218 protein-coding genes, 4 tRNA genes, 1 other RNA gene, 1 pseudogene and 1 riboswitch (1 of these 225 only partly in view) are annotated in these 223,629 nt (G+C 72.7%); of the genes and pseudogenes, 105 read left to right on the top strand and 119 right to left on the bottom strand.

Annotation, left to right across the window (positions count from 1 at the left end):
- The 7 genes from KV205_RS04115 to KV205_RS04085 form a co-directional block, all read left to right on the top strand.
- Positions 1 to 291, top strand: the end of a protein-coding gene (locus KV205_RS04115; RefSeq protein WP_265862725.1) for a hypothetical protein. It extends 411 nt beyond the left edge of the window; 291 of the gene's 702 nt are visible here — the last part of the coding sequence; its start codon lies off the left edge, out of view; it ends in the stop codon at positions 289 to 291.
- Between the two features lie 148 nt (positions 292 to 439).
- Complete coding sequence (locus tag KV205_RS04110; RefSeq protein WP_265862723.1) at positions 440 to 1,219, top strand: sirohydrochlorin chelatase; 780 nt, start codon at positions 440 to 442, stop codon at positions 1,217 to 1,219.
- Between the two features lie 94 nt (positions 1,220 to 1,313).
- Positions 1,314 to 4,841 carry an NB-ARC domain-containing protein gene (locus tag KV205_RS04105; RefSeq protein ID WP_265862192.1) on the top strand — a complete coding sequence of 1,176 codons (3,528 nt, stop codon included), beginning with the start codon at positions 1,314 to 1,316 and terminating at the stop codon, positions 4,839 to 4,841.
- A 59-nt stretch (positions 4,842 to 4,900) separates the two neighbouring features.
- The gene (locus KV205_RS04100; protein ID WP_265862190.1) at positions 4,901 to 6,232 is read left to right on the top strand and encodes a deoxyguanosinetriphosphate triphosphohydrolase; all 1,332 of its coding nucleotides are present in this window, start codon (positions 4,901 to 4,903) and stop codon (positions 6,230 to 6,232) included.
- Between the two features lie 151 nt (positions 6,233 to 6,383).
- Complete coding sequence (locus tag KV205_RS04095; protein ID WP_265862189.1) at positions 6,384 to 7,646, top strand: FAD-dependent oxidoreductase; 1,263 nt, start codon at positions 6,384 to 6,386, stop codon at positions 7,644 to 7,646.
- A 36-nt stretch (positions 7,647 to 7,682) separates the two neighbouring features.
- On the top strand, positions 7,683 to 9,581 hold the full coding sequence (dnaG, locus tag KV205_RS04090; RefSeq protein WP_265862186.1) for a DNA primase: 1,899 nt from the start codon (positions 7,683 to 7,685) through the stop codon (positions 9,579 to 9,581).
- Between the two features lie 133 nt (positions 9,582 to 9,714).
- Complete coding sequence (locus KV205_RS04085; protein WP_308404050.1) at positions 9,715 to 10,776, top strand: RNA polymerase sigma factor; 1,062 nt, start codon at positions 9,715 to 9,717, stop codon at positions 10,774 to 10,776.
- Between the two features lie 16 nt (positions 10,777 to 10,792).
- Here KV205_RS04085 and KV205_RS04080 read toward each other — a convergent pair whose 3' ends face one another.
- The 4 genes from KV205_RS04080 to KV205_RS04065 form a co-directional block, all read right to left on the bottom strand.
- On the bottom strand, positions 10,793 to 12,724 hold the full coding sequence (locus KV205_RS04080; protein WP_265862185.1) for an ABC transporter ATP-binding protein: 1,932 nt from the start codon (positions 12,722 to 12,724) through the stop codon (positions 10,793 to 10,795).
- Positions 12,724 to 14,457, bottom strand: coding sequence for an ABC transporter ATP-binding protein (locus KV205_RS04075; protein WP_265862184.1), 1,734 nt, complete (start codon positions 14,455 to 14,457; stop codon positions 12,724 to 12,726). Before KV205_RS04075 ends, KV205_RS04080 begins: the two co-directional genes overlap by 1 nt.
- A gap of 121 nt (positions 14,458 to 14,578) precedes the next feature.
- Positions 14,579 to 16,018: an FGGY family carbohydrate kinase gene (locus tag KV205_RS04070; RefSeq protein WP_265862183.1), complete on the bottom strand. Its 1,440-nt coding sequence runs from the start codon at positions 16,016 to 16,018 to the stop codon at positions 14,579 to 14,581.
- An 85-nt stretch (positions 16,019 to 16,103) separates the two neighbouring features.
- Positions 16,104 to 16,412, bottom strand: coding sequence for a YtxH domain-containing protein (locus KV205_RS04065; RefSeq protein WP_265862182.1), 309 nt, complete (start codon positions 16,410 to 16,412; stop codon positions 16,104 to 16,106).
- 135 nt (positions 16,413 to 16,547) lie between these two features.
- Between KV205_RS04065 and KV205_RS04060 the strand changes: the two genes are divergently transcribed.
- The 3 genes from KV205_RS04060 (at position 16,548) to KV205_RS04050 (ending at position 16,937) form a co-directional block, all read left to right on the top strand.
- Positions 16,548 to 16,620, top strand: a tRNA-Asn gene (locus KV205_RS04060).
- A 5-nt stretch (positions 16,621 to 16,625) separates the two neighbouring features.
- A tRNA-Asn gene (locus KV205_RS04055) sits at positions 16,626 to 16,701 on the top strand.
- A gap of 162 nt (positions 16,702 to 16,863) precedes the next feature.
- A tRNA-Ile gene (locus KV205_RS04050) sits at positions 16,864 to 16,937 on the top strand.
- A gap of 251 nt (positions 16,938 to 17,188) precedes the next feature.
- Here KV205_RS04050 and KV205_RS04045 read toward each other — a convergent pair.
- From KV205_RS04045 to KV205_RS04025, 5 genes are all read right to left on the bottom strand, one after another.
- Complete coding sequence (locus KV205_RS04045; RefSeq protein WP_265862181.1) at positions 17,189 to 17,989, bottom strand: CPBP family intramembrane glutamic endopeptidase; 801 nt, start codon at positions 17,987 to 17,989, stop codon at positions 17,189 to 17,191.
- Positions 17,990 to 18,021: 32 nt separating this feature from the next.
- Entirely contained in the window at positions 18,022 to 18,567 is a 546-nt protein-coding gene (locus KV205_RS04040; protein WP_265862180.1) for a TerD family protein, read from the bottom strand.
- Positions 18,568 to 18,690: 123 nt separating this feature from the next.
- Positions 18,691 to 19,704, bottom strand: coding sequence for a right-handed parallel beta-helix repeat-containing protein (locus KV205_RS04035; RefSeq protein WP_265862178.1), 1,014 nt, complete (start codon positions 19,702 to 19,704; stop codon positions 18,691 to 18,693).
- 196 nt (positions 19,705 to 19,900) lie between these two features.
- A complete protein-coding gene (locus KV205_RS04030) occupies positions 19,901 to 22,468 on the bottom strand; it encodes a GH32 C-terminal domain-containing protein (protein ID WP_265862176.1) in 2,568 nt (855 codons plus the stop codon).
- A gap of 178 nt (positions 22,469 to 22,646) precedes the next feature.
- A complete protein-coding gene (locus KV205_RS04025; protein WP_265862174.1) occupies positions 22,647 to 23,618 on the bottom strand; it encodes a carbohydrate kinase in 972 nt (323 codons plus the stop codon).
- A 180-nt stretch (positions 23,619 to 23,798) separates the two neighbouring features.
- Between KV205_RS04025 and KV205_RS04020 the strand changes: the two genes are divergently transcribed.
- The 4 genes from KV205_RS04020 to KV205_RS04005 all read left to right on the top strand — a co-directional run bounded on the left by KV205_RS04020 (position 23,799) and on the right by KV205_RS04005 (position 27,913).
- Positions 23,799 to 24,809 carry a sugar ABC transporter substrate-binding protein gene (locus KV205_RS04020; RefSeq protein ID WP_265862172.1) on the top strand — a complete coding sequence of 337 codons (1,011 nt, stop codon included), beginning with the start codon at positions 23,799 to 23,801 and terminating at the stop codon, positions 24,807 to 24,809.
- A 120-nt stretch (positions 24,810 to 24,929) separates the two neighbouring features.
- Positions 24,930 to 25,925 (top strand): ABC transporter permease, encoded by a 996-nt coding sequence (locus tag KV205_RS04015; RefSeq protein WP_265862170.1) that lies wholly within the window; start codon positions 24,930 to 24,932, stop codon positions 25,923 to 25,925.
- Positions 25,922 to 26,761 carry an ATP-binding cassette domain-containing protein gene (locus tag KV205_RS04010; RefSeq protein ID WP_265862169.1) on the top strand — a complete coding sequence of 280 codons (840 nt, stop codon included), beginning with the start codon at positions 25,922 to 25,924 and terminating at the stop codon, positions 26,759 to 26,761. The genes KV205_RS04015 and KV205_RS04010 overlap by 4 nt, the downstream gene beginning before the upstream one ends.
- Positions 26,762 to 26,869: 108 nt before the next feature.
- Positions 26,870 to 27,913, top strand: a complete 1,044-nt coding sequence (locus KV205_RS04005) for a LacI family DNA-binding transcriptional regulator (RefSeq protein WP_265862166.1) — start codon at positions 26,870 to 26,872, stop codon at positions 27,911 to 27,913.
- 25 nt (positions 27,914 to 27,938) lie between these two features.
- On the opposite strand, the gene KV205_RS04000 is transcribed toward KV205_RS04005, so the two are convergent.
- The 4 genes from KV205_RS04000 to KV205_RS03985 all read right to left on the bottom strand — a co-directional run bounded on the left by KV205_RS04000 (position 27,939) and on the right by KV205_RS03985 (position 31,797).
- A complete protein-coding gene (locus KV205_RS04000; RefSeq protein WP_265862164.1) occupies positions 27,939 to 28,547 on the bottom strand; it encodes an HAD family phosphatase in 609 nt (202 codons plus the stop codon).
- Between the two features lie 59 nt (positions 28,548 to 28,606).
- Positions 28,607 to 28,969: a hypothetical protein gene (locus KV205_RS03995; protein WP_265862721.1), complete on the bottom strand. Its 363-nt coding sequence runs from the start codon at positions 28,967 to 28,969 to the stop codon at positions 28,607 to 28,609.
- A gap of 92 nt (positions 28,970 to 29,061) precedes the next feature.
- Complete coding sequence (locus tag KV205_RS03990; RefSeq protein ID WP_265862162.1) at positions 29,062 to 31,116, bottom strand: phosphocholine-specific phospholipase C; 2,055 nt, start codon at positions 31,114 to 31,116, stop codon at positions 29,062 to 29,064.
- A 264-nt stretch (positions 31,117 to 31,380) separates the two neighbouring features.
- Entirely contained in the window at positions 31,381 to 31,797 is a 417-nt protein-coding gene (locus tag KV205_RS03985) for an organic hydroperoxide resistance protein (protein WP_265862160.1), read from the bottom strand.
- Positions 31,798 to 31,929: 132 nt separating this feature from the next.
- On the opposite strand from KV205_RS03985, the gene KV205_RS03980 reads away from it, so the two are divergent.
- The 5 genes from KV205_RS03980 to KV205_RS03960 all read left to right on the top strand — a co-directional run bounded on the left by KV205_RS03980 (position 31,930) and on the right by KV205_RS03960 (position 38,408).
- Positions 31,930 to 32,403 carry a MarR family winged helix-turn-helix transcriptional regulator gene (locus KV205_RS03980; RefSeq protein ID WP_265862159.1) on the top strand — a complete coding sequence of 158 codons (474 nt, stop codon included), beginning with the start codon at positions 31,930 to 31,932 and terminating at the stop codon, positions 32,401 to 32,403.
- 66 nt (positions 32,404 to 32,469) lie between these two features.
- Positions 32,470 to 32,964, top strand: coding sequence for a GNAT family N-acetyltransferase (locus KV205_RS03975; protein WP_265862158.1), 495 nt, complete (start codon positions 32,470 to 32,472; stop codon positions 32,962 to 32,964).
- A complete protein-coding gene (locus tag KV205_RS03970; protein WP_265862156.1) occupies positions 32,961 to 34,226 on the top strand; it encodes an MFS transporter in 1,266 nt (421 codons plus the stop codon). The genes KV205_RS03975 and KV205_RS03970 overlap by 4 nt, the downstream gene beginning before the upstream one ends.
- A gap of 193 nt (positions 34,227 to 34,419) precedes the next feature.
- Positions 34,420 to 38,118, top strand: coding sequence for a S8 family serine peptidase (locus KV205_RS03965; protein WP_265862155.1), 3,699 nt, complete (start codon positions 34,420 to 34,422; stop codon positions 38,116 to 38,118).
- Positions 38,119 to 38,234: 116 nt separating this feature from the next.
- The gene (locus KV205_RS03960; RefSeq protein WP_265862153.1) at positions 38,235 to 38,408 is read left to right on the top strand and encodes a hypothetical protein; all 174 of its coding nucleotides are present in this window, start codon (positions 38,235 to 38,237) and stop codon (positions 38,406 to 38,408) included.
- Between the two features lie 74 nt (positions 38,409 to 38,482).
- Here the strand turns inward: KV205_RS03960 and KV205_RS03955 are convergent, their stop codons facing one another.
- From KV205_RS03955 to KV205_RS03930, 6 genes are all read right to left on the bottom strand, one after another.
- Positions 38,483 to 39,844 (bottom strand): carboxyl transferase domain-containing protein, encoded by a 1,362-nt coding sequence (locus KV205_RS03955; protein ID WP_265862151.1) that lies wholly within the window; start codon positions 39,842 to 39,844, stop codon positions 38,483 to 38,485.
- Positions 39,837 to 41,324 (bottom strand): acyl-CoA synthetase, encoded by a 1,488-nt coding sequence (locus KV205_RS03950; protein ID WP_265862149.1) that lies wholly within the window; start codon positions 41,322 to 41,324, stop codon positions 39,837 to 39,839. The genes KV205_RS03955 and KV205_RS03950 overlap by 8 nt, the downstream gene beginning before the upstream one ends.
- A gap of 21 nt (positions 41,325 to 41,345) precedes the next feature.
- Complete coding sequence (locus KV205_RS03945; protein ID WP_274710084.1) at positions 41,346 to 42,530, bottom strand: MFS transporter; 1,185 nt, start codon at positions 42,528 to 42,530, stop codon at positions 41,346 to 41,348.
- A 175-nt stretch (positions 42,531 to 42,705) separates the two neighbouring features.
- Entirely contained in the window at positions 42,706 to 44,175 is a 1,470-nt protein-coding gene (locus KV205_RS03940; protein ID WP_374214616.1) for a GAF domain-containing protein, read from the bottom strand.
- A gap of 27 nt (positions 44,176 to 44,202) precedes the next feature.
- Positions 44,203 to 45,252 (bottom strand): rod shape-determining protein, encoded by a 1,050-nt coding sequence (locus KV205_RS03935; protein ID WP_265862145.1) that lies wholly within the window; start codon positions 45,250 to 45,252, stop codon positions 44,203 to 44,205.
- Positions 45,253 to 45,450: 198 nt separating this feature from the next.
- Positions 45,451 to 45,942: a hypothetical protein gene (locus KV205_RS03930; protein ID WP_306806245.1), complete on the bottom strand. Its 492-nt coding sequence runs from the start codon at positions 45,940 to 45,942 to the stop codon at positions 45,451 to 45,453.
- Positions 45,943 to 46,380: 438 nt separating this feature from the next.
- Between KV205_RS03930 and KV205_RS03925 the strand changes: the two genes are divergently transcribed.
- Positions 46,381 to 47,292 (top strand): hypothetical protein, encoded by a 912-nt coding sequence (locus tag KV205_RS03925; RefSeq protein ID WP_265862143.1) that lies wholly within the window; start codon positions 46,381 to 46,383, stop codon positions 47,290 to 47,292.
- Positions 47,293 to 47,302: 10 nt separating this feature from the next.
- Here KV205_RS03925 and KV205_RS03920 read toward each other — a convergent pair whose 3' ends face one another.
- A complete protein-coding gene (locus KV205_RS03920) occupies positions 47,303 to 47,767 on the bottom strand; it encodes a MarR family winged helix-turn-helix transcriptional regulator (protein WP_265862142.1) in 465 nt (154 codons plus the stop codon).
- A 118-nt stretch (positions 47,768 to 47,885) separates the two neighbouring features.
- On the opposite strand from KV205_RS03920, the gene KV205_RS03915 reads away from it, so the two are divergent.
- The 3 genes from KV205_RS03915 (at position 47,886) to KV205_RS03905 (ending at position 50,308) form a co-directional block, all read left to right on the top strand.
- The gene (locus KV205_RS03915; RefSeq protein ID WP_265862141.1) at positions 47,886 to 48,905 is read left to right on the top strand and encodes an NADP-dependent oxidoreductase; all 1,020 of its coding nucleotides are present in this window, start codon (positions 47,886 to 47,888) and stop codon (positions 48,903 to 48,905) included.
- Between the two features lie 64 nt (positions 48,906 to 48,969).
- Positions 48,970 to 49,392 (top strand): organic hydroperoxide resistance protein, encoded by a 423-nt coding sequence (locus KV205_RS03910; RefSeq protein WP_265862139.1) that lies wholly within the window; start codon positions 48,970 to 48,972, stop codon positions 49,390 to 49,392.
- Positions 49,393 to 49,501: 109 nt separating this feature from the next.
- Positions 49,502 to 50,308, top strand: coding sequence for an EI24 domain-containing protein (locus tag KV205_RS03905; protein WP_265862137.1), 807 nt, complete (start codon positions 49,502 to 49,504; stop codon positions 50,306 to 50,308).
- Between the two features lie 37 nt (positions 50,309 to 50,345).
- On the opposite strand, the gene KV205_RS03900 is transcribed toward KV205_RS03905, so the two are convergent.
- Complete coding sequence (locus KV205_RS03900; RefSeq protein WP_265862136.1) at positions 50,346 to 51,305, bottom strand: LysR family transcriptional regulator; 960 nt, start codon at positions 51,303 to 51,305, stop codon at positions 50,346 to 50,348.
- Between the two features lie 157 nt (positions 51,306 to 51,462).
- On the opposite strand from KV205_RS03900, the gene KV205_RS03895 reads away from it, so the two are divergent.
- Positions 51,463 to 53,658: a M4 family metallopeptidase gene (locus KV205_RS03895; RefSeq protein ID WP_265862135.1), complete on the top strand. Its 2,196-nt coding sequence runs from the start codon at positions 51,463 to 51,465 to the stop codon at positions 53,656 to 53,658.
- 169 nt (positions 53,659 to 53,827) lie between these two features.
- Here the strand turns inward: KV205_RS03895 and KV205_RS03890 are convergent, their stop codons facing one another.
- Positions 53,828 to 54,556, bottom strand: coding sequence for a carbon-nitrogen hydrolase family protein (locus KV205_RS03890; protein ID WP_265862133.1), 729 nt, complete (start codon positions 54,554 to 54,556; stop codon positions 53,828 to 53,830).
- The gene (locus tag KV205_RS03885) at positions 54,553 to 55,458 is read right to left on the bottom strand and encodes a LysR family transcriptional regulator (protein ID WP_265862132.1); all 906 of its coding nucleotides are present in this window, start codon (positions 55,456 to 55,458) and stop codon (positions 54,553 to 54,555) included. The genes KV205_RS03890 and KV205_RS03885 overlap by 4 nt, the downstream gene beginning before the upstream one ends.
- 58 nt (positions 55,459 to 55,516) lie before the next feature.
- Here KV205_RS03885 and KV205_RS03880 point away from each other — a divergent pair, with 58 nt between their 5' ends.
- Together KV205_RS03880 and KV205_RS03875 are read left to right on the top strand one after the other, a co-directional pair.
- Complete coding sequence (locus tag KV205_RS03880; RefSeq protein ID WP_265862130.1) at positions 55,517 to 56,335, top strand: NAD(P)-dependent oxidoreductase; 819 nt, start codon at positions 55,517 to 55,519, stop codon at positions 56,333 to 56,335.
- A gap of 216 nt (positions 56,336 to 56,551) precedes the next feature.
- Positions 56,552 to 57,769, top strand: coding sequence for a serine hydrolase (locus KV205_RS03875; RefSeq protein WP_265862129.1), 1,218 nt, complete (start codon positions 56,552 to 56,554; stop codon positions 57,767 to 57,769).
- 246 nt (positions 57,770 to 58,015) lie between these two features.
- Here KV205_RS03875 and KV205_RS03870 read toward each other — a convergent pair whose 3' ends face one another.
- Positions 58,016 to 58,585 (bottom strand): TetR/AcrR family transcriptional regulator, encoded by a 570-nt coding sequence (locus tag KV205_RS03870; protein ID WP_265862128.1) that lies wholly within the window; start codon positions 58,583 to 58,585, stop codon positions 58,016 to 58,018.
- A 142-nt stretch (positions 58,586 to 58,727) separates the two neighbouring features.
- Between KV205_RS03870 and KV205_RS03865 the strand changes: the two genes are divergently transcribed.
- Positions 58,728 to 61,199 (top strand): glycoside hydrolase family 3 protein, encoded by a 2,472-nt coding sequence (locus tag KV205_RS03865; RefSeq protein WP_265862127.1) that lies wholly within the window; start codon positions 58,728 to 58,730, stop codon positions 61,197 to 61,199.
- Positions 61,200 to 61,416: 217 nt separating this feature from the next.
- On the opposite strand, the gene KV205_RS03860 is transcribed toward KV205_RS03865, so the two are convergent.
- Positions 61,417 to 62,310, bottom strand: coding sequence for an SGNH/GDSL hydrolase family protein (locus tag KV205_RS03860; protein WP_265862126.1), 894 nt, complete (start codon positions 62,308 to 62,310; stop codon positions 61,417 to 61,419).
- Between the two features lie 260 nt (positions 62,311 to 62,570).
- Between KV205_RS03860 and KV205_RS03855 the strand changes: the two genes are divergently transcribed.
- Positions 62,571 to 63,065: a DUF3145 domain-containing protein gene (locus KV205_RS03855; protein WP_265862124.1), complete on the top strand. Its 495-nt coding sequence runs from the start codon at positions 62,571 to 62,573 to the stop codon at positions 63,063 to 63,065.
- A 63-nt stretch (positions 63,066 to 63,128) separates the two neighbouring features.
- Positions 63,129 to 63,506, top strand: coding sequence for a hypothetical protein (locus KV205_RS03850; protein WP_265862123.1), 378 nt, complete (start codon positions 63,129 to 63,131; stop codon positions 63,504 to 63,506).
- Between the two features lie 218 nt (positions 63,507 to 63,724).
- Here KV205_RS03850 and fabF read toward each other — a convergent pair whose 3' ends face one another.
- From fabF to fasR, 5 genes are all read right to left on the bottom strand, one after another.
- A complete protein-coding gene (gene fabF, locus KV205_RS03845) occupies positions 63,725 to 64,987 on the bottom strand; it encodes a beta-ketoacyl-ACP synthase II (RefSeq protein WP_265862121.1) in 1,263 nt (420 codons plus the stop codon).
- A gap of 96 nt (positions 64,988 to 65,083) precedes the next feature.
- Positions 65,084 to 65,332, bottom strand: a complete 249-nt coding sequence (locus tag KV205_RS03840) for an acyl carrier protein (RefSeq protein ID WP_265862119.1) — start codon at positions 65,330 to 65,332, stop codon at positions 65,084 to 65,086.
- A 60-nt stretch (positions 65,333 to 65,392) separates the two neighbouring features.
- Positions 65,393 to 66,424, bottom strand: a complete 1,032-nt coding sequence (locus KV205_RS03835) for a ketoacyl-ACP synthase III (RefSeq protein ID WP_265862118.1) — start codon at positions 66,422 to 66,424, stop codon at positions 65,393 to 65,395.
- Positions 66,425 to 66,442: 18 nt separating this feature from the next.
- Positions 66,443 to 67,375, bottom strand: coding sequence for an ACP S-malonyltransferase (locus KV205_RS03830; protein ID WP_265862117.1), 933 nt, complete (start codon positions 67,373 to 67,375; stop codon positions 66,443 to 66,445).
- 89 nt (positions 67,376 to 67,464) lie between these two features.
- The gene (gene fasR, locus KV205_RS03825) at positions 67,465 to 68,646 is read right to left on the bottom strand and encodes a fatty acid biosynthesis transcriptional regulator FasR (protein ID WP_265862115.1); all 1,182 of its coding nucleotides are present in this window, start codon (positions 68,644 to 68,646) and stop codon (positions 67,465 to 67,467) included.
- A gap of 178 nt (positions 68,647 to 68,824) precedes the next feature.
- Between fasR and KV205_RS03820 the strand changes: the two genes are divergently transcribed.
- Positions 68,825 to 69,490, top strand: coding sequence for a pirin family protein (locus tag KV205_RS03820; RefSeq protein WP_374214632.1), 666 nt, complete (start codon positions 68,825 to 68,827; stop codon positions 69,488 to 69,490).
- Positions 69,491 to 69,493: 3 nt separating this feature from the next.
- Here the strand turns inward: KV205_RS03820 and KV205_RS03815 are convergent, their stop codons facing one another.
- Positions 69,494 to 70,672, bottom strand: coding sequence for an Ig-like domain-containing protein (locus KV205_RS03815; protein WP_265862111.1), 1,179 nt, complete (start codon positions 70,670 to 70,672; stop codon positions 69,494 to 69,496).
- 221 nt (positions 70,673 to 70,893) lie between these two features.
- Between KV205_RS03815 and KV205_RS03810 the strand changes: the two genes are divergently transcribed.
- The 5 genes from KV205_RS03810 (at position 70,894) to KV205_RS03790 (ending at position 76,638) form a co-directional block, all read left to right on the top strand.
- Positions 70,894 to 72,087: a lipid II:glycine glycyltransferase FemX gene (locus tag KV205_RS03810; protein WP_374214615.1), complete on the top strand. Its 1,194-nt coding sequence runs from the start codon at positions 70,894 to 70,896 to the stop codon at positions 72,085 to 72,087.
- Positions 72,084 to 73,736: a murein biosynthesis integral membrane protein MurJ gene (murJ, locus tag KV205_RS03805; protein WP_265862109.1), complete on the top strand. Its 1,653-nt coding sequence runs from the start codon at positions 72,084 to 72,086 to the stop codon at positions 73,734 to 73,736. Before KV205_RS03810 ends, murJ begins: the two co-directional genes overlap by 4 nt.
- Positions 73,737 to 73,764: 28 nt before the next feature.
- Positions 73,765 to 74,451: a response regulator transcription factor gene (locus KV205_RS03800; RefSeq protein WP_265862108.1), complete on the top strand. Its 687-nt coding sequence runs from the start codon at positions 73,765 to 73,767 to the stop codon at positions 74,449 to 74,451.
- A 100-nt stretch (positions 74,452 to 74,551) separates the two neighbouring features.
- A complete protein-coding gene (locus KV205_RS03795) occupies positions 74,552 to 76,045 on the top strand; it encodes a cell wall metabolism sensor histidine kinase WalK (protein ID WP_265862107.1) in 1,494 nt (497 codons plus the stop codon).
- Entirely contained in the window at positions 76,042 to 76,638 is a 597-nt protein-coding gene (locus KV205_RS03790; RefSeq protein WP_265862106.1) for a hypothetical protein, read from the top strand. Before KV205_RS03795 ends, KV205_RS03790 begins: the two co-directional genes overlap by 4 nt.
- 20 nt (positions 76,639 to 76,658) lie before the next feature.
- Here the strand turns inward: KV205_RS03790 and KV205_RS03785 are convergent, their stop codons facing one another.
- A complete protein-coding gene (locus tag KV205_RS03785; RefSeq protein WP_265862105.1) occupies positions 76,659 to 77,243 on the bottom strand; it encodes a TetR/AcrR family transcriptional regulator in 585 nt (194 codons plus the stop codon).
- A 143-nt stretch (positions 77,244 to 77,386) separates the two neighbouring features.
- On the opposite strand from KV205_RS03785, the gene KV205_RS03780 reads away from it, so the two are divergent.
- Complete coding sequence (locus tag KV205_RS03780; protein ID WP_265862104.1) at positions 77,387 to 78,238, top strand: class I SAM-dependent methyltransferase; 852 nt, start codon at positions 77,387 to 77,389, stop codon at positions 78,236 to 78,238.
- 16 nt (positions 78,239 to 78,254) lie between these two features.
- Here the strand turns inward: KV205_RS03780 and KV205_RS03775 are convergent, their stop codons facing one another.
- On the bottom strand, positions 78,255 to 79,091 hold the full coding sequence (locus KV205_RS03775) for a serine hydrolase (protein ID WP_265862103.1): 837 nt from the start codon (positions 79,089 to 79,091) through the stop codon (positions 78,255 to 78,257).
- 52 nt (positions 79,092 to 79,143) lie between these two features.
- On the opposite strand from KV205_RS03775, the gene KV205_RS03770 reads away from it, so the two are divergent.
- Together KV205_RS03770 and KV205_RS03765 are read left to right on the top strand one after the other, a co-directional pair.
- Positions 79,144 to 79,569, top strand: a complete 426-nt coding sequence (locus tag KV205_RS03770; protein WP_265862102.1) for a MerR family transcriptional regulator — start codon at positions 79,144 to 79,146, stop codon at positions 79,567 to 79,569.
- Positions 79,566 to 80,594, top strand: a complete 1,029-nt coding sequence (locus tag KV205_RS03765) for an aldo/keto reductase (RefSeq protein WP_265862101.1) — start codon at positions 79,566 to 79,568, stop codon at positions 80,592 to 80,594. Before KV205_RS03770 ends, KV205_RS03765 begins: the two co-directional genes overlap by 4 nt.
- Before the next feature lie 35 nt (positions 80,595 to 80,629).
- Here the strand turns inward: KV205_RS03765 and KV205_RS03760 are convergent, their stop codons facing one another.
- From KV205_RS03760 to KV205_RS03730, 7 genes are all read right to left on the bottom strand, one after another.
- Positions 80,630 to 81,865 (bottom strand): acyltransferase, encoded by a 1,236-nt coding sequence (locus tag KV205_RS03760; protein ID WP_374214614.1) that lies wholly within the window; start codon positions 81,863 to 81,865, stop codon positions 80,630 to 80,632.
- Positions 81,862 to 82,842, bottom strand: coding sequence for an alpha/beta hydrolase (locus KV205_RS03755; RefSeq protein WP_265862100.1), 981 nt, complete (start codon positions 82,840 to 82,842; stop codon positions 81,862 to 81,864). The genes KV205_RS03760 and KV205_RS03755 overlap by 4 nt, the downstream gene beginning before the upstream one ends.
- 171 nt (positions 82,843 to 83,013) lie before the next feature.
- Positions 83,014 to 83,694 carry a response regulator transcription factor gene (locus tag KV205_RS03750; RefSeq protein ID WP_265862099.1) on the bottom strand — a complete coding sequence of 227 codons (681 nt, stop codon included), beginning with the start codon at positions 83,692 to 83,694 and terminating at the stop codon, positions 83,014 to 83,016.
- On the bottom strand, positions 83,691 to 85,163 hold the full coding sequence (locus KV205_RS03745; protein WP_265862098.1) for a sensor histidine kinase: 1,473 nt from the start codon (positions 85,161 to 85,163) through the stop codon (positions 83,691 to 83,693). The genes KV205_RS03750 and KV205_RS03745 overlap by 4 nt, the downstream gene beginning before the upstream one ends.
- A gap of 93 nt (positions 85,164 to 85,256) precedes the next feature.
- Positions 85,257 to 86,114, bottom strand: coding sequence for a DUF4429 domain-containing protein (locus tag KV205_RS03740; RefSeq protein ID WP_265862096.1), 858 nt, complete (start codon positions 86,112 to 86,114; stop codon positions 85,257 to 85,259).
- 76 nt (positions 86,115 to 86,190) lie between these two features.
- Positions 86,191 to 87,402: an alpha/beta hydrolase gene (locus KV205_RS03735; protein ID WP_265862095.1), complete on the bottom strand. Its 1,212-nt coding sequence runs from the start codon at positions 87,400 to 87,402 to the stop codon at positions 86,191 to 86,193.
- 187 nt (positions 87,403 to 87,589) lie between these two features.
- Positions 87,590 to 88,222 (bottom strand): TetR family transcriptional regulator, encoded by a 633-nt coding sequence (locus tag KV205_RS03730; protein ID WP_265862094.1) that lies wholly within the window; start codon positions 88,220 to 88,222, stop codon positions 87,590 to 87,592.
- 133 nt (positions 88,223 to 88,355) lie between these two features.
- Between KV205_RS03730 and KV205_RS03725 the strand changes: the two genes are divergently transcribed.
- Positions 88,356 to 89,963 (top strand): MFS transporter, encoded by a 1,608-nt coding sequence (locus KV205_RS03725; protein WP_374214631.1) that lies wholly within the window; start codon positions 88,356 to 88,358, stop codon positions 89,961 to 89,963.
- Positions 89,964 to 90,081: 118 nt separating this feature from the next.
- Entirely contained in the window at positions 90,082 to 90,477 is a 396-nt protein-coding gene (locus KV205_RS03720) for a peptidase inhibitor family I36 protein (RefSeq protein WP_265862092.1), read from the top strand.
- On the opposite strand, the gene KV205_RS03715 is transcribed toward KV205_RS03720, so the two are convergent.
- Together KV205_RS03715 and aceE are read right to left on the bottom strand one after the other, a co-directional pair.
- Positions 90,458 to 91,246, bottom strand: coding sequence for a potassium channel family protein (locus KV205_RS03715; protein ID WP_265862091.1), 789 nt, complete (start codon positions 91,244 to 91,246; stop codon positions 90,458 to 90,460). The two genes, KV205_RS03720 and KV205_RS03715, sit on opposite strands and share 20 nt — an antisense overlap.
- A gap of 98 nt (positions 91,247 to 91,344) precedes the next feature.
- Positions 91,345 to 94,077: a pyruvate dehydrogenase (acetyl-transferring), homodimeric type gene (aceE, locus tag KV205_RS03710; RefSeq protein WP_265862090.1), complete on the bottom strand. Its 2,733-nt coding sequence runs from the start codon at positions 94,075 to 94,077 to the stop codon at positions 91,345 to 91,347.
- 426 nt (positions 94,078 to 94,503) lie between these two features.
- Here aceE and KV205_RS03705 point away from each other — a divergent pair, with 426 nt between their 5' ends.
- The 6 genes from KV205_RS03705 to KV205_RS03680 all read left to right on the top strand — a co-directional run bounded on the left by KV205_RS03705 (position 94,504) and on the right by KV205_RS03680 (position 98,998).
- On the top strand, positions 94,504 to 94,926 hold the full coding sequence (locus KV205_RS03705; protein WP_265862089.1) for a DUF3052 domain-containing protein: 423 nt from the start codon (positions 94,504 to 94,506) through the stop codon (positions 94,924 to 94,926).
- A gap of 139 nt (positions 94,927 to 95,065) precedes the next feature.
- Positions 95,066 to 95,524, top strand: a complete 459-nt coding sequence (locus KV205_RS03700; RefSeq protein WP_265862088.1) for a peroxiredoxin — start codon at positions 95,066 to 95,068, stop codon at positions 95,522 to 95,524.
- Between the two features lie 149 nt (positions 95,525 to 95,673).
- Entirely contained in the window at positions 95,674 to 96,249 is a 576-nt protein-coding gene (locus KV205_RS03695) for a TerD family protein (protein WP_265862087.1), read from the top strand.
- A gap of 91 nt (positions 96,250 to 96,340) precedes the next feature.
- Positions 96,341 to 96,916, top strand: coding sequence for a TerD family protein (locus KV205_RS03690; RefSeq protein WP_265862086.1), 576 nt, complete (start codon positions 96,341 to 96,343; stop codon positions 96,914 to 96,916).
- 39 nt (positions 96,917 to 96,955) lie between these two features.
- Entirely contained in the window at positions 96,956 to 98,104 is a 1,149-nt protein-coding gene (locus KV205_RS03685; RefSeq protein ID WP_265862084.1) for a DUF475 domain-containing protein, read from the top strand.
- Positions 98,105 to 98,260: 156 nt separating this feature from the next.
- Positions 98,261 to 98,998 (top strand): Tellurium resistance, encoded by a 738-nt coding sequence (locus KV205_RS03680; RefSeq protein WP_265862083.1) that lies wholly within the window; start codon positions 98,261 to 98,263, stop codon positions 98,996 to 98,998.
- A gap of 19 nt (positions 98,999 to 99,017) precedes the next feature.
- Here the strand turns inward: KV205_RS03680 and KV205_RS03675 are convergent, their stop codons facing one another.
- Positions 99,018 to 99,920 carry a TerD family protein gene (locus KV205_RS03675; protein ID WP_265862082.1) on the bottom strand — a complete coding sequence of 301 codons (903 nt, stop codon included), beginning with the start codon at positions 99,918 to 99,920 and terminating at the stop codon, positions 99,018 to 99,020.
- A 153-nt stretch (positions 99,921 to 100,073) separates the two neighbouring features.
- On the opposite strand from KV205_RS03675, the gene KV205_RS03670 reads away from it, so the two are divergent.
- From KV205_RS03670 to KV205_RS03660, 3 genes are read left to right on the top strand one after another with little or no spacing between them, the layout of a single operon-like run.
- Positions 100,074 to 101,258: an HpcH/HpaI aldolase/citrate lyase family protein gene (locus KV205_RS03670; RefSeq protein WP_265862081.1), complete on the top strand. Its 1,185-nt coding sequence runs from the start codon at positions 100,074 to 100,076 to the stop codon at positions 101,256 to 101,258.
- 41 nt (positions 101,259 to 101,299) lie between these two features.
- A complete protein-coding gene (locus KV205_RS03665; RefSeq protein WP_265862080.1) occupies positions 101,300 to 103,792 on the top strand; it encodes a phosphoribosyltransferase in 2,493 nt (830 codons plus the stop codon).
- Between the two features lie 11 nt (positions 103,793 to 103,803).
- Complete coding sequence (locus KV205_RS03660; protein ID WP_265862717.1) at positions 103,804 to 104,730, top strand: HAD family hydrolase; 927 nt, start codon at positions 103,804 to 103,806, stop codon at positions 104,728 to 104,730.
- Here the strand turns inward: KV205_RS03660 and KV205_RS03655 are convergent.
- A complete protein-coding gene (locus tag KV205_RS03655; protein WP_265862079.1) occupies positions 104,663 to 105,343 on the bottom strand; it encodes a DedA family protein in 681 nt (226 codons plus the stop codon). The two genes, KV205_RS03660 and KV205_RS03655, sit on opposite strands and share 68 nt — an antisense overlap.
- A gap of 109 nt (positions 105,344 to 105,452) precedes the next feature.
- Here KV205_RS03655 and KV205_RS03650 point away from each other — a divergent pair, with 109 nt between their 5' ends.
- Both KV205_RS03650 and KV205_RS03645 read left to right on the top strand, forming a co-directional pair.
- Positions 105,453 to 106,604: a sensor histidine kinase gene (locus KV205_RS03650; protein WP_265862078.1), complete on the top strand. Its 1,152-nt coding sequence runs from the start codon at positions 105,453 to 105,455 to the stop codon at positions 106,602 to 106,604.
- Positions 106,595 to 107,242, top strand: coding sequence for a response regulator transcription factor (locus KV205_RS03645; RefSeq protein WP_265862077.1), 648 nt, complete (start codon positions 106,595 to 106,597; stop codon positions 107,240 to 107,242). The genes KV205_RS03650 and KV205_RS03645 overlap by 10 nt, the downstream gene beginning before the upstream one ends.
- A gap of 13 nt (positions 107,243 to 107,255) precedes the next feature.
- Here KV205_RS03645 and KV205_RS03640 read toward each other — a convergent pair whose 3' ends face one another.
- Together KV205_RS03640 and KV205_RS03635 are read right to left on the bottom strand one after the other, a co-directional pair.
- Positions 107,256 to 107,462: a zinc ribbon domain-containing protein gene (locus KV205_RS03640; protein ID WP_265862076.1), complete on the bottom strand. Its 207-nt coding sequence runs from the start codon at positions 107,460 to 107,462 to the stop codon at positions 107,256 to 107,258.
- Positions 107,463 to 107,485: 23 nt separating this feature from the next.
- A complete protein-coding gene (locus tag KV205_RS03635) occupies positions 107,486 to 108,988 on the bottom strand; it encodes a hypothetical protein (protein WP_374214613.1) in 1,503 nt (500 codons plus the stop codon).
- A 22-nt stretch (positions 108,989 to 109,010) separates the two neighbouring features.
- Here KV205_RS03635 and KV205_RS03630 point away from each other — a divergent pair.
- Positions 109,011 to 109,085, top strand: a tRNA-Val gene (locus KV205_RS03630).
- A 72-nt stretch (positions 109,086 to 109,157) separates the two neighbouring features.
- Here the strand turns inward: KV205_RS03630 and KV205_RS03625 are convergent.
- The 12 genes from KV205_RS03625 to KV205_RS03570 form a co-directional block, all read right to left on the bottom strand.
- Complete coding sequence (locus tag KV205_RS03625; RefSeq protein ID WP_265862075.1) at positions 109,158 to 110,309, bottom strand: site-specific integrase; 1,152 nt, start codon at positions 110,307 to 110,309, stop codon at positions 109,158 to 109,160.
- Positions 110,309 to 110,497 (bottom strand): helix-turn-helix domain-containing protein, encoded by a 189-nt coding sequence (locus tag KV205_RS03620; protein ID WP_031069916.1) that lies wholly within the window; start codon positions 110,495 to 110,497, stop codon positions 110,309 to 110,311. Before KV205_RS03620 ends, KV205_RS03625 begins: the two co-directional genes overlap by 1 nt.
- Complete coding sequence (gene repSA, locus KV205_RS03615) at positions 110,494 to 111,888, bottom strand: replication initiator protein RepSA (RefSeq protein WP_274710044.1); 1,395 nt, start codon at positions 111,886 to 111,888, stop codon at positions 110,494 to 110,496. Before repSA ends, KV205_RS03620 begins: the two co-directional genes overlap by 4 nt.
- A 5-nt stretch (positions 111,889 to 111,893) precedes the next feature.
- Positions 111,894 to 112,073 (bottom strand): hypothetical protein, encoded by a 180-nt coding sequence (locus tag KV205_RS03610; protein ID WP_265862074.1) that lies wholly within the window; start codon positions 112,071 to 112,073, stop codon positions 111,894 to 111,896.
- Between the two features lie 90 nt (positions 112,074 to 112,163).
- Positions 112,164 to 112,712: a GGDEF domain-containing protein gene (locus tag KV205_RS03605; RefSeq protein WP_265862073.1), complete on the bottom strand. Its 549-nt coding sequence runs from the start codon at positions 112,710 to 112,712 to the stop codon at positions 112,164 to 112,166.
- 5 nt (positions 112,713 to 112,717) lie between these two features.
- The gene (locus tag KV205_RS03600) at positions 112,718 to 113,050 is read right to left on the bottom strand and encodes a SpdD-like protein (RefSeq protein ID WP_265862072.1); all 333 of its coding nucleotides are present in this window, start codon (positions 113,048 to 113,050) and stop codon (positions 112,718 to 112,720) included.
- Between the two features lie 11 nt (positions 113,051 to 113,061).
- Positions 113,062 to 113,217: a hypothetical protein gene (locus tag KV205_RS03595; protein ID WP_265862071.1), complete on the bottom strand. Its 156-nt coding sequence runs from the start codon at positions 113,215 to 113,217 to the stop codon at positions 113,062 to 113,064.
- 18 nt (positions 113,218 to 113,235) lie between these two features.
- Positions 113,236 to 113,427, bottom strand: coding sequence for a mobile element transfer protein (locus KV205_RS03590; RefSeq protein WP_265862070.1), 192 nt, complete (start codon positions 113,425 to 113,427; stop codon positions 113,236 to 113,238).
- A 12-nt stretch (positions 113,428 to 113,439) separates the two neighbouring features.
- Positions 113,440 to 114,168 carry a DUF2637 domain-containing protein gene (locus tag KV205_RS03585; protein WP_265862069.1) on the bottom strand — a complete coding sequence of 243 codons (729 nt, stop codon included), beginning with the start codon at positions 114,166 to 114,168 and terminating at the stop codon, positions 113,440 to 113,442.
- An 84-nt stretch (positions 114,169 to 114,252) separates the two neighbouring features.
- The gene (locus KV205_RS03580; protein ID WP_265862068.1) at positions 114,253 to 115,608 is read right to left on the bottom strand and encodes an FtsK/SpoIIIE domain-containing protein; all 1,356 of its coding nucleotides are present in this window, start codon (positions 115,606 to 115,608) and stop codon (positions 114,253 to 114,255) included.
- A 2-nt stretch (positions 115,609 to 115,610) separates the two neighbouring features.
- Positions 115,611 to 115,955: a hypothetical protein gene (locus KV205_RS03575; protein ID WP_265862067.1), complete on the bottom strand. Its 345-nt coding sequence runs from the start codon at positions 115,953 to 115,955 to the stop codon at positions 115,611 to 115,613.
- A gap of 139 nt (positions 115,956 to 116,094) precedes the next feature.
- Positions 116,095 to 116,874: a GntR family transcriptional regulator gene (locus tag KV205_RS03570; RefSeq protein WP_265862714.1), complete on the bottom strand. Its 780-nt coding sequence runs from the start codon at positions 116,872 to 116,874 to the stop codon at positions 116,095 to 116,097.
- An 18-nt stretch (positions 116,875 to 116,892) separates the two neighbouring features.
- Here KV205_RS03570 and KV205_RS03565 point away from each other — a divergent pair, with 18 nt between their 5' ends.
- The 5 genes from KV205_RS03565 (at position 116,893) to KV205_RS03545 (ending at position 121,731) form a co-directional block, all read left to right on the top strand.
- Positions 116,893 to 117,360 (top strand): NUDIX hydrolase, encoded by a 468-nt coding sequence (locus KV205_RS03565; RefSeq protein WP_265862066.1) that lies wholly within the window; start codon positions 116,893 to 116,895, stop codon positions 117,358 to 117,360.
- Between the two features lie 44 nt (positions 117,361 to 117,404).
- Positions 117,405 to 117,584, top strand: a complete 180-nt coding sequence (locus tag KV205_RS03560) for an e9imm peptide (protein ID WP_265862065.1) — start codon at positions 117,405 to 117,407, stop codon at positions 117,582 to 117,584.
- A gap of 663 nt (positions 117,585 to 118,247) precedes the next feature.
- On the top strand, positions 118,248 to 119,447 hold the full coding sequence (locus KV205_RS03555) for a DUF262 domain-containing protein (protein ID WP_265862064.1): 1,200 nt from the start codon (positions 118,248 to 118,250) through the stop codon (positions 119,445 to 119,447).
- 25 nt (positions 119,448 to 119,472) lie between these two features.
- A complete protein-coding gene (locus KV205_RS03550) occupies positions 119,473 to 120,255 on the top strand; it encodes a hypothetical protein (RefSeq protein WP_265862063.1) in 783 nt (260 codons plus the stop codon).
- A 999-nt stretch (positions 120,256 to 121,254) separates the two neighbouring features.
- The gene (locus KV205_RS03545; RefSeq protein ID WP_265862062.1) at positions 121,255 to 121,731 is read left to right on the top strand and encodes a hypothetical protein; all 477 of its coding nucleotides are present in this window, start codon (positions 121,255 to 121,257) and stop codon (positions 121,729 to 121,731) included.
- Here the strand turns inward: KV205_RS03545 and KV205_RS03540 are convergent.
- Positions 121,690 to 122,262, bottom strand: a complete 573-nt coding sequence (locus KV205_RS03540) for a transposase (RefSeq protein ID WP_265862061.1) — start codon at positions 122,260 to 122,262, stop codon at positions 121,690 to 121,692. The two genes, KV205_RS03545 and KV205_RS03540, sit on opposite strands and share 42 nt — an antisense overlap.
- Before the next feature lie 147 nt (positions 122,263 to 122,409).
- Here KV205_RS03540 and KV205_RS03535 point away from each other — a divergent pair, with 147 nt between their 5' ends.
- Together KV205_RS03535 and KV205_RS03530 are read left to right on the top strand one after the other, a co-directional pair.
- Positions 122,410 to 122,922, top strand: coding sequence for a hypothetical protein (locus KV205_RS03535; RefSeq protein WP_265862713.1), 513 nt, complete (start codon positions 122,410 to 122,412; stop codon positions 122,920 to 122,922).
- A 364-nt stretch (positions 122,923 to 123,286) separates the two neighbouring features.
- Positions 123,287 to 123,808, top strand: a complete 522-nt coding sequence (locus KV205_RS03530) for a DUF4231 domain-containing protein (RefSeq protein WP_265862060.1) — start codon at positions 123,287 to 123,289, stop codon at positions 123,806 to 123,808.
- Here KV205_RS03530 and KV205_RS03525 read toward each other — a convergent pair.
- Positions 123,805 to 124,569 (bottom strand): GntR family transcriptional regulator, encoded by a 765-nt coding sequence (locus tag KV205_RS03525; protein WP_265862059.1) that lies wholly within the window; start codon positions 124,567 to 124,569, stop codon positions 123,805 to 123,807. The two genes, KV205_RS03530 and KV205_RS03525, sit on opposite strands and share 4 nt — an antisense overlap.
- A gap of 228 nt (positions 124,570 to 124,797) precedes the next feature.
- On the opposite strand from KV205_RS03525, the gene KV205_RS03520 reads away from it, so the two are divergent.
- Both KV205_RS03520 and KV205_RS03515 read left to right on the top strand, forming a co-directional pair.
- Entirely contained in the window at positions 124,798 to 125,019 is a 222-nt protein-coding gene (locus KV205_RS03520; RefSeq protein ID WP_265862058.1) for a hypothetical protein, read from the top strand.
- Between the two features lie 48 nt (positions 125,020 to 125,067).
- The gene (locus tag KV205_RS03515; protein WP_265862057.1) at positions 125,068 to 125,343 is read left to right on the top strand and encodes a DUF2277 domain-containing protein; all 276 of its coding nucleotides are present in this window, start codon (positions 125,068 to 125,070) and stop codon (positions 125,341 to 125,343) included.
- Here the strand turns inward: KV205_RS03515 and KV205_RS03510 are convergent.
- From KV205_RS03510 to KV205_RS03465, 10 genes are all read right to left on the bottom strand, one after another.
- Positions 125,303 to 125,989, bottom strand: coding sequence for a DedA family protein (locus tag KV205_RS03510; protein ID WP_265862056.1), 687 nt, complete (start codon positions 125,987 to 125,989; stop codon positions 125,303 to 125,305). The two genes, KV205_RS03515 and KV205_RS03510, sit on opposite strands and share 41 nt — an antisense overlap.
- A gap of 131 nt (positions 125,990 to 126,120) precedes the next feature.
- Positions 126,121 to 126,585: a DoxX family protein gene (locus KV205_RS03505; protein ID WP_265862055.1), complete on the bottom strand. Its 465-nt coding sequence runs from the start codon at positions 126,583 to 126,585 to the stop codon at positions 126,121 to 126,123.
- 232 nt (positions 126,586 to 126,817) lie between these two features.
- Entirely contained in the window at positions 126,818 to 127,468 is a 651-nt protein-coding gene (locus KV205_RS03500; RefSeq protein WP_265862054.1) for an HNH endonuclease family protein, read from the bottom strand.
- A 300-nt stretch (positions 127,469 to 127,768) separates the two neighbouring features.
- Positions 127,769 to 128,440, bottom strand: a complete 672-nt coding sequence (locus KV205_RS03495) for an HAD-IA family hydrolase (RefSeq protein WP_265862053.1) — start codon at positions 128,438 to 128,440, stop codon at positions 127,769 to 127,771.
- Between the two features lie 198 nt (positions 128,441 to 128,638).
- Complete coding sequence (locus KV205_RS03490; RefSeq protein WP_265862052.1) at positions 128,639 to 129,676, bottom strand: peptidoglycan-binding protein; 1,038 nt, start codon at positions 129,674 to 129,676, stop codon at positions 128,639 to 128,641.
- Positions 129,677 to 129,944: 268 nt separating this feature from the next.
- Positions 129,945 to 130,430, bottom strand: coding sequence for a GNAT family N-acetyltransferase (locus KV205_RS03485; RefSeq protein WP_374214612.1), 486 nt, complete (start codon positions 130,428 to 130,430; stop codon positions 129,945 to 129,947).
- 33 nt (positions 130,431 to 130,463) lie between these two features.
- A complete protein-coding gene (locus KV205_RS03480; RefSeq protein WP_265862050.1) occupies positions 130,464 to 130,814 on the bottom strand; it encodes an antibiotic biosynthesis monooxygenase in 351 nt (116 codons plus the stop codon).
- Between the two features lie 71 nt (positions 130,815 to 130,885).
- Positions 130,886 to 131,569: an O-methyltransferase gene (locus KV205_RS03475; protein WP_265862049.1), complete on the bottom strand. Its 684-nt coding sequence runs from the start codon at positions 131,567 to 131,569 to the stop codon at positions 130,886 to 130,888.
- Positions 131,566 to 132,675 carry a DUF2330 domain-containing protein gene (locus KV205_RS03470; protein ID WP_265862048.1) on the bottom strand — a complete coding sequence of 370 codons (1,110 nt, stop codon included), beginning with the start codon at positions 132,673 to 132,675 and terminating at the stop codon, positions 131,566 to 131,568. The genes KV205_RS03475 and KV205_RS03470 overlap by 4 nt, the downstream gene beginning before the upstream one ends.
- A 103-nt stretch (positions 132,676 to 132,778) precedes the next feature.
- Positions 132,779 to 134,032 (bottom strand): cytochrome P450, encoded by a 1,254-nt coding sequence (locus tag KV205_RS03465; RefSeq protein WP_265862047.1) that lies wholly within the window; start codon positions 134,030 to 134,032, stop codon positions 132,779 to 132,781.
- A gap of 230 nt (positions 134,033 to 134,262) precedes the next feature.
- Between KV205_RS03465 and KV205_RS03460 the strand changes: the two genes are divergently transcribed.
- Positions 134,263 to 135,432, top strand: a complete 1,170-nt coding sequence (locus tag KV205_RS03460) for a steroid 3-ketoacyl-CoA thiolase (protein WP_265862046.1) — start codon at positions 134,263 to 134,265, stop codon at positions 135,430 to 135,432.
- A gap of 129 nt (positions 135,433 to 135,561) precedes the next feature.
- Here KV205_RS03460 and KV205_RS03455 read toward each other — a convergent pair whose 3' ends face one another.
- The 7 genes from KV205_RS03455 to KV205_RS03425 form a co-directional block, all read right to left on the bottom strand.
- Positions 135,562 to 135,963: a transglycosylase SLT domain-containing protein gene (locus tag KV205_RS03455; RefSeq protein ID WP_265862045.1), complete on the bottom strand. Its 402-nt coding sequence runs from the start codon at positions 135,961 to 135,963 to the stop codon at positions 135,562 to 135,564.
- A 335-nt stretch (positions 135,964 to 136,298) separates the two neighbouring features.
- Positions 136,299 to 137,177, bottom strand: a complete 879-nt coding sequence (locus KV205_RS03450; protein WP_265862044.1) for an ECF transporter S component — start codon at positions 137,175 to 137,177, stop codon at positions 136,299 to 136,301.
- Positions 137,174 to 138,907, bottom strand: a complete 1,734-nt coding sequence (locus KV205_RS03445) for an ABC transporter ATP-binding protein (RefSeq protein WP_265862043.1) — start codon at positions 138,905 to 138,907, stop codon at positions 137,174 to 137,176. The genes KV205_RS03450 and KV205_RS03445 overlap by 4 nt, the downstream gene beginning before the upstream one ends.
- Complete coding sequence (locus tag KV205_RS03440; protein ID WP_265862042.1) at positions 138,904 to 140,040, bottom strand: energy-coupling factor transporter transmembrane component T; 1,137 nt, start codon at positions 140,038 to 140,040, stop codon at positions 138,904 to 138,906. The genes KV205_RS03445 and KV205_RS03440 overlap by 4 nt, the downstream gene beginning before the upstream one ends.
- Positions 140,037 to 140,720, bottom strand: coding sequence for an SCO2322 family protein (locus KV205_RS03435; RefSeq protein WP_265862041.1), 684 nt, complete (start codon positions 140,718 to 140,720; stop codon positions 140,037 to 140,039). The genes KV205_RS03440 and KV205_RS03435 overlap by 4 nt, the downstream gene beginning before the upstream one ends.
- 11 nt (positions 140,721 to 140,731) lie before the next feature.
- Complete coding sequence (locus KV205_RS03430) at positions 140,732 to 141,991, bottom strand: prenyltransferase/squalene oxidase repeat-containing protein (protein WP_265862040.1); 1,260 nt, start codon at positions 141,989 to 141,991, stop codon at positions 140,732 to 140,734.
- A 94-nt stretch (positions 141,992 to 142,085) separates the two neighbouring features.
- Positions 142,086 to 142,160, bottom strand: a riboswitch (cobalamin riboswitch).
- Between the two features lie 64 nt (positions 142,161 to 142,224).
- Positions 142,225 to 143,283, bottom strand: a complete 1,059-nt coding sequence (locus KV205_RS03425) for an MBL fold metallo-hydrolase (protein WP_265862039.1) — start codon at positions 143,281 to 143,283, stop codon at positions 142,225 to 142,227.
- Positions 143,284 to 143,492: 209 nt separating this feature from the next.
- Here KV205_RS03425 and KV205_RS03420 point away from each other — a divergent pair, with 209 nt between their 5' ends.
- From KV205_RS03420 to KV205_RS03410, 3 genes are all read left to right on the top strand, one after another.
- Positions 143,493 to 144,953, top strand: a complete 1,461-nt coding sequence (locus KV205_RS03420) for an aldehyde dehydrogenase (protein WP_265862038.1) — start codon at positions 143,493 to 143,495, stop codon at positions 144,951 to 144,953.
- Positions 144,953 to 145,186 carry a ferredoxin gene (locus KV205_RS03415; protein ID WP_265862037.1) on the top strand — a complete coding sequence of 78 codons (234 nt, stop codon included), beginning with the start codon at positions 144,953 to 144,955 and terminating at the stop codon, positions 145,184 to 145,186. The genes KV205_RS03420 and KV205_RS03415 overlap by 1 nt, the downstream gene beginning before the upstream one ends.
- An 86-nt stretch (positions 145,187 to 145,272) precedes the next feature.
- A complete protein-coding gene (locus KV205_RS03410; RefSeq protein ID WP_265862035.1) occupies positions 145,273 to 145,839 on the top strand; it encodes a hypothetical protein in 567 nt (188 codons plus the stop codon).
- Positions 145,840 to 145,859: 20 nt separating this feature from the next.
- On the opposite strand, the gene KV205_RS03405 is transcribed toward KV205_RS03410, so the two are convergent.
- Positions 145,860 to 146,486 carry a TetR family transcriptional regulator gene (locus tag KV205_RS03405; protein WP_265862034.1) on the bottom strand — a complete coding sequence of 209 codons (627 nt, stop codon included), beginning with the start codon at positions 146,484 to 146,486 and terminating at the stop codon, positions 145,860 to 145,862.
- Between the two features lie 218 nt (positions 146,487 to 146,704).
- On the opposite strand from KV205_RS03405, the gene KV205_RS03400 reads away from it, so the two are divergent.
- The 4 genes from KV205_RS03400 to KV205_RS03385 all read left to right on the top strand — a co-directional run bounded on the left by KV205_RS03400 (position 146,705) and on the right by KV205_RS03385 (position 150,631).
- A complete protein-coding gene (locus tag KV205_RS03400; protein ID WP_265862033.1) occupies positions 146,705 to 148,036 on the top strand; it encodes a glycosyltransferase family 4 protein in 1,332 nt (443 codons plus the stop codon).
- A gap of 50 nt (positions 148,037 to 148,086) precedes the next feature.
- Complete coding sequence (locus KV205_RS03395) at positions 148,087 to 148,848, top strand: class I SAM-dependent methyltransferase (protein WP_265862032.1); 762 nt, start codon at positions 148,087 to 148,089, stop codon at positions 148,846 to 148,848.
- Complete coding sequence (locus KV205_RS03390) at positions 148,845 to 149,945, top strand: prenyltransferase (protein ID WP_265862031.1); 1,101 nt, start codon at positions 148,845 to 148,847, stop codon at positions 149,943 to 149,945. Before KV205_RS03395 ends, KV205_RS03390 begins: the two co-directional genes overlap by 4 nt.
- A 206-nt stretch (positions 149,946 to 150,151) precedes the next feature.
- Positions 150,152 to 150,631, top strand: a complete 480-nt coding sequence (locus tag KV205_RS03385; protein WP_374214630.1) for a hypothetical protein — start codon at positions 150,152 to 150,154, stop codon at positions 150,629 to 150,631.
- Positions 150,632 to 150,660: 29 nt separating this feature from the next.
- Here the strand turns inward: KV205_RS03385 and KV205_RS03380 are convergent, their stop codons facing one another.
- From KV205_RS03380 to KV205_RS03370, 3 genes are all read right to left on the bottom strand, one after another.
- Positions 150,661 to 151,671, bottom strand: coding sequence for an LLM class F420-dependent oxidoreductase (locus tag KV205_RS03380; RefSeq protein WP_265862028.1), 1,011 nt, complete (start codon positions 151,669 to 151,671; stop codon positions 150,661 to 150,663).
- 121 nt (positions 151,672 to 151,792) lie between these two features.
- Positions 151,793 to 152,647, bottom strand: a complete 855-nt coding sequence (locus KV205_RS03375; RefSeq protein WP_265862027.1) for a DUF5336 domain-containing protein — start codon at positions 152,645 to 152,647, stop codon at positions 151,793 to 151,795.
- A 103-nt stretch (positions 152,648 to 152,750) separates the two neighbouring features.
- Positions 152,751 to 153,590, bottom strand: a complete 840-nt coding sequence (locus tag KV205_RS03370; protein ID WP_265862025.1) for an N-acetylmuramoyl-L-alanine amidase — start codon at positions 153,588 to 153,590, stop codon at positions 152,751 to 152,753.
- 372 nt (positions 153,591 to 153,962) lie between these two features.
- Here KV205_RS03370 and KV205_RS03365 point away from each other — a divergent pair, with 372 nt between their 5' ends.
- Positions 153,963 to 155,621 carry a hypothetical protein gene (locus KV205_RS03365; protein ID WP_265862024.1) on the top strand — a complete coding sequence of 553 codons (1,659 nt, stop codon included), beginning with the start codon at positions 153,963 to 153,965 and terminating at the stop codon, positions 155,619 to 155,621.
- 65 nt (positions 155,622 to 155,686) lie between these two features.
- On the opposite strand, the gene KV205_RS03360 is transcribed toward KV205_RS03365, so the two are convergent.
- Positions 155,687 to 156,316 carry a class I SAM-dependent methyltransferase gene (locus KV205_RS03360; RefSeq protein WP_265862023.1) on the bottom strand — a complete coding sequence of 210 codons (630 nt, stop codon included), beginning with the start codon at positions 156,314 to 156,316 and terminating at the stop codon, positions 155,687 to 155,689.
- A gap of 104 nt (positions 156,317 to 156,420) precedes the next feature.
- Between KV205_RS03360 and KV205_RS03355 the strand changes: the two genes are divergently transcribed.
- Positions 156,421 to 157,422: an alpha/beta hydrolase gene (locus KV205_RS03355; RefSeq protein ID WP_265862022.1), complete on the top strand. Its 1,002-nt coding sequence runs from the start codon at positions 156,421 to 156,423 to the stop codon at positions 157,420 to 157,422.
- Here KV205_RS03355 and KV205_RS03350 read toward each other — a convergent pair.
- Positions 157,419 to 157,832 carry a DUF4259 domain-containing protein gene (locus tag KV205_RS03350; protein WP_265862021.1) on the bottom strand — a complete coding sequence of 138 codons (414 nt, stop codon included), beginning with the start codon at positions 157,830 to 157,832 and terminating at the stop codon, positions 157,419 to 157,421. The two genes, KV205_RS03355 and KV205_RS03350, sit on opposite strands and share 4 nt — an antisense overlap.
- Before the next feature lie 192 nt (positions 157,833 to 158,024).
- On the opposite strand from KV205_RS03350, the gene KV205_RS03345 reads away from it, so the two are divergent.
- The 3 genes from KV205_RS03345 to KV205_RS03335 are packed head-to-tail and all read left to right on the top strand — an operon-like array spanning position 158,025 to position 162,958.
- The gene (locus KV205_RS03345) at positions 158,025 to 160,229 is read left to right on the top strand and encodes an acyl-CoA dehydrogenase (RefSeq protein WP_265862019.1); all 2,205 of its coding nucleotides are present in this window, start codon (positions 158,025 to 158,027) and stop codon (positions 160,227 to 160,229) included.
- Between the two features lie 13 nt (positions 160,230 to 160,242).
- Positions 160,243 to 161,460 (top strand): lipid-transfer protein, encoded by a 1,218-nt coding sequence (locus KV205_RS03340; RefSeq protein WP_265862017.1) that lies wholly within the window; start codon positions 160,243 to 160,245, stop codon positions 161,458 to 161,460.
- 52 nt (positions 161,461 to 161,512) lie between these two features.
- A complete protein-coding gene (locus KV205_RS03335; RefSeq protein WP_374214611.1) occupies positions 161,513 to 162,958 on the top strand; it encodes an MFS transporter in 1,446 nt (481 codons plus the stop codon).
- A 12-nt stretch (positions 162,959 to 162,970) separates the two neighbouring features.
- On the opposite strand, the gene KV205_RS03330 is transcribed toward KV205_RS03335, so the two are convergent.
- Positions 162,971 to 163,603, bottom strand: coding sequence for a response regulator transcription factor (locus KV205_RS03330; RefSeq protein ID WP_265862712.1), 633 nt, complete (start codon positions 163,601 to 163,603; stop codon positions 162,971 to 162,973).
- A gap of 60 nt (positions 163,604 to 163,663) precedes the next feature.
- Here KV205_RS03330 and KV205_RS03325 point away from each other — a divergent pair, with 60 nt between their 5' ends.
- Positions 163,664 to 163,993, top strand: a complete 330-nt coding sequence (locus KV205_RS03325) for a hypothetical protein (protein ID WP_265862013.1) — start codon at positions 163,664 to 163,666, stop codon at positions 163,991 to 163,993.
- Positions 163,994 to 164,000: 7 nt separating this feature from the next.
- Here KV205_RS03325 and KV205_RS03320 read toward each other — a convergent pair whose 3' ends face one another.
- From KV205_RS03320 to KV205_RS03300, 5 genes are all read right to left on the bottom strand, one after another.
- Positions 164,001 to 164,837 carry a tyrosinase family protein gene (locus tag KV205_RS03320; protein ID WP_265862710.1) on the bottom strand — a complete coding sequence of 279 codons (837 nt, stop codon included), beginning with the start codon at positions 164,835 to 164,837 and terminating at the stop codon, positions 164,001 to 164,003.
- Positions 164,838 to 164,865: 28 nt separating this feature from the next.
- Positions 164,866 to 165,267 (bottom strand): tyrosinase family oxidase copper chaperone, encoded by a 402-nt coding sequence (locus KV205_RS03315; RefSeq protein ID WP_265862011.1) that lies wholly within the window; start codon positions 165,265 to 165,267, stop codon positions 164,866 to 164,868.
- A gap of 335 nt (positions 165,268 to 165,602) precedes the next feature.
- On the bottom strand, positions 165,603 to 166,844 hold the full coding sequence (locus tag KV205_RS03310) for a sensor histidine kinase (protein ID WP_274710061.1): 1,242 nt from the start codon (positions 166,842 to 166,844) through the stop codon (positions 165,603 to 165,605).
- A 52-nt stretch (positions 166,845 to 166,896) separates the two neighbouring features.
- A complete protein-coding gene (locus tag KV205_RS03305; protein WP_274710041.1) occupies positions 166,897 to 167,619 on the bottom strand; it encodes an ABC transporter permease in 723 nt (240 codons plus the stop codon).
- Entirely contained in the window at positions 167,616 to 168,590 is a 975-nt protein-coding gene (locus tag KV205_RS03300; RefSeq protein ID WP_265862009.1) for an ABC transporter ATP-binding protein, read from the bottom strand. The genes KV205_RS03305 and KV205_RS03300 overlap by 4 nt, the downstream gene beginning before the upstream one ends.
- A gap of 282 nt (positions 168,591 to 168,872) precedes the next feature.
- Here KV205_RS03300 and KV205_RS03295 point away from each other — a divergent pair, with 282 nt between their 5' ends.
- From KV205_RS03295 to KV205_RS03285, 3 genes are read left to right on the top strand one after another with little or no spacing between them, the layout of a single operon-like run.
- Positions 168,873 to 169,730: a MaoC/PaaZ C-terminal domain-containing protein gene (locus KV205_RS03295; protein WP_265862008.1), complete on the top strand. Its 858-nt coding sequence runs from the start codon at positions 168,873 to 168,875 to the stop codon at positions 169,728 to 169,730.
- Positions 169,731 to 169,751: 21 nt separating this feature from the next.
- The gene (locus KV205_RS03290) at positions 169,752 to 170,837 is read left to right on the top strand and encodes a Zn-dependent alcohol dehydrogenase (RefSeq protein WP_265862007.1); all 1,086 of its coding nucleotides are present in this window, start codon (positions 169,752 to 169,754) and stop codon (positions 170,835 to 170,837) included.
- Between the two features lie 30 nt (positions 170,838 to 170,867).
- On the top strand, positions 170,868 to 171,830 hold the full coding sequence (locus KV205_RS03285; RefSeq protein ID WP_265862006.1) for a 3-oxoacyl-ACP reductase: 963 nt from the start codon (positions 170,868 to 170,870) through the stop codon (positions 171,828 to 171,830).
- An 86-nt stretch (positions 171,831 to 171,916) separates the two neighbouring features.
- Here KV205_RS03285 and KV205_RS03280 read toward each other — a convergent pair whose 3' ends face one another.
- Together KV205_RS03280 and KV205_RS03275 are read right to left on the bottom strand one after the other, a co-directional pair.
- On the bottom strand, positions 171,917 to 172,039 hold the full coding sequence (locus tag KV205_RS03280) for a hypothetical protein (protein WP_265862004.1): 123 nt from the start codon (positions 172,037 to 172,039) through the stop codon (positions 171,917 to 171,919).
- A 63-nt stretch (positions 172,040 to 172,102) separates the two neighbouring features.
- Positions 172,103 to 173,233, bottom strand: coding sequence for a hypothetical protein (locus KV205_RS03275; RefSeq protein ID WP_265862002.1), 1,131 nt, complete (start codon positions 173,231 to 173,233; stop codon positions 172,103 to 172,105).
- Positions 173,234 to 173,483: 250 nt separating this feature from the next.
- Between KV205_RS03275 and KV205_RS03270 the strand changes: the two genes are divergently transcribed.
- The 6 genes from KV205_RS03270 to KV205_RS03245 all read left to right on the top strand — a co-directional run bounded on the left by KV205_RS03270 (position 173,484) and on the right by KV205_RS03245 (position 179,842).
- Positions 173,484 to 174,524: an ABC transporter substrate-binding protein gene (locus tag KV205_RS03270; RefSeq protein WP_265862000.1), complete on the top strand. Its 1,041-nt coding sequence runs from the start codon at positions 173,484 to 173,486 to the stop codon at positions 174,522 to 174,524.
- A gap of 115 nt (positions 174,525 to 174,639) precedes the next feature.
- Positions 174,640 to 175,458 carry a Nif3-like dinuclear metal center hexameric protein gene (locus KV205_RS03265; protein WP_265861998.1) on the top strand — a complete coding sequence of 273 codons (819 nt, stop codon included), beginning with the start codon at positions 174,640 to 174,642 and terminating at the stop codon, positions 175,456 to 175,458.
- A complete protein-coding gene (locus KV205_RS03260) occupies positions 175,455 to 176,198 on the top strand; it encodes a zinc ribbon domain-containing protein (RefSeq protein WP_265862708.1) in 744 nt (247 codons plus the stop codon). Before KV205_RS03265 ends, KV205_RS03260 begins: the two co-directional genes overlap by 4 nt.
- Positions 176,198 to 177,556: a bifunctional RNase H/acid phosphatase gene (locus KV205_RS03255; protein ID WP_265861997.1), complete on the top strand. Its 1,359-nt coding sequence runs from the start codon at positions 176,198 to 176,200 to the stop codon at positions 177,554 to 177,556. The genes KV205_RS03260 and KV205_RS03255 overlap by 1 nt, the downstream gene beginning before the upstream one ends.
- A gap of 67 nt (positions 177,557 to 177,623) precedes the next feature.
- Positions 177,624 to 178,478 (top strand): GNAT family N-acetyltransferase, encoded by an 855-nt coding sequence (locus KV205_RS03250; RefSeq protein ID WP_265861996.1) that lies wholly within the window; start codon positions 177,624 to 177,626, stop codon positions 178,476 to 178,478.
- Between the two features lie 98 nt (positions 178,479 to 178,576).
- Positions 178,577 to 179,842: a YhgE/Pip domain-containing protein gene (locus tag KV205_RS03245; protein ID WP_265861994.1), complete on the top strand. Its 1,266-nt coding sequence runs from the start codon at positions 178,577 to 178,579 to the stop codon at positions 179,840 to 179,842.
- A gap of 32 nt (positions 179,843 to 179,874) precedes the next feature.
- On the opposite strand, the gene eda is transcribed toward KV205_RS03245, so the two are convergent.
- Both eda and yaaA read right to left on the bottom strand, forming a co-directional pair.
- Positions 179,875 to 180,501 (bottom strand): bifunctional 4-hydroxy-2-oxoglutarate aldolase/2-dehydro-3-deoxy-phosphogluconate aldolase, encoded by a 627-nt coding sequence (eda, locus tag KV205_RS03240; protein WP_265861993.1) that lies wholly within the window; start codon positions 180,499 to 180,501, stop codon positions 179,875 to 179,877.
- Positions 180,502 to 180,601: 100 nt separating this feature from the next.
- On the bottom strand, positions 180,602 to 181,369 hold the full coding sequence (gene yaaA, locus KV205_RS03235; protein WP_265861992.1) for a peroxide stress protein YaaA: 768 nt from the start codon (positions 181,367 to 181,369) through the stop codon (positions 180,602 to 180,604).
- A 316-nt stretch (positions 181,370 to 181,685) separates the two neighbouring features.
- Between yaaA and KV205_RS03230 the strand changes: the two genes are divergently transcribed.
- Complete coding sequence (locus tag KV205_RS03230) at positions 181,686 to 182,687, top strand: polysaccharide deacetylase family protein (protein ID WP_265861990.1); 1,002 nt, start codon at positions 181,686 to 181,688, stop codon at positions 182,685 to 182,687.
- A 60-nt stretch (positions 182,688 to 182,747) separates the two neighbouring features.
- On the opposite strand, the gene KV205_RS03225 is transcribed toward KV205_RS03230, so the two are convergent.
- The 4 genes from KV205_RS03225 to KV205_RS03210 all read right to left on the bottom strand — a co-directional run bounded on the left by KV205_RS03225 (position 182,748) and on the right by KV205_RS03210 (position 188,168).
- On the bottom strand, positions 182,748 to 185,051 hold the full coding sequence (locus KV205_RS03225) for a beta-glucosidase (RefSeq protein WP_265862706.1): 2,304 nt from the start codon (positions 185,049 to 185,051) through the stop codon (positions 182,748 to 182,750).
- A 68-nt stretch (positions 185,052 to 185,119) separates the two neighbouring features.
- Positions 185,120 to 185,944 carry a carbohydrate ABC transporter permease gene (locus KV205_RS03220; protein WP_265861988.1) on the bottom strand — a complete coding sequence of 275 codons (825 nt, stop codon included), beginning with the start codon at positions 185,942 to 185,944 and terminating at the stop codon, positions 185,120 to 185,122.
- Complete coding sequence (locus KV205_RS03215; protein ID WP_265861986.1) at positions 185,944 to 186,822, bottom strand: carbohydrate ABC transporter permease; 879 nt, start codon at positions 186,820 to 186,822, stop codon at positions 185,944 to 185,946. The genes KV205_RS03220 and KV205_RS03215 overlap by 1 nt, the downstream gene beginning before the upstream one ends.
- A gap of 17 nt (positions 186,823 to 186,839) precedes the next feature.
- Positions 186,840 to 188,168, bottom strand: coding sequence for an extracellular solute-binding protein (locus KV205_RS03210; protein WP_265861984.1), 1,329 nt, complete (start codon positions 188,166 to 188,168; stop codon positions 186,840 to 186,842).
- A gap of 163 nt (positions 188,169 to 188,331) precedes the next feature.
- Here KV205_RS03210 and KV205_RS03205 point away from each other — a divergent pair, with 163 nt between their 5' ends.
- Positions 188,332 to 189,399, top strand: a complete 1,068-nt coding sequence (locus tag KV205_RS03205) for a LacI family DNA-binding transcriptional regulator (protein WP_265861982.1) — start codon at positions 188,332 to 188,334, stop codon at positions 189,397 to 189,399.
- Positions 189,400 to 189,512: 113 nt separating this feature from the next.
- On the top strand, positions 189,513 to 190,958 hold the full coding sequence (locus KV205_RS03200; RefSeq protein WP_265861980.1) for an RNB domain-containing ribonuclease: 1,446 nt from the start codon (positions 189,513 to 189,515) through the stop codon (positions 190,956 to 190,958).
- On the opposite strand, the gene KV205_RS03195 is transcribed toward KV205_RS03200, so the two are convergent.
- Both KV205_RS03195 and KV205_RS03190 read right to left on the bottom strand, forming a co-directional pair.
- A complete protein-coding gene (locus KV205_RS03195; protein WP_265861978.1) occupies positions 190,903 to 191,745 on the bottom strand; it encodes a hypothetical protein in 843 nt (280 codons plus the stop codon). The two genes, KV205_RS03200 and KV205_RS03195, sit on opposite strands and share 56 nt — an antisense overlap.
- Complete coding sequence (locus tag KV205_RS03190) at positions 191,742 to 192,479, bottom strand: MerR family transcriptional regulator (RefSeq protein ID WP_265861976.1); 738 nt, start codon at positions 192,477 to 192,479, stop codon at positions 191,742 to 191,744. The genes KV205_RS03195 and KV205_RS03190 overlap by 4 nt, the downstream gene beginning before the upstream one ends.
- Positions 192,480 to 192,601: 122 nt before the next feature.
- Here KV205_RS03190 and KV205_RS03185 point away from each other — a divergent pair, with 122 nt between their 5' ends.
- Positions 192,602 to 193,162 carry a Uma2 family endonuclease gene (locus KV205_RS03185; RefSeq protein ID WP_265861974.1) on the top strand — a complete coding sequence of 187 codons (561 nt, stop codon included), beginning with the start codon at positions 192,602 to 192,604 and terminating at the stop codon, positions 193,160 to 193,162.
- 30 nt (positions 193,163 to 193,192) lie between these two features.
- Positions 193,193 to 193,591: RNase P RNA component class A (gene rnpB / locus KV205_RS03180), an RNA gene on the top strand.
- A 115-nt stretch (positions 193,592 to 193,706) separates the two neighbouring features.
- Here the strand turns inward: rnpB and KV205_RS03175 are convergent.
- The 6 genes and pseudogenes from KV205_RS03175 to KV205_RS03150 form a co-directional block, all read right to left on the bottom strand.
- Positions 193,707 to 194,000, bottom strand: a complete 294-nt coding sequence (locus KV205_RS03175; protein ID WP_265861972.1) for a DUF6087 family protein — start codon at positions 193,998 to 194,000, stop codon at positions 193,707 to 193,709.
- Positions 194,001 to 194,017: 17 nt separating this feature from the next.
- Positions 194,018 to 195,182, bottom strand: a pseudogene (tgmC, locus tag KV205_RS03170) (ATP-grasp peptide maturase system methyltransferase).
- Complete coding sequence (tgmB, locus tag KV205_RS03165) at positions 195,179 to 196,138, bottom strand: ATP-grasp ribosomal peptide maturase (protein ID WP_265862704.1); 960 nt, start codon at positions 196,136 to 196,138, stop codon at positions 195,179 to 195,181. The pseudogene tgmC and the gene tgmB overlap by 4 nt, the downstream one beginning before the upstream one ends.
- A gap of 5 nt (positions 196,139 to 196,143) precedes the next feature.
- The gene (gene tgmA / locus KV205_RS03160) at positions 196,144 to 196,404 is read right to left on the bottom strand and encodes a putative ATP-grasp-modified RiPP (protein WP_265861970.1); all 261 of its coding nucleotides are present in this window, start codon (positions 196,402 to 196,404) and stop codon (positions 196,144 to 196,146) included.
- Between the two features lie 79 nt (positions 196,405 to 196,483).
- Complete coding sequence (locus tag KV205_RS03155) at positions 196,484 to 196,690, bottom strand: hypothetical protein (protein ID WP_265861968.1); 207 nt, start codon at positions 196,688 to 196,690, stop codon at positions 196,484 to 196,486.
- Positions 196,687 to 196,854 (bottom strand): hypothetical protein, encoded by a 168-nt coding sequence (locus KV205_RS03150; protein WP_175439062.1) that lies wholly within the window; start codon positions 196,852 to 196,854, stop codon positions 196,687 to 196,689. Before KV205_RS03150 ends, KV205_RS03155 begins: the two co-directional genes overlap by 4 nt.
- 182 nt (positions 196,855 to 197,036) lie before the next feature.
- On the opposite strand from KV205_RS03150, the gene KV205_RS03145 reads away from it, so the two are divergent.
- Positions 197,037 to 198,293: a helix-turn-helix domain-containing protein gene (locus tag KV205_RS03145; RefSeq protein ID WP_265861965.1), complete on the top strand. Its 1,257-nt coding sequence runs from the start codon at positions 197,037 to 197,039 to the stop codon at positions 198,291 to 198,293.
- Between the two features lie 16 nt (positions 198,294 to 198,309).
- Positions 198,310 to 198,663, top strand: coding sequence for a hypothetical protein (locus KV205_RS03140; RefSeq protein ID WP_265861963.1), 354 nt, complete (start codon positions 198,310 to 198,312; stop codon positions 198,661 to 198,663).
- A gap of 345 nt (positions 198,664 to 199,008) precedes the next feature.
- Here the strand turns inward: KV205_RS03140 and KV205_RS36490 are convergent, their stop codons facing one another.
- Positions 199,009 to 199,851: an excalibur calcium-binding domain-containing protein gene (locus tag KV205_RS36490; protein WP_374214610.1), complete on the bottom strand. Its 843-nt coding sequence runs from the start codon at positions 199,849 to 199,851 to the stop codon at positions 199,009 to 199,011.
- Positions 199,852 to 199,924: 73 nt separating this feature from the next.
- Positions 199,925 to 200,260: a MazG-like family protein gene (locus tag KV205_RS03130; RefSeq protein WP_265861961.1), complete on the bottom strand. Its 336-nt coding sequence runs from the start codon at positions 200,258 to 200,260 to the stop codon at positions 199,925 to 199,927.
- A gap of 40 nt (positions 200,261 to 200,300) precedes the next feature.
- On the opposite strand from KV205_RS03130, the gene KV205_RS03125 reads away from it, so the two are divergent.
- Positions 200,301 to 201,287: a hypothetical protein gene (locus KV205_RS03125; RefSeq protein WP_265861960.1), complete on the top strand. Its 987-nt coding sequence runs from the start codon at positions 200,301 to 200,303 to the stop codon at positions 201,285 to 201,287.
- Between the two features lie 63 nt (positions 201,288 to 201,350).
- Positions 201,351 to 201,680, top strand: a complete 330-nt coding sequence (locus KV205_RS03120) for a nuclear transport factor 2 family protein (protein ID WP_265861958.1) — start codon at positions 201,351 to 201,353, stop codon at positions 201,678 to 201,680.
- A gap of 46 nt (positions 201,681 to 201,726) precedes the next feature.
- On the opposite strand, the gene KV205_RS03115 is transcribed toward KV205_RS03120, so the two are convergent.
- Entirely contained in the window at positions 201,727 to 202,512 is a 786-nt protein-coding gene (locus KV205_RS03115; RefSeq protein ID WP_265861956.1) for an SDR family oxidoreductase, read from the bottom strand.
- A 133-nt stretch (positions 202,513 to 202,645) separates the two neighbouring features.
- Between KV205_RS03115 and KV205_RS03110 the strand changes: the two genes are divergently transcribed.
- The 3 genes from KV205_RS03110 to KV205_RS03100 all read left to right on the top strand — a co-directional run bounded on the left by KV205_RS03110 (position 202,646) and on the right by KV205_RS03100 (position 206,764).
- Positions 202,646 to 204,301 (top strand): alkaline phosphatase, encoded by a 1,656-nt coding sequence (locus tag KV205_RS03110; protein ID WP_265861955.1) that lies wholly within the window; start codon positions 202,646 to 202,648, stop codon positions 204,299 to 204,301.
- Positions 204,302 to 204,343: 42 nt separating this feature from the next.
- Complete coding sequence (locus KV205_RS03105; RefSeq protein WP_265861954.1) at positions 204,344 to 205,642, top strand: Bcr/CflA family multidrug efflux MFS transporter; 1,299 nt, start codon at positions 204,344 to 204,346, stop codon at positions 205,640 to 205,642.
- A 138-nt stretch (positions 205,643 to 205,780) separates the two neighbouring features.
- Entirely contained in the window at positions 205,781 to 206,764 is a 984-nt protein-coding gene (locus KV205_RS03100) for a small ribosomal subunit Rsm22 family protein (protein WP_265861952.1), read from the top strand.
- A gap of 42 nt (positions 206,765 to 206,806) precedes the next feature.
- On the opposite strand, the gene ddaH is transcribed toward KV205_RS03100, so the two are convergent.
- Positions 206,807 to 207,643, bottom strand: coding sequence for a dimethylargininase (gene ddaH, locus KV205_RS03095; RefSeq protein ID WP_374214609.1), 837 nt, complete (start codon positions 207,641 to 207,643; stop codon positions 206,807 to 206,809).
- A 157-nt stretch (positions 207,644 to 207,800) separates the two neighbouring features.
- On the opposite strand from ddaH, the gene KV205_RS03090 reads away from it, so the two are divergent.
- Together KV205_RS03090 and KV205_RS03085 are read left to right on the top strand one after the other, a co-directional pair.
- The gene (locus tag KV205_RS03090; RefSeq protein WP_265861951.1) at positions 207,801 to 208,463 is read left to right on the top strand and encodes a TetR/AcrR family transcriptional regulator; all 663 of its coding nucleotides are present in this window, start codon (positions 207,801 to 207,803) and stop codon (positions 208,461 to 208,463) included.
- 145 nt (positions 208,464 to 208,608) lie between these two features.
- On the top strand, positions 208,609 to 209,385 hold the full coding sequence (locus KV205_RS03085; protein WP_265861949.1) for a bifunctional DNA primase/polymerase: 777 nt from the start codon (positions 208,609 to 208,611) through the stop codon (positions 209,383 to 209,385).
- Between the two features lie 33 nt (positions 209,386 to 209,418).
- Here the strand turns inward: KV205_RS03085 and KV205_RS03080 are convergent, their stop codons facing one another.
- Genes KV205_RS03080 through efeO form a run of 4 tightly spaced genes read right to left on the bottom strand, consistent with a single transcriptional unit; the run spans position 209,419 to position 213,863 of the window.
- Positions 209,419 to 210,396, bottom strand: a complete 978-nt coding sequence (locus tag KV205_RS03080; protein WP_265861947.1) for a hypothetical protein — start codon at positions 210,394 to 210,396, stop codon at positions 209,419 to 209,421.
- A gap of 43 nt (positions 210,397 to 210,439) precedes the next feature.
- Complete coding sequence (gene efeU, locus KV205_RS03075; protein ID WP_265861945.1) at positions 210,440 to 211,333, bottom strand: iron uptake transporter permease EfeU; 894 nt, start codon at positions 211,331 to 211,333, stop codon at positions 210,440 to 210,442.
- A gap of 33 nt (positions 211,334 to 211,366) precedes the next feature.
- Positions 211,367 to 212,665: an iron uptake transporter deferrochelatase/peroxidase subunit gene (gene efeB / locus KV205_RS03070; RefSeq protein WP_265861943.1), complete on the bottom strand. Its 1,299-nt coding sequence runs from the start codon at positions 212,663 to 212,665 to the stop codon at positions 211,367 to 211,369.
- A gap of 31 nt (positions 212,666 to 212,696) precedes the next feature.
- Positions 212,697 to 213,863, bottom strand: coding sequence for an iron uptake system protein EfeO (gene efeO / locus KV205_RS03065; protein WP_265861941.1), 1,167 nt, complete (start codon positions 213,861 to 213,863; stop codon positions 212,697 to 212,699).
- Positions 213,864 to 214,218: 355 nt separating this feature from the next.
- Here efeO and KV205_RS03060 point away from each other — a divergent pair, with 355 nt between their 5' ends.
- Positions 214,219 to 214,887 (top strand): PhzF family phenazine biosynthesis protein, encoded by a 669-nt coding sequence (locus KV205_RS03060; RefSeq protein WP_265861940.1) that lies wholly within the window; start codon positions 214,219 to 214,221, stop codon positions 214,885 to 214,887.
- Positions 214,888 to 214,900: 13 nt separating this feature from the next.
- On the opposite strand, the gene KV205_RS03055 is transcribed toward KV205_RS03060, so the two are convergent.
- Positions 214,901 to 215,554 carry a heme oxygenase (biliverdin-producing) gene (locus tag KV205_RS03055; protein WP_265861939.1) on the bottom strand — a complete coding sequence of 218 codons (654 nt, stop codon included), beginning with the start codon at positions 215,552 to 215,554 and terminating at the stop codon, positions 214,901 to 214,903.
- Between the two features lie 150 nt (positions 215,555 to 215,704).
- Positions 215,705 to 216,562: a type I methionyl aminopeptidase gene (gene map, locus KV205_RS03050; RefSeq protein ID WP_265861938.1), complete on the bottom strand. Its 858-nt coding sequence runs from the start codon at positions 216,560 to 216,562 to the stop codon at positions 215,705 to 215,707.
- A gap of 57 nt (positions 216,563 to 216,619) precedes the next feature.
- On the opposite strand from map, the gene KV205_RS03045 reads away from it, so the two are divergent.
- Positions 216,620 to 216,910 (top strand): hypothetical protein, encoded by a 291-nt coding sequence (locus tag KV205_RS03045; protein WP_265861937.1) that lies wholly within the window; start codon positions 216,620 to 216,622, stop codon positions 216,908 to 216,910.
- Here the strand turns inward: KV205_RS03045 and KV205_RS03040 are convergent.
- Both KV205_RS03040 and KV205_RS03035 read right to left on the bottom strand, forming a co-directional pair.
- On the bottom strand, positions 216,907 to 217,695 hold the full coding sequence (locus KV205_RS03040; protein ID WP_265861935.1) for a hypothetical protein: 789 nt from the start codon (positions 217,693 to 217,695) through the stop codon (positions 216,907 to 216,909). The genes KV205_RS03045 and KV205_RS03040 overlap by 4 nt on opposite strands.
- On the bottom strand, positions 217,692 to 218,258 hold the full coding sequence (locus KV205_RS03035; protein ID WP_265861934.1) for an RNA polymerase sigma factor: 567 nt from the start codon (positions 218,256 to 218,258) through the stop codon (positions 217,692 to 217,694). Before KV205_RS03035 ends, KV205_RS03040 begins: the two co-directional genes overlap by 4 nt.
- Positions 218,259 to 218,464: 206 nt before the next feature.
- Between KV205_RS03035 and KV205_RS03030 the strand changes: the two genes are divergently transcribed.
- Positions 218,465 to 218,956 (top strand): plastocyanin/azurin family copper-binding protein, encoded by a 492-nt coding sequence (locus KV205_RS03030; protein ID WP_265861932.1) that lies wholly within the window; start codon positions 218,465 to 218,467, stop codon positions 218,954 to 218,956.
- 2 nt (positions 218,957 to 218,958) lie between these two features.
- Positions 218,959 to 219,372 (top strand): hypothetical protein, encoded by a 414-nt coding sequence (locus KV205_RS03025; RefSeq protein WP_265861931.1) that lies wholly within the window; start codon positions 218,959 to 218,961, stop codon positions 219,370 to 219,372.
- A 16-nt stretch (positions 219,373 to 219,388) separates the two neighbouring features.
- On the opposite strand, the gene KV205_RS03020 is transcribed toward KV205_RS03025, so the two are convergent.
- Positions 219,389 to 219,994 carry a hypothetical protein gene (locus tag KV205_RS03020; protein WP_265861929.1) on the bottom strand — a complete coding sequence of 202 codons (606 nt, stop codon included), beginning with the start codon at positions 219,992 to 219,994 and terminating at the stop codon, positions 219,389 to 219,391.
- Between the two features lie 100 nt (positions 219,995 to 220,094).
- On the opposite strand from KV205_RS03020, the gene npdG reads away from it, so the two are divergent.
- Positions 220,095 to 220,814 carry an NADPH-dependent F420 reductase gene (gene npdG, locus KV205_RS03015; RefSeq protein WP_265861928.1) on the top strand — a complete coding sequence of 240 codons (720 nt, stop codon included), beginning with the start codon at positions 220,095 to 220,097 and terminating at the stop codon, positions 220,812 to 220,814.
- 149 nt (positions 220,815 to 220,963) lie between these two features.
- Positions 220,964 to 221,149: a hypothetical protein gene (locus KV205_RS03010; protein ID WP_265861927.1), complete on the top strand. Its 186-nt coding sequence runs from the start codon at positions 220,964 to 220,966 to the stop codon at positions 221,147 to 221,149.
- 7 nt (positions 221,150 to 221,156) lie between these two features.
- Here the strand turns inward: KV205_RS03010 and KV205_RS03005 are convergent, their stop codons facing one another.
- Positions 221,157 to 221,954, bottom strand: a complete 798-nt coding sequence (locus KV205_RS03005; protein WP_265861926.1) for a site-2 protease family protein — start codon at positions 221,952 to 221,954, stop codon at positions 221,157 to 221,159.
- A 161-nt stretch (positions 221,955 to 222,115) separates the two neighbouring features.
- Here KV205_RS03005 and KV205_RS03000 point away from each other — a divergent pair.
- The coding region (locus KV205_RS03000; RefSeq protein ID WP_265861925.1) for a BTAD domain-containing putative transcriptional regulator at positions 222,116 to 223,629 on the top strand (1,514 nt) is incomplete at its 3' end.

Here is a 223,629-nt window from a genome sequence, read left to right as displayed (position 1 = left end):
CTCTTCCGGCCCGCACTCCTCGCCGACCCGACGACCACGATCGTCGCGGGTCACGCCGCCGACGGCCGGATCCTCGGCGGCGCCGTCCTCACCGAGTCCGCCGGCGTCACCGGGGTCTCCAACCTCTTCACGGCGGACGGCGTCCCCGCCTCGTACGCCTGGACAGGCGCCCTCGCCCACGCCGCCCCCGGCCTCCCGGTCGTCGGCTACGAATCGGGCGAGGACCTGGACGCGGCGCTCGCTGCGGGCTTCGGGACGCTCGGGCCGCTGCGGGTGTGGCTGGCGCGGTGAGCGGGGCGCCAACGAGCCGTGACCCCGGCGAAACGGCCAGGCAACGTGCCCCGTGAAACATCGGCCCATGACGACGTACGAGCCGGACGCCGACACCTTCGACAGCACGACGTCCGACAGCACCGGGTTCGACAGCACCGCCGCCGGGATGCTCGGCCGCATCCTCGCGCGGCGGGGCGCCGCCGACACCCCCACCCTGATTGCCGTCGGCCACGGCAGCCGCGACCCCCGGGCCGCGGCGACGCTCCGCGCGCTGCTCGACCGGGTGCGCGAGCTGCGGCCCGGCCTCGATGTACGCCTCGCGCACATCGAGCTGAACGCGCCGCTGCTCACCGAGGTCCTGGCCGGACTCGCGGGGTCGGGCGGCGACGCCGTCCTCGTCCCGCTGCTTTTCGCCCGCGGGTACCACGTCAAGCACGACCTGCCCGCCGCGCTCGCCGCCGCCCCCGCCCGCCGCGCCCGGATCGCCGCGCCCCTCGGCCCGCACCCCCTCCTCGTCGAGGCCCTCGCCGACCGCCTCGCCGAGGCCGGCTGGGCCCCCGAGGACGGATCCTCGCCCGCCACCGGGGTGGTCCTCGCCTCCGCGGGCTCGCGCGACCCCGACTCCGCCGCCGACATCCGCCGGATCGCCGCGCTGCTCGGCGAACGCCTCGGCGGCGTCCCCGTCCTCCCCGCCTACACCTCCGCCGCCGCCCCCACCGTCCCCGAGGCCGTCCGCGCCCTCGCCGCCCGCGGCCGCCACCGCGTCGCCGTGGCCTCCTGCTTCACCGCCCCCGGCCGCTTCGCCACCCGCGCCGCCGCCCAGGCCCCCTGGCTCGCCGCCGCCCCCCTCGGCCCCCACCCGGCCCTGGCCCGCCTGGTCCTGCACCGCTACGACGAGGCGCTGGCCCGCAGCCGGCGCCCGGAGCTCGCCGGCGCCCTCGGCTGACGCGACCCGGTCCGAGTCGCGCCGCCCGGCCGAATTCCTCTCTCGTCCCCCAACTCCCGGTTATCGTCGGGCAGTCGGGACAAGGGGGTGACCAGTGCGCGGTGTCGTCAAGGGTGTGTCGCTGGCCGGAATCGCCGCGGTCGTCGCCGTGCTGGCCTCGCTCGCGGCCAACGCCGCCACCTCCGACGCCCGTTGGCCCGGAGCCCTCGACCGGATCCGGCAGCAGCCCTGGTGGTGGGTGGCCGGACTCGCGGCCGTCGCCGTGCTCGTCGCCGTCGCCATGGCCTGGCGGCAGGAGCGGGGCCCCGGGGCGACGGGCGACCAGCCTCCGCCGTCCGTGCAGCCCGTCCCGGACTGGGTCGTCGACCGCGCCGAACGCGCCCGCACCGTCAAAGCGGTCTGCCGCGGGCGTACGGTCGCCATCACCACCTCACTCGAGGGCGCGGGCGGCTTCGGCAAGACGGTCCTCGCCCGGGCGGTGGCCGCGAGCCCCCGGGTACGGCGGCGTTTCCGGGGCCGCGTCTACACCGTCACCATCGGCCGCGACGTCCGGGGCCGCGCCGCGATCGCGGCGAAGGTGGCCGAGGCGACGCGCTTCATCACCGGTGACACCACCGCCTTCGACGACCCCGGCCTCGCCGGCGACCACCTTGGCCGGCTCCTCGACCAGCGGCCGCGCACCCTGCTCCTCATCGACGACGTCTGGGACGCCGAACAGCTCGAACCCTTCCTGCGCGGCGGCGCCCGCTGCGTCCGCCTCGTCACCACCCGCGTCCCCGGCGCCCTGCCGCGCGGCACGGAGCGGGTCCGGGTCGACCAGATGACACCCGACCAGGCCCGCGCCGTCCTCACCTGGGAGCTGCCCGCGCTCCCCGAGACCCTCGTCCGGGACCTGCTGGAGGCCACCGGCCGCTGGGCCCTCCTGCTGCGCCTCACCAACCGTCTGATCACCCGCCGGACCTCCACCGGCACCGACCCGGCCGAGGCGGCGGCGGAGGCCCTCCGCGACCTGGGCGCCCATGGTCCGGCCGCCGTGGACGGGGACACCGCCCCGTTCGACCTGGACGATCCGGCGCGCCGTGCCCAGGCGGTACGGGCGACCGTCGAGGCCGCCAGGACCCTGCTGCCCCCGGGCGGCGCCCGACGCCTCGCGGAACTCGCCGTCTTCGCGGAGGACGAGTCGATCCCCGTCCCGCTGGTCGCCCGTCTGTGGGCGGCCACCGGCGGCCTGACCGAGGCCGAGGCCAGGTCGCTGTGCGTCGAGTTCGACCGCCTGTCCCTCGTCTCGCTCACCCCGGGCCACGGAGGCCGCGTCACCCTCCACGACGTGCTCCGCGACTATCTGCACAAGGAGCTGGGCGATCCGGCGGCGACCGCCCTGCACGGCACCCTGGCCGACACCTGGGGCCGCACGCCCTGGAACCCCGGCGACGACGTCCGGGGCTACGTCCTGGACCACGCGATCGAGCACCTCCTCGCCGCCGGCCGTACGCAGGATGCGGAACGTGTCGCGACCGACCTGCGCTGGATCGAGACCCGGCTCCACCAGCGAGGCCCCATGGCGGCCTGGGCGGACCTGTTCGACGTCCCCACCGGCATGGCCGCGGGCATGGCGGACGACCTCACCCGCGCCGCCCACCTCCTGACGCCGACCGATCCGCCGGAGCTCCTGACCGACGTCCTGCACGGCCGCCTGGAGTGGCTGCCCCTCTGGAGCGGCCTGATCGCCGCCCGCCGGCTGGACCCCGCGTTCGCGTCCCGGCCCCTGCTGATCCACCGCAGTACCCCGCCTGACCTGCCCGAACCGGCCCTGCTCCGCACCTTCCTCGGCCATACCGGGCCCGTATGGTCCGTCGGGGTCACGCCGGACGGCACCTCGCTCGTCACCGTCGGAGCCGACGGCATGGCCCGCGGGCTCGACCCGGACAGCGGCGGCGAGTTCGCCCTCGACGTCCGGGGCGGCCGCTTCCGGGTCCTCGCGGTCGCCCCGAACGGCACCCGGCTGGCGACGGGCGGGACCGGCCGTACCTTCCACACCTGGAGCCCGGACCGGGCCACCCCGCCGGTCCGCACCCTCGGGCCGGTCGGAGGCCGCCGGGCGTCGGTGCGCGCCCTGGCGATCTCCGGGAGCTGCATCGCGACCGTCGCCACGGACGGCACCCTGGAGTTCTGGGACGCCCGGAGCGGGAACCACCTCGCCCAGGTCGTCCCGGAGCGGGGCGACGAGTACACCTGCGTGGCCTTCGCCCCCGGCGGCGGATGGCTGGCCGCCGGCGGCCGCCGGCACGTCACGTTGATGTCCTCGGACCTCGCCCGCGTGGAGCGCCGCGGCCTCACGGCCGGAGCGCCCGTGAACGCCATCGCCATCGCGCGGGACGGCAGCTGGATGGTCACGGCCGAGGCGAACGGGGTGCTCCAGATCTGGGACGAGACGCCGCCCCTTCGCACGTCGCAGATCTCCGCGCACAGCGGCCCCGCCACCGCCGTGGCGGTCTCGCCCGACGGGACCTGGCTGGTCAGCGGTGGCGAGGACGGCTCCGTCGCGGTCTGGGACCGGACGACGGGCGCCTGTCGCGCCCGCTACAGCGCTCACCAGGGCGCGGTCCACGCCGTCGCCGTCACACCGTACGGCGACCAACTCGTCAGCGCCGGGGAGGACGGCGCGGTGCGGGTCTGGGACAGCCGGGAACTCGCGCGACCGGCGTCCCGCGACGGCGGGGGAATGCGGACGGTCACGGTCGTGGGCGACGCAGGACGGTTGGCCGTCGGGCACACGGACGGACGGACGCGGCTCTGCGACGCGGAGGGCGAGGACTGGAGCAGCCCGCTGGCCTCGCTCGACGGAGAACACGACGGGCCGGTCGCCTTCGCCCCGCACGGCAGGTGGTGCGCGGCGGTCGTCCGGGACGGGTACGGGGTCCGGATCATGACCACCGCCGGACAACTCGGACCAACGGGGGTGTCCGTCGCCGATCTCGACATCGGCGTCGGCACCTCGGCGCACGCCCTGGCCGTGGCACCCGACGGCACCTGGCTCGCGGTCGCGGACTCCGAAGGCTCCCTCCAGCTGTGGGACTGCTTCCCGGAGCGCCGGACCGCCGCCCTTCCGGGCCCTCGGGCCACCGCCGGGCGAGCGGAGGCGGTCGTCGTCGCGCGCGACGGGTCCTGGGTCGCCGTGCTGCGCCGGGGGCCGTCCCGCGCGACGGGTGACGCCTCCCTGGTGCACGTGGTCCACCTCGCGGCGGACCGGACCGCCGCCACCCGCCAGGTCGAGATCCACTCCGGTGAGAGGCTCACCGCCCTCGCCCCCACCCCCGACGGCACGCGTCTCCTCACCGCCTCCTCCACCGGCACCGTCAGCCACTGGGACCCCCGCACCGGCGCCCTCCTCGCCTCCCTCACCGACCCTGGCGGCCCGGTCGACGGGCTCTCCGTCTCCCCCGACGGGAAGTGGATCGCGACCGCCGGCGCCATGCTCCGTGTCTGGGACGCCGCCTCCGGCCGCACCGTCACCGGTGTCCGCGCCGAAACGCCGTTCGCCTCCTGTGCCTGGCTCCCCGACGGCAGGGGACTCGTCGCCGTCGGCGAACGCGGCCTGTACGTCTACGAGTTCCGCGCCTGAGCGGCGTTCCGCGTCGCGCCATCGCCCCACTTGTCCGTCCCGCCCGTTACCTTCGGGACATGGAAGGCATCACCGAACCCACGAGCCCCGCCACTCCAGGCCTCACCCCCGACACCCCCGGCTACGACGCCGCCGCTCTCGAACGCTGGGCCCCCGAGCCCGACAAACGCCCCGGGCGCACCGCCTTCCAGCGTGACCGGGCCCGGGTGCTGCATTCCGCCGCGCTGCGGCGGCTCGCGGGCAAGACGCAGGTGGTCACCCCCGGGACGCGCAGCCACGCGTGGGACGCGAGCCCCCGCACCCGGCTCACCCACTCGCTCGAATGCGCCCAGGTGGGGCGCGAGCTCGGGGCGGCGCTCGGCTGCGACCCCGACCTCGTCGAGGCCGCGTGCCTCGCGCACGACATGGGGCACCCGCCGTTCGGGCACAACGGCGAGCAGGCGCTCAACGACGTGGCGAAGGACTGCGGCGGCTTCGAGGGGAACGCGCAGTCGCTCAGGCTGCTCACCCGGATCGAGCCCAAGCGCTTCGTCACCGACCCCGTCACCGGCGAGCCCGTCAGCGTCGGGCTCAACCTCACCCGGGCCGCGCTCGACGCCGCCACCAAGTACCCGTGGGCGCGCGGCGGGCACCCCACCGACCCCGGTTCGCCGAAGTTCGGGGTGTACGAGGACGACCTGCCGGTCTTCGCCTGGATCCGGGAGGGCGCGCCCGGGCACCGCAAGTGCTTCGAGGCGCAGGTCATGGACTGGTCCGACGACGTGGCGTACTCGGTGCACGATGTCGAGGACGGGCTGCACGCCGGGCACATCGACCCCAACCTGCTGCTGGCCGAGCCCGAGCGGGCCGACATCTGGGCGGTCGCCCGCGGGCGCTACGTACCGGAGGACACCGATCCGCAGGAGCTCGCCGACGCCCTCGACCGGCTGCTCGACCAGGAGTGGTGGCCGCACGGGTACGACGGCTCGGCGGTCGCCCAGGCCCGCCTCAAGGACGCCACCAGCCAGCTCATCGGGCGCTTCTGCCTCGCCGCCGAGGGCGCGACCCGGGAGGCGTTCGGATCGGGCCGGCTGACCCGGTACGCGGCCGAGCTGGTCGTCCCCCGCGAGACCCGCAACGAGTGCGCCGTCCTCAAGGCCGTCGCCGACCGGTACGTGATGCAGCGCGCCGAGCAGGAGGCGCTCCGGGCCGACCAGCGCATCGTGCTCGCCGAGCTCGCCGAGGACCTCGCCGCCCGCGCGCCCGAAGGGCTCGAACCCCAGTTCCGGGCGCTGTTCGTCGGCGCGCCCGACGACCGTGCCCGCAAGCGGGTGATCGTCGACCAGATCGCCTCCCTCACCGACGCCTCCGCCCGCACCCTGCACGCCCGCCTGCGCCCCCCGAGGGCCTGACGGGCCTGAGGGGCCGTGCGCGGGGGCCGTTCGCCCCCTTTCGTCTTCCCGGCCGTTGCGGGACCCTCGCATGCATGCCCCGAGGCGGTACGGCCCCGGCCCCGCCCAGGGGCGTAGCGTAGGGAACCGGTCGAAACGAGGAGGAATCAACGTGGTCGACGCAGATCAGACCTTTGTCATCGTCGGCGGGGGCCTGGCCGGGGCCAAGGCGGCGGAGACGCTGCGCGACGAGGGGTTCAACGGCCGGGTGATCCTCATCGGCGACGAACGCGAGCACCCCTACGAACGCCCCCCGCTCTCCAAGGGCTATCTGAACGGCAAGGAGGAACGGGACTCCGTCTTCGTCCACGAGCCCGCCTGGTACGCCCAGGCCGACGTCGAGCTGCACCTCGGCCAGACCGTCACCGCCGTCGACCGCGAGGCGCACACCGTCCGCCTCGGCGACGGCACCGTCATCCGCTACGACAAGCTGCTCCTCGCCACCGGCGCCGAGCCGCGCCGCCTCGACCTCCCCGGCACCGACCTGGCCGGCGTCCACCATCTGCGCCGGCTCGCCCACTCCGAGCGGCTCCGCGACGAGCTCCGGAAGCTCGGCCGGGAGAACGGCCAGCTGGTCATCGCCGGCGCCGGCTGGATCGGCCTGGAGGTCGCCTCTGCGGCCCGTGGGTACGGCGTCGAGGTCACGATCGTCGAGGCCGACCCCACCCCGCTGCACCGGGTCCTCGGCCCCGAGCTCGGCCAGCTCTTCGCCGACCTGCACACCGACCACGGCGTCCGCTTCCACTTCGGCGCCCGGCTCGCCGAGATCACCGGACAGGACGGCATGGTCCTCGCGGTCCGCACCGACGACGGCGACGAGCACCCCGCCCACGCCGTCCTCGTCGCCATCGGCGCCGCCCCGCGCACCGCCCTCGCCGAGAACGCCGGGCTCGCCCTCGTCGACCGCGCCGACGGCGGCGGCGTGGCCGTCGACGAGTCGCTGCGCACCTCCGACCCCGACATCTTCGCGGCCGGCGACGTGGCCGCCTTCCACCACCCCTCGCTGCACCACCGGATCCGCGTCGAGCACTGGGCCAACGCCCTCAACGGCGGCCCGGCCGCCGCCCGCGCGATGCTCGGGCAGCACGTGTCGTACGACCGCGTGCCGTACTTCTTCTCCGACCAGTACGACCTGGGCATGGAGTACTCCGGCTGGGCGCCGCCCGGCTCGTACGACCAGGTCGTGGTCCGCGGCGACACCGGCAAGCGCGAGTTCATCTCCTTCTGGCTGAAGGAGGGCCGGGTGATCGCGGGCATGAACGTGAATGTGTGGGACGTCACAGAGCCCGTCCAGAAGCTCATCCGGTCCCGGGCCCAGGTGGATCCGGAGCGCCTCGCGGACGCCTCGGTCGACCTGGAGAGCCTGGTTCCGTGACTCTGGAACGGTGGCCCGGCCCCGTAGAATTCATCCGTGGCAGGCAGGATCAACGATGACGACGTGAAGGCGGTACGGGACGCGGTCCCGATCGACGCCGTCGTGTCCGAGTACCTCCAGCTCCGCAACGCGGGCGGCGGCAACCTCAAGGGCCTCTGCCCCTTCCACGACGAGAAGTCGCCCTCCTTCCAGGTCAGCCCCAGCAAGGGCCTGTTCCACTGCTTCGGCTGCCAGGAGGGCGGCGACACGATCGCCTTCGTGATGAAGATCGACCACCTCTCCTTCTCGGAGACGGTCGAGCGCCTCGCCGCCAAGGCGGGCATCACCCTGCGCTACGAGGAGGGCGGCTACAACCCCGGCCACCAGCGCGGCGAACGCACCCGCCTTGTCGACGCCCACAAGATCGCCGCCCAGTACTACGCGGAGCAACTCGGCTCCGCCGAGGCCGAGATCGGCCGGAAGTTCCTCGCCGAGCGCGGCTTCGACCAGGCCGCCGCCGAGCACTTCGGTGTCGGCTACTCCCCGGCCGGCTGGGACCACCTCACCCGCTTCCTGCGCGGCAAGGGCTTCACCGACCGCGAGCTGATCCTCTCCGGCCTCTCCCAGGACGGCCGCCGCGGCCCCATCGACCGTTTCCGCGGCCGCCTGATGTGGCCGATCAAGGACGTCGGCGGCGATGTCGTCGGGTTCGGCGCCCGCCGGCTCCGCGAGGACGACAACGGGCCCAAGTACCTCAACACGCCCGAGACGCCGATCTACAAGAAGTCCCAGGTGCTCTACGGCATCGACCTGGCCAAGAAGGACATCGCCAAGGTCAGCCGGGCCGTCGTGGTCGAGGGCTACACCGACGTCATGGCCTGCCACCTGGCCGGCGTCCCCACCGCCATCGCCACCTGCGGCACCGCCTTCGGCGGCGACCACATCAAGATCCTGCGCCGCCTCCTCATGGACAACGGCTCGGCACGCGTCATCTTCACCTTCGACGGCGACGCCGCCGGCCAGAAGGCCGCCCTGCGCGCCTTCGAGGACGACCAGAAGTTCGCCGCCGAGACGTACATCGCCATCGCCCCCGACGGCATGGACCCCTGCGAACTGCGCCTCGCCAAGGGCGACGAGGCCGTCGCCGACCTCGTCGAGCCGCGCGTCCCGCTGTTCGAGTTCGCGCTCCGCCAGATCGTGCGGCGGTACGACCTGGAGATCCCGTCCGGCCGGGCCGCCGCGCTCGACGAGGCCGCCCCGATCGTCGCCCGGATCAAGAACGTGGCCTCGCAGCACGAGGTCGCCGTCCAGCTCGCCGGCATGCTCGGCATCCTCGACACCCAGTTCGTGGTCCGCCGGGTCGCCCAGATCGCCCGCTGGCAGCGCGGTGGCGGCGGCAAGGAGCCGGACCGCCGCGGCGACCGGCGCCGGCCGTACGACCCCGCCGGCATCCAGGCCCCCACCGCCCCGGCCGGCCCCGCGCTCAATCTGCGCAGCCCCGCCCACCGCACCGAGCGCGAGCTGCTCAAGCTCGCCCTCCAGCGCCCGGAGCTGGTCTCCCCGGCCTTCGACGCGTACGGGGTGGACGAGTTCACCGCCCCGCCCTACGCGGCCGTCCGCCAGTGCGTCATGGACGCGGGCGGCGCCACCGACGCGCCCGCCGACTATCTCGACGCGGTCCGCGAGGCCGCCCCGGACGACACCGTGCGCGCCCTCGTCACCGAGCTCGCCGTCGAGGTGATCTTCGCGAAGATCGTCGACGAGGCGTACGCGGGCGACCAGCTGGTGACCGTACGGCTCCGGGCCGTCGACCGGCGCATCCGCGACGTCCAGGGCACCCTGGCCCGGCTCGGTCCGCACGGCGACCCCGCCCAGCTGGCCGCCGTGCAGAACGAGCTGTGGGTGCTCACCCAGTACGGGCAGTCGCTGCGCAACCACGGCGCGGCCGCGCTCTGAGCCCGGCCGACGGCCCGTCCTGACGTTCGGTCACCCGGCGAACTCAAAAAGTCACCGCACGCCCCTCGTGGCGGTGTTGTGTCGTGCGACACACTGAGCGGACGGTGTCATCCCGTCCTGGAGGTCGCCCCCCGTGCAGACCCAGCCCCAGACCCTCGCCGTGACCGAACCGCCCCCGGGCGAACCGTCTCCGCTCGAACCCTCCCCGCTCGAACTCGTCGCCGTTGAGCAGGAACCCGAGGCCGTGCCCGCCCAGCGCCGCCGCGTCGACCTCGGCGGCAACGGACCCTCCTCCGATCTCTTCCGGCAGTACCTGCGCGAGATAGGCCGGGTGCCGCTGCTCACCGCAGAGGAGGAGGTCGAGCTCGCCCGCCGGGTCGAGGCCGGGCTCTTCGCCGAGGAGAAGCTCGCCAACACCCCCGACCTCGACTCCCAGTTGGCGCTCGACCTGGACCGGATCGTGGTCCTCGGCCGGATCGCCAAACGCCGGCTCATCGAGGCCAACCTGCGGCTCGTCGTCTCCGTCGCCAAACGGTACGTGGGACGCGGCCTCACCATGCTCGACCTGGTGCAGGAGGGCAACCTCGGCCTCATCAGGGCCGTGGAGAAGTTCGACTACGCACGCGGCTACAAGTTCTCCACGTACGCGACCTGGTGGATCCGCCAGGCGATGTCCCGGGCCCTCGCCGACCAGGCCCGGACCATCCGCGTCCCCGTGCACGTCGTCGAACTCATCAACCGGGTCGTCCGCGTCCAGCGCCGGATGCTCCAGGAACGCGGCTATGAACCCACCGCCGAAGAGGTCGCCGCCCAGCTCGACCTGGCCCCCGAACGGGTCGGCGAGGTGCTGCGGCTCGCCCAGGAGCCGGTCTCGCTGCACGCCCCCGTCGGCGAGGAGGAGGACGTCGCCCTCGGCGACCTCATCGAGGACGGCGACGCCGCGTCCCCCGTCGAGTCCGCCGCCTTCCTGCTGCTGCGCCAGCACCTGGAGGCCGTGCTCTCGACCCTCGGCGAACGCGAGCGCAAGGTCGTCCAGCTCCGCTACGGCCTGGACGACGGCAGGCCCCGCACCCTGGAGGAGATCGGCCGGATCTTCGGCGTGACGCGCGAACGCATCCGCCAGATCGAGTCGAAGACCCTCAACAAGCTGCGGGACCATGCCTACGCCGACCAGCTGCGCGGCTATCTGGACTAGCCGATCAGCCGTCCGGCTAGTCCACCTCGGCGACCGCCTGGGCGAACTGCGCCGCGTACAGCCGCGCGTACGCACCGCCCGACGCCAGCAGCTCCTCGTGCGTGCCCTGCTCGACGATCGAGCCGTTCTCCATCACCAGGATCACGTCCGCGTCCCGGATGGTGGAGAGCCGGTGCGCGATCACGAAGGAGGTGCGCCCGTGGGCGAGCCGCGCCATCGCCTTCTGGATCAGCACCTCGGTACGGGTGTCGACCGAGCTGGTCGCCTCGTCGAGGACCAGGATCACCGGGTCGGACAGGAACGCCCGCGCGATGGTGATCAGCTGCTTCTCGCCCGCGCTGACGCCCGCGCCGTCGTCGTCGATGACGGTGTCGTAGCCCTCGGGCAGGGTGCGGATGAAGCGGTCGGCGTGGGCCGCCTTCGCCGCCTCCTCGATCTCCGCCCGGGTCACCTCGCGCGTCGCGCCGTACGCGATGTTCTCCGCGATGGTGCCGCCGAACAGCCAGGTGTCCTGCAGCACCATGCCGATTCCGGTGCGCAGGTCCTCCCGCGACATCTTCCCGATGTCGGTGCCGTCCAGCGTGATCCGGCCGCCGGTCACCTCGTAGAACCGCATGAGCAGGTTCACCAGCGTCGTCTTGCCGGCGCCGGTCGGGCCGACGATCGCGACCGTCTGCCCCGGCTCCACCGAGAGCGACAGGTCCTCGATGAGCGGCTTGTCCTCCTCGTAACGGAAGGAGACACCCTCTAGGGCCACCTTGCCCTTGAGGTCCGCCGGCTGCTCGCTGTGCGGCGCGTCCGGCTCCTGCTCCTCCGCGTCGAGCAGCTCGAAGATCCGCTCGGCGGAGGCCACGCCCGACTGCACCAGGTTCGCCATCGACGCGACCTGCGTCAGCGGCATCGAGAACTGCCGGGAGTACTGGATGAAGGCCTGCACGTCACCGATGGACAGGCTGCCGCTGGCCACCCGCAGACCGCCGACGACGGCCACGAGCACATAGTTCAGGTTCGACACGAACAGCATCACCGGCTGCATGACGCCGCTGTTGAACTGCGCCTTGAACCCGGCCTCGTACAGCGCCTCGTTCTGCTCGCGGAAGTCCCGCGCGGACTCGTCCTGCCGCCCGAAGACCTTCACCAGGGTGTGCCCGGTGTACATCTCCTCGATGTGGGCGTTGAGCCTGCCCGTGGACTTCCACTGCTGCACGAAGTGCGGCTGCGAGCGCTTGCCGATCCTCGTCGCCACGACCACCGACAGCGGTACCGTGACCAGCGCCACCAGGGCGAGCAGCGGCGAGATCCAGAACATCATCGCGAGCACGCCGACGATGGTGAGCAGCGAGTTGATCAGCTGGCCCATCGACTGCTGGAGGGTCTGCGAGATGTTGTCGATGTCGTTGGTCGCCCGCGAGAGCACCTCGCCGCGCTTGGCCTTGTCGAAGTACGACAGCGGCAGCCGCGACAGCTTCGCCTGGACGTCCTCGCGCATCCGGTAGATCGTCCGGTTGATCACCTTGATCGACATCCGGGTCGACACCAGCATCAGCAGGCCGGCGAGCACGTACACGCCGAGCGCGATGCCGAGGACCTCGCCGACCGCCGTGAAGTCGATGCCCTGCCCCGGGGTGAAGTCCACCCCGGACAGCATGTCCGCCATGCCGCCGTCGCCCTTGGCGCGCAGCCCCGCGAGGGCCTGCTCCTTGGTGGCGCCCTCGGGCATCTGCCGCCCGACCACGCCCGCGAAGACCAGGTCGGTCGCCTTGCCGAGGATCTTCGGCCCGACCACCGAGGCCGCCACCGACAGCACACCGGCGACCAGCATCAGCCACAGCGTGCCGCGCTCCGGCGCCAGCTGCTTGAGCAGCCGCTTGCCCGAACCCTTGAAGTCCATCGACCTCGAGTCCGGGCCGCCGGCGCCGGCCATCATTCGTCCGCCAGGACCGGCCATCAGGCTGCCTCCGCCTCGGTCAGCTGGGAGAGCACGATCTCCCGGTACGTCTCGTTCTCCGCCATCAGCTCGTGGTGCCGGCCCGTGCCGACCACCCGGCCCTCGTCGAGGACCACGATCCGGTCGGCGTCCCGGATCGTCGACACCCGCTGGGCGACGATGACCACGGTCGACTCGGCCGTCTCCGCGGCGAGCGCGGAGCGCAGCAGCGCGTCCGTCTCGTAGTCGAGCGCGGAGAAGGAGTCGTCGAAGAGATAGATCTCCGGCTTCTGCACCAGGGTGCGGGCGATCGCGAGCCGCTGCCGCTGCCCGCCGGAGACATTGGTGCCGCCCTGCGCGATGGGCGCGTTCAGTCCGCCCTCCAGCTTGGTCACGAAGTCCTTGGCCTGGGCCACCTCCAGGGCGTGCCACAGCTCCTCGTCGGTCGCGTCGGGCTTGCCGTACCGCAGATTGGTCGCCACCGTCCCGGAGAACAGATACGGCTTCTGCGGCACCAGGCCGACCGTCCGCGCCATCAGGCCCGGTTCGAGCTCGCGCACGTCCACGCCGTCGACCAGGACCTCGCCGCCGGTCACGTCGAAGAGCCGCGGCACCAGGCCGAGCAGCGTCGACTTGCCGGAGCCGGTCGAGCCGATGATCGCGGTGGTCTCGCCGGGGCGGGCGACCAGCTCGACCTCCCGCAGCACCGACTCCTCGGCGCCCGGGTAGCGGAAGTCCGCGTTCCTGACCTCCAGATGCCCGTGCCGGGCCAGGGCGGTCACCGGCTCGGCCGGCGGCACCACGCTGGACTCGGTCGCCAGGACCTCCTCGATGCGCTCGGCGCACACCTCGGCCCGCGGCACCATCATGAACATGAAGGTGGCCATCATCACGGCCATCACGATCTGCATCAGATACGCGAGGAAGGCGGTCAGCGCGCCGATCTCCATCGCGCCGCTGTCGATGCGGTGCGCGCCGAACCAGACGACGGCGATCGACGACACGTTCACGACCGTCATCACGGTCGGGAACATCAGTGCCATCAGCCGTCCGGTGGACATCGACACGTCGGTCAGTTCGACGTTCGAGCCCTTGAACCGCTCGCGCTCGTAGCCGTCGCGGACGAAGGCGCGGATCACCCGGTTGCCGGTGATCTGCTCGCGCAGCACCCGGTTCACGGTGTCGAGCCGCTCCTGCATGGTGCGGAACAGCGGGCGCATCTTCCGCACGATCAGCGAGACCGCGATGCCGAGCACCGGCACGACGGCGATCAGGACGGCCGACAGCGGCACGTCCTGGCCGAGCGCCATGATGATGCCGCCGACACACATGATCGGCGCGGAGACCATCAGGGTGAACGCCATCAGGACCAGCATCTGGACCTGCTGCACGTCATTGGTGGTGCGGGTGATCAGCGACGGCGCGCCGAAGTGTCCGACCTCCCGGGCCGAGAAGGACTGCACACGGCCGAAGACCGCGGCCCGGACGTCCCGCCCGAGCGCGGCCGCGGTCCGCGCACCGAAGTACACGGCCCCGATGTTGCAGACGACCTGCACGAGGGACACGCCGATCATCAGCGCGCCGAACCGCAGGATGTAGCCGGTGTCCCCGTTCACGACACCGTTGTCGATGATGTCGGCGTTCAGGGTCGGCAGGTAGAGAGTGGCGCTGGTCTGCAGCAGCTGCAGCAGTACGAGCAGGGCGATGGGTTTTCTGTACGGCCCGAGGAAGGTTCGGAGGAGTCTTATGAGCACGGGTTCTACTATCGCCCGCGCTCCCGAGACGTTACGACTCGTTTTAGGGCGCCCCGCTGAGCCCTGGTGAAGTCTTTACGAACGGGCTACGGGCGGCGGTACGGACCGGGGCCCCGGGCGCTCACGCGCTGAAGGCGCCCGGGTGCAGCTGGTCGCGGGTGGCGATGTACTGCTGGCGCACGGCCTGTCCGACCGCGAGCTCCTCGCCCGCCTCGAAGACCTGCGCCGCGGCGCCCTGCCAGGCCGGCGGGACGGCGGGGGAGAGGGTGCCCTGGGACACCCCGAGCGCCCAGGCCGCCTGCCGGGCGGCGCCGAGCGCCGCGTACTCGGCCGGCTGGGGTACGACGACCTGCGCGCCGAACAGCGCGGGCGCCATGGCCTGCACCGCGGGCAGCCCGGCGGCGGCCCCGAGCAGGAACACCCGGCGCACCTCGACGCCGCGCCGGCGCAGCACGTCCATCGCGTCGGCGAGCGAGCACAGCATGCCCTCGAAGGAGGCCCGGGCCAGGTGTTCGGGCTTCATGGACTCGCGGCGCAGCCCGCTGAGCGTGCCTGCGGTGTGCGGCAGGTTCGGGGTGCGCTCGCCCTCCAGATAGGGCAGCAGCACGAGCCCGGAGGCGCCGGGGGTGGACTTCAGGGCGAGCGCGGACAGCTCGTCGAGCGACTCGGCGCCCAGCATCTCGGCGGTGCCGCGGAGCACCCGTACGGCGTTGGAGGTGTGCACTACGGGCAGGTGCATGCCGGCGGCGTCGGCGTACGCGGTGATCGTCCCGTCCGGGTCGGCCGGGGCCTCGTGGTGGACGGCCATCACGGAGCCGGAGGCGCCGAGGGAGACGACCGCGTCCCCGGTGCCGAGGCCGAGACCGAGAGCGGCCGCCATCGTCTCGCCCGTACCGGCCGAGATCAGCAGCCCCTCGGGGGTGGTGCCGGCGGCCTCGGCGGGCCCGAGCACCTCGGGCAGCGCGGCCTGGTGCCCGAGCGCCAGCTCGACGAGGTCGGGGCGGTAGGACCCGGTGCGGGCGGACCAGTAGCCGGTGGCGGAGGCGGCGCCGCGGTCGGTGGTGCGGCGCGCGGGCCGGCCGAGCAGCTGCCAGACCAGCCAGTCGTGCGGCTGGAGGACGGAGGCGATCCGCTGGGCGTGCTCGGGTTCGGTGCGGGCGAGCCAGCGCAGCTTGGCGACGGGCATCCCGGACTGCGGCACGGCGCCGACGGCCCCGGTCCACGCCTGCCGCCCGCCGAACGACTCGACGAGGTCGGCCGCGGCGACCTGGGCCCGCTTGTCGTTCCCGACGAGCGCCGGCCGCACCAGGGCGCCCTGCGCGTCGAGCGGCACGATCCCGTGCCCCTGCGCGGCGACCCCGATGGCCTGCACGCCTTCGAGCAGCCCGCCGGTCGCGGCGTCCCCGAGGGAGAGCAGCCAGGCCTGCGGGTCGACGTCGGTCGCCTTGGGTTCCAGGGGGTGCGGGGCATGGCCCTGCCGCAGCACGGCACCGGTGTCGGTGTCACAGACGACGATGCGCGTGGAGTCCGTAGAGCTGTCAAGGCCGGCGACTATCCCCATGGCACATGATTCTGCCGTACGCCGGGTCTTTCCGGCGTACGGCGGGTGATTCCGGGTTCGGCCGCCCGGGTTCAGGTGTCCGGGTTCAGGTGTTGCTGGTTCCCCAGTCGTCGTCCTCGAACTGGGCGGACTGCCGGCTGTAGTGCCCGTTGTGCTCGCGCCGCGACCGGATCTTCCCCGGGATCCGCTGCGCCTGGTCGCCGACCACGTGCAGCGCCCGCCCGGCGGCCTGCCGCCCGCCCTGGGCGGCGGACTCGGCCGCGTTGCGCACCGCGGGGTTCCCGGCGACCTGCTTGGCGGACGACTTCATCCGCTCGTACACCTCACGCCCGGCCCGCGTCCCGATCACGAAACCGAGGCCCAGTCCGGCGACGAAGACCAGCTTGTACCGCACGCTGCGATCCTTCCCTGGACGCCCTGGGGATACCGATTGGCGGAGCACCCCCCTGCTTGCGCTAATCTATGTCTCGCAGCGAGCGCCCGCTCCCCGGCAAGGCCGGAGGTGGGACCGTTCGTCGCAACGCAGCAATCCCCTGTAGCTCAATTGGCAGAGCAGCCGGCTGTTAACCGGCAGGTTACTGGTTCGAGTCCAGTCGGGGGAGCGCGATCCCCTGTAGCTCAATTGGCAGAGCATTCGGCTGTTAACCGGAGGGTTACTGGTTCGAGTCCAGTCGGGGGAGCCATCGGAAGAGGACCCTTCGGGGTCCTTTTTCGTTTCCCCTGGAACCGCCGACGGGACGGGTGAGTCCTGTTGGTTGAGCATGGCCGACCATCCGGAGCAGGAGATCGTATGAGCGGCTATGCTGCGGCAGACGGCGCGCACACTTGTACGCGCCGTGGTGTTCGGGGCGGTAGCTCAGCCGGTTAGAGCAGCGGACTCATAATCCGTCGGCCGTGGGTTCGAGTCCCACCCGCCCCACAACAGCAGAAACGTAGTGACCAGCGGAAACGCTGGTTTCACGTTAACGCCGACACGGTGTGCGCCACGCCGGCGCCGCACCGACGCGCCGCACGATCCCTCGTATGGCCTCGATCAGGACCAACCTCCGGAAGTCCGGAGGGACCTCCTGCGCCGCCGTGTGGCGAGCCGCCGGCACCCGAACGGGCCGCTGGTGCCGGATGTACACCGTGCGTGATCTGCTCACGGCTGCCGCCCGGAGGGCGTAGGTGTCAGTCGAGTACCCCGGCTCCCTCGGGCCGCTCGCCGGGGTCCGGGTCCGTACGGACGGCTTCGCGCGGTACGGGCGTGACGTCAGGGCCGTATCGGCGCAGCAGCCACAGGCCGTAGGCGGCATGGAAGACGTACACGCTCGCCTGCCACCCGTCCGGCGTCGTACCGGGTGAGTGGATCTGGAAGAAGTCGTCGAGGCCGTGCACGACGCACATCGGCCAGACCGAGCCGATGGCGTAGCGCAGAGCGGCACAGGTGAAGCCGAAGAGACCGGCGGACAGCATCTGCCACAGCGTGTCGTCGAGCGGGGCGCCGAAGAACAGGTAGTTCTGGACGTGCCCCGCGCCGAACAGGACGGCGACGCCGGCCGCCGCACGGACCGGACCGACCGGATGCAGGGCCTGCTGCACGAGCCCACGGCTGTAGATCTCCTCGTTGAGCCCCACCAACAGCAGTGAGACCAGCCCGCTGACCAGCACCCTCGTGCTGCCGCTGAGCCCGACGGCGGCGTACGAGCAGGCGATCAGCAGCATCGGTGTCGCCAGCCACCAGCGGCGCGGCCGGCCGAGCACGCTCACGCCGGAGACCCGCAGCCGGCCCCACCGCCACAGCACGAACCACACGCCGGCCGCGCAGACCGCGTTGACGAGGACGGCGCCGAGGTCCGGGAACCACGAGGGCGCCAGGGGAGGCAGCGCCACCTTGGCGAACAGCAGCAGCACGGTATGCCAGGCAAGGGTCAACTCCACCGCGCCCCAGAGGGGATGACGGATGACGTGGCCCTTCCAGCGTTCCATCATGGCGTGGGCGACCGGTCCATGAGCTGCCCCCCCTACTCATCGCCCAGCTGGTCGTGGGCCCTGCCCATCTCGGCGATGAAGGCCGCCGGGTCGCTGTCGTGGCCACGGATCAGCGCGTGCATCCGCCACCGCCCGGAGGCGTCCCGGACGAACTCTGCGATCGTCGCGGCATGCGCTCCGGCGACGCGCGTGAAGTCGTCCTTCAGCAGCTCCGTGTACTTCTCGACGACCAGCACGCCGGCATTGCGTATGTCGCCGAATGTGCGCGGACCGTCGTCCTGGTGGATGACCACACCGACGACGACCCGGCCGTAGGCGGAGGCCAGCCGGTCGAACTCCAGGACCATCACCTCGACGAATCCGAAGCCCTGCCCGGTCGTGCTGTGCCGGGGCATGGTGATGGTGCCGTCCGGCGAACGACTGTCGTAGTGGACGACGTAGACGGGCCGGCCGTACCAGTCGGAGTCGGCGTAGGTCGCGGCGATGATGTCGAGGTGGCGTGGCCGCTCTCCCCACGGGCTGGGATCCCACTTGAGTCTTACCTCGATCCGCCCGAGGCCCTCGCCGACACCGCTCACCGGACATCCCCTCCCCCACCCGCCGGCGCGGAGCCGCACTCCCCGCCACGGGCAAGTATGGCCGGTGAACAGCGATTTGACGCCCCTCGTCGGCCTTGTCGGCCCCCAGCCGGTCGGTGCCGGTCAGTCCGTGCAGCCGGGCACGGTGCTCGGAGCGCAGTTGGTGGGCAGGTTTTCCGTGACTGCGGTGGAGTTCAGCGTTACTTGGCCCCCGGAGTTGAGGATGCCGCCAGGGGCATTGAGGGCGGCGTTGTTCGTCACCCGAGTGTTGCTGAGCGTGACCGATCCTCCTCGGTTCGCGATGCCGCCGCCCTGTCTGCTGTCGAGGGCCCCCTGGGTGACCCGGTTGGCGAAGATCTCGCCCCCGGTCATCTGCAGCGTGCCGTAGTTGTTGATGCCGCCGCCGATGGCCGCCGACGAGTTGCCGCGGATGACGGTGTCGGTCAGCGTCACGTTCGCGTCGGGCGCGATCATGATGCCGCCACCGTCGGCTCCGGCGGAGTTGTCGAGCACTCTGCTGTCGCTCACCGTCAGCCTCCCGTCCACTTCGATCCCCCCGCCCTGGCCGCCGAGGGAGGTGTTGCCGCTGACCGTGCTGTTGCGGAAGGTCGTGACGCTCTGGGGGTAGTCGAGGTATCCGGCGCCGTCGCCCAGGCTGACGTTGTACATGAGGTCGCTGTTCGAGACGGTGACCGTGCTGCTCTCGGATGCGATGCCACCGCCGCCTTCGTCGGCGTAGTTATGGATGATCTTGCTCCGGTCGACCGAGAGCCTTCCGCCGCCGTGCACCCAGACGCCGCCCCCGAAGGCCGTCGGGGCGCGGCCGTTCCGTACGGTGAGACCGCCGAGCCGCAGGTCTCCGTTCGGCCCGCTGACCTCGAAGATCCGGAACTCCGGCGTGCCGGTCTGGGTGCTCCGCCTGATGGTGCTCCCGTTGCCGACGAGGGAGATCTGGCTGGTGATCACCGGCAGGCCGTTGGCGTCGTTGTGCGGTGTCGTCAGCGTGTACTGGCAGCCGAGGGCGAGGACGAGCAGGCTCGGGCCAGGGGTCGCGTTCGCCCGGGCGATGGCATTCTTCAGTGCGGTCTGCCCGCAGGGCACGAACTCCTGGGCCGTGGCACTCGTCGGTACGCTCACGACCGCCGCAACCGCCATGGCCGCCGTGACGATCCCCGTGAAGGCAGTGCGTCCGGCGTATGTGGTCTGTCTTGTCTGTCTCAGCACAACCGTCCCCATCCGATCAGTACGACTACTGAACGCAACGTAATCGTGACGCAGAGTGGGCGCACATTGATCATGATCGGCTGCACGGCGGCCGGCGGGGCGGTTGATGTCAGTCGCGGTACGACCGCAGCTGCCAGACCCTGGCGCTGTCCAGGCGGGCGGCGCCGCCCTCGGCGAAGAGGCGGATGCCGTCGCTGTCGGGGCCGGGGAAGATCTGGTCCGTGATCACGGCCTCGCCGTCGCCGCCGAACACCTCGACGGAGGACCAGTCGACGAGGACGCGGAGCTGGACCTTGCCGTTCCGGGCGGTCAGCGGTGCGCGCTGGACGCCGGGGAAGTCGTCGTGGAAGTCCACCGCTCCCGATCGGGTCCGGTCGACGTACAGCTCCTGGGTCGCGGTGTCGTAGCCGATGACGGTCTCCTGGCCCGCGCCCGTGCGCACGGTGAACCCGAAGCGTTCGGCGTCGCCGAGGGTGAAGGTGGCCCGGATGTCGAGCGCCTTGCCGTCGGCGCGGCCGCCTGCCAGTGGTACGGAGCCTTCCGCGATCTGCACGTCGCGCACGCCGACCGCGGTGCCGGAGCGCAGCGACTCGACCGTGGACACGGGCTGCTGGGTGAGCCGGAGCCGGCCGTTCACGGTGCGCAGCGCCATCTCGCGGGGGATGCTCTGCGCGCTGCGCCAGGGGGAGGTCGGGATGTCGTTGCCGTACTGCCAGTTGTTCATCCAGCCGATCATGCGGCGCCTGCCGTCCGGGGCGTCCTCCCAGGAGACGGCCGCGTAGTAGTCCTTGCCGTGGTCGAGCCAGGAGGCCCGGCGGACGCTCGGGACCGCCGGCCGGTCGGCGGCGACGAAGTGGTCGGCCAGGACGTGGCCCCAGCCGCCCCGGTTCATGTCGACGATCTGGACGACGGCCTGCTTGCCCTGGTGGGCGCGCAGGTCGAAGGAGGCCCAGTCCAGGCTGCCGCCGTTCCCGCCGGTCTCGCTCTGGACGACCTCGCCGTCGACGAGGAGATTGACCGCCGTCTCGGTCGAACGGGGGCGGGCCGGGGTGTCGGACAGCATGACCTGGTCGAGCAGGATGTGGCCCCAGCCTCCGGTGTTCCGGTCGACGACCTCGATGTGCGCGGTCCGGCCGGCGAGGTCGCCGACGTCCCAGGAGGCCCAGTTGAGCTCCTCGGAGTCGGCGCCGGTGGCGCTGCGCACGGTCTTGCCGTCGACGACGAGCCGGACGGCGGTGGGCGCTTCGGATCCGGAGGGGTGGTGGCCGCCGCCGACGAGGAAGTTGATGTGCTTGGTGGTGAGGGTGAACTCGGGCGAGGTGAGGGTGCCCGTGGTCCCGTCGCCGTCGAGGAAGCTGTTCACCAGCCCGCCGCCGTCCTGCCCGGTCACCGGGTTCTGCCCGGGGAGGGTGCCGTGCGCGGGGCCGTTGCCGAAGGCCGTGCCCGTGGTGGTCCAGGAGCCGTAGCCGTCCTGCTCGAAGTCGGCGAGGACCTGTCCCGCGGGTGCGGGGGAGTCGCCGATCACCGCGCCGGGGACGTGCGGGTGACGGCCGCCGGCCACCTTGAAGTTGAGGTACGGGCTGTCGACGGTGAAGGGCGGCGAGGTGAGGGTGCCGGTCTCGGCGTCCCCGCCGTGGAAGCTGTCGACGAACCCCTTGCCCTCGAAGCCGCTCGTGCCCGACGTCCCGGGTGCGGGCGCGGGGACCGGTCCGTCGCCGAAGGCCGTGCCGGTCGTCCGCCAGGTGCCGTAGTCGGCACCCTCGAAGTCCTGCACCGTCACTCCGGGTGGAGGCGTGTACGAGCCGTCGTCGTCGGGCGTGAAGCGCTTGCCGTCGAAGTCGCCGACGAAGTACTGGGCGGCCGAACCGCCGGCGATGCCCCCGGGGTTGATGTTGACGACGAGCACCCACTTGACGTGCCGGGGGTCGCCGTCGACGGGTAGCGGGAACAGGTCTGGGCACTCCCAGACGCCGCCCACCGCGTTCTGCGGGCCGAAGTCGCTCAGATGCGTCCAGCTCTTGAGGTCCTTGGAGGAGTAGAACCGGACCTTGTGCTCGGCGGACAGCGACACCGTCATCAGCCAGCTCCTGGTGGGCGCGTACCACTGGACCTTGGGGTCGCGGAACTCCGTCGACCCGATGTCGAGCACGGGGTTCCCGGCGTACTTGGTCCAGGTGCGGCCGCGGTCGGTGCTGTACGCCAGGGACTGGGCCTGCTTGCCACCGTCCTTGAAGTGGCTGGTGTAGACGGCCACCATCGCGGGGTTCTCCGCGGTCCCGAACCCCGTCGTGTTGTCGTGGTCGACGACGGCGCTGCCGGAGAAGACCATCTCCTTCTCGTCGTGCGGGAGGGCGAGGGGGAGCTCCTGCCAGTGCACGAGATCCTTGCTGACGGCGTGGCCCCAGGACATGTCGCCCCAGGTGTTCCCGTTCGGGTTGTACTGGTAGAAGAGGTGGTACTCGCCCTGGAACCAGACCAGTCCGTTGGGGTCGTTCATCCAGTTCTTCGCGGGGCTGAAGTGGAACTGGGGGCGGTACGTCTCCGTGTACGGACTGCTCGCCTCCGCCGCCGCCCGCGGGGCGACGGAGGTGGCGGAGGTGACGGTGAGCGCGCAGGTCGCGGCCGCGGCGACGACGAGACGCAGCGGGACACGGCGGTGGGCGGTGGCTCGGCTCATGGTTTCTCCTGCACTGGGTGCGACCCGGGAAAACCGGTGTCATCGATGACATGTGACAGCGATGACACCCGATGCGGAGTGATGATGTGGGGGTTCCGGGCGGCCCGTCAATGGCCCGGACCGAGTTCGTCCCGCCGCCGGTCCGGTCGCCGGTCCCGTCGCCGGTCCGGTCGCCGGTTCAGACGGCAGCGCGTCCCGCCGCGGGCGCCGGCAGCCGCAACTGCCCGGCCCACGGCGGGTTCGGCCCGATGACGCCGCAGGTCAGCGCCGCCACCCGGGAGGCGAAGACGCAGGCGTCGAAGACGTCGTCGACCCGCAGATCCGTCAGTCGACCGCCAAGGAGACCCTTGGCTCCGAGGTGGTGCAGGAGCCCCGCGGTGAAGGAGTCGCCCGCGCCGACGGTGTCGACGACGTCGGTCGGGGGCGCCGGTACGACGACCTGCTCGCCGTTCAGCGAGGCGACCGCGCCGCGCTCCCCGCGGGTGATCACGACCAGCGGGACGCCCGCCGCGTGCCAGGTGTCGCAGGCTCGCTCGATCGTGTGGTCGGGCAGGAGCAGTTCCAGGTCCTCCTCGCTGAGCCGGAGGATGTCCGCGAGCGCGCACCAGCGCGGCAGGCGTTCGCGGTAGACCTCCGACCCGACGAGCAGCGGCCGGACGTTGGGGTCGACGGAGATGGTGGCCGTGGCGGCGGCGCGGCCGAGGAACTCCTCCACGACGGGGCCGCCGGGCTCGCGCACCAGGGCCAGGGAGCCGGAGTGCAGGCAGGCCGTGGAGGCGAGGTCCGCCGCGGCGAGTTCGTCCGCCGTCCACTGCCAGTCCGCGGTGCCCTGGGCGTGGAAGGAGTACGCCGCCCGGCCCTGGGGGTCGAGCTCGGCGACGGCCAGCGTGCTGGGCTCCGGCGCGGGTACGGCGGCCGTGAGGTCGACGCCCGAGGCTTCCAGGTGGGCGCGGAACAGACGGCCGAAGACGTCGTCGGACAACCGCGCCAGGAAGCGGGCGGGCGTGCCCAGGCGGGCGAGCGCCACCGCCGTGTTGGCCGGGCCGCCGCCCGGCAGGACCCGCAGGGCGAGCTCGCCCGGCGCGGGCGCGGGAACGGTGAAGGCGTCCGCGACGCATTCTCCGAGGACGGTGACCAGAGGCAGGCGCATGACTCGTTCTCTCCAGACGGGCGGGTGAGGCGGCGCGGACGGCGTTGCGGATTTGTGACGGCGTCAAGGCATTGACGTTTCCGGGTGACGGAGTTCATCATCCTCCGCAAGCGGTGTCAACGATGACATCTGTCAACGCTGACATCACCTCCCTCCGCCTCGTCCAGCAGGAGATCAGCCATGCTTCGCAGAAACCGCACCCTCCGCGCCGCCACCGGTCTGACCGTTCTCGCCGCCGTCTCGGCGCTGACCCTGACGGCCTGCGGCGCCGGTGCGCAGGGAGGATCCGGCGGTGGAACCAAGGTCGGGCTGATCACCAAGACCGACACGAACCCGTTCTTCGTGAAGATGAAGGAGGGCGCCGAGCAGGCCGCGAAGGCCAACGGCGTCGAACTCGTCAGCGCGGCCGGGAAGTTCGACGGCGACAACGCGGGCCAGGTCACCGCGATCGAGAACATGGTCAACTCGGGTGTGAAGGGCATCCTCATCACGCCCAACGACTCCAAGGCGATCGTCCCCGCCCTGGAGAAGGCGCGCACCAAGGGCGTCCTGGTCATCGCGCTCGACAGCCCGACCGAGCCGCAGGACGCCACCGACGCCCTCTTCGCCACCGACAACGTCAAGGCGGGAGCGCTCATCGGCGGGTACGCCAAGGCGGCGATGGCCGGCAAGCAGGCGAAGATCGCCACGCTGGACCTCGCGCCCGGCGTCGCGGTGGGCGTGCAGCGCCACCAGGGCTTCCTCAAGGGCTTCGGCGTCGCGGAGGGCGACCCGTCGGTCGTGTGCATGCAGGACACCGGCGGCGACCAGGCCAAGGGCCAGACGGCGATGGAGAACTGCCTCCAGAAGTCCCCGGACATCAACGTCGTGTACACGATCAACGAGCCGGCCGCGCTGGGCGCCTACACCGCGCTCAAGGCGAAGGGCCTGGAGAAGAAGGTGCTCGTCGTCTCCGTCGACGGCGGCTGCACCGGTACGAAGGCCGTCAAGGAAGGCAAGATCGCGGCGACCTCGCAGCAGTACCCCCTCCAGATGGCCTCCCAGGGCGTCAAGGCGGTCGCCGAATTCGCCAAGAGCGGCAAGAAGGTCTCCGGCTACACCGACACCGGCGTCACGCTCATCACCGATGCGGCCAAGCCGGGTGTCGACGCCCAGGGCACCGCGTACGGCCTGGAGAAGTGCTGGGGCTGAGCCCCGGCGCGTACCCCTGACGGCTCGTACCCCTGAGGTCCCCCTGACGGCTCGTACCCCTGACACACCCCGATCCGCCGCCCCGCGCCGCCCATCGACCGACCACCGGCAAGGACCACCATGACTGCCACCACCCTGCCCTACGACCAGTTGAAAGGACCGACCACGGTCCGCCGGCTGCTCGCCACACCGACCACGGGCCCACTCGTCGCCCTGTTGCTCGCCTGCGTCTTCTTCTCCCTGACGACCGAGCAGTTCCTCTCCGGCGGCAACTTCTCGCTGATCGTCCAGCAGGTGATGGTGGTGGGCACGCTGGCCATCGGTCAGACCCTGATCATCCTCACCGCCGGCATCGACCTCTCCTGCGGCGCGGTCATGGCGTTCGGCAGCATCGTCATCGCCAAGGCGGCCGCCCAGGGCGGCCTGCCGCCACTCGCCGCGATCGCGCTCGGCCTGGCCGTCAGCGCGGCCTTCGGGCTGGTCAACGGCCTGCTGGTGCGGCTGATCCCGCTCCCGCCGTTCATCGTCACCCTCGGCATGCTGAACGTGGCGTTCGCCCTGACCCACATCTACTCGGCCGAACAGACGGTCACCGACCTCCCGGCACCGCTGACCGCCCTCGGCGAGACCTTCCCGCTCGGCAACACCGACATCACCTACGGCTCGCTCGTGACGATCGCCCTGTTCCTGCTCTTCGCGTACGCGCTGAGCGGCACGGCCTGGGGCCGGCACGTGTACGCGCTCGGCAACAGCCCCGAGGCCGCCCGCCTCAACGGCATCCGCACCTCCCGGCTGACGATCGGCCTCTACACCCTGGCCGGAGCCGTCTACGGAATCGCCGCGCTGCTCCTGATCTCCCGCACCGGCGTCGGCGATCCCCAGGCCGGCCAGACCGACAACCTGGACAGCATCACCGCCGTCGTCCTCGGCGGCACCAGCCTCTTCGGCGGACGCGGCTCCGTCCTCGGCACCTTCATCGGCGTCCTCATCGTCGGCGTGTTCCGCAACGGCCTCCAGCTGATGGGCGTCGCCTCCATCTACCAGACCCTGATCACCGGCGTCCTGGTGATCCTCGCCGTGACCGTCGACCAGATCTCCCGGAGGAAGGCACGATGAGCACTCCCGATGCCACGATCACGCCCGTGCTCCAGGCCCGCGGCCTGGTCAAGCGGTACGGCCATGTCACCGCCATCGACGGCGCCGACTTCGACCTGTTGCCCGGCGAGGTCCTCGCGGTCATCGGCGACAACGGCGCCGGCAAGACCAGCCTGATCAAGGCCCTCACCGGCGCGCTCACCCCCGACGAGGGCGAGATCCGGCTGAACGGCGAGCCCATCAGGTTCAGCGGGCCGCAGAGCGCCCGGCAGCACGGCATCGAGACCGTCTACCAGGACCTCGCCGTCGCCGCCTCCATGGACATCGCCTCCAACATGTTCCTCGGGCGCGAGCTGCGCCGGCCGGGCTTCCTCGGCAGCGCGCTGCGCATGCTCGACAAGAAGCGGATGCGCCAGGAGGCGGCGGCCCACATGGCCGACCTCAAGATCGGGCTGCGGTCGCTGACCCAGCCTGTGGAGACGCTCTCCGGCGGGCAGCGCCAGGCCGTGGCGGTCGCGCGGTCCGTCGCCTGGGCGTCGAGCGTCGTCGTGATGGACGAGCCCACCGCCGCGCTCGGCGTCAAGGAGTCCGGGCAGGTCCTCGACCTGATCCGCCGGGTCCGCGACAAGGGCATGCCCGTGGTCCTGATCAGCCACAACATGCCGCATGTCTTCGAGATCGCGGACCGCATCCACATCCACCGGCTCGGCCGCCGCGAGGCGCTGATCAAGCCGTCCGACCATTCCATGGCGGAGGTCGTCGCCATCATGACGGGGGCGCTCAGGGTGAGCGACGATGGAGGTACCGTCGTCGCGGACGCGGATGCCGCCCAGGCGGCGGGCGTGTCCGCCCACTGAGTCGCCGCCGGCGGACACCACGCCGACGACAGGGTCGCCGCACAGTCAGGACAGCGGGCCCGGCCCGGGCAGGGGCCGGGCCCGACGAACGCACAGGAACGGTGGTACATGGCCGCGAACCGCCGCCCCACGCTGGCCGATGTCGCCAGGGAAGTGGGCGTCAGCGCGAAGACGGTGTCCCGGGTGCTCAACGAGGACGGGCCGAGCTCCCCGGAGACCCGGGAGCGCGTGCTCGCCGCCGTCGCGAAGCTCGGCTTCCAGCCGAACCTCATGGCCCGCAACATCCGCGTCGGCGGCCCCGACACCACCGTCGGCCTGGTCGTGCCCGACCTCGGCAACCCCTTCTTCGGCACCGTCGCCGGCGCCATCGAGGACGCCGTACGCGGCCGGGGGCTCACCCTGCTCATGGGCTCCTCGGCCGAAGACCCGGACCGGGAGCGGGCGTTGATCCAGACCTTCCTCGCCCGCCGGGTCAGCATGCTGATGGTCGTCCCCGCGTTCGGAGCCGATCACAGCCACCTCAAGGCGCCGCGCACGGCCGGACTGCCCGTGGTGTTCCTCGACCGGCCGGGGGTCGGACTGGCCGCGGACTGCGTGGTCAGCTCCAACCAGGCCGGCGTCCACGAGGGCGTCGCCCACCTCGTCGCCCGCGGCCACCGCCGCATCGGCTTCATCGGAGACCTGCCCACCAGGCTCTACACCCGGCGCGAGCGCCTCGCCGGCTACCGCTCGGCGCTCGCCGAGGCCGGCCTGCCCTACGACCGGACGCTGGTGACCGGCGCCCACAGCCAGGACGGGGCCGCCGCCGAGACCACGGCACTGCTGAACCTGCCGAACCCGCCCACCGCCCTGTTCGCGGCGAACAACATGATGGCCCTCGGGGTCATCGCCCGACTCACCCGCGCGGGACGCAAGGACATCGCCCTGGTCAGCTTCGACGACCTCCCGCTCGCCGACGTCCTCGAACCGGCCCTGACCGTCGTGGCCCAGGACCCGGCGGCCATCGGCGCGGCGGCGGCCAGGACCGCCCTCGCCCGCCTGGACGGCGACCGCACCCGCGCCCGTACCGTCATGGTCCCCACCCGTCTGGTGGTCCGCGGCTCCAGCGAACCGCTGGCGCACCCCGTCGATCAGGCACCGGCCGGGAACTGAGCTCCCGCCCGGATCACGGCCCGGATCACGGCCCGGCCGCCAGGAGCTCCGCCACGGCGGTGGACAGTTCCGCGGCGCCGGTGAAGTGCAGCGCGGTGATGCCGACGGCTCGGGCGCCCGCCACGTTCGAGGGCTTGTCGTCGATGAAGACGGCCGCTTCCGGCGCGACGCCCACGAGGTCGAGAGCCCGGGTGTAGGCCGCCGGGTCGGGCTTGGTGGCGCCCAGCATGCAGGAGAAGAGCAGCGGCTCGAACCGGGCGGCGACCTGGGGGAGCACCTCGGGAAGCGCTTCGAGCAACAGCGCGTCGTTGTTGGTGAGCAGCGCCGTGCGCAGCGGCCGCAGGCCGTCCACCAGGGCGAGGACCCGGTCGTCCGGCTCGAAGGCGGTGCACCACAGCTCGTGGAGCGCCGCGGGGCCACCCGTGTAGCCGAGCTCCCGCTCCAGCGTGGCGTGGATCTCGGCGGCCGAGGCGAGGCCGCGATCCCAGCGCCCGACCAGCCCGGACTCGTACAGTGCGTGCCGCACCTCGCCGGCGCCGAGGCCGCACGCGTCGGCCAGCGCGCCCAGCCGTCGCTCCGGATGGAAGCGGCAGACCACGTCCCCCAGGTCGAAGAAGATCACCTCTGGTCGCATGGGCCGACCCTAGCCGGACGAGAGCCCGAGAGCCCGCTGCCTCGACCGGAACGTGGTCCTCAGCTGGTGGGCGTGTCGAGCAGCGCCGTGAAGGCGACCATCGTGACCACGACCGCCAGCGGCGCCGCCACCGCGAAGCCGACGCGACGGGCGGCGTGCCGGGCGCGGCGGGGGAGGGACCAGGCGGTGATCAGCAGGACCAGAGCGACGAGCAGGCCCGTCATGGCGACGGGGAACGCCACTTCGAAGCTCGCGTCGAAGCGGTCGGCCTCCGCCCCGTTGCAGGAGTCGCAGGCCATCGGGGAGAGGCCCGCGTAGAGGAGGGCGAAGAAGCCCAGGGGGAGCGTGACCACCGTCGAGACGAGCGGGGCGATCCAGCCCCCGGTCACCCGTGCGTCGGGATCGTACGCGGCATCGTTCATCTGCATGGGGCAAGCCAAGCCGACCGGCCGCCGGGGCGGATGAGCACCCGTACTCATCCGCCCCGCCGTCAGGTGCCTAGTACGTCAGCTGCCTAGTACGTCAGGATCCCCGGGTCCGTCACGCCCGCCGCGCCCGTCTCCACGTGGCCCGCGAGGCGGCGCACGTAGTCCGCGGTCGAGGCGGACGTGATCGTCACGTCGTACCAGCGGGCGGAGGAGGTGAGGGGGACGGAGTGGGTGACCGTCGCGGACTGCGGGACGGACAGAGTGACCGGGGTGCCGGCGTAGGCGTTGGTCACCGTGACCGTCGTCGACGGGCCCGCGTTGGTGAAGGTCAGGTCCAGGGCGCCGGTCGTCGCGTTGTGGCGGGCCGTCACCTCCGGGACGGCGGTCTTGCCGGGGGAGCGGAAGCGGCGGAGGAAGCCGTTCGGGCCGTGGACGGTGAGGTCGGTGGTGCCCTTGCTGTACTTGGTGTTCCAGGTGTCGGAGAGGGACTTGCCCGCCTCCGTCGTGTACGTCCACGGCGCGTCCGTGCGGTTCGCCGAGGTCACGTAGAACTGCGCGCCGGCCGCCGGGCCGCCGCCGAAGGTGAGGCGGAAGGTGCCGGCGGACGTGTCGGCGACGCCGTCGACGTAGGGGGCGTAGGCGAGCGGCCGGGTCGGCTTGGCGCCCGGCTCCTGCCGGGGCATGGCGCCGACGGCCGGGGCGGTGGCCAGGAAGTCGGGGTGGCGGTTGCGGTCCGGCGGGTAGTAGCCGTCCGTCGCGGGCAGCGCGGCCGGCGTCGTCTGCGTACGCGTGAAGTCGAAGGCCGAGGTCAGGTCGCCGCAGACGGCCCGGCGCCACGGCGAGATCTGCGGCTCGCGCACCCCGAAGCGGGTCTCCATGAAGCGGATGATCGACGTGTGGTCGAAGGTCTCGGAGCAGGTGAAGCCGCCGGTCGACCAGGGGGAGACGACGATCATGGGGACGCGCGGGCCGAGACCGTACGGGCCCGCCGTGTAGCCGGTCTTCCCCGGGAAGTAGTCGAGCGTGGTGGAGACGGTCGACAGGCCCTGGGAGGCCGAGGCGGGCACGTACGGCGGGACCACGTGGTCGAAGAAGCCGTCGTTCTCGTCGTACGTGATGAAGAGCGCCGTCCGGGCCCACACGTCCGGGTTCGAGGTCAGCGCGTCGAGGACCTGCGCGATGTACCAGGCGCCGTAGTTCGCCGGCCAGTTGGCGTGCTCGGAGAAGGCCTCGGGTGCGGCGATCCAGGAGATCTGCGGGAGCCGGCCGGCCTGGACGTCGGCGCGCAGGACGTCGAAGAAGCCGTCGCCCGCCTTGGCGTTGGTGCCGGTGCGGGCCTTGTCGTACAGCGGGTTGCCCGGCTGCGCGTTCCGGTAGGTGTTGAAGTAGAGCAGGGAGTTGTCGCCGTAGTTGCCGCGGTAGGCGTCGTTGATCCAGCCCCACGAGCCGGCGGCGTTCAGGCCGTCGCCGATGTCCTGGTAGATCTTCCAGGAGACCCCGGCCGCCTCCAGGCGCTCGGGGTAGGTGGTCCAGCCGTAGCCCGCCTCGGCGTTGTTGAGGACGGGGCCGCCGCCCGTGCCGTCGTTGCCGACGTACCCGGTCCACATGTAGTAGCGGTTCGGGTCGGTCGCGCCGATGAACGAGCAGTGGTACGCGTCACAGATGGTGAACGCGTCGGCGAGGGCGTAGTGGAACGGGATGTCCTCGCGGGTGAGGTGGGCCATCGTGGCCTTGGTCTTGGCCGGGATCCAGTTGTCGTACCGGCCCTTGTTGAAGGCGCTCTGGCCGCCGGCCCAGTCGTGGTTGAGGCCCTGCAGGAACTCCATGCCGAGCTTGTCGCTGGTCGGCCGGAAGGGCAGCGTCTCGGTCCTGCCGTCGGACTGGTGCCAGACGGGCTTGCCGCTGGGCAGCGTCACCGGGCGCGGGTCGCCGAAGCCGCGGACGCCCTTCATCGCGCCGAAGTAGTGGTCGAACGAACGATTCTCCTGCATCAGGACCACGATGTGCTCGATGTCCTGGACGGTGCCGGTGGTGCCCTGCGCGGGTATGGACGCGGCGCGGGCGATGCTGTCGGACAGCAGGGTGAACGCGGCGGTGCCGCCCGCCAGTTGCAGGAACCGGCGGCGATTGAGGTCGGCCATGGGGGAGACGTCCTCCGGGGTACGAGCGGACAGGGGCTCGGTGCGGAGCCGGCCGGGAGCCGGTCGCGAGCGCCCCAAGAAGAGCGCCCGCGAACCACCGCCCGGCGGCCGTCCCATGACTGCCCGTCGTACGTTCGGCGAATCCCCCGTGCCCGAACGTGAAAACTCACAAACGAACGCCCCCGGGGTCAATGGCACCCCGGGGGAGGACGATTGTCAACAGAAGTCCACTGGAGGCCCGTTCGGGCTCCGGTGGACGGCTTCTTACTCGACGACGAGGTCGACCTTGATGTTGCCGCGAGTCGCCTTCGAGTACGGGCAGAACGCGTGGGTCTTCTCCAGGAGCGCGCGGCCCGCCTCGCCCTGCAGGTGGTCCGGGAACTCGGCGCGCATCACGACCGCCAGGCCGAATCCGCCGTCCGCCGCGTCCTTGCCGATCGAGACCTCGGCGGTCACGGACGCCTCGGAGATGTCGATCTTCTCCTTGCGGGCCACCACGCCCATGGCGCTCGCGAAACAGGCGGCGTAGCCGGCGGCGAAGAGCTGCTCCGGGTTGGTGCCCTGGCCGTTGCCGCCGAGCGCGACCGGGTGGGCGAGCGGGAGGTCGAGCAGGCCGTCGGAGCTGACGGCGCGGCCCTCGCGGCCGTTGGCGGTGGCGACTGCGGTGTAGATCGCGTCCATGAGTGGTCTTCCGTTCCTGTCCGAGGAGGTCGGGCGGTGGGTCGTGCTGCCGCCCGCATTCATTTGTAGCGCGCCATTCAGTTGTGCACAACTCAATGGCGTGTGATCCAGCTCTCCCGTACCCTGGAGGGCATGGACGAGGACTTCCTCCGGCTCGACAGCCAGATCTGCTTCTCCCTGCACGCCGCCTCCCGCGCGTTCAACGGGGTCTACCGCGGCGCGCTCAAGGAGCTCGGCCTCACCTACCCCCAGTACCTGGTGATGCTGGTGCTCTGGGAGCACGGCGAGCTGCCGGTCAAGGGGATCGGCGAGCGACTCCGGCTCGACTCCGGCACCCTCTCCCCGCTGCTCAAGCGCCTGGAGGCGGCCGGCTACGTCGAGCGGCGGCGCAGCGCCGAGGACGAGCGGTCCGTGACCGTACGGCCCACCCCCGAGGGCACCGCCCTGCGCGAGCAGGCCCTCGGCGTCCCGCGCGGGATCGCCGCCGCCACCGGGCTCGACCTCGCCGAGATCCAGGAGCTGCGCGACCGGCTCAACGCCCTCGCGACCCGCCTCGACGCCGTCGACCCCGACGACGTGGCGCGGTGCGTGGCGGTCGCCGAGTAGCGCGATGTCTGTGTCCGACATCCAAATGTAAGGATCCGGGGGCGGTGTCAGTCCTAGACTGCGTCCATGCCCTCGCCCTCGCTCACACCCGCGCGTGACACCACCCTGCGCCGCGCCACCGCCGCCGACGCCAAGCGGCTCACCCGGCTCGTCCGCCGCTCCGGCGCCTACACCGGCGCGTACGCGTCCATGGTCGACGGCTACCAGGTCGGCGCCGCGTACATCGAGCACCACCCCGTCCACGTCGCCGTCGACGCGGACGGCCTGGTCCTCGGCTTCTACGCCCTCCTCCTCGACGAGGCCGAGCTCGACCTCGCCTTCGTCGCCGACGACGCCCAGGGCCTCGGCATCGGCCGCAAGCTCATCACCCACATGCTCGCCGAGGGCCGGGCCGCCGGACTCGACTCGATACGGGTCGTCTCCCACCCGCCCGCCGAGGAGTTCTACCTGCGCACCGGTGCCCGCCGCACCGGCACCGTCCCGCCCGCCGGGCAGATCCACTGGGCCCGGCCCGAGCTGCACTGGGACCTCACCGACGAGCGCCCGGCCGACGCCGCGTGAGCGCCACCCAGACGGCCGAGCCCGAGGAACGCAGGCTCTTCGCCGACCTGACCCCGCTCCGTACCTCCGCCGACTACCGCCGGATCTGGTTCGGCAACTCCGTCACCTGGGTCGGCCAGGGCATGACGACCCTCGCCATCTCCCTCCAGGTCTACGACATCACCCGGTCGACCTTCGCGGTCGGCCTGGTCGGCCTCTTCACCCTCGTCCCGCTGGTCGTCTTCGGGCTGTACGGCGGAGCCATCGCCGACACCGTCGACCGCCGCAAGCTCGGCCTCGCCAGCTCCACCGGACTCGCCGCGCTGTCCGTCGCCCTCTGCGTCGCCGCCTTCGCCGGCTTCCACCGGGTCTGGTTCCTGTACGGGATCGTCGCCCTCCAGGCCGTCTGCGCCGCGCTCAACGCGCCCGCCCGCAGCTCGATGATCCCCCGGCTGCTGCCGGCCGAGCAGCTGCGCGCCGCCAACGCGCTCAACGCCATGACCACCACCTTCGGCACCCTCGTCGGGCCCAGCCTCGGCGGCGTCGTGGTCGGTCTGGCCGGCTACCAGGCCGCGTACCTCATCGACGCGATCGCCTTCTCCGCCTCCCTCTACGCGATGTGGCGGCTGCCCTCGATGCTGCCCGAGCGCGCCGAGGGTTCCAGTACCAAGCGGGCCTCCGTCCTCGACGGACTGCGCTTCCTCGCCACCCGACCCAACCTGCGTATGACCTTCTTCTCGGACTTCTGCGCGATGATCCTCGCCCATCCCCGGGCGCTGTTCCCGGCCATCGCCGTGCTCTGGTACGGCGGGGACGCCAGGACCACCGGACTGCTCGTCGCCGCACCGGCGTTCGGCGCTCTGCTCGGCGGGGTGCTCTCCGGCTGGCAGGGCCGGATCCGGCACCACGGGCAGGCGATCCTGCTCTCGGTCGCGTCCTGGGGCACCGCCATCGCCCTCTTCGGCCTCACCCGCAACCTCTGGCTCGGGCTGCTCCTGCTCGCCGTCGCCGGCTACTCCGACACCGTCTCGATGATCTTCCGGAACACGATGCTGCAGGTCGCGGCCCCGGACGAGATGCGCGGCCGGCTGCAGGGCGTGTTCATCGTGGTCGTCGCGGGCGGGCCCCGGCTCGGCGACTTCCTGGCCGGCTCGGTCGCCGATCTCACCTCCCCGGCGGTCGCCGTCACCGGTGGCGGTCTCGCCTGTGTCCTCGCCATCGGACTGCTCGCGCTGTACGGCAAGGGCTTCCGCCGTTACGACGCCCGGCACCCGGTCCCGTAACGCCCGGTCCCGTAACGCCCGGTGCCGTGATGCCCACGACGTGGCATCCCCGCAACCCCTCGCCCCGAACTGGCGGTTGGCCGCCACGGCACATGTCCGCCAGGTACGCCGGGGGTCAACTCCCGCCCCACGGACCAGACTCCTCGCGACGCCCGGAACCCACCCTTCCCCCGGGTGTCGCGAGGAGTGTGTCGTGATCAGACCTTCCGCAGGAGGAAGGGCCGCCCTGCTCGCCGCGGGGCTCTCCCTGGTGCTGCTGTCCGCCGGACAGACCTCGGCCGCGACGGTTCCCGCCACGTTCGCGCGCGGCGCGGACGGGGCCGGCGCCGCCGACCGGGCCGCCGGCTCGGCGAGCACCACCGTCACCCTGGTCACGGGTGACCGGGTCACTCTCACCGACCTGGGCGGCGGCCGGCAGACCGTCACCGTCGACCGGGCCAAGGGCGCCACCGGAGCGGTCCGCACCGAGACCGCGAACGGCAGGGTCACCGTCATACCCGACGAGGCCCGTCCCTATCTGGCGGCCGGTGTCCTCGACCGCCGCCTCTTCGACGTCACCGGACTCGTCGAGCAGGGCATCACCGGCGACCTGCCGCTGATCGTCACCCACGGAACGGGCACACGTGCGGCGGCCGGGCAGGCCCCGCGCGGCACCGAGACCGTCCGCGCGCTGCCCAGCATCGGCGGCGCCGCCGTCACCGCCACCGAACCCGAGGCCTTCTGGCGCGAGTTCACCCGTACCGCGAGCACCCGGCGGACGGCCCGGTCCGCCGGCGCCACCAAGGTGTGGCTCGACGCCCGTGTGAAGGCCGCGATGGCCGAGTCCAACGCCCAGATCGGCAGCCCCGAGGCCTGGGCCGCCGGACTCACCGGCAAGGGCGTCAAGGTCGCCGTCCTCGACACCGGTGTGGACGCCGGACACCCCGACCTGACCGGCCGGGTCGCCGAGACGAAGTCCTTCATCGCGGGCCAGGAGGTCGCCGACCGCAACGGCCACGGCACCCATGTCACCTCCACCGTCGGCGGCAGCGGTGCCGGTTCGGCCGGCCGGGAGCAGGGCGTCGCGCCCGGCGCCACCCTCGCCGTCGGCAAGGTGCTCAGCGACGAGGGCTCCGGCTCCGAGTCGCAGATCATCGCCGGCATGGAGTGGGCCGCCCGTGACATCGACGCCAAGGTCGTGTCGATGAGCCTCGGATCGCAGGAGCCCAGCGACGGCACCGACCCGATGGCCCAGGCCGTGAACACCCTCTCCGCCGAGACCGGCGCGCTCTTCGTCATCGCCGCCGGCAACACCGGCGCCCCCGGCTCCATCGGCTCGCCCGGCGCCGCCGACTCCGCGCTGACCGTCGGCGCCGTCGACCCGGCCGACCAGGCCGCGTACTTCACCAGCAAGGGCCCGCGCTTCGGCGACCAGGCGCTCAAGCCCGATGTGTCCGCCCCCGGCGTCGGCATCCTCGCCGCCCGCTCCCAACTCCTCCCCGGCAGCGGCCTCTACACCTCGATGAGCGGTACGTCGATGGCGACCCCGCACGTCGCCGGCGTCGCCGCGCTGCTCGCCGAGAAGCACCCCGACTGGACCGGCGCCCGGCTCAAGGACGCCCTGATGTCCAGCTCCAAGACGCTGGCCGACTCCGCCTACGACCTCGGCGCGGGCCGGGTCGACGTGGCCGCCGCGATCAACGCCGATGTGACCGCCACCGGCTCCGCCGACCTGGGCTTCCTCGCCTGGCCGTACGAGGCGAACAAGCCGGTCGCCAAGACCGTCACGTACGCCAACTCCTCCGACGCGCCCGTCGAGTTGAACCTCGCCGTCGAGGGCATGCCGGCCGGCAGCGCGACCCTCGCCGACAGCACCCTCACCGTCCCCGCGCACGGCACCGCGAGCACCACCGTCACCGGCGACGGCACCAAGGCGCCGGTCGGCACCAACTCCGGCCGGATCACCGCGACGTCCGCCGGATCGGTCGTCGCGCACACCGCGCTCGGCCTGGTGAAGGAGGAGGAGCGCTACACCCTCACCGTCCACGTCAAGGACCGTGACGGAGCCGCCACCGCCGCCTATCTCGGCGTGCAGCAGCTGACCGCGGGTGTGGACCCCTTCCCGGTCACCGTCGGCGAGTCCGGCACCCTCCAACTGCGCCTGAAGCCCGGCACGTACAGCGTCGACACCTTCCTCGACGTGCGCGGCTCGCACGGCAAGGACTCCCTCGGCCTCGGCTTCCTCACCGCGCCCGAGATCGTCCTCGACCGGGACCGCGAGATCACCCTCGACGGGCGGCAGCTGCGCGAGATCCGCGCCGAGGTCGACCGGCGCACCGAGACCCGGCAGCTCCTGATGGAGTTCGACCGCAAGGCGAACGGCGCCTCCTACGGCGGGGCCGTGCAGGTCCCGATGACGTACGACTCGATCTTCGCCGCGCCCACCGCGAAGCCCGCCACCGGCAGCTTCGAGTACCGCACGGTCTGGCGGCTCGGCAAGCCGATGCTCGAAGGCACCGCAGGCGGCGGCGTCGGGCTCGGCGAGCTCACCCCGCAGGCCGGCAGCGGCCTGCTCGCAGGCCGCCACCGCCTCCCCGTGGTCGACGCGGGCACCGGCACCGCCGCCGAGTACGCGGGCGAGGACGTCACCGGCAAGGCCGTCCTCGTCCGCCGCACCGCCGGCGCGGACACCGCGCAGCTCGCCCAGACCGCCGAGGACGCGGGCGCCGCGGCGCTGTTCGTCACCGACGACGAGCCCGGCCGGCTGATGTCGTGGTTCGGCACCGCCGACTACCAGGACCGGAAGCTGCCCGTCGCCACCGTGAACGCCGCCGACGCCGCCCGGCTCGCGACCGCCGCCGCGCGTGGCGGCCGCCTCGACCTGACCGGCACCCGCTTCACCCCCTTCACGTACGACCTCTCCGAGGGCCACCCGGGCGCCATCGGCACCGACCTGGTCTACCGGCCCGGCGCCCGCGACCTCGCGACCATCGACGCGACGTACCACATGCCGACCGCGAAGAAGGAGCTCGGCGGCGAGTTCCGCTACTCGATCACCGACACCTTCCCGCGCGGCTTCGGCTTCAAGGAGTGGATCGCCTTCCCGGCCGAGCGCACCGAGTACGTCTCCACCGGCCCCGGCCAGAAGTGGCACGAGTCCGTCGACCTCGGCGAGTCCCTGGAGCAGCGCGGCGGCCTGTCGGTCTACCGCGGCGGCAGCGAGCAGGCCACGGACTGGTTCGAGCCGGTCTGGCACCCCTGGCTCGGCACCGGCCTCGGCTGGGGCCAGCAGCGCACCGGCAACGACCTGCGGTTCAACACCCCCGGGTGGGGCGACTCCGGCGCCGACCACACCGGATTCGGCAACGTGTGGAGCGACCCGACGATGACCCAGTACACCGAGGTGTACGTGAACGGCGTCCGCGTCGACCGCAAGAAGAGCTCCGGCGCCTACGCCTGGGACGCCCCGGCCGAGGAGGCCACGTACAGGGTCGTCACCGACACCGCGCTCGACCGCGAGCGCTGGCGGCTCGGCACCAAGGGCCACGCCGAATGGACCTTCCGCTCCGCCGAGACCCCGTCCGACCGGACCACCTACCTGCCGCTGATCAACCTCGGCTTCGACCTCGACACCGACCTCGCCGGCGACGTGCGGGCCGGGTCGAAGGTGCCCGTACGGATCTTCACCGAGTACGTGAAGGGCGCGGCCGGCACCGGCACCATCGGCGCCGCCACCCTGGAGGTCTCCTACGACGAGGGCGCGACCTGGACCAGGACGGCGCTGAACGCGCAGGGCCGCGGCGAGCTGCGCGTCCCGGCCGGTGCCGGCTCCGTCTCGCTGCGGGCCGGCGCGAGCGACGACCGGGGCGGCAGCGTCGTCCAGGAGATCATCCGGGCGGTGGGCGCGAAGTAGTCGCGCGCCCCCCGAACGGGTCGTCCCGGGGCGGGTCCGGGCGCGTGTCCTTGCCGTCGGTCTATGCCCAGGTCAGGCTCCGGTCTGAGCAACCCGGCTCATCAGGAGGTAATTTCATGCGCAAGTTCCTCGCCACGGCCGCCCTGGCCGCCGCCGTCGTCCTCTCCGGCTCGGGCACGGCCCTCGCCTACGGCTACGACGGCGACTCGGACGGCGACAGCGTGACCGTGGTGGACCACACGGTCGTCGTCTGCGGCGACTTCAGCATGTGCGCGGGCGACGCCGCCTGAGCCGCTCTGCCGTCGTCACGGCGAAGGCCCCCTCGAACCGAGGGGGCCTTTCCCACGCCCGGGCCCCACACCGCCTAGCCGACGATGCCGCGCACCACCCCGAGCGCCACCAGGTCCTGCGGGCGCAGCCGCAGCTGGTCGGCGGTGGCCGGCACCCGCTCCGGCGGGCGCTTGAGGATCTGCGCGGCGAGCTCGGGCGCGATCACCGAGAAATAGCCGTCCGGCGTGACCCAGGTGTTGCCGGGCGCGGCGAGCGCGAGCGCCCCGCCCGAACCGCCCTCGCCGACGAGCAGCGAGGTCACCGGCGTACGGGCCTCGGCGATCGCCGTGAACGCCTCCGCGATGGCCGGCCCGGCCCCCGCCCGCTCCGCCGCGGCGTCGTTGGCCGCGCCCGGCGTGTCGATCAGCGTCAGGACCGGGATGCCGAGCCGGTCCGCGAGCCGGGCGAGCCGCGCCACCGTACGGAACCCGGCCGGCCGGGTCGCCCCGCCCAGCTGCGCCGCGTACGCCACCGCCCGCCCCTCGTGGACCCCGAATCCGCACTCCACCGTCGGGTCCACCCCGCCGGCCCGGTCGCCGCTGATCGCGGCCCGCACGGCGAAGTACGCGTCGAGGTACGCCCCGGCCCGCGGCCGCTCGGGCGCGCGGGCCGCCCGCACGGCGTCCCACCCGGTGGCCGGCAGCTCCCGCTCGCGCAGCGCGTGCGGCGGCGGAGCGGCCACGGGCTCCTCCCCGGCCTCCGCGGTCAGCAGCCGCAGCCACAGCGCGAGGGCCTCGCGCAGCCGCTCCGGCGGTACGAGGGCGTCGACATGGCCGTGCGCGTGCTGGTCCTCCGCCGTGTACGCGGCGGGGTCGGCGTCCGCCGGCCGCACCCGCGACCCCGCGAACGCCACCTGCGCCGAAGGCAGCGCCAGCACCACATCCGCCCCGGCCCCGACGGTGGCCCAGCCCCCGCCGGTGGCCGGGTCGCGGAGCACGGTGACATGCGGCAGCCCCGCCGCCCGCAGCCGGACGGCCGCCGCGGCGACCCGCTGCAGCTGGGTGAGGGCGATCATCCCCTCCTGCATCCGACTGCCCCCGGTGGCGACGAGGGACACCAGCGGCACCCTCCTCGCCCCCGCCGCCGCGTAGGCCGCCACCAACCGGTCCCCGGCCGCCCGCCCGAGCGACCCCCCGAGAAACCCGAACTCGAACACGACCAGCACGCACGACCGCCCCCCGACGGCGGCGGTCCCGAAGACGACGGACTCCTCCTCGCCGGTACGCTCCGCGGCGCGGGCCCGGGAGGCGCCGTAGCCGTCCCAGCCGAGGGGCCCGTCTGCCTGCCCGGTGCCCTGTTCGCCGGCCCCGTCGGCCGGCGTCGGCGGCGCGGTCAGCTCCGTGAAGTCGTCCGTCACCAGGGCGATCGCCGCGCGGGCGGAGAGGCGCTCAGCCATCGGTCGGCTCCCGGAGCGCCTTCTTCAGGATCTTGCCCATGTCGTTGCGGGGCAGGGCGTCCAGGTAGCGGACCTCGCGGGGGCGCTTGTGGGGGGCGAGGAGGGTGGCGACGTGGTCGGCGAGGGGGCCGGGGGCGGGCGGGGCGGTGGGGTCGGTGGGGACGATCCAGGCGACGATGCGCTCGCCGAGGTCCGGGTCGGGCTCGCCGGTGACCGCGGCCTCGCGGACGCCGGGGTGGTCGAGGAGCGCGTTCTCGATCTCGCCGGCGCCGATCTTGTAGCCGCCGCTCTTGATGAGGTCGGTGGCCTTGCGGCCGACGATCCGGACGTAGCCGTCGGGCTCCCGTACCGCCATGTCCCCGGTACGGAACCAGCCGCCCTCGGCGAAGGCCGCCGCCGTCGCGTCCGGCCGGTTGAGGTACGCGGTGAACAGGTTCGGGCCGCGCACCTGGATCTCGCCGACGGTCTCCCCGTCGGCCACCGGCAGCACGGAGCCGTCCTCCTCCACGAGCCGCAGTTCGACGCCGTCGAGCGGCAGCCCGACCGAGCCGGGGCGCGGGCCCGACCCCACGGGGACGGACGTGTTCATGAGCGTCTCGGTCATCCCGTACCGCTCGATCACCGTCCGCCCCGTCGCCGCCGTGATCCGCTCGTGGTCGTGCACCGGGAGCGCCGCCGAGCCGGAGACGAGGAGCCGGGCGCCCGTCAGGGCCCGTACCAGCGCCGGGTCGTGGGGGAGGGCCTCCGCGATCCGGTGGTACATGGTCGGTACGCCGAACAGCATCGTGCCGCCGCCCTCGCCCAGCTCCTTCGCGACGCCCTCGACGGAGAAGCCGCCCAGGTGCCGTACCTCGCCGCCGCGCCGCAGCGGGCCGAGGACGCCCAGGACCAGGCCGTGGACGTGGAAGAGCGGGAGGCCGTGCACGAGGACGTCGTCCTCGGTCCAGGCCCAGGCGGCCGCCAGCGCGTCGAGGGAGGCGGCGATGGCGCGGTGGGACAGCAGGACGCCCTTGGGCGGGCCGGTGGTGCCGGAGGTGTAGACGATCAGGGCCGCGGACTCGGGGTCGACCGGCTCGTCGGGGTCGACCGGCTCCTCGGCGTACGGGTCGCCGTCCGCGTACGACCCGGACGCCGGTACGTCCACGTCGATCCGCGGCAGCCCCGCGAGCCCCGCCGGCAGTTCGTCCCCCGCGGCCGCGAGCACCGCGCCGGGCGCGCTGTCGCGGAGGATGTGCGCGAGTTCGCGCTCGCCGATCCGCGGGTTCAGCGGGACGGCCGGCACGCCGGCGAGCAGCGCGGCGACCACGCCGACCGCCGTCCCGGCCGTGGGCGTGGCCCACACGGCGACCCGGCCGGCGGCACGCAGCCGCGGGGCCAGGGCGCCGGCGGCGCGCGCCAGTTCCTCGTACGTCAGGGTGCCGGCGCCGAACCGCAGGGCGGGCCGGTCGGATGTCTTCAGGGCCAGGAGGCGGGCGCTCATGCCGGGGATTCTGCCCACCCGTCAGGTCCGGCGCGCTGCGACCTTGCTCACGTCGGGCGCGGGATCCCCGCTTTCCGGCCGGATGTTCCGCATCCGGCCGTAGGCGTACACGCAGCCGGCAAGCGCCAGGTCGGAGAGCAGCATGAACCCGATCGAGTACGAGTCCTTGGCGCTGTAGATCGCGCCCATGACCAGCGGCGGCACGAAGCCGCCGAGCCCGCCCATCGCGCCGACGATGCCGGTGACGCTGCCGACCTGGGCCTGCGGGGTGACCTGGGAGACCAGGGCGAAGACCGAGCCGGACGCGGTGCCGAGGCCGGCCGCCATGATGAGCAGGGCGATGGTGCCGCCCGGGTCGAGCGGCGGGTCGAAGGCCTGGACGATGGCCAGGAGCGCGACGACGGCGAGCGCCGCGGCGGTCACCAGGGCCGGGTGGACCCGGTCCGACAGCCAGCCGCCGAACGGCCGGAACACCACCGTGACCAGGGCGAATCCGGCGGCCTTGGTACCCGCGTCGGTCGGGTCGAGCTCGTACCAGGTCTTGAGATACGTGGGCAGGTAGACGCCGAACGCGACGATGCCGCCGAAACCGATCGCGTACAGCGCCGACAGCTCCCAGGTGACCCGCAGCCGCCCGGCCCGGCCGAGCCGGGTGGCGAGCGACGCGGCGGGGACGGGCCGGTCGGGGCGGTCGGAGATCAGCACGGCGGCGAGCACGGCGTATCCGGCGAGGGCGATGGCCACCACGATGAACGGCAGGTTCTCGCCGTGCTTGGCGATCCGCGGGGTGAAGTAGCCGGAGAGCGCCACCCCGCCCATGCCCATGCCGAACACACCGAGCGCGAAGCCCCGCTTGACCGGCGGGAACCAGGAGTTGACCAGGGGGACGCCGATGGCGAACGTGGTGCCGCCGAGCCCGAGCAGGAAGGCCACGGCCAGCATCAGACCGTACGAGTCCTTGACGACGATCAGCAGCAGCACGGGTACGACGGTCAGCGCCGACACCAGCGGGAACATCAGCTTGGCGCCGTACCGGTCGGTGAGCGCGCCGGCCGGGATCCGGCCGATCGAGCCGACCAGGACGGGGATCGCGACGAGCAGCGACTGCTGGAAGGAGCTGAGCGAGAGCCGGTCGCCGTACCAGCCGCCGAGCGGGGAGATCAGGTTCCAGGCCCAGAAGGTGAGCGTGAAGCCGACCGTGGCCATGACGAGATTGCGGTAGGCGGCCGCGGGGATCTTCTCGGCGGGGGCGGCGGGGGGCTTCGCTGCGGTGTCCACGCCCCCAAGTCAAGATCGGGGGAGGAGGCGGGGCGCGCGGAACTGCTCCGTACGAGGGACGCCGGGGGCCCGGGGCCTTGGTCTTCGTACGCAGGCTTACGGGTCAGGGCCAGGTCACCACGGTCGGCGGCCGTCCGTCGTCCGCGACCCGCAGCCGGAGGCCGTCCGCGCCCGCGCCCACCTCGACCGTGACCGCCCCGACGCCGGAGCGCCGGTGGGCGGCGGCGAGCGCGCCGCGCAGCGTGGCGAGCAGCCGGTCGGCCCCGGTCTCGTCGGCGAGGGTGTCGACGGCGCCGGAGAAGTGCACGGACGGCTGGAAGCCGAGCAGCGCCGCCGCACCGCCGGTCTCGCGCAGCACCCGGCCGCGGAAGGAGGCCGGGGCGTCGGCGGGCGGCTGCTGGAGCGCGAAGATCGTGGTGCGGACCTCCTGGATGGTGGAGTCCAGCTCGTCCACCGCCCGCGCGAGGAGGGTGTCGACCTCGCGCACGGCGGCCCGGCGGCGGGTCGACTCCAGCATCATCTCGGTGGCGAAGAGCCGCTGCACGACGAGATCGTGCAGGTCGCGGGCGATCCGGTCGCGGTCCTCGTAGACGGCGAGCTGTTCGCGGTCGTGCTGGGCGTCGGCGAGCACCAGGGCGAGCGCCGCCTGGGAGGCGAACTGTGAGGCGAGCAGCCGGTCGACGGCCGAGTAGGGGCGGTCGCCGCGCCGCCGGGGGAGCGCGAGGGTGCCGATGAGCCGGCCGCCGCTCTGCAGCGGCAGCATCATCGAGGGCCCGAAGCGGCTGCGGACGTGGGTGGTCATCCGGGGGTCGGTGGCCGAGTCCTCGATGAACACCGGTTCGCCGCCGAGCAGCTGGACCAGGACGGGGGAGCCGGGCGCGATCGTGGTGCCGATCAGATCGCCGGGGTCGTCGGGGGTGGAGGCGGCGACGATCTCCATGCCGCCCTCCTCGGTGGGCTGGAGCACCACGCCGGCGGAGGCGTCGGCGAGCAGCCTGGCCCGTTCGGCGACGGTCGTCAGGGCGTCCTCGGCCGGTCTCCCGGCGAGCAGCGCCGTGGTGACGGCCGCCGCGCCCTCGATCCAGCGCTCGCGGCGGCGGGCGGTCTCGTAGAGGCGGGCGTTGCCGATGGCGATGCCGGCCTGGGTGGCGAGGACCCGGAGCAAGGCCCGGTCCTCCTCGGTGAAGGGGCCGGTCCGCTTGCCGGTGAGGTGGAGCCGGCCGAAGACCTCGGTGTGCACGCGGATGGGCACGTCGAGGACGAGCGGTTCGTCGGTCGGGGCGTCGGGCTCGTCGTCGGCCGCCGTGCCGGCGGTGAACCGTTCGGTGGTGCGGCCGCGCTCGGGGTCGACGACCCCGAGCGCGCCGTGGCGGGCGCCGGTCAGCGCGGTCGCGGTGTCCACGATGTGCTGGAGGGTGGCCCGCAGTTCGAGTTCGCTGCCGACGCCGAGGACGGCCTCCAGGAGCATGGGCAGCCGGGGCGCGGGCGCCGTACCCGGATCGGTGCCGGAGCCGGTCCCGGTGCCGGGGTCGGTGCCCGCGGGCCCGTGCGCGTCCTCGTCCATGATCGACATGGCCTCATTGTCGTACAAAACGCCCGACTACTCGGTGGTGGTCTCGGCCAGCGGGTCGAGGACGAGGGGCTGGATGCGGCCCTCCAGCATCGCGCCGAGGCCGAGCACGGCGCACACGTCGGGCCGTTCGGCGATGTGCACCGGCATGCCGGTCGCCTCGCGCAGCATCTGGTCGAGGCCCGGCAGCAGGGCGCTGCCGCCGACCATCATGATGCCCCGGTCGGCGAGGTCGGCGACCAGGTCGGGCGGGCAGTCGCGGAGCACCTTGCCGATGCCGTCGAGGACGGCGGTCAGCGGGGTCTGGATGGCCTCGCGGACGGCGGCGGTGTCGACGGTCACCGAGCGGGCGAGGCCGGTGGCCACGTCACGGCCGTGGATCTCGGTGAAGGTGGGGCCCTGCAGGGTCAGGCCGTTGCCGTGCAGCGCGACCTGCAGCGGGCGGACCGACTGGCTCGGCAGCATCAGTTCGTGCTGGTGGCGCAGGTGCTGGATGACGGCGTGGTCGATGGCGTCGCCGCCGACCGGCATCCGCTCGGCGGTCACGATCGCGCCGAGCGAGAGCACCGCGACCTGGGTGGTGGCCGCCCCGCACACCAGGATCATGGTGGCGGTCGGCTGCTCGACCGGGAGGCCGCAGCCGACGGCCGCGGCGATCAGGGTGTCGACCAGTTCCACCCGGCGGGCGCCCAGGCCGACCAGGGTCTCCACGGCGGCGCGCTGGGCGAGCGGGTCGCTGTCGTGCGGGGTGCAGGCGGCGGCGCGCAGCCGGGGCTTGCGGCGCAGCTGGCGGCGGAGCTTGTCGCCGAGGAGGTGACGGAGCATCCGCTGCGCCATCTCGATGTCGACGACGGTGCCGCCGGACACGGGTCTGACCACCCGGATGTAGTCGGGGGTGCGGCCGGTCATCTTCTCGGCGAGCGCGCCGACGGCGATCAGCGCGCCGGTGCGGGTGTTGACGGCGGCGACGGACGGCTCGTCGACGACGAGGCCGGCGCCCTTGACGAAGACCCTGGTGCGGGCGGCGCCCAGGTCGACGGCGACATGGCAGCGGCGTAGCTGCTCAAGGCTGACGGTCACGGCGGTCCTCCGGAGTGCGGTGCTGGCACGGGCGAGGCGGCGCGCGGGAGCGCGGTCCTGTTGGCATCGTGCTGCCGCCCCGCGTGGCGCGCGCGCTGAGCTGAGCCGCCCGGGGTCACGACACGCCGTCTGCGGGAGGGAAAAGCACTGACGGAACGTCAGGTCGTGGGCATGGCTTCACGCGGGGTGGGCATGGCCTCACGTGGGGCGAGCGGGGTGAATGGGGTGGGTGGGGCGCGAGGGGAGCGGTGGAACCTGACGCTGCAGCAGACCCCAGGCGAACTCCGCCGCGCAGCGCGCGCCGCCGGGCAGCGTGAAGTCGAGCCTGGCCAGCGTCGGTGCCACCCCCTCGCGCGGCTCGACCCCCTCGAACGCCCGCCACACCTCGTCGATCGTGCACCCCCAGGGCCGCAGGTCGGCGGCGGTGCGCAGCTCCGGTACGGGGGCTCCCGGCGCCCTCGTCAGGGTGCGGGACCACACGGCGCGGCCCGGCCCGACCAGGACCGTGAAACGGAGTTCGGGCCACAACGGGACCCGCCACAGCCAGGCCTCCGCGTCACCGCGCAGCACGTCCCCGCGCACCGGACGCCGGGCCTCCGGCTCGCCGAGCGCCCGGTGGTAGCGGGCGAACTCGCCCGGCCCCTGCCGCGCGTGCGCCCCGGCCTGCCAGCGCTTGTTCGCCTCGCGCATCTCCGTGTGCGTGGCTGGGCCTGTCCGGCGGGTCAGGGCCGGGTCCGCGACGCCTGGCACGGCACCTGGCCGCGTTGCCGAAGTGCCCCCATAGCTCCGCTATGAAGACACTCCGGCGCCTTGCCATGCACCGCACCAGACGCCGCGGCCTATCCGACCCTGACCCGCCGGACAGGCCCAGTTCGCGCAGCGCGTCGTCGACCAGGGCGGGCTGGTGGTCGGCCATCCGGCGGAGCAGTACGAACTGGAACTCGCGCGGCCCGAAAGGGGCGGCGGGGCGGGCGGCGGGGCTCATGCACCCATCCTGCCCTTACGTCCCGTCCGGCGGGACTTAGCGGGAAATTCACGACGACGCGCCGCCGACCCGTGCTTTCCTCACAGGATCCTCACGTCGGCGCCTATCTGCCGGGTCCTCACGGCGCATAGCCTGCGGGCGCCATGGACTACTGCCACCAGTGCCGACGGCATCTCAACGGCGCCCTGGCCTGCGCAGGCTGCGGGACCCCCGCCGAGGAGCTGCGGTACCTCGCTCCCCCCACGCCCCCCACACCCCCCGCGCCCGCCGCGTCCTTCCAGCCGCTCGCGGAGCCGGCGGTCACCACGCCGCCGCCCGTGGAACCGGAGTTCAGCTACGAACTGGACCCGCTCGAGCCGCCCCGCCCCGCCGAGGGGCGCGCCGCCGCGCGCCGCCGCGCCAAGGACGGCGGCAGGAGTGGTGGGAGAAGGGGTGCCGGTGGATCCGGCGACGCGTCCGATGGCCGGGCAGTCGGTGGCCGGGCCGCCGGCCGGAACGGCGGGCGGCGGGCGCGTTCGCGGCGGGGACGCACGGTGCTGCTCGGCACCCTCGGCTTCGCGCTCGCGGTCGGTTCGCTGACGATGGCCAAGCTGGCCCTGGAGCAGCCGGCCGACGGCGGCGCGGCCACCGCGGTCGAGGAGGAGGACGTCGTCGAGACCCTCGACCCCGACCAGCCGACGCCCTCCGAGAGCGCCGGGATCCCCGACGGCCCCGGCCCGGTCGAGTCCGGCTCGGCCCGTCCCTCCACCACCCCCCACCCGGCCCGCGGCTCCGGCCGCACCGGCGGCGGCAGCGCGCACAGCAGCGACACGGGTACGGGTACGGGGTCGGGCTCCGGTACGGGCGACGGGTCCGGCGACGGCACGGGTGACGGGTCGGGGCCCTCGCCGCGGGCCACGCCCACCGGGCCGGGGAAACCTTCCGCCACCCCCAGCGGCAGCGGCTCGCCCTCGGCGAGCGGCACGGCCCCGGGCCCCTCGTCGAGCGCGCCGACCCCGACGACCTCGCCGAGCCCGGAGCCGACGTGCACGCGCTTCCTGTGGTGGTGCGTGTAGGGCGGCGGCCTTACGCCGTCGCCGCGTCGCCCCCGGCCTCGCCCTCGCCGAGCATGCGCTTCAGCAGGTCGCGCAGCAGGGTGCGCTCGACGTCGGTGAGCTCGCCGAGCGGCTCGCGGGCGAAGCGCAGCGAGTCGCGGAGCCGGCGGGCGGTCTCGCGGCCCTCGTCGGTGGGGGCCGCGACCTTGACGCGCCGGTCGGCGGGGTCGGGGCGGCGCTCGACCAGGCCGCGGGACTCCAGGCGGTCGATGATCCCCGTGACGTTCGACGGCTCGCACTTGAGCTGCTCGGCGATCTTCCGCATGGGCGTGGGCTCCACGGCGAGCAGTCCGAGGACCCGCGCCTGGGCGCCGGTGAGGGCGTGCGCGGCGGCGGCCTCCTCGTACTCCTCGTGGTAGCGGGTCACGACCGTGCCGATGAGTTCCACGACCTCGCGGGTCAGCGGGTCCGTGCGGGGCGTGCGTGCGGTGGGCATGCGAACCATCGTACTCCGATACTTGACAACATGAAATATCGAGGCGCATGGTTGTTTCAGGTAGTGAAACTTTCCCGGGAGCCCCCTTCCGGGAGATCCTTATCCGGAGGCCCAGCCGATGTCCGTACTCCCCGCGTCCAGCCGTGAGTGGCACCTCGTCACCCGTCCGCACGGCTGGCCCGTGCCCGCGGACTTCGCGCTCCGCGAGACCCCCGTCACCGAGCCCGCCGAGGGCCGCGTCCTCGTGCGCAACCTGCACTTCTCGGTCGACCCGTACATGCGCGGCCGGATGAACGACGTGAAGTCGTACATCCCCCCGTTCAAGCTGGACCACCCCATGGACGGCGGCGCGGTCGGCGTGGTCGTCGCCTCGAACGCGGAGGGCTTCGCCGTCGGCGACCACGTGCTGCACGGCCTCGGCTGGCGGGAGTACGCGGACGTGCCCGCCCAGCACGCCACCAAGGTCGACCCGGAGCTCGCCCCGCTCTCCGCCTACCTCGGCGTGCTCGGCATGACCGGCCTCACCGCCTACGCGGGCCTCTTCGAGGTCGCCTCCTTCAAGGAGGGCGACGCCGTCTTCGTCTCCGGCGCGGCCGGCGCCGTCGGCAGCCAGGTCGGCCAGATGGCCCGGCTCAAGGGCGCCTCCCGGGTCATCGGCTCGGCCGGCTCCGACGAGAAGGTCAAGTGGCTGGTCGAGGAGCTCGGCTTCGACGCCGCCTTCAACTACAAGAACGGCCCGGTCAAGGACCAGCTGCGCGAGGCCGCCCCGGACGGCATCGACGTCTACTTCGACAACGTCGGCGGCGACCACCTGGAAGCCGCGATCTCCTCACTCAACGTGCACGGCCGCGCCACCATCTGCGGCATGATCGCGCAGTACAACGACACCGAGCCGGTCCCCGGCCCGCGCAACATGGCCATGATCATCGGCAAGCGGCTGCGCCTCCAGGGCGTCCTCGTCGGCGACCACTACGGGATGCAGCAGCAGTTCGTGCAGGAGGTCGGCGGCTGGCTGCGCTCCGGCGAGCTGAAGTACGGCGAGACCTTCGTCGAGGGCATCGAGAACGGCGTGGACGCCTTCCTCGGCATGCTCCGCGGCGACAACACCGGAAAGATGATCGTCTCGGCGACCCGTTAGTCTTCCCTCAGCCGTCGCGATCGTGGGCGCGAGTCGCGGCGAACAGCAGAAGGAAGACAGCAGCATGTCGATTCAGCACTCCGACGTCCTGTACACCGCCGTCGCCACCGCCGAGAACGGGCGCGACGGCCGCGTGGCCACCGACGACGGCCGGCTCGACGTCGTCGTGAACCCGCCGAAGGCCATGGGCGGCTCCGGCGAGGGCACCAACCCGGAGCAGCTCTTCGCCGCCGGCTACAGCGCCTGCTTCCAGGGCGCCCTGGGCGTCGTGGCCCGCAACGAGAACGCGGACATCGCCGGCTCGACGGTCACCGCCGAGGTCGGCATCGGCAAGAACGACGAGGGCTTCGGCATCATCGTCAAGATCTCGGCCAGCATTCCGAACGTGGACGCCGAGACCGCCAAGAGCCTGATCGAGAAGGCCCACCAGGTCTGCCCGTACTCCAAGGCGACCCGCGGCAACATCACGGTCGAGCTCGCGGTCTGAGTTCGACGCCCCGGCGCCGGGGCCGCAGACTGAAGAGGGGCCGTACCCTGACCGACCAGGGTGCGGCCCTTTTTCGTACCGCTCGACCGGTCCCATTAGGGTGATCGCCATGCGTGATTTCGGGGTGGGCTTCGGTTATCTGCTGCGCGGCCAGAAGTGGGTCGCCGGCCACGGACGCTGGTTCGGCTTCGGCCTGCTGCCCGGGCTCGTCACCCTCGTCCTGTACGTGGCGGCGCTGACCGGGCTCGGCTACGGCGCGGACGACCTGACGGCCTGGGCGACGCCCTTCGCCGACGACTGGAGCTCGCCCTGGCAGGGCCTGCTCCGCGGCGCCCTCACCTTCCTGGTCTTCGCGCTCGGCCTGTTCCTCGCAGTGATCACCTTCACCGCCGTGACCCTCCTGGTCGGCCAGCCCTTCTACGAGTCGCTGTCCGAGGCCGTCGACCGCGGCGAGGACGGCGAGGCGCCCGAGTCAGGGCTTCCGCTCTGGCGCGAACTGTGGATCTCCGCCCGCGACAGCCTGCGGGTCCTCGCCCGGGTCGCGCTCTACGGCATCCTGCTCTTCGCCGCCGGTTTCATCCCGGTCGTCGGCCAGACCGTCGTCCCCGCCATCGGCTTCTGCGTCTCCGGCTTCTTCCTCACCGAGGAGCTCACCGCGGTCGCGCTCCAGCGCCGCCGCGTCGAGTTCAAGGAGCGCCTCGGGATGCTGCGCGGCCGCCGGGCCGCCGCCCTCGGCTTCGGCCTACCGCTCGTCCTCGCCTTCCTGATCCCCTTCGTCGCCGTCCTGCTGATGCCGGGCGCCGTCGCCGGCGCCACCCTGATGGCCCGCGAGCTGAACGGCGAGACGCCGGCGGAGGACGAGGACGAGGCGCCCGCCCCGCACGAGACGAACGGCGCCGGCAGCCCCCTCGGCTGACCTCCGGGCCTAGGGCGTGCCCTAGCCGCGCCCGCGCTCAGCCCAGGTCCGGGTGCAGTTCCGGGCGGGCCTCCCACCAGGCGCGGTGGAAGGCGTTGTGCGGCACGTTGTCCAGGTAGGCCAGGCCCGCCGCCCGGTACAGCCGGGCCGCCCGGGGCTCGGCGACGGCGGCCCGGTTCCAGGCGAGCCGGATGCGGCCGGTGATCGGGTCGCCGGCCAGCGGCCGGAGCACGGTCCCGGCGGCGGGCGGCGCCGTCGGCTGGCTCAGTGAGATCGCCCGGCCGCCGGCGATCAGGTCGTAGTGCATCTTGCGGTCGGCGATCCGGTAGCGCAGCGACGGGGTGAACCCGGCCCGCCGGCAGGCGGCGACCAGTGCCTCCGGGCCGCCGTCGTCGTCCTCGACAAGCGTCATCCAGGTCTCGTCCGCGAGCTCCGCCAGCTCGATCCGGTCCCGCCCGGCCAGCGGGTGCGCCGCCGAGAGCCGCACGCAGAACGGCTCCTTCGGGATCAGGGTGCGGGCCGCGACCCCGTCGGGCAGCGGCACCTCGTGGTCGGCGACCTCCCCGTACACGATCGCGTCGTACTGCCCGGCGCCCAGCATCCGGCTGAGCGTGGTCACCGAGTGCTCGACGCTGACCGCGATCTCAGGCCCCGCCAACTCCTGCTCCAGGCGCCCGATCAGCCGGTCCACCAGGACCAGCAGGATGCAGCCGAGCCGCAGTGTCGGATGCGGCGCCGCCGCCCGCGCGCCCGCCGCGAGCGCGTCCATCTCGCCGAGCACCCGGCGCGCCTTGGACAGCACGAACTCGCCGAGCGGCGTGGGGTCCACCCCGTGCCGCCCGCGCACGAACAACTCGCCGCCCGCGGCCCGCTCGATCCGCCGCAGCTGAGCCGACAGGGCCGGCTGAGACACCCCGAGCCGGACCGCCGCCCGCCCCAGGCTGCCCGCCTCCGCTATCCGGCAGACGGCTTCCAGATGCCTCAACTCCAGCTGCATTTCACCAGGTTAGACACGCGCCCAGGGCGGACGACACCCTTCGGGCCCGCTCGCGCCATAACGCGGGTCTTATGCCCGGTGAGAGGTCCCCTCCTTGCCATGTCCACACCCATACTCGGCGCGTCCCACCGTCTCCCCCCACCCGAACGGAGCAGACGTGCACCCCACCAGACTCTCGGCGGCCGTCGCGGCGCTCGCCCTGACGGCGAGCCTCGCGGGCACCCTCGCGGGGACCGCCAGTGCCGCGGCGAACCCGCAGGCTCAGCCCGTACCGCCCGGGCAGGGCAGGTCGCTCGCCCTGGCCGCCGCCGACAAGGCCGCCGACAGCGGACTCGACGGACTCCGGCACGGCACCGACGAGGAACTCGTCAGGACCGCGGTCACCCCGTGGGCCGGCGGTCTCTACTACGCCGCCTACCAGCGGACCTACAAGGGCCTCCCGGTCGCGGGCGGCGGCGACGCCGTCGTCCTGACCGACAGCGCCGGCAAGGTCCGGCACGTCGCCGCCGCGCCCGCCCCCGCGCTGAAGCTGTCCACGAAGGCCACCGTCGGCTCCGCCGCCGCGCTCGCCACCGCCCGCGCGCAGCTGGCCGGCGTCGAGAGCGCGAGCGCCCCCGAACTCAGCGTGCTGCTCAAGGGGAACAAACCGGTCCTCGCCTGGCACACCCTCGTCGTCGGCCGCACCGCCAAGGGTCTGCCCAGCTCGCTCGACACCTACGTCGACGCCCGCACCGGCAAGGTCGCGCAGGCCACCGACAAGGTGCTGCACGCCGACGGCCGCGGCTACCACAACGGCAACGTCACCATCGACACCGCCACCACCTCGATGACCGACGCCACCCGCTCCCCGTTCCGCTGCGGCGGCCAGAACGGCAGCGCCTACACCGGCTCCTCGCCCTGGGGCAACGGCAGCGCCAACGACCTGGTCACCGCCTGCGTCGACATCATGTACGCCGCCCAGCGCGAGTCCGACATGCTCAAGCAGTGGTTCGGCTACAACGGCCAGAACGGCCAGGGCGGCATGGTCCCGGCCCGCGCCGGGCTGAGCGAGGTCAACGCCTACTACGACGGCACCAAGACCACCTTCGGCCACAACCAGAACGGCACGATGCAGCTCACCGGCATCGACGTGGTCGCCCACGAGTACGGGCACGAGATCTTCGACAAGACCCCGGGCAGCGCCGGCTCGTCCAACGAGAACGGCGGCATGAACGAGTCGACCGGCGACATCTTCGGCGCGCTCACCGAGCACTTCGCGAACAACCCCAACGACACCCCCGACTACACCGTCGGCGAGAAGCTGAACTTCCTCGGCGACAACAAGCCGATCCGCTACATGTACAACCCGTCGCTCGCCGGCGACCCCAACTGCTACCCGCAGCTGAACTCCGGTACCGAGGTGCACGCCGCGGCCGGCCCGCAGAACCACTGGTTCTACCTGCTCGCGGAGGGCTCCAACCCCGGCGGCGGCAAGCCCGCCAGCCCCATATGCTCCGGCGGCCCGTCCTCCGTGACCGGCATCGGCGTGCAGAAGGCCGGCAAGATCTTCATGGGCGCGCTGCTGATGAAGACCTCCTCCTGGAACCACCTCGCCGCCCGCAGGGCGACCCTCGCCACCGCCAAGAACACCTACGGCAGCGCCGAGTGCAACGCGGTGAAGACGGCCTGGAACGCGATCGGCGTCCCCGCCCAGTCCGGTGAGACCGACTGCGGCGGCACCACCAACCCCGACTTCTCCCTCGCCCTGAACCCGGCCGCCGGCACGGTCCAGGCCGGCGGCTCGGTCAACTCCACGGTCGGCACCACGACCACCGGCGGCAGCGCCCAGACCGTGCAGCTCTCCGCGAGCGGCGTGCCGAGCGGCGTCAAGGTCTCCTTCAGCCCGACCTCGGTGACCTCCGGCGACTCCTCGACCATGACCGTCCAGGTCGCGGCGGACACCGCGAACGGCACGTACCCGATCACCGTCACCGGTACGGGCTCCGCCACCCACACCGTGACCTACCAGCTCACGGTCGGCACCGACACCCCGCCGCCCACCGGCTGCGACAACAGCGAGTACACCTACCAGGGCAGCCTCGCCTCCGGGCAGGCCGAGGTCCAGCCGGACGGCTCGTACTACTACTCCGCGACCTCCGGCACCCACGTCGGCTGTCTGCGCGGCCCGGCCGGCACCGACTTCGACCTCTACCTGCAGAAGTGGAACGGCTACAACTGGGCCGACGTGGCCGTGGGCGGCACCGCGGGCGCCGACGAGGACACCAGCTACTACGGCTCCGCGGGCTACTACCGCTATGTGGTGCACGCCTACAGCGGCTCCGGCGCCTACACCCTGGGCCTGAGCGCCCCATAGAGCCGCCCCGTAAGGGGAGTCCCTGAACGCCCCGCCACGGGGACGGGGCAGGTCCGTCACGGGCAGGGGGTTCCGTGACGGCTTCCCCGGAGGGCCGGACCGCCGTATGTCCCACGGCGGTCCGGCCCTCATGCGCGGTTCACCCGCCGGCCGGTCACGCGCCGACCGTTCACACGGCGACCTTCACCAGCACGAAGCCCGGCTCGTCCGGACCCGCGTCCGCGAGCCGCTCCCCGTCCGGCCCCCAGGCGCCGGCCATGCCGCCGCCCACCCCGTCCTCGTTGGGCCCGAGGACATTGCCGAGGACGACATGCAGCCCGAAGTCGCGGGCGCGCGCCGGATAGACCGCCGTGAACGAGTCGTTGTCGGCGCCGAGCACCGAACTCGCCAGATAGACGGAGCAGTCGTCGGCGGCGGCCCGCTCGGCGAGCTCCGGGAAGCGGTTGTCGTAGCAGGTGGCGAGCGCGAAGCGGACCCCGTCGAGCGCGAACCGCCCGTCCACGGCACCCGGTTCGAAGACCTCGGCCTCCACCCCGTACAGATGCCGCTTGTCGTAACGGGCGAGCAGCCCGCCGTCCGGGCCGATGACGAGGGTGGTGATCCCGGGGCGCGAACCGGGGGGCGAACCGGGCCCCGCCACCGGCCCGTTGACCACGGCCGCCGCGGACACCGCCCGGCACGCCTCCCGTACGGGTTCCAGGCGCGGGTCGTCCTCGGTGAGCACCAGCTCGGGGTTGTCCCGGATGAGGCTCGGCTCGTACCCGGTGACCGAGAGCTCGGCGAAGACCACGACCCGGGCCCCCTCGGCCCCGGCGGCGCGGACCAGGGCGGCGACGGCCCCGACGTTGGCGGCGATGTCCCCGGCGACCGGGGCGAACTGCGTGGCGGCGACGATCATGCCCGCATCATCGCAGCCGTCTCCCGCAGCAGCGCCAGGAAGGCCGTGGCCGCCACCGTCGGCACCGGCGGGGTCGCGGCGCAGATCCGCCGGTACGGCACGTCGTCCGGGTGGATCGTCACCAGCGCCACATCGGGCCGTACGGACGCGGCCGCGAGCGCCGGCACGAGGGTGACGCCGAGCCCCGCCGCCACCGCGCCCAGCTTGGCGATCCAGTCAAGCGCGAGCAGCCCGGTGCGCGGCCGGAACCCGGCGGCGACGGCGGGCCGGAACAGGGTGTCCTCCAGGCGCTCGTTGGCGACGATCCACTCCTCGTCGGCCAGCTCCGCCAGCCGCACGTCCCGCCGCCCCGCGTACGGGTGCCCGCGCTCCAGGGCCACCAGCATCGGCTCGTCCAGGAGGTGATGGAGCGTCACCCCGTCCGGCGCGGCCCCGCTCGTCGCCGGGCTGACCACCGCGAGGTCCTCCTCGCCGGCCGCGACCAGCCGCAGATGCTTGACCGAGGGCCCCTCGACTCGGGTCACCACGACCCCCGGATGCTGCGCCCGGAAGGCCGCCTGGGTGCGCGGTACGAGCGCGGCGCCCGCGCTGGCGAAGGCGCCGAGCCGCAGCAGCCCGCCGTCCAGGGTGCGCAGCGCCGCCAGCTCGGCGCGGGCCAGGGCGAGCCGGTCCCGTACCGCCTCCGCGTGCGGCAGCAGCACCCGGCCCGCCTCGCTCAGCCGCACCCCGCGCGGGAGCCGCTCGAACAGGGCGGCGCCGGTCTCGTCCTCCAGGGCCTGGATCTGCCGGGACACCGCGGACTGGGTGTAGCCGAGGGTCCGGGCGGCGGCGGTGAAGGAGCCGGCGCGGGCGACGGCCAGGAACACCTCGTACAGGGACTGAGAGGCATGCGGGTTGGGCATGGTTCCCATGCTAGACATTCGCTTGTGGCATGCCGCCTTGCTCTCTAGCGTCGGAAGCATGGAGAACACGCGGAACGAGACCGCTCAGAAGATCGCTTTCCTCGGGCTCGGCAACATGGGCCTCCCCATGGCCCGCCGGCTCCTCGACGCCGGCCACCCCCTCACCGTGTGGAACCGCACGCCCGGCAAGGCCGACGCCCTCGTCGCCGACGGCGCCGTGCGCGCCGCGGACCCCGCCGAGGCGGTCGCCGACGCCGACGTCGTCATCACCATGCTGGCCGACCCGGCCGCCGCGCGCGCCGTCGCCGACACCATGCTGCCGGCGCTGCGCCCCGGCACCCACTGGATCGACACCTCGACCATCGGCCCCGACGCGGTGCGCGAGCTCACCGACCGGCTCCCCGAGGGCGTCACCCTGATCGACGCGCCCGTCATGGGCAGCGTCGACCGGGCCGCCACCGGCGAACTGCTCATCTTCGCGGGCGGCGACACCGCGCCCGTCGCCGCCGTCCTCGACCGGCTCGGCACCGTCACCCCGTGCGGCGGACCGGGCACCGGCGCCGCCCTCAAGCTCGTCCTCATCAACGCCGTCATCGGCGGCGTCGCCCTGATCGGCGAGGCCCTCGCCCTCACCGACGCCCTGGGCCTGCCCCGTGAGCTCGCCCTCCGCACCCTCGGTGCGGGCCCGCTGGCCGGTGCCGTCGGCCGCGCCACCGCGACCGGCGTCCACTTCCCGGTGGCCCTCGCCGCCAAGGATGTCGCCTTGGCCACCGCCGCCACCGAGGCGAAGCTCCCGATCCTGGAGGCCGTCCACCAGGCCCTCACCCGGAACCCGGCCCTCGCGGCGGAGGACCTGGCGGCCGTCGTCACCCAGTGACGCGGGCGCTCACCTGACGGGTCCACCCACCCGGCGTCCGCGCGCGGCGCCGAACGAGTGGACTCGCCGGAGCGCGGACCGGGCGGTGGGCTCCCGGCGCACGGTCCGGTGCCGATGCTGGCCGTCCGGGCCCCGGCCCGCAGCCGTGGCCCGGGCCCGTGCCGTGCCGCGTACTCCGTGATCCGCGCTCCGTGACCCGGAAGAGGCACCCCGCCCATGCGACGTACCCCCCGCCGTCGGCTGCTCGCCGCGACCCTGCTCGCGGTGAGCGTCCTCGCCCCGATGGCAGCCGTGCCGGCCACCGCCGCTCCCACGACCGCGTTCCCCGCCGCCGGCGGCGAGGGACCGCACGGCACCGACTGCCCGCGCGACGACGGCCTCGACCCCGCGCTCAGCGCCCGCCTCGACAAGACCATCGCCCAGGTCCGTGCCCAGGCCGGCATCCCCGGCGTCGTCGTCGGCCTGTGGCTGCCGGGCCGGGGCTGCTACGTGAAGGCGACCGGCGTCGCCGACAAGAAGACCGGCGCGCCGATGCCCCTCGACACGTTCGTGCGCATCGGCAGCGAGACCAAGACCTTCACGGTCACCGCGCTCCTCGAACTCGTCGACGAGGGCAGGATCGGGCTCGACGACCCGATCGACCGTTACGTCCGGGGCGTGCCGAACGGGCACAAGATCACCCTCCGCCACCTCGCCGAGATGCGCAGCGGCCTCTTCCCGTACACCGCCGACGCCGACTTCATCCGCGACCTGCAGACGCAGCCCGAGCGCGCCTTCAACCCCTGGGAGGCGCTGTCGTACGGCTACCGGCACGCCAACACCTTCGCCCCCGGCGCCCGGTTCCAGTACTCCAACTCCAACCTGCTGCTCCTCGGCCTCGTCGTCGAGAAGGTCACCGGGCAGAACCTCGCCGACGTCCTGCACCACCGGGTGCTCCGGCCCGCCGGGCTGCGGCACACCCTCATGCCGAAGGGCACCGAGTTCCCCTCGCCGCACGCCCGCGGCTACACCGACCAGACCCTGGACGGCACCGTCCAGGACGTCACCGACTGGAACCCCAGCTGGGCCTGGGCGGCCGGCAGCATGATCTCCGACCTGGGCGACCTGCGCCGCTGGGCCGAGGTCCTCGCCACCGGCAAGCTGCTCAGCCCGCAGACCCAGGCGCAGCGCCTGAAGACGCTGCCGACCGGCTTCCCCGGCACCGACTACGGCCTCGGCATCCTCGACACCGACGGCTGGATCGGCCACAACGGCTCCATCCCCGGCTACGAGACGGTCACCGTCTACCTGCCCGAGGAGAAGGCCACCATGGTCCTGATGATGAACACCGACGTCCTCGTCGGCGGCCAGGAGCCCTCGACCCTGCTGGCCCGCGCGATCACCCAGGTCATCACGCCGGACCACGTGTACGCGGGCGGCATCGCCCCGCGCTGAGGCGTCGCCCGGCACGGCGCCGAAATCCACATGTGGCCCCGCCGCGGCCCGCGTTAGGGTCGGGCGCAGCGGGTCCGCGCGCGGCCCCGCAGGGTGCGGGGCCGTGGCAGAGCGGTCGATCGCGGTCCCGGGCGGAGGAGGTCCCCGAAGCCCGGGGCGAGGGGCTCGTCGCCGGACCTGGCGGGAGAGTCGCACGGGTTCGAATCCCGTCGCCCCGCACCCGAACCACCCCTCCCCGGAGGGGTTTCAGCGCTCCTCCGGCCGCAGCAGGCGCACGAAGTCCCGGAAGGCGGCCGGCATGTCCACCGCGTCCGGGTCGAGCAGCCACTGGTACTGCAGGCCGTCCATCACCGCCGTGAGCAGCGGCGCCGCCCGCTCCGGGGTGAGCCCGCCCGGGAGTTCGTCGCCGAACTCGGCGCGCAGCACGTCCGCCATGTTCTCCCGCACCTGCGCGTAGCGCTCGGTGAAGAAGGCGCGCGCCGGGTGGTCCTCGGTGACGCTCTCGCCGAGCAGCGCCGAGAAGGTCTGCACGATTCCCGGGCGCATCGCGTTGTACTCGACCAGCGACTCCATGAGGTCGAGCCGCCAGCGCTCCCGGTCCCGGGCGCCGCTGGTGTCCCAGCGGTCGCGCTCCTCCAGGACGGCGACGAGCAGCGCCTCCTTGGTGGGGAAGTAGTGCAGCAGACCCTGCTGGGTGAGCCCGACCCGCTCGGCGACCGCGCCCAGGGAGGCGCCCCGGTAGCCGCGCTCGGCGATCACCTCCAGGGCGGCGCGGACGATCTCCGCCTTGCGCTCCTCGCTCCTGGTACGCGCCATGCCCGTTCCCCCTTCCGCAGGTCCCTGTCGTGAGGACCGTACGCCATCGCGATGATAACGAAATGCTCACGTAACCTACCGATCTACAGGTAGGCGAGTCAGTATGGCCGCACCAAGGGCTTCATCACGAGGAGGTACGGCCATGGCAGAGACGAACGCGGTGCACGCCGACGCGGCGCACGCGGACACCGCGCGCGAGGAAGCCGTCGAGTCGGCGCTCGCCAAGCTCGACCTGGACGCCAAGACCCGGCTGCTCGGCGGCCAGGACATGTGGTCGCTGCCCGCCCTGCCCGAGATCGGCCTGGCCTCGCTGGTCATGTCCGACGGCCCGATCGGCGTCCGCGGTGTCCGCTGGACCGCCGACGACCCGTCCGTCGCGCTGCCGTCCCCGACCGCCCTCGCCGCCACCTGGGACCCGGAGCTCGCCCGCCGCGCGGGCCGGCTGCTCGCCCAGGAGGCCCGCCGCAAGGGCGTCCACGTCCTCCTCGCACCCACCGTCAACCTGCACCGCACCCCGCTCGGCGGCCGCCACTTCGAGGCGTACAGCGAGGACCCGTACCTCACCGGCGCCATCGGCACCGGATATGTGCGGGGCGTCCAGGACGGCGGCGTCGGCACCACCGTCAAGCACTTCGTCGGCAACGACGCCGAGACCGACCGCTTCACCGTCGACAACCGGATCGCCGCCCGCCCGCTGCGCGAGCTCTACCTCGCGCCCTTCGAGGCCATCGTCGCCAACGCCCACCCCTGGGGCATCATGACCGCCTACAACCAGGTCAACGGCGTGACGATGACCGAGCACCGCTACCTGGTGAACGAGGTGCTGCGCGGCGAGTGGGGCTTCGACGGCTACAACGTCTCCGACTGGATGGCCGCCCGCTCCACCACCGGCGACATCGAGGGCGGCCTCGACGTCGCCATGCCCGGGCCGCGGACCGTGTACGGCGAGGCGCTCTCCGCCGCCGTCCGGTCCGGCGAGGTCGCCGAGGCCACCGTCGACACCGCCGTGCGCAACGTGCTCCGGCTCGCCGCCCGCGTCGGCGTCCTCGACGGCGCCCCCGCCGCCGTCACCGAGCCGCCCGCCGCGATCGACGGCGACGCCCTCGCCCGCGAGATCGCCCGCCGCGGTTTCGTCCTCGTACGCAACGAGGTACGTGACGAGGGCGCGGCCCTGCCCCTGCGGGCCGGGTCGGTCGCCCTCTCCGGCGCCGCCGCCCGCGACGCGCGGGTCCTCGGCGGCGGCTCCGCGCAGGTCTTCCCCGAGCACGTCGTCTCCCCGCTCGACGGCCTGACCGCCGCGCTCCCCGAGGGCAGCCTCTCGTACGTGATCGGCGCCGACCCCAGCGACGAACTCGCCCCCGCCGACCAGGGGTTCACCCTGCGCGCCGTGTGCCGGGACGCCTCAGGCGCGGTCATCGGCGAGGGCAGCCTGCCGAACGGGCAGGTCCAGTGGATCGGCGACGACCTCCCGGCCGGCGTCACCCACGACGCCCTCGCCTCCATCGAGGTCACCGGCACCTTCACCCCGCGCGAGAGCGGCGAGCACTCCTTCGGCACCCGCGGCCTCGGCGCGTACGCGCTCACCGTCGGCGGCCGGGTCCTCTTCGACGGCGTGCAGTCCATGGGTCCCGAGACCGACCCCTTCGAGGCCTTCTTCGGCTCGCCCGTCGAGCGCGGCAAGGTCGCCCTCACGGCCGGCGAGACCGTCGTGGTCTCCCTCTGGCACACCCTGGACAAGGAGTTCGCGGCGCCGCTGCCGGCCGTCATGTTCTCCTTCGTCCACCTCGGTCCGCGCCGTGACCCCGACGAACTGATCGCCGAAGCCGTCGCCTCGGCCCGCGCCGCCGACACCGCCGTCGTGGTCGTCGCCACCACCGAGCGCGTCGAGTCCGAGGGCTTCGACCGCAAGGACCTGGCCCTGCCGGGGCGCCAGGACGACCTCGTACGGGCCGTCGCCGCCGCCAACCCGAACACGGTCGTGGTCGTCAACGCCGGCTCCCCGGTCGAGATGCCCTGGCGCGAGGACGTGGCCGCGATCCTGCTCAGCTGGTTCCCGGGGCAGGAGGGCGGCGCCGCGCTCGCCGACGTCCTCACCGGCGCCGAGGAGCCCGGCGGCCGGCTGCCCACCACCTGGCCGGTCGCCCTCGCCGACGTCCCGGTCACCGAGGTCACCCCGACCGACGGCCGACTCGCCTACGCCGAGGGCCTGTTCATCGGCTACCGCGCCTGGGACCGGGCCGGCGCCGTCCCTGCGTACCCCTTCGGCCACGGCCTCGGCTACACGACCTGGTCGTACGACGCGCTCACGGCCACCGCCGGGTCCGCCACGGTCCGCCTCACCAACACCGGCCCCCGCACCGGCCGCGAGGTCGTCCAGCTCTACCTGGCCCCCGTCGCCGACACCGTCGAACGCCCCGCCCGCTGGCTGGCCGGCTTCGCGAGCGTCGAGGCCGCCCCCGGCGAGACCGTCGAGGTCACCGTCGACCTCCCGCGCCGCGCCTTCGAGATCTGGAACGAGGAGCAGGCCGCCTGGACCCCGATCCCCGGCCCCTACGACCTCCTCGCCGCCCACTCCCTGACGGACCCCCGCCTCACCACCCGCGTCAACCCCTGACGCGCCCCCTGAGACCGGCCCCGGGGCGGACCCTGACATCCGCCCCGGGGCCTTAGGGGGTGTCTTGTGGATCATGGCCGGGTCCGCGACGCCTGGCACGGCACCACGCCGCGTTGCCGAAGCGCCCCGATAGCTCCGCTATCGCGACGCTCCGGCGCCTTGCGATGCACCGCACCAGACGCCGCGGCCTATCCGACCCTGATCCACAAGACACCCCCTACGCCTTCGTGATCTGCCGGTACGCCAGCTCCGCGAGCCGCGCCTGGCCGGACTTGCTCGGGTGGAAGAAGTCCCAGGGGCTCAGCTGCGGCTGGTCGAAGGCGAAGCCGAAGACGGCGCCGCCGTCGTAGCGGCAGCGGGCGTCCTTCGCGCACTCCTCGCGCAGGACCCGGTTGTACGCCACGACCCGGTCCCGCACCGCGGTGCGGCGGCGCTCGGCGGTCGGGCCCAGGTCGGTGGGGTCCTTGAGCATGGCGCCGCAGATGCCCAGCTGCCACACCTGGCGGCCCAGCGGGCTGACCCGGCCGGTCTCCCAGAGACGCCGCAGGTCGGGCAGGCTCGACACGTACACCTGGGCCTTCGGCGCCCCGGCGCGCAGCCGGGTGAGCGCCGCGGCGAAGGAGGCCCGGAACTCCCCGACCGGGGTCATCTCCTCGGCCCGGGCCCGGCACGCGTCGTTCGCGCCCATCATCACCGTGACCAGCTCGGGCCGTTCGGCCGCCGCCGCGGCCATCTGCTCCGGCAGCTCCGCCATCCGCGCCCCGGTCCGGGCCAGGTTCCAGCTCCGGCCGGCCACCCGCGCCGGGCCGAGAAGCCGCAGCGCCAGGCTGTTGACCTCGGTGTCCGTGCCGGTCGCCCAGGACATCTCGGGGCAGTCCGCCAGGACCGTACAGGCGTCGAAGGCGCGGGTGATGGAGTCGCCGACCGCGGCGACCGAGGAGGGGGAGACGTTCCACACCGGCTTCGGCGGAGGCGTCGGCTTCGGCGCAGCCGACGCCGCCCGCGGGCCCGGCCCGTCACCGCCGCCCGAACAGCCCGCGAGCACCGCCACGGCGCACAGCAGTGCCGTCCCCGCGACGGCGGTACGGAATCGGTCTCGCCCGTGCGGCATCCCGCGGCCCCTCCTCGGCGTCCTCGCGAGTGAAAGCTTGGTGTCCACCCGCCCCCGACCGACCGTACGTCACCCCGACCCGGGCGCGGCACGGTAGCTTTTCCCCCGTCGAACCAGAGGCGCCCCTGCCGATCGGCTCCGGTAAATTACATCACGTCACATGCTGTCCCCTTTTTGGGGGTTTGCGAAGCCGCTTCTTCGTGATGTTGTTTACTGAGGCCGCTGGGAAAGGCGAACCTCGTCCCACACTGGAGGTCCCGGTGACGACACGTGGAGTCCTGTACGTTCACTCCGCACCGCGCGCGCTCTGCCCGCACGTCGAATGGGCGGTCGCGGGCGTCCTCGGTGCGAGGGTCCAGCTCGACTGGATCCGGCAGCCCGCGTCCCCGGGCACGTGGAGAGCCGAGTTCTCCTGGCAGGGCGAGACCGGCACCGCTTCCAAACTCGCCTCCGCCCTGCGCGGCTGGCAGCTGCTCCGCTTCGAGGTCACGGCCGAGCCCTGCGCCACCGCCGAGGGCGAGCGCTACAGCGCCACCCCGGACCTCGGCATCTTCCACGCGGTCACCGGCATCCACGGCGACATCCTGATCCCCGAGGACCGGCTGCGCGCCGCCCTGGCCCGCGCCGCGCAGGGCGAGACGGTCCTGGAGGCCGAGATCTCCAAGCTCCTCGGCAAGCCCTGGGACGACGAGCTGGAGCCCTTCCGGTACGCGGGCGAGGGCGCCCCGGTCCGCTGGCTGCACCAGGTGGTCTAGGACCCGGTCCATGATCTGGCCCCGGAGGCCGGGAGGTCGTAGATTCCCCCACGGGGGTGCGCGATGGAGACACGGGGAACCACGGCGGCCGGAACGGCCGCCGTATTGCTGTCCGGAGCCGGTGCCTCGTGGTGGTGGCCGGCCACCGCGGTCGCCGTGGTGGCGGCGTTCGCGGCCGGGTACGCGCTGGGCCGGCGGCGCAGGCCGCGGGAGCCGCAGGACCGGCAACCGGAGGAACGGCAACCGGAGGACCGGAAACCGCAGGACTGGCAACCGGAGGACCGGAAGCCCGCCGCCCGCCGCCGAGGCGTGCCCGACGGCGCCGTCCTCCCGCTCGCCTTCCTCGCTCTCGCCGTCTTCCTGACGGTCCTCTGGATGGTCTGGCCCGACGCGAGGGACTTCGGCCCGGAGATCGACATCCGCCCGCCGGACAGGCCCTAGCCGAAAGCCCCCTGCCGGAACACGGGTGTGTTCCGGCAGGGGGCTTTCCGCCTGCGCTATGACGTCCGGTCAGACCGAACGGAACGCGAGCACCACGTTGTGGCCGCCGAAGCCGAACGAGTTGGCCTCTTCTCCGTGCGCCCCTCGCACCGCTGCGCGGGCTTCGGGGCGCTGTGCCGGACTCCGTCCGGCCGGCTGGGCGCGGGCCCGGTCGGCGGCTACACCGAACGGAACGCGAGCACCACGTTGTGGCCGCCGAAGCCGAACGAGTTGTTGATCGCGGCGATCGTGCCCTGCGGCAGCTCCCGCGGCTCGTTGATGACGATGTCCGCGTCGACCTCCGGGTCCAGGTCGTCGACGTTGATCGTCGGGGGGGCCAGGCGGTTGTGGAGCGCGAGGACCGTGGCGACCGTCTCGATGCCGCCGGCGCCGCCCAGGAGGTGGCCGGTCATCGACTTGGTCGCGGAGATCGCGACGTGGGACAGGTCGTCGCCCAGGACCTTCCGCAGCGCCTTGATCTCGGCGACGTCGCCCTGCGGCGTCGACGTGGCGTGCGCGTTGAGGTGGACGACCTCGGCGGGCTTCAGGTCCGAGGTGTCGAGGAGGTGCTGCAGGGCGGCGGCGATGCCCCGGCCGGTCGGCTCGGGCTGCGCGATGTGGTGGCTGTCGGCCGACAGGCCCTGGCCCAGCGCCTCGCAGTAGATCTTCGCGCCGCGCGCCTTGGCGTGCTCCTCGGACTCGAGCACGATGACGCCCGCGCCCTCGCCCAGGATGAAGCCGTCGCGCGCCTTGTCGTAGGGGCGGGAGGCCTTCTCGGGCTCGTCGTTGTTCTTGGACATCGCCATCATGTTGGCGAAGGCCGCGATCGGCAGCGGGTGGATCGCCGCCTCGGTGCCGCCGGCGACGACCACGTCGGCACGGCCGGTGCGGATCATCTCGATGGCGTAGCCGATGGCCTCGGCACCCGACGCGCACGCGGAGACCGGGGTGTGCACGCCCGCCCGGGCGTTCACCTCCAGGCCGACGTTGGCGGAGGGGCTGTTGGGCATGAGCATCGGCACGGTGTGCGGGGAGACGCGGCGCACGCCGGACTCCTTCAGCACGTCGTACTGGTCGAGCAGAGTGGTGACACCGCCGATGCCGGAGGCGATGACGGAGCCGAGCCGCTCGGGCGCGATCTTCTCGTCCTCACCGGCCGGGGCGGTGTAGCCCGCGTCGGCCCACGCCTCGCGGGCCGCGATCAGCGCGAACTGCGCCGAGCGGTCCAGCTTGCGGGCCAGCGGCCGGGGCAGCACCTCGGAGGGGTCCACCGCGGCGAGCGCGGCGATCCGTACGGGCAGCTCCGCGAAGCGCTCGCCCTCCAGGGGCCGGACGCCGGAGCGCCCCGCCAGCAGACCTTCCCAGGTCGAAGCGGAGTCGCCACCCAGCGGAGTGGTTGCGCCGATACCGGTGACGACCACGGTGCGATTGGTCGAGCTCACAGGAATTCTTTCTCCATGTGTGTGATGGTCGAAAAACGGCGCCACCGCCGGGTGGCGAACCGGTTCAGCCGGACCGGGGTCCGGCCGGGCCCCGAATCAGGCCTGGTGCTTGAGGATGTAGCTGGTCGCGTCGCCGACCGTCTTGAGGTTCTTGACGTCCTCGTCGGGGATCTTGACGTCGAAGCGCTCTTCGGCGGCGACGACGACCTCGACCATGGACAGGGAGTCGACGTCCAGGTCGTCGGTGAAGGACTTGTCGAGCTCGACGTCCTCGACCGGGATGCCGGCGATCTCGTTCACGATCTCGGCGAGACCGTCGACGATCTCCTTCTCGGTGGCGGCCATGGTGGCGCTCCTTCTTGTGTCTGTACTGAGGAAAATCGGCTTCCGGAAGATCCGGAGTGCCTAGGGGAGAGTAACGACCGTCGCGGCGAAGACGAGACCCGCCCCGAAGCCGATGATGAGCGCCGTGTCGCCGCTCTTGGCCTTGCCGGTCGCCAGGAGCCGCTCCATCGCGAGCGGGATCGAGGCGGCCGAGGTGTTGCCGGTGGTCTCGATGTCACGGGCGACCGTGACGTGCTCCGGCAGCTTGAGGGTCTTCACCATCGAGTCGATGATCCGCATGTTGGCCTGGTGCGGGATGAAGACGTCCAGGTCGTCCGCCGAGATGCCGGCGGCGTCCAGCGCCTGCTGGGCGACCTTCGCCATCTCGAAGACGGCCCAGCGGAAGACCGCCTGGCCCTCCTGCGTGATGGCGGGGAACTTGATCTCGCCCGCTTCGTTGAGGGGCAGCTTCGACACGTCGCCGACCTGGAACTCGTTCCACGGCACGGTCTGCTTGATCGTCTCGGCCTTGTCGCCCTCCGAACCCCACACGGTGGGGCCGATGTGCGGCTCGTCGGACGGGCCGACGATGACCGCGCCGGCGCCGTCGCCGAACAGGAAGGCCGTCGCACGGTCCTCCAGATCCGTCAGGTCGCTCAGCCGCTCGACGCCGATCACGAGGACGTACTCGGCCGAACCCTCGACGATCATGCCCTTGGCGAGGGTGAGGCCGTAGCCGAAGCCCGCGCAGCCGGCGGAGATGTCGAAGGCGGCGGGCTTGCCGGCGCCGACCTTGTCGGCGATCTCGGTGGCCACGGCCGGGGTCTGCTTGAAGTGCGACACCGTCGAGACGATGACCGCGCCGATCTGCTCGGGGGTGATCCCGGCGTCGGCGACGGCCTTGCCCGCGGCCTCCACCGACATCGCGGTGACGGTCTCCTCGGGGGACGCCCAGTGACGGGTCGCGATGCCGGAGCGCGAGCGGATCCACTCGTCGGACGAGTCGATCTTCTCGAGGATCACCTCGTTGGGCACCACACGGGTCGGGCGGTAGCCGCCGACGCCCATGATGCGCGCGTAGGGGTGGCCCTTGCTGGGCTTGATCTTCGCCATGCTTCTCGACACTCCTTGTCAGGCCGTAGCCGTGGCCGTCTCGGCGACGAGCGTGCGGGCCGCGTCGAGGTCATCCGGGGTCTTGAGCGCCACGGTGCGGACACCGGGCAGGGCGCGCTTCGCGATGCCGGTGAGGGTGCCGCCGGGGCACACCTCGATCAGGGCGGTCGCGCCGAGTGCCTGGAAGGTCTCCATGCACAGGTCCCAGCGGACCGGGTTGGCGACCTGGCCGACCAGGCGGGCGATGATCTCGCCGCCGCCGGTCACGACCTTGCCGTCCTTGTTGGAGACGTAGCGCACGGCCGGGTCGGCCGGGGACAGCTCCGCGGCGGCCTGCTCCAGCTTCGCGACCGCCGGGGCCATGTGGTGCGTGTGGAACGCGCCGGCGACCTTCAGCGGCATCACCCGGCGGACGCCCTCGGGCTTGTCCTCGGCGAGGGCGGCCAGCTGCTCCATGGTGCCGGCGGCGACGATCTGGCCGGCGCCGTTCACGTTCGCCGGGGTCAGGCCGAGCTTCTCGAGGTGGGGGACGACCACCTCGGGCTCGCCGCCGAGCAGCGCCGACATGCCGGTCTCGGTGACGGCGGCGGCCTCGGCCATCGCCAGACCGCGGGTGCGGACCAGACGCAGCGCGGCGGTGTCGTCGAGGACGCCCGCGAACGCGGCCGCGGTGAGCTCGCCGACGCTGTGACCGGCGACCGCGCCGGGCTTCAGGTCGATGCCCTCACCGAGGGCGGCGGCGGACAGCAGACCCGCGGCCACCAGCAGTGGCTGCGCCACGGCGGTGTCGCGGATCTCGTCCGCGTCCGCCTTCGTGCCGTAGTGGGCAAGGTCGAGCCCGATGGCGTCGGACCACGCGGCGACGCGGTCGGCGGCACCGGGGAGGTCGAGCCAGGGAGTCAGGAAGCCGGGCGTCTGAGCGCCTTGGCCGGGAGCGACGAGTACGAGCACCCTCACACTCTCTCTTGGGGACGGTCCCGGACGCCCGTGGGGACAAGGACGAAGAACCGTCGGGGGAATTGTTGGTGTTCGACAAAAGTCTAGGACTGCGTCTCCGCGTCGGCCAAGCGCCCGAGAATGAGGGCGATCCGCAGGGTGAAGGCCGAGCGGACGTCGGACGGCGACCAGCCGGTGACGTCGGTCACACGTCGGAGCCGGTAGCGCACGGTGTTCGGATGGACGAAGAGCATCCGCGCCGCGCCCTCCAGACTGCTCGCCTGCTCCAGATAGACACTGAGCGTCTCCAGGAGCGCCGAGCCCGCTTCCTCCAGCGGTCTGTAGATCTCCTCCACCAGCTGCTCGCGCGCCGAAGGGTCGGAGGCGATCGCGCGCTCCGGCAGGAGATCGTCCGCGAGTACGGGGCGGGGCGCGTCCTGCCAGGCCGAGCAGGCCTTCAGGCCGGCCGCGGCAGCCTGGGCGGAGCGGGTCGCGGCGAGCAGGTCGGGCACCACGGGGCCGGCCACCACCGGTCCGGCCGCGTAGGGCCCGATCAGGGCCTTCGCCACGGCGAGCGGATTATCGTTGCCGCCCGCGATGACGACCAGACGGTCGCCGAGGACACCGGTGAGGACCTGCAGCTTGGCGTGCCGGGCGGCCCGCCGGATCGCCTCCACGGTCAGTTCGCTGTCGCCGTCGGGCGCGGTGCCGAGCACCACGCACACGTTCTCCGGCGAGTTCCAGCCGAGCGCGGCGGCCCGGGACACGGCGCCCTCGTCGGCCTCGCCGGAGAGCACCGCGTTCACGACCAGGGACTCCAGGCGCGCGTCCCAGGCGCCCCGGGCCTCGGCGGCCTGCGCGTACACCTGGGCGGTGGCGAAGGCGATCTCCCGGGCGTAGACGAGCAGCGCCTCGCGCAGCACGCTCTCGTCGCCGGGCGCGGCGACCTCCTCGATCGCCGACTCCATGACCTCGATGGTGGTGCGCACCATCTCGACGGTCTGGCGCAGCGTGATCGCCCGGGTCAGCTCGCGCGGCGCGGTGCCGAAGACATCGGTGGAGATCGCCTGCGGCGTCTCCGGGTGCCGGAACCATTCGGTGAACGCGGCGATGCCGGCCTGCGCGACCAGACCGATCCACGACCGGTTCTCGGGCGGCATCGCCCGGTACCACGGCAGCGTCTCGTCCATGCGGGCAATGGCGCTGGCGGAGAGCCGCCCGGAGGACTGCTCCAGGCGCTTCAGGGTCGCGGCATGCGGGTGAGCGGCGTTCACGGGTTCAGACACGGGGACAAGACTGCCTTATCGGGACGGCCACGTGTCGGGTCGGGGCGGCTCGCGCCCGAACGGCGTGCGGATTCGGGGCCGAGTGGGGCCGAGCGGGCTGCCCGCCGGACCCCGGCGCCGCCACCGTGGTCCCGCCACCCTGATCCCGCCACCCTGATCCCGCTACCGTGATCCCGTGATACGCATCCAGCGCGGCGGGGAGCGGTACCCCGGCGGTGACCCGGAGGCCGGGATCGAGACCCGGCACGCCTTCTCCTTCGGGCGTTTCTACGAGCCCGACAACCTGCGCTTCGGCGCGCTGCTCGCCTGCAACGAGGAGCGGCTCGCGCCCGGCGCGGGCTTCGACGAGCACCCGCACAGCCACACCGAGATCGTCACCTGGGTCGTCGAGGGCGAGCTGACCCACCGCGACTCGGCCGGCCACGCCACCGTCGTACGCCCCGGCGACGTCCAGCGGCTCGGCTCGGCCTCCGGGGTCCGGCACGTGGAGCGCAACGACGGCCCCGACCCGCTGGTCTTCGTGCAGATGTGGCTGGCGCCGCTCGACCCGGGCGGCGAGCCGTCGTACGAGATCGTCCGCGGCATCGCCGACGCCACCCCGTACGCCCTCCCGGAGGCGGGCGCGATGCTCCACGTCCGCCGGCTCGAACAGGGCGAGCGCACCGCGCTCCCGGACGCCGACCACCTCTACGTGCACGTGGTGCGCGGCACCGTACGCCTCTCGGGCGAGGAACTGGCCCCGGGCGACGCGGCCCGCACCACCGCCGAGCAGGGCCTCGCGCTGCTCGCGACGGCGGACGCGGAGGTCCTGGTGTGGGAGATGACGGAGACCGCCCCGCGTTAGCGATCAGCGCAGGGCGCTCTTCTTCTGCCACTGCTCCCAGCTCAGGTTCCAGTCGCCGTAGCCGTTGCCCTCCTCCACCACGCCCTTGGTCTCCGCGCCGGTGATCTCGAAGGGGTCGCCGGGGCGGAGCGCCGCGAACAGGGACGAGGCCTGTTCGGTGCTCATGCCGATGCAGCCGGAACTCTTGTTCGCGCGCCCGAAGTACGCGGCGTTCCACGGCGCCGCGTGCGCGTACATCCCCGACCAGGTCAGCCGCATCGAGTAGTCGACCATCTTGTTGTACGCGTCGCCGAGGCCGACCGTCTCCGAGTTCATCCTGATCGTGCCCTCCTTCGCCATCAGGACGGCCGTGCCCCGCCAGGACCGCTTGTCGCCGCCGGGCGTGCCGCCGGAGACCGGGATGGTGGTGACGGCCTTGCCGTCGCGGACCACGGTGAGCTGGTGGCGGTCGAGGTCGACCTTGACCACCCGGGCGGCCGCGTCGACGGTGAAGCCGGTGCGGTAGTCCCGTACGAACCAGCCGCCGGCCTTCCCCGAGTCGGTGCCGTTGAGGGTCGCGTCCAGGGTGACCTTCGTGCCGGGCTTCCAGTACTCCTTGGGCCGCCAGTCGGCGCGGTCCTTGCCCGAGTAGTCCGTGACCCAGCCCCAGGAGCCCTCGGTGCCGTTGGAGGTGGTGACCTTCAACTGGCGTTCCACGTCGGCCTTGTTGGCCACCGGCCGGTCGAACACGATCGACAGCGGCTGCGCGACGCCCACGGTGGTGTCCTTCCCCGGCGCCAGGCTCAGCTTGTTGACCGTGCCCGCCTCGGGCGTGGAGAAGGTCGAGCGGGAGGTGGTCTCCTTGCCGCCGCTGCCCCGCGCGGTGATCTCGACGGTGTACGAGGTGCCGGGCGCGGCCTTGCGGTCGGAGGTCCAGGAGGCGCCGCCCGTGCCGGTACGGCCCACCAGGACGCCGCCCTTCGTGTCGACGACCTTCACCTCGGCGAGCGAGCCGCCGCTCGCCGTCACGGTGACCGGCTTCCCGGCGGCCGGCGGGACGACGGTCACCTTCGCGGGCGCCCCGTCCGCCGGGGCGGAGCCGCCGCCCTTGGGCGAGGAGTCGTCCGCCGTCGCCGCCGAGCAGGCGGTCAGGGCCACGGCCGAGAGCAGGAGCAGGGGGACGCGTATGCGGGAGCGCAGCACGGGGCAGACCTCCGGGAGATCCGGGAGAGACGGACAAAAGGTGGGATGCGTCGGACTGTAGGCCGCCCCGCGCACCCTCCGCCCCGCCCCGGGCCCATGTGACGACGGCTGCAGAAAAACGGTCATCGTCCGGTCACATTCCTCGCGCGGACCGGTCAACACCGGCTGTGAGCCTGCTGTGCGCCCCACCCGAACGGGGCGGAACAAGGAGGCTCCCCGTTGTGTCAGCGCTGCTCGTGACGCCCGCACCCGCGCCCGTGCCCGCCCACGCCGCCGTGCCGCCGCGGCTCGGACCGGTCACACCGGAGGCGTACCGCGCGTTCCTCGCCACCCGCTCCACCGGCCCCGACGGACCCAGCTTCCTGCAACTCCCCGCCTGGGCCCAGGTGAAGGAGGGCTGGTCGCACCAACTCGTCGGCTGGGGGCCCGCGTCGGGCGAACTCACCGGGGTCGCCCTGGTGCTCCTGCGCCCCTTCCCCGGCACCCGCAAGTACTTCGCCTACCTCCCCGAGGGGCCGGTCGCCGACTGGGCCGACCCCGACATCGACGGCTGGCTCGACCCCCTCCTGAAGCATCTGCGGGCCTCCGGCGCCTTCGCCGTACGCATCGGGCCCGGGCCCGACTACCGGCGCTGGACCGCCGCCACCCTCAAGGCGCACACCGGCCCCGGCCGGCGCCTCGGCGACGTCCTCGCCAGCGAGGTCGACCCGCTCGGCTCGGCCGTCGCCGAACGCCTGCGCGCCCGCGGCTGGCGCAAGTGCGGCGGCGACTCCCAGGACGGCGCCGACGCCCAGCCCCGGCACGTCTACCAGGTGCCGCTGACCGGCCGCAGCTCCGACGACCTGTGGAACGGCCTCAACCAGGAGTGGCGGCGCAACATCCGCAAGGCACGCAAGAGCGGCGTCGAGGTCGTCGTCGGCTCGGCGGCCGACCTGCCCGAGTTCCATCGCCTGCTGCGCATCACGGAGGAGCGCGACGGCTTCCGGCTCGGGCGCTCCCTGGCGTACTACGAGCGGCAGTACGCCGTCCTCAACGCCGAGGAGCCGGGGCGCATGAAGCTCTATCTCGCCCGGCACGAGGGCGAGATCCTGGCCGCCCACACCATGATCACGGTCGGCCGGCGGGTCTGGTACCAGACCGGCGCCTCCGCCGACCACCGCCGCGAGGTCCGCCCCTCCAACGCCCTGCAGTGGCGCATGATGCTCGACGCCCACGCGCTCGGCGCCGACGTCTACGACCTGCGCGGGGTACCCTCCACCCTCGACCCGGACGACCGCGCCCACGGACTCCTGCGCTGGAAGCTCGGCACCGGCGGCCAGGTCGTCGAGACCCTGGGGGAGTGGGAGACACCGATGCCCGGCACGACCAACCACACGCTGTACCGCGCCTTCCAGGCGTATCTGGCCCGCCGATGACGGCTGTCGTCACCGAGGGCACCGGGTCCACGAAGGCGCCGTCCGTGGCGCGCAGCGGCGCGCTCATGGCGGCCGGCTCGCTGGTCTCCCGCGCCACCGGCTTCGTACGGTCCGCGGTCGTCGCGGCGGCCATCGGCACCGGCTTCGTCGCCGACGGCTACGCGGTGGGCAACTCGGTCCCCACCATCGTCTACATGCTGCTCCTCGGCGGCGCCCTCAACGCCGTGTTCGTGCCCGAGCTGGTCAAGGCCGCGAAGGAGCACGAGGACGGCGGCGTCGCCTACACCGACCGGCTGCTCACCGTCTGCGTGCTCGCCCTCACCGTGCTCACGGCGGTCGCCGTGCTCGCCGCGCCCGCGATCGTCGACGGCTACACCGACTACACCGGCGCGCAGCGCGACACCACCATCGCCTTCGCCCGCTCCTGTCTCCCGCAGATCCTCTTCCTGGGACTCTTCACCCTGCTCGGCCAAGTCCTCAACGCCCGCGGTCGGTTCGGCGCCATGATGTGGACGCCGGTCCTCAACAACGTCGTCGTCATCGGCGTGTTCGCCCTCTTCCTCGTCGTGTCGGACGGCGGCGAGCTGACCGCCGGCGAGACCGCGCTGCTCGGCTGGGGCACCACCGCCGGCATCGCCGTCCAGGCCCTCGCCCTCGTGCCCTCGCTGCGCGCCGCCGGCTTCCGCTGGCGGCCCCGCCTCGACTGGCGCGGCAGCGGACTCGCCGCGCCGCTGCGCGCGGCCGGCTGGCTGGTGCTGCTCGTGCTCACCAACCAGGCCGCGTACTGGGTGACGACGAAGGTCGCCACCGCGGCCGGCCAGCGCGCCGAGGGCGCCGGACTCAGCGCGTACAACAACGCCTATCTGCTGTGGGCCGTCCCGCACGGCATCGTCACCGTCGCCCTCGTCACCGCCCTGATGCCGCGGATGAGCGGCGCGGCGGCCGACGGCGACCTCGCCGCCGTGCGCCGCGACGTCGCCTCCGCGCAGCGGACCACCGCCGCGGCCGTCGTCCCCGCCGCCTGCGCCCTGTTCGCGCTCGCCGTGCCGGTGCTCGCGACGGTCTTCCAGTACGGCGTCACGGACGCGGGCGCGGTCCGCTCGATGGCCTGGATCCTGATGGCCCTCGCGCCCGGACTGATCGCCCTGTCCGGCCAGTACGTGTGCACCCGCGCCTTCTACGCCCTGCGCGACACCCGCACCCCGTTCCTGCTCAACCTGGTCATCGCCGGACTGAACGCGCTGCTCGCGGGCGTCTCGTACGCCGTCCTGCCGGCCCGCTGGGCGGTCGCCGGCATGGCGGCCGGCTACTCGCTCGCGCTGTGGGCGGGCTGGGGGGTCACGGCGTGGGTGCTGTCGAGGAGGCTGCGGGGCGTGGCGAGCGCCGGGGGTACGGGGGAGAGCGGGGGTACGGGGGCGGGCGCCGCGCTCGTACGGCTCCTGGTCGCCGCCGTGCCCGCCGCCGGGCTCGGGCTGCTCACCGCCGATCTGACCGGCCCGGCCGGACCCGTCCCCGCCGGCCTGGCCGGGGCCGCCGCGATCGGCGCCGTCTTCGTGCTGCTCGCCCGGCCGCTGCGGCTCACCGAGGTGCGGGCGCTGATCGGGAACGCGACCGGCCGTGTCCGCCGTCTCACCAGGCGGCCCCGATGACCGCCCCCGACCTTGGGATACTCCACAGATGCCACGCGTGCTCCTGATCGAAGACGACCCCTCCGTCCGTGAGGGCGTCGAACTCGGCCTGCGCCGCCGCGGCCACGAGGTGCGGACCGCCGCCACCGGCGAGGCGGGCCTCGCCGCGCTCCGCGAGTTCCGCCCCGACCTGCTGCTGCTCGACCTGATGCTGCCCGGCATGAATGGCGTCCAGGTGTGCCGCCGGGTCCGCGAGAGCAGCCAGCTGCCGATCATCATGCTCACCGCCCGCGGCGACGACTTCGACGTGGTGGTCGGCCTGGAGGCCGGCGCCGACGACTACATCGTCAAGCCAGCCCGTACCGAGGTCATCGAGGCCCGCATCCGCGCCGTGCTGCGCCGCATCGAGGAGCCCGGCGGCGGGCGGCCCGCCGTGGAGTTCCACGGCGAACTGGCCGTCGACCGGGCCGGCCTCACCGTCGCCAAGAACGGCGAACGCGTCGCCCTCGCCCCCTCCGAGCTCAAGCTGCTGCTCCATCTGACCGCCGCCCCCGAGCAGGTCTTCAGCCGCCAGCAGCTCCTCGAACACGTCTGGGAGCACAGCTTCCACGGCGACGCGCGACTGGTCGACGCGTGCGTCCGGCGGCTGCGCAACAAGATCGAGGACACCCCGGGGGAGCCGCGCTACATCCAGACGCTGCGGGGATTCGGCTACCGCTTCGGCCCGCTCCAGTGAGGACCGTGACGGTGAGATCCGTGCTGGTGAGACCCGTGCTTGCGAGCCCCGTGTCAGTGAGCCCCGTGCCGGTGCGCACCGGCCTCGGGAGGGCCGCGGCGTGAAGGCCCATGTCCCCGGTGACGTCGACCGGCCGCCGAGACGGCGCCTGCCGCGCGCCTTCGGGCTGCGCACCCGGCTCGTCCTCGCCTTTCTCCTCGTCGCCGCCGTCGGCTGCGGCACCACTGCCGCGCTGACCTACCGCGCCGCGCGCACCGCGATCCTGGAGCAGACCCAGGACACCGCCGTCTCCGCCTTCCGGCAGCAGGTCGAGACCCTGACCATCCAGCTGCCGGTCAGCCGCGACGGACTGCGGAACGAGCTCCAGCGGATCGCCCGGCAGGGCAAGCCGCGCCCGTGGCGGGTCTACGCGGAATACGGCGACCTGCGGGTCTCCTCCACCGACCGGCCCGAGTCCAGCGTCCTCACCCCCGAACTGCGCCGCCGCGCCACCGCCGACGGCACCATCCACGGCAGCTTCCAGCGGGTGGTCAAGGATGGGACGCCGTACCTCACCGTCGCCGTCCCGGCGGTCTTCGGCAACTTCGCCGGCCAGCCGGAGGGCCACCCCACCGGGCTCGTGGTCTACGCGGTGATGGACCTCGGCGTGGAGGAGGCCAACATCGAGGCCATGCTGCTTGCCGCCCGCGACGGCGCGCTGCCCGCGCTGCTCGTGGCCCTCGTCCCGGCGCTGCTCGCCGCCCGGGGTGTGCTGCGGCCGGTACGGGAGCTGCGGCGCGCCGCCCACAGCATGGGCCGGGGCCGCCTGGACACCCGTATCCACGCCAAGGGCAGCGACGAACTCGCCGATCTGGCACGGACGTTCAACGAATCGGCGGCGGAGCTGGAACGGTCGGTGACCGAGCTGCGGCGGGCCGAGGCGCGCGCCCGGCGGTTCGCCTCGGACGTCTCGCACGAGCTGCGCACCCCGCTGGCCGGCATGCTCGCGGTGACCGAGGTGCTCGACGAGGACGCCGGCGCGCTCGACTCGGACACCGCCCGCGCGGTACGCCTGATCAGCGCGGAGACCGGCAAACTGGCCGTGCTCGTCGAGGACCTGATGGAGATCTCGCGCTTCGACGCGCGCGCCGCCGAGCTGCACACGGACGAGGTGGACGCGGCGGAGATGGTCCGCAAGACCCTGCAGAACCGGCACTGGAACCAGGTGGTGACGGAGCTCGCCGACGGCATCCGCGCCCGGCTCGACCCGCGCCGCTTCGACGTGGTCGTGGCGAACCTGGTCGGCAACGCGCTGCGGCACGGCGCGCAGCCGGTGACGGTGCGGGTGTACGCGGAGGGGGCGGGGACCGGGACGGGGTCGGGGCCGGGGGTGCTGGTCACGGAGGTCGCCGACCGGGGCCCGGGCATCCCCGAGGACGTCCTGCCGCATGTCTTCGACCGCTTCTACAAGGCCGACCAGGCCCGTACGCGTTCGGCGGGCAGTGGGCTCGGGCTCGCGATCACCCTGGAGAACGTACGGCTGCACGGCGGCACGGTCGTCGCGGCCAACCGCCCCGACGGCGGTGCCGTCTTCACGGTCAGGATCCCGCTGTGAGCCGCCGCCGGACGTGGCCGGGTCTCGCCGCCCTGCTGAGCCTGGCGTGCCTGCCGGTGCTCGCGGGCTGCGGCATCCAGGGCAGCGACGTGGTCGAGGCCGGGGGCCCGGCGCCGGTCACCGTGCAGCCGACGGCCAGCCCGCGGGTCGTACTGTTCTTCACCGGCAAGGACGGGCGGCTGATGATGGTCCTCCGGTCCGTCGGCTTCTTCCCCGACCCGGCGTCCAGCGCGGGCACCGGGCGCGGGGTGGACCCGACCTTCCCGGCCGACGGCTCCGACCGGATCGCCGCCGACAAGGTGCTGACCGCGCTTCTGGAGGGCCCGGCGGCGGAGGAGCGCGCCGCAGGTCTCACCACCCGGCTCAGCTTCCACGGCCGTGGCGAACCCCATCTCACCCTGCCCGTCCCCAACGGCCCCCGGCAGCTCAGCCTCCGGGTCGCGGTCCGGGTCCGCGACCTGGACCCGGTCGCCGTCCAGCAGTTGGTGTGCACCGCCGCGTACGCCGAGGGCGAGAAGTTCGGCACCGGGATCCCGGTCGTCGTCTCGGGCACGGACGGCGCGCTGCCCGCGACGAGCTGCGAGGTGTCGTAAGGCGTAAGGCGTAAGGCCGGTTACGGAGCGACCAGCGCCGCCACCACCCGCCGTACCGCCGGGCGCGGGTCGGGTGCGCCCGGCCAGGACGTCATCAGCAGGTGGTGGGCGGTGCCGACGAGGGCGAGGGCGGCGGTGGCCGGGTCGAGGCCGGCCGGTACCCGGGCCAGGTCGCGTTCGGCGGCCAGATAGCCGGCGATGGCGGCCTCGATCGCGGCGAAGCCGGGGGCGCCGGACTCCAGGGCCTCGCGGACCCGGGCCGACGCGGCGGGGCGGGACATGACGAGGCCGGAGACGGCGGGGCCGTCGGAGGCGAACAGGGCCAGGACCACGGCGTCGAGGTTGCCGGTGACGGTGCCCCGGCCGGCCAGGCCTTCGAGGGCGCGGGCGCGTTCGGCGGTGCGGGCGAAGCGGTCGAGGCAGAGCTCGGCCACGAACTCGTCGAAGCCCGCGAAGTGCGCGTGCAGCAGGCCCTTCGCACAGCCCGCCTCGGTCGTCACGGAACGGCTGGTGAGCGCGCCGGGGCCGTCCCGCTCCACGACCCGCTCGGCGGCGGCGAACAGGCGCTCGCGCACGTCGGGCGTCGCCACTCCACGCGGTGACATGACGGTCCCTACCTCTCCCTCTCGGCCCTTTCTCGGCCCACTCTCGGCTGCTCCCCGGATCGTAATCGGGATTGCGGGTATGGGCACGCGCCCATACTGTTTGGGCAAGCGCCCATTCTCAAGCCCGGTCGTAGGAGGCAGCCATGCCCGAGATCGTCAACACCGCCCAGGAGCAGGCCTGGAACGGCCCCGAAGGCACCCACTGGGCCCGCCACCAGGACCGCTGGAACGCCGTCAACGAGGGCTTCGACGAGCCGCTGCTCACCGCCGCCCGCATCGCCGAGGACACCCGCACCCGCACCCTCGACATCGGCTGCGGCGCCGGCCAGACCACCGTCCTCGCCGCCCGCCGCGCCCCGGCCGGCCGGGCCCTCGGGCTCGACCTGTCCGGCCCGATGCTCGCCGAGGCCCGCGCCCGCGCCGCCCGCGAAGGCGTCGGCAACGCCGCCTTCGTCCAGGGCGACGCCCAGACCCACCCCCTGGAGGACGGCGCCTTCGACGCGGCCGTCAGCCGCTACGGCGTGATGTTCTTCGCCGACCCCGAGGCCGCCTTCGGCAACATCGCCCGGGCCCTGCGCCCCGGCGGCCGCCTCGCCTTCGTCTGCCCGGCCGAACCCGGGCTCAACGACTGGCTGGTCGCCATGACCTCACTGCGCGACCTGCTCCCGGTCGGCGACCTGGGCACCCCCGGGCAGCCCGGGATGTTCTCCCTCTCCGCCCCCGACCGCATCCGCGCGGTCCTCACCCCCGCCGGCCTCACCGACATCGCCGTCGACCGCGCCGACGCCCACGGCAACTGGGGCTCCGACGCCGAAGACGCCGCCGACTTCCTGCTGCTCTCCGGCCCGGGGCAGCACTTCACGGCCCAGGTCGACCAGGCCACTCGGGACCGCGCCCGCCAGACGCTCACCGACCACCTCCGCGCCCATGAGACCGCGGACGGCACGGTACGGCTGCGCAGCGCGTCCTGGCTGGTCACGGCGACCCGGCCGTGAGGGCGCCGGCCGGTCTCTAGCCGCGCGCCGCCCGCAGCTCCGCGAGGACCGCGTCCGTGAACGGGGGCCAGGCCTCGATCGCCCACGGGCCGAAGGCGCGGTCCGTCAGCGCCACGCACGCCGCGCCCGCCTCCGGGTCGATCCAGAGGAAGGTGCCCGACTGGCCGAAGTGCCCGAAGGTCCGCGGCGAGGAGGTGGCGCCGGTCCAGTGCGGGGCCTTGCCGTCGCGGATCTCGAAGCCGAGGCCCCAGTCGTTGGGCCGCTGGTGCCCGTAACCCGGCAGGATTCCGGTCAGACCGGGGTACGTGACGGTCATCGCGTCCAGGACCGTGCGCGGGTCGAGCAGCCGCGGCGCCTGCACCTCGGCGGCGAAGCGCACCAGGTCGTCCACGGTCGACAGCCCGTCCTTGGCGGGCGAGCCCTCCAGGGTGGTGGCCGTCATGCCCAGCGGTTCCAGGACGGCCTGGTGCAGATACTCGGCGAAGGGGATGTCCGTCGCCTTGGCGACATGGTCGCCGAGCGCCTCGAAGCCGGTGTTGGAGTAGATCCGGCGGGTGCCGGGGGCCGCCGTCACCCGGTTCTCGTCGAACGCGAGCCCGGAGGTGTGCGCGAGCAGATGCCGTACGGTCGCGCCCTCCGGCCCGGCCGGCTCGTCGAGGTCGATCGCCCCCTCCTCGTACGCCACGAGCACCGCGTACGCCGCGAGCGGCTTGGTGACGGAGGCGAGCGGGAAACGCCGGTCGGTGGGGCCGTGGGACCCGGCCAGGGTGCCGTCCGCGCGGACCACGGCGGCCGCCGCGTGCGGGACGGGCCAGTTCTCGATCGACGCCAGGCTGGGCAAGCTGCTCTGCATGCAGCCGAGCCTACTTGCTTCGAGTGCACTCCAACCTTTTAGCGTGGAGGTCATGAGCGTGATCGAGAGCACGAGCACGAACACGGCGGCCGCCCCCCTCGCACAGGAGCGGTTCACCATCAGCGAGGTCGCGGCCCTCACCGGCCTCACCGCGCACACCCTGCGCTGGTACGAGCGGATCGGCCTCATGCCGCACGTCGACCGGTCCCACACCGGCCAGCGCCGCTTCGGCCGGCGCGACCTGGACTGGCTCGCCTTCGTCGGCAAGCTGCGGCTCACCGGCATGGCCGTCGCCGACATGGTGCGCTACGCGGAGCTGGTGCGCGAGGGCGCCCACACCCACGACCAGCGGCGCGCCCTCCTGGAGGCCACCCGGGACGACGTCGTCACCCGGATCGCCGAACTCCAGGACGCCCTCGCCGTGCTCGACCTCAAGATCGACCACTACGGCACCGTCTGCGGAGGAACCCCGTCATGACCACACTGAACGGCAAGATCGACACCGTCCGCCTCGGCGGCCCGGACGGCCCCGAGACCGGTGTGCAGGGCTTCGGCGCGATGGGCATCAGCGAGTTCTACGGCGACACCGACGAGGCCGCCGCCCGCGACACCCTCGAAGCGGCCCTGGAGGCCGGCGTCACCCTGATCGACACGGCCGACGCGTACGGGCACGGCGCCAACGAGGAGTTCCTCGCGCCGTTCGTCGCCGCGCACCGCGACGAGATCGTCCTCGCCACCAAGTTCGCCCTGGAGCGGCGCGTCGACGACCCCACCTACCGGGGCATCAACAACGACCCCGCCTACATCCGCAAGAGCGTCGAGGGCAGCCTGCGCCGCCTCGGGGTCGAGACCATCGACCTCTACTACATGCACCGCCGCGACCCGGCCGTGCCGTTCGCCGAATCCGTCGGCACCATGGCCGAGCTGGTCAAGGAGGGCAAGGTCCGGCAGCTCGGGCTGAGCGAGGTGACCGGCCCGGAGCTGCGCGAGGCGTACGCCGTCCACCCGATCGCCGCCCTCCAGTCGGAGTGGTCGCTGTTCTCCCGCGACGTGGAGCACAGCGCGGTCGGCGCTGCCGCCGAGCTCGGCGTGACCTTCGTGCCGTACTCGCCGCTCGGCCGCGGCTTCCTCACCGGCTCCTTCGCGGATGCCGGAAAGGAGCTCGCGGAAGGAGACTTCCGCCGCAGCCAGCCGCGCTTCACCGGCGAGAACGCCGAGCGCAACGCGACCCTGCTCGAACCCCTCCGCGCGATCGCGGCCGAGCACGACGCCACGCCGGCCCAGATCGCCCTGGCCTGGCTCCACCACCGCCCCGCCGTCCACGGCCTCACCGTCGTCCCCATCCCCGGCACCCGCAAGCGCACCCGCCTCCTGGAGAACGCCGCCGCCACCCGGATCAAGCTCTCGGCCGCCGACCTCGCCGCCCTGGAGCCCATCGCCGCCCTGGTCACCGGCGACCGCTACCCGGACATGCGCTCCACCTCGGCGGCCCGGGAGGCCTGACGCCCGCCGCGGTCCTGGCGTGCGGCCCGTGGGGGTCACGCCAGGCCCAGCGCGAAGACCGCGAAGCCCGCCGCCAGGACGCCCGCGACCGCCCGCCGGACCGTGCCGGTGCGCGTCCACGGGGACTCGAAGCCCCGCGCGTACCGCCCGATCAGGACCAGCAGGCCCGCGAAGACCGGCATCCAGGCGAGCCGGGCCAGGATCCAGGTCACCGAGTCGGGCGCGCCGACCAGGCCGGTGAGCTCGCCCGCGTACGAGGCTGCGGGGATCGCGGCGGCGAGCATGGCCGTCTGGTGCCAGCACAGGATCGTCATCGCCGACAGGTTGATCACGACCACCGGCGCCCACAGCGCCGGCCGCTTCAGAAGCCGCCCGAAGCGCTCGCGCAGCAGGATCGCGGCGCCGCTCTGCGCGGCGGCGAGGGCGAGCACCAGGAGCGACGGCGGGTGGGAGTTGGTGCGGGCCTCGCCGGGGACGCCGACCATCGAGGCCGGGTAGCCGAACCAGACGAGCAGCGCGGCGAACAGCGCCGCCCCGCCGAGCAGCAGCCCCCACGCGTGCCGGCGGCCGACCCGGCCCTCGCCCCAGGACACGCCCAGCTGATACGCGAACAGCCAGCCGGGCAGGATGTTGAGCACGCTCAGCCAGGACGGCATGGCGTCGGCGTACGGGCCGTAGCGCAGGACGTCGACGACGGCGACCGAGCCGAGCAGCGGGGCCGCGGCCCACACGCCCAGCCGCCGGGCGGCGCGCACGCAGTACGGGGTGAGCGCGGTGACCACCACGTACACGCCCACGAACCACAGCGGTTGGACGACCAGGGTGGACGCCGTCCGCAGGGTGTCGGACGGCACCCCGAGGCCGTAGTGCAGCAGCGGCAGCAGCGCCGCCCAGACGGCGGTCACCCCGAGCACCGGCCGGCCGAGCCGGGCGATCCGGCCGCCCAGCCACGCGCGCGTGGAGCCCTGGTGGCGGCGGAAGGAGAGGACGGAGGCGTAGCCGCCGACCAGGAAGAAGATGCCGAGCATCTGGAGGATCCAGCTGACCGGCGCGAGGCCGCCGAAGGCGGAGAGCGGGCTGGCGTTGTGGATCGCGCCGTCGGCGGAGCGTGTGAAGCCGCCCAGCAGCCAGTGCCCGGTGGGCACGGCGAGCAGGGCGAGGGCGCGCAGCCCGTCGATCGCGCGGTCGCGGTGGGCGGGGGTGCGGGCCTCGATCGTCGCGGCCGTCCGACGCATCGAGTGCAGGGTCTTCATCGGGCTCGTCGTCTTCATCGGACGTCACCCCGGGCGATCGCGGCGAAGGTACGGAGGGAGGCGGTGCCGGGCGCGAAGTAGCCGTCGTGGCCGTCGGCGTCACCCGCGGGCACGATCCGGGCGCCGAAGCCGGGGTCGGTCGGGTCGGTGCCGTGCCCGAGGCCCGCGAACGAGACGTTCGGCACCCGGTCGATCCAGTCCGTCGGATCCTTCGCGGCCCACACCCGCGCGCCGGTGTTCAGCGCGGCCACGTCGTCGGCGCGCATCCCGGGCGAGGCGACCGCGACCAGATCCTTGGCCTTGATCCGGTGGGCGGCGAGCCCGCACACCACCGAGCCGTAGCTGTGGCAGAACAGCGCGGGCTCGGCCGCGTTGACCGTGCGCAGCCCGGCCAGGAAGCCGGTCAGCCGGGCCGCGCCGGCCTCGGCGAGCTCCCCCGAGGCGGCGTCCAGGCCGACCCCTACGGGAGTGGTGTAGCCGGCCCAGGCGACGACGGCGGTCCGCCCGCCGGCCGCTCCGCGCAGCGCCGTCGCCTTGCGCACCAGCCCGTCGAGGTGCCCGGCGTCGGTGTCCGACCCCGGTACGACCACGGCCACGTGTGCGGCCCGCGCCAGATCCCCGTACACGAGCACGGCCTGCCCGCGCCCTCTCGGGTCGTACGCGAGGACCTGCTGCCCGGCGTAACGGGCGCCCGCCGTACGGGCGTTGGCCTGGTAGCGCAGGGCGAGCGGGGCGCCGTCCAGGTTCCCCACCACGTCCGGGTGCGACCGTACGAGCTCCTGCTGCCGCTCCGGGCCCAACCCCCGGAAGAAGTCAGCGACCTGAACGGGCGTCATGCCCTGCGGGTCGGGAAGGCCGGCGGCCCGCCAGGCCCCGGTGCCGGCCGGCGCGCCGGTGACGGGCTGCTGGCTGTTCCCGGACGCCCAGCCGGCGGTCCCGGCCACCACGGTCACGGTGAGTGCGGCGGCGACCAGGGTCCTCGTGAAGCGGCGCATGCGACGGCCCTTCCTCTCGCTTGTCGTTGGCGAGAGGAAGGTAGGAACGGAGTGGGTGACCGGACGTCACACCGGGGCGCCAACCCCGAACTGATACCGGGGTAGGGGCGGGACGAGGGGCCGGCCCGAGACCGGGGGTGGGGGAAACCCCCGGGTGCGGGCCCTAGTTGCTCACGGCGCGCCGGGTGTGACCAGGCCCGACTCGTACGCGAAGATCACCGCCTGCGCCCGGTCGCGCAGGTCCAGCTTGGCGAGCACCCGCCCGATGTGGGTCTTCACCGTCTGCTCCGCCAGGACCAGATGGTCGGCGATCTCCTGGTTCGACAGGCCCCGGGCGATCAGTTCGAGGACCTCCGTCTCGCGCGGGGTGAGGCCGTTGAGCCGCAGCGCCGCCCGGTCGGCGCGCGGCGCGGGCCGGGTCGCGGCGAAGTCGGCGATCAGGCGCTTGGTCACGGACGGCGCGAGCAGCGCGTCGCCGGCCGCGACCACCCGTACCGCCGCGATCAGATCGGCCGGCGGCGCGTCCTTCAGGAGGAAGCCGGAGGCGCCGGCGCGCAGCGCCTCGTACACGTAGTCGTCCACGTCGAAGGTGGTGAGCATCAGCACCTTCGGCCGGTGCACCACCCCGGCAGGCGGGTTCAGGATCTCGCGGGCCGCCGCGAGCCCGTCCATCTCCGGCATCCGCACGTCCATCAGGACCACGTCCGGATGCGTCGAGCGGGCCACCTCCACGCCCTGCCGCCCGTCCGGCGCCTCGCCGACCACGTCGATGTCGCTCTGCGCCGCGAGCAGGGCGGCGAACCCCGCCCGCACCATGGCCTGGTCGTCGACGATGATCACGCGGATGGTCACGGAGCGCCTTTCGAGTCGGTCGTATCGGTGGTGCCGGTGGTGCCGGTCGTGCCGGTGGTGGCGGTGTCGGTCGAGCCGGCGAGCGGGGTTCCGGCCGGGGGTCGCCCGGCCGTGGGCTGCTCGGTCAGCGGCAGCCGGGCGGCGACCCGGAAGCCCCCGTCCGGCAGCGGCCCGGTGTCGAGCGAGCCGCCGGTCAACCGTACGCGCTCCCGCATCCCGACGAGCCCGTGACCGGTGCCCGTCCCGCGCTCGACCGGCGAAGCCGGCTCCGCGGCCGGCCCGTTGACGACGAGCACGGTCAGCCAGTCGCCCGCGTCGTCGGCGCGCACCGACACCCGGGTGGGCGCGCCCGGTGCGTGCCGCACCACGTTGGCGAGGGCCTCCTGCACGATGCGGTACGCGGAGAGGTCGACCGCCTGCGGCACCTCGCCCAGCTCCGCGGCGAGCGCCAGTTCAGCCGGCACCCCGGCCCGTACCGTCGCCTCCACCAACTGCTGCAACCGGTCGAGCCCGGGCTGCGGCGCCCGCTCGCCCTCCGTGCCCTCGCTGCGCAGCACCGCGAGCAGTCGCCGCATCTCGGCCAGCGACTCGCGCGCCCCGCCCGCGATCGACGCGAACTCCTCGACGGCCGCGTCCGGCAGGTCCGGGATGCGGTACGGCGCGGAGTCCGCCTGCACGGTGATCACCGACATGTGGTGGGCGACCACGTCGTGCAGCTCACGGGCGATCCGGGCGCGCTCCTCCAGGAGGGTCCGGCGGGCCCGTTCGGCCTCGCTGATGGTCTCCTGCTCGACGAGCCGGCGCTCCGCCTCGCCGCGCCCGCGCAGGGCCGAGGTGAGCAGCAGCACGATCCCGCTGAGCACGAAGAGCAGCACGACGACGCCGTCGCCGGGCTGATTCGGGGCGACCGCCTCGAAGACGGCGCCGGCGACACCGGTCATCAGCCACACGCCGAGCAGCGCGCGCCGGGACTCGCGCAGACCGAGAGCGAGCATCAGGAAGAGGTAGCCGATCACCACCATGGGGGTCCACGGCCAGGGCAGTTCGCGGTAGTTGTCGGCGATCAGCACGACGAATCCGCCCACCACGTCCGCCGTGAAGATCACCCACCAGGCCTGCAGCGGCCGGGACACGGCGAGCAGCAGCGGGGTGGCCTGCGCGGTGGCGAGCGCCCCGGCGATCGGCCCGTTGACGTGGTAGTCGTTCACGAGCACGACGATCGTGACGGGCAGCAGGGCCGCGACGAGGGCGAGCGCGATCGCGTACGGCGCCCACCGCACCCAGGGCGAGGCGGCGCGAGCGAGCAGCGCCTCGCCGGGGCCGGTGGGCGTCGTCAGGGCGGTCCCGAGGCCGGTGAGCAGCTTGCGGGCCCGGACCCGGGCTTCGGTCCCGGTCCCGACTCGGGTCCCGGTCCCGGCCCCGGTCGGTCGTGGCATGCGCGGCAGTCGCCGCTTCTCTTCGTCCTTCATGGCCCGCCCAGGGTAGGCAGCGGGCACGGGCCGGTACGTCATACCGGGGTGCGGGGCGCGGGGTCATACCCGGGTACGACCCCGCGACCGCGCCTACAGCTCCGCGAGCAGCTCCGCCTTCTTCGCGGAGAACTCCTCGTCCGTCACCAGACCGGCCTGATGCAGCTCACCGAGGTGGCGGATCCTTTCTGCGACAGCCGCCGGGTCCCGGGACGGCACCACGGCAGGCACGCGCACGGATGCGCCGCGGATCGCGGCCAGGACGGACGCGGCGAAGGGCAGGGACGTGTGTACCGGGCCGAGGCCGAGGCCGAGGACGACCGAGGCCGGGTCGTGGTCGGGCTGCACCGGCCGGTCGTCATGCCCCTCCCGGCGTACGAGCCGCAGATAGCCGTCCAGGCCCTCCGGCGAGCGCCACTCGACCCCGCTCAGCTCCCGTACCTGGAAGGTCTGGTCGCCGGCCTTCCACTTCTCCGAGGACGCCCCGCTCCACGACCAGCGGAAGGAGACCTCCGACTGCCCGTCGAAGCTCGCCTTCCCGTCGTACGCCTTGAAGGACTGCGGTCCCTCGGGCGCCGCCACCAGGAAGCCGTCCGCCGGACCCAGGTCCCGGTACGGCGCGATCGCGGCGCGCAGCTCGTCGCGGTAGTACTCGGCGAGGGTCTCCCGCTCGGCGGGCAGCACCAGGCGGTACGGATCGCTGTCGTCATTGAGCTGCCCGGCCGCCGCCTCCATCAGCGGATCGACACCGGGCCGCGGCTGCGCGTGCAGCACGACGGTGCCCCGCTTGCCCGGGGTGAGCGTCACCGAAGCCAGCGCCTCGTGCGGAACGCGCCGCTCGCGCAGCGCGTTGAGGAGCTTCGGCCTGCGGATCCCCCGTTCGAAGCGGATGACGACTGCGTCGTGCTCGAACTCCCAGGTGGCATGAATTCCGGCCAGCACATCACCCATACGCCTCATCGTATGCGGCGTATGCCCCGACGTCGCCCCTTCGCAACCACCGTAAATCCGCCGTGATCTACGCGCGTCAGGCGGGTGTCCCGCCGAAGATTCCGTCGAGACAAGCGCTGTCGGCGCTCGCACAGGTCAGCGCGCCGTACGCGCCGACGCCCAGCGCGGCGAAGTTCGCCAGGCTGCGGGTACCCGGCTCGAAATAGCCGGTGTGCCCGGCCGCACCGGCCGCCGAGAGCAGCCGCGCGCCGAACTCCGGGGCCACCGGATCGGTGCCGTGTCCGACCCCGCCGAGCTCCAGGTGGGGCACGTCCGCGATCCAGTCGTCGGCGTCCCGCATGGCCCAGACCCGGGCCCGGGTGCGCAGGTCCGCGGCCCGCTCGGCCCGCATGCCGGGGCTGCCGGCCACCACCACGTCGGTGACCCGGGCGGGCAGCCGGTCCGCGGCGACCCCGCACAGCACGGAGCCGTAACTGTGGCAGAAGAGGGTGACGCGCGAGTCGCCCGGCAGCGCCGCCGTCAGGTCGACGAGCCGCACCGCGCCGTTCGCGGCGAGCCGGCCGATGGCGGCCTCGACGCCCACGCCCACCGGGGCGGTGTAGTCGGCCCAGGCGATGACGGCGGTACGCGCGCGTGGATCGGCCCGGCGCTCGGCCGCGTACAGGGATTCGGCCATGCCGGCGGGCGCCGAGTAGCGGCGGGCGGTCTTCTGGAAGGTCAGCAGATTGGTGTCGACGCCCGGCACGATCACCGACACCCGGCGGGCCCGCGCCAGGTCGCCGAGCACCTCGGCGGTCCGCCCCGTGCCCGTCGGGTCGAAGGCGAGGATCTGCCGGCCGGGCCGCATCAGACTGGTGAAGCGGTGCACCCGGCGCAGCGCCTCGTGCCGCCCGTCGGCGGTGAGCCGCGGGTCGTCGACCCTGCCCCGCTCGGCGTCGAGCGCCCGGGCCAGCGAGACCCGGTTGGCGCGGTAGCGCAGGGTGACGGGCGCGCCGTTGAGGTTGCCCACGACGAGCGGGTGGGCGTCGGCGAGCGCGGCGCCCCGGGCGGGCCCGACGGCGGCGAAGAACGCGGCGATCGTACGGGCCGGGGACGCCGGGTCCGGCAGCGCGCGGCCGCCGATCCGGCCGTGCGTCCACGCGGCGAGCGCCTCCTCCCGGGTCGGTCCTGGCGTGCGCTGATGCCGGATCGTGGTCCACCCGGTCGTCGCGAGGAGCACGAACACCACGGCGAGCGCGAGCAGCATCCGCCAGACGGTGAGGGTGGGGGAGGAGTCGAAGGAAGGCATTGGCCGCCACCCTAGGGGGCGCCGAAGGGCGCCCGTGCCGCGAGTGACGCGGATCACGGCCGGGGGCCCGCGTGCGGTGACGGTGCGTGCGCGGAGGCGTACGCGACGCACGGGTAGGGGTGTGGGGTGCGGGCGTACGGCCTACGGGCGGGGCGCGGGTGGCTGGTGGGCTCAGCCGCGGGTGGGCTCAGGCGCGCCAGCGCGGGGCGAGGGCGGCGCCGAGCTGGTCGAGGTAGTGCTCGGTCAGGGCGCGGATCGACTCCAGGGTCTCCTCCTCGCCGCGTCCCCAGAGGCGGCCGGTGACCCGCATGACCCCGCCGAAGGCGGCGGTGGCGATCCGGGGCCGCGGGTCCTCGTCCACGTCCAGGCCCTCGCGCTCGGCGATCAGCCGGGCGATCCGCTCCTCGATCTCGGCGGAACGGCGCAGATGGGCGGCGAACAGCGCGGGCGTGGACTCGATGAGGTGGTAGGCGCGGATGTAGAGCTCGACCGGGACGACCTCCTCGATCGCCTCGCCGATGGCGTCCCAGGCGCCCAGGACCGCGTTGCGCATCGCGTCGAAGGGGCCCTCCTCGGGCGGGCGTTCGCCGAGCGCGCGGACGTAACGCTCCTCCACCATCTGCTGGACGGCGAGGGCCGCGTCCTCCTTGGTGGCGAAGTAGCGGAAGAAGGTGCGCTGGGAGACCTCGACGGCTTCGGCGATCTCGTCGACGGTGGTCCGCTCGTACCCCTGGGTGGTGAAGAGCTCCAGGGCGGCCCGGATGAGCGCGTCGCGGGTGCGCTGCTTCTTGCGCTCGCGCAGGCCGGGCGCGGTGGTCACGTGTCGATCCTCTTTCCGCCACTTCTTCCGGCCCAGGCTACCTGTGAGGTACGTGACAGTTACCGTCGTGTGAATCACTTTGTCAATTGTCAGTGGCTGTCATTAGCCTGCCCGCATGACTAGTCAGATCACCATGGAAAAGACCCCGCAGGGTCAGGGGGGTGGCGGCCGGACCCCGGACGGGGCCCCGGTGAAGGGACTGCGCGGTCACCCATGGCTGACGCTGTTCAGCGTCGCGGCCGGCGTGATGATGGTCGCGCTCGACGGCACGATCGTCGCCATCGCCAACCCGGCCATCAAGGAGGACCTGAACGCCAGCCTGGCGCAGGTCCAGTGGATCACCAACGGCTATCTGCTCGCGCTCGCCGTCGCGCTGATCACCGCAGGCAAGCTCGGTGACCGCTTCGGACACCGGCAGACCTTCGTCATCGGCATCGCGGGCTTCGCCGCCGCCTCCGGCGCGATCGGCCTGTCGGGCTCGATCGGGCTCGTGATCGCCTTCCGCGTGCTGCAGGGCCTCTTCGGTGCGCTGCTCATGCCGGCCGCGCTCGGGCTGCTGCGCGCCACCTTCCCGGCCGAGAAGCTCAACATGGCCATCGGCATCTGGGGCATGGTCATCGGCGCCTCGACGGCCGGCGGCCCGATCCTCGGCGGTGTGCTCGTCGAGCAGGCCGACTGGCAGTACGTCTTCTTCATCAACGTGCCGGTCGGCGTCCTCGCCCTCGTCCTCGGCCTGCTGATCCTCAAGGACCACCGCGCCGAGAACGCGCCGCGCTCCTTCGACATCCCCGGCATCGTGCTGCTCTCCGCCGCGATGGGCGCCCTGATCTGGGGCATCATCAAGGCCGGCGAGTCCTGGGGCTGGAGCGACGTCAAGACCTGGGGCTGTCTGCTTGGCGCCGTGCTGCTCTTCGTGGTCTTCGCGGTCTGGGAGACCAAGGTCCGCGAGCCGCTGATCCCGCTGAAGATGTTCCGCTCCGTGCCGCTGTCGGCCGGTGTGGTCCTCATGGTCCTGATGGCCTTCGCCTTCATGGGCGGCCTGTTCTTCGTGACCTTCTACCTCCAGGGCGTGCAGGGGCTCAAGCCGGTCGACAGCGGTGTGGCCCTGCTGCCGCTGACCGGCATGATGATCGTCTCCTCGCCGCTGGCCGGTCTGCTGATCACCAGGTTCGGCCCGCGGGTCCCGCTGGTCGGCGGCATGGTCTGCACGGCGGTGGCCATGTTCGGCATGCTCACCCTCGACGCCGGTACGGGGAAGCTCGCGATGTCCCTGTGGTTCGCGCTGCTCGGCCTGGGCCTCGCCCCGGTCATGGTCGGCGCCACCGAGGTCATCGTCGGCAACGCGCCGCTGGAGCTCTCCGGCGTGGCCGGCGGTCTGCAGCAGGCCGCGATGCAGGTCGGCGGCGCGCTCGGTACGGCCGTGCTGGGCGCCGTCATGTCCTCCAAGGTGTCGAGCTCGTTCGGCGAGAACTGGACCGCCGCCCATCTGCCCGGGCCCGCCGATCCGCGCCTGGAGCAGGCCGCCGAGTTCGGCATGGTGCCGCCGGAGCTCGCCAAGGCGCCGGGCATGACGCCCGAGGCCGTCCAGGCCATCGGCAAGGTCATCCACGACACCTTCCTGGACGGCATGGGCCTCGCCTTCACCGTCGCCGGTGTCGTCGCCGTCGTCGCGGCCCTCGTCGCCACCCTCACCAAGCGCGGTGAGAACGCGGAGGCGGGCGCGGGAGCGGCCCACATCTAGGGGTTCCCGTAGGGGGCCGTCACCCGTTCGCGTGAACGGGGGCGGCCCCTCTTCCATGTCCGCGGACCCTCCGCCATGCTCTTGATTACAGAGAGTTACGAAACGGGGGTTCACCTGCATGTATACGAAGACGTTGCTCACCCTGGGCGTGGTCCTGACCGCCCTGCTCGCGATCCCGGCCCAGGCGGCCGCACCGAGCGGCACCGGCACCGGCACCCGCGCCGGCACCGCGCTCGGCGCCTGCGGGCCCGGCCAGCTGTGTCTGTGGCCCAAGGCCGACTTCAAGGGCAGGGCCCAGGTCCATGAGCTGGCCTCGGTCGACATCGAGAGCTGCACGGCCCTGCCGGCCGGCACCAGCGCCCAGTCCCTGGCCAACCGGACCGGGCGGCCGGTCACGACGTACCAGTCCGCGGAGTGCGCGGAGACCGGGGAGTTCGAGACCTATCCGGGGAAGGGGGTGTGGGTGCCCCAGTCGCCCTATCAGGTGCGGGCCTTCAAGATCTGGGAGCGGTAGGCAGCGGAAGGTCAGGAGTGTCCGGGTCCGTCGGCGACGGGTCCGCCGGCTTCGGGGGCGAGAGGCGCGCGACCTCGGCCCGCAGCGCCCGCACCTCGGAGGTCAGCGCCTCCAGGAGCTCGGTCTGCCGGCGGTCGGCCTCGTCGTCCCGGTCGAAGCGGGAGATGAACCAGGCGGCGATGTTCGCGGTGACCACACCGAGCAGGGCGATCCCGGACAGCATCAGGCCCACCGCGAGCACCCGGCCCAGGCCCGTCGTCGGGGCGTGGTCGCCGTAGCCGACCGTGGTCATCGTGGTGAAGGACCACCAGACCGCGTCGCCCAGCGTCTTGATGTTGCCGTTCGGGGCGTTCCGCTCCACGTGCAGCACGGCCAGCGAGCCGAACATCATCAGCCCGACCACGGCGCCCGCCACATAGGTGGTGAGCGTTATCTGCGGGGCCATCCGGGCCCGCCGGCCCACCAGGAGGAGCGTGGAGACCACCCTGAGCAGCCGCAGCGGCTGCACCATCGGCAGTATCACCGCGAGCAGATCGAGCAGATGCCCGCGCACGAAGGCCCACCGGTCCGGGGCGAGCGCCAGCCGCACCAGATAGTCCAGGGCGAACGCGCCCCACACCGCCCACTCCACATGGGAGCACCACTGGTGCACCCAGGCGTCGGCGTCCGGGGCGACGATCGGGACGGCGTAGGCGATCCCGAACGCCACCGCGAGCACCAGCAGCGGCGTTTGGGTGTGGCGTTCCCAGCGTTCCTTCATGCCGGGCATCGTAGGCAGGCCCGCACCCCCTCAGGGGCACGGGCCACCCTCCGACCAGCCACGACGCACCCGCGCGCGGCCGGACTGACGCCCGGCCGGCCGAACGGCTACGCGTCGCCGCCCGCGGTGCCGGGGTCGGCCGACGCGACGTCGAGGAGCCGGTAGCGGTCCACGGCCTGCTTCAGGGCCGAGCGGTCCACCTTGCCGTCCCGGGCCAGCTCGGTCAGCACCGCGAGCACGATCGACTGGGCGTCGATGTGGAAGAAGCGGCGGGCCGCGCCGCGGGTGTCCGCGAAGCCGAAGCCGTCCGCGCCGAGCGAGGTGTAGCGGCCCGGCACCCACCGGGAGATCTGGTCCGGCACCGAGCGCATCCAGTCGGAGACCGCCACGAACGGGCCCTGGGCGTTCTGCAGCTTGCGCGTCACCCACGGCACGCGCTGCTCCTCGTCCGGGTGGAGCATGTTGTGCTCCTCGACGGCCACGGCCTCGCGGCGCAGCTCGTTCCAGGACGTGGCGGACCAGACGTCGGCGCGGACGTTCCAGTCCTCGGCGAGGATCCGCTGCGCCTCCAGGGCCCACGGCACGCCCACGCCGGAGGCCATGATCTGTGCCGGGACCGCGCCGGACTCGCCGCGCTTGTAGAGGTGGATGCCCTTGAGGATGCCCTCGACGTCCACGTCCTCCGGCTCGGCCGGGTGCTGGATCGGCTCGTTGTAGACCGTCAGGTAGTAGAAGACGTCCTCGGACTCGGGGCCGTACATCCGGCGCAGACCGTCCTGGACGATGTGCGCGATCTCGAAGCCGAAGGCCGGGTCGTAGGCGACACAGCCCGGATTCGTGGAGGCGAGGAGGTGGGAGTGGCCGTCGGCGTGCTGGAGGCCCTCGCCGGTCAGCGTGGTGCGGCCGGCGGTGGCGCCGAGCACGAAGCCGCGGGCCAGCTGGTCGGCCATCTGCCAGAACTGGTCGCCGGTGCGCTGGAAACCGAACATCGAGTAGAAGACGTACACCGGGATGAGCGGTTCGCCGTGCGTGGCGTAGGCCGAGCCGGCGGCGATCAGCGAGGCGGTGCAGCCCGCCTCGGAGATGCCGTCGTGCAGCATCTGGCCGGTCGGCGACTCCTTGTAGGCGAGCAGCAGTTCGCGGTCCACCGCCTCGTACTGCTGGCCGAGCGGGTTGTAGATCTTGGCGCTCGGGAAGAAGGAGTCCATGCCGAAGGTGCGGTACTCGTCCGGCGCGATCAGCACGAAGCGGCGGCCGATCTCCTTGTCCCGCATCAGGTCCTTGAGCAGCCGTACGAAGGCCATCGTGGTGGCGATCTGCTGCTGTCCGGAGCCCTTCTTCACCGCCGCGTAGGCCTTGTCGTCCGGCAGGACGAGCGGCTTGGCGCGGACCACACGGGTGGGCACGTACCCGCCGAGCGCCTTGCGGCGGTCGTGCATGTACTGGATCTCCTCGGAGTTCCGGCCCGGGTGGTAGTAGGGCGGCAGGCCCTCTTCCAGCTGCTTGTCCGTGATCGGGATGTGCAGCCGGTCGCGGAACCGCTTCAGGTCGTCGACCGTCAGCTTCTTCATCTGGTGGGTGGCGTTGCGGCCCTCGAAGTTGGGGCCCAGAGTCCAGCCCTTGACGGTCTTGGCGAGGATCACCGTCGGCTGGCCCTTGTGGGCCTTGGCCGCGGAGAAGGCCGCGAAGATCTTCTTGTGGTCGTGACCGCCGCGGCCCAGGTGCAGGATCTGGTCGTCGGACATGCCCTCGACCATGGCCCGCAGCCGCTGGTCGTCGCCGAAGAAGTGCTCGCGGATGTAGGCGCCGGTCTCCGTCGCGTACGTCTGGAACTGCCCGTCCGGCGTCGTGTTCATCTTGTTGACCAGGATGCCGTCCCGGTCCTGCGCAAGCAGCGGGTCCCAGGAGCGGTCCCAGATCAGCTTGATGACGTTCCAGCCGGCGCCGCGGAAGACCGACTCCAGCTCCTGGATGACCTTGCCGTTGCCGCGCACCGGGCCGTCGAGGCGCTGCAGGTTGCAGTTGACCACGAAGGTCAGGTTGTCGAGGTTCTCCCGGGCCGCCAGGGTCAGCTGGCCCAGCGACTCCGGCTCGTCCATCTCGCCGTCGCCGAGGAAGGCCCACACGTGCGAGGCGGAGGTGTCGGCGATGCCGCGCGCCTCCATGTAGCGGTTCATCCGGGCCTGGTAGATCGCGCCGAGCGGGCCGAGGCCCATCGACACGGTCGGGAACTCCCAGAAGTCCGGCATCAGCCGCGGGTGCGGATAGGACGACAGCCCGTTCGGGAACTTCGACTTCTCCTGGCGGAAGGCGTCGAGCTGGGTCTCGTTCAGCCGGTCCAGGAGATAGGCGCGGGCGTAGATGCCGGGGGAGGCGTGCCCCTGGAAGAAGATCTGGTCGCCGCCGTCGCCCTCGTCCTTGCCGCGGAAGAAGTGGTTGAAGCCCACGTCGTAGAGGGAGGCGGAGGACGCGAAGGTCGCGATGTGGCCGCCGACGCCGATCCCCGGGCGCTGGGCGCGCGAGACCATCACGGCCGCGTTCCACCGGGTGGCGTTGAGGACCTTGCGCTCGATCTCCTCGTTGCCCGGGAAGAAGGGCTCGTCCCGGGTGGCGATGGTGTTCACGTAGTCCGTGCTGCGCATCTCCGGCACGGCGACCCGCTTCTCGCGGGCCCGCTCGATCAGTCGCAGCATGAGGTAGCGGGCCCGCTCCCGGCCCCGCTCGTCGACGGCGGCGTCCAGGGAGTCCAGCCATTCCCGGGTCTCTTCGGGGTCGAAATCCGGGACCTGGCTGGGAAGGCCGCCAATGATGATCGGGTTGCGATCGGATGCGGAAGCCACGCTGTTCCTTCGCTGGTCGGTGGAGCCCAGGGGGACCGAAGACCCCGCAGAGGCCGGGATGCTCATCGTGTACCCCGCCGAAGGCAAACGTCATCTTTACCGAGCGGTAATCCTCGTGGGGTACCAAGGACGTTCCAGTCCGGTCAAATCGCAACCTTACGCCCATCCCGCGCATGCGTTCCGGCAATACGTTCGGCAGACTGAAGCCGCAGAGACCCACATTGCGGGACGAAGCGTGCAGGACTCGTCACGGAGCGCGACGGGTGTTCGCCGGAAGTTGCGGCGAGACGGCCCCAAACGTCACCGTTTCGGCGGTCTCATCGGCCGGGTACTTGCGCGATCCGCCCCGGCACGTGTGGACTACGGCCAGCGCCGCGCGCCCGCGCGTGGTGAGGCATTTTCCGATACATGAGCAGGAGGCAAGCCGTGAGCGCGACCGCGGACCACGCGGAGGAGCGGACCAACCCGGCAGCGAGGCTGGGGTTCGAGCCCGGACAGGTGGTCCAGGAGATCGGCTACGACGACGACGTCGACTTCGATCTCCGTGAAGGCATCGAGTCCCTTATCGGCCAGGAACTCGTGGACGAGGACTACGACGACGTCGCCGACGCCGTGCTGCTGTGGTTCCGCGACGAGGACGGTGACCTGACCGACGCCCTGGTGGACGCCATCGGCTTCCTTGAGGACGGCGGCCAGATCTGGCTGCTGACCCCGAAGACGGGCCGCGACGGCTACATCGAGCCGAGCGACATCAACGATGCCGCGCAGACCGCTGGTCTCACACAGAGCAAGAGCATCAGCGTCGCCAAGGACTGGGTCGGCACCCGACTCGGCACCCCGAAGCGCTGATCACCCCCGAACACTGCGCGGAGCCCCCGCCGGAGCACCTCCGGCGGGGGCTCCGCGCGTCCCCGCACCCGGCGGCCATAAGGTGGGTTTCACCGTTTCGGCCCAAAAGCTGGGCCGCCGGCGAAGGGATGCGTACGGGATGGCGATCGAGATCGGCGCACAGGCCCCCGACTTCGAGCTGAAGGACAACCACGGCCGCACCGTGCGGCTCTCCGACTTCCGCGGCGAGAAGCGCGTGGTGCTGTTCTTCTACCCCTTCGCCTTCACCGGCGTGTGCACCGGCGAGCTGCGCGCCCTGCGCGAGCGGGCCGGAGAGTTCGTCAACGACGACACCCAGCTGCTCGCCGTCTCCGCCGACTCCATGCACACCCTGCGCGTCTTCGGCGAGCAGGAGGAGCTGGAGTTCCCGCTGCTCTCCGACTTCTGGCCGCACGGCGAGGTCTCCCGCGCGTACGGCGTCTTCGACGAGGCCAAGGGCTGCGCGGTGCGCGGCACCTTCGTCATCGACAAGGCCGGCGCCGTCCGCTGGTCCGTCGTCAACGCCCTCCCGGACGCCCGCGACGCCGACGCGTACGCCAAGGCCCTCGCCGCCCTCTGACGGACCCCGTGGACCCCCGGACGGCCCTGCCGGACCAACACTCGGGCGAAACGTCTGTTTCGACGGGGAACCCGTCACTAGGATCCACACGTTGATCGGATGACAACGCACGACTGGGGGCGCTGCCCCTGAAACCAATGGAGGGACTCGTGGGAGTCAGCCTCAGCAAGGGCGGCAACGTCTCGCTGACCAAGGAGGCCCCGGGCCTGACCGCCGTCACGGTCGGTCTGGGCTGGGACGTCCGCACCACCACCGGTACGGACTTCGACCTCGACGCCAGCGCCATCCTGGTGAACGAGGCGGGCAAGGTCCGCAACGACCAGGACTTCGTCTTCTTCAACAACCTGAAGAGCGCGGACGGCTCCGTCGAGCACACCGGTGACAACCTGACCGGTGAGGGCGAGGGCGACGACGAGCAGGTCAAGGTCAACCTGGCCGGCGTCCCGGCGGATGTCGCCAAGATCGTCTTCCCGGTGTCGATCTACGACGCCGAGAACCGCCAGCAGTCCTTCGGCCAGGTGCGCAACGCGTTCATCCGCGTCGTGAACCAGGCCGGCGGCGCCGAGATCGCGCGCTACGACCTGTCGGAGGACGCCTCGACCGAGACCGCCATGGTCTTCGGCGAGCTGTACCGCAACGGCGCCGAGTGGAAGTTCCGCGCCGTCGGCCAGGGCTACGCCTCCGGCCTGCGCGGCATCGCGCAGGACTTCGGCGTCAACGTCTGAGCCGCGCACCCGACATCGTCCGGCGCCGCACACTCCGTGCGGCGCCGGACGTGCCTGTAGAGAAACACCTGACAGGGGAGGAACCATCGTCATGGGCGTCACGCTCGCCAAGGGAGGCAATGTCTCCCTCTCCAAGGCCGCACCCAACCTCACCCAGGTGCTCGTGGGTCTCGGCTGGGACGCGCGCTCCACCACCGGAGCCCCCTTCGACCTCGACGCCAGCGCCCTGCTGTGCCAGTCGGGGCGGGTGCTCGGCGACGAGTACTTCGTGTTCTACAACAACCTCAAGAGCCCCGAGGGCTCCGTCGAGCACACCGGTGACAACCTGACCGGCGAGGGCGAGGGCGACGACGAGTCCCTGATCGTCGACCTCACCAAGGTGCCGGTCCAGTGCGACAAGATCATCTTCCCGGTCTCCATCCATGAGGCGGACAATCGCGGCCAGACCTTCGGCCAGGTCAGCAATGCCTTCATCCGTGTGGTGAACCAGGCCGACGGGCAGGAACTCGCCCGGTACGACCTCTCCGAGGACGCCTCGGGCGAGACCGCGATGATCTTCGGCGAGCTGTACCGCTACAACGGCGAATGGAAGTTCCGGGCCGTGGGACAGGGGTACGCGTCCGGCCTTCGGGGCATCGCTCTAGACTTCGGGGTCAACGTTTCGTAAAGCCGCGAGTATCGCGTAAATATCACGATGGGGTAGACAGTGATTCTGAAAACCTTCGGCTGGTCGTTCGCGATCACCGCCCTCGGCCTGGCCGCCGGGGTGCTCTACGGGGGGTGGGAGGCTTTCGGGGTCGTCGCCATCCTCTGCATCCTCGAGATCTCGCTCTCGTTCGACAACGCGGTGGTCAACGCCGGAATCCTGAAGAAGATGAATGCCTTCTGGCAGAAGATCTTCCTCACCGTCGGTGTGCTCATCGCCGTCTTCGGCATGCGCCTGGTCTTCCCCGTCGTGATCGTCGCGATCAGCGCCAAGATCGGCCCCATCGAGGCCGTCGACCTCGCGCTCAACGACGCCGACCGCTACCAGGAACTGGTCACCGACGCGCACCCGTCGATCGCCGCCTTCGGTGGCATGTTCCTGCTGATGATCTTCCTCGACTTCATCTTCGAGGACCGTGACATCCAGTGGCTGCGCTGGATCGAGCGCCCGCTCGCCAAGCTCGGCAAGGTCGACATGCTGTCGGTCTGCATCGCCCTCGTCGTCCTGCTCATCACCTCGATGACCTTCGCGACCCAGGCCCACCAGCACGGCGGCGCCCACGTCGACAAGGCGCAGACGGTGCTGATCTCCGGCATCGCCGGCCTCATCACGTACCTCGTCGTCGGCGGTCTCTCCGGCTACTTCGAGAACAAGCTGGAGGAGGAAGAGGAGCGCGAGCACGAGGCCGAGGAAGAGGCGAAGCGTTCCGGCAAGAAGGTCTCGGTGGTCCAGCTCGCCGGCAAGGCCGCCTTCTTCATGTTCCTCTACCTGGAGGTCCTCGACGCCTCCTTCTCCTTCGACGGCGTCATCGGCGCCTTCGCCATCACCAACGACATCGTCCTGATGGCCCTCGGCCTCGGCGTCGGCGCCATGTACGTGCGGTCCCTGACCGTCTACCTGGTCCGCCAGGGCACCCTCGACGACTACGTCTACCTGGAGCACGGCGCGCACTACGCGATCGGCGCCCTGGCCGTGGTCCTCATGGTCACCATCCAGTACGAGATCCCCGAGATCGTCACCGGCGGCATCGGCGTGGCGCTCATCGCCTGGTCCTTCTGGTCCTCCGTGCGCCGCAACAGGGCGCTCGCGGCGGCCGAGGGCGACGCGGACTCCTCGAACGACAAGACCGAGGTGCCGTCCGGGGTGTGACACCCCTGACCATTCCGGGGTGTGACACCCCCGAGAATGAGGAACGCTTCAAGCGGGGCGGCCGGGAGCACCCGGCCGCCCCGTCGGCGTGTGTGCGGACGGGGTGCGCACGGGCCGGGGTGGACCGTAGGGGACCGACTGTGGGGGTGGGGAGCCGTGGGCTTCTTCGACAATCTCTTTCCCGGCCGGGGGGAGCCGTTCGACGCGGGCGGATCCGCCGCCGGCTCCATCGACCTGACCCGCCGCCGCCCCAGCGTCTCCCTCACCCAGCAGGGCGCCGCCACCGGCAACCTCCGGGTCAACCTCTCCTGGCGGATGCGCACCTCCGACATCGAGGGCCGCCCGCGCAGCTCCAGCAGTCTGCTGCGGCACCCGCTGCGGCTCTTCAAGCCCGAGGAGGTGCAGGCGCACACCCAGGGCATGGTCAACGTCGACCTCGACCTCGGCTGCCTCTACGAGCTGGCCGACGGCAGCAAGGGCGTGGTCCAGCCGCTCGGCGGCTTCTTCGGCGCGCTGAACGAGCCGCCGTACGTGAAGCTCAGCGGCGACGACCGGTTCGGCGCCCCGTCCGGCGAGACGATCTTCGTCAACCTCGACCACCGCGACGCGATCAAGCGCCTGCTGTTCTTCGTCTACATCTACGACCAGACCCCGGCCTTCGACCGCACCCACGCCAAGGCCACGCTCTATCCGAGCAACGGCCCGCGCATCGAGATCGAACTCGACGAGCACGCCCCGCAGGCCCGCTCCTGCGCGATCTTCAGCCTGGAGAACACCAAGGGCGACCTGGTCGTCCGGCGCGAGGTGCGCTTCGTCTACGGATTCCAGGCCGAGCTCGACCGGCTGTACGGCTGGGGCCTGCAGTGGGGCCGCGGCTACAAGTCCAAGACCTGAGGCCCCGGGCCGTACCGGGTCAGCGGCCGGTGAACTGCGGGCCCATCGGCGGCATCCGGAACTCGGGCGCCGCGTGCGGATAGCCGTACGCCGGAGCCGGCAGCGGGGCGCCGACCGGCTGCGGATAGCCGTACGCGGGGGCCGGTGCCGTCGCCGGGGGAGTGGCCGGCTGTGGCGGTACGCCCGGGGGCGCCGTGGGCGGCGGCGGAGCCGTCACACCGGACCCGGTGCCGACCGGCGGGTGCACCATCGTCGCGTCGGGGTCGTGCGCCGGGTCGTTCGCGGGGGCTTCCGCGGACGCCGCGGCCTCCGGGGCCCCGGCGGCCGGGCCGTCCACGGCCGGACCGTCCTCCGCCCCGTCCGCCCCGTCGTCGACCGAGACGCCGAAGTCCGTCGCGAGCCCGACCAGACCGGTCGGATAGCCCTGCCCGACCGCCCGGAACTTCCAGCCCTCGCCGCGCCGGTACAGCTCGCCGCAGATGATCGCGGTCTCCTCGCCGGTCTCCGCCGACACGTCGAACACCGCGAGCGGCTCGCCGCCCGCCGCGCCCGGCGCCGCGTCGTACAGCAGGATCCGCAGATCGGTCACGGCCCGGAACGAGCCGCCGTCCGAGGAGGCCGCGACCACCACCTGGTCGACCGAGGCCTCCAGGGCCCCCAGATCGGCCTCCACGGTGTCCGTCAGGCCCTCCGGACCGCGCTTCTTGGCCAGCCGGCGGACAAGGCCCGAGGGGTGCCGCGGCTGGTTGTAGAAGACGAAGTCCTCGTCCGAACGCACACGCCCGTCCGCGCCGAGCAGCAGGGCCGAGGCGTCCACGTCGGGCACCCCCGGTCCCGGTGTCCAGCGGAGCACGGCCCGTACGGCCGCGGTGTCGAGAGGGACGTTGGAGCCCTTCAGCATCGCGTGCGTCATGCCGGACATCTTCCCTGGCCGCCCGCCTCCAGGACAACGCGGGGGGCCGGAAGCGGACGAGTTACCTGAACTTCACGCACGCGGGGAACTATGGACACCCTTGCCTACGTACTATTACCGGCCACATGTCGTCCGGGCCGTCCATGCAGTCGGGGGAGAAAAATGCGTCATTTCGGGCACATCCCGGCCGCAACGCGGTCCGGATTGTTCCACCAGGAGCCCGCCGCCTTCACGGCGGACTCGCCCGCGCCCACGCTCGCCACCGCGCTCGGCGCCACCCTCTACAGCCCGGCCACCCGGCCCCGGCTCGCCGCCGACATCCGCAAGCAGGCCACCCGCGGCGTCGTCTCCATGGTCCTCTGCCTGGAGGATTCGATCAACGACGCCGAGGTCGAGGCCGGCGAGGCGAACCTGGTCCACCAGTTCGCCGAGCTCGCGGCCGCTGCCGGCGAGGACCAGGAAGGCGCCGCCGACCTGCCCCTGCTCTTCATCCGGGTCCGCGAGCCCGGCCAGATCACCGACCTCGTCGACCGGCTCGGCGAGACGGTCCGGCTGCTGTCCGGATTCGTACTGCCCAAGTTCACCGAGAGCCGCGGCCGCGGCTTCCTCGAAGCACTCGCCGTCGCCGAGCGCGCCTGCGGCCGCCGGCTCTTCGCCATGCCCGTCCTGGAGTCCCCCGAGCTGCTCCACCTGGAGACCCGGGCCGAGACCCTGGCCGGCATCGCCGCCCTCACCGGCAAGTACCGCGAGCGGATCCTCGCGCTCCGCCTCGGCGTCACCGACTTCTGCTCCAACTACGGGCTGCGCCGCACGCCCGACATGACCGCCTACGACGTCCAGATCGTCGCCGCCGTCATCGGCGACGTCGTCAACGTCCTCGGCCGCTCCGACGGCACCGGCTTCACCATCACCGGCCCCGTCTGGGAGTACTTCCGCCAGGGCGAGCGCATGTTCAAGCCACAATTGCGCCGCAGCCCCTTCCTGGAGGGCCGCGCCGAGGACCTGCGCACCGCGCTCATCGAGCACGACCTCGACGGACTGCTGCGCGAGATCGAACTCGACCGCGCCAACGGACTGCTCGGCAAGACCTGCATCCACCCCACCCATGTCGTGCCGGTGCACGCGCTCTCCGTGGTCAGCCACGAGGAGTTCAGCGACGCCCAGGACATCCTGCGGCCGGAACGCGGCGGTGGCGGGGTGCTCCGCTCCGCGTACACGAACAAGATGAACGAGGTGAAGCCCCACCGCGCGTGGGCCGAGCGGATCCTGCGGCGCGCCGAGGTCTTCGGCGTGGCCCGCGAGGACGTCGGCTTCGTGGAGCTGCTCACCGCGGGACTGGCCGGCTGACCGCCGGCCGGACCGACAGCTGACGAAGGGACGACAACGACGTGGTGTGGACCGGAACGTGGGTCGCGGAGCGACTGGGCGTCGAACTGCTCGGCGACGAGAAGCTGCCCGACCTGCTGGGCCTGGCCCTGCGCCGCAACCCCAAGCGGGCCCATCTGCTCGTCTCCAACGTGCTCGGCAAGCACGTGCCGCAGCGCCCGAGCGTCGTCCACGGCGCGGGACACGAGCTGGGGGTACGGGTACGGGAGCTGCTCGGCGACGCGGAGACCGCCCGCTCCGTCGTCCTCGGCTACGCCGAGACGGCCACCGGCCTCGGCCACTCCGTCGCCGACGGCCTGGGCTCCGCGACCTATCTGCACTCCACCCGGCGCCCCGTCGAGGGGGCCGCCACCGCCGGCGGCTTCGAGGAGTCCCACTCCCACGCCACCTCCCACCTGCTCCTCCCCGAGGACCCGGAGCTGCTGGCCGCCCCCGGCCCGCTCGTCCTCGTCGACGACGAGTTCTCCACCGGCAACACGGTCCTCAACACCATCCGTGACCTGCACGAGCGCTACCCGCGCGAGCGGTACGTGATCGTCGCCCTGGTCGACATGCGCTCGGCCGCCGACCTGGGCCGCCTGGAGGCCTTCGGCCGCGAGATCGGCGCCCGGATCGACCTGGTGGCCGGCGCGACCGGCACCGTACGGCTCCCCGACGGGGTCCTCGCCAAGGGCCAGGCGCTGGTCACGGCCCAGGAGACGGCGGCCGGTGTCGCGCCGGGGGGCGCGCCGCTCTCCGTGTCCGTCCCGCGGCAGCCCGGGGGGTCCCGTACGGGATCCGCCCCCGTACCCGCGCCCGCCTCCGCCCCCGCCCCCGTACCCGTACGGGTCGGGCTCGGCTGGCCCGCGGGCGTACCCGACGGCGGCCGGCACGGCTTCACCCCCGCCCACGCGGTGGCCCTGAACGACGCCCTGCCCGCCATGACCGAGCGCCTGACCGAGGCCCTCGGCGGCGCGCGGCGCGTCCTCGTCCTCGGCTTCGAGGAGCTGATGTACACGCCGCTGCGGCTCGCTCTCGCCCTGGAGCGGGCCGGGACCGACGTCCACTACTCCACCACCACCCGCTCGCCCGTCCTCGCCGTCGACGACCCCGGCTACGCGATACGGACCCGGCTGGTCTTCCCCGCGCACGACGAGCCCGCCGACGGCCCCGGCGAGCGGTACGCCTACAACGTCGCGGGCGGCGGCTTCGACGCGGTCGTCGCCGTCGTCGACTCCGTCGCCGACACCCCGGAACTGCACGCGCCGGACGGACTCCTCGCCCGGCTCGCCGCGCACATCCCGCACGTCGTGCTGGCCGTCGTACCGTCCTACACGCCGTCGCCGATCCCCGAAGCTCCCGAAAGGAGCTCCATGCTGCCCGAGCCCCTCCGCGGCCCCGCCTTCTCCTCTTACGCGCCGGAAGAGGTCGGCTGGCTGCTCCAGGACCTCTCGGACGTCGAGCTCGAGGCCCCGACCGAGGAGCGCGAGGAGGCCATCCAGAGCGGCGGCGCGCACTACGCGGAGTCGCTGCCCGTCGAGTACCAGCCGAGCGAGCGCTACCAGGAGCTGTACGCCTCCGCCCTCGACGCCTCCGCCGCCCGCATCGCCCGCGCGGTCGGCACCGTCACCGAGACCGTGCTCGCCGAGCGCGGCCCGCGCCCGGTCCTGGTCTCCCTCGCCCGGGCCGGCACCCCCGTCGGCGTGCTGATGCGCCGCTGGGCGCAGCACCGGCACGGCCTGGACCTGCCGCACTACGCGGTGTCGATCGTCCGCGGCCGCGGCATCGACGCCAACGCGCTGCGCTGGCTCGCCGAGCACCACGACCCGGCCGACGTCGTGTTCGTCGACGGCTGGACCGGCAAGGGCGCCATCACCCGCGAACTCAGCGACGCCCTCGACGAGTTCGACGGCTTCGTGCCGGAGATCGCGGTGCTCGCCGACCCCGGCTCCTGCGTCCGCACCTACGGCACCCGCGAGGACTTCCTCATCCCCTCCGCGTGCCTCAACTCCACCGTCTCCGGCCTGATATCGCGCACCGTGCTGCGCGCCGACCTGGTCGGCCCGCACGACTTCCACGGCGCCAAGTTCTACCGCGAGCTGGCCGGCGCCGATGTGTCCACGGCCTTCCTCGACGCCGTCGCCGCCCGCTTCGACGAGGTCGCCGACGCCGTCGACACCGAGGTCAAGGAGCTCCTCGCCGCCGACCGCACCCCCACCTGGGAGGGCTGGGCTGCCGTGGAGCGGATCAGCGAGGAGTACGGCATCCACGACGTGAACCTGGTCAAGCCCGGCGTCGGCGAGACCACCCGGGTCCTGCTGCGCCGCGTGCCCTGGAAGATCCTGGCCAAGCGCGGCGCGGGCGCCGACCTCGCGCACGTACGGCTGCTCGCCGAGCAGCGCGGGGTCCCGGTCGAGGAGGTCGACGAACTGCCGTACAGCTGCGTGGGGTTGATCCACCCCCGGTTCACCCGAGGGGCGACGGGCGCCGACGGCAAGGCGGTGGTGTCCCAGTGACCAGCACCCGTATGCCGAACCCCACGGCCACCCCCACGGCCACCCCCACGGTCCTCGTCGCCAGCGACCTCGACCGCACCCTGATCTACTCCAGCGGCGCCCTCGCCCTCGGCATGCCCGACCCGCAGGCCCCGCGCCTGCTGTGCGTCGAGGTGCACGAGGCCAAGCCGCTCTCGTACGTCACCGAGCGCGCCGCCGCCGAACTGCGCGCGCTCGCCGCCGAGACGGTCTTCGTGCCGACCACCACCCGCACCCGCAAGCAGTACCAGCGGATCCGGCTGCTCGGCGACGCCCCGGCGCCGAAGTACGCGATCTGCGCCAACGGCGGGCATCTGCTCGTCGACGGCGTCTCCGACCCCGACTGGCACGCCGGCGTCCTGCGCCGGGTCGCCGAGGCCTGCGCGCCGCTCTCCGAGGTCCGCGCGTACCTCACCGCCACCACCGACCTGTCCTGGGTGCGCAAGCACCGCGTCGCCGAGGACCTGTTCGCCTACCTCGTCGTCGAACGCGAACGCCTCCCGCAGGACTGGCTCGACCGCTTCACCGCGTGGGCGGGCGAACGCGGCTGGACCGTCTCCCTGCAGGGCCGCAAGGTGTACGCGGTGCCCCGGCCGCTCACCAAGAGCGCCGCCATGCGCGAGGTCGCCCGCCGCACCGGCGCCACCCTCACCCTCGCCGCCGGCGACTCCCTCCTCGACGCCGACCTGCTGCTCGCCGCCGACCGCGCCTGGCGCCCCGGCCACGGCGAACTCGCCGACACCGACTGGGGCGCGCCGCACGTCACGGCCATGCCCGAGCGGGGCGTCACGGCGGGCGAACAGATCATCCGCGCCTTCCGCGCCGCGGCGCGGGAGCACTCCTCGCCGCAACTCAACGGCGCACCCGTGCCCCCGCCCGCGCCCTCGCCCTCGCCCGCCGCGCTCCCGGACCCGGCCTGACCGCCCGTACGATCCGGACAGCCACGAAGCACGCGCACGCCGCGAGCGCTGCGCCGAGCACCGCCTTCGAGTAGACCGACACATAGCCGGTGACCTGCTCCCAGTTCTCGCCGAGGGCATACCCGGCGAGAACGAAGGCGGTGTTCCACAGCGCGCTGCCCAGCGCGGTGAGCGCCAGGAACACCGGCAGCCGCATCCGCTCCACCCCGGCCGGCACCGAGACCAGACTGCGGAAGATCGGCACCATCCGCCCGAACAGCACCGCCTTGGTGCCGTGCCGCGCGAACCACGCCTCCGTCCGCTCGATGTCCGCGACCTTGACCAGCGGCAGCCGGGCGGCGACCGCGATCACCCGCGCCCGCCCGAACAGCGCCCCCGCCCCGTACAGCGCGAGCGCGCCGACCACCGAACCCGCCGTGGTCCACAGCAGCGCGGCGAGCAGCCCCATCCGTCCCGTCGAGGCGGCGAACCCGGCCAGCGGCAGGATCACCTCGCTGGGGATGGGCGGGAAGAGGTTCTCCAGGGCGACGGCGAGGCCCGCGCCGGGCGCGCCGAGGGTGTCCATGAGGCTGTTGATCCAGTTCTCGATGCCGTTCTCGGTCCAGGTCTCCATGGCGTCGACGCTAGAAATGCGCAGGTCGCCGGGGACTGGTGCGGGCCGCACGGAACGATGCGGTTTTCCGCAGGGTGCGGACGGCGTCCGCCCGCTAGCGTGACCGGTCATGAGGCCGATCATGAAGAACTCCGGCCGCGCGGCCCGCACGGTGACGGCCCTCGCCCTGGGCGCCGTTCTCACGCTCGTCGAGGTGGTGGCCGCGCTGCTCCTGCTGCCGCTCCTGGTGTGGCCGGGCGGCCGGCGGACGGCCGCGCGGGTGGCCGAGCGGATCGTCCGGGCCGGGCGGTGGCGCCTGGACCGGCTGCTCGGCGTCCGCGTCCCGCCGTACGGACAGCCGCGCACCCTGCCGTACCTCGTGGCGCGCTGGCCGCTCGACCTGCTCGGGATCGCCGTCCTCGCCAGCGCGGTCACCGGCCTGGCGTATCTGTTCTTCGCGCTCGGCGGCTGGCTGTTCGTCGACCTCCGGGAGCCGTTCATGGTCGCGCTCGGCGGGCTCGGCGGCCTGCTCATGCTCTTCCTGTCGGTCCAGGGACTCAATCAAGTGGCCCGCACGCACGTCGAGTTGGTGCTGCGCATGCGCGGTCCGCGCCGTACCGACGTGCTGGAGGCGCGGATCGTCCAACTCGCCGCGAGCCGCGCCGAGATCATGGACGTCGTCCACGAGGAACGCCGCCGCATCGAGCGCGATCTGCACGACGGCGTACAGCAGCGGCTCGTCGCCCTCGGCCTGCTCCTCGGCCGGGCCCGCCGCGGCCGCGACCCCGAGCGGGCCGCCGAACTCCTGCTCCAGGCGCACGAGGAGGCCCGGCTCGCGCTCGACGAACTCCGCGAGGTGGCCTGGCGCGTGCACCCGGCGATCCTCGACCAGGCCGGCCTGCGCCCCGCCCTCGAAGCGGTCGCCGAACGCAGCCCGCTGCCCGTGCGACTGGCCTACGCGGTGCCGCGGGAGCTGCCCAGGGCGGTTGAGACGGCCGCGTACTTCGTGGTGTCGGAGGCGGTGACGAACGTGGTCAAGCACGCGGGGCCGGTCAGCAGCGTGGACGTACAAGTGGGCTGGGAGGACGGGGTGTTGGACATACGGGTACGGGACGACGGGCCCGGTGGCGCCGCGCCCGGCGGCGGTAGCGGTAGCGGAAGCGGCGGCGGCAGCGGGCTGGCCGGACTCGCGGGCCGGGTGGCGGCGCTCGACGGGCGGTTCACGGTGGACAGCCCGGCGGGCGGACCGACGGTGATCGGGGCGGAGCTGCCGTGCGTGTGATGCTCGCCGAGGACTCCACCCTGCTGCGCGAAGGGCTCGTACGGCTGCTCGCGGAGGAGGGCCACGAGGTGCGGGCGGCGGTCGGCACCGGCGTCGAACTCCTCGCCGCCGTCGCCGCCGACCCGCCGGAGGTCGTGGTCGCGGACGTACGGATGCCGCCGACCCACACCGACGAGGGGCTGCGCGCGGCCCTGGAGATTCGCGGCCGGTGGCCGGCGGTGGGCGTGCTCGTGCTCTCCCAGTACGTGGAGAAGCGGTACGCGACCGAGCTCCTGGTGGAGGGATCGGGCGGCGTCGGCTATCTGCTCAAGGACCGGGTGGCGCAGGTCGACGAGTTCCTCGAGGCCCTGGAACGGGTCGGCGAGGGCCGCACCGCCTTCGACCCGGAGGTCGTCCGCCGCCTCCTGGTCCGCTCCACCCACACCGACCCGCTGGCCCGGCTGACCCCGCGCGAGGGCGAGGTCCTGGCGGCGATGGCCCAGGGCCACACGAACGCGGCGGTCGCGGCGCGGCTGCACGTGTCGCAGAGCGCGGTGGAGAAGCACATCAACGCGATCTTCGACAAGCTGGAGCTGACGGGCCGGAGCGAGGGCTACAGCAAGCGGGTCCTGGCGGTGCTGAGGTACCTGGACAGCTAGGGCGTGTCTCGCCCTAGCCGCAGCAGCCGCCTCCGCAGCAGCCACCACCGGAGGCCTTGGGCTGTGCGGCGGCGGTCCCGCCCACGGCCACGGCGGACAGCAGCTTCACGGTGTCGTCGTGCCCGGCGGGGCAGGCGGCGGGGGCGGCGGACTCGGCCATCGGGCGGCTGAGCTCGAAGGTGTCGCCACAGGTGCGGCAGCGGTACTCATAACGAGGCATGGCCACAGGTTACGGGGTGGGGCTCAGGCCCGGCCCCGCTCCTCCCGGATCTGCTCGACCACGTGGGCGGCGGTCTCGCGGATCGCCTCCAGCTCGGTGAGGAAGGCCCAGTAGTCGGGGTGCCGTTCGCTGTCGAGCCCCGCCACCGCCCGGTCGATCCGGCCCACGGCCTCGTCGAGCGGGCGGGCGTGCCGCGGCTCGGGGGTGCTGCGCCCGGCCATCGCGAGCCGCTGGGCGTCCCGTACGGCGAAGCGGGCGCGCTCGATCTCGGCCTGCGGGTCCTTGGCGACGGCGTTCAGCCGGCGCAGCCGGTCGCCGGCCGCGGAGACGCCCTCGTCGGCCGTGTTGAGCAGGGCGCGGGCGGTGGAGAGCAGCGAGGTGGCGTCCGGCCAGCGCTGCTCGGCGCGGGCCTTCGACGCCTCGGCCAGCCGTTCCTCGGCCTGGTGGGAGGCGGTCGCGGCCTGCTCCGGCACGTGCTGGAGGTCCTGCCAGCAGGCGGCGGCGAACCGGCGCCGCAGCTCGGACAGGACCGGCTCGACCCCGGCGGCGCGGGTGGCGAGCGCCTGCGCGCGGGTGCGCAGCGACACGAGCCGCTTGTCGATCTCGGCGGCCCGCTCGGGCACCCGCTCGGCCTCGGCCCGCACGGCCTCCGCCTCGCGCAGCACGGTGTCGGCGCGCTGCAGGGTCTCGGTCACGCCGTGCCGCCCGGCCCCCTCGTTGAGCCGGGTGAGCTCGGGCCCGAGCCGGGCGAGCCGGGTGGCGAGGTCGTCGGCCCGGAACCCGGCCTCCCGCACCGCGTCGAGAGCGGTGCTCGCGTGACGGAGCGCCTGCCGCGCCCGCTCGACGGCGGGCGCGAGCCGGGCCAGCTGCGTCTCGGCCCGGTCGAGCAGCGGCGCCAGCCCCTGCTCGAACCGGTCCAGCTCCTCCTTGGTCCGTACGAGTTCGGCCTTGGCCCGCTCCAGCTCGCTCCGGGCCCGCCCGGCGGTCGCCGCGTCCAGCTCGACCCGGTCGAGGTCATGGGCGTCGACGGCGGTGATGTACGTATGGCTGACCTCGTCGATCCGCCGCCCGAGCGCCGCGAAGCCCTCCACAGCGCGGCGGGCGTCCGCCGAGTCGTCCACGGCGCTGATCGTCTCGATGGAGATCCGCAGCCCGCGCTGCGCGGTGTCCAGCTCGTAGAACGCGGCCGCCGCGGCGTCCTTCGCCGCCTGCGCCTCGGCCCGCCGGCTCTCGTCCCGCCCCCCGAACCACCGCCGCCCCCCACCGCCCCCGCCCCCGGCGAAGGCCTGCGGCAGCAGCGCCCCGACGAGCAACGGCAACGCGAGCGACACCCGGAGCAAGCCACCGATCCCGGACGCCGCCCCGCCCCTGCCCTCGCTCGCCCTCACGTCGCCTCTCCCCGTGCCGTCTCGCCGCGTGCCCGACCGGTCCAATTCTCCCACCCCGGACAGACGCCCACACGCCCCCACCGGTTCACCCCACCCCCCCCACCCTCCATCCGTTTGCGGTCCCCACCCGTTCGCCATGTACGCTGTTGATTCACTCCACGGGTGCGTAGCTCAGGGGTAGAGCGCTGCTCTTACAAAGCAGATGTCGGCGGTTCGAAACCGTCCGCGCCCACCAGCACAAAGGCCCCCAGCCGATCATGGCTGGGGGCCTTTGACATCTACTTCTGACATCAACGGGGGCGGTCGGTCACGACCGGGGACGCCTCCTGAGCAGCCGATCCATGTGGCTCACGGCCTCGCGCTGCGTGTCCTGCACGACGTGGGTGTAGACGTTCATCGTCACGGCGATCTGGCTGTGCCCGAGGATCTCCATCACGACCCGGGGCGGGACGCCGGCGGCGGTGAGGAGCGTCGCCGTACCGTGCCGCGCATCGTGCAGCCGGATCACCCGGAGATCGGCGTTCTTCGCGACCCGGGTGAACGAGCGGTAGAGGTTGCGCGGCTCGATGGGCTGACCGGTACGGGTGGTGAAGACGTACCCGGTCTCCGTCCACTTCTCCCCAGCGCGCTCGCGGGCAGCCGCCTGCTTGAGACGCTGCCAGCGCAGGGGAGCGACGCAGATGGCGGGGAGCGGAAGCGTCTGCTTGCGCCGGCGCCCCTTGGGATCGTCCTCGTACACCTCACCGGCGACCCGCTGACGCTGGGTCCTGACCCGGATCTCCCGCTTGGCGAGGTCGACGTTCTCCCAGCGAAGGCCGACAACTTCCCCGCGGCGGAAGCCGAGGGCGATGGCGAGCACGAAGGCGGCGTACAGCGGGTCCTTCCGGGCGGCGGCGAGGAAGTCGAGGGTCTCGTCCAGGGACCAGGGCGAGAGGTCCCGTTCCGGTACCTTCGGCGGCGCGACGAGCGTGGCTACGTTCCGCGTGACGAGTTCCTCGCGGCAGGCGGCGGTCAGGGCCGTCCGCAGGACGCGGTGCGCCTCCTTCGCAGTGGCAGCGCTGGTCTTCTTCTCCAAGGCGACGAGGAACCGTCGAACATCGGCGACGCTGAGCGACTCCAGCCGTTTGGAGCCGATCATCGGGACGAGGTACAGGCGGACATGCACGTCGTATTTTGCGGCGGTGGTCTTCTTAAGGCGAGGCTTGACGATGTTGTCGAGCCAGTACGGCAGCCACTCGGAGAGCTTCATCGAACGGGTCGGGACGGGAATGCCGTTGTCGACCTTGTCGAGGAGCGCGCGGCGCTTGGCGTCGCACTCGGCCCAGGTCTTGCCGTAGGCGAACTTCCGGGCCCGCGTGCCGTCGGGCTGGAGGACGTAGACGGCGGCCTGGTAGCGACCATCTGCCCGCTTGGTGATCGTGCCGGCCCCGTTGGGGTTGCGCTTGCGCGGAGTGGCCATCAGGCAGCCTCCTCAATCTGGTTGTCGATGAAGTCCCGGACGGCTTCGGCGGGAACCCGGCGAGACCGGCCGATCGTGATGGAGATCAGTCGGCGAGAGCGGATGAGGTCGTAGACGGTCGAACGTCCGAGCTTGAGCCGCGCCATAACCTCAGGCACGGTCAGCAGTTCGGGGGCGGCGGTGGTCATGTTGCGGCTCCTTCCAGGGCGAGGTGGTCGTGCAGGGCTTCGCGAGCGGTCTCGCGATTGAGGGCGATGTCCCGGGCGATGGACGCGGCGAGGACGGCCTCTCCGGGGCTGTGGCCCTGGCCGGCGTACTGCCAGGAGGCCAGGACGAGGACGGTGTCCGGCTCAATGTCGTCCAGGCCCCGGGCGGCGCGTTCCTGGGCGGCGCGGTAGTCGGCGCGGGTCTGGCGGAGTTCGCCCAAGGTGGTCGAGTACTGCCGGGACTTGGTGGAGAAGTGGCCCCGGAAGCCGAGCATGTGCGCCCAGGCGAGGAGGCGCCGGTCCGGGTAGAGCGGGTCGAGGTCGAAGCAGGCTTCCACCAGGCGCCGGGTGTGGTCGGGGACGCCGAGGAGGACCAGGGCCTCGCGGTTGCCGATGCGGCGGTCCAGGCTGCCGGTGGTCTCGGCGGCCTTGGTGGAGTACTTGGCGATGTAGGAGGCGACGGCCTGTTCGGTGATGTCGGAGCCGTCGCCGAAGGCTTTGACGGGCCGGATGTCGAGCTGGGTGCCCCAGCGGAGGCGGCGCGCGGGCTGCTCGCCGGCGGCCGGGACGGTGACGGTGGTGTAGGCGTGCACGGCGGCAGCCCGTAGGGAGTTCGCCAGCAGCTCGGTTGTGGCCCAGGACGGCGGAGGGCTGTCGGGACCGTCCGGGCCGTCGAGGCGGACGACGGCGTGGAAGTGGACGGCGCCGCGCCTCTGGAACTCGGCGACCTTCCCGTACGAGATCCGCGCGACCTCCTTCAGCTCCCGCTGCGAGAGGTCCGCGCACGCGGCGATCTCGCGGCGGAGTCGGTTGGTGAACCTCTGCCAGAGCTGCCCCGCGTGGTTGTTGAAGAGGACGGCGGCGGCGTAGTCGTACGTGTCGGGGTCGAGCGGAGTGCCGAGCGCGGGATCGTCCTCGGCGTGCCGGGTGCCGCACCGGCAGGGGCGGATGCCGGGCCGGTTGTGGACGGGGCCGAAGGACGGCGCGGTGAGGGTCAAGAACACGCGGGGGTGGTCGCGGACGGCGGCGGGGATGGCACGGCGGTCGTCTCCGGCGAGGCCGGCGCGGATGAGGTGGAAGGTGTCCCCGGCGTAGGTCCAGGCGCAGGCGGGGCAGCGGGAGGCCCGCCGGTTGCCGCAGGCGACCCGGAGCCGTCCGCCCGGCTCGGTGTCGGTGGAGTACCGGTGCAGGGTCTCACCGGTGGTCTTGTCCTGGGTGAGGGTCCAGCCCTGGAGGTGGATGGGGTTGGAGCAGCCACCGGTGCGCTGGATCTGCTCCTTCCAGCGGTCGAAGCCGGGGGACCCGGCCACCCGGAGCATGTCGCCCAGGGTGGCCGAGTCCAGGCCCGCCGCAGTGAGGACGGCGTCGTTCAAGGGGGTCACTTCCCGACGCGGACGAGGGTGGTCGGGACGGTGTGGCCGAGGCCCCGGCAGACGGGGCAGGTGGCGGGGAGCGTCTGGCGCCGACCGTCCGGGGTGATGGTGCCGGTGGTGATGTGGACGACGGGGAAGCCGTCGCAGTGGGAGCAGACGCGCGTGCTCTGGGTGTGGGGCATCATGAGCTGTCCCTTTCGGGTCCGTTGGATCAGGGAGGGGTTCAGGCGCCCGGGGCGGCGGAAGTTTGGCGACGGAAGCCGTCCCGGGGCCGCTTAGCGTGTGTTGCGCCTGCCGTGGCCCTTGGCCGCGTACATCGAGGCGTCGGCGGCCGAGAGAGCGTCGGTGAGGACCGGGACCGTGAGGTCTGCGCGGTGGCAGGAGCCGACCGAGGCCGAGACTCGTAGGACGTGGCCGTTGTGCGTGACCGGTTGGTCCAGGGTGGTCCGGAGCGGCAGGAGCCCCGGGGTCCGGTCGGGGTCGGTGACGATGGCGGCGAACTCGTCTCCGCCGAGGCGGGCGGCGATGCCGTGGCGTCCGCACCAGTCGGTCAGTCGGCGGGCGGTCTCAGTGAGAACGGCGTCTCCGGCGGCGTGGCCGTGGGTGTCGTTGATGGCTTTGAAGTCGTCCAGGTCGACCAGGAGGACGAGGGCGTTCGCGTGCTTGGCCATCAGGTGTTCGGCGCGAGCGGTCCATCCGGCGCGGGTGTGCAGCCCGGTCAGGGGGTCGCGGCGGGCGGTGGCCAGGCGGCGAAGGAGCAGGCCGCCGTGCAGGGCCCAGCCCAGGGCCGGTAAGCCCGCGGCTGCGATCGTCTGGGTGTCCATGTGGGTCACCGGCCCTTCTGGAGGTCGCGGACGAGCAGCCGCAGGACCACGGCGCTCACGGCGACGGACGCGCCGGTGATGGCGACCGCGAGCAGCAACGAGACGAGGACCGTGCCCACCAGGAGGACGAGTCCGGCGCCGCCGGCGACGACGGTGACGAGGCCGGTCGGGGTGAGTCGGACGGCCGGCACCTGGACGCGAGGCGTGGCCTGGGTGGGCGCCGGCGCGTGGTTGTGGTGGCAGGGCGTCGGCTCGATCGAGGTCGAGTCGGTCGGCTGGACGAGCGGGGTGACGATGCCGGTCGGCAGCGGGTTGACCGGGATACGCGGACGGAACATGGCGGGTCTCCCTAGTTGATCGTGCTGTCGATGAGCGGGGCGAGGACGCTGTCGGCGAGGAGGTAGCCGCCGAGGAGGATCACGGCGACGAGCCACCAGGGCGGGCGGATGAGCTTGATGCCGAGGGCGCCGACGACGATCAGGGCGAGCCAGAGCGGGACGTCCATGAGCGGTTCTCCTTCGGGTCAGCGAACGGTGCAGCGGTGCGTGCGGGCGGCGAGCTGGGCGGCGGAGGAGCTGGAGTAGTCGGCGGACCAGCCGCAGCGGTCGGCGGTGCAGACGGCGGCGTACTTGGTGCGACCGTTGCGGTCGCGGTAGGTGCCGATCTGTACGGGGCCGATGCGCATCACGGAGTGGAAGCGGTCGCGGGCGGGCATTGCTACCTCCTTTCAGGCGAGTTGGGCGGCGATGGCGTTGGCCATCGGGGGCGGGACGCCGAGGCGGGCGCGCAGGGTGTCGGCGTCGATCGGGTGGCCGGTGCGGGCGCGGTGGTCGTCGGCGACCTTGCGGGCGTGAGCGACGAGCGCCGGCGGTACGGCTACGGGGGTGGGCTCCGGCTCGGGGGCGGATTCCTCGGCAGGCTCGATGCCCGGCACCGGCCCCGATTCCGGAGAGGGGAGGGCCGGGGCGGGAGCGATCTCCGGCTCCGGCGCGGCCACCGCGTCCCGCTCGATGACCGCTTCCACGGCCGGGGAGGGTTCTGTATCCCTGTCCGGCTCGGCGGTGAGCTGGTCGGACGCCGGATGGCCGGGGGCGTGGACGAGGAGGGTGCCGCCGAGGAAGGCGAGCGCGGGCCACCCGGCGACGAGGATGCGCAGCCAGTCCGGTACGTCGGTGAGGTCGAGGAGCCCGGCGGTGGCGACGTTCGCGCCGAGGGACGCGGCCAGGGCCACGGTGAACCAGGTCCAGGTCGAGCGGGCGGAGGTGCCGGCGGCCCGGAGGCCCCGGAGTCGGTTCCAGGCGGCGACGAGGAGGAGATCGACGGAGACCGGGTAAGCCCACGCCTTCCATCCGGTCTGTCCGGCGGCCTGGGCGAGGTCGTGCAGGTGGGCGAAGGACAGGGCACCGGCGATCACGGCTTGCACGAGGACGGCGTCCGGCCGGAGCGTGGGGCGCATCGCGGTTCCTCCTTTCCGGTTTCAGGCAAGGGAGGGGTAGGGACGTGGCGTGAGGCGGTCACGCCGGCCGTGGGGCGGGAACGGTCAGGCGGTCGCGGGAGCCGTCGTGATGGCGGGTGTCGCGGTCTTCGCCAGGGGCGGCAGGACGGGCCGGAAGGCGTCCAGCGCGGGAATCTCCGGGGCCCGGTGGGCGTGGGCGTTGCAGATGTTCACGGCCCGCCGCAGGGTGAGGTGCGGGGTGCGGATGCGGACCCAGCCGCCGGAGGAGTCGCCGACGACGGCGGTGCCGGGCCGGTCGGTGGGGATCTGGATGGTGGCGAGCACGGCGTCCGGGGAGATGTCGCCGAAGGCCATGTTGGCGGACGTTTCGTCGTTGACGCGGTGGGCGGTACGGCCGGTGAGCTGGGCCCGGAGCATGGTGATGCCCTTGCCGAGTTCGGAGCCGAAGCGCTGCCCGCAGATCTCCAGGTAGATGCCGGCGGCGCGGCCGAGCTGGGAGAGTCGGACGAGTGAGGTGATGATCCGGTCCCGGCGCTTCTCCTCGTCCTTCGTGGCGAAGAGGGCGAGTTCGGCGACCTCGTCGACCAGCAGGACGATCGGAGTCGGGCGGATGTCGGCGGGGAGGTCCCAGATGTCGGCGGTGATCTCCGCGTCCGGGACGTCTGCGCTCAGCCGCTGCTCGCGCCGAATGAGCTGATAGACGTCCTCCATGTGCGCGACGAGGGCGTCGAGGAGTTCGGCGGCGGTGTCGGGGTTGTCGGCGAGGGCCGTGAACCTTCGTGCTAGCGGAGCGAGTTCGACGCCCTGCTTGCAGTCGATGCCGACGAGGGCCACGTCGAGAGCCGCGAGGGCGGCGACGAGGTTGCGTTGATAGACGGACTTGCCGGACTGGGTGGCGCCGACGTTCAGAGCGTGCGGGATCTGGCGGTAGTCGCGGTAGTAGACCTCTCCGTCCTCCCGCAGGGCGACCGGTACGCGCATCACCCCGCCGCCGGGCAGTGCCGGCATCTGTACGCGCTTGAGGACGTCGTATCCGGTCATCCGCAGTTCGACGACACCGGAGCGGATCTCCCGGGTCGTGACGTTCCGCATGACGAACGAGTGCCGCAGTCGGTCCGATGCAGCCGAGAAGTCGAACGTGTCCTGACCCGGGCGGAGTTTCACCCGCAGCACCAGACCCGTACGCGTCGGCCGCAGCCGCAGAATCCGGGGAGATCGAGATTCGGGGACGGGGCGGCCGGTCAAACGGGCCAGGGTGAGGCGCCAGCGCGAGGGCGGGACGGTCAGCCCGCACGCGTCCATGACGGACGAGTACCGGACCAGGACCCGCACGATCGCGAGACCGATGCCGAAGCTCAGCCAGTACCAGGCCGGACGCTGCCACCGAAGGAGCAGCGCGACCGTGGCGACCAGGGTGAGAGCGACCGTTAAGGCGGTCATCGTCAGGCTGCCTTGGCGGCGGTGAGGGAGGTGACGGCGACGGCGCGGAAGCTGATCCCGTGGCGCTTCTGGCCGTTGAACTCGTTCTCCCACGGCCGGGCGACGACGCCGGTCAGGGCGACCGGGGTGCCCATGGTCAGCTCGCCGGAGATGCCGGTCTCGGGGACGGTCAGGTTCAGGATCTCCGCGTTCCCGTCCATGACGAACATGACGTCGATCGTCATCAGGGTCGCGCCCGTCTCGCGGTCGGTGGCGACCTCTCCGGTCTGGCGGTTCGCGATCTTGGGGGTCGGGGGCTGGGCCACCATCACCATGGCCGTGGAGGTGTCGACGGGGATCTGACGCACAGCGGATCACTCCTCTATAGAGGTCGAACTCGTTCACTCCTGTATAGGAGTGACATGAAGAAGAGTGCAGTACTCCTGTACATGAGTCAACCCGCCGCGAAGAAGAAATCGCGGCGGGCTGTTGGAAGTTGAGCGGACGTCAGTCCGTGGCGGGGATGCGGTACTGGAAAACGAACTGGTCAGCGGCCATGAGGGTGTCGCAGACCTCGACCACGAGACCTTCCTCGGTGACCGCGTTCCGAAGGAGGTGGATCACGGGAGCACCAGGGCTCAGCGCGAGTTCCGATGCCTCCGCCTTCGTGGCCGGCCGGGCCTGGAGCGTCTCGACGAACTCGGCGAAGACGTGGCCGTGGTCTTCGAGGCGGGCGTAGATGCCGCCAGGGCCGGGGTTCTCCTCGAACAGCTCGGGGATGTCCTTGACCACGTCCCACGGCAGGTAGGAGGAAGCCGTCTCGACCGGGGTGCCGTTCCGGAAGTACAGGCGGCGACGGGCGAGAACCTTCGTGCCAGCGTCGAGGTCCAGGCGCTCGGCGACCTCGGCCGGCGCTTCCATGGGACCGATGTAGAGGACGCTCACCTTCGCGGTGGCACCGGACTGCTCGGACTCGGCGAGGTACGCGGCCTTGCCTCCGCGGCGGTGCGAGGCCCGGAACCGGTCCGACGAGCGGAGCCGTACGGGCGGCCGGTCCTTCACGATCGAGCCCTTGCCGTGCCGGGTCTCGACCAGGCCGCTTGCCCTGACCTCCACCATGGCCTTGCGGATCGTCCCGCCGGCGACGCCGTAGCGGTCGACGAGCTCGGACTCGCTCGGCACCATGTCGCCCGGCTTCAGGACGCCTTCGCGGATCTGCTGGACGATCTCATCGGCGATCTGAACGTACCGAGGTACCGCTCGACCACCTCCTACTGGAGTTCCCACGGTCCTCTTCACTCTCCTATGCTCCTGTACATGAGTAACAGCGCCCGCGAAGGCCAGTCAACGCCACTGCACTCCGTATCGGTGGCGGGGGCGGTCGTCCGGGAGGACGGGCGCCTCCTCGCGATCCGGCGAGCCGATAACGGGACGTGGGAGCTTCCGGGTGGCGTCCTGGAGCTCACGGAGGCCCCGGAGGAGGGCGTCGTCCGCGAGGTCTGGGAAGAGACCGGCATCCGCGTCGAGGTGGACGAGCTGACCGGGGTCTACAAGAACACGACGCGGGGCATCGTCGCGCTGGTCTTCCGCTGCAAGCCCGCGGGTGGCGCCGAGCGGACGTCGGACGAGTCGACGGCGGTCGAGTGGCTGACGCCGGCGGAGGTCGAGGAGCGCATGACCGAGGTCTTCGCGATCAGGTTGCTGGACGCCCTGGACGAGACCGGCCCCCACGTGCGCAGCCACGACGGCCGCCGACTGATCACGCAGCCGTGACCGCGAAGCCGACGCGGATGTCCCGCGAGGAAGCGATTTCTCTCGTGCAGCGCCTCATGAACGGGGAGACCTCCGAGCAGGAGGGGGACGACATCCTGGACGACCTGGAGCGAGGCCTGGTGTGCCCTCACATCAGCGACTACATCTTCTGGGACTTTGATCCGGAGCTGACTGCCGAGAAGGTCGTCGACAGGGCACTGGCCTACAAGCCGATCGCCCTCTGAGGGCAGTGCGGTAAGACTTTCTCTACTTCATCAAGGCACCCGGCTGCGCTCCGCTCCGCCGGGCGGGCTTCCCGGCTCCGCTCCGCGCGACGCTCCTGCCTGCGGCCCGCTCCGCGCGCGCTGCGCCGACGCCCGCCCCTGCAAGACGGGATAAGGCCCAAGGGCATGAGTCGAGCCCCAACGGCCATCGGTTCCCAAGGTCACCGACATGCCTCCGGCGGGGGCGCTCCGGCTCCGGGATGGCGGGGGCACCGTACGCGAGTGCCGGCCGGTGGGTGTGGCGGTGGGGAACTCCCATCCCGCCTGCCATCGGCCCAGGACAAGCCGAGCAGCCACGGCACCGGGCGTCAAGGTCGTTCGTACAGTGGCGCGCTCCACCTTGACGCCCGGCACCGCGCCCGCTCCACATACGTGTGGGCCGACGGCAGACGGGATGGGAGTTAGGGGTGAGTGGGAGGTAAGGCCGGCGGGTTAGACGCTGGGGACGGACGGGGCCGCAAACCCGCCCCCCTCCACCGGATGGCTTGCCTGCCCAACAGTCGCCTATGGATGAGCATCGATCGGCCTCGCCCTCAACGATCTTCGAAGCGAGCACGCTTGTCAGCCCCCACAGTTCCGGCAGATCCGAGGCATGCCTCGTGCTGCGCGTCCTAAGATCGCCTCATGAGCGACGCCATGGACTGGGACAACGACAAATCAGCTGAAGACGAAGGCGACCTGTTGGCCTGGGAAGACGACGAGGCTGCCACGACAACTGTCGACTGGACCGTTGAGACGGTGGTCAGCCAAATGCGAAAAGGTCGAATCGACCTGAACCCAAACTTCCAACGTCGTGATGCTTGGACTCGCGTCGCCAAATCACAGTATATCGAGTCCCTTGTCCAGCGTTTCCCGGTGCCCCAGATCGTCCTTGCTGAAGATTCGAAGAATCCTGGCAAGTTCCTGGTCATCGACGGAAAGCAGCGCCTCCTTTCTCTCCGGCAGTTTTGCGCAGACCCGAATGACTCCAGGGATGCAGAATGGCAGGACGAGAAGCTGCGCCTAACCGGCCTCAAGGAAAGCGCAAACCTGAATGGCCTGACCTACGAAAAAATGGAGAAGCAATTCCCGGCCGACGCGACTCGCTTCGAGAACGCCACCATCAGAGCAGTTCTTCTTCGCAAGTGGCACAGCCAGGACTTCCTGTACACCATCTTCTATCGCCTAAACTCAGGCAGCCTTAAGCTTTCCGCGCAAGAGCTCCGCCAGGCACTCGTTCCGGGCAAATTCATGGAGTTCGTTGATAATCGCTCTGGAGTGAGCCCTGCACTGCGCTGGCTACTGCGGAAGCCTAAGCCTGACCGCAGGATGGTGGACGCAGAACTCCTCCTGCGCTTCCTCGCCTTCAACATGGGAACGCACACGTACGAAGGCAACTTGAAGAGTTTCCTCGACGAAACCGCTGAAACGCTCTCGACCAAGTGGGGTGCCGGAGGAAGCCAGGAAGTAGAACGCGCGACGGAAGAAATGGAAGAGGCCATCTTCGCTGCAAAGAAGGTCTTCGGGGAGAAAGCGTGCAGAAAGTACACTGATGACAAGTTCGAGCGCTCGCTAAACCGCGCATTGTTCGATGTGCAAATTCACTACCTGACGGACCCCAACCTCAGGAAGTGGCAGATCGATCATCCAAAGGTGACGGTGGACGCATTCATCGAACTTTGCACGTCAGACGCAGAGTTCATTGAGTCGATCTCCAGCACCACCAAGACCCCGCGCGCAGTCAAGAAGCGCTTCAATGCTTGGGGCTCGAAGCTGTCGAGCATCAGCGGCCTCTCCCACAGCCTTCCCGCGTCCGTCGCGAGGATGCCCGATGACGCCAACTGAGCCGTGGACCCCTCTCGCGGACTCAATGTCCGAAATTGCGATCCACTTGGGGATCCTGGACAAAGCCGGAACCCCGCAGCTTGACCCTGAAGAGGTAACCGACGAGTACATTCAATCGATCTCCATCCCAACCCGCGCGTTCCTCGTTCTCTGCAGTTCGGAATTGGAAGAGTACGTTGAAGCTCGATGCCTTGCCTTTTTGAGTGACTGCGTGAAAGGCGCCGACGAGCGCCTCCAGCATAACTGCCTACACGCACTCAGCATCCATTTCAGGTCGAATATCGGCAAGTTGCTCGACAGTGGGGGCTTCTACGTCGATTTCTACTCGACCGTCCAACAGGCAAGGCGCTACGCAAGGGACATCGATGCAGCTCGCAAGAAGGCCGCTTCATCGAAGACCTCTTCATCCGGCGACAGCGAAAATGTCTCAGATCCGCCGATACTAAACAAGAAGACACTCACCGCAAAGCTGTGCACGTGGTACAGCGAAGACGTCGTCGCATCAAGCCACGGAATCAGCGACAGCGATCTCGTGGGTTTGCTGGCCCCTCTCGGCTTCAGTGCGAGTTTAGTTCGAGATCAATGCGGCACCCTCTGTGCAGCCCTCCAAAGCCTTGCGGCTGCACGCGGAGAAGCCGCACACAGATCCGCTCTTTCAAGCGGCTGGCCTTTCACCGCGCTACCCACGCCGTTGAGTCAACAGCTTTCGCTCCGGGACACGTGGGAGCGCTGGCAGTCGGTAGTGGATTCAATTCACGAATTCGAGGCTCTTCTCCAAGGTAACGCCGAGTCTGAAACGGAATGTTGAGCCGGCAGTCGAGTTGCAAAGCAGCGTGTTCAACTGCCGTTCCCAGTGAACAGTGAGGGCAAGCGCCCAAGCTTCACGAGCTGCGGCGGCTGGACGGCCCACGTGCTCGCGGCCTAACGGCCGAATCCCGCAACCCCGGTGGAGGTCGAGGAACTGTGGCCCATCCGTGGACCGCAGTTGCCGCAACGGTCGAGCCTGCGGCCCTGACCTGCGCGAACTCGCAGGACACACAGGGCCTCCGGAGCCGTGTGCCTCAGTGTGCACCCGCGTGCGCCTTGCCTGATCGCTGCGTCGGGCTGGATGCTGCCCGGGTCCGTACGGGCTCCCGGAACGGAGAGGGGAGAGAGGGTGAACCAGCCGAAGTGCGGGGCTCCGAAGCAGCGGGGAGGCCGGTGTACGCGGCCGGCTGAGCCAGGCAGCGGTCAGTGCTGGCAGCATCAAGGCGAGTGGACGGCCCGCGCACAGGCGGACCGCAAGAAGAAGGAAGCTGAAGCGAAGAAGCAGGCCCTTCGGAAGAAGAAGTGGTCGTGGTGGTGACCGGCGACTGACATCCACGGCTGACATCAACAGCCGTGGACGCGGGTGGCCGAAGGCGGTCTCCAGAGGCAGAAGAACCCTCGGCTGTTGGCCACGCGCGGCCGCTCCGATCGAACTTACAAAGCAGATGTCGGCGGTTCGAAACCGTCCGCGCCCACCAGTAGGTAGATAGACAAAGGCCCAGGCCACCGGTACTGAACCGGGAACCTGGGCCTTGTTCGTTCCCCGGCCGCGAGGGCGGGGGAGAGGCGCCGTGCCACTTACGTGCCAGATGGAGGTCAAGGAAGGCATCGCCGAGGTCTACCCGATCCGCCTCCTGGACGCCCTCTACGCGAAGGGCCCCATGTACGAAGCCACGACGGTCGCTGACTGATCGCGCAGCCATGACCGCACAGCCCTCATAGCAACGTCGGGCGAGGTCGTCCCCACCCGTTGTCCCAGGTAGCGGCTACGGTTCGCCCCATGAGCGTCCCCGAGGTCATCCCGATCCGACACGAGCCTGATTACCGCACGAACACCATCGGGCGGTGGCAGGGCGGCCAGTTCTTCGCATCGGTCACTGCGGCTTTCCCCGAGGGCTGGAGTGGCGACGACTGGCAGTCCCAGAAGCGTTGGTGCGCTGTGCTCCACAGCTTCGACGAGGCCGGTAGCCATCTGGACTCGCGCATCCAGTTCACCGGCACCACGGCGGACGGCGAAAAGACGGCGATCACTGCCGCACGCCAGCTGCTTGCCGAGTGGCTGGACGCCCTTCCGGGGCGGCAGTACCAGGACATCGCGATCGCGCCCTTCGTCGTCCGGTTTGAGGGAGTCCTGTTCGGTCTTGTCCTGGAGGAAGAGGACGACGAGGAAGCCGAGGAGGATGAAGGTGTGTGGGCCGAGTTCTATCCCGACGGGCTAGGCTTCCAGGCTCCCTGGAACGGCTGCTACGACACCTGAGCCCGATTGGGCGAGGAGCCGCGGGCCGCTCCGGACGGCTGCTCGGCCTCGGGACAGCCGGCGCACCATCACGCCGATCATCGCCCAGCGGATCATCGTCTCCGCGTGGGCCGGGCTGGTCTCGTAGTCCCGTGTGAGGCGCCGGTGGGCGGTGAGCCACGAGAAGGTCCGCTCGATTGACCGCCGCTTAGGCTGAACCTGGAAGCCACGCTGTCCTGGGTCTTTGCGAATGATGTCCAGCTCGCGGCCGAGAATCGAAGCAGTCCAGTCGACCAAGCGACCGGCGAAGCCCTGGTCGGCCCAGATCTTCCGAACACCCGGATGGTTGAGTCGGGTCCACAGCAGCGGGCGCCGGCCACCGTTTCGGTCCTGGATGTTCGCCGGGACGACGTGCACGGCAAGGAGCAGGCCGAGGGTGTCGGTGACGATGAACCGCTTGCGGCCCTTCACCTTCTTGCCCGCGTCGAAGCCCCTGGTGGAGGCCGGAACGGTGTCGGCGGTGCGGACTGATTGCGAATCGATCAGGCCCACGCTCGGCTCTGCTCTGCGGCCGTCGGCTTCGCGAACCTTGCTGCGCAAGGCGTCGTGGGATGCGCTCGACGGTGCCGCCGGAGATCCGCCTGGTCGATATGTGCTCGCCGGTTGGGTCAAAGGCAGGGAGACTCATGTGCTGTGAACATGGGGATCTCTGGTTTTGAGCCGTCCTTCCTGATCGGGGTCGACGCGATTCGGCAGGCGCACGGATCACGCTTGGCGGCGCTCGCCGGTAGGCGGCTGACGGGGTTCGCGCTGGTGCGGTTCGCCGAAGACAGGGACTTGTTCGCCGACTGCCCGGTGGTGCTGGACTTCGACGGCATCCAGGTGGAGGTCTGCCACTGGAAGTTCGATGAACTTTCGATCGGCTGGAACACCATCGACACCACGGCAACCATCACCGGGTGGGAGTCTTTCGAGCTCACGCCCCGGTGGTCTCACAGCGACGAACGCCTCGAACCGTGCGTCGGCCACGAACTGCGTGAGGTCACGCTTCTCGAATGGCAACCAGCCGACCGTGACCTGGCGGCAGGAACCGTGGCGGTGGAGTTCACCTTCGCCAGTGGCTCCCTGCGGATCGTCAACGGCCTCGACGAGAACAGCATCGAGGTCGGCGCGGCCCACCCGAACTACGTCCAACACAGGCTGGGCCACTGAGCACTACTGCCCGGTCGGTTTCCGGTTGATCTCGATGACCGGCAGCAGGGTGGCCTGAGCTGGGATGCCGATCTGCGTGGCCGACTCCTGAGGAGCTGCGGGTTTCCATTGAGCAAAGCATGCAGCTGACAGGCGCGCAGCGGAAGCCTTGGTGCGACCGTACAGGCCGGCTGACGTGCAGATGCCGAATCCTGTGGTGTGACATCCGCTGCTTACACGACTCTGGCTCCCCCGGGCGGGCCGTCCGGGACGAGCGCGGGTACGACGACGCCGTCGTCAAGGATCACCTGCTCTTCCCCTCCAAGTGCACGAACCGTCACAGCCTTGCTTGACGTGTACGGGGCGGGGTCGGTGTACTCGCGGCATGGATGACATGGGGGATGGGCCCGAAGTGCAGGTGGCGGGTGGGGAGATGACGCCGCAGGGGTATGTGGACGAGCGGCTCGGGCAGTATCAGGAGTGGTACGACCGCAAGGCGACGAAGATGAAGGCGATGCATCTGCGGATGCGGACCGTGTCCGTCGTCGGGGGTGCGCTTGTGCCTGTGCTGGTGAATCTGGATCTGGGGTTCGCGCGGGTGACGGCGACCGTGCTCAGTCTGGTCGTGGTGGCGTCGGTGTCGTTGGAGAGCGTGTACCGGTATCGGGAGCAGTGGAAGAACTACCGGTCCACCGAGCAGCTGCTCGGGCACGAGCGGGTTTACTTCGCCGCGCGCGTCGGGCCGTACCACGGGCAGTCCGAGCGGGACGCCTTCACGACGCTCGTCGCGCGCGTGGAGAAGGCCATCGCCAGCGAGAACTCCGCCACGCTCAACGTGATGACGCTCGGCGGGCAGGTCAACTCCGAGCTGCAGCAGTACGGGCTCCCCGCCCAGAAGGGGGTCTAGGCGCGGAAGTCGTACTCCAGGACGTACGACGCCGAGTCGAGGGTCATCTCGTTGAGCTCGACCGGGACTCCCGTCTCCGTCAGGGCCGTTCGGCCGATCAGGATGACCGGGGTGCCGAACTCCAGGGCGAGGCGGGTGGATTCCTCGGCCGTCGGCATGCGGCAGCGGATCTCCTCGCGGAAGTGGACGGGGCCGTGGCCCAGTTCGGCGAGGCGGGCGTAGGTGCCGCCGGGGCCCGTCTCGGGTTCGGCGATCACGGTGCCCTCGGCGAGGGCGGCCGGCAGGTACGAGACGGAGAGCAGCACCGGGCGCTCGTCGAGCACGAAGCGGCGGCTGCGCACGCACACCGGCGCGTCCGGGGAGTCCAGGCCGAGCACCCGGGCCACCCGGGCGCCCGCCGGGGCGGCCGGGGTCACCTCCAGCTGGTCGATCACCAGCGCGCGGTCCTCGATGTCCGCCGACCACACCGAGCGGCCGCTGCCCCAGTGGTCGTGCGCGAGCCGCGGGATGCCCCGGCGGCGCAGCGGGCGGAACGAGCGGACGAAGACGCCGGCGCCCTTGCGGGCCTCCGCCAGGCCCTCGTTGCGCAGGACGGACAGGGCCTGGCGGGCGGTCATCCGGGCCACGTCGTAGGTGGACATCAGATCGTTCTCGCCGGGGAGCCGGTCGCCGGGCGCGAAGGTGCCCGACTGGATCGCGGTTCTCAACTCGTCGGCGATCCGCTGGTACTTGGGCCGACGACCGCTGTCCGGGTCAGTCATGCGTGGACCACTCCCTTCCGTCTGCGGGACACCCTACGGCGAGCCTCCGCGGGGCGGTGAGCAGCGGTGGGGCGCCCCGCGCGGGCGATCCATCCTTCGGGGGACATCTCTAGAGATGCGTTGACACAGCGCGACGCCGGGGCTTCGCTGGGTGTATCCATCTGATCGTCGACAGACGGATGCGACGAATGCGACGGGTGAGATGGATGCGACGGACGGGAGGGATGCGTGAAGTCAGAGCCCGAGGTCGGTGACCTCGTACGGGACACGGCCACCGGGCGGGTCGGCTTCTACGTCAGTGCCGTCGCCGGCCGCTTCCTCATCCGGCCGGTCCACGGCGGCCCCGAATGGGAGGCCGAGCCCGCCGACGTCCAGCCCGCGACCCCGATGCGGGAGCTGCGCGCCCGGGCCGCCGAGATCAACGCCCGGAGCCGGCGCGGGCTGAGCTGACGACGGGCTTGCAGCCGCGTTGTCAGTGGGGCGCGTCACACTGGAGGCATGTGCCGCAGCATCAAGACTCTCCGCCCGCCCGCCCTGCCCCACGAGGCCACCGAGGAGGACATCCGCGCCGCCGCGCTGCAGTTCGTCCGCAAGGTCTCCGGCTTCCGCGCGCCCGCCGCGCACAACCGCGAGGTCTTCGACCGGGCCGTGGACCAGGTCGCCGAGGCCACCGCCCACCTCCTGGCCGACCTGCACGTCCGCGGGGGCCATGCGCACCCGCACCCGGATGCGGTCAGCCCGCAGGTGCCGGAGCCGCAGCCGGACGCCGTATGACATAGGCCGCGAGCGAGCCCGCCAGGAACAGCGCGAGCACCGGGACGCAGGCGCCCAGCCAGGTCGCGCCCAGCCAGCGGCCGCTGAGCCAGCCCATCCCGACGCCGTACGTCGCCCAGATCGCCGCCGCGAGCGCCGACCACGGCAGGAAGTCACGCAGCCGCCGGCCCGTCGCCCCCGCGCCGAGCGAGACCACCGAGCGGCCGGCCGGGGCGAACCGGGCGAGGACGACGAGCAGTCCGCCGCCGCGCTCCAGTGTCTCGCCGAGACGTTCCTGCGCCGCGCTGAGGCGGCGCGAGCGGGCCACCGCGCGGCCCAGCCGGGTGCCGCCGCCGCGCCGGGCCAGGCGGTACGCGGCGAGGTCGCCCAGCACCGAGGCCGAGGCGGCGCAGAGCAGCAGCGGGAGCAGGGCGGGGGCGTACGGGACGCCGGCGGCCGGGCTCGCGGCGCCCAGCGCACCGGCCGCACCGGCACCGGCCGCACCTGCCGCCGCCGAGGCGGCGGTGGCGGCCGTCACCACCAGGATCCCGCTCGGCAGCACCGGCAGGAAGACGTCGAGCAGGATCGACGTCGTCACCGCCGCGTAGATCCACGGGCCCGCGGTCAGCGACTGCAGTGACCACCCCGTGCCGTCGAGCACGTTCACGGGGTCAGAGCCTACGCGGGCGGCCCCGCCCGGACGCCGACCGGGGCCGGAAACTGCCCCGGCGGTCCCCGGCCCCGGCCCGTAAGCCCTGAGCCCTCGGTGTCTCGGGCGTCTCGGGTGTTTCGGCGTCCTTACGCCGTCACGGTCGCGGACTTCTCCTCCGTGCGCCCCGCGTCGCTCGTGCCGCCCGCGCCGAAGAGGCCGCCGAGCGCCAGCGCGCCCGGGCCGGTGAAGACGAGCAGCAGGAAGGCCCAGCAGAACATGGCCGCGGACTCGCCGCCGTTCTGGAGCGGGAACAGCGCCTGGGACTGGTGGACGTCGAAGTACGCGTACGCCATCGAGCCCGAGGCTATGAACGCCGCGCCGCGCGTGCCCAGGCCGAGCAGCACCAGGGCGCCCGCGACGAGCTGGATGACCGCCGCGTACCAACCGGGCCACGTGCCGCCGGGGATGGTGGCGCCGCTGCCACCGGCGCCGCCGATCCAGCCGAAGAGGGAGGCGGCGCCGTGGCAGGCGAAGAGCAGGCCGAGGACGATCCGGAAGATGCCGAGCACGTACGGCTGGGCCTGGTTGAGGCGGCTCGCGAGCGCGTTCATGAGGACGGAGAACTCCTTCGGTCTGGCCCATGCCGGGCGGCACGGGCCGTGGGGGACGGAACCGATGAGTCCTCAGATTAGGCAGCCCTCACCAATGCTTGCAAGTTCAACAAGAACCCTGTGGAAGACGCACGAGCTCAGCGCCGTGCGTGTACCCGGCAGCCGTTCGGTAGCCGTTCGGCACCCGTTGGGTAGTCGTTCGGCAGTCGTTCGGCAGTCGCTCGGTGGCCGTTCAGCAGCCGTTGAGCACCGACTGCAGGGCGCTCTTCTCCGCCGAGTCGACGCTGAGGCCGTAGTAGTACTTCACCTGCACCCACATCCGGGCGTAGGTGCACCGGTACGCGGTGCGCGAGGGCATCCACTCCGCCGGGTCCTGGTCGCCCTTGGACTGGTTGACGTTGTCGGTGACGGCGATGAGCTGCGGGCGGGTCAGGTCGTTGGCGAAGGACTGCCGGCGGCTGGTGGTCCAGGAGTTGGCGCCCGAGCGCCAGGCCTCGGCGAGCGGGACGACGTGGTCGATGTCGAGGTCGGAGGCGAGCGTCCAGGTGGCGCCGTCGTACTCGGAGTACCAGCTGCCGCTCACGGCGGCGCAGTTGGAGTCCGTGACGACGTTCACGCCGTCGCGCTTGAGGACCACCTCGCGGGTGTTGCAGGTGCCGGACTGGGTGATCCAGTGGGGGAAGAGATCACGGCTGTAGCCGGTGGAGGAACCTTCCGCCTTCACGGTGAGGGAGGAGAGGTAGGTACGCGCGGTGGCGGCGCTGACCGGGGTGGGCGGGGAGGCCTGGGCGGCCGGGGCGGTGGCGAGGAGGCCGGTGGCGGCCAGGGCGGCGGAGGCGGCGAGGACGGCGGTTCGACGCGCGTAGATGCTGGCGGCGGACATGCGAACTCCCTTGGGGTGGGGGGACCTTGGCCGCGACCGGCCCACCCGGGGCGCGGCCCCGGGTGCCGGGCGGCCCGGTCATCGTGGCGGCGCGTGGTTTCCGTGAGGGGTGCGCCAGGTAACAGAGTGGCGACATGAACACGTCACATCAAGGGGTGTGACGTGCCCCGGCTGCACGGGAGTTCGGGAGTCCGGGAGTTCGGGAGGGAGTGTGGGGATACGGAAAGGGCGGCCCGTACGCGCGTGCGCGTACGGGCCGCCCTTGAGGGTTCCGGGAGTTCCGGGGACTCGGGGGCGTGGTCAGGGGCGTGCGAAGTGCAGGGTGAGCGTGCCGTCCGCCGCCGGCTCGATCCGTACGCCGGTCAGGTCCGCGACATGGACGTCGGGCGCGAAGGCGGCGGCCCGCGGGCCCACGCCCACCACCCGCATGCCGGCCGCCCGGCCCGCCCGGATGCCCGCCTCGGAGTCCTCGAAGACCACGCAGTCGGCCGGCTCGAAGCCCAGCGCCGCCGCGCCCTTCAGGAAGCCCTCCGGGTCCGGCTTGCTCGCGCCGACCGACTCGGCGGTGATCCGGGTCGCCGGCATCGGCAGCCCCGCCGCGCCCATCCGGGCCTCGGACAGCGCGCGGTCGGCGGAGGTCACCAGGGCGTGCGGCAGGGCCGCGAGCGCGGCCATGAACGCGGGCGCGCCCGGCACCGGCACGACCCCGTCGAGGTCGGCGGTCTCCTCGGCGAGCATGACCCGGTTGTCCGCGTGGTTCTCCGCCATCGGGCGGTCCGGGAGCAGCACGGCCATCGTGGCGTAGCCCTGGCGCCCGTGCACCACCTTCAGGGCCTCCTCCGGGTCGAGCCCGTGCCGCTCGGCCCAGCGGCGCCAGCAGCGCTCCACCACGGCGTCGGAGTTGACGAGCGTGCCGTCCATGTCGAGCAGGAGGGCGCGGGCGGTGAGCGACGCCGGGGTGGTGGCGGTCATCGGGGATCTCCAGGAGGGGTGTCGGAGATGAGGCGTGACGGTACGAAGCGGTCCCGCCCGCCGGTCAGGGTGTGCGGGCGGGGCCACTTTGTTTCTCCACGATACAAAACGAGGCGGAGGCGCGCCAAGTCCGTCCACATCCCGGTCCTCGCCCCGCCGCGCCCTCGCCCGGTCCCGGTCCCGCTTCGGCTTCCGGGCCTAGCCCCAGCCGTCGCCGCCGCCCGAGCCGCCGTCCCGGTCGTTCGTCGCGTTCTCCAGAGCGCGCCGGGTGGTCGGCCCGTAGACGCCCCTGGGGTCCTCCTCGATGTACATGTACGACTGGAAGACCTCGACCGCGTGCTCGACCTTCCGCCCGTACGTGCCGTCGATCCGCCCGCTGTAGAGGCCCAGTTGCCGCAGCCGCCGCTGGAGGTCCCGTACGTCGTCCCCGGTGGAACCGAGCCGCAGGGTCGTGCCGTCCGCCGACGATGTGGCGCTCGGGCGGGCCGGTGTCGCGGACGCCGTACGGGGCGGGGCGGCGGGCGCGGTCGCCGTGGGCGTCGCGCGGGTGGCCGCGGGGGACGGCGAGCCGGTGCCCGTACGGGTCGGGCTCGGGGTCGCGGAGGCGCTCGCCGACTCCGAGGGGGTGGGCGTCGGGGCCTCGGACACGGCCACGTTGTCGGAGGCGCTGGTGGTGACCTCGGGCACGCCGGCCCGGTCGTCGGTCTCGTCGCCGCCGCCGATCAGCGCGGCGGCCAGGGCGGCGGTGCCGACCACGGCGGCCGCGACCACGCCCGCGATCATTCCCGTACGGGCCCGGCCGCGCCCCCGACCGTGCCCGGCGCGCCCGTCGGGGGCGTACGCCAGGGTGTGCACGGGGCCCTCGTCCGGGTACCCCGGCTCGTATCCGGGCTCCGGCTCGTACCCGTAGGGGATCCCGCCCTCGTACGCGAGGTCCGGCGCCGTCCCCGGCAGCAGCAGGCGCATGGTCTCGGGCCCCCCGCCCGAACCGGCCCCCGCGCCTGCCTCCGGCAGAGGTGCCTGGGGCGCCGGGGTTGCCGGAGGCACCGCCTCCGGCGGCAGCGGCCCCGCGAGCGGCCCCGGCGCCACCGGCGGTGCGGGCGGTGCCGGCGGCGGCGCGACCGGAGGCAGCACCGCGGTCGCGTCCCCCATCCCGTCGCCCGTCCCGTCACCGTGCCCCGGCAGCGTCACGTACGGCCGGATGCGCAGCGGGTCGAAGTCCTCGGCCGCGGCCATCGCCGCGGCCTGCGCCTGCGCTCGCTCGCAGGCGCAGCCAGGTCTGTGTACACCGCATTCAGGACAGGCGTGTCCGGACATCGTTGGGTCCCTCCCCGGTTCAACTGCGAGCGATTATGCAGCCCGGCCCCGGCGGCGAGGTGAACAGCTGTGCCCAACTGTGCCCTCTCCGCAGGCCATAACAGGCCAAACGCCCCAGGACGGGGGAGCGGGCGAGACGGAGGAGGCGCCCATGGCCCGGCAGTGGGGGCCGGACCCGCCCACCGGCCTAGAGCTCCTTGCCGTACCAGATGTCCATGTACGGGCCGGTGCAGTACGCCGGGATCTCGGCGTAGCCGTGGCGCGTGTACAGCGCCCGCGCCTCCACCAGGTCGAGGCGGGTGTTCAGGACCATCCGGCGGGCGCCGAGGGCGCGGGCCGCGTCCTCCAGGCGGTCGAGCAGCGGTCCGGCCCCGCCCTTGCCGCGGTACGCGTGACGCAGGAAGACCCGGGTGAGCTCGGCCCGCTCCGCGTCGAGCAGCAGCACCCCGCCGCAGCCGGCCGGCTCGTCCTCGTACCGCGCCACCAGGAACTGCCCGGTGGGCGGCGCGAGCAGCTCGACGCCGTCGCCGTCCAGGCCCTCGTCGATCTCCGCCTCGGTGGCGGGGCGCCGCCAGTAGCGGCCGGCGACGTCGCCGTAGTAGTCGCGGCGCAGGGCGGTGGCGTCCGGGGTGTCGACGCGCTCGGGGGTGAAGGTCCAGGTCATGCGCGCCATTCTGGCCGCGCACGACCGCACCGGGCACCCCGTTTACGGCTTGGGGGCGGCCTGCTGGACGACCTCGAAGGACCACAGCGTGGAGCCGGTCGCGGCGGGCTTCGGACGCTCGCCCCCGCCCTCGCCCCCGGCCTCGCCCCCGGCCTCGCCCCGGCCCTCGTGGGCGGCCTTCCGCGGCCCGTTCATCCAGGCCTGGAAGTCGTCCTCGCTGCGCCAGCGGGTGTAGACGAGGTATTCGTCCGTGCCCTCCAGCGGGCGGAGCAACTCGAACCACTCGAAGCCGTCCGAGTTCTCCACGGCGCCGGCGCGCGCGGCGAAGCGCTGCTCTAGGAGCTCGCGCTGCTCGGCGGGCACGGTCAGGACGTTGATCTTCACGATGCTCATACCGGCAGCATAGGCAGGAGCGGACCCGTACCGGACAGGGCCGAAAGCCCTGTCCGGAGGGCCGCCTCAGGTCAGCCGAGGACGCGGGCGAGGAGCAGCCCGTCGTAACCCTTGGTGCCGACGGTCTGGAGGGCGGTCGCGTCGAGGCGGGGCTCGTGGGCGATCAGGTCGAACATCGCGCGGGTGCCGCTGATGGCCGGGTCGTCGGGGTGTTCGGTGGCGACCTTCCCGGCCCGGACGACGTTGTCGACGACGATCAGCGTGCCGGGGCGGGAGAGCCTGAGCGCCCAGCTGACGTAGTGCGGGTTGTTGACCTTGTCGGCGTCGACGAAGACGAAGTCGAACGGGCCCGCGCCCTCCTTCTCCAGGAGCGGCAGGGTGTCCAGGGCCGCGCCGACGCGCACCTCGACGGTCTCGGCGAGGCCGGCCCGGGCGATGTTGGCGCGGGCGACCTCGGCGTGCGCGGGGGAGTACTCCAGGGTGACGAGCCGCCCGTCGGCGGGCAGCGCGCGGGCCATCCAGATGGTGCTGTAGCCGCCGAGGGTGCCGATCTCCAGGATGTTCTTCGCGCCCTGCGTGGCCACCAGCAGGTTGAGCAGCTTGCCCTGGTTGGGCGCGACGGCGATCTCGGGCAGCCCGGCCGCCCTGGAGTCGGCGAGGGCGCCGGTCAGCCCCTCGTCGCCGGGGGCGAGCAGATCGGTCAAGTAGGTGTCGACGGCGGTCCATTGAGCCTGGTCACGGTCATGGGTGGTCATGCGGCCGAACGTACACCTGATGCGCCGGGCCGCGGGCGGTCGGCGCGGCCCCGGCGCCGGGTTCGCGCCACGGCGAATCCGACGGCGGCGAGCAGCAGGACCGTGCCGGTGACGGTCAGCAGCCAGACGGGGATGCCGCCGGCCGTCCACAGCCGGTCCTTCCAGATGATCTCGCGGTACGGCGTGTCGGCGGCGGCCCGGACGAGTTCGTGGTCGCCGTTGATGCGGGCGGGCTCGGGGAAGGACTGGTCGACGGCGGTGAGGAACACCCGGCCGGGGCCGGTGAGTTCGGCGAGCGCGCCGTCGGGCCGGTCGACGGCGCCGGCGAACAGCACCTCGGGGCGGGCGCCGCCGATGGCGTCCTTCGGCTCCATGCGGTGGTCGGAGAGCACGTACAGGCCGAGGGACTGCGGGGTGGCGGCGAGCCGGGACAGGCGCATCGGGTAGACGGGCCGGTCGTTCGGGAAGCTGATGCGGAGCGGGTCGAGGGCGCCGTAGAGCGGTTCGCCGGCCTTCTCGGGGGCGAGGCGGACGGCGACGTACTCCCACCTCTGCGCCACGTACGGGCGCAGCTCGGCGGCGAGCCGGTCGGAGAGCTCGAAGCCGTTGCGGTGCAGCCAGTCGCCGAGCGCGGTCGGGTCGGTGGCGGTGAGCCGGGCCACGTCGAAGGGCCCGAGGCGTTCCCGGCCGACGACCCCGACGCCCGGTCCGGCGCCGGGCATGGCCCCGGCGGAGGCGCCGTCGCCGTCGGAGGAGAAGGGCCAGTCGCGGCCGCGCGGCCAGAAGTAGTCGCGGGTGCGGCGTTCGGGCGCGGTCAGCCCGTCGAGCTGGTCGAAGAGCGCGGGGTCGCCGAGGGCGACGTCGGCGCGGTGTGGCACCGGCATGACCCAGGCGGCCTTCTCGGCGTCGCCGTGCACGGTGAAGCGCATGACGATCCGCTCGGTGCCGGTCCGCGCGTCCCAGTGCACGGCCGAGGTCTCCCGGTCGACGCCGATCCGGTCCATCCGGTTGGTGACCATGGCGCCGCAGCCGCAGGCGTAGGCCGGCGCGACGAGCGAGCCGAGCTGGAGCGCGAGCAGCGCGAGCAGCATGGTGACGAGTCGCATGGTGAGCGGCCGCTTGAGAAGTCGTGGTGTCCCCCGCATGACTGCTCGGACGTACGAGGGGAGCGGCTGGTTCCAGCCGCTCCTCCTCTCTCGACGACCTGGTTCAGGCCACCTTGACCTGGAGCTCCTTGATGCCGTTGAGCCAGGCCGCGCGGAGCCGGCGCGGGTCGCCGGCGAGGGTGAGGTCGGGCAGTTCGTCGGCGAGGGCGTCGAAGATCAGCTCGATCTCCTTGATGGCGAGGGACTTGCCGAGGCAGAAGTGGGGTCCGCCGCCGCCGAAGCCGAGGTGCGGGTTGGGGTCGCGGGTGATGTCGAAGGCCTCGGGGTTCTCGAAGACCTCGGGGTCGTAGTTGGCGGAGGAGTAGAAGAGGCCGACGCGGTCGCCCTTCCTGATCTTCTGGCCGCCGAGTTCGGTGTCCTGGGTGGCGGTGCGCTGGAAGGAGACGACCGGGGTGGCCCAGCGGACGATCTCCTCGGCGGCGGTGGCCGGGCGCTCCGCCTTGTAGAGCTCCCACTGCTCGGGGTGGGTGAGGAAGGCGTGCATGCCGTGGCTGATCGCGTTGCGGGTGGTCTCGTTGCCGGCGACGGCGAGCAGCAGCACGAAGAAGCCGAACTCGTCGGAGGACAGGTTGCCCTGGCCCTCGGCGGCGACGAGCTGGGACACGATGTCCTTGGCGGGGCACTCCTTGCGGGCGGCGGCGAGGTTCATCGAGTAGCCGATGAGCTCCATGGCGGCCTCGGCGCCGATCTCCTCGGTGATGGCGTACTCGGGGTCGTCGTACGCGACCATCTTGTTCGACCAGTCGAAGATCCGGGCCCGGTCCTCCTGCGGTACGCCGATGAGTTCGGCGATGGCCTGCAGCGGGAGTTCGACGGCGACCCGGGTGACGAAGTCGAAGGCGCCGTCCGAACCGGGCGCCGCCGCAGCCGCCTTGGCCTCGGCGACGATGGCGCGGGCCCGGTCGCGCAGGGCGGTCTCCAGGCTGCGGATGGCGCGCGGGGTGAAGCCGCGCTGGACGATCTGGCGGACCCGGCTGTGCTCGGGCGGGTCCATGTTGAGCATGATCAGCTTCTGGACCTCGATCTGGTCGCGGTTGATGTGCTCGTTGAAGCGGATGACGGCGGTGTTCTCGTTGGAGGAGAACAACTCGGGGTGCGTGGAGACGTACTTGACGTCGGAGTGCCGGGTCACGGCCCAGTAGCCGGTGTCGGCGAAGCCGGTGACGCCGGGGGGCTGGGCGCACCACCAGACGGGAGCGGTCTGCCGGAGCCGGGCGAACTCGGGGTGCGGGACGCGGCTTTGGAGCAGATCGGGGTCGGTGGCGTCGAACCCTTCGGAGAGATGGGGGCAGGGCATCGGCAACACGCTCCATATCTGATGGCCCATCAGAAGTTGCCGGAAAAGGTAGTAACGAGTTCTACAACTAGCAAGGCGCGCGGCGTGAACTGTTGCGTCCCGGACCCTTGCGTACCGGCGGTAGCAGTCATAAGACTGCACTCAGAACTAGAACGCGTACTAGTTCTACGTGACGTCGACCGGCGAGGGTGCCGGGACACCCCGCCCGGGCGAGGAGAGGACGAGCTCACATGGCCGCGGAACCCGTCATCGTCGAAGCCGTACGCACCCCCATCGGCAGGCGCGGAGGCGCACTCGCCAACCTCCATCCCGCCTACCTCCTCGGGGAGACCTACCGCGAACTCCTCGGCCGCACCGGCATCCACGCCGACTGCGTCGAGCAGATCGTCGGCGGCACCGTCACCCACGCCGGCGAGCAGTCCATGAACCCGGCCCGCACCGCCTGGCTCACCATGGGTCTCCCGTACGAGACCGCCGCCACCACCGTCGACTGCCAGTGCGGCTCCTCCCAGCAGGCCAGCCACATGGTCGCCAACATGGTCGCGGCCGGCGTCATCGACATCGGCATCAGCTGCGGCGTCGAGGCGATGTCCCGGGTCCCGCTCGGCTCCGGCTCCAAGCACGGACCCGGCAAGCCCTGGCCCGACGAGTGGAACGTCGACCTGCCCAACCAGTTCGAGGCCGCCGAGCGCATCGCCCGGCGCCGCGGACTCACCCGCGAGCGCGTCGACTCCCTCGGCCTGCTCTCCCAGGAGCGCGCCGCCACCGCCTGGGGCGAGGAGCGCTTCAAGCGGGAGACCTTCGCCGTCCAGGTCCCGACGACGGAGGAGGAGCAGGCCGCGGGACAGGGCATGTGGCGGCTCGTCGACCGCGACGAGGGACTGCGCGACTCCACGATGGAGGTCCTGGGCCGGCTCAAGCCGGTCATGCCGACCGCCGTCCACACCGCCGGGAACTCCTCCCAGATCTCCGACGGCGCCAGCGCGATCATGTGGGCCTCCAAGCGGATGGCCCGCGCGCTCAAGCTGCGCCCGCGCGCCCGGATCGTCGCCCAGGCCCTGGTCGGCGCCGACCCGCACTACCACCTCGACGGGCCGATCGACGCGACCCGGGCCGTGCTCGGCAAGGCCGGGATGTCGCTCAAGGACATCGACCTGGTGGAGATCAACGAGGCCTTCGCCTCGGTGGTGCTCAGCTGGGCGCAGGTCTTCGACCAGGACCTGGAGAAGGTCAACGTCAACGGCGGCGCCATCGCCCTCGGGCACCCGGTGGGTGCCACCGGGGCGCGGCTGATCGCCACGGCGCTGCACGAGCTGGAGCGTACGGACAAGGAGTTCGCGCTGATCACGATGTGCGCGGGCGGGGCGCTGGCGACGGGGACGATCATCCAGCGGCTCTAGCGCGTCATCCGGCGCCCGTAGTGCACGGAAACGCCGCAGGCCCCGATTCCTCCGCTGAGGGAGGACGGGGCCTTGCTGCGTGGAGCTGTGGCTGCGCTATCGGCTGCGCTGCGGCGCTACCGGGTCGGCTCAGTACCAGCCGTGGGACTGCCAGAAGGACCAGGCGCCGTTCGGGGAGCCGTAGCGCTCGTTCATGTAGTTCAGACCCCACTTGATCTGGGTGGCGGGGTTGGTCTTCCAGTCGGCACCGGCCGAGGACATCTTCGAGCCGGGCAGGGCCTGGACCAGGCCGTAGGCGCCGCTGGAGGAGTTGGTGGCGGAGGCGTTCCAGCCGGACTCGTGCTCCACGATCTTGCTGAAGGAGGCGAACTGCGACGGCGGCACGATCTGTCGGGCGATCTCCTGCGGGGTGGCGGCCGAGGCCGAACCCGTGCTGCCGAGCACCGCGCCCGAGGCGCCCAGAAGAAGGGCGGCGGAGACGGCGAAGGTCTTCTTGCGGGAGGCGGCGCGAGTGGCGATCGAGCGGAACAAAGCGTCATACCTAACGTCGGGGGCAAAGGTCGCGCCGGGCGATTTCGGCATGCCGGAACCAGAGCCCGGAGAACCGGGAACTGGTGGGGAACCGGCCTGCCTGGTGTGGTCTGCCGTGATGCTCTGGGCGAGAGGCCCTGAGCACCGGCTGCCTGGCGACGTCCACTACAGAAACAAATCCGGCGGGGCGGCGCAATGACCCCCGGTACGAGGAAGGTTCGGACCCGGCGGGCGAGACCCGGGCCGGAGGACCCGGGCCGGGAAGCGGCGGAAGTGCCCTGTTTACGGGGTTCGCGCTCGTGTTTGGGATGATTTGGGAGGTCCGCGCGGGCCTACTATTCCACGTCGTACGTGACCTGGGTCCTATGAGGCGCCTCACCCCGGAGGCCCGTTCCGGGGCCCTCGAATGTGACCTGGGCCTCGAAGTTCGCCCGCCGCGTCGCCCGCCGCAGCGCTCGGAGGAGGGCGCCGCCGACCGTCATCGTGAGGACGACGGTGAGCAGGGCGCGGCCGAGGTCCCAGCCGAGGGACGTGGTGAGGAGGAAGGCCAGGAAGCGGACCAGGTTCGCGGAGGCCGGATCGCCCGGTAGGAAGAAGATCCCGGCCTGCTGGTTCCCCGCACTGACGGTGACCCATCCGTAGAGGTTCGTGACCGTGCCGTACGCGAAGGCCGCCACGAAGCCGTACGCGGCGAGCAGCACCAGCTCACGCCGCCCGCGCAGCCGGTCCGGGCCCGGCAGCAGGCCCGCGCCCATCGCAAACCAGCCCATCGCCAGCATCTGCGTCGGCATCCAGGGCCCCACCCCGCCGGTGAGCAGGGCGGACGCGAACATCGTCACCGCGCCGAGGACGAAACCGAAGCCCGGGCCGAGGACCCGGCCGCTCAGCACCATCAGGAAGAACATCGGCTCCAGACCGGCCGTCCCCGCCCCGATCGGCCGCAGCGCCGCCCCCACGGCGGCCAGCACCCCCAGCATCGCCACCGCCTTCGCGTCCATGCCGCAGTCGGCGATCGTCGCCACGACGACACCGATGAGGAGCGGCAGCATCAGCGCGAAGAACCAGGGCGCGTCGGCGGCGTGGTCCGTGAGCGCGGAGTCACGGTCCGCGAAGAGCGGCCAGCCGATGGCGACGAGGCCGACGAAGGAGACGAGGGCGAGGGCGGCGACGGACCTGGGGCCGAGGCGGATGGGGCGGGGCCGTGTGGTGGTCATGCGCGGAGTGCCTCCTCGACCTGCTCGACCGTGAGCCACGGCTCCGGCGCGAGCACCTTCGCGACCTGCGGCGAAAAGGCGGGGGAGGAGACCACGACCTCGGCCGTCGGGCCGTCGGCGACCACCTCGCCGCCCGCGATGATCACCACCCGGTGCGCCAGCTCCGCCGCCAGCTCCACGTCGTGCGTCGCCAGGACGATCGCGTGCCCCTCGGCGGCGAGCGCCCGCAACCGGTGCACCAGGCGCGCCTTCGCCGCGTAGTCGAGCCCGCGGGTCGGTTCGTCGAGGAGGAGCAGGGGCGGGCGGGCGGTCAGGACGACGGCGAGGGCGAGGGCGAGGCGCTGGCCCTCGGACAGGTCCCGGGGGTGAGTGTCGTCCGCGACCCCCGGCAGCAGCTCCGACACCAGCTCCCGGCAGCTTCCGGGCGGCGCGCCCGCGTCGGCGTCCGCCGCCTCGCACTCGGCGGCGACGGTGTCCGCGTACAGCAGGTCCCGCGGCTCCTGCGGGACGAGCCCGACGTGGCGGATCAGCTGCCGCGGGTCGGTGGCGTGCGGGGTGAGTCCCGCGACCCGCACGGTCCCGGAGGTGGGCGTGATCGTCCCTACGAGCGTCCCGAGCAGGGTCGACTTGCCGGCGCCGTTGCGGCCCATGAGGGCGATGGTCTCGCCGGGGGCGACGGTGAGGGTGAGGCGGCGGAGGGCGTCGATGCGGGCGCGGCGGACGGCGAGACGGTCGACATGGACGAGGGGGGTGGGGGCGGCTGGGGTGGTGGGTTCGGTGCGGCGCCGCTTGAACAGGGAGATTCCCCCACCCCGCCCCTTCCCGGCTGTGACATATGCGGCTCCGCCGCGTGAGGGGGCGCTGCCCCCAGCCCCCCGCGCCTCAATCGCCGGCGGGGCTGGATTTTCAGGCGCACCCGGCACCCGCCCCGCCAGCGCCCGCTTCAGCGGCCCCGCCGCCCGCCGCGCGTCCCGCACCGTCAGCGGCAGCGGGGACCAGCCGGCCGCCCGGCCCAGCGCGACGACCGGGGGGTGGATGGCGGAGACCGCCATCATCTCGGCGGGCGGGCCCATGACGGACTCGGGCAGGAGCAGGACGCGGTCCGCGTACTGGACCACGCGTTCCAGGCGGTGCTCCGCCATGAGGACCGTCGTGCCGAGGTCGTGGACCAGGCGCTGGAGGACGGCGAGGACGTCCTCCGCCGCCGAGGGGTCGAGGGCCGAGGTCGGTTCGTCGAGGACGAGGACCTTGGGGTGCGGGGTGAGGACGGAGCCGATGGCGACGCGCTGCTGCTGGCCGCCGGAGAGGGTGGCGATCGGGCGGTCGCGCAGGTCCGCGAGGCCGAGGAGATCCAGGGTCTCCTCGACGCGGCGCCGCATCACGGACGGGGCCAGGCCCAGGGACTCCATGCCGTAGGCGAGCTCGTCCTCGACCGTGTCGGTGACGAAGTGGGCGAGCGGGTCCTGGCCCACCGTGCCCACCACGTCCGCCAGCTCGCGCGGCGGATGCGTGCGGGTGTCGCGCCCGTCGACCGTCACCCGGCCCCGCAGCGTGCCGCCGGTGAAGTGCGGGACGAGACCGGAGACGGCCCCGAGCAGGGTGGACTTGCCGACGCCCGAGGGCCCGACGAGGAGCACCAGCTCGCCTTCGGGCACGGTCAGGTCCACGTCCTTGAGGGTGGGCGCGGACTCCCCGTCGTACGTCACCGAGACGTTCTCGAAACGGATCACGGACGCGCACTCTCCTCCGGCACCGGGGCCACGAACGCGGGCAGCAGCCCGACCAGCACAGACAGCGCCGGCCACACCGGCAGCTCGGGCGCCTCCAGCGGGACGACCCCGGGGCGCATCGCCCCCGGCACCGCCGCGCCCGTCCAGATCACCAGCGCGGCCACGGCGATACCCGAGCCCGCGACCAGCCAGGCCCGCGCGCCCCACCGGTCCGGCCGGTAGCGGGTGCGGACGGTGCGCCGGCCGCCGAGCCTGAGGCCCGCGACCGCCGCGACGAGGCCCGCCACGAGCAGCGGCACGCCGTAGCCCGCGCCCTGCGCGGCCAGCAGGCCGTACGAACCGGCGCACACCCCGAGCAGACCGCCCAGGGTGAGGACGTTGGTGGTACGCCGTACCGCCGCCGGCACCCGCGCCGTACGCCCGTACCCCCGCGCGTCCATCGACGCCGCCACCGCCACCGACCGTTCGAGCGCGCCCTCGAGCACCGGCAGGCCGATCTGGAGCAGCGCCCGCACCCCGCCGGTGGGCCGCCCGCGCAGCCGCCGGGCGGTGCGCAGCCGCACCACGTCCGCGACCAGGTTCGGCGCGAAGGTCATCGCGACGACCACGGCGACCCCCACCTCGTACAGCGCGCCCGGCAGCGACTTGAGCAGCCGCGACGGGTTGGCCAGCGCGTTCGCCGCGCCCACGCAGATCAGCAGGGTCGCCAGCTTCAGCCCGTCGTACAGCGCGAACACCAGCTGCTCGGCGGTCACCCGGCCGCCGATCCGGATGCCCTGCGCCCAGTCCGGGAGCGGCACCTCGGGCAGTGCGAACAGCTCGTACGCGCCGGGGATCGGCGAGCCGAGGAGCAGGGAGAAGAGGACCCGGATGCCGACGACCGCGAGACCCAGCTTCACGAACGCGCCGTACGAGCGGGCCCACGGCGCGTCGGTGCGGCGCGCGGCCACCACGTAACCCGCCACGCCGACGACCATCCCGAGCAGCAGCGGATTGGTGGTGCGGGAGGCGGCCACGGCGAGGCCGAGCGCCCAGAGCCACCAAGCACCGGGGTGCAGCGCGTTCGCCCGGTCGGCCCGCGGCGCGCGCAGCCGCGCGACGAGGCCGTGTCCCGTGGATCCCGCCGGGGTCATCCGCGCCGGCGGCGGGCCTGCACGACGCCCGCCGTGCCGAGCAGCAGCACCGCGGCCCCGCCCACGACCAGGCCCACGGACGGCCCGCCGGAGTCGGAGTCGGACGCGGTGGTGCCGGTCCCCCCGGTGGCGCGCGTCGGCTGCTCCTCCGGGAGCGCGACCTGCTCGCCGCAGCCCTGCTTCGGGTAGCCGGAGATCCCGCACAGCAGCACGTTGGCGTCGTAGCGCAGCGGCTTGGCGACGGCCGCAAGCGCCTCGGCGGCGGTGGCGTCCTCCCGTACCTGCGGGCACGCGGTGCGCGGCGCCGGGGCCGGCGGCCGCTCGCCCGCCGGGGCGTCCTCGGGGCGCCCGAAGTCGATGACGACGGCGACCCGCTTCGTACCGGCCTTCGGCTCCACGCCCGCGCAGATCCGGGTGAAATCGGGGACGGCGGAGGGGCGGGTCGCGTCGGAGGCGTCCCGGCTGACGGCGAAGCGGAAGCCGACCGTGTCGCCGTCGGCGGGCCGGGCGGTCGCCGGGCCCTGCGTGGCGTACGCCCAGTCGGTGCCCTGGTTCTCCCAGAAGGACCAGTAGCGGTAGCCGGACCCGGCGGCGTGGGCGGGCACGGCGGCGGCCGCCACGATCGCGGCGCCGACGGCCGCGGCGAGCCCGGTCCGGACCCGCCCGCTTCCGCTGCTCACGACGTCCGTCCTCACTTCTTGTTGCGGCCGCTGAGCAGGAAGCCGATGCCGACGCCGACGACCATGCCGATGCCGATGATCCACCACAGGTCGAAGCCGCCCTCGTCCTCGGCGGCGCCCGCGGACGCCTTCGAGTTGTCGGGTGCCTTCGGCGCGGGGCCGGTCGCGTTCAGCTGCTCCAGGAGGTCGGTGCTGCCGAAGCTGCGCGGGTCGGTGTCCATTGCGTGCGCGGCGAAGACCAGCTGGGCGTAGGCGGCCGGGCCGGAGCTCTTGGCCCAGCTCGCGGAGTTCTTCTCCAGCCAGGCCAGGGAGCCGGTGGCCTCCTGCTTAGCCCCGGCGGCGGCGAGCGCCACGACGGCGTCGGCGGTGTTGCCGTAGTCGGGCAGCTCGGCGGCGCCCGCCGCGGCGCCCGGCATCGGCGGGGTGTTCAGGTGGCCGGTCTTCGCGAGCTGCGCGGCGAGGTAGGAGGCGCCGTTGAGCGCGGCCCGCTCCGGCGTCGGCTTCGGCAGGTCGGTGCAGGTCGGCTGCTGCTGGGGCTGGGCGCCGCGCGCGGTGATGCCCTTGCCGAGGCCGGCGAGGGTCGCGGCGGCGGTGGCGTCGGCGTTCGCGAGCAGCTTGCCGGCCTTGTCGGGCTGGTACGCGAACGCTCCCGCGCCGCCGTCCTTCGCGGTGCAGGGGAGGGCGAAGGTGAGCAGCGCGTCGTACGGGTTCTTGCCGGCCGCGGACTTCACGTTCGCGGGCCGCTCACCGGCGACGACGAGCGCGTTGACGACGATCGAGGTGGAGTTGGCGTCGCTGGGGCCGCCGGGGGTGAAGCTCCAGCCGCCGTCCTTGTTCTGCACGCTCTTGAGCCAGGCCGCGCCCGCCCTCGCGACCTTGGCGACCTCTGCCGGGTCGGCGGACTGGCGCTCGACGGCGGCGAGCGCCTGCACGGCGACGGCGGTGGCGTTGCTGTCCAGCATGGTCTTGGCGTCGCAGGCCTTGGCCGGCTCGGGGCGGTACGAGGCGAAGGCACCGTTCGCGCACTGCTGGCCGAGCAGCCAGTCGACGGACTGGTCGGCGGGCTGGATGCCGGAGCTGCGCTGGGCGAGGAAGGCCAGCGACTGGCGCCAGACGCCGTCGTAGGTGGGGTCGGCCGTGCCGTAGAGCCCGGCCGGGATCTTGGCGGGGGAGGGGGTGGGCGAGGGCGCGGCGGCGGCCACTCCGGCGGCGGTGGTGCTGAGCACGGCACCGGCCGCGAGTGCGGCGGCGGCGCGGCGAACGCTGATCATGGGTCCCTCTCTGCGGGCACCGGACACCGGCACCCCGGGGGGCCAGCCTCCGGCGCCGTATTCCTCGACGGTGCCGGCGCTCACGTCCCGTACCGGGCGTTCCGACTCACCACCTGGGAGGGTGGCTCACGGTTGCGGGTCAGTGCCGGATTCCCACCGGCTTCCCCCTGTACGGGCATGACGACGACCGCCCACTTTACCGGCCGGGTGCTCGCCGCTCCCGGAGCCGTACGTCACACCGCCGCGTACGCCACCGGGTCCGTCCCCGGCACCGCCTCCGCCCGGCCCAGCTTCACCAGGCGCCGGACGTGGGCCTCGGCCTCGCTGACGGCGATGTTGCGGGAGCCGTGCGGGATGCGGTCCCAGGGGCGGTTCCACTCCATGCGCTCGGCGAGCTGCCAGGGGGTGAGGGGGGTGGCGAGGAGGGCGAGCAGGCCGGCGAGGCGCTCCTCGTGGTGGTCGAGGAGTTCGCGGACCCGGCCGGCGGCGTCGGCGAAGGCGTGCTGGTGGGCCGGCAGGACCTCGGCGACGCCGAGCCGGCCGATGCGTTCGAGGGAGTCGAGGTAGTCGCCGAGCGGGTCGGTCGCGGTGGCGTCCTCGGGGTCCTCGTACAGGCCGATGTGCGGGCTGATCCCGGGGAGGAGGTGGTCGCCGGAGAAGAGGCGGCCGTGGCCGGGCAGTCCGGCGGGGTGCGCCTCCTCCAGGTGGAGGCAGACGTGGCCGGGGGTGTGGCCGGGCGTCCACACGGCGCGCAGCCGGCGTCCGGCGAGGTCGAGGAGCTCGCCGGGCACGATCTCCCGGTCGGGCAGCGCGGACCGCAGCCCCGGCAGGGTGCGCATCCGCCCGCCGGCGGCCCGTGCGGCGCGCAGCGGCGCGAGATGCTCCTCGGGGGCGCCGACGGCGGCGAGCTTGCGGGCCAGGTAGTCGAGCCACGTGCCGGGTGCGGACTCGCGGGTGCGGCGGACGACGGCGATGTCGGCGGCGTGCATGGCGATCCAGGCGCCGGACGCCTCGCGGACCTTGCCGGAAAGGCCGTGGTGATCGGGGTGGTGGTGGGTGACGACCACCCCGTGCACATCGCCGGGCGCGAGCCCGAGCGTCCCGAGCCCGGTGGTGAGTTCGGCCCAGGACTCGGGGTCGTCCCACCCGGTGTCGACGAGCACGGGCCCGCGGTCGGTGTCGACGACGTGCACCAGGGTGTGCCCGAGGGGGTTGTCGGGGATGGGCACCCGCAGGGACCAGACGCCTCCGCCGTGGGCGATGACCTGCTCGCTGGGCTCGGGCTCGGTCATGGGGCCTCGTCTCTCCACGGCGGTACGGAGCTTGGTTGACCGAGGCCACTATAACGAGAACTGACGAACTGTCAGCGTCCATGTCGGTATCGGTATCCCGATCGACATCCCGTCTCTGGTCAAGCAGAACTAGAACTGGTATCAGTTCTGATGCAGAGTCAGATTCAGATTCCGGAGTCGGCGTGCGGCCCCCAGGGAGGCAGTCGGTCATGACCGAGCTTGTGGAGCACGGAAAACTGTTCATCGGCGGCGAGTTGACCGACCCGCTCGGCAGCGAGGTCATCGAGGTGATCTCCCCGCACACCGAGGAGGTCATCGGGCGCGTCCCGCACGCCTCCGCGGGCGATGTCGACCGGGCCGTCGCCGCCGCGCGCCGCGCCTTCGACGAGGGGCCGTGGCCGCGTACGACGCTGGAGGAGCGGATCGAGGTCGTCTCGCGGATCAAGGACGCCATCGCCGTCCGCCACGAGGAGATCGCCCGCTCCATCAGCGCGCAGAACGGCTCGCCGTACTCCTGGTCGGTGCTCGCGCAGGCGCTCGGCGCGATGATGGTGTGGGACTCGGCGATCAACGTCGCCCGGGCGTACGCGTACGAGGAGCGGCGTCCCGGCGTCCTCGGGCCGTTGCTCGTGCGGCGCGAGCCGGTCGGGGTGGTCGCGGCCGTCGTGCCGTGGAACGTGCCGCAGTTCACCGCCGCCGCCAAGCTCGGGCCCGCGCTGCTCGCCGGCTGCACCGTGGTCCTCAAGCCCTCGCCGGAGTCGCCTCTCGACTCGTACATCCTCGGCGAGATCGCGGCGGACGCCGGGCTGCCGGAGGGGGTGCTCAGCATCCTCCCCGCCGACCGTGAGGTCAGCGAGTACCTGGTCGGGCACCCCGGCGTCGACAAGGTCTCCTTCACCGGCTCGGTCGCGGCCGGCAAGCGCGTGATGGAGGTCGCCTCCCGCAACCTCACCCGGGTCACCCTCGAACTCGGCGGCAAGTCCGCCGCGGTCGTCCTGCCGGACGCCGACCTGGCGGCCGCCGTCGCCGGCATCGTCCCGGCCGCGTGGATGAACAACGGGCAGGCCTGCGTGGCCCAGACCCGCATCCTCGCCCCCCGCTCCCGCTACGACGAGATCGCCGAGGCCTTCGCCGCCGCGGCCGGCGCGCTCGTGGTCGGCGATCCGCTCGACCCGGCCACCCAGGTCGGCCCGCTGGTCGCCCGGCGCCAGCAGCAGCGCTCCCTCGACTACATCGGCATCGGCCAGGCCGAGGGCGCCAAGGTGCTCACCGGCGGCGGCCGCCCGGCCGGCCTGGAGCGCGGCTGGTACGTGGAGCCGACGCTCTTCGGCGACGTCGACAACGCGATGCGGATCGCCCGCGAGGAGATCTTCGGTCCGGTGATCTGCCTCCTGCCGTACGGGGACGAGGACGAGGCGCTGCGGATCGCGAACGACTCCGACTTCGGCCTGTCCGGCAGCGTCTGGACCGGCGACGTGGAGCACGGCATCGACTTCGCCCGCAGGGTCCGCACCGGCACCTTCAACGTCAACACCTTCAGCCTCGACATGCTCGGCCCCTTCGGCGGCTACAAGAACAGCGGCCTGGGCCGGGAGTTCGGCCCCGAGGGCCTGTCCGAGTACCTGGAGCACAAGATGATCCACCTCCCGGCCGGCTACGGGGAGGCGTGATGGGCGACCGCTGGCACGTGGAGGTCGACCGGGGCGTCTGCATCGGCTCCGGCATGTGCGTCAACCACGCCCCGGACGCCTTCCGCCTCGACACCGCCCGCCAGTCCCACCCGCGCGAGCCCGAATCGGACGCGAACGAGCGGGTGTTGGCGGCGGCCGAGGGCTGCCCGGTGGAGGCCATCTCGATCGCCCTCGCGGACGGCGGGGAGCCCGTGTTCCCGCCCGAGGAGTAGGGCCCGTTCCCTTATGCAAAACTACTGCCTTGGTCACGGGGGCAAGAGGCCTTCGTCCGCACGCATTTGGGAGAATTGTGCGCAAGGTGAGCGAAGCGAGATGGGGGTACCCCCAGGCGAAGCTCTGGGGGAGGGTGGCCGCGGCCGCCGGAGTGGTCCTGCTGGTCGCGGGCTGTGGGAGCAACGGGGGCTCGGACAAGGGGAGTTCGGGCGGCTCGTCCTCGGCGGGCGCGGCCTCCGCCGGGGCGACCGGGGGTTCGGGTGCGGGTGGCGGCGAGGAGCTGTCGGCGGACGACGTGAAGCAGGAGATCGAGACCGCCGCCACCGGCGCCGGGCTCCAGCAGGACGCCAAGGCCGACCAGGTGCCGGCCGGCACCGAGCAGTGCATGGTCATGTGGAACGCCGACGGCAAGAAGGCCGCCGACCCGAAGAGGTCCTACGACGAGACGGTCGCCGCCCTCGGCAAGGAGGGCTGGCAGACCGGCCAGAGCATCGACCAGGCCGGTACCACCATCAAGAGCCTCAACAAGGGCACCTGGATGCTGAAGGCGCACAACATGGGCGCGCTCAAGCTGGTGATGTTCATCGCCACCGACGCCAAGCCCGCCTGCGCGGAGGCGCTCAAGGTCGCGGGTCCGCCGAAGACCTCCTGAGCCTGCCGCACCTTCTGTTCTCAGCCGCGCCCGCGCCCCTTCAGGGGCTCGGGCGCGGTCAGCTCGATCAGCCGGCAGACCGTCTCGATGTCGATCTTCACCTGTGCGATCGACGCCCGCCCCGACAGCCAGGTGATCAGCGCCGAGTGCCAGGTGTGCTCGATCACCCGCACCGCCGACAGCTGCTCCGGCGTCGGGTGCTCCGTCCCCATCGCGTCCAGGATGATCGCGGTGGTCAGTCGCGAGACCGTGTCCACCTCGGGGCTCACGCTGCGGTCCGCGAAGGTCAGCGCCCGTACCATCGCGTCGGCGAGCTGCGGCTCGCGCTGCAGCGCCCGGAAGGCCCGCATCAGCGTCTCGGCCACTCGCTGCGCCGGGTCGTCGCCGGCCGGCGGGCGCTTGCGCAGGGTCGTGTGCATGTGCTGGAGCTGGTCCTGCATGGTGGCGACCAGCAGATGGATCTTGGACGGGAAGTAGCGGTAGAGCGTGCCGAGCGCCACTCCGGCCGCCTCGGCGACCTCCCGCATCTGGACGGCGTCGAAGCCGCCGCGCCCGGCCAGCTGCGCGCTGGCGCTCAGGATGCGCCGCCGGCGGGCCTCCTGGCGTTCGGTCAGGGGCGGCGACGCTGGTCTGTCTTCCACGCTCATGAGGTCCCGTTCCGTGCGGTGCCGTGCGGTGGCGGAGCGTCAGTATGGGCCCGCCCGCCGCCGTGGCGCGAATCACCTGTTCCGGATCTCGCGACGAAGCTACCTGCCGGTAGATTCTGTGCTCCTCGAAGGATCGAGGATGATCAAGTCTGTAACTTGTTCTAGATTAGCGCGGGCGGTTACGCTCCCGCGAAAAGCACGCTCGAAGGGGGTCCCAGTTGACCGCGGAGGCCATAGAGGCAAGCCCCCGACAGGGTGCCGGCCCGGGCGGTGACCGTCCGTTGCGGATCGCTCTCCTCACGTACAAGGGGAATCCGTTCTGCGGCGGCCAGGGCGTCTACGTCCGCCACCTCTCCCGCGAGCTCGCCCGCCTCGGCCACAGCGTGGAGGTCATCGGCTCCCAGCCGTACCCCACCCTGGACGAGGGCGTCCCGCTCACCGAGATCGCCAGCCTCGACCTCTACCGCCAGCCCGACCCCTTCCGCACGCCGAAGCGCGAGGAGTACCGGGACTGGATCGACGCGGTCGAGGTCGGCACCATGTGGACCGGCGGCTTCCCCGAGCCGCTGACCTTCTCGCTGCGCGCCCGGCGCATGCTCGCCGCCCGCCGCGGCGCCTTCGACGTCGTCCACGACAACCAGACCCTCGGCTACGGACTCCTCGGCGGCCCCCGCGCCCTCGGCGCCCCGCTCGTCACCACCATCCACCACCCCATCACCGTCGACCGGCAGCTCGAACTCGACGCCGCCGCCGACTGGAAGCGCCGCGCCTCCGTCCGCCGCTGGTACGCCTTCACCCGCATGCAGAAGCGGGTCGCCCGCCGGCTGCCCTCCGTGCTCACCGTCTCCGGCACCTCGCGCCAGGAGATCGTCGAGCACCTCGGCGTCCGCGAGGACCGCATCAAGGTCGTCCACATCGGCGCCGACACCGACCTGTGGTCGCCCGACCCGTCCGTCGCCGAGGTCCCCGGCCGGATCGTCACCACCTCCAGCGCCGACGTCCCCCTCAAGGGCCTCGTCTACCTGATCGAGGCGCTCGCCAAGCTCCGCACCGAGCAGCCCGACGCGCACCTCGTCGTCGTCGGCAAGCGCGCCGAGGACGGGCCGGTCGCCCAGGCCATCGAGCGGTACGGGCTCGACGGCGCCGTCCGCTTCGTCAAGGGCATCAGCGACGCCGAGCTCGTCGACCTCTACCGCTCCGCCCAGGTCGCCTGCGTCCCCTCCCTCTACGAGGGCTTCTCGCTGCCCGCCGCCGAGGGCATGGCCACCGGCACCCCGCTGGTCGCCACCACCGGCGGCGCCATCCCCGAGGTCGCCGGACCCGACGGCGAGACCTGCCTCGCCGTCCCCCCGGGCGACCCCGGCGCCCTCGCCGCCGCCCTCGGCCGGGTCCTCGGCGACCCCGACCTGCGCACCCGCCTCGGCCGGGCGGGCCGCGCCCGGGTGCTCGACCGCTTCACCTGGGCCCGCGCCGCCCAGGGCACCGCCGAGCTGTACCGCGAGGCGATCGCGGGCGCGCCCCGCGCCCGCGCCGCGGCCACCCGCTCCTGAACGACCGCGCCCCCCCACGCCCCCGTAGCAGCCCCTGAAAGGCAGACGCCGTGCTGACCGTCGACTTCACCCGCTTCCCGCTCGCCCCCGGCGACCGCGTGCTCGACCTGGGCTGCGGCGGGGGCCGGCACGCCTTCGAGTGCTACCGGCGCGGCGCCCAGGTCGTCGCCCTCGACCAGAACGGCGAGGAGATCCGCGAGGTCGCCAAGTGGTTCGCCGCCATGAAGGAGGCCGGCGAGGCCCCGGCCGGGGCGTCCGCCACCGCGATGGAGGGCGACGCGCTCAACCTGCCCTTCCCCGACGAGTCCTTCGACGTCGTCATCATCTCCGAGGTCATGGAGCACATCCCGGACGACAAGGGTGTGCTCGCCGAGATGGTCCGGGTGCTCAAGCCCGGCGGCCGGATCGCGATCACCGTCCCGCGCTACGGCCCCGAGAAGGTCTGTTGGGCGCTCTCCGACGAGTACCACGAGGTCGAGGGCGGCCACATCCGCATCTACAAGGCCGACGAGCTGCTCGGCAAGATGCGCCAGGCCGGTCTCAAGCCGTACGGCACCCACCACGCCCACGCCCTGCACGCCCCGTACTGGTGGCTCAAGTGCGCCTTCGGCGTCGACAACGACAAGGCGCTGCCGGTCCGCGCGTACCACAAGCTCCTGGTCTGGGACATCATGAAGAAGCCCGCCGTGACCCGGGTCGCCGAGCAGCTGCTCAACCCGGTCGTCGGCAAGAGCTTCGTCGCCTACGCGACCAAGCCCCACCTCCCGAAGGCCGAGGCCGAGGCCGACACCGCCGGGGCCGACGCCAAGTGACCTCTCCCGAGCGGATCGCGGAGCACCTGGTGCTCCCCGGTGTCCTCAGCGCCGAGCAGGCCGCCGCGACCGTCGCCGGCATCCTCGCCGTCCAGCGCGAGGACGGCGCCATACCGTGGTTCCGCGGGCACCACCTGGACCCGTGGGACCACACCGAGGCCGCCATGGCCCTGGACACCGCCGGCGAGCACGAGGCCGCGCGGCGGGCGTACGAGTGGCTGGCCCGGCACCAGAACGCCGACGGCTCCTGGTACGCCGCCTACCGGGACGGCGACCCGGACGACGTCACCGACCGCGGTCGCGAGTCCAACTTCGTCGCGTACATCGCCGTCGGCGTCTGGCACCACTATCTGTCCACCGGCGACGACGCCTTCCTCGACCGCATGTGGCCGGTCGTCTACGCGGCCGTCGAGTTCGTCCTCGGGCTCCAGCAGCCCGGCGGACAGATCGGCTGGAAGCGCGAGGCCGACGGCACGCCGGTCACCGACGCGCTGCTCACCGGCAGTTCGTCGATCCACCAGGCGCTGCGCTGCGCCCTCGCCATCGCCGAGGAGCGCGAAGAGCCGCAGCCCGACTGGGAGTTGGCGGCGGGCGCGCTCGGCCATGCCATCCGCAGCCACCCGGAGCGCTTCCTCGACAAGTCCCGCTACTCGATGGACTGGTACTACCCGGTGCTCGGCGGCGCGGTCACCGGCGCGGCGGCGCAGGCCCGGATCGACGAGCACTGGGACGCCTTCGTCGTGCCCGGCCTCGGCGTGCGCTGCGTGCTGCCCAACCCCTGGGTGACCGGCGGCGAGAGCTGCGAACTCGCCCTCACCCTCTGGGCGATGGGGGAGTCCGACCGGGCCCTGGAGATCCTCGCCTCCATCGGACACCTGCGGGCGGAGAACGGCAACTACTGGACGGGTTACGTCTTCGAGGGCAACCGCGCGGTCTGGCCGGAGGAGCAGACCACCTGGACCGCCGGTTCGCTGCTGCTCGCGGTGGCGGCGCTCGGCGGCGAGGAGGCCACGGTCGCGGTCTTCGGCGGCGAGCGGCTGCCCCGCGGCCTGGAGCCCGACTGCTGCGGTGAGGGCCTGTCCGGCCCTAGGCCCTGACTCGTTCACCCTCCTGGCGGACCCCGGGTGCGCGCCCCGCGCCCCCGGGTGAGGCTGGCGCCACAGCGACCAGGCCCTCCCCGGGGCCCCAGGGAGGTCTCACCGTGCCAAGGCTCATACGCGCGCGCCGCGCCGCCGTCGCGCTGTTCCTGTCCGGCGCGCTGCTCACCACGACCGCGGCCTGCGGCGGCGACAGCTCGCAGTCCATGACGACGAGCGCCGACGCCACCGCGACGGTGGCCGCGGCGGCCCCGTCCGCCTCGGCGAGCTTCGAGCAGCAGAAGCTGGTCAAGACCCGGTTCGTGGCGAACGCGGGCCTCGCGGCCGGCGCGACGTACCAGTGGATCATCAAGCCGTACCGCGCGGGCAAGTTCAAGAAGGGCGCCGACGGCCGCACCTTCGCCCTCGTCAAGGCCGGCCTCGCGGGTGCCTTCACCTACAACCGGCTGAAGGCCGCGGTGAACAACGCCAAGGGCGACCCGCTGCTGTCGAAGGCGGTGGCGCCGCTCAGCGCCGGCATCGAGTCGCTGAAGAGCCTCGCGACGAAGCTGCGCAAGGGCGAGGTGACCGACGCGGACGTCGGCTCCTTCGAGAGCGTCATCAACGGCGTGAAGGACGCGGGGAAGAGCGCCGGCGCCGAGGTCGTCGACAAGGTGCCCAGCGCCTCCCAGCTCAGCGGCGGTTGAGCCCTTCCAGCCCGTCCGGTCTCAGGTGTTCAGCTGTTCAGCTCCGCGAGCGTACGGAGCGTCTCCGGGTCCGGTGCCGTGACCAGCAGGTCCGTCACCGGGCCCTTCCGCCATTCCGCGAGCCGCTGTGCGATCCGCTCCCGCGGCCCGACCAGCGAGATCTCGTCGGCGAAGGCGTCCGGCACGGCGAGCACCGCCTCCTCCCGCCGCCCCGCCGCGAACAGCTCCTGGATGTGCCGCGCCTCCCCCTCGTACCCCATGCGCCCCATCAGGTCCGCGTGGAAGTTCCTGGCCGCGTGCCCCATGCCGCCGATGTAGAAGCCGAGCATCGCCTTCACCGGCAGCAGCCCGGCCGCGACGTCCTCGCACACCTGGGCCCGCACCATCGGCGCCACGGTGAAGTTCTCGGGGAGGGCGTCCGGCAGCGCGTACACCTCGGCCCAGCGGGTGGGCGACCAGTAGAGCGGCAGCCAGCCGTCGGCGATCCGCAGCGTCTGCGCGATGTTCTTGGGACCCTCGGCGCCCAACAGCACCGGCAGGTCCGCCCGCAGGGGGTGGGTGATCGGCTTGAGCGGCTTGCCGAGCCCGGTGCCGTCCGCGCCGCTGTACGGGTGCGGGTGGTAGCGCCCGTCGAGCGCGACGGGCCCCTCGCGGCGCAGCACCTGCTTGACCACGTCCACGTACTCGCGTGTCGCGGTGAGCGGCGAGCGCGGGAAGGGGCGCCCGTACCAGCCCTCGACGACCTGCGGCCCGGACAGCCCGAGCCCGAGGACCATCCGCCCGCCCGACAGATGGTCCAGGGTGAGCGCGTGCATCGCGGTGGCGGTCGGGGTGCGCGCGGCCATCTGCGCGACGGCGGTGCCGAGCCGGATGCGCGAGGTGTGGGCGGCGATCCAGGTCAGCGCGGTGAAGGCGTCGGAGCCCCAGGCCTCGGCCGTCCACACCGAGTCGTAGCCGAGCTCCTCGGCCTCGCGGGCCAGCGCGAGGTGGGCGGGGGAGGGGCCGCGTCCCCAGTAGCCGAGGGCGAGTCCGAGTCGCATGCCGCGCCGCCTTTCTGACGTACCGTCAGATCACTGGGTCGGTGCGCACTGTACGCCGACGGCCCCCGGCCCGGAAGAGATCCGGGCCGGGGGCCGTCGGGCGAGTGAACCGAAAGGGGCGTCAGCCGCGCTGGATGCCCGTGGTGTCCTGCAGGACGCCACGGCGGCCGTCCTGCGTCTGCGCGATCAGCGCCTGACCGCGCTGCTCGACCGCCAGGTACCAGGCGCCGGGCGCCAGCTCGGCGATCGGCGCGGCCGAGCCGTCCTCCGCGTACAGCGGGCGGGCCGCCGGGACGGCGAACCAGAACGGCGCGAAGTCCCCGGCCGGCGCCGCGGCGGCGGTCTGCGCCTGCTGCGGGGCGGCGTCCTGCGGACCGGGAGCCGGGGCCGGCTGCGGCTGCGCGCCGTACGGCTGGCCACCACCGAGCGACGGGTCGGGCTGCGCACCGTACGGGGCCTGCTGGGCGCCCGGGTAGCCGTAGCCACCGGGGACGCCGGGCTGACCCGGCTGGCCGGGCTGCATGCCGTACGGCTGCGGGGTGGGCGGCTTCGGCGCACCGACCAGCGGGGCCTGCAGGGCCGGGACCAGCGGGCCCGCGATCGCGCCGGCGGCACCCGCGAGGGAGGCGATCAGGCCGAGGACCAGACCGGCGCCGACGTTCGTGGACTCGAAGACCCACATCAGGATGGTCCACGCGGAGGCCACGCTGAAGGCCGCGCCGACCTGGCCGAGCTCCAGGCCGGCCACCTTGCGCGGCTGCGGCAGCGCGCGGGAGAGCACCACGAGCGCGGCGCCGGCGATGCCGAGCAGGAAGGAGCCCCAGCCGAGCGGCGAGACCTCCCACGAGAACGCCGCGTCGAAGGTGTCGCAGTAGTTGCCCGAGCAACTGGAGATGCCGAGGAACGAGGCGATGAACAGCACCACCGCTGCGCCGATCAGCACGCCATCGCCTCGGGTGAGGGAGCGGATATTCACGTAAGAAGTCCTTCGTCGGGTCGTCTCGTCGGGGTGGCGCGAAGCACGGGGGGCGCCCCATCGTACGGAGCGAATCTATCGTTCGCCCGATCGCTCCCCGGTCCTACCCCTGGAGGTAGGCCCCGATGCCGTCCGCGATCCCCTGCGCCGCCTTCTGGCGCCACGCTGCGTCGGTCAGCAGCGCGGCGTCCTTCGGATCACGCATATTGCCGCATTCGAGGAAGACCTTGGGAACGGATGAGAGATTGAGACCCCCGAGATCGTCACGCACGTCCAACCCGGTGCCGGATCCGATGTAGTTGGCGGGGTTTGAACCGGTGGCACGGGCGAACCGTGTGACGAGCTTCTCGCCGAGGGTACGGGACGGGCCGACGATCTTCGCGGTGTCGGCGCCCCCGCCGCTCACCCGTGCGGGCAGGATCACATGGAAACCGCGGTTTCCGGCGGCGGAGCCGTCGGCGTGCACGGAGATCGCGGCGTCGGCCTTCGCGGTGTTCCCGGCCCGCGCGCGCTCGTCGATGCACGGCCCGTACGGGCGCTCGCCGTCGTGCACCAGGACCACCGTCGCGCCCTGCTTCTTGAGGAGATCGCGAAGACGGTGTGAAACATCGAGGGTGAAGGCGGCCTCGGTGTAGCCGGCGTTCGTGGAGGTGCCGGTGGTGTCGCACTCCTTACGAGTGGTCCCGATGTTCACCTTCTTGTTGATTTCCGCGGTATGCCGGAAGTTTCCGGGATTGTGCCCCGGGTCGATGACGATCGTCCGCCCGGCGAGCGGCAGCCCGGGGGAGGGGGTGGGCGTGGCGCCGGTGGCGGCCTTGGCGTCCGCGGTACGGGTGGCCTGCGGCGACGACGCGGCGGACCCGCCGCACCCGGTCAGGGTCAGGGCCAGCGGCAGGCCGAGGGGCAGGGCGAGCGCGAGGAGCTTCCGGTGGGCGTACGGCACCCCGCGACTGTAGGCGCTCCGGAGCCGGAAAGCCCGCAGCGGAACCGAACGACGGCCACGTGTGTGAAAGGTGGGTGAAGGGTAGGTGGGGGAGATCGCCAGCCGCCTCGGTACCCGGACGGGACCCCGACGGGACCCCGACGGGACCCCGACGGGGCACAAGGGTGACCGCTGCGCGACCATGAGACGAACCGTCAGACGCTTCAGTCGCACGACCACGAGGGGGGACCTGTGGCCGGGGAAGACAACGACCACCACGGCACCGCCGGGAGACATCCGTCACCTTGGGAGTACACCGGCCCGGGCTCGGGACAGGTGCCGGACCCGAGACGGCCACATGACGCTTCGGAGCCCCAGGACGCCCGGCCGCCGGTGCCGGACCCCCGGGTCGCGCCGGAGGCGGGTCAGCTGCCTCCGCCGCCCGCGCACCCGCCGGTGTACGGCACGCCGCAGCCGACCGTGCAGCTCGGCGCCATGCCCGGTGCGGGGGCCGGGTTCGCGCCGCCCGGGTTCGCTCCCGTGGAGCCGCCTCCACCGCCCCCGCCGCCGCAGCCCTGGCCGGCCGCCGTGGCCGCCGCGCTGCTCAACCTCTCCGGCCTCGGCCTCGGGTATGTCGTCCTGCGCCAGTGGATCGGCGCGGTCGTCTGCTGGGCGGTCACCGTCGCGCTGATCGTCGCGGTCCTGCCCGCCGACCCCGACGGCATCCCGGCCGGCGTCCTCGTCGCGTACGGCGCTTTCGTCGTCCTCGCCGCCCTGGACGTGCTGCGCCGCGCCCGCCGCACGCCGCTCGCCCCCTGGGCCTCGGCCCGGCAGGGCCTCGTCCTGCCGCTGGCGCTCGCGCTGTTCGCGGTGCCGGTGGGCGGCGGCTTCGCGTACGGCGCGGCGCGCGACGAGGCGCGGGAGCAGCGGCTCCTGGAGCAGCTCGCCGCCGCCGACAAGCTGGTGAAGGACTCTGAGGGCCAGAGCTTCACCAGCGCCGAGGCGACCTACCGCTCGGCCCTCGACACGTACCAGCGGATCGGTTCGGAGCACGCCGGCTCGCGCGCCGGGAAGCTCGTGCCCGACCGCCTCCAGGCGTACTACAAGGCGGTCTCCGCTCCGTACGCCAAGAAGGACTACTGCCGCGCCGTCCCCGCCCTGCAGCATCTGCGGGAGCTGCCCGGCCGGGTCGACAAGGCGCTGCTCGGCAATCTCGTCGGCCGGGCCGACGAGCCGCTGGCGGAGTCCTGGTTCGAGTGCGGCACACGGAGCGTCGGCATGACGGGTCAGGAGAAGTCGTCGGCCGACCACCTCAACGCCCTGATGAGCACCTTCCCGCAGTCGCCGTTCGCGGCGAAGGTCGAGCCGACGCTGCGCGAGGTGCTGCGGGCCCGGGACAAGTCGGTGGGCGTCGCGCCCTGCGACACGGCCGCGGAGCTGCGCCGGATCGACACCACGGTCGGCCTGCTGCCGTCGGCGGCGTTCGCGTCGTTCGGGAAGGACGTGGGCCGGTCGATCCAGCGCGGTGACTTCGCGTGCGGTGTCGACCAGTTCAAGAAGAAGGAGTTCACGGAGGCGCTCGCGACGATGAACGAGTACGTCAAGGCGTACCCGTCGAGCCCGCAGACCCCGCAGGCCCGCAACATCGCGATCGCCGCCGAGATCGCCGAGGAGACCCCGGCCGCCGGCAACAAGGTCCCCTCGGCCGCCACCGCCGACGGCTCCGGCATGGTGATGGTCGTCAGCAACGACGGCCCGAGCGCGGTCGAGCTCCTCTACACCGGCCCCGTCACCGGCCGCATCACCCTCCCGGCCTGCGGCAGCTGCAAGGCCTACCCGGGGATCATCGTCCCCAAGGGCGGCATCAAGCCCTGCACCGGCCCGTCGTCCAAGTACCCGAAGCGGACCCTGACGCTGCCCCCGGGCAACTACCAGATGCTTCAGAAGCGGGACAGCACGCGGAGCTCGGCCGAGGTGAAGAAGGGCAGCACGACCAAGATCGAGTCGGGCTACAGCTACACCAACTGTCTTTACGTGACGTCGCTGTACTAGCGGCGGAGATGAGAGAAGGGCCCGGACGCCGAGCGTCCGGGCCCTTCTCGCGTCCTCGGTCGCGGTCAGCGGCGGCGCAGCACCCGGAGCGAGTCCGTGACCGAGATCTCCTCGAAGTCGCCGGACTCCAGGGCGCGCAGATAGATGCGGTACGGGGCCTGGCCGCCGTCCTCCGGGTTCGGGAAGACGTCGTGGATCACCAGGACGCCGCCGGGCGCGACCTTGGGCGCCCAGCCCTCGTAGTCGCCCGAGGCGTGCTCGTCGGTGTGCCCGCCGTCGATGAACACGAAGCCGAGCTGCCCGCCCCACACCGCCGCGACCTGCGGCGAACGCCCGACGACCGCGATCACATGCTCTTCGAGTCCGGCCTTGCGCAGGGTGCGCCGGAAGGTCGGCAGGGTGTCCATCACGCCCACCTCGGGGTCCACCACGGTCGGGTCGTGGTACTCCCAGCCCGGCTGCTGCTCCTCGCTGCCGCGGTGGTGGTCCACGGTGACGGCGACCGTCCCGGCCGCCCGCGCCACGTCCGCGAGCAGGATCGTCGAGCGCCCGCAGTACGTGCCGACCTCAAGGAGCGGCAGCCCGAGCTTCGCCGCCTCCGCCGCCGCCGCGTACAGGGCGAGCCCTTCCTTCACCGGCATGAAGCCCTTCGCGGCCTCGAAGGCGGCGAGGATCTCGGGGGTCGGCTCGGACATGCTGGCTCCTACTGACGAGTACGGACGTACGGGCGCCCATCGTGCCCTACGCGTCTCACCCGGACCACACCGTCCTCCCCTCCGCCCGTGGATACGATCGCAGGATGGTGACGCGGGGAGCGCGTGGAGCGCGGGGAGCGCTGGGAGGACGGCCGCCGACGCCCTTCGACCCGGAGGTGCGCGCCGCCGTCGAGGCCCTGGGCGCGGGGCGGCGGGAGCCGATGACCGCCGCGAATCTGGCCGAGCGGCAGGCGCGGGACGCGGCGTCCCGGCCGCGGCTGACGGCCGAGGAGCTGCGGGACGGCGGTCGCTTCGAGGTGGCGGAGCTGCGGACGCCCGGGGTGACCCTGGTGAGCGCGCGGCCGGCCGGGCTCGGCGGGCCGCTGCCGCTGCTGTACTACCTGCACGGCGGGGCCATGGTGATGGGCAACGCCTGGTCCGTCCTGCCGACGGTGCTGCGGGAGTGGGCCGAGCCGCTCGGCCTCGCGGTGCTCTCGGTGGAGTACCGGCTCGCGCCGGAGGCGCCGTATCCGGCGGCCGTGGAGGACGCGTACGCGGGGCTGGTGTGGGCGGCCGGGCACGCGGCGGAACTGGGCGTGGACCCCGGCCGGTTCGTCATCGGCGGCAAGAGCGCGGGCGGCGGCCTGGCGGCGGCCCTCGCGCTGCTGAACCGGGACCGGGGCGGGCCGTCCGTCCTCGGGCAGATGCTGCTGTCGCCGATGCTGGACGACCGCATGGACACGTACTCCGCCCACCAGATGTCGGGCGTCGACGTCTGGGACCTCACCTCGCACACGACGGCCTGGCAGGCTCATCTGGGCGCTCTGTACGGAGCGCCGGACCCGCCCCCGTACGCGGCACCGGCCCGCGCCACGGACCTGACGGGGCTGCCCCCGGCGTACGTCGAGGTCGGCTCGGCGGAGATGTTCCGGGACGAGGGCGTGGCCTACGCGAACGGGCTCTGGCGGGCCGGGAGCCAGGCCGAGCTGCACGTCTGGCCCGGCGCCTGCCACGGTTTCGACGGCCTCGCCCGCCACGCCGCCCTCACCCGTACCGCCCGCGCCGCCCGGACCGACTGGCTGCGCCGCCTCCTGGGCGCCGGCTAGGCGGCGTCCGCCGCCGCAAGGACCGCGCGCAGCCGCAGCACCCCCGCCTTCCACTCCGCGCCGTCCGACTCCTCCCACAGTTCAAGGAGTTCGGACGGCTCGGTGAGGATCCGGTCGAGCGCCTCCACGGCGGCGGGGCGGAGCGCGGCCGGGAGCGGCGGTATCGGCTGCTTCGGGGCGTACGAGGTCGTCACCGGGTCGCCGCCCGGACACTGGGCGGCGACCAGGGCCGCGGCGGCGACGGCCTCCACCGCCTGGTCGGCGTCCAGGTACTCGTCGCCGACGCCGGTCACCTCGTGGAACGCGGTCAGGAGCACCCCGGCCCGCTGCTCCTCCGGCGCCTCGTCCACCGTGTACGAGAAGTCCGCGGCGGTGTCGTTGTCGAAGGGTCCGATGTCCCAGGTGCCCATGGCGTGTCTGCTTTCCGAGGTCGGTCCGGACGGCCGGTGCGGCCGCTGCTCCGCATCGTGGCACCCGCCACTGACAACGCCGCCGAAAGAGGCGGGCGTCGGATCCTACGGGAGGGCGCCACGAGCACCCTGCCGGGCCCGACTTCGTGGCTGACCTTCCGTCAGATTGAAACGTGTTCTAGTCTGCGCGGCATGGGCATCGCCATCACGCACGAACAGCGGGAGCTCGCCCGATCCGTCCGCGGCTGGCTCACCCGCGCCGTACCGCCGGAGCAGATCCGCAAGCACCTCGACCTCCCCGAACTCGCCACCGCCCGCCCCGCCTTCTGGGCCGGCGTCGCCGCGCAGGGGCTGCTCGGGGCGCACCTGCCCGAGGAGTACGGCGGCGGGGGCGGCGACCTCGTGGACCTGGCCGTGGTCCTGGAGGAGGCCGCGCGGGTGGTGCTGCCCGGGCCGTACCTCCCGAGCGTCCTCGCCGCCGAGCTGCTGCACCGGGCCGGCCGCGGCGAGGAGGCGGCCTCCGTCGCCGCCGGCGAGCGGACCGCCGCCGTCGCGCTCTCCGCCGGAACCCTCACCGCCGCGCCCTCGCACACCGCCGACGGCCTCGTCCTCGACGGCCTCGCCCCGCCCGTCCTCGGCGCCGCCTGCGCCGACCTGGTGCTCCTGCCCGCGCGGGCCGTGCACGGGACGGTGTGGCTCGCCGTCGACGCCGGCACCCTCGCCGTACGCCCCCAGGCCTCCGCCGACCCCACCCGGCCGACCGCCGAGGTGCGCGCCGACGGCGTCCTCGTGCCGGCCGGCCGCGTCCTCGGCCTCACCTCCGCGGCCGTCCGCGACCTCGCCGCCGTGCTCTTCGCCGCCGACGCCTGCGGCACCGCCGCCCGCGCCCTCGACACCGCCGCCGAACACGCCCGCACCCGCGTCCAGTTCGGGCACCCCATCGGCCGCTTCCAGGGCGTCAAGCACCTCTGCGCCGACATGCTCGTCCGCCTCGAACAGGCCCGCGCCCTCACCTGGGACGCCGCCCGCGCCGCACGCGAGGAGCCCGGCGGGCGGCCGACCGGCGCGCCCGACGCCGTACGGTCCCTGACCGCCGCCCTCGCCGCCGCGACCGCGCTCGACGCCGCGTACACCGTGGCCAAGGACTGCATCCAGATCCTCGGCGGCATCGGCTTCACCTGGGAGCACGACGCCCACCTGCTGCTGCGCCGCGCCCTCGTCGCCCGCCAGCTCCTCGGCGGCGGCGACACCCACCGGCTCGCCGCCGTCGGCCGCGCCGCCGCCGGCACCCGGCGCGAACTGCGGCTCGAACTCCCCGCCGAGGCCGAGGAGTTCCGTAAGGCCGCCCGCGCGGCCCTCGCGTCCGCCGCCGGACTCGACCCGCACGCCGCCCGCAAGGCCCTCGCCGCCACCGGCTACACCGCGCCGCACCTCCCGGAGCCGTACGGCCTCGGCGCGGGCCCGGTCCAACAGCTCGCCGTACAACGGGAGATGGCGGCGGCCGGCATCCGGCTCAGCCCGCTGTCCATCGCCACCTGGGTGATCCCCTCCCTCCTCGCGTACGGCACCCCCGAGCAGAAGGAACGGCATCTGCCGCCCACCCTGCGCGGCGAACAGCAGTGGTGCCAGCTCTTCTCCGAACCCGAGGCCGGCTCCGACCTGGCCTCGCTGCGCACCCGCGCCGAGCGGCGGGACGACGGCACCTGGCGGATCAACGGGCAGAAGGTGTGGACGAGTTCGGCCCACACCGCCGACTACGGCATCCTCCTCGCCCGCACCGACCCCGACGCGCCCAAGCACCGCGGACTCACCTACTTCGTCGTCGACATGAAGAACACCCCCGGCATCGACGTGCGCCCGCTGAAGGAGCTCACCGGGGAATCCCTCTTCAACGAGGTGTGGTTCGACGACGCCGTGCTCCCCGCCGACGCCGTCGTCGGAGCGGTGAACGACGGCTGGCGGGTCGCCCGCAACACCCTCGGCAACGAACGCGTCCACATGGCCGACCAGGTCGCCTTCGACACCGGCCTGGAGGCGCTGATCGCCGCCGCCGGCGGCGACACGGCCGACACCTCGACACGGGTCCGGGTCGGCGCCCTCGTCGCCGAGGCGCACGCCCTCGCCTGCATCGGCCTGCGCACCACCCTGCGCCAGGTGTCCGGGCTCGAACCCGGCCCCGGCGCCAGCGTCCGCAAGCTCGTCCAGACCGTCCACCAGCAGAAGACCGCCGAACTCGCCCTCGAACTCCTCGGCCCGGCGGGCGCGGTGGCCGAGGGCGCGGGCGAGCGGGCCGTGCACGGAGTGCTGATGTCCCGCTGCCTCACGATCGCGGGCGGCACCACGCAGGTACAGCTCAATGTCGTCGCCGAGCGGCTGCTCGGCCTCCCGAAGGACTGAGGGGGAATCGGAAATGGGCAAGGCGTACATCGTCGGTGTGGGCATGACGAGGTTCGAGAAGCCGGAGACCCGCGACTGGCAGTACTGGGACATGGCGAAGGAGGCCGGCACCGCCGCCCTGGCCGACGCCGGCATCCCGTACGGCCTCGTCGAACAGGTCCCGGTCGGCTACTGCTTCCAGGCCTCGACCGCCGGACAGCGCGCCGCCTACGAACTCGGCCTCACCGGCGTGCCCGTCTACAACGTCAACAACAACTGCGCCACCGCCTCGACCGCCTTGATGATGGCCCGGCAGTTCGTGGAGGGCGGGATCGCGGACTGCGTGCTCGCGCTCGGCTTCGAGAAGATGGCGCGCGGCGCGCTCGGGGGAGGGTCCGACGGGGGAGCCCGCGGCGGAGCCGCTGACGTCGGGGGCAAGACGTCCCCCGTCGCCCGGCACTACGGGATCATGGCCGCCGGACACGGCTTCGAGATGACCCCGCCGACCGCCCAGATCTTCGGCAACGCGGCCCGCGAGCACATGGAGCGGTACGGCACGACCGAGGTCCAGCTCGCCGCCGTCGCCGCCAAGAACCACCAGCACTCCTCCCGCAACCCCAACGCCCAGTTCCAGGACGTCTACACGGTCGACGAGATCCTCGCCGCCAAGACCATCCACCGCCCGCTCACCAAGCTCCAGTGCTCGCCCACCTCCGACGGCTCGGCCGCCGCCGTCGTCGTCTCCGAGCGCTTCGTCGACACCCACGGGCTGCGCGACCGGGCCGTCGAGATCGCCGGCCAGGCGATGACGACAGACACCGACGAGTCCTTCGCCTCCGGCTCCTGCATCGACGTCGTCGGCCGCCCCATGTCGCGGGCGGCGGCCCGGCAGGTGTACGAGACCTCCGGGCTCGGCATCGAGGACGTGGACGTGATCGAGCTGCACGACTGCTTCTCGATCAACGAACTCCTCACCTACGAGGCGCTCGGCATGTGCGAGGAGGGCGCCTCCGGCAAGCTCGCCGAGTCCGGCGCCACCACCTACGGCGGCCGCTGGGTGGTCAACCCCTCCGGCGGCCTCATCTCCAAGGGCCACCCCCTCGGCGCCACCGGCCTCGCCCAGGCCGCCGAACTCGTCTGGCAACTCCGCGCCGAGGCGGGCCCGCGCCAGGTCGCCGGGGCCCGGGTCGGCCTCGCGCACAACATCGGGCTGGGCGGCGCGGCGGTGGTGACGATGCTGCGGAGGCCGTAGCCGAGCAGCGCGCACATAATCGGCGTGTACGGGGCGGGGCGGGGGTGCGACCATGACAGGCATGCCGCGAACCGAGACCGCGTCCCCGAGCGCCTCCGCCCCTCCGATAACCGCCCCGACCCGGCTCTGGCTGGTGGTGCTCGTCGCCTGCGCCGGCGCGTTCCTCGTCGTGCTCGACGTGTCCGTGGTGAACGTGGCGCTGCCCTCGATGCGGGAGGCGCTGGGGCTGACGGCGCCAGGGCTGCAGTGGGTCGTCAACGTGTACTCGATCACGTTCGCCGGCTTCATGCTGCTCGGCGGGCGGGCGGCGGATCTCTTCGGGCGCAAGCGGATGTTCGTCGTCGGCCTCTCCCTCTTCACCCTGGCCTCGGTCGCCGGCGGCCTCGCCCAGGAGGGCTGGCAGCTGCTCGCGGCCCGTGCCGTGCAGGGCCTCGGCGCGGCGGCCCTCGCCCCGGCGACGCTCACCCTGGTCACCGCGGCCGTCCCGGCCGGGCCCGCCCGCACCCGGGCGGTCGGCACCTGGACGGCGGTCGGCGCGGCCGGCGGCGCCGCGGGCGGCTTCGTCGGCGGGGCCCTCGTCGACCTGCTGTCCTGGCGCTGGGTGCTGCTCATCAACGTGCCCATCGGCGTGCTCGTCCTCGCCGGCGCCTTCCGCTGGCTCAGCGAGAGCCGGGTCGACGGCGGGCGGCGCCTCGACCTGCCGGGCGCCGTCCTCGTCACGGCGGGCATGGCCACCCTCGCGTACGGCATCGTGCAGACCGAGGAGGCGGGCTGGACGTCCGCCGCGACCGTGCTTCCGCTGCTCGCCGGGGCGCTGCTGCTCGCGGTGTTCGTGCTCGTCGAGTCGCGGGCCGCGCAGCCGCTGATGCCGCTGCGGATCTTCCGTACGCGGGCGGTGTCGGCGGCCAACGTGACGATGCTGCTGTGCGGTTCGACCTCCTTCGGCATGTGGTTCTTCATGACGCTCTACGCCCAGAACGTCCTCGGGTACGAGCCCCTGGAGGCGGGTCTCGCGCTGATCCCCAGTTCGGCCAGCGTCATCATCGGCTCCAAGCTGGCCCCACGTCTGCTGCCCCGGCTCGGCGCCCGCCCGGTCGCCGTCCTCGGCGTGCTCGTCGCGGCGGGCGGCTTCGGCTGGCAGTCCACGATGACCGCCGACGGCCACTATCTGACGGCGATCCTGCTGCCCGGAATCCTGATGATGTTCGGCATCGGCCTCGGCTCCACCCCGCTCGCCGTCCTCGCCACCACCCGCGTCCCCACCGCCGACGCCGGCCTCGCCTCCGGCCTCATCAACACCTCCCGCACCATGGGCGGCGCCCTCGGCCTCGCCACCCTCTCCACCGTCGCCGCCTCCGTCACCTTCGGCGCGACCACCCCCGAGGCCCTGACGGCCGGTTACGCGGCGGCCTTCCGCGTCGCCGCGTGCGTGCTGGTGGCGACGGCGGTGGTGATGGCGGTGTGGCTGCCGGGGGAGAAAGACACGGTGAAGGGCTAGGCCGGCTCCGGGCTACAGCCAGCCCTGCTGGCGGGCTTCCCGTACCGCCTCCATGCGGTTGCGGGTGCCCGTCTTGCCGATGGCCGAGGAGAGGTAGTTGCGGACCGTCGACTCGGAGAGGTGGAGCTTCGCCGCGATGTCGGCGATCGTCGCACCGTCCACGGACGCGCCGAGCGCGTCGCGCTCGCGGGCGGTCAGCGGGTTGGGGCCGGCGCTGAGGGCGGCGGCCGCGAGCCCCGGGTCGATGACCGTCTCGCCGCGCAGCGCCTTGCGGATCGCCTCGGCCAGGTCCTCCACCGGCCCGTCCTTGACCAGGAACCCGGCCGCGCCCGCCTCCATCGCACGGCGCAGATAGCCCGGCCGCCCGAAGGTCGTCAGGATCAGCACCCGGCAGTTCGGGACCTCGTCGCGCAGCTCCGCCGCAGCGTCGAGGCCCGACATCCCCGGCAGCTCGATGTCGAGCAGCGCCACGTCCGGCCGCGCCGTCAGCGCCGTGCCCACGATCTCGTCCCCGCGCCCGACCTGCGCGACGACCTCCAGATCCGGCTCCATCCCGAGCAGCAGCGCGAGCGCGCCGCGCATCATGCCCTGGTCCTCGGCGAGGAGCACGCGTACGGACTTGGCGGGCCGGTGGTCCCGGGGCATCTCGTTCACAGGGGACAGCGTAGGCCGCATCGGTGCGCGGGGGCTCGTCGTTGGACGGGCATGAACAAGACCAGGACCAGGACCAAGACCAGGACCAAGACCAGGACCAAGACCAGGACCAGGACCAAGACCAGGACCAAGGCCGGGAACGGGATCGCCGCCGCCGTCGTGCTCGCGGGGGCCGTGCTCGGGATGACGGTGAGCGGTGCCGCGCAGGCCGCCGCTGCCGACGGGGCCGCAAGGCCCGCCGGCGGGCTCGTCGGGATGCTGGGGATCGGCGGCGGAAGCGGCGCAAGTGGCGGCGGGGGCGATCACGTGTCGGGCACCGTGAGCGGGAACAGCTCGGTCGCCGAGATCGGCGGTCAGACGACCGAGCAGAGCACCCCTTAGCCGCCGGCTAGGCGGCCGTCGCCGCCGTGTCGAAGGTGTAGTGGCGGGTGTGGTCCAGCATGTCGGCCGGCGTGACGTCGTTCCACGGGCGCATCGTGTCGTGGAGGTCGACGACGTTCGCGGTGCCGGCCGCCGGGAGGTAGGGCGACGCGGGGTGGCGGGCCTGCCAGTCGGCCCACAGCTTGTCGACGAAGGCGTGGTGCAGCCAGAACACCGGGTCGTTGGGGGAGACGCCGGTCGCCATCTGGCCGCCGACCCACACATGGACGCGGTTGTGGAGGTTCACCCCGCGCCAGCCCTCCAGGTGGTTGCGGAAGCCGTCCGAGGCGCTGTTCCACGGCGCCGTGTCGTACGTCTCCATCGCGAGCACCGAGTCCACCTCGGCGCGCGTCGGCAGCGGGCGGCCGCTCGCGCCCAGGTCACGGCGGAGGTAGTCGCGCCCGTCCACGCGGACGGTGATCGGCCAGCGGTCGCCCGAGCGCGCGAACGGCCCGTCCACGACCTGCCCGTCGCGGGCGCGGCCGGTGCCGCCGAGGAAGTCGGGGGCCCAGAGGGAGGAGCGGGAGGTGCGGTCGGCCGTCCAGTCCCAGTAGGGGAGCGCGACGGTCGGGTCCACCGACCGCAGCGCCGCCTCGAACTCGAGCAGGAAGCGCCGGTGCCAGGGCAGGAAGGACGGCGAGCGGTGCCCGACCCGGTCGCCGCCGTCCGTGTCGCCCATGATGAAGGCGTTGTGGGTGGTGACGAAGGCGTCGTAGCGGCCGGTGCGCTTCAGTTCGAGCAGCGCGGCGACGAAGCGGCGCTTCTCGTCGGCGGTGAGCGTGGCCTGGTTCTTGCGTATGTGCACGGTCATGATGCGATCGACTCCGGGGCGGTCAGGCGACGGGCAGGGTCAGCGGGACGAGCGGCGCGCCCTGCAACTCGCGCACGGCCGCGCGGGCGGCGGCTCTGGGCGTGGCGACCGGGTCGTAGTGCGTGATGACGCTGATCCAGGTGCCGTCCGCGTTCCGCATGACGTGCAGTTCCGCGCCGTCGATCGTGACGGTGTAGCCGCCCCCGTGGCCTTCGTGACCCCCGTGGTGTCCGCCGTGGGCCGACGGGCCGCCCTTGATGTGGCGGCCCAGGTAGACCTCGTCGAAGTCGGCGGAGCCGGGTGCGGCGGTCCGGGCCGGGGCGGCCGCCGCTGCGGCCGGGCCGGCCAGGGCGAGGCCCGCGGCCGCGCCGGCGGCGCCCGCGGCGACGCCGAGGACCTTGCGGCGGGTGATGCTGGATGACATGGAGAAACCCCCTCGTGCGTGGTGCGCCGGGGGTTGGTCGGTTGGTCATATGCCCCCCGGTGCTTCCCATCGGTACTCGGGGGCTTCGGCGGGGCGGAAATCGGCGCCGGCCGGTTGGGCTCGATACGGACAACCTCCCGCGAAAAGTGCAGACTTGAACAGAGTTGATCTTGCGGTACGAGACGGGCCCGGCGGCCGCGGAACGAAACCCTCCGCCGGGAAGGGGCACTTCACCCGGATGATCTTTCGGCGCGGGGCTGTGCGTGTGGCCGGGCCCACCAGCGGAAACTGACCGGATCCGGCAGCCGGGACGGCGGCCGGGGCGGGTCCCGACGTCAGCAGTTCGCCCCGAAGCCGGACGCGCCAGAAGGCTCTCCCGCCGGCTCCACCGGCAGCTCCGCCTCCAGCCGGAACCCGCCGCGCGGGCCCGGGCCCGAGGTCAGCGTGCCGCCCGCCGCCGCGACCCGCTCCCGGAGGCCCCGCAGGCCACTGCCCGGCGCACCCGTACCCGTACCCGTACCCGTACCCGTATCCGCATCCGTACAGTCGGCGCCGCGGCCGTCGTCCGAGACCGTCAGGCGGACCCGTTCCGGGCCGCCGCCGACCTCGATCTCGCAGCGGCCGGCGCCGGAGTGCCGGACGACGTTGGTCGCCGACTCGCGCACCACCCAGCTGAGCAGCGCCTCCGTCTGCGGCTCAAGGGGCGGGCCGGACTGGCGGACCACCGGCTCGATGCCGGCCGAGGCCAGGACGTCGCGGGCGCGGTCGAGTTCGGCCGAGAGGGAGGCCTCGCGGTAGCCGGTCACCGCCTCCCGGATCTCGGTGAGCGCCTGCCGGCCCACCGTCTCGATGTCCGCGACCTGCGCGAGCGCCGCGTCCAGGTCGCGCGGCCCGAGCCGCCGGGCCGCCTCCGACTTCACGACGATGACGGACAGGGTGTGGCCGAGCAGGTCGTGCAGATCGCGCGAGAAGCGCAGCCGCTCCTTCTCGACCGCCGTGCGGGCCAGTTCCTCGCGGGTCTCGCGCAGCTCCTGCACGGTCTCGTTCAGGGCGAGGATCGTCGCCGTCACCATGATCGAGATGAACGTGCCGTACACGATCCCGAGCGAGTCCCAGCCGTCCCGCCAGAGCGTCACCGCCCCGACCGCCGCGACCAGCGGGAACACCGTCAGGCGTTGCGTCCGCCCGCGCCGCACCACCGCCCCGACCGCGAGCCCCAGGAGCGGGAAGAGGAGCAGCCACTCCCGCCCGTAACCGGCGGCGAGCCCGAACGTCAGCGCCGTGAGGGCCGCGAGCAGTCCCCAGGTCAGCGGGGTCTCGCGGCCGCCCGGGACGAAGGCGCGCATCACGACGGCGATGTAGAGGGAGTTGAAGGCGAGCAGGCCGAGGCCGCCGACCCAGGGGTTGGCGGCCTCGCCCGAGATGAGGTGGGACAGCGCGCCCAGGCCCATCAGCAGCCACGGCAGCAGGCTCAGCCCGGCCGGCCGGCCGCCCCGCGCGCTCTCCGCACGTCGCCTGCGCAGGTCCCGGAAGCCGCCGCCCGTACTGCCGCTGCCCTTGCCGTTCGCGCCGCTCATCTCGTCCCCGTCCCCGTCCCCGTGCTCTTCTTCGGCCGCGCTCGGCACGGCGTCACACCATGCGTGCGGAACGACGGTACGAGACCGCCGCGTACGTGCCGAAGAGCGCCGCCCATGCCGCCAGGATCAGGATCGCCGCGAGCCCGGGCATCGTGCCCTCCGTCACCGCCACGCCCAGCTCCGAGAAGCGGTTGGTGGGCGTGAACGCGGAGATCTGCGCCAGCCAGTGCGGGAACAGGTCGATCGGGAACCACAGGCCGCCGACCACCGCGAGGCCCATGTTGCAGGCCACGTTCATGACGCCGGTCGTCTGCGCGGTGAGCCGGTAGCCGTTGCCGAGGCCGAGCAGCGTGAAGGGCAGCGAACCCGCCCACAGCACGAGCGCCGTCACCGCCCACTGCCAGGCCGCCATCCGTACGCCGTTGACGAGGCCTCCCGCGAGCAGCACCGCCGTGATGGCCGGCAGGACCACGACCGTGCCGGTCAGGGCCCGGCCGGTGACCACCTGGCGCGGGGTCATCGGGGTGATCCGCAGCTGCCGCAGCCAGCCGGCGGTCTTGTCCTCGGCGACGCCGCCGCCGATGGACAGGGCGGCGCCCAGTGCGCCGTATGCCGCCATGCCGACCATCATGCCGGTCTTGATCCCGGCGTCGTTCTGCCCGCCGAGGTTGGTGAAGAGGAGGTACATCAGGACCGGCACGCCGATCGACGAGATCGCGAAACCGGCGTCGCGCAGGGTGCGGCGGACTTCGAGGCGGACGTACGCGGTGATCATCGGGACATCTCCAGGGAGTCGGCGGTACGGGCGGGGGCGCCGGGGGCCGTACGGGTCAGGTTCAGGAAGGCCTCGTTGAGGGAGACCGGGGCGACCCGCAGGCCCCTGACCAGGTCCTGCGCGGCGAGCGCGCGGACCGTGGCGTCCGGGTCCGCGCTGCGCAGCAGCGCGCGGTCGCCGCGGATCTCGATGGAGGTGACACCGGGCAGCGCGGTCAGACCCGCGGTGGGCCGGCCCGCCAGGTCGAAGGAGACCGTGGTGCCGCCCGCGGCCCGCTTCAGCTGCTCGGCGGAGCCGTCGGCGAGCACCCGCCCGGAGTCGACGACCACGATCCGGTCGGCGTTGGCGTCGGCCTCCTCCAGGTAGTGGGTGGAGAAGAGGACCGTGTTGCCGCGCCGGGCGTAGCCGCGCATCGAGTCCCAGAAGGCCTCGCGGGCCTCGACGTCGAGCGCCGCCGTCGGCTCGTCGAGCACGATCAGCTCGGGGTTTCCCGCCAGCGCGACCGCGAACCGCACCCGCTGGGCCTGGCCGCCGGACAGCCGGTCCACCCGGCGGCCGGCGAGGTCGGTGAGCCCGGCGAGGGCGAGGGCCTCGGTCACGGGCATCGGCCGCGGGTAGGTGCGGGCGACGAACTCGACCAGCTCGCGGACGGTGACCCGGGAGACCGGGCGGGCGTCCTGCAGCATCGCGCCGATCCGGCCGGCCTGGACGGCGCGGGCGGGCGCCTCGCCGAAGAGGCGGACCCGGCCGCTTTCGGGCTCGTCGAGACCGAGGAGCAGGTTGATGGTGGTGGACTTGCCGGCGCCGTTGCGGCCGAGCAGCGCGACCGTCTCGCCACGGCGGATGCCGAGGTCGATGCCGTCGACGGCGCGGACCGCGCCGAAGGTCTTGGTGACCGCGGTGAAGGCGACCGCCGCCGTGTCGCCGGTCCCGGACTCGGTTCCTGTGCTGGTCCCCGTTGTTGTCGTCATGACCACGACGTTACGGAGCGGGGGCCGGGGCCCGGCAGGCTCAGGCGTACGGACCTGGCCGTGACAAATGTCCCGGGTGGCCCGCACCCGTCACGCTATCTGACATGGCGTCAGAAGGGTTCCCAACGTCCAACCCCTCGGCTATACATGGGGATCACCGTTCTAGAACGCGTTCTACCTGGCGTCCGCGAACGGCCCCGCACGGCCTCGGTGCGGTCGACGGTGCGGACGGCCGCGCCGAGGTCTCCACCTGCCACATGTGCCACAAGGAGCAGCAACGCGATGCCCATTGACGCCGCCAAGGCCGTCGCCGCCGAGCCCCGCAGCGCGGAGATCGCCTGGGACCACAAGGACGTCCAGCTCTACCACCTCGGCCTGGGCGCGGGCGTCCCCGCGACCGACCCCGACGAGCTGCGCTACACCCTCGAATCCCGGCTGCACGTCCTGCCCAGCTTCGCCACCGTGGCGGGCGCCGGCATGGGCGTCGTCGGCGGCCTCTCCGCACCCGGCATCGACATCGACCTCGCCGCCGTGCTGCACGGCGGCCAGTCCATCACCCTGCACCGGCCCCTGCCGGTCAACGGCCGGGCCGTCTCCACCTCCCGGGTCGCCGCCGTCCACGACAAGGGCAAGGCCGCCGTCCTGGTGCTGCGCTCCGAGGCCGCCGACGCCGACGGGCCGCTGTGGACCAGCGACGCCCAGATCTTCGTACGCGGCGAGGGCGGCTGGGGCGGCGACCGCGGGCCCTCCGAACGCCTGGAGGTCCCCGAGCGCGCCCCCGACGCCACCGCCGAGCGCCCGATCCGCGAGGAACAGGCCCTGCTCTACCGGCTCTCCGGCGACTGGAACCCGCTCCACGCCGACCCCGAGTTCGCCAAGCTCGCGGGCTTCGACCGGCCGATCCTGCACGGCCTGTGCTCGTACGGCATGACCCTCAAGGCGGTCGTCGACACCCTCCTCGACGGTGACGTCACGCGGGTCCGCGGCTATCGCACCCGCTTCGCCGGCGTCGTCTTCCCCGGCGAGACGCTGCGGATCCGCATGTGGCGCACGGACGAGCACACCGTCCAGCTCACGGTCACCGCCGCCGAACGCGACGACGCCCCGGTCCTCGCCGACACCGTCGTCGAACACTCCTGATCGCCTGATTGGAGCCGCACCATGCGCGCAGCTGTACTGCACGAGATCGGCCAGGACAAACTCGAAGTCCTCGACGACGTCGAGGCGGTGGGCTTCGGCCCCGGCAAGGTGCGGATCCGGATCCGGGCCACCGGCCTGTGCCACTCCGACGTGTCCGCCATGAGCGGCGTCCTGCCCCAGCCCGCGCCCTTCGTCCCGGGGCATGAGGGCGCCGGCGAGATCCTCGACGTCGGCGACGGCGTCACCGGCCTCACCGTCGGGCAGCGGGTGCTGCTGTGCTGGCTGCCCGCCTGCGGTGTCTGTCCCGCCTGCAAGCGTGGTCAGACCCAGCTCTGTCTGGCCGGCTTCATGAACGCCGGCACCCCCAACTTCAAGCGCACCGGCGGAGGTTCCGCCGACGTCTTCGGCTTCGCCGGCACCGGCACCTTCGCCGAGGAGGTCGTGGTCGACGCCGGCTGCGCCGTCCCGATCCCGGACGACGTGCCCTTCGACATCGCCGCGCTCATCGGCTGCGGTGTGACCACCGGCCTCGGCGCAGCCATCAACACCGCGAAGGTGGAGGCCGGTTCGTCGGTCGCCGTGATCGGCTGCGGCGGCGTCGGCATCTCCGCCATCCAGGGAGCCAAGCTGCAGGGCGCCGCGCAGATCGTCGCCGTCGACCCGGTCGAGTCGCGCCGCGAGGCCGCGCTCCGCTTCGGCGCCACCGAGGCCGTCGCCCCCGACGCGCTCGCCGACGCCAAGCAGCGGATCACCGGCGGCGAGGGCTTCGACTACGTCTTCGAGGTCGTCGGCAAGTCCGTCACCGCGCGCACGGCGTACGAGACCACCCGGCGCGGCGGCACGCTCTGCGTGGTCGGCGCGGGCGCCCTCGACGACTTCCTGCAGCTCAACATGTTCGAGCTGTTCTTCGACGAGAAGCGGATCCTGCCGTCGATGTACGGGGGCGGGGACGTGCTCCGCTCGTACGAACGGGCCATCGCGCTCTGGCGGGCCGGCCGCATCGACCTGGCGTCCCTGATCACCCACCGGGTGCCGCTGGCGGGCGTCAACGAGGCCCTGGAGCAGATGCGGACGGGTGCGGCGCTCCGTACCTGCATCGAGATCTGAGCATCGAGAGCTGAGAGAGGACTCCGACCCATGTCACTGCCTCTTGAGGGGCTGAGCGCGATCGTCACCGGCGCCGGCCGCGGCCTCGGCCGGGCCGAGGCCCTGGAACTGGCCCGGCTCGGCGCGGCCGTGGTCGTCAACGACTACGGGCAGCCCGGGCGCGACGGTTCCGGCGAGGCCTCCGCGGCGCCCGCCGAGGAGGTCGCGGCCGAGATCCGCGCGGCGGGCGGCCGGGCCGTCGCCCACGTCGGCGACGTCGCCGACTTCGAGACCGCGCGCGGTCTGGTCGACCTGGCCGTGGCCGAGTTCGGCAAGCTGGACATCCTGGTCAACAACGCGGGCATCCTGCGCGACCGGATGATCTTCTCGATGAGCGAGGCGGAGTGGGACTCGGTGGTCCGGGTCCACCTCAAGGGCCACTTCAACACCACCCACTTCGCCGCCGTGCACTGGCGCGGCCGGGCCAAGGCGGGCGAGAGCGGGGTCTACGGGCGGATCGTCAACACCTCCTCCGAGGCCTTCCTCGCCGGTTCGGCCGGCCAGCCCAACTACGCGGCGGCCAAGGGCGGCATCGTCGGTCTGACCACCTCCACGGCGCTCGCCCTCGCCAAGTACGGGGTCACCGCCAACGCCATCTGCCCGCGCGCCCGGACCCGGATGACCGAGGACGTGTTCGCCGCCATTCCGACAATCAAGAGGGGCGCCGAGCCGACCGCCGAGGACGAGCTCGACCCGCTGTCGCCGGAGCACGTGGCGCCGCTCGTCGGCTACCTCGCCTCCCCGGCGGCGGCCGGCGTCAACGGCCAGCTGCTCGTCGTCCACGGCGGCATGGTGGCGATCGTGGACCGGCCCAGGGTGGCCGCCAAGTTCGACACCGCCAAGGACGTCTTCACGTACGAGGAACTGGACGGGCTGCTCACCCCGCACTACGCGGCGCGCCCGGCTGGGGAGACCTTCGCCGCGGCGGAGGTGCTCGGCCTGAAGAAGGGCTGAGCCGCGCGAGGGGGGAAGACGAAGGGCCCCCGGACGCGTCGTCCGGGGGCCCTTCACCTACTCACCGTTCGTTCACTGCACTTCGCTCACTGCGACTCGGGTTCGCGCCGGTGGCGGCCGTGCGGGGAGGACGAGGAGTCCTCCGCCGGTGCGGCCGGTCCACGGTGCTTGCCCGAGTTGCCGTGGTCCTGCGGGTCCGTGTCGCTCATGGTGGAACTCACCCCGTAAACGTCGCTCTTGCTGATGCGGCTCGGAGAGTCTAATCAGCCTGTTCAGCCCGCTTGTTTACGGTCCGTCAGCGGCGCTTCCTGGAGCGGTACGGGGCGGCACACCTTGGGCTCCGGGGCGGCCGCCGGGGCCACCGGCTCCGGTTCCGGCTCGGCCGGCTCCTCCAGGTCGGCGAGGCCGCAGGGCGCGGCGGGCGTCGCGTACGGGAGGCGGAGCACGCCGGAGGGCGTCCACAGGCCCGTACCTGCCAGCCAGCCGAAGGGCGCGGCGAGTTGGTGCATCCGGCGCGAGGAGGGCCGCCACAGGCCGACCCAGCTGCCGGCCGCCGCGTCGATCCGCAGCGCGACCCCGCAGCTCTCCGGCATCAGCACCTGCCCCGGCTGGACGGCGAACGGGGTCACCGCCGCGTCGTCGAGCCGCAGGCACTCGGGGAAGCGCACCGGCAGCAGGCTGCCGAGGACGCCCCAGCCGAGGCGCTCGTGGCCGGGGGAGGGCGCGTCGGAGCGGATGAGGAGCAGTCCGCTGTCGGGATCGGCGAGCAGCAGCCGGTCGTGGCTGTCCTCGGTGATCTGGAGGAGTGGCGTGGCCTCGCCACCGCGCTCCAGGTCGATCGCGACGGCCTTGACCGGGCCGTCGTCGAGCTGCCGGTCGAGGGCCAGTATCCGGCCGGTGCGGTCCAGCCACACCCCGCCGGAGCACCGGCCCTTGATCTCGGCGACCCGCTCGGGGCCGAAGGCCCCGCCCGCGACCAGCCACAGCGTGGTGGAGTCCGGGCCGACGCACATCGCGTAGGCGCAGATGCCGTCCGGCGAGGGCGGCAGCAGCGTCAGGGCGCCGGGGGCGGGGGCCTCGACCGAGCCGAGCAGGAGCTCGCCGGTGTCCGGTCCGGTCGGGTAGAGCAGCGAGAACGTGTGGCGAAGGCCGTCCACGGCGCGCCCGATCAGGACCCGCCCGTCCGCCAGCGGCAGCAGCAGCGCGCCGGGCTCCTCCGGTTGGGCGAGCGGCAGCGGTACGGCGTAGGGCTCGGGGCCGTCCAGGGTCCAGCGCTCCACGAACAGCGCCTCGCCCGAACCGGCGAGCCGCGCCGCGTAGGCGCCGTTCGCGGTGATCGTGAATCCCGTGGGCCACACCGCGTCACCGTCTTCGGCGGGGGCTTCGATGGCACAGGCTGTCATCGGCTCGTCACCTCCGGCTACGAAGCTAGTTTTCGCACTTCCAGCCGAACAACACGAGTCACCTCTCTTCACCCCAATGGGTGGCGGTCCGGGGATTCCGCCGAGCGGCGGGGGCGGGTTGTGCTGGCGGGGCCAGGGATGGGTAAGGTAAGGCGACCCTAAGTGGAAGCGATCCGTCCGCTGACGGGTCGCCGGCTGCCGTACTTCCGCGGCGGCGCCGTCCACCCCGTACGCGTACAGGAGACCCCGCATGTCCCTTCGCCGCCGCGGCACCGCAGCCGCCGCACTCAGCCTCGCCGCCGCGCTCGCTCTCGCGGCCTGCGGAGGAGGCGACGGCAGCTCGGACGGCGCCAAGAAGGACGAGGGCGGCAAGAAGAAGGACGTCGCCGTCGGCGGCAAGGACTTCGGCGACGCCGCCGCGAAGACCGCCGCCCTGGGCACCGACGCCGAGCCCGGCCAGTTCCCGCGCACCCTCACCCACGCGCTCGGCAGGACGGAGATCAAGTCCGCCCCCAAGCGGGTCGTCGTCCTCGACGTCGGCGAGCTCGACAACGTCGTCTCCCTCGGCATCAAGCCGGTCGGCTTTGCTCCGTCCGAGGGGGACGATGGCATCCCCACGTATCTGAAGAAGGATGCCGGCGAGCCCAAGAACGTCGGCACCATCAACAACCTCAACCTCGAGGCCATCGCCAACCTCGAACCCGATCTGATCCTCGGCAGCCAGCTGCGCGCCGCCGACAAGTACGACGAGCTGTCGAAGATCGCCCCGACCGTGTTCTCCATCCGCCCGGGCTTCACCTGGAAGGAGAACTACCTCCTCAACGCCGCCGCGCTCGACCGGACCGCCGAGGCGAAGGCGAAGCTCGCCGCCTACGAGACCAAGGCGAAGCAGCTCGGCACGGACATCGGCCCGAACAAGCCGACCATCTCCATGGTCCGCTACCTCCCCGGCAAGATCCGCCTCTACGCGAAGGCCTCCTTCATCGGCACCATCCTTCAGGACGCCGGCCTGCCGCGCCCCGCGAACCAGCAGGTCAACGACCTCGCCGTCGAGGTCAGCCCGGAGAAGATCGACCAGGCCGACGGCGACTGGATCTTCACCGGCGTGTACGGCGACGCCAAGGCCACCAAGCGCGACACCGCCCAGGCCAACCCGCTCTGGAAGAACCTCAAGGCGGTCAAGGCCGGCCAGGCCAAGGACGTGCCGGACGAGACCTGGTACCTGGGCCTCGGCGTGACGGCGGCGAACAGCGTGCTCGACGACCTGCGCGCCGACCTCGTGAAGAAGTAGCACCGGACGGACCCGGGGGCGGGGCCGGCCGGGGTTGTCCACAGGGGCAGGGGCCGGCCCCGGGTTGTCCACAGGCAAGAACGGCGGGGCACGAGGGGCAGGTAGCCTTTCCCTCGTGCCCCGTCTGTCTGAAGTCATCGCCGAGCTCGACGCCCTCTGGCCGCCAGAGCGGGCCGAGTCGTGGGACGCCGTCGGCACGGTCTGCGGCGACCCCGACGCCCAGGTCACCCGCGTCCTGTTCGCGGTCGACCCCGTCCAGGAGATCGCCGAGGAGGCGATCCGCCTCGGCGCCGACCTGATCGTCACCCACCACCCGCTCTATCTGCGCGGGACGACGACGGTGGCGGCCGGCCACTTCAAGGGCCGGGTCGTGCACACCCTGATCAAGCACGACATCGCCCTGCACGTGGCGCACACCAACGCCGACACCGCCGAGCCCGGCGTCTCCGACGCCCTCGCCGGCGCCCTCGACCTGCGGGTCACCGGCCCCCTCGTCCCCGAGACCGGTCTCGGCCGGATCTGCGAGCTGGACCAGCCCGAGACGCTGGCCGAGTTCGCCGCGCGCGCCGCCAAGCGGCTGCCCTCGACCGCGCAGGGCATCCGGGTGGCCGGCGACCCCGAGATGCCGGTGCGCCGGGTCGCCGTCAGCGGCGGCTCCGGCGACAGCCTCTTCGGCGCCGTCCGCGCCGCCGGGGTGGACGCCTTCCTCACCGCCGACCTGCGCCACCACCCGGCCTCCGAGGCCACCCAGCACTCTCCCCTCGGGCTCGTCGACGCCGCCCACTGGGCCACCGAATGGCCCTGGTGCGAGCAGGCCGCCGCGCAGCTCGACACGATCTCCGACCGCCACGGCTGGGACCTGCGGGTCCATGTCTCGACGACGGTCACCGACCCCTGGTCCGCCCACCACACCTCTCCTGGAGCCCCCAACTGAACGCCGCGCCCGCCGACCAGATCCGACTTCTCGACGTCCAGGCGCTGGACGTGCGCCTCCAGCAGATCGCGCACAAGCGCAAGTCGCTGCCGGAGCACGCCGAGATCGAGTCGCTGAACAAGGACCTCACCCAGCTGCGCGACCTGCTCGTCGCCGCGCAGACCGAGGAGAGCGACTGCGCCCGCGAGCAGACCAAGGCGGAGCAGGACGTCGACCAGGTGCGCCAGCGCGCCGCCCGCGACCAGCAGCGCCTCGACTCCGGCGCCGTGTCCTCCCCGAAGGACCTGGAGAACCTCCAGCGTGAGATCACCTCGCTCGCCAAGCGCCAGGGCGACCTGGAGGAGATCGTCCTGGAGGTCATGGAGCGCCGCGAGTCCGCCCAGGAGCGGGTCGCCGAACTGACCGGCCGGGTCGCCGCCGTCCAGGCCAAGGTCGACGACGCCACCGCCCGCCGCGACACCGCCCAGGCCGGGCTCGACGACGAGGCCGCCTCCGTCACCAAGGAGCGCGAGCTCGTCGCCGGCACCGTCCCGGCCGACCTCCTGAAGCTGTACGAGAAGCTGCGCGAGCAGCAGGGCGGCGTCGGCGCGGCCCGGCTCTACCAGCGCAAGTGCGAGGGCTGCCACATCGAGCTCAACATCACCGAGCTCAACGAGGTGCGGGCCGCCGCCGCCGACGCGGTCGTGCGGTGCGAGAACTGCCGCCGGATCCTGGTCCGCACGTCGGAGTCCGGCCTGTAATGCGCGAGCTCGTGGTCGAGGCCGACGGCGGCTCCCGGGGCAACCCGGGCCCCGCCGGCTACGGCGCGGTGGTCCTCGACCCGGCCACGGGCGAGACCCTGGCCGAGCGCGCCGAGTTCATCGGCGTCGCCACGAACAACGTGGCCGAGTACAAGGGCCTGGTGGCCGGCCTGCGGGCCGCCCTGGAGCTCTTCCCCGACGCCACGGTCCACGTCCGCATGGACTCCAAGCTGGTCGTCGAGCAGATGTCCGGCCGCTGGAAGATCAAGCACCCCGACATGAAGCCGCTCGCCGCCGAGGCCGCCCGGGTCTTCCCGGCCGGCCGCGTGCGCTACGAGTGGATCCCGCGCGAGCGCAACAAGCACGCGGACCGGCTCGCCAACGAGGCGATGGACGCCGGTCGGCGCGGCGAGCAGTGGTCCCCCTCCGCCACCACCGCGGCCCTCGCCCCGACCGCCGACCTCGCCGCGGCCCGCGCCGCCGCGGGCGACGCGACGGCCGGCGCGGCCCGTGCCCGCGCCGCCCTCGCGAGCACCCGCCCCGAGCCGGAGCCCGAGGGCCTGTTCGCCCCCGACGAGACCCTCGCCGCCCAGGCCCGCGCGTCCCTCTCGGCGGCGGCGGAGGCCGACCGGGAGGCGGCCACGAGCGGCGACTTCGAGGCGGAGGCGGGACACCCCGCCCCGACCACCCCCGCCCCCACCGCCCCCGCCTCCGGCTGGTCCGGGCCCGACATGGGGGCGCCGGCGACGTTCGTGTTGTTGCGGCACGGGGAGACGGCGTTGACGCCCGAGAAGCGGTTCTCGGGGAGCGGGGGGTCGGATCCGGAGCTGTCGGCGGCCGGGGTACGGCAGGCGGAGGCCGTCGCGGCGGCGCTGGCCGCGCGGGGGACGATCCAGGAGATCGTCAGTTCGCCGCTGACCCGCTGCCGGCAGACCGCGCAGGCCGTGGCCGCGCGGCTCGGTCTGGACGTGCGGATCGAGCAGGGGCTGCGGGAGACCGACTTCGGCGCGTGGGAGGGGCTGACGTTCGCGGAGGTGCGCGAGCGGTACAAGGACGACCTGGACGCGTGGCTCGCCTCGCCGAAGGCCGCCCCGACCGGCGGCGGCGAGAGCTTCGCGACGGTGGCCCGCAGGGTCGCCGTCACCCGGGACCGGCTTGCCGCCGCGCACGCGGGCCGCACGGTGCTGCTCGTCACCCATGTCACCCCCATCAAGACCCTGGTACGGCTCGCCCTCGGCGCCCCGCCGGAGTCGCTGTTCCGGATGGAGCTGTCCGCCGCCTCGCTGTCGGCGGTGGCGTACTACGCGGACGGCAACGCCTCGGTGCGGCTGCTCAACGACACCTCCCACCTCCGCTAGGTCCTGTCCGCAGCGCCCGGCCGCAAAAGCGCTGGACCCGCGCCCCGCGCCGTACCAACATCGCGGCATGAGCTGGCACTTCACCACCGACCCGGCCGCCTTCCCGGACGCCGCCCGGGACTTCGTGGCCGCCGAACCGGAGCGCAACACCGGGCTCCTCACCCTGCTCGACGCCCCCGGCACCACCCGCTGCTGGTGGACGGCCCAGGCGGAGGCGGACGGGGCGGTGAGCGGGGCCTGCCTGCTCGTGGACGGGCCCGGGACGCTGCTGCTCGGCGTGATGCCGGACGCCGCCGCCCGCGCGCTCGCGACCGCGCTGCCCGAGGCCGGGCTGCCCCGTACCGTGCGGGAGGCGCGCGGCGAGGCCGCGACCGTCGACGCGTTCGCCGCGCCCTTCGCCGCCGCCACCGGGCGGGCGGCCCGCACCTCGATGCGGCTGCGCCTGTTCCGGCTCGGCGAGCTGACCGCGCCCCGGCCCGTACCGCCCGGCGCCGCCCGGAGCGCCGGGCCCGGAGACGTACCGCTGCTCCTGGAGTGGATGAGCGCGTACGCCGGGGACGTCGGGGAGGACCCCGGCGCCGACTACTCCGCGCACGCCGAGGCGATGGTCCGGGAGGGCCGGCTCCGGTTCTGGGAGACGGACGGCCGGCCCGTCGCGATGGCGAGCTTCTCGCGGCCCGCCGCCGGCCAGGCCCGCGTCTCGCTCGTCTACACCCCGCCCGCCCACCGCGCCCGGGGCTACGCCGGCGCCGTGACCACCGAGGCCGGCCGGGCCGCCCGCGCGGCCGGTGCCGCACAGGTGCTGCTCTTCACCGACCGCGCGAACCCGACCAGCAACGCCCTCTACCAGCGCCTCGGTTACCGGCCGATCGCCGACCACACCCGGGTGGCCTTCCACGAGGAGACCGAGAACACCGACTAGCACCGGGGCGTCAATGCGCGGTTACGGGCGGCCCGGCGCCGACCATGGGCAACGGACAGATCCCCCCACCGGTCCGCCCCCAGCCCCCGTGGAGAACCATGGCCCCCGCGACCCCCCGGCCCGCCGGCGCGCTCGTCCGCAACCCCAAGCTCTGGCTCGTACCGACCGTCCTCAGCGGGCTCGTCACCATGGTCCTCGCCCTGCTCTACCTGGGCGGCATCCTGAGCCCCAACGACGACCTGCACCGGCTGCCGATCGCCGTCGTCGACGAGGACCGCGGCCCGCTCGGCAAGGAGATCACCGACTCGCTCGGCAAGGCCGCCCGCCCGGACAGCGTCGAGTGGCGGATCGTCGGGCGGGCGCGGGCCGAGGACGACCTGGCGTCCGGGAAGGTGTACGGGGCGCTGTTCGTGCCGCCCGACTTCAGCGCCGCCGCCCAGGCCCTGACGACCCGCCGGGCCACCGCCCGGCCGACCCTGACCGTGCTCACCAACGCCGGCGTCGGCAGCCTCGGCTCCTCCATGGCGGCCCAGATCAACCAGACCGTGGCCCAGCGCGCCTCCGCGACCATCGGGCAGCGGCTCGCCGCGTCCGCCCCGGACCCGACGACGAAGGTGCTGCTCGCGGACCCGGTCGAGGTGACCACCCGGGTCGGGAACCCGATCGGCGGGCACAGCGGACTCGGTCTGACCGCCTTCTACTACACGCTGCTGCTCGTGCTCTCCGGCTTCATCGGCGGCAACGTCATCAACGCCGGCGTCGACACCGCCCTCGGCTACGCGGACAGCGAGCTCGGCCCCTGGCACACCCGCCACCGGACCGTGCCGATCAGCCGCACCCAGACCCTGCTCCTGAAGATGATGATGACGGCCGGGATCGCGCTCCTGACGACCTCGCTCCTGATGTTCTCCACGATCACGATCCTCGGCATGGACGCGGACCACCTGGCGCTGCTGTGGATCTTCTCGTACTGCGCGACCGTGGCCGTCGGCCTCGGCGTCCAGGCCATCAACGCGGCCTTCGGCGGCATCGGACAGCTGGTGTCGATGTTCGTCTTCATCGCGCTCGCGCTGCCGTCCTCCGGCGCCACCATCCCGCTCCAGGCGACCCCGGCCTTCTATCGCTTCCTCGCGACCTTCGAGCCGATGCGCCAGCTCACCGACGGCGTCCGCGCCATCCTCTATTTCGACGCGCGCGCGGACGCCGGTCTCGCCCGCGCCTGGGTGATGATCGCGATCGGGTTCGCCGGCGCGCTGCTCTTCGGCTTCGCCATGACGCACTACTACGACCGCCGGGGCCTGGCCCGCTTCACCCCGCAGCCCGAACCGCCCCGGCAGGAGGAGGCCGTCCCCGAGGCGGCCTGACCGGAGGGCCGAGGCGGCCTGACCGCGGGCCGCTAGTGGGCCAGCGCCGCCGCCTCGCGGGCCAGCGACTCGACCCGCGCCCAGTCCCGGGCCGCGAGGGCGCCGGCGGGCAGCATCCACGTGCCGCCGACGCAGGCGACGTTCGGCAGGGCCAGATAGGCCGGCGCCGAGGCGAGCGAGACGCCGCCGGTCGGGCAGAACCGGGCCTGCGGGAGCGGCCCGGAGAGCGACCTGAGGTACGGGACGCCGCCCGCCGCCTGCGCCGGGAAGAACTTCATGTCCGTCACCCCGCGTTCGAGCAGCGCCACCACCTCCGAGGTCGTCGACACACCCGGCAGGAACGGCACGCCCGAGCCGCGCATCGCGTCGAGCAGCCCGTCGGTCCAGCCGGGGCTGACCAGGAAGCGGGCGCCCGCGCCGGCCGCGTTCGCGACCCCGGCGGCGGACACGACCGTGCCCGCGCCGACGACCGCCTCCGGCACCTCCGCGCCGATCGCCCGGATCGCGTCGAGCGCGGCCGGGGTGCGCAGGGTCACCTCGATCAGCGGCAGACCGCCGGCCACCAGGGCGCGGGCCAGCGGCACGGCGTCGGCGGCGTCCTCGATCACGACGACCGGGACGACGGGGGCGGCGGGGGCAAGGTCAAGCACGCTCGTCATGCGCTCCATCCTGCCGACGGCAAGCGGAGCGCACAACGAGCGTTGCGTATGGTGCAACGGTGTGAAGTTGTACCCCTCAGGGGGCCACCCGAGGATCCCCTCAGTGGATCTCGTCGACGAGAACGTCGAGCGCGCCCGGCTTCCCGGTCTCCTCCACCACGTAGCCGAGGTCCCGCAGCGCCGTCACCAGCTCCGGCACCCCGGCCGGCGCCGCGCCCGACTCAAGCAGACTGCGCACGATCCGGCCCTTCGTCGCCTTGTTGAAGTGGCTGACCACCTTCCGGGTCGGCGCGTGCAGCACCCGCACCGTCGCCGTCCGCGTCGCCGGCTCGCCCTTCGGCTTCCACGCCGCCGCGTACGCCGCGGAGCGCAGGTCCAGGATCAGGCCGTCGCCCGCCGCCTCCGGCAGGACGTCCGCCATCGCCCCGCGCCAGTGCGTGCCCAGCGCGCCGAGACCCGGCAGTTTCACCCCCATCGAGCAGCGGTACGAGGGGATCCGGTCGGTCACCCGCACCGCGCCCCACAGCCCGGAGAAGACGAGCAGCGAGCGCCCGGCGCGCCGGCGGGCGGCCGCGTCGAGCGTGGCCAGGCCGAGGGCGTCGTACAGGACCCCGGTGTAGATCTCGCCGGCGGGCCGCGCCCCGGCGGTCCGCAGCTCGGTGTTCTTGGCGACCTCGCCGCGCAGCCCCTCGCTCAGGCCGAGCACCTCGCGCGCCTTCTCCTCGTCGGCGGCGCACAGCTCGACCAGTTCGTCGAGCACGGCCGCCCGCGCCTCCGCGAGCCCCGGCAGCGAAAGGCCCTCGGGCTTGAGCGGCGCCCCGCGCCCCGAGGAGGCCTTGCCTTCGGAGGGCGGCAACAGGACGAGCACGGCGGTTCTCCTTCGTACGTACGGGGGTGGGGGTGCGGCCCCAGGGGCCCAGCGTACGAGGTCCCCCGTCCCCGGCCGGTCGAAAGCTTTCGCCATGCGGTGTCGATCCGGCCGGAAGCCCCGCGATTTCGGGATCCGCCATGGAGTACCGGAGATGCGAAGGGCCTGGGCAGGCCCATGAAGGGCCTGATCCGGTCGGATTCGAAAGTTTCGGATGCAATGTCGAAAGTATTGACACCAGGTGACGGGGGCCGGATATTCCTCGCTGGTCCACCGGCGCACATTCCAACGGCGCACATGAGGAGGCAACATCACCATGCAGAAAACCAGGCCCGGGGGTCCCCTCACCCCCGCCCGCGCCGCCTGCGCGCTCGCGCCGGCGCTCCTGACCGCGTCACTGCTGCCCGGCACCGCCGGCGCGGCGGACACAGCCGTCACGTCGTGCTCCGCCGGATACGTCGGCCTCACCTTCGACGACGGCCCGTCCGCCACCACGCGCCAACTGCTCGACGCGCTGCGGCAGAACGGCCTGCGCGCCACCATGTTCAACCAGGGGCAGAACGCCGCCGCCGACCCGGCCGTTGTCAAGGCGCAGACCGACGCCGGCATGTGGGTCGCCAACCACAGCTACACCCACCCGCACATGACCACGCTGACCCAGGCGCAGATGGAGTCCGAGATCTCGCGCACCCAGCAGGCGATCACCGCCGCCGGCGTCCCGGCGCCCACGCTGTTCCGGCCGCCGTACGGCGAGACGAACGCGACGCTGAAGGCGGCCGAGGCCGCGTTCGGGCTGCGCGAGATCCTCTGGGACGTCGACTCCCAGGACTGGAACAACGCGAGCACCGACGCGATCGTCCAGGCCGTGGGCCGGATGACCAGTGGCCAGGTCATCCTCATGCACGACTGGCCCGCCAACACCCTCGCCGCCATCCCGCGGATCGCGCAGACCCTGGCGAGCAAGAACCTGTGCGCCGGCATGATCTCGCCGACCACCGGCCGCGCCGTCGCCCCCGACGGCTCCGGAGGCGGCTCTGGCGGTGGCGGTACGGGCAGCTGTACGGCGACCCTGTCGGCCGGGCCGTCGTGGAGCGACCGCTACAACCTCAACGTGGCGGTCAGCGGCGCCACCGACTGGACCGTCACGGTCAACGTGCCCTCGCCCGCCAAGGTCCTCTCCACCTGGAACATCAGTGCCACCTACCCGAACGCGCAGACCCTCGTCGCCAAGCCCAACGGCAGCGGCAGCAACTGGGGCATGACCATCCAGCACAACGGCAACCGGACGTGGCCCACGGTCTCGTGCAGCGCCGTCTGACCCGTGGCCCACAAGCAGTGAGGCCGGCCCCGCTCAGCGGTGCCGGCCGCACTGTCGTCCTCAGCGGAGCTCGAAGTCGGCGTGCAGTCGCCGCCCGTGGTCCAGCTCCCGCACCGGACCGGTCAGGCGCACCCGCGCGGTCAGCCGCGGCTCGGCGCTCGACGCGCTCAGCCGCAGCTCCAGTTCGCCCGGCTCCACGATCCGCAACCCCGCCCCGCCGGTGAACGAGGCCAGGTCCGCCGGGACGGACACGCCGATCCGCCGCCGCTCGCCCGGCGCCAGGTCGAGGCGCACGTACCCGATGAGCCGCTGCACGGGCTGGACCACGGAGGCCACCGGATCGTGCAGATACAGCTGGACGACCTCGGTGCCGGCGCGCCCGCCCGTGTTCTCCACGGTGAGGGCGAGCCGGAACGCGCCGTCGGTGGCGGCCTCGGCGTTCTCCACCTCCAGACCGCTCCACTCGAAGGTGGTGTAGGTCAGCCCGTGCCCGAAGCCGAACGCCGGTGTCGGGTCGATGCTGGACACCTCGCCGGCGTGACCGAGCCGGGCCGCCAGATACGTGGACGGCTGGGCGCCCGGCCGGCGCGGCACGCTGACCGGCAGCCGGCCGCTCGGTGCGGCGCGGCCGCTGAGGACGGCGGCGAGGGCGCCCGTACCGGCCTCGCCCGGGAAGAAGGACTGCAGCACGGCGGCGGCCTCGTCGGCCGCGCGCCCGAGCGCGTACGGCCGGCCGGCGAGCAGGACCGTCACCACCGGCGTACCGCTGTCCAGGAGCGCGTCGAGCAGCCCCTGCTGTGCTCCGGGCAGCACGAGGGACTCCACGTCGCAGCCCTCGCCGCTGGTGCCGCGCCCGAAGAGCCCGGCGCGGTCGCCGAGGGCCGCGATCACCACGTCGGCCTCGCGCGCGAGGCCGACGGCCTCGGCGAAGCCGCTCGTCGCGCCGTCGTCGATCCCGGTCCCGGGCGCCACGTCGATCTCGGCGTCCGGGAACTCGGTCCGCAACGCCTCGTACAGCGTGGGCAGTTCGATGCCGAGCGGGCTGTCCGGGTGCTGTCCGCCGACGTGGACGGGGAAGGAGTAGCAGCCGAGGACGGCCGTGGGGATGTCGGCGTTCGGGCCGACAAGCGCGATCCGGCGGGGCGCCTCCGACCCCGGCCCCGGTCCTGTACCTGGGCCGAGCGGCAGGATGCCGTCGTTGCGGAGCAGGACGACCGCCCGCTCGGCGACCCGCCTCGCCAGCTCGCGGTTGGCGGGCGGGTCGAGGTCGACCGTGCCGCGCAGCGCGGCGGCGGGGCCGGCCCCGGTGTCGGCGTCGCGCAGCGCCGGGGGCACCGGGCTCCAGTCGGGGTCGAGCAGCCCGAGTTCGGCCTTCTGCAGCAGCACCCGCCGGACCGCGCGGTCGACGAGCTCCTCGGGCACGCGGCCCGCCTCGACGGCCTCGCGGAGCGGGGCGCCGAAGGCCTGGACGGTGGGCAGCTCCACGTCGACGCCGGCGGCGAGCGCGGTGCCGGCCGCCTCCCCGTACGTACCGGCGACGCCGTGCAGGTTCTTCAGGAACGCGATGCCGAAGTAGTCGGCGACGACCGTGCCGCTGAAGCCCCAGGTGTCCCGGAGCAGTCCGGTGAGCAGGCGTTCGTCGGCGGCCGAGGGGATGCCGTCGGTGTCCGTGTAGGCGTGCATCACGGACCGGACGCCGCTCTCCCGTACCGCCATCTCGAACGGCGGCAGGATCACGTCCGCGCGCTCCCTGGCGCCCATGCCGACGGGCGCGAGGTTGCGGCCCGCGCGGGAGGCCGAGTAGCCGGCGAAGTGCTTGAGGGTGGCGACGATCCCGGCGGACTCCAGGCCCTGGACGTAGGCGGTGGCGATCGTCCCGACCAGGTACGGGTCCTCGCCGATGGTCTCCTCGACCCGCCCCCAGCGTGCGTCGCGGACGACGTCGAGGACGGGGGCGAGGCCCTGGTGCACACCGACGGAGCGCAGGTCCCGGCCGATGTTCGCGGCCATCTCCCGTACCAGCGCGGGGTCGAAGGTGGCGCCCCAGGACAGCGGGACGGGATAGGCGGTGGCGCCCCAGGCGGCGAAGCCCGCGAGGCACTCCTCGTGGGCGAGGGCCGGGATGCCGAAGCGGTTCGACGCGGCGATCCGGGCCTGCGTCCGCATCAGGGACAGGGCGCCCAGGGCGGGGTCGACGGGGACGGTGCCGAAGGGGCGGGTGAGCTGGCCGAGGCCGTCGGGAAGGAGCGCGTCGAGGTCGACGGTCTCCTTCATGTCGTGCTGGTACGGGGCGACTTCGGCGCCCTCGTCGGAGGCGCCGACCCACACGCCGAAGAGCTGGGCGAGCTTCTCGGGCAGGGTCATCTCGCGGATCAGCGCGTCGACTCGGGAAGCAGCCACGTCGTGGGTCACGTGGGCGGATGCGTGGTCGGTCACTTTCCTCCGACTCCCATCAGGCCCTGGACCAGGGCGCGTCGGGCGAACAGGTACACGAACAGGACGGGGAGCATGGACAGGACGACGGCGGAGAGGAGGGCGGGGATGTCGACGCCGTGCTCGGTCTGGAAGTCGTACAGGCCCATGGTGATGACCTTGTTCTCGGTGGACTGGGTGAGGACGAGCGGGAACAGGAAGCCGTTCCAGGCCTGGAGCGAGGAGAACACGACGACGGTGGACAGGCCGCCCTTGGAGAGCGGCACGACGAGGCGGAGGAAGATCCGCCAGGAGGAGGCGCCGTCGAGGGTCATGGCCTCGTAGAGCTCCGGGGAGATGTCCCGCATCACCCCGGTGAGGATGAGGGCGCAGACGGGCATGGCGAAGGCGGCCGTCGGCAGCACGATGCCGATGAGACTGTCGTACAGACCGGCCTCGTTGATCAGGTAGAACATCGGCACGATCACGGCCTGGGAGGGGACCGCCAGGCCGAGCAGGAAGAGCCGGAAGACCCGGCCGGCGGCCCTGCCGTCGCTGCGCACGATGGCGTACGCGAGGGGCGGCACGAGCAGCACCACGATGCCGACGACGCACACGGTGACGATCACCGTGTTGAGGAAGTACTGCCCGAAGCCGTCGCTCAGGTCGTTGACGTAGTTGTCGAGGGTGAGGTGCTCGGGGTCGGGGAGGGACAGGGGGCCGTTGGCTGCGTAGTCGGCGCGGGTCTGGAAGGTGGCGACCAGCATGACGTACAGCGGCAGGCCGACCACGAACAGCCAGATCAACGAGCCGAATCCGGCGAGGTGGTTGGGGCGCGCTCGCATTACACCCCCTCCATGGTGCTGCGCATCTTGTCGTAGCCGGTCAGGCGGACCATGACCAGGGAGACGAGGGTGGCGACCAGGACGAGGAGCAGCGCGATGGCGGAGGCCGCGCCGAAGTCGAAGTTCTTGAAGCCCTTTTGGTACATGTAGTAGGCGCTGTTGGTGGTGTCGGTGCCGGGGCCGCCCTGGGTGAGGATGAGCACCGTGTCGAAGGTGGTGAGTCCGCCGACGACCATGAGGATCATCGAGGTCACGATGCTGTTGCGCAGCTGCGGCAGGGTGATGTGGAAGAACTGGCGTACGGTGCCCGCGCCGTCGATCTGGGCGGCCTGGTAGAGCACTTGGGGTATGGCGCGGGCGGCGCCCTGGTAGATCAGCGTGTGCAGCGGGGTGAACTGCCAGGTGCTGACGAAGACGAGGACGCCGATGGCGCCGGCCTGCATGCCGAGCAGATTGCCGTCGCCGAACAGCCACCGCGCCTGGGAGGGCACGCCGAAGTTGGGGTCGAGCACGGCGCGCCACAGGACGGAGACCGCGGTGATGGAGAGCAGGAGCGGGACGAAGTAGATCGCGGAGAGGACGGCCCGGTTGCGCTGGCGGCCGGCCGCCCAGACGCCGAGCAGGATGCTGATCGGGGTCTGGACGAGGACGCCGAGGACGGTGAGCAGCAGGCTCAGCCAGAGGCTCTTCAGCATCACGGGGTCGTCGAGCAGCTTGTCCCAGTTCTCCAGGCCGGCGAACTCGGGGGAGCCGAGGCCGTTCCAGCGGGTGAAGGAGAGGACGGCGACCAGGACGAGCGGTACGAGGGCGAACAGGGCGAAGAAGACGGCGGCGGGCGCCGCCCAGGCGAAGCCCGGGCGGCCCACGTGGGTGGTCATGTGAGGTGTCCCGGGGGTCAGGCCGCGGGCAGGCTCTGCATGGCGGCGATGAAGGCGTCCGCGTCCGACTGCCCGTTGAAGAACTGCTGGACGGCCTGGTAGATCGTGGTGGCCGCGGCGGGCGGGTAGGCCTGGTCCCAGGAGAGCTGGAAGGCGGGGGCCTTCGCGACCAGGTCGTACTGGTACGTCGAGTACGCGGGGTTGGCCGAACCGGCCAGGAACGCGGGGGTGTTGGTGGTGGTCGGCAGGTTGCCGATGCCGAGCTGGGCCTTGACGAAGTCGTCGGAGTACATGAGCTTCAGGAACTCGGCGACGGCCTCGGGGTGCCGGGTCTTCTTCAGGACCGAGTAGAAGTTGTTGGTGTTGCCGGCGAGGTTGTCCGGGCTGCCCTTGCCGCCGGTGACGCTGGGGAAGGAGCCGTAGCCGAGGTCCGCCTTCACGAAGTCCGGGTGGGCGTCCTGGAGGGTGGAGTACTCCCACGAGCCCATGAGCTCGAAGGCGGCCTTGCCGGTGGCGAGGAGGGCGGGGGAGCCGCCGTCGGTGAACTTCACCGAGTCGTAGTTGGTGCCGAAGGCGCCGGCGTCGACCAGTTCCCTGATCATGCCGAGGGCCTTCTTGCTGTCGGGGCTCGCCCAGGCGTCCTTGTCCCCGTTCACGGCCTTCTGGAAGAGCTCGGGGCCGGCCACCCGGTCGTAGAGGTACTGGAACCACATCTGGGTGGGCCACTTGTCGGCGCCGCCGAGGGCGATCGGGGTGATCTTCTTGGCCTTGAGCGTCTTCACGGCGGCAATCAGCTCGTCCCAGGTGCGCGGGGCGGTGAGGCCGGCCTCGGCCAGGACCTTCTTGTTGTGGAACAGCAGGACGGGCTGGGTGCCGCGCATGGGTATGCCGTAGGACTTGCCGTCGACGACCGCGGTGTTGAAGACCGAGGGCAGGAACTTCGACTTCAGGCCGGGGTCCTTGGCGATGAAGTCGTCGAGCGGCATCAGCAGGCCGGCGTCGACGTAGGGCTTGATGCTGCCGCCGCCCCAGTTGAAGAACAGGTCGGGCGCCTGCTTGCCGCTGATGACGGTCTGCAGCTTGGTCTGGTAGTCGGCGCCGGGGATGGTGTCGAGGACCGCCTTGACCTTCGAGGTCTTGTTGAAGGTGTCGACGAGCTGCTTCTCCACCTTGTTGGTGGCGTCGCCGTACACCAGGACGTGGATCGTGTCCGCGTCCCCGCCGCCGGCCGCGTCCGAGGAGCCTCCGCCGCAGGCGGTCAGGGACAGGGCCATGGCGAGGGAGGCGCCGCCGATGACGGCGGTTCTCAGAAGCTGCGCGCGTCGCGGTCGCTTCGTCGGCTCCATGCGCTCCACCTTTCGAAAGTGTTTCGCTACTGTTTCCGAAATTTCGTGTCGGCCGGGACGCTAAGGTCGGGCCGTCGAGCGGGTCAACCCTTCGGTCGCGCGTTATCAAAGCGTGACTATTCGGGGGCGGTTGGGGGCGGAGAGCGGTGCCTATGCTGCTCGGATGCGAGATGCTGAGGCCGGTGAGGCGAAAAGGCGGATCACGCTGGCGGAGGTGGCGGAGAAGGCCGGGGTGTCGCTTTCGACAGTTTCGAAGGTCCTCAACGGCCGGCAGGACGTGTCACCGGCCACCCGCGGCCGGGTGGAGCGACTGCTCGAAGCCCACTCGTACCGGCGCACCACCCGCGCGGCCCGGGAGGCGCCGCTCATCGAACTCGTCTTCCACGAGCTCGACAGCGTGTGGTCCATGGAGCTGATCCGGGGCGTCGAGAACCTCGCCAAGGCCCATCAGGCGAGCGTCGTCCTCACCGAGAGCGGCACCCGGCACGCGCCCGCGCCCGACTGGATCGAAGGGGTCCTGCAGCGCCGGCCGATCGGCGTGATCCTGGTCTTCTCGTCGCTCCCCGACGCCGTCAAGCAGCAGCTCGGCGCCCGCTCCATCCCCTTCGTGATCATCGACCCGGCGGGCGACCCCGCCCCCGACGTGCCGTCCGTCGGCTCCGCCAACTGGTCCGGCGGCGTCGCCGCCACCCGCCACCTCATCGACCTCGGCCACCGGCGCATCGGCATCGTCACCGGCCCCGAGGACATGCTCTGCTCGCTGGCCCGCCTCGACGGCTACCGCTCCGCCCTCAACATGGCCGGCCTCGACCACGACGCGTCCCTCGTCCGCTTCGGCGACTTCCACGTCGAGGGCGGCTACGCCCGCGCCATGGAACTCCTCCAGCTCCCCGACCGCCCCACCGCCGTCTTCGCCGGCAGCGACCTCCAGGCCCTCGGCGTCATGGAAGCCGCCCGCGTCTGCGGCCTCCGCGTCCCCGAGGACCTCTCCGTCGTCGGCTACGACGACGTGATGATCGCCCGCTGGTCCAGCCCCGCCCTCACCACCGTCCACCAGCCCCTCCGCGAAATGGGCGAGGAGGCCGTCCAGATGCTCCTCCGCCTCCGCGCCGGCGAGCCCGCGGTGACCCGCCTGGAGCTCGCCACCAGCCTCGTCGTCCGCAAGAGCACGGCCCCACCGTCGGCCCAGCCGGTGACGGCGACGGTGCCGCCGGGGCGGGAGGTGGGGTGAGGGGGGCGCCCGCGGGGCGCCGGGCCGGCCCGGAGGGTGAGCGGCGGCGCACCCGCTGAGTGGCCGGCTCCCGCCGGGGTGCCGCGGCACCGTCGGCGCCCTACGCTCGGTCCATGCCCCGCCGCCACATTCGCGTGACCGGCGCCGCGGAGGCCCCGTTGCGGGCCGCGCTGCGCGCACTTCGGACCGAGCTGGGGGTGCCGGACGGGTTTCCGGCCGAGGTGCTCGCCGAGGCGGAGGCCGCGGCCAAGGCGCCCCGGCTGCCCGGGGCGGACGCCACGGACCTGCCGATGTTCACGATCGACCCGCCGACGTCCACGGACCTCGACCAGGCGATGCACCTCGCCCGCCGGGCCCGCGGCGGCTACCGCGTGCACTACGCCATCGCCGACGTCGCCGCCTTCGTCACCCCCGGCGGCGCGCTCGACGCCGAGGCGCACCGCCGCGGCCTCACCCTCTACTTCCCCGACGGCAAGGTCCCCCTCCACCCCGCCGTGCTCTCCGAGGGCGCCGCCAGCCTCCTCCCCGACGAACCCCGCCCCGCCCTCCTCTGGCGCATCGACCTCGACGCCGACGGCCGGCGGGTCGCCACCGACGTGCGCCGGGCGCTCGTCCGCAGCCGCGCCAAACTCGACTACGCGGGCGTGCAGCGGCGGATCGACGCCGGCACCGCCGAGGAACCCCTCGCGCTGCTCCGCGAGATCGGCACCCTGCGCGAGCGCCTGGAGGGCGAACGCGGCGGCATCTCCCTCAACGTCCCCGAACAGGAGATCGTCGAGCACGACCACACCTACTCGCTCGCCTACCGCGCCCCGCTCCCCGCCGACGCCTGGAACGCGCAGATCTCCCTGCTCACCGGCATGGCCGCCGCCGACCTGATGACCGCGGCCGGCACCGGCATCCTCCGCACCCTCCCCACCGCCCCGGACGGCGCCGTCGCCCGCCTGCGCCGCTCCGCGCAGGCGCTCGGCGTCGACTGGCCGCACCACGTCTCGTACGCGGACGTGGTCCGCTCCCTCGACCCCGCCGAACCGCGCCACGCCGCGTTCCTGCAGGAGTGCACGACCCTGCTGCGCGGCGCCGGCTACACGGTCTTCACCGACGGCGACGTACCGATCCCGGCCCTGCACGCGGCGGTCGCCGACGAGTACACGCACTGCACGGCCCCGCTGCGACGCCTCGTCGACCGCTACGCGGGCGAGCTGTGCGTCGCGGCGGTGGCCGGACAGGAACCGCCGGAGTGGGTACGGGCCGCGCTCCCGGCCCTGCCCGACGAGATGGCCGCGGGCTCGCGCCGCGCCAACACGGTCGAGCGGGAGAGCGTCGACATCGTGGAGGCGGCGCTGCTCAGCGGCCGGATCGGCGAGCTCTTCGACGCGTACGTGATCGACGTGAAGGAGCGGGAGCCGGCCGTCGGCACCGTACATCTGGAACGCCCCGCGGTGGTCGCGCGCATCGAGGGCGGCGGCGAGACGGGGCTCCCGCTCGGCGAGTGGCTGCGGGTCAGGCTGACACAGGCGGATCCGGGACGGGCGAAGGTGCTGTTCGCGCCTGTGTGAGGGCGAGGGCCTCGCGGAGGGCCCGGTGCATCGCACGCGCGTCGTCCGCGTGGAGACGGACGACGCGTACGGGCCGGGGGGAGCCGAGCAGCCGGGGCGCGTCGACCGGGGCGCCGAGCTCCAGGGTGAGCGAGGTCTGCGACCCGACGGCCAGGTTCAGCTCGCCGTCCTTCTTCTCGTGGGTGAACAGCGACTCGTACCGGACGGCGACGATCCGCTCCAGCGGGATCCGTACGTCGACATGGCCGGCCTGCCGGACCCGCAGCGTGTCGCCGGTCAGCAGGTGCGGCCGGGTCGCGGAGGCGGCGTGCAGACCGAGCACGAAGAGCACGGTGTAGACGTCGAGGACGAGGACGACGGCGTGGACGACGGGCCAGGCCGCGAGCAGATACGACATGCCGACGCTCTCGACGACGCAGACGAACGCGAAGCCGTACATCAGCGCGGCCTGGTCCCGGGCGTGCGGGAACGCGGCCACGGTGTCCGGCCCGCCCCGGTCCGGGCGCCGGGCGACCCACCGGCCGAGGCTCGCCATGAGCCGCAGCTCGTGCGCGATCAGCCGCAGCGCCGGCTCGGGCACGAGCACGTGCAGGGCCTCGCGGGTGGTCAGCCCGCGCCGCCGCAGCCGGAGGAAGGCGAGGCCGTTCGCGAGCAGCAGCAGGGTGAAGGCGGCCTCGGCGACAGTGAGGACGGCCGGGGGTATCCGTACCCCGGCGACGAGACAGACGGCGAGGACGAGCTCGGCGGGCAGCAGCGCGTACACGAGGTACGTCCGCAGGGCCCTCATGCGCCACGCTCCGCCACGAGTCGCAGCGCCTGCCGTACGGCGGCGGCCTGGGCGGGCGCCAGGTCGCCGAAGAACGTCTCCGCGAGCCCGCCGTCGGGCACCTCCACGGCGAGCCCGTCCGGCAGGACCCGGGCGAGCGCGGCGGCGGCCTCGGCGACCCGGGGGTCGTCGGGCTTGGCGTCCGCGAGGGCGTCGAGCCGGGCGTAGAGCGCGGGCGCGTGCGCGGCGGCCCCGCGCATCAGCTCCATGAACCGGTCCCGCTCCTCCTCCGGCACGACGGTGTCGAGCAGCGTGAGGATCTCCCGGTCCTTCGCCGCCATCGGCGACCCGGCGACTCCGCCGTCCCCGAGGTCCGCGAGCAGCCCGGCGAGCTGCGGCGACACGGGCCCGTCGGCCCCCAGCCGCCCCTCCCGCGCCTGCCCGAGCAACTCCGCGAGCCGCTCCCGCCGCTCCCGGATCACCCGCTCCTGCCGCCCCAGATCCGCGTCCAGCTCCTCCAGCACCTCCACCAGCTCCCGCCCCTCGTCATCCGCGATCACGTCCCCGACCTCGTCGAGCCCGAGCCCCAACTCGGTCAACCGCCGAATCCGCGCCAACAGCACGGCGTCCCGCACCCCGTACTCCCGGTACCCGTTCGCCCGCCGCGCGGGCTCGGGCAGCAGCCCCATCCGGTGGTAGTGCCGCACGGCCCGCGGGGTCACCCCGACGAGCGCGGCGATCTCGCCGATTCGCATGCGTCCAGTAGAAACCTTGACGCTGCGACAAGGTCAAGTGACGTCCGGCGCTCCGTCCCCGATCGGGGGAAACCACCCCCCGTCCCCCTGCGGCCGGGGCCGCGTTGCCCGAGCCTGCTGCCATGACCGACGCGGAGTTCCTGCTGGAGGAGTTTCTGGCCCTGCGCACGCCGGAGGGTCTCCGGGCGCAGCTGGTCGAGGGGGAGACCGTGGTCACGCCGCCGCCCGAGGGGGACCACGAACACTGCATGAGCCGCCTGGTCCGTCAGCTCGTCAAGCGATCACGGGTCGAGGTCCAGGTCTCGGGGCACAAGGGCTTGGTCCTGGGCGCGGCCCCCGGCGCCCCGAAGGACCACGTGATCCCCGACGGAACCGTCGTCCCCCTGGCCGGCCGGGCGTTCCGCGGCGCCCCGCCCTGGATGCCCTGCGACGGCGTGTCCCTCGTCCTCGAAGTCACCTCTCGTCGGCACCGCCCGGACCTCGACCGGGAGGCCAAGCGCCGGTGCTACGCGAGGGGCGCCATCCCCCTCTACCTCCTCGTGGACCGGGAAGAGCGCATGGTGACGCTGTTCGGGCGGCCGGAGGCCGGCGAGTACCCGCGACGGGACCTCGCCCCCTTCGGCAAGCCGCTCCTTCTCCCCGAACCCTTCGGGTTCGATCTGGACACCGCCGACCTCCACTGAATCGCCAGGTAGCATGGTCGGCACGGCAGACGAGCCGGGCGGGCGGCCGCGTGGGGATCCTCGGATCCTCCCGAGGAACGTCCGGGCTCCACAGGGCAAGGTGGTGGCTAACGGCCACCCGGGGTGACCCGCGGGACAGTGCCACAGAAAACAGACCGCCGGGGACCTCGGTCCTCGGTAAGGGTGAAACGGTGGTGTAAGAGACCACCAGCGCCTGAGGTGACTCAGGCGGCTCGGTAAACCCCACCCGGAGCAAGGTCAAAAGGGGACACCTCGGTGTCCCTGCGCGAACGTTCGAGGGCTGCCCGCCCGAGTTCGCGGGTAGACCGCACGAGGCCGGCGGCAACGCCGGTCCTAGATGGATGGCCGTCGCCCCGACGACCGCGAGGTCCCGGGGTACAGAACCCGGCGTACAGCCCGACTCGTCTGCCTCTCAGGGCTTCTGGCCAGCGGAAACACAGGTCAGAGGCCCTTTTTCGTGGGGCGGCGGACCTCGCCTCACCCCTGCGCTCACAGGGCATGGGCCGTAATCCCGGCAGAGTTGTCAGAGCGCCGGAGGCTTCCGATGCCTGCCGGTCCCGGGACCGAGCTTCGGTGACGCCTCAGGAGCGGCGGCAGACTCGGCGTGGGGAAACAGGATGCGCCGTGCTTCCGCGAGGTTCGCCGCGAAGCCGTGCGGCTCCCACAGGTGGCCGTTCCACCGCTGGATCGCACGGGGCGCATCGGGGTTCAGATGCGAAGCCCTCGGGCCGTCGCCGGTCACGAGGGGGACGGCGCGGAGCTGCCCGATCCTCGCGTCGCGACGCTCGGCCCACTGGGAGAGCGGTTCGTCGTCCATGTCCGGAGCGTAGTGGGTCAGGTGATCCGGTGTTCCCAGCGCAGGGAGGGCGCCTGGTCGATCCAGTACCGGTGGGCCGTGGGCGTCACGTGGAGCCGTACGGAGTCGATCTCCGGCGCCCCCGCATCCTGCCAGGCGACGAGGGAACGTTCCACGTCATCCCACAGGGCCACCGGACCGCCTTGGCGGACGGTCCAGTTCTCGCCGTCGACGAGGAACTCGGCGAACGACTCCTTCTCCGGATCGAACAGGTACCGCAAGGGCGATCCGTCCCCGCCCGTCGCGCGGACGAACTGAGCGCCGGGCGCCGCCAACTGCGCAAGGAAGGCGGGCATCCACTCCTCCAGGACATGAGGAGACACCTGAGTGCGCCGCTCACTGTCCGCGTACGCGGTCCGGGCGGAGAGATCGCCGGCCACGGGGGCCACTGCCTGGGCCCGCGCCTGCATGAAGGAGGAACGCCCGACGATCGAGCCTTCGGCGGTGCCGTCATCGCCGACGGCAAGTTTCGCGAGGCCGGTTCCCCACGGCCACGAGCCGACCGTGCCGAGGACAACGCCTCCGGGCCTCGTCTGCCTGATCCACGCGTATGGGATGCGGCGGACTGCGCAGGTGGCGATGACCCGGTCGTACGGTGCCCGGTACGGGTGGCCGAGGAGCCCGTCGCCCGTCACCGTCCACGTCGAGAAGCCGGCGGCTTCGAGAGCGGCATCGGCGCGTGCGGCCACCTGTGCGTCGAACCTCGACCGTGGCGACGTTGTCCTCGCCGAGGTAGTGACACATCAGGGCTGTGGAGTAGCCGGTGCCTGTGCCGATCTCCAGGACTCGGTGGCCCGTCACGAGGTCCAGGGTCTCGATCATGCCGACGACGGTGGCCGGGTCGGTCGAGGAGGACGTGGGCACGCCCACGACGGGTTCGTCGGCCTGGTCGGCGGTGAGGTGGCCGTCGAGCTGGGTGGTGAGGGTGTCGACGCTGTATGCGATCTTCAGCCACTCGTCCGGATTCGTGTCGGTGGCGGTGACGGGCCGCCAGGTCCGCCCCTCGTTCAGGAAGACTCCCGAGCGGAGGAACCGCTCGCGGGGGACGGACTCGACGGCCTCACGCAGCCAGGGGGATTTCAGGGCCCCTTCATTCACGAGAACGGTCGCCATGCGGCGTCGCTCGGATGACGGGTCGGTCATCGGTGATCTCCTTGTGCGAGTAGGTCGGCGAAGGCAGCGGACATCGGGAGGCCGGTCTCGGTCTCCAGCCACCCCCACTGTCCGTTGGGGTTCAGTTCCAGCCACCAGTAGTCCCCTGCGCGGTCGACCGCGAGGTCGAAGCTTCCCGATACCAGATCCAGTCGGTCCAGATAGGCATGCAGTCCCTTGGCCACCCGGTCGGGAAGGTGCTCCACGGTGTAGGTCAGGGCGCTGTAGTCCTTGCGCCAGTCCAGGAGGTCGGAGTCGATGCGTACGGCGAACGTATGCCGACCTACGAGCAGCACGCGAACGTCGGCGACCTTGTCCACGCGGGCCTGGAACAGGTGGGGCGCGACCCGAACGCTGTCGTCGATCTCGTCGGGGGTGACGGGGGCGGTCCATCCCGTCACCGGCACGCCATCACGCGTGTAGGGGGTCCATCGCAGCGTCTTGAAGATCGCCTGCCTCTGAGCCTGAACGAACTCGCGAGCCTCGTCCGGGTCGTTGGTGACAAGGGTGGGAGGGATGGTGAAGCCGAGTTGCTGGGCGAGAACGAGCTGCGCGGGTTTGTAGTCGGCTGCGGCAACGCGCAGGGGGTGGTTGACCCAGAGCGGGCCGCTCAGGGCGTAGAGGGTGCCACCGAATCCGTAGCGGACCTGCGCCGCCGCGAACCGGGAGTCATCAGCGGACAGGTGGGGAAACGCGGGCCATTCCGGGCGGCGCCAGTACACCGACCGGACCTGGGTCACATCAGCGGTTCTCGACGGGGTGCGCACCTGCCCGACCACCGGGGTCGGGCAGGTGCCGAACCGAGCCGAGACCGTGAGGTTTTCGCCGATGTCGGCGGGGTTGAACCGGACCACCGGCACATCGCGCCGGTTGAGTTCGGTGATCACCATGTCGGCGGTGATGTCGTCCGCCTCGGTGGCCACCAGAACCGGCCTCTCCTCGGTCATGGTCATCAGTCCTGCGTGCTGTCCTGATCGTGACCCTGGTCGTTCTGGGAGTCCGAGTTCGTCGTCGTGGAGGTCTCGGTGCCGGAGCTGGTGCCGTGCTTGCCCATCTCGACCACCTGCCCGACGCGGTCGCGGAACACCCCGAGCTGCGTCGTGGGGTCGATGGCGACCGTGGCGTGGGGTCGGCGGACGACCGTCGGGTAGGGCGCGAGTCGGCCCGCACCCCACGGCCGCGTGGGGGAGGGGAGTGCGACAGAGGTGGTCATGAGACTCCTTGTGTTGAAGGGTGTGGTGCGGGAATCCGTCTGCGCCAGGGGGCGCGGACGGCGATCTGCGGGCCGCGGCTCAGGGGCGGGCGGCCTGGATGTTGTCGGCCGCGGTCGTCCACTCGACTCCGGACGCGGGCCGGATGTGCGCGATGCGGACCGTGCCGTGGTTGTGGAGCTCGTGTGTGACGGCGACGAGCACACCCTCCCCGCGCGAGGCGATGTCACGGACACGCGTGTCCAGGAGCGGGTGATGCTCGTAGCCGTCGGAACCGACCGGGTTCACTCCTCCGGCTCCTGCCGGGCCTCGACGCGGCGCATGAACCTCTCCCAGCCGCCGGCCGCCCGTACCCGCAGAGCCCGGCTCGGCGCACCAGGCCGGGGCTCCGGCGGTGTGTACGTACGGCCACTGGCGCCAGGGTTCCTGCGGGGCAGTCCGGAGGTCGTCACGGGGTCGCTCCTCTCAGTGGGAGCCGCCCGGAGGGTCCTTCGGCCTCCGAGCGGCGTGTGACCAGTGAACGACGATCCGTTACCTTCTCCCAGAGCGGACCTCGCGCAATACCCAGGCGTTTTCCAGGCGTTGGCACGTGGCGGGTATGAGTGCGTGAAAGGGTTCTCGTGAGGGGAGACCTATGACGTCGAGGCGTAAGCACTTTGCGGAACGGCGCGCGGCCCGGGGTTACTCTCAGGAGGAATTCGCAGAAGCGCTCTCGGTGGCCGCGTCCACCGTGGTCCGTTGGGAAAGTGGTCGCGCCACCCCGCGTCCCCACCAACGGCCGAAGATCGCAGAGCTGTTGGGAGTGACCCTCCCCGAGCTGGAAGCCCTTCTCTCCGACGAACAGCCGGCCGAGACGGCCGGGCTCTCCGCTGCTCCACCCCTCCTCCATGGTGATGATGACGACATGAAGCGCCGCGAAGTCCTGGGCCTGCTCGCCGTTACGGGTGCGCTGGTCACTCTTCCCGATCACGGTGAGGCCGCCCGAGGGCGGGCAGTATCGACGCTCTTGGAGACAGGGGACGCCCTACACCGCAGCCTCTGGCAGGTCTACGCGCTATCAGACTCCAAGCAGGTCGTCTTCCCTGCGGTGCGCGCACAGCTCGATGTGATGGCGAAGGGGCTGACCGAGCCCCGTACTGCTGTGGAGCGGTCCCGATTGTGTCGGATGACGGCCGACGTCTACCAGCTCGTCGGTGAGCTGTTCTTCGACGCCAACAGGTACACCGATGCCGCGCAGTGCTACACACTGGCCGCCAATGCGGCCTACGCCGGTGGCGACCACGACCTGTGGGCCTGTGCCATGACCCGCCACGCGTACGTCGAGCTGTACGCGCGCCGCGCGCACGCTGCCCAACCCCTGCTTGCGGAAGCTTTCCGCATCGCCCGGAGGGGTGACGACACTCTCTCCACCCGTCATTGGGTCGCGGCCGTCCAGGCGCAGGCGTACGCGGCCGTGGGCGACCTCGACGCCTGCAGCCGGGCTCTTGACGAAGCTGAGAAAGTGCACGCCCTCGACGGCGCTCACTCCCACAACGGAGGCTGGCTCCGCTTCGACGGCTCCCGCCTGGCAGAGGAGCGAGGAGCCTGCTACCTCCAACTGGGCCGCCCTGATCTCGCCGAGGAAGCGCTCACCACGGCCCTTGCCCAGCCTCTGTCCCTGCGTCGCCGTGCCGCTGTTCTGAGCGACCTCGCCGTGCTTGGGGCGCACAGGCGGGACGTCGACCAGGTCGTGCACTACGCGGAGCAAGCACTCGGACTGGCCGACCGGTCGAATTCGGGATTCATCGGCAAGAAGCTGGACGGGCTTCGGGGGCGTCTTGCCCCGCTCATGTCCGATGACCGAGTCTCGACTCTTGATCACCGAATCGCGGCGCTTCCGCGCACCGCATGACGAGAGGGACACGCGCATGAATGACGGCCGGATCTTCCGCGAGGCGTGGATCGACGGTGTGAACAAGCACTACCCCGGCGAGCCCAAGCCCGGCTACGTCACGCCGTGGGACGAGACGCCCGAGTGGGAGCGCGAAGCCGCCACCGCCGTGTACGGGCAGGTGCGCGACTTCATCGAGGTCAGCGGCGGGCATGCGGCCCGGCTCACCCGTGAGCAGAAGGGTCGATTCGTCGCGATCTGTTGGACCGCCCAGATGTTCAGGCACTTCGAAGACCCGAAGCCCGGGTATGTTGCCGACTGGTCCGACCTGCCGGTCTGGCAGCGGGAGACGGACGCGGACATCTTCGAACGCATCGAAGGGACCGTCTGATCTCAGGAGCGGCGACGTCCTCGTCCGGGCCGATCCTCAGCTCTCGCAGCCCTTGATGTCGTCCTCGCACCCGTCCCCGGCCAGGTCGTCGGGGGAGACCGTGCTGAGCCGCCACAGGACGAGACCGGCCGCGGCGCCGCCCCCGTGCCCGGGCGAGGGTCAGGGTGACGGTGAGGTGGGTGGGTGCCTGGCAGGTGAGGGCGAGGGCGTAGGGGCGGTCGCCCTTGGCCCCGAAGGACTTGTGCAGGCCCTGCGCGAGGTTCTCCATGCCCTCGTCGACGCGCGAGGCGCCGTCGGACGCGGCGGCTTCCAGCGCCCGCGCGGCGCGGTGCGGGTACGGATCGGTCAACTGTCGCAGGCGATGCCGTCGTTGTCCCGGTCGAGGGCCGGGCGGTAGCCGGGCTCGCCGCGGCGGATGGGGGCGGCGCCGGCATCTCGGGCGGCGGTGCAGTTCTCGTAGTAGACGCTGCCGCCGTCGGAGCCGCCGGAGGACGAGCCGCCCGTCGTGGCGTCGTTGTCGTACGTGGGCTCGGGCTCGGGCGTGGGCGTCGGGGTGGGCTTGGGCTTGGGCTTGGGCTTGGGGGCCGGGTGGAGGCGGGTGTTCTCGGACTTCGGGCAGGGGGTGGCCGGGGCGGTCAGGGACAGCCGGGCCGTGGTGGTCGTCGGGGAGTCGATGAGCTCGCCCGGGGCCGGGGACTGGAAGCAGACGGTCCAGTCGTCGGTCGTGGCCGGGAGGGTGACGTCCGTGTAGGCGCTCGCCGGTTCGACCGAGGACAGGGCCAGCGGGGCCAGGACCGTGGACGCCTCCGCGAAGGTACGGGCGGTGACCCGCGGCATCGCCGGGTGCGCGCTCGGCGTCGGGCTCGGCGTCGCCGAAACCGTGGGCGTGGGGGTCGGGGTGGGCGTAGGAGTCGGCGTGGCCGAAGCCGCCGCCCCCGCGGCCCCCGGCTTCGCGTCGTCCTTCGGCGGGTCGCCGAGGAACGGCGCGAGGAACCACAGGCCGGCGAGGACCGTGGCGACGATCTTCGGGCCCCGGGCCCAACGGCTCAGCCAGGCAAGGGCGATGCCGCCGGGCGGGAAGACCACGAGCGCCGTGATGACCACCGCCGGATGCTGCCACCAGCGCCGCGCCGGCGGGGGCGGGGGCGCGTACGGGTACGCGTACGGGTTCGGCGGCGGTTGCGTCATGGCGGTGCTCCGTGGGTCGAGCGGAGGATCGAGCGCCGCTCAACATACACAGGGAACACACATTCTTCACCGTTTACTCATGAATTGGTGCTTCCGGTCCCAGCACCCGGCCCGCCACCCGCTCCACGTGCCCCTCGAACACCTCCCGCGCGTCCGGGGTCAGGGTCCGCAGGGCCACCATCGCCGTGATGATGACGTCGCACAGTTCGGCCTCGACGTCCTGCCAGGTGTGGGTCGTGCCCTTGCGGGGGTTCTGGCCCGTGGCGCCGATGACCGCCTGGGCCGTCTCGCCGACCTCCTCGGAGAGTTTGAGGACGCGCAGCAGCACCTCCTCGCCGCGCGGCAGGTTCTGATGGGTCGTGAGCCAGGTGTGGAGGCGGGCGATGGCGGTCCAGGCGTCTTCGGTCATGGCGGGCAGCCTGCCAGGTCCGGCCCGGTAGGGTGCGCGGATGAGGTTCGGGGGCAAGGGGAGCGACGGGCGGTTCGCGGGCGCGGTGCGCACGTTCGAGGCGGCCGTCCGGGCCGGCTCCCACGAGGTGCCCGCCGCCTTCGACGTCCTGCTCGCCGCCTTCCGTGACGCGCCGGACGCCGTCCTCCGCGACTGCGGTCCGCGGCTCGCCGCCCTGCTGCCCCTGCTCGGGCAGGGGCCCGACAGCACCGTCGCCGCGATGGTCGCCACCTGCGTGGAGCGCGGCGCCGATCCCGCGGCCTGCGCCGCGCCCGTGCTCGAACGGGCCCGGCAGGGCTTCGAGATGGCCGGGACGCTCGCCGAGCGCTGGATCGCGGACGGGCGGGGCGCCCTGCCCGGGCCGGACGGTGAGGGACTCCGCAACGCCGACTACGACACGTACGGCTACGGGCCGATCGTCGCCTGGCGTGCCCTCCCGTCCTTCGAGGCGGCGACCCTCACCCTGCTCCGGCACGCCGCCGTGCGCCGCGCCCTGGGCGCCGACCGGGACGCGCACCTCGCCGCCGTGGCCGGGTTCGGCGGCCGGTTCCGGCGGCTCGCCCACGCGTTCGCCGTCCTCGACGACGAGCCGGTCCTCGCCGTCCACCGCCCCACCGGCGCCCGGTTCGCGCTGCGCGCCTCCGGGCTCGGCGACAACTTCCAGCTGCACACCCTGCTCGCCCACGCCCTGATCGGCGGCGGGCACCTGCCCGGCCGGGCCCCGTCCCGTACCGCCGTCGCCTGCTGCCGGAACCGGGACGGGGCCGCACCCTTCACCGAGGTCTTCACCTTCTCCGGCGCCGACGGGGCACGGGTCGGGAACCGGGACCGGCTGGCGGATGTTCCGCTCCGGGACGGCGCCCGGTACCTCGTGCTCGACGACGTGCCCCGCCCCCGCACCTGGCAGGCCCGCCGGCTGCTCCCCGGGATCACCGGCGACCTCGTCCTCGAAGGCGTACGCGAACGCGTCCTGCCGCCGGAGGGCTGAACCCCCGGCCCGGTTCCGCCGTGACGGCGCCGCGTCGGCGCCCCTCCGGTGTACCGCTGGGACATGACGATTCCCGTGGAGCAGCTCGCCGACCCCGTCGTGCGCGCCTTCGTGACCGCCCTCAACGCCAATGACAAGGAGGCCTTCTTCGGCCTCCTCACCCCCGACGCGACCATGTCCGACGACGGTACGGAGCGGAACCTCCGCGACTGGACCGAGCGTGAGGTGTTCTCCTCCAACGGGCGCATGGAGGTCGAGGACGAGACCGACGGCGGCCGTACCCTCGTCGCCACCTACACCAACGACACCTGGGGTTCGATGCGCACCGCCTGGCGCTTCACCGTCGAGGGCGACAAGGTCGCCCGCTTCGAGACCGGCCAGGCCACCCCCTGATCCATCCCGTCGGGCGGGGTCCTCGGCCCCGCCCTCAGCCCCGCCCTCAGCCCCGCCCGATGTACGGCATCGCCGTCGCCATCACCGTCGCGAACTGCACGTTCGCCTCCAGCGGCAGCCCCGCCATGTGCACCACCGTCGCCGCCACGTCCGCCGCGTCCATCACCGGCTCCACCGCCACCTCGCCGTTGGCCTGCAGGATCCCGGTCTGCATCCGCGCCGTCATCTCCGTGGCCGCGTTGCCGATGTCGAGCTGACCGCAGGCGATCCGGTACGGACGTCCGTCGAGCGACAGCGACTTCGTCAGGCCCGTCATCGCGTGCTTCGTCGCCGTGTACGCGATCGAGTGCGGGCGCGGCACGTGCGCCGAGATGGAGCCGTTGTTGATGATGCGGCCGCCCTGCGGCGACTGCTCCTTCATCGTCCGGAACGCGGCCTGCGCGCACAGGAACGCGCCCGTCAGGTTGACGTCCACGACCGAGCGCCAGGTCTCGGGGTCCAGGTCCTCGACCGGGACGCCGCCGCCGGCGAACGTACCCGCGTTGTTGAAGAGCAGGTCGACCCGGCCGAACCGGTCGCGGGCCGCCTCGAAGAGGGCCGTCACCTGCCGAGGGTCCGTCACGTCCGTGGGCACGCACAGCGCCTCGCCGGGGGACGGGAAGGCCGCCGCCGTCTCCGCCAGCGGCTCCGCCCGGCGGCCCGCGAGCGCCACCGACCAGCCGGCCGCCGCGAGCGCCCGCGCCACGCTCCGCCCGATGCCCGAACCCGCGCCCGTCACCACCGCGACGCCCGCGCCGCCTGCCGTGTTCACGAGGCTGCCTGCTGTGCTCATGAGCGCGCAGCGTACGGCAGACCGGTGCTCCGTGAACTCATTCGTCCGACACGTGGATGTTCTGTACCCGACAACGTGAAGTCGTTCCGTCCCCCTGCAATCGGAAGCACCACATCCGTCAGGGGAGGGGACCATGACCGCCGCACCCACGTATGTCGACGAACTCCGCGCCGCCGCCCGCCACTTCAGCCGTCACCAGTTCGGCCGCCGCCGTTTCCTCACCACGACCGGCGCCGCCGCCGCGCTCGCCTTCTCCGTGCACCTCCCGGCCACCGGGACGGCCGCCGCCGCCGAACTCGACGCCCGCCGCATCACCGAGAACCCGTTCACCCTCGGTGTGGCGTCCGGCGACCCCCTGCCCGACTCCGTCCTCCTGTGGACCCGCCTCGCCCCCCGCCCGTACGAGGCCGGCGGCGGCCTGCCCACCGGCACCCGGGCCGCCGTCACCTGGGAACTCGCCCACGACGAGCGCTTCACCCGCGGCGTCCGGCGCGGCTCCGTCATCGCCCACCCCGAGTACGCCCACACCGTGCACGTCGAGGTCGCCGCCCTCGCCCCCGGCCGTCCGTACTTCTACCGCTTCCGCGCCGGCGACTGGACCAGCCCCGTCGGCCGCACCCGCACCGCGCCCCCGCCCGGCGCCCACAACACCCGCCTCAGCCTGGCCGCCGTCTCCTGCCAGGCCTACCCGGACGGCTACTTCACCGCCCACCGGCACCTCGCCCGGGAGGACGTCGACGTCGTCTTCCACCTCGGCGACTACATCTACGAGTACCCCGTCCCCTCCACCGCCGCCGACCGCGGCTATCCCGTCGGCACCCTCCCCGACGTCTTCAACCACGAGACCGTCACCCTGGAGGACTACCGGCTGCGCTACGCCCTCTACAAGGCGGACGCCGACCTGCAGGCCGCGCACGCCGCCCACCCCTTCGTCGTCACCTGGGACGACCACGAGACCGAGGACAACTACGCCGACGACATCCCGCAGAACGGGGTGCCGCCCGAGGAGTTCCTGATCCGCCGCGCCGCCGCCTACCGCGCGTACTGGGAGAACCAGCCGCTGCGCACCCCGCAGCGGCCCACCGGCCCCGACATGAGGCTCTACCGGCGCCTGCGGTTCGGCCGGCTCGCCCAGTTCGACGTCCTCGACACCCGCCAGTACCGCTCCGACCAGGCGTACGGCGACGGCTGGCAGCTCCCCGGCCCGCTCGTCGACGACCCGGCCCGCACCCTCACCGGCGCCACCCAGGAGCGCTGGCTGACCGACGGCTGGCGCGGCTCGCACGCACGGTGGAACGTGCTCCCGCAGCAGGTCATGTTCGCCGAGCGGCGCAACCCGACGACCCCCGCCCCCGCGTACAAGCTCTCCATGGACGCCTGGGACGGCTACCGGGCCTCCCGGCAGCGGGTCCTCGCCGGCGCGGCCGCGGCCGGCGTCGACAACCTGCTCGTCCTCACCGGCGACGTGCACGTCGCCTTCGCCATGGACATCAAGGCCGACCACCGCGACCCGGGCTCGCGCACCGTCGGCACCGAGATCGTCACCACGTCCATCTCCAGCGGCCGCAACGGCACCGACAAGCCGGCCAACCACGCCGCCCTCATGCAGGCCAACCCGCACATGAAGTTCTACAACGGGCGCCGCGGCTACGTGAAGGTCACGCTCGGCCTCGACAGCGCCCGCGCCGACTTCCGCACCGTCTCCGCCGTCACCACCCCGGGCGCCCCGCTCGCCACCGCCGCCTCCTTCGTCACGGAGGCCGGAAGGCCCGGTCTCACGCCCGCCTGACCCGCGTAACCTGGGACAGGTTTCAACGAAACGGAGCAGTCGATGCCGGAGAGCGGCCGGGCCCCCGCCCAGACCGAGGACCAGACCGAGGACCACATACGGCAGGGGATACCGCACGCGCCGGCCGCGACCGCCGCCCGGCGGGCCGGACTGCTCGTCACCCTCGTCCTCGGCGGGCTCACCGCCCTCCCGCCGCTCTCCATGGACATGTACCTGCCGGCCCTGCCGGAGGTCACCAGGTCCCTGCACTCCCCGGCCGCCACCGTCCAGCTCACCCTGACCGCCTGCCTCGCCGGCATGGCGCTCGGCCAGCTCGTTGTCGGCCCCATGAGCGACAAATGGGGCCGGCGGCGCCCGCTGCTCGTCGGCATGATCGTGTACGTCCTCGCCACCGCCGTCTGCGCGCTCGCCCCCACTGCCGAACTCCTCATCGGCTTTCGGCTGCTCCAGGGCCTGGCCGGCGCCGCCGGCATCGTCATCGCCCGCGCCGTCGTCCGCGACCTGTACGACGGCGTCGAGATGGCCCGCTTCTTCTCCACCCTCATGCTGATCTCCGGCGTCGCCCCGATCGTCGCCCCGCTCATCGGCGGCCAGATCCTGCGGATCACCGACTGGCGCGGCGTCTTCTACGTGCTCACCGTCATCGGCCTCGCCCTCACCCTGGTCGTGTGGCGCTTCCTGCACGAGACCCTGCCGCCCGAACGGCGCCACCCGGGCGGCGTCGGCGAGGCCCTGCGCACCATGCGCGGACTGCTCGCGGACCGCGTCTTCACCGGCTACATGCTGGCCGGCGGCCTCGCCTTCGCCGTGCTCTTCGCCTACATCAGCGCCTCGCCGTTCGTGGTGCAGGAGATCTACGGCGCCTCCCCGCAGACCTTCAGCCTGCTCTTCGGGCTCAACTCGATCGGCCTGGTCGCCGTCGGCCAGATCAACGGCAAACTGCTCGTCGGCCGGGTCAGCCTCGACAAGGCGCTCGGCCGGGGCCTCGGCATCATCCTGGTCGCCGCGACCGCGCTGCTCGTGATGACCAGTGGCGTCTTCGGCGACCCCGGCCTGGTGCCGGTCGCCGCCGGGCTCTTCGTCCTCATGTCGGCGATGGGCCTCGTCCTGCCCAACACCAACGCCCAGGCCCTCATGCGCACCCCGCACGCCGCCGGCTCCGCCTCCGCGCTGCTCGGCACCTCCTCCTTCCTCATCGGCGCCGTCGCCTCCCCGCTCGTCGGCATCGCCGGCGAGACCACCGCCGTGCCGATGGCGGTCGTCCAGGTGAGCTGCGCCGTCGCCGCCCTCGGCTGCTTCCTCCTGATGTGCCGCCCCTGGCGCGCCGCGCCGGCGAAGTGACCGCCCCGGTGTGACGGTCCGGGTCGGCGTGGCGCGCGGTGCACGGGGACGGGGTCGGGGCCGCGCCCCCGGCTCGCGCCGTCGGCTCGCGCCGTCGGCTCGCGCCGGCGGCTCGCGCCGGCGAACTAGAATGTCGCGGTGAACGCCTCCGCCCCCTCCGCCGACACCCTGCGCGCCGCGCTCGGCGCCGTACTCGACGGGCTGCCGCCGCGGCAGGCCGCGCAGGCCGTCGAGCGGCTGATCGCCAACTACCGCGGGGCGACCCAGACGCACGCGCCGGTGCTGCGCGACCGGTCCGATGTCGCCGCGTACGCCGCGTACCGGATGCCCGCCACCTTCGAGGCGGTACGGGCCGCGCTGTACGCCCTCGCGGACGCCGCGCCCGACTGGACGCCCGCCACCCACACCGATGTCGGCGGCGGCACGGGCGCCGCGAGCTGGGCGGTCGCGGAGGCCTGGGAGGGCGCCGCCCGCACCACCGTGCTCGACTGGGCCGAGCCGGCCCTCGCGATCGGCGAGGAGCTGGCCGGGGGCGTGTTCGAGGCCGAGTGGCGGCGCGAGCGCATCGGCTCGGCCCTGAAGCTCGCCGAGACCGACCTGGTGACCGTCTCGTACGTCCTCAACGAGCTCACCGAAGCGGACCGCACCGCGCTCGTCACCGAGGCCGCCCGCGCCGCGCGGGCCGTGGTGATCGTCGAGGCCGGCACGCCCGACGGCTACGAGCGGATCATCGCCGCCCGCACCCTCCTCGTCGAGGCCGGTTTCACCGTCGCCGCGCCCTGCCCGCACAGCGGCGCCTGCCCGATCGTGCCGGGCAGCGACTGGTGCCACTTCGCGGCCCGGGTCAGCCGGTCCTCGCTGCACCGCAAGGTGAAGGGCGGCTCGCTGCCGTACGAGGACGAGAAGTACGCGTACGTCGCCGCCACCCGCTTCCCCGTCACCCCGGCCCCGTCCCGGGTGACCCGCAAGCCGCAGATCCGCAAGGGCCAGGTGCTCCTGGAGCTGTGCGGGCCGGACGGGCTCGGCAGGGAGACGGTCACCAAGCGGCACGGTGCGCTGTACAAGGAGGCCAGGGACGCGGACTGGGGCGACCCCTGGCCCCCGGAGACCGACGAGGACTGAGCGCGAGGACTGAGGGTGAGGGCTGAGGGCGAGGACCGAGCGCTAGACCGCGGCCCGCAGCTCCTGCGTGCAGCACTTGACGCTGCCGCCGCCCTTGAGCAGCTCGCCCAGGTCCATCCCGACCGGCTCGAAGCCGCGCTCCCGCAGCGGCTCGAACAGGCCCACCGCCGCTTGCGGAAGCAGCACGTGCCGGCCGTCGCTCACCGCGTTCAGACCGAGCACGGCGGCGTCCTCGGCGCCCACGAGCAGGGCGTCCGGGAACAGGCGCTTCAGGACGGCGCGGCTGCCGGGGGAGAAGGCGTCCGGGAAGTACATGAGCTCGTCCCGGGCGTCGTCCAGGACGCTCAGCGCGGTGTCCAGGTGGTAGTAGCGCGGGTCCACCAGCTCCAGGCCGATCACCGGACGCCCGAAGAACTCCTGGGCCTCGTCGTGCGAGAGCGGGCTGGAACGGAAGCCCCGGCCGGCCAGGATCCACGAGGCGGTCACGGCGAAGTCGCCCTCGCCCTCGTTGACGTGCTCCGGCACCCGGAGGTCCGCCTCCGGACAACCGTTTCGCCGGAACCAGTCCAGGTGCGCCGCCGCCTCGCCGGACCGCTCCGGATGGGCGAACCGCGCCCCGAGCACCCGGCCGTCCACCACGGTCGCGCCGTTCGCGGCGTAGACCATGTCGGGCAGGCCCGGGACGGGGTCGAGGAGCTCGACGGTGTGGCCGAGCGCGCGGTAGCGGTCGCGCAGGTCCTCCCACTGCGCGAGCGCCAGGCGCAGGTCGACCGGCTTCGTCGGATCCATCCAGGGGTTGATGGAGTACGTCACCTCGAAGTGCGTGGGTGGGCACATGAGGTAGCGGCGGGGCGAGGGCTCACGCGGAGTGGTGCGCAAAGAGGGCTCCTCTGCTGTACGAGGTGCTGATCGGCGAGCGCTGATCTGTGAGCCCATGGTGCGCTTTCGGGGCGTCCCGCGCAGTGGACCGTTCGGGTGGTTCGGATGAAGATCAACCGACGAGACGACGCGTCTCGTCGACTGCTAGATTGGACGCATGTCCGACACCGAGACCTCCGACGCCAAGGCCCCTGACGCCAAGGTCCCCGACCCGAAGGCTCCCGACGCCTCCAGGCGCAGCGAGCGCTCCCGGCGCGCCATCTACGCCGCCGCCCTCGCCCTCGTCGCCGAGCACGGCTACGCCAGGACCACCGTCGAGGGCATCGCCGCCCGCGCCGGAGTCGGCAAGCAGACCATCTACCGCTGGTGGCCCGCCAACTCCAAGGCCGCCGTCCTCCTGGAGGCCTTCCTCGACCTCGCCGAGGAGGCGGCCGGCGGCCCCGCCGGAAGTGAGATCCCCGACACCGGCGACCTCGCCGCCGACCTCAAGGCCGTGCTCCGCGCCACCGTCGACGAGCTCAACGACCCCGCCTTCGACCGGACCGCCCGCGCGCTCGCCGCCGAGGGGATCGTCGACCCGGACCTCGGCGCCGAGTTCACCGCCCGGCTCCTGGAACCCCAGCTGGGCCTGTACGAGCGCCGCATCGAGGCCGCCCGGGCGGCCGGCCTGGTCGACCCCGCCGCCGACCCCCGCATCGCCCTGGAGCTCCTGGTCGGCCCCCTCCACCACCGCTGGCTGAACCGCACCCTGCCGCTCACCCACGCCTACGCCGACGCCCTCGTCGACCTCGTGCTGCGCGGGCTGCTCGTCCGTAAATGAGACCCCGGTTCCCGACTCCGGTCACCCGGGGCGCAGGATGGTGGGACCATGGAGTGCCGACCGGGTGAACTCCGGGCGGGCGCCGGACGACCACCGGGCGAGCATGCGTGTGACCACGAGCGTGACCATGAGTGTGAGGGGATAGATGGGCGACGGCATCGGCCGCTACCGCGGCACGGAGAGCAGACTCGCGCAGTGGTTCCGCAGGCGCTCCAAGCCCAAGCCCTCGGCGGCCGAGCTGGAGAACGGACGCGAGAAGTCGCTCCTGGCCGTCGCCGCCGCGGGAATGCCCGTCGCGCCCGCCGCCTACCCCGTCGGATACCGCTGTTCCTGCGAGCGGATCGGCTGTCCCACCCCCGCCCGGCACCCCGTCTCCTTCGCCTGGCAGACCCAGTCGACCACCGACCGCGCCCAGATCGAGCGCTGGGCCAAGGGCCACCCCGAGGCGAACTTCATCACCGCCACCGGCATGGTCCACGACGTGCTCGACGTGCCGCTCGCCGCCGGCCGGGCAGCCCTGGAGCGGCTGCTCGCCGAGGGCGCCGAGGTCGGCCCGGTGTCCGTCTCCGAGGCCGCCGAGGACCGGCCCGACGCGGGCCGCATGTACTTCTTCACCGCCACCCGCGGCACCCCCGAGGACGAGGACGAGTGGTGGCCCTGCGAGCTGGACTGCCACCCCGAGACCATGGACGAGCACCCCGGCCTGCGCTGGCACTGCCGCGGCTCCTACGTCCTCGTGCCGCCGTCCCGGCTCCCGGGTGACGAGGGCAGCCAGCCCGTCCTGTCCTGGCTGCGCGGTCCCGAGCACGCGCTGCCCGAGCCGCTGAACCTCCTGGAGGCGCTCACCGACGCCTGCGCCCGGCACGCCGCCGAGCGGGCGGAGCAGGGCGAGTCGGCCGACCACGAGATCGCCTGGCGCTGAGCCGGGTCCTGCCCGGCAGGGCGCACAGGCGGTCTACGAGCCCTCCGCCGCCGTCACGCCCTGCAGCCGGCCCAGGACCTCGACCCCGTCCGTCTGCGTGCCCGCCGGCTTCACCAGGGCCGTCTGGCTGGACACCCAGCGCTTGGTGATCGTGTTCTTGATCTCGCCGGTCATCAGGGCCCGCACCTCCGCGCCCACCTTCGGCCGGTAGCCGGGCGCGGCGGTCTGCCGCTCGAAGTAGCGGGTGGCGAAGAAGACCAGGGCGCCGCCGTCCTCCGTCGCGAGGGCGAGCGGCGCGAAGTCGCCCCGGCTCTCGGCCTGGTCGACGTACTGCGTGGCCAGGCCCGGGCGGTTGGCGGCCTTCGTGCGCTCCGTGCGCCAGCCGGTGGTGTGGGAGCCGGGTGCGAACGGCCCCTGCTGCCCGTCCTTGAGGTAGGACACGTACCGCTCGCCGAGCCGCCCCGGCGCGACCGCGAGCCCCGTGCCGCCGGCGGCGACCGGCACCGCGTACCCCTCCTCGGTGCGGAAGGCGGGCACCTCGTCCGGGGAGAGGATCGACAGGTAGGCGACCTCCCACGGCTTCGCGGCGCTGTTGCGGACGAAGACGAGCAGCCAGCGGGTGTCGTTCGGGCCCTTGTCGGTGTCCCGGTTGGAGTCGGTGTCGGCGACGAACCAGCGCGGCCAGCCGGCCTTGCGCGGCACGACGAACTTCGCGTCGGTCAGTTCGAGCGGCGTGTGGTTCTTGTTGCCGCCGGGGGTGGTGATCTGCCGCGAGCGCAGTCCGGCCTGGTTGATCTCGCCGAGCGGACCGGTGACCCGGTCCGCGTCGAGGGCCGGGTCGTACGCCTTGTCGGCCTTGTTGTAGGCCGCGGTGAACTCCTGGAGGGCCTGCGCGGCCTCGGCCGGGCTCGCCGCCGGGATCAGCGCCTGTTCGCCGTGGACGGTCACACAGCCGCTCGCGGTCAGCGCGAGCACGGTCGCGGCGATCACCGCCAGGCCCGGCCTGCCCATGGTTCCCGGTCGGCCCGGCAGGCCCGTCCGTTCCGGCAGCGTGTCAGCCGGTCGCCTCGGCCTGGTTCGCCCGGTTCGGCTCAGCCTTCTCATCGCTCTCGGTCGCCTTCTGCTTCTCCACCCGCCTGGACGGACCCGACCCTACCGGGGCCAGGAAGATCGCGAGCGTGGGGATCAGATACAGCGCCCACACCGTGATCTGAACGACCGTCGGATCCGGCTGGAAGTTGAACACGCCCTTCAGCAGCGTGCCGTACCAGCTGTCCGGCGGGATCGTCGCGGAGATGTCGAAGGCCTTGTTCTCCAGGCCGCCCAGGAAGCGCGCCTCCTGCAGGTCGTGCACGCCGTACGCGAGGACGCCGGCCGCCACCACGACCAGCATGCCGCCGGTCCAGGTGAAGAACTTCGCCAGGTTGATCTTCAGCGCGCCCCGGTAGAACAGCCAGCCGAGCAGCACCGCCGTGAGCAGGCCGAGCACCACGCCGGCCAGCGGCGCGTACGTGCCGTCCGAGGAGGCCCGTACCGACGCCCACACGAACAGTGCGGTCTCCAGGCCCTCCCGGCCGACCGCGAGGAACGCGGTCGCCACCAGCGCGCCGGTGCCCATCTGCAGCGCGGCGTCCAGCCGGCCGTGCAGTTCGGCCCTCAGATGCCGGGCGGTGCGCCGCATCCAGAAGACCATCCAGGTCACCAGGACCACGGCGAGGATCGACAGCGAGCCGCCGAGCAGCTCCTGCGCCTCGAAGGTCAGCTCCTGCGAGCCGAATTCGAGCCCGGCGCCGAAGGCGAGCGCGAGCCCGACCGCGACGCCGATGCCGATCCAGATCGGCCGCAGGGCGTCCCGGCGCCCCGTCTTCACCAGATACGCGATGAGGATGCAGACGACGAGGCTCGCTTCGAGCCCCTCGCGCAGGCCGATCAGATAGTTGCCGAACACGGCGGTTCCCTTCTTGGATACGCGACGAAGCGGTTACGCGAACAGCTCCCGGCCCCACCAGTCGTCCTTGTCCCGGACGCCGGGCGGAACCGCGAAGATCGCCGAACCCACGTGCTGGGTGTACTCGTTGAGCGCGTCGCTGCGGGACAGCGAGGTCTGCACCGGGATGAAGCCGGTGCGGACGTCCCGCTGGTAGGCGAGGAAGAGGAGACCGGCCTCAAGGCGACCGAGGCCGTCCGTGCCGTCGGTGAAGGAGTAGCCGCGGCGCAGGATGGTCGCCCCGCCGTTGGAGTCGGGGTGCGCCAGGCGCACGTGCGAGTCCGGCTTCATGGCCTTCAGGAACGGCTCGTCGTGCTCCTTGGCCTTGCCGACCGGCGCGCCTTCCTTCTTGTCGCGGCCGAAGATGTCCTCCTGCTCGGCGAGCGGAGTGCGGTCCCAGGTCTCGATGTTCATCCGGATCCGGCGGGCCACCAGGTAGGAGCCGCCGTCGAGCCAGGCCGCCGGGCCCTGGGCGTCCTTGCCGGACACCCACACGTGCTTCTCCAGGCGGTCGGTCTCGGTGCCCGCGATGTTGCGGGTGCCGTCCTTGAAGCCGAAGAGGTTGCGCGGGGTCTGCGCGTCCGGGGTGGTCGAGGAGGTCTTGCCGAAGCCGAGCTGCGACCAGCGCACCGCGACCTTGCCGAAGCCGATCCGGGCCAGGTTGCGGATGGCGTGCACGGCGACCTGCGGGTCGTCCGCGCAGGCCTGCACGCACAGGTCGCCGCCGCTGCGGGCCGCGTCCAGGTTGTCGCCGGGGAACTTGGGCAGGTCGACCAGGGCCGCCGGCCGCTTGCCGGCGAGCCCGAAGCGGCCGTCGAAGAGCGAGGGGCCGAAGCCGATGGTGAGGGTGAGCCGGGAGGGCTTGAGGCCGAGGGCCTCGCCGGTGTCGTCCGGCGGCGCCTCCGGCAGGCCGCCGTAGGCGCCCTCGCCGACCTCGTGACCGGCCGTCATCCGCTCGGCGGCCCGGGTCCAGTCCTTCAGGAGCTGGACCAGCTCCGCGCGGTCCGTGGTCTTCACGTCGAAGGACGCGAAGTGCAGCCGGTCCTGGACGGCGGTGGCGATGCCGGCCTGGTGCGCCCCGTGGAAGGGGACGGCCGAGCCGGTGTCGGCGACCGGGGCGGTGTCGTCCTCGCGACCCCGGGCCAGGGCGACGGCGCCGCCCGCGGCGGCGGCACCGAGCGCGAGCCCGGCGCCTCCCCAGCCGATGACCGCGCGGCGGGAGGGCGCGGAGCCCTCCGGCCGCCCGGCGACCGTGGTGTCCTCGGCGGATGCCGTGGTGGTGTCTTCGCTCATGTCCGGGGCCCCTTCTCCCTCGTGCCCTCTGCTACTTCACGACCGCGGCGGCGAGCTTGGAGAGCGGCTCGGCCAGCGCGTTGACGCCGTCCGACAGCTCCTTGCGCTCGGGCTTGCCGACCTTGTCGTACGAGGTGAAGACGTAGCTCGCCTTGTCCGTGCGGTACTTGTCGAGCAGCGTGTTCAGGGCGGCGAACTGCTTGTCGAGTTCGGCGACCAGCTTGGGGTCGTTCTTCTGCGCGACCGGCTTGAGCAGCTCGTAGGACTTCTGGGCGCCCTCGACGTTGGCCTTGAAGTCGACCAGGTCGGTGTGCGAGTAGCGCTCCTCCTCGCCGGTGACCTTGCCGGTGGCGACCTCGTCCAGGAGCTCCTTGGCGCCGTTGGCCATCGAGGTGGGGGTGATGTCGGCCTTGCCGACCCGCTTCACCCAGTCCGCGAGGTCCTTGTCGAGGAGGTCGGCGAGCTGCTTCTCGCGGTCGCCGATCTTCTTGTCCTGCCACAGCGCCTTCTCCAGGCGGTGCCAGCCGGTCCAGTCCTTCGCCGGGTCCTGGCCGGCCTCCAGGCCGTCCTCGCGGACGTCGACCTTCGGGTCGATGTCGCCGAAGGACTCGGCGACCGGCTCGGTGCGCTCCCAGCCGATGCGGGACTCGGCGTAGGCCTTCTTCGCGGCCTCGACGTCACCGGCGCGGACCGCGTCGGTGAAGGTCTTCACCTTGGGGAGCGTCTCGTCGGCCTGCGCCTGCACGTACTGGCGGTAGGCGGCGACCGCCGCGTCCATCTCGGGGGAGCGCTTCGGGGCCGCGGCGGCGCCCTTGCCGGCGGTGGCGGTGACCTTCTGCTTGATGCCGTCGCCCTTCATGCCGGGCTTGCAGGCGATCTCGTAGTCACCGGCCTTGATCTCGGCGGTGACGGTGGCCTTGGTGCCGGGGCCGATGTTCTCGCGCTCGGTGACGATCCGGGCGTCCGGGTAGAGGACGTAGACCTCGGTGACCTTGCTGCCGCGGTTCTCCACGTTCAGCTTGAGGTGGCCGGCCGGGAAGGAGGTCTTGGAGACCTCGCAGGAGTCGTCCTTGGCGATCACCGTGACGCCGTCGGCCTCGCCGCCCTTGGCGTCGCCTTTCTGCGCGCAGCCCGTGACGGCGGCCAGGGCGGCCGCGGTCGCGGCGGCGGTGACGACGGAGAGGCGGACGGCTCGCATGAAGGCTCCACTCGGGGACGGCCGCGGGGGCGGCCAGCGGGACGGATCGGCGGTACGGGGTGAGGCGGACCTAACTTAACCGAGGCTTACCTCAGCAGTACCCACCCGTCCAGTGATTCAGCTCTCAGGCCCGGCGCACCGGACACGGTGCGGTCACAGCGGACTCATGGACGTTTCATGGCTTGGTCAAGGGACGGTCAAGCGGGGCGATTTGCCCCGATTCGGGTTACGTGTGGGTCGTACGCGCGGCAGTACGGGCGCCCCGCACCGGCAGGACCGGCGGCGCGCCCGTGCTCGACCTGGCCGATTCCCGGCGGACCGGCGGAGTGGGACGCCTGGATGCTTCAATTCCGCCATGAACACGACTGACATCGACGTCCTGCGGGTCTTCTGCGCGGGCGACGGACGCCACGGCAACGCCCTCGGCGTCGTGCGCGACGGGCGCGCGTACCCCGACGAGGCGGGGCGGCAGGCGCTCGCGAAGGAACTCGGGTTCAGCGAGACCGTGTTCGTCGACGACCCCGAGCGGGGCGTCGTCGACATCTACACGCCCGGCGTCCGGCTGCCGTTCGCCGGGTATCCGCTCGTCGGCGCCGCCTGGCTGCTCGACCTGGAGGTGGTGTGTCCGCCGGCCGGTGAGGTGTGGGTGCGCGGGGACGGGGAGTTCACCTGGATCGAGGCCCGCGCCGAGTGGGCGCCGCCGCGCACCCTGCGGCAGTACGGCTCCGCCGCCGAGGTCGACGCGCTGACGGTGCCCGAGCCGGGGGAGTGGATCTACGCCTGGGCCTGGGAGGAGGAGGCCGCGGGGCGGATCAGGGCGCGCGGCTTCCCCGGGCGCGGCGACGGCATCGACGAGGACGAGGCGACCGGCGCCGCCGCGCTGCTGCTCACCGCGGAGCTCGGCCGGGCCCTCAACATCACCCAGGGCCGGGGCTCGCAGCTGCTCACCGCCCCGGGCCCGGACGGCATCATCGAACTCGGCGGCCGGTGCCGCCTGGAGCGGACCATCACGCGGCAGGCGTAGGCGTGGCCCAGGGCTAGGCGGCGCTGAGCGGGAACTCGCCCGCCAGCTCGCGGAACACCGCGCCGTTGAAGTCGAAGGCCCGCTTGCACTCGTCGACGATCCGCTGCTTCTCCAGGTCGTCGGCGTCCACCGCGTCGAGCAGCTCCCGGTAGCCCCGCTTGAACGCGGCCGGGTTGGCGATGCCCTCGAAGACGTAGAACCGCACGCCGTCGCCCTTGCGCGCGAAGCCCCAGGTGCGCTCGGCCCGGTCGCGGATGATCTGGCCGCCCGACAGGTCGCCCAGATAGCGGGTGTAGTGGTGGGCGACATAGCCCGCGGGCCAGACCCGGGCGCACTCGGCGACCCGCGCCGCGTACGCCTCCGTGGCCGGCAGCGCCGAGACGCCGGCCCGCCAGCCCGGGCCGCGCAGATGCGCGAGGTCCTGCTCCAGGGCGGCCGTGCGGAACAGCTCCGGCTGTATGAAGGGCCCGGCGACCGGGTCGGCGCGCAGCGCCTCCGCGCCGTCCTCCAGCGCGCGGTACACGAACCACAGCTGCTCCGTGTAGCGCGCGTACGCGTCCACGGCCAGGCGTCCGCCGAGCAGGTCGCTCATGAACGTCGACGCCTCCGCCTCCGTGTGCTGCGCGTGCGAAGCGGTGCGGATGAGCGTCGAGAAGGGCGTGTTCAAGGCGTGCCTCCGGGACCGTCGGGACCGTGGGGTGACCGCAGGGGTCGGGAACCACCTCGATCGTGCCGACTTAGGCTTACCTAAGTCAACTGGTTCCCGACGTCCTGTCGGTAAAAACGCTACCCCTCGAACGGGTCGGGGCAACGTGAGTCAGGGCAGCGTGAGGATGTCGGCCCCGGTCTCGGTCACCACCAGCGTGTGCTCGAACTGCGCCGTCCGCTTCCGGTCCTTGGTCACGACCGTCCAGCCGTCGTCCCACATGTCGTACTCGTGGGTGCCGAGGGTCAGCATCGGCTCGATCGTGAAGGTCATCCCCGGCTGCATCACCGTCGTGTGGTGCGGCGAGTCGTAGTGCGGAATGATCAGCCCGGAATGGAAGGACGAGTTGATGCCGTGCCCGGTGAAGTCCCGCACCACGCCGTAGCCGAAGCGCTTGGCGTACGACTCGATGACCCGCCCGATGATGTTGACCTGGCGGCCCGGCCGGACCGCCTTGATCGCGCGGTTCAGCGACTCCCGGGTGCGCTCCACGAGCAGCCGGGACTCCTCGGCGACGTCGCCGCACAGGTAGGTGGCGTTGTTGTCGCCGTGGACGCCGCCGATGAAGGCGGTCACGTCCAGGTTCACGATGTCGCCGTCCCGCAGCACCGTCGAGTCCGGGATGCCGTGGCAGATGACCTCGTTGACGGACGTGCACAGCGACTTCGGGAAGCCGCGGTAGCCGAGGGTGGACGGGTAGGCGCCGTGGTCGCACAGGAACTCGTGTGCGACCTCGTCCAACTTGTCCGTGGTCACACCGGGCGCGATGTGCTTGGCTGCCTCCTCCATCGCCTGCGCGGCGAGGCGGCCGGCGGTCCGCATCCGCTCGATGGTCTCCGCGTCCTGCACCTCGGGACCGGTGTACGGAGTGGGGGCGGGCTTTCCGACGTACTCGGGGCGGCGGATGGCTCCGGGAACGGAACGGTGGGGGGACAGCTCCCCCGGTACGAGAAGCGACTGGCCAGACATGTCAGCGAGTCTAACGACCGCGTCTGGGGCAGCATGGTGACGGAGGAAGGAGCCGAGATGGCCCTGTTCAAGAAGCGTACGACCGGCAAGCCGGGCGAGTGGTTCTACTGCCTGGAGCACAAGAAGGTCGAAGAGGGTCCGGAGTGCCCCGCCAAGAACCGCTTCGGCCCCTACGCCTCCCCCGAGGAGGCCGCCCACGCCATGGAGACGGCCCGCGAGCGGAACCTGGAATGGGACACCGACCCGCGCTGGCACGAGCGGTCGGACAAGGGCGGTGACGACGCCGGCGGCGTTGACGACGGCGACGACGACACCGACGACGAGACCGAGAACGAGAAGACCGACTAGACCGACCAGCGCCCGGCCGGCGCGGCGTCCGTGCCCGTGGCGGTCGTGCCCGCGTCGGCGAACCGGGCCGTCGCCAGGACCGTGCCGTCCCCGGCCACCAGCCGGGCACCGGCCAGCGTCGCCGGGTCCACGGCAGCCGGGGCGCCCCAGTAGCCGTAACCGGCCCTCACCGGGAACGACCCCAGGGGTACGGCGGAGCCGTCGGCCCGGACCAGGAGGCACCGCACCGGGCCGTCGCCCGCGGCGGCCCGTTCGCCCAGGTCGACGGACATGTACACCCAGCCGTTCCCGCCCGTGGCGTCCACCGGGTGCGCGTAGATCCGGCCCACCGGGCTCCCGTCGCCGGCCACCAGCTCCGCCGCGAGCACCCGCGACCCCGCCTCCACCACCCCCGTCTCCGCCGGCGCCCCCTCCACCACGCTCCCGACCGCCCACCCGCCGAACCCGAACGCCAGGGCGGCGGCGGTGCCGGCTGCCGCGAGGCGGAAGCGGCGCATCCGGGTGCGGGGCGCCGAGCCGGCGGGTGCGGGTGCAGGGGTGGCGGGGGCTGCCGGGCCCATGGCCCGTACCACCCGGCTCTCGAAGCCCACCGGCGGTTCGGCGCCCGGGAGCAGGGTCAGCAGGCCGTCTCCGACCGCGGTGAGGCGCTGCACGTACGCACGGCAGTCCGGGCAGCGGTCCAGGTGGGCCACCGCCGCCGCGCGCTCGCGGGCCGGGAGGACGCCGAGCGCCAGTTCGGCGGCGTCCTCGTGGAGCCGCTCGCAGTCGGTGCCGAAGCCGTTCACCGCGTCCCCTCGCTCTCCAGGAGCGCCCGTACCTTGATCGTCCCGGCCCGGATCCGGGTCTTCGCCGTGCCCAGCGGCACTGCCTCGAAGGCGGCCACCTCCCGCGCCGTCATCCCGTAGATGCCGGCCATCACCAGCGCCCGGGCCTGTTCCCGGGGCAGCTCGGCCACCGCCCGCCGGACCCTCTCGGCCGCGTCGTCGGCGAGCGCGCGCCGCTCCGGCGTCTCCGTCACGATGCCGACCAGCGCCTCCAGGTCTTCCGGGGCCACCGGGGTGGCGCGGCGCGCCCGTACCGCGTCGATCGCCAGGTTGTGCGCGATCGCCGTCAGCCAGGTCCGCACCGAGCCGCGCCGCCCGTCGTACACCTGGGCGTGCCGCCAGGCCCGCTCGAAGGTCTGCTGGGCCACGTCCTCCGCGAGCCGCGGATCGCCGACGACGGCGACCGCGACCCCGTAGACCGGGCGCTGGAAACGGCGCACGAAGGCCACCGCGATCTCCGGATCGCCGGTGGCGAGACCGGAGAGCAGTGCCTCGTCGGGAACCCGCTCCAGCGGAAGGCCCATGCGTCCCACATCTGTGGATACGTCCGACACCCGGGAAGGGATGGCCGGACCCCGGCCCCGATCCCATTTTCCGCCCGGCCCGTGATCCCGGCCCGTGATCCCGGCCCACGGTCCCGGCCCCCAGATCCCGCGCGGGGCAATCCCGGCGCGGCCCCGTGACGTATCCCCTGTGGGGGGAGCGGAGCACCGATCCGGAGGACCGAACGATGACGGAGCCAAGAGAGCGCATACGAAACCGGGCACGGACCCGCGCGCTGCTCGTCCTGCCGGCCGCCGCGCTGGCCGGCCTCCTCGCCGCCTGCGGCGACGGCGACGGCGACAGCGGTGCCGGCAGCGGCACCACGACCCCGCCGCCCGCGGCCGCGACCCGGGTCACGACGGACCTGGCCGACTTCAAGATCACCCTGTCCCAGCAGAACTTCACGCCCGGCACGTACGCCTTCGTCATGACGAACAGCGGGCAGCACGACCACGCCCTGGAGATCGAGGGCCCGGGCGGCGAGAACCGTTCGGACACCGTCGCCCCGGGCGAGTCGACCACCCTCACGGTGACCCTGAAGGACGGCACGTACGAGATCTACTGCCCGGTCGACGGACACAAGGACCTGGGCATGAAGACCGAGATCACGGTGGCGGGCGCCCCCGTCAACACCCCGACCACCCCCAGCAACCCCAGTACTCCCGGCAATGGTTACTGACCATGGCCACTGACCGGACCCGCCGCGTCGCCGTGCTCGTGCTGCGGCTGGCCGCCGCGGGGCTCACCGCGACGATGGGCGCGATCCACCTGCACCTGTGGGCCGAGGGCTACCGGGACCTGGCCACCATCGGCGACCTGTTCCTGCTGAACGGCGTCCTCGGCTGCGTTCTCGCCCTGGCCGTCCTCCTCACCCCGTACCGCTGGCTCGGCCTGGTCGCCACCGCCACCGCGCTGTTCACGGCGGGCACCCTGGGCGCGCTGTTCCTGAGCCTCACCACGGGTCTGTTCGGCTTCGAGGAGTCGGCGGACGCGGAGCTGGTGCGGCCCACGATGGCGGTCGAGACGGCCGGTGTGCTCGTCCTGACCACCCTGGCGGTCGCTGCCCTCAGCCACCGTCACCACCGACCTCGGTAGCCCAGGGGAGCCGCCCTCACCACCGCGCGGGCGGCGGCGCCGTCAGCCGGTCCGCGAGCCGCGACAGACGGTCGCGGAAGCCGAGGCGGCCGCGCGGGGCCGAGGGGAGGCAGTTCTCGCCGGTGGCGGCGCTGACCAGGTGCTGGACCGTGTCCAGGTCCACGCCGGCGTCCGCCGGGACCGCCAGGGTCTCGTGGGCGAGGCCGTGGAGCTCGGTGTCACCGGCGTCCAGGGAGAGCACCGTCGCACCCGCGCGACGCGCGTCGTGGACCCGTTCCAGCAGGCCCTCGTCGGGCCGGGACGGCGCCACCATCAGCAGCGTCGCTCCACGGCCCGCCGACTCGATCCGGCCGAGGCCGACCGCCAGATGCGCCGGGTCGCCGGGGCGGGCCCGGTGCCGGACCAGGGTCGGGGCCAGCTCGGGGCGGCCCGACCAGGCGGCCTCGTCGACCAGGTGCGCGGCCAGGTGCCACGGCTCGTACTCCGCCGTGCCGACCAGGAGCAGCCCGCCGCCGTGCGGGACGACCGAGGAGCGCAGCGAGCCCGCGAAGCGGCGGGCCGCTCCCGGCCATTCGGTCCCGGCGAGCACTTCGCGCAGCAGCGCGACACGTACGGCGTCCATGGCCCCGGATGGTGCCCCAGCCGCCCCGCCCCGCGCGGGCGTTCGCACCAGCCTCACCCGGACGGGTACCCGGGGAGCGACCGGCCAGTAATGTCGGGCCATGACTTCTCCCAGCAGCGCCACCCCCGACCCCGCCCCGGCCCCGGCCCCGAAGGACCCCTGGGACCTGCCCGACGTGTCCGGCCTCGTCGTCGGCGTTCTCGGCGGCACCGGCGACCAGGGCCGCGGCCTCGCCTACCGGCTCGCCAAGGCCGGCCAGCAGGTGATCATCGGCTCGCGCGCCGCCGACCGCGCCGAGGCCGCGGCCGCCGAGCTCGGCCTCGGCGTCGAGGGCGCCGACAACGCCGCCTGCGCCCGGCGCAGCGACATCGTGATCGTCGCCGTGCCGTGGGACGGACACGCCAAGACGCTGGAGTCGCTGCGCGAGGAGCTCGCCGGAAAGCTCGTCGTGGACTGCGTGAACCCGCTCGGCTTCGACAAGAAGGGCGCCTACGCCCTCAAGCCCGAGGAGGGCTCGGCCGCCGAGCAGGCCGCCGCGCTGCTGCCGGACTCGCGGGTCACCGCCGCCTTCCACCACCTCTCGGCGGTGCTCCTCCAGGACCCGGCGATCGACGAGATCGACACGGACGTGATGGTCCTCGGCGAGGTCCGGGCCGACGTGGAGATCGTCCAGGCGCTGGCCGGCCGCATCCCCGGCATGCGCGGTGTGTTCGCGGGCCGGCTGCGCAACGCCCACCAGGTCGAGTCGCTCGTCGCCAACCTGATCTCGGTGAACCGCCGCTACAAGGCCCATGCGGGCCTGCGCGTCACGGACGTCTGAGCCGACGTCCCAGCCGACGTCCCAGCCGATGTCCGAGCCGATGTCCGAGCCGATGTCCGAGCGGACGCCCGAGCCGGTACCGGCGCGGATCGGGGCATGGGGGACACTGGACGGGCACGAAACGCCGTACCCGGACAGGAGCCGACCCCATGCCCCGCCTCGCCCTCTACGCCCTGGTCGTCTGCGCGCTCGCCGTCGTCGCGGCCGTGTTCTCCTTCGCCCAGGGGAACCTGATCGGCATCGTCTGGGTGCTGCTCGCCGGTCTGTCCTCGAACATGGCCTGGTTCTACCTCAAGCGCGCCCGCGCGACGGCCGAGGAGCAGGCTCAGGGCTGACCCAGGCCTAACCGACCTGGCAGAACTCCGGGGTCTCCCGCCAGAACCGGAACAGCTCCAGGCCGCAGTAGCGGGACGGCTCCGGCACGCCGAGCGCCTGCATGACCGTGTCGACCAGGTCGAAGAACGCCCCGTTGATCGCCGGGATGTAGAGCAGTCCGATCACGATGAAGAAGCCGTACGGCGCGACCGGCTCGACCTGCCGCCGGATGTTGTACGACAGCCAGGGCTCAAGCACCCCGTAACCGTCCAGGCCCGGCACCGGAAGCAGGTTCAGGATCGCGGCCGTGACCTGCAGGAACGCCAGGAACGCCAGCGCGTACTGGAAGGCGACCGGCACCCCGTCGAGCGCGTCGAGCCAGAACGGCGCGGTGCAGACGGCGGCGAACAGCACGTTCGCCAGCGGTCCGGCCGCCGAGATCAGGCTGTGCTTCCAGCGCCCGCGCACCCGGTCGCGGTCGATGAAGACGGCGCCGCCGGGCAGACCGATGCCGCCCAGGATGACGAAGAGCAGCGGCAGGACGATGCTCAGGACGGCGTGCGTGTACGCCATCGGGTTGAGCGTCAGATAGCCGCGGGCGCCCACGGTGATGTCGCCGCCGTGCAGGGCGGTGCGGGCGTGCGCGTACTCGTGCAGACAGAGCGAGACGATCCACGCCGAGGCCACGAAGAGGAACACGGCGAGGCCGGGGGAGGTGGCGAAGTCCGTCCACACGGCCCAGCCGGTGACGGCCATGACCGCGAGGATCGCCAGGAAGACGGGGCTGATCCGCCGCTCGTCGTGGCGATGGGTGGTCGTGGACATGTCCTGTGCTCCCCGTGTGTGTACGTCCCCGGCGCCGCGTCCGCGGCGCACCGTGTGCGGGAAACGTACCGGGCGCCCGCCGAGGTTCCACCCCCGGGGCCTCGGGACCCGGGGCCCGCCCGTCCGGGCCCGGTCCTCGCTTTGCGGTCCGGACCCGGAGAATGGGGGGCGTGCGTTATTGCGTCCTCGGGTCCACGCAGGCCCATACGGCAGAAGGCAGCGTCGTCGTCGGGGGCCCGCGGGTGCGGGCGCTGCTCACCGTGCTCGCGGTACGGGCGGGTCGCGCGGTGCCGGTGGGCGTGCTCGTGGACGAGGTCTGGGGCGCCGGGGCGGAGCCGCCGGCCGACGCGGTCGCCGCGCTCCAGGCGCTGGTGGGGCGGCTGCGCAAGGCCCTTGGGCACGAGCGGGTGGAGTCCACCGACGGCGGCTACCGGCTCGCGGCCGAACCCGACGACGTGGACGCGCACCGCTTCACCCGGCTCGCCGCCGAGGGCGTACGGGAGCTGGACGCGGGGCGGCCCGGGCGGGCCGCGGCGCTGCTCGACGAGGCCCTCGCGCTGTGGAAGGGGCCGGCGCTCGCCGATCTGCCTGACCGTGCCGCGGAGGCCGCCCGCTGGGAGGCGCGGCGGCTCGACGCCCGCCGGGCCGGGTTCGCCGCCGGGCTCGCGCTCGGCGAGGCGGCCGCGGTGCTGCCGGAGCTGGCCGCGCTGTGCGCCGAACACCCGCTGGACGAGCCGCTGCAGGCGCTGCGGATCCGCGCGCTGCGCGACACCGGCCGCCCGTCGGAGGCGCTCGCCGCGTACGAGGAGGTACGGCGCGGGCTCGCCGACCGACTCGGCGCCGACCCCTCGCCGGAACTCCGGGCCCTGCACGCGGAGCTCCTCGCCGAACCCGCGCCCGGGCCCACGCCCGCGCCCACCCGGCCGTCCGCGCCCGTCTCGGGCAACCTGCGGGCCCGGCTCACCAGCTTCGTCGGCCGCGAGGACGACATCTCCGCCCTCCAGGACGCCCTGGCCACCGAACGGCTCGTCACCCTGCTCGGGCCCGGCGGCGCCGGCAAGACCCGGCTCTCCCAGGAGGCCGCCGAGCGCGCCGCCGCGGGCGGCGCGTGGCCCGACGGCGTCTGGCTCGCCGAACTCGCCCCCGTCACCGACCCGGAGGCCGTCACCGAGGCCGTCCTCGGCGCGCTCGGCGCGCGCGAGACCGTCCTGTTCGGCGCGGGCGCCGAGGAATTCCGCCTCGGCGAGGACCCCCTCGACCGCCTCGTCGAACAGTGCGCCGGTCGCCGCCTGCTGCTCCTCCTCGACAACTGCGAACACCTGGTCGCCGCCGCGGCCGAGCTCACCGCACTCCTCCTCGCCCGCTGCCCCGGCGTCACCGTCCTCGCCACGAGCCGTGAGCCGCTGGGTGTGCCGGGCGAGGTGCTGCGGCCGCTGGGCCCGCTGCCGGAGGAGACCGCGCTGCGGCTCTTCGCCGAGCGTGGTGCGGCGGCCCGCCCGGGCTTCACGGTCGACGACGACCGGGCCGCCGCGGCGGAGATCGTCCGCCGCCTGGACGGCCTCCCCCTGGCCATCGAACTCGCCGCCGCCCGCCTCCGCATGCTCACCCCCCGCCAGATCGCCGACCGCCTCGACGACCGCTTCCGCCTCCTCACCTCCGGCGCCCGCACCGTCCT

Origin of the sequence: Streptomyces sp. SKN60 (genome assembly GCF_026236535.1) — a bacterium.
GTDB lineage: Bacteria > Actinomycetota > Actinomycetes > Streptomycetales > Streptomycetaceae > Streptomyces.
Note: the sequence above shows the minus strand (reverse complement) of the source record. Positions and strands in the feature narration are given on the sequence as shown.

Coding starts and splice junctions, on each gene's coding strand:
- KV205_RS04110 (WP_265862723.1), top strand. CDS start 440: ATGCTCGGCCGCATCCTCGCGCGGCGGGGCGCCGCCGACACCCCCACC.
- KV205_RS04100 (WP_265862190.1), top strand. CDS start 4,901: ATGGAAGGCATCACCGAACCCACGAGCCCCGCCACTCCAGGCCTCACC.
- KV205_RS04080 (WP_265862185.1), bottom strand. CDS start 12,724: ATGGCCGGTCCTGGCGGACGAATGATGGCCGGCGCCGGCGGCCCGGAC.
- KV205_RS04070 (WP_265862183.1), bottom strand. CDS start 16,018: ATGGGGATAGTCGCCGGCCTTGACAGCTCTACGGACTCCACGCGCATC.
- KV205_RS04045 (WP_265862181.1), bottom strand. CDS start 17,989: ATGATGGAACGCTGGAAGGGCCACGTCATCCGTCATCCCCTCTGGGGC.
- KV205_RS04030 (WP_265862176.1), bottom strand. CDS start 22,468: ATGAGCCGAGCCACCGCCCACCGCCGTGTCCCGCTGCGTCTCGTCGTC.
- KV205_RS04025 (WP_265862174.1), bottom strand. CDS start 23,618: ATGCGCCTGCCTCTGGTCACCGTCCTCGGAGAATGCGTCGCGGACGCC.
- KV205_RS04020 (WP_265862172.1), top strand. CDS start 23,799: ATGCTTCGCAGAAACCGCACCCTCCGCGCCGCCACCGGTCTGACCGTT.
- KV205_RS04015 (WP_265862170.1), top strand. CDS start 24,930: ATGACTGCCACCACCCTGCCCTACGACCAGTTGAAAGGACCGACCACG.
- KV205_RS04010 (WP_265862169.1), top strand. CDS start 25,922: ATGAGCACTCCCGATGCCACGATCACGCCCGTGCTCCAGGCCCGCGGC.
- KV205_RS04005 (WP_265862166.1), top strand. CDS start 26,870: ATGGCCGCGAACCGCCGCCCCACGCTGGCCGATGTCGCCAGGGAAGTG.
- KV205_RS04000 (WP_265862164.1), bottom strand. CDS start 28,547: ATGCGACCAGAGGTGATCTTCTTCGACCTGGGGGACGTGGTCTGCCGC.
- KV205_RS03995 (WP_265862721.1), bottom strand. CDS start 28,969: ATGAACGATGCCGCGTACGATCCCGACGCACGGGTGACCGGGGGCTGG.
- KV205_RS03990 (WP_265862162.1), bottom strand. CDS start 31,116: ATGGCCGACCTCAATCGCCGCCGGTTCCTGCAACTGGCGGGCGGCACC.
- KV205_RS03985 (WP_265862160.1), bottom strand. CDS start 31,797: ATGGACGCGATCTACACCGCAGTCGCCACCGCCAACGGCCGCGAGGGC.
- KV205_RS03980 (WP_265862159.1), top strand. CDS start 31,930: ATGGACGAGGACTTCCTCCGGCTCGACAGCCAGATCTGCTTCTCCCTG.
- KV205_RS03975 (WP_265862158.1), top strand. CDS start 32,470: ATGCCCTCGCCCTCGCTCACACCCGCGCGTGACACCACCCTGCGCCGC.
- KV205_RS03960 (WP_265862153.1), top strand. CDS start 38,235: ATGCGCAAGTTCCTCGCCACGGCCGCCCTGGCCGCCGCCGTCGTCCTC.
- KV205_RS03955 (WP_265862151.1), bottom strand. CDS start 39,844: ATGGCTGAGCGCCTCTCCGCCCGCGCGGCGATCGCCCTGGTGACGGAC.
- KV205_RS03950 (WP_265862149.1), bottom strand. CDS start 41,324: ATGAGCGCCCGCCTCCTGGCCCTGAAGACATCCGACCGGCCCGCCCTG.
- KV205_RS03945 (WP_274710084.1), bottom strand. CDS start 42,530: ATGGCCACGGTCGGCTTCACGCTCACCTTCTGGGCCTGGAACCTGATC.
- KV205_RS03940 (WP_374214616.1), bottom strand. CDS start 44,175: ATGTCGATCATGGACGAGGACGCGCACGGGCCCGCGGGCACCGACCCC.
- KV205_RS03930 (WP_306806245.1), bottom strand. CDS start 45,942: ATGCGCGAGGCGAACAAGCGCTGGCAGGCCGGGGCGCACGCGCGGCAG.
- KV205_RS03925 (WP_265862143.1), top strand. CDS start 46,381: ATGGACTACTGCCACCAGTGCCGACGGCATCTCAACGGCGCCCTGGCC.
- KV205_RS03920 (WP_265862142.1), bottom strand. CDS start 47,767: ATGCCCACCGCACGCACGCCCCGCACGGACCCGCTGACCCGCGAGGTC.
- KV205_RS03915 (WP_265862141.1), top strand. CDS start 47,886: ATGTCCGTACTCCCCGCGTCCAGCCGTGAGTGGCACCTCGTCACCCGT.
- KV205_RS03910 (WP_265862139.1), top strand. CDS start 48,970: ATGTCGATTCAGCACTCCGACGTCCTGTACACCGCCGTCGCCACCGCC.
- KV205_RS03905 (WP_265862137.1), top strand. CDS start 49,502: ATGCGTGATTTCGGGGTGGGCTTCGGTTATCTGCTGCGCGGCCAGAAG.
- KV205_RS03900 (WP_265862136.1), bottom strand. CDS start 51,305: ATGCAGCTGGAGTTGAGGCATCTGGAAGCCGTCTGCCGGATAGCGGAG.
- KV205_RS03890 (WP_265862133.1), bottom strand. CDS start 54,556: ATGATCGTCGCCGCCACGCAGTTCGCCCCGGTCGCCGGGGACATCGCC.
- KV205_RS03885 (WP_265862132.1), bottom strand. CDS start 55,458: ATGCCCAACCCGCATGCCTCTCAGTCCCTGTACGAGGTGTTCCTGGCC.
- KV205_RS03880 (WP_265862130.1), top strand. CDS start 55,517: ATGGAGAACACGCGGAACGAGACCGCTCAGAAGATCGCTTTCCTCGGG.
- KV205_RS03875 (WP_265862129.1), top strand. CDS start 56,552: ATGCGACGTACCCCCCGCCGTCGGCTGCTCGCCGCGACCCTGCTCGCG.
- KV205_RS03870 (WP_265862128.1), bottom strand. CDS start 58,585: ATGGCGCGTACCAGGAGCGAGGAGCGCAAGGCGGAGATCGTCCGCGCC.
- KV205_RS03865 (WP_265862127.1), top strand. CDS start 58,728: ATGGCAGAGACGAACGCGGTGCACGCCGACGCGGCGCACGCGGACACC.
- KV205_RS03860 (WP_265862126.1), bottom strand. CDS start 62,310: ATGCCGCACGGGCGAGACCGATTCCGTACCGCCGTCGCGGGGACGGCA.
- KV205_RS03850 (WP_265862123.1), top strand. CDS start 63,129: ATGGAGACACGGGGAACCACGGCGGCCGGAACGGCCGCCGTATTGCTG.
- KV205_RS03840 (WP_265862119.1), bottom strand. CDS start 65,332: ATGGCCGCCACCGAGAAGGAGATCGTCGACGGTCTCGCCGAGATCGTG.
- KV205_RS03835 (WP_265862118.1), bottom strand. CDS start 66,424: ATGGCGAAGATCAAGCCCAGCAAGGGCCACCCCTACGCGCGCATCATG.
- murJ (WP_265862109.1), top strand. CDS start 72,084: ATGACGGCTGTCGTCACCGAGGGCACCGGGTCCACGAAGGCGCCGTCC.
- KV205_RS03800 (WP_265862108.1), top strand. CDS start 73,765: ATGCCACGCGTGCTCCTGATCGAAGACGACCCCTCCGTCCGTGAGGGC.
- KV205_RS03785 (WP_265862105.1), bottom strand. CDS start 77,243: ATGTCACCGCGTGGAGTGGCGACGCCCGACGTGCGCGAGCGCCTGTTC.
- KV205_RS03780 (WP_265862104.1), top strand. CDS start 77,387: ATGCCCGAGATCGTCAACACCGCCCAGGAGCAGGCCTGGAACGGCCCC.
- KV205_RS03775 (WP_265862103.1), bottom strand. CDS start 79,091: ATGCAGAGCAGCTTGCCCAGCCTGGCGTCGATCGAGAACTGGCCCGTC.
- KV205_RS03770 (WP_265862102.1), top strand. CDS start 79,144: ATGAGCGTGATCGAGAGCACGAGCACGAACACGGCGGCCGCCCCCCTC.
- KV205_RS03765 (WP_265862101.1), top strand. CDS start 79,566: ATGACCACACTGAACGGCAAGATCGACACCGTCCGCCTCGGCGGCCCG.
- KV205_RS03760 (WP_374214614.1), bottom strand. CDS start 81,865: ATGAAGACGACGAGCCCGATGAAGACCCTGCACTCGATGCGTCGGACG.
- KV205_RS03755 (WP_265862100.1), bottom strand. CDS start 82,842: ATGCGCCGCTTCACGAGGACCCTGGTCGCCGCCGCACTCACCGTGACC.
- KV205_RS03745 (WP_265862098.1), bottom strand. CDS start 85,163: ATGAAGGACGAAGAGAAGCGGCGACTGCCGCGCATGCCACGACCGACC.
- KV205_RS03740 (WP_265862096.1), bottom strand. CDS start 86,114: ATGGGTGATGTGCTGGCCGGAATTCATGCCACCTGGGAGTTCGAGCAC.
- KV205_RS03735 (WP_265862095.1), bottom strand. CDS start 87,402: ATGCCTTCCTTCGACTCCTCCCCCACCCTCACCGTCTGGCGGATGCTG.
- KV205_RS03725 (WP_374214631.1), top strand. CDS start 88,356: ATGGAAAAGACCCCGCAGGGTCAGGGGGGTGGCGGCCGGACCCCGGAC.
- KV205_RS03720 (WP_265862092.1), top strand. CDS start 90,082: ATGTATACGAAGACGTTGCTCACCCTGGGCGTGGTCCTGACCGCCCTG.
- KV205_RS03715 (WP_265862091.1), bottom strand. CDS start 91,246: ATGCCCGGCATGAAGGAACGCTGGGAACGCCACACCCAAACGCCGCTG.
- KV205_RS03700 (WP_265862088.1), top strand. CDS start 95,066: ATGGCGATCGAGATCGGCGCACAGGCCCCCGACTTCGAGCTGAAGGAC.
- KV205_RS03690 (WP_265862086.1), top strand. CDS start 96,341: ATGGGCGTCACGCTCGCCAAGGGAGGCAATGTCTCCCTCTCCAAGGCC.
- KV205_RS03675 (WP_265862082.1), bottom strand. CDS start 99,920: ATGTCCGGCATGACGCACGCGATGCTGAAGGGCTCCAACGTCCCTCTC.
- KV205_RS03670 (WP_265862081.1), top strand. CDS start 100,074: ATGCGTCATTTCGGGCACATCCCGGCCGCAACGCGGTCCGGATTGTTC.
- KV205_RS03660 (WP_265862717.1), top strand. CDS start 103,804: ATGCCGAACCCCACGGCCACCCCCACGGCCACCCCCACGGTCCTCGTC.
- KV205_RS03655 (WP_265862079.1), bottom strand. CDS start 105,343: ATGGAGACCTGGACCGAGAACGGCATCGAGAACTGGATCAACAGCCTC.
- KV205_RS03650 (WP_265862078.1), top strand. CDS start 105,453: ATGAGGCCGATCATGAAGAACTCCGGCCGCGCGGCCCGCACGGTGACG.
- KV205_RS03640 (WP_265862076.1), bottom strand. CDS start 107,462: ATGCCTCGTTATGAGTACCGCTGCCGCACCTGTGGCGACACCTTCGAG.
- KV205_RS03635 (WP_374214613.1), bottom strand. CDS start 108,988: ATGGCGAACGGGTGGGGACCGCAAACGGATGGAGGGTGGGGGGGGTGG.
- KV205_RS03625 (WP_265862075.1), bottom strand. CDS start 110,309: ATGGCCACTCCGCGCAAGCGCAACCCCAACGGGGCCGGCACGATCACC.
- KV205_RS03620 (WP_031069916.1), bottom strand. CDS start 110,497: ATGACCACCGCCGCCCCCGAACTGCTGACCGTGCCTGAGGTTATGGCG.
- KV205_RS03610 (WP_265862074.1), bottom strand. CDS start 112,073: ATGATGCCCCACACCCAGAGCACGCGCGTCTGCTCCCACTGCGACGGC.
- KV205_RS03605 (WP_265862073.1), bottom strand. CDS start 112,712: ATGGACACCCAGACGATCGCAGCCGCGGGCTTACCGGCCCTGGGCTGG.
- KV205_RS03600 (WP_265862072.1), bottom strand. CDS start 113,050: ATGTTCCGTCCGCGTATCCCGGTCAACCCGCTGCCGACCGGCATCGTC.
- KV205_RS03595 (WP_265862071.1), bottom strand. CDS start 113,217: ATGGACGTCCCGCTCTGGCTCGCCCTGATCGTCGTCGGCGCCCTCGGC.
- KV205_RS03590 (WP_265862070.1), bottom strand. CDS start 113,427: ATGCCCGCCCGCGACCGCTTCCACTCCGTGATGCGCATCGGCCCCGTA.
- KV205_RS03585 (WP_265862069.1), bottom strand. CDS start 114,168: ATGCGCCCCACGCTCCGGCCGGACGCCGTCCTCGTGCAAGCCGTGATC.
- KV205_RS03580 (WP_265862068.1), bottom strand. CDS start 115,608: ATGACCGCCTTAACGGTCGCTCTCACCCTGGTCGCCACGGTCGCGCTG.
- KV205_RS03565 (WP_265862066.1), top strand. CDS start 116,893: ATGCTCCTGTACATGAGTAACAGCGCCCGCGAAGGCCAGTCAACGCCA.
- KV205_RS03555 (WP_265862064.1), top strand. CDS start 118,248: ATGAGCGACGCCATGGACTGGGACAACGACAAATCAGCTGAAGACGAA.
- KV205_RS03550 (WP_265862063.1), top strand. CDS start 119,473: ATGTCCGAAATTGCGATCCACTTGGGGATCCTGGACAAAGCCGGAACC.
- KV205_RS03545 (WP_265862062.1), top strand. CDS start 121,255: ATGAGCGTCCCCGAGGTCATCCCGATCCGACACGAGCCTGATTACCGC.
- KV205_RS03535 (WP_265862713.1), top strand. CDS start 122,410: ATGGGGATCTCTGGTTTTGAGCCGTCCTTCCTGATCGGGGTCGACGCG.
- KV205_RS03530 (WP_265862060.1), top strand. CDS start 123,287: ATGGATGACATGGGGGATGGGCCCGAAGTGCAGGTGGCGGGTGGGGAG.
- KV205_RS03525 (WP_265862059.1), bottom strand. CDS start 124,569: ATGACTGACCCGGACAGCGGTCGTCGGCCCAAGTACCAGCGGATCGCC.
- KV205_RS03515 (WP_265862057.1), top strand. CDS start 125,068: ATGTGCCGCAGCATCAAGACTCTCCGCCCGCCCGCCCTGCCCCACGAG.
- KV205_RS03505 (WP_265862055.1), bottom strand. CDS start 126,585: ATGAACGCGCTCGCGAGCCGCCTCAACCAGGCCCAGCCGTACGTGCTC.
- KV205_RS03500 (WP_265862054.1), bottom strand. CDS start 127,468: ATGTCCGCCGCCAGCATCTACGCGCGTCGAACCGCCGTCCTCGCCGCC.
- KV205_RS03495 (WP_265862053.1), bottom strand. CDS start 128,440: ATGACCGCCACCACCCCGGCGTCGCTCACCGCCCGCGCCCTCCTGCTC.
- KV205_RS03490 (WP_265862052.1), bottom strand. CDS start 129,676: ATGGCCGCGGCCGAGGACTTCGACCCGCTGCGCATCCGGCCGTACGTG.
- KV205_RS03485 (WP_374214612.1), bottom strand. CDS start 130,430: ATGGCGCGCATGACCTGGACCTTCACCCCCGAGCGCGTCGACACCCCG.
- KV205_RS03480 (WP_265862050.1), bottom strand. CDS start 130,814: ATGAGCATCGTGAAGATCAACGTCCTGACCGTGCCCGCCGAGCAGCGC.
- KV205_RS03475 (WP_265862049.1), bottom strand. CDS start 131,569: ATGACCACCCATGACCGTGACCAGGCTCAATGGACCGCCGTCGACACC.
- KV205_RS03470 (WP_265862048.1), bottom strand. CDS start 132,675: ATGCGACTCGTCACCATGCTGCTCGCGCTGCTCGCGCTCCAGCTCGGC.
- KV205_RS03465 (WP_265862047.1), bottom strand. CDS start 134,032: ATGCCCTGCCCCCATCTCTCCGAAGGGTTCGACGCCACCGACCCCGAT.
- KV205_RS03460 (WP_265862046.1), top strand. CDS start 134,263: ATGGCCGCGGAACCCGTCATCGTCGAAGCCGTACGCACCCCCATCGGC.
- KV205_RS03450 (WP_265862044.1), bottom strand. CDS start 137,177: ATGACCACCACACGGCCCCGCCCCATCCGCCTCGGCCCCAGGTCCGTC.
- KV205_RS03440 (WP_265862042.1), bottom strand. CDS start 140,040: ATGACCCCGGCGGGATCCACGGGACACGGCCTCGTCGCGCGGCTGCGC.
- KV205_RS03430 (WP_265862040.1), bottom strand. CDS start 141,991: ATGATCAGCGTTCGCCGCGCCGCCGCCGCACTCGCGGCCGGTGCCGTG.
- KV205_RS03425 (WP_265862039.1), bottom strand. CDS start 143,283: ATGACCGAGCCCGAGCCCAGCGAGCAGGTCATCGCCCACGGCGGAGGC.
- KV205_RS03420 (WP_265862038.1), top strand. CDS start 143,493: ATGACCGAGCTTGTGGAGCACGGAAAACTGTTCATCGGCGGCGAGTTG.
- KV205_RS03415 (WP_265862037.1), top strand. CDS start 144,953: ATGGGCGACCGCTGGCACGTGGAGGTCGACCGGGGCGTCTGCATCGGC.
- KV205_RS03405 (WP_265862034.1), bottom strand. CDS start 146,486: ATGAGCGTGGAAGACAGACCAGCGTCGCCGCCCCTGACCGAACGCCAG.
- KV205_RS03385 (WP_374214630.1), top strand. CDS start 150,152: ATGACGACGAGCGCCGACGCCACCGCGACGGTGGCCGCGGCGGCCCCG.
- KV205_RS03380 (WP_265862028.1), bottom strand. CDS start 151,671: ATGCGACTCGGACTCGCCCTCGGCTACTGGGGACGCGGCCCCTCCCCC.
- KV205_RS03360 (WP_265862023.1), bottom strand. CDS start 156,316: ATGTCCGAGCCGACCCCCGAGATCCTCGCCGCCTTCGAGGCCGCGAAG.
- KV205_RS03355 (WP_265862022.1), top strand. CDS start 156,421: ATGGTGACGCGGGGAGCGCGTGGAGCGCGGGGAGCGCTGGGAGGACGG.
- KV205_RS03350 (WP_265862021.1), bottom strand. CDS start 157,832: ATGGGCACCTGGGACATCGGACCCTTCGACAACGACACCGCCGCGGAC.
- KV205_RS03345 (WP_265862019.1), top strand. CDS start 158,025: ATGGGCATCGCCATCACGCACGAACAGCGGGAGCTCGCCCGATCCGTC.
- KV205_RS03340 (WP_265862017.1), top strand. CDS start 160,243: ATGGGCAAGGCGTACATCGTCGGTGTGGGCATGACGAGGTTCGAGAAG.
- KV205_RS03335 (WP_374214611.1), top strand. CDS start 161,513: ATGACAGGCATGCCGCGAACCGAGACCGCGTCCCCGAGCGCCTCCGCC.
- KV205_RS03330 (WP_265862712.1), bottom strand. CDS start 163,603: ATGCCCCGGGACCACCGGCCCGCCAAGTCCGTACGCGTGCTCCTCGCC.
- KV205_RS03325 (WP_265862013.1), top strand. CDS start 163,664: ATGAACAAGACCAGGACCAGGACCAAGACCAGGACCAAGACCAGGACC.
- KV205_RS03315 (WP_265862011.1), bottom strand. CDS start 165,267: ATGTCATCCAGCATCACCCGCCGCAAGGTCCTCGGCGTCGCCGCGGGC.
- KV205_RS03310 (WP_274710061.1), bottom strand. CDS start 166,844: ATGAGCGGCGCGAACGGCAAGGGCAGCGGCAGTACGGGCGGCGGCTTC.
- KV205_RS03305 (WP_274710041.1), bottom strand. CDS start 167,619: ATGATCACCGCGTACGTCCGCCTCGAAGTCCGCCGCACCCTGCGCGAC.
- KV205_RS03300 (WP_265862009.1), bottom strand. CDS start 168,590: ATGACGACAACAACGGGGACCAGCACAGGAACCGAGTCCGGGACCGGC.
- KV205_RS03295 (WP_265862008.1), top strand. CDS start 168,873: ATGCCCATTGACGCCGCCAAGGCCGTCGCCGCCGAGCCCCGCAGCGCG.
- KV205_RS03290 (WP_265862007.1), top strand. CDS start 169,752: ATGCGCGCAGCTGTACTGCACGAGATCGGCCAGGACAAACTCGAAGTC.
- KV205_RS03285 (WP_265862006.1), top strand. CDS start 170,868: ATGTCACTGCCTCTTGAGGGGCTGAGCGCGATCGTCACCGGCGCCGGC.
- KV205_RS03280 (WP_265862004.1), bottom strand. CDS start 172,039: ATGAGCGACACGGACCCGCAGGACCACGGCAACTCGGGCAAGCACCGT.
- KV205_RS03275 (WP_265862002.1), bottom strand. CDS start 173,233: ATGACAGCCTGTGCCATCGAAGCCCCCGCCGAAGACGGTGACGCGGTG.
- KV205_RS03270 (WP_265862000.1), top strand. CDS start 173,484: ATGTCCCTTCGCCGCCGCGGCACCGCAGCCGCCGCACTCAGCCTCGCC.
- KV205_RS03255 (WP_265861997.1), top strand. CDS start 176,198: ATGCGCGAGCTCGTGGTCGAGGCCGACGGCGGCTCCCGGGGCAACCCG.
- KV205_RS03250 (WP_265861996.1), top strand. CDS start 177,624: ATGAGCTGGCACTTCACCACCGACCCGGCCGCCTTCCCGGACGCCGCC.
- KV205_RS03245 (WP_265861994.1), top strand. CDS start 178,577: ATGGCCCCCGCGACCCCCCGGCCCGCCGGCGCGCTCGTCCGCAACCCC.
- eda (WP_265861993.1), bottom strand. CDS start 180,501: ATGACGAGCGTGCTTGACCTTGCCCCCGCCGCCCCCGTCGTCCCGGTC.
- KV205_RS03230 (WP_265861990.1), top strand. CDS start 181,686: ATGCAGAAAACCAGGCCCGGGGGTCCCCTCACCCCCGCCCGCGCCGCC.
- KV205_RS03225 (WP_265862706.1), bottom strand. CDS start 185,051: ATGACCCTGCCCGAGAAGCTCGCCCAGCTCTTCGGCGTGTGGGTCGGC.
- KV205_RS03220 (WP_265861988.1), bottom strand. CDS start 185,944: ATGCGAGCGCGCCCCAACCACCTCGCCGGATTCGGCTCGTTGATCTGG.
- KV205_RS03215 (WP_265861986.1), bottom strand. CDS start 186,822: ATGACCACCCACGTGGGCCGCCCGGGCTTCGCCTGGGCGGCGCCCGCC.
- KV205_RS03210 (WP_265861984.1), bottom strand. CDS start 188,168: ATGGAGCCGACGAAGCGACCGCGACGCGCGCAGCTTCTGAGAACCGCC.
- KV205_RS03205 (WP_265861982.1), top strand. CDS start 188,332: ATGCGAGATGCTGAGGCCGGTGAGGCGAAAAGGCGGATCACGCTGGCG.
- KV205_RS03200 (WP_265861980.1), top strand. CDS start 189,513: ATGCCCCGCCGCCACATTCGCGTGACCGGCGCCGCGGAGGCCCCGTTG.
- KV205_RS03195 (WP_265861978.1), bottom strand. CDS start 191,745: ATGAGGGCCCTGCGGACGTACCTCGTGTACGCGCTGCTGCCCGCCGAG.
- KV205_RS03190 (WP_265861976.1), bottom strand. CDS start 192,479: ATGCGAATCGGCGAGATCGCCGCGCTCGTCGGGGTGACCCCGCGGGCC.
- KV205_RS03185 (WP_265861974.1), top strand. CDS start 192,602: ATGACCGACGCGGAGTTCCTGCTGGAGGAGTTTCTGGCCCTGCGCACG.
- KV205_RS03175 (WP_265861972.1), bottom strand. CDS start 194,000: ATGGACGACGAACCGCTCTCCCAGTGGGCCGAGCGTCGCGACGCGAGG.
- tgmB (WP_265862704.1), bottom strand. CDS start 196,138: ATGACCGAGGAGAGGCCGGTTCTGGTGGCCACCGAGGCGGACGACATC.
- tgmA (WP_265861970.1), bottom strand. CDS start 196,404: ATGACCACCTCTGTCGCACTCCCCTCCCCCACGCGGCCGTGGGGTGCG.
- KV205_RS03145 (WP_265861965.1), top strand. CDS start 197,037: ATGACGTCGAGGCGTAAGCACTTTGCGGAACGGCGCGCGGCCCGGGGT.
- KV205_RS03140 (WP_265861963.1), top strand. CDS start 198,310: ATGAATGACGGCCGGATCTTCCGCGAGGCGTGGATCGACGGTGTGAAC.
- KV205_RS36490 (WP_374214610.1), bottom strand. CDS start 199,851: ATGACGCAACCGCCGCCGAACCCGTACGCGTACCCGTACGCGCCCCCG.
- KV205_RS03130 (WP_265861961.1), bottom strand. CDS start 200,260: ATGACCGAAGACGCCTGGACCGCCATCGCCCGCCTCCACACCTGGCTC.
- KV205_RS03125 (WP_265861960.1), top strand. CDS start 200,301: ATGAGGTTCGGGGGCAAGGGGAGCGACGGGCGGTTCGCGGGCGCGGTG.
- KV205_RS03120 (WP_265861958.1), top strand. CDS start 201,351: ATGACGATTCCCGTGGAGCAGCTCGCCGACCCCGTCGTGCGCGCCTTC.
- KV205_RS03115 (WP_265861956.1), bottom strand. CDS start 202,512: ATGAGCACAGCAGGCAGCCTCGTGAACACGGCAGGCGGCGCGGGCGTC.
- KV205_RS03110 (WP_265861955.1), top strand. CDS start 202,646: ATGACCGCCGCACCCACGTATGTCGACGAACTCCGCGCCGCCGCCCGC.
- KV205_RS03105 (WP_265861954.1), top strand. CDS start 204,344: ATGCCGGAGAGCGGCCGGGCCCCCGCCCAGACCGAGGACCAGACCGAG.
- KV205_RS03090 (WP_265861951.1), top strand. CDS start 207,801: ATGTCCGACACCGAGACCTCCGACGCCAAGGCCCCTGACGCCAAGGTC.
- KV205_RS03085 (WP_265861949.1), top strand. CDS start 208,609: ATGGGCGACGGCATCGGCCGCTACCGCGGCACGGAGAGCAGACTCGCG.
- KV205_RS03080 (WP_265861947.1), bottom strand. CDS start 210,396: ATGGGCAGGCCGGGCCTGGCGGTGATCGCCGCGACCGTGCTCGCGCTG.
- efeB (WP_265861943.1), bottom strand. CDS start 212,665: ATGAGCGAAGACACCACCACGGCATCCGCCGAGGACACCACGGTCGCC.
- efeO (WP_265861941.1), bottom strand. CDS start 213,863: ATGCGAGCCGTCCGCCTCTCCGTCGTCACCGCCGCCGCGACCGCGGCC.
- KV205_RS03060 (WP_265861940.1), top strand. CDS start 214,219: ATGAACACGACTGACATCGACGTCCTGCGGGTCTTCTGCGCGGGCGAC.
- map (WP_265861938.1), bottom strand. CDS start 216,562: ATGTCTGGCCAGTCGCTTCTCGTACCGGGGGAGCTGTCCCCCCACCGT.
- KV205_RS03045 (WP_265861937.1), top strand. CDS start 216,620: ATGGCCCTGTTCAAGAAGCGTACGACCGGCAAGCCGGGCGAGTGGTTC.
- KV205_RS03035 (WP_265861934.1), bottom strand. CDS start 218,258: ATGGGCCTTCCGCTGGAGCGGGTTCCCGACGAGGCACTGCTCTCCGGT.
- KV205_RS03030 (WP_265861932.1), top strand. CDS start 218,465: ATGACGGAGCCAAGAGAGCGCATACGAAACCGGGCACGGACCCGCGCG.
- KV205_RS03025 (WP_265861931.1), top strand. CDS start 218,959: ATGGCCACTGACCGGACCCGCCGCGTCGCCGTGCTCGTGCTGCGGCTG.
- KV205_RS03020 (WP_265861929.1), bottom strand. CDS start 219,994: ATGGACGCCGTACGTGTCGCGCTGCTGCGCGAAGTGCTCGCCGGGACC.
- npdG (WP_265861928.1), top strand. CDS start 220,095: ATGACTTCTCCCAGCAGCGCCACCCCCGACCCCGCCCCGGCCCCGGCC.
- KV205_RS03010 (WP_265861927.1), top strand. CDS start 220,964: ATGCCCCGCCTCGCCCTCTACGCCCTGGTCGTCTGCGCGCTCGCCGTC.
- KV205_RS03005 (WP_265861926.1), bottom strand. CDS start 221,954: ATGTCCACGACCACCCATCGCCACGACGAGCGGCGGATCAGCCCCGTC.